This is a genomic window from Sandaracinobacteroides hominis, assembly GCF_016464365.1.
Lineage (GTDB): Bacteria > Pseudomonadota > Alphaproteobacteria > Sphingomonadales > Sphingomonadaceae > Sandaracinobacteroides > Sandaracinobacteroides hominis.
On sequence record NZ_JADCUC010000001.1, the window covers coordinates 221,903 to 447,631 of the forward strand.

218 protein-coding genes, 7 tRNA genes and 1 pseudogene (1 of these 226 running past the window's edge) are annotated in these 225,729 nt (G+C 65.3%); 117 read left to right on the top strand and 109 right to left on the bottom strand.

The window, feature by feature from the left end; genetic code table 11:
- Nucleotides 1–97: 97 nt before the first annotated feature.
- The 4 genes from IM784_RS01175 to IM784_RS01190 all read left to right on the top strand — a co-directional run bounded on the left by IM784_RS01175 (nt 98) and on the right by IM784_RS01190 (nt 3,547).
- Nucleotides 98–865: a division plane positioning ATPase MipZ gene (locus tag IM784_RS01175; protein ID WP_328799410.1), complete on the top strand. Its 768-nt coding sequence runs from the start codon at nt 98–100 to the stop codon at nt 863–865.
- Complete coding sequence (locus IM784_RS01180) at nt 865–1,272, top strand: J domain-containing protein (protein ID WP_235976457.1); 408 nt, start codon at nt 865–867, stop codon at nt 1,270–1,272. The genes IM784_RS01175 and IM784_RS01180 overlap by 1 nt, the downstream gene beginning before the upstream one ends.
- A gap of 94 nt (nt 1,273–1,366) precedes the next feature.
- Nucleotides 1,367–2,749, top strand: a complete 1,383-nt coding sequence (pgmG, locus tag IM784_RS01185; RefSeq protein WP_199553472.1) for a phosphoglucomutase/phosphomannomutase PgmG — start codon at nt 1,367–1,369, stop codon at nt 2,747–2,749.
- 219 nt (nt 2,750–2,968) lie between these two features.
- Complete coding sequence (locus IM784_RS01190) at nt 2,969–3,547, top strand: phasin family protein (protein WP_199553473.1); 579 nt, start codon at nt 2,969–2,971, stop codon at nt 3,545–3,547.
- A 173-nt stretch (nt 3,548–3,720) separates the two neighbouring features.
- Here IM784_RS01190 and IM784_RS01195 read toward each other — a convergent pair whose 3' ends face one another.
- From IM784_RS01195 to IM784_RS01255, 13 genes are all read right to left on the bottom strand, one after another.
- On the bottom strand, nt 3,721–4,467 hold the full coding sequence (locus IM784_RS01195) for a TlyA family RNA methyltransferase (protein ID WP_199553474.1): 747 nt from the start codon (nt 4,465–4,467) through the stop codon (nt 3,721–3,723).
- The gene (locus tag IM784_RS01200) at nt 4,467–4,862 is read right to left on the bottom strand and encodes a PIN domain-containing protein (RefSeq protein ID WP_199553475.1); all 396 of its coding nucleotides are present in this window, start codon (nt 4,860–4,862) and stop codon (nt 4,467–4,469) included. The genes IM784_RS01195 and IM784_RS01200 overlap by 1 nt, the downstream gene beginning before the upstream one ends.
- A complete protein-coding gene (locus IM784_RS01205; RefSeq protein ID WP_199553476.1) occupies nt 4,859–5,116 on the bottom strand; it encodes an AbrB/MazE/SpoVT family DNA-binding domain-containing protein in 258 nt (85 codons plus the stop codon). The genes IM784_RS01200 and IM784_RS01205 overlap by 4 nt, the downstream gene beginning before the upstream one ends.
- Nucleotides 5,117–5,486: 370 nt before the next feature.
- Nucleotides 5,487–5,750 (bottom strand): hypothetical protein, encoded by a 264-nt coding sequence (locus IM784_RS01210; RefSeq protein ID WP_199553477.1) that lies wholly within the window; start codon nt 5,748–5,750, stop codon nt 5,487–5,489.
- Nucleotides 5,751–5,752: 2 nt separating this feature from the next.
- A complete protein-coding gene (dxs, locus tag IM784_RS01215) occupies nt 5,753–7,720 on the bottom strand; it encodes a 1-deoxy-D-xylulose-5-phosphate synthase (protein ID WP_199553478.1) in 1,968 nt (655 codons plus the stop codon).
- A gap of 66 nt (nt 7,721–7,786) precedes the next feature.
- Nucleotides 7,787–8,269, bottom strand: a complete 483-nt coding sequence (locus IM784_RS01220) for a Fur family transcriptional regulator (RefSeq protein ID WP_199554097.1) — start codon at nt 8,267–8,269, stop codon at nt 7,787–7,789.
- Between the two features lie 13 nt (nt 8,270–8,282).
- Nucleotides 8,283–8,798: a tetratricopeptide repeat protein gene (locus tag IM784_RS01225; protein WP_235976458.1), complete on the bottom strand. Its 516-nt coding sequence runs from the start codon at nt 8,796–8,798 to the stop codon at nt 8,283–8,285.
- 136 nt (nt 8,799–8,934) lie between these two features.
- Complete coding sequence (locus tag IM784_RS01230; RefSeq protein WP_199553479.1) at nt 8,935–10,086, bottom strand: RsmB/NOP family class I SAM-dependent RNA methyltransferase; 1,152 nt, start codon at nt 10,084–10,086, stop codon at nt 8,935–8,937.
- A gap of 32 nt (nt 10,087–10,118) precedes the next feature.
- The gene (gene guaB, locus IM784_RS01235; protein ID WP_199553480.1) at nt 10,119–11,591 is read right to left on the bottom strand and encodes an IMP dehydrogenase; all 1,473 of its coding nucleotides are present in this window, start codon (nt 11,589–11,591) and stop codon (nt 10,119–10,121) included.
- A 96-nt stretch (nt 11,592–11,687) separates the two neighbouring features.
- On the bottom strand, nt 11,688–12,947 hold the full coding sequence (locus IM784_RS01240) for a tetratricopeptide repeat protein (protein WP_199553481.1): 1,260 nt from the start codon (nt 12,945–12,947) through the stop codon (nt 11,688–11,690).
- 145 nt (nt 12,948–13,092) lie between these two features.
- A complete protein-coding gene (locus tag IM784_RS01245; RefSeq protein WP_199553482.1) occupies nt 13,093–13,482 on the bottom strand; it encodes a hypothetical protein in 390 nt (129 codons plus the stop codon).
- The gene (locus IM784_RS01250; protein WP_199553483.1) at nt 13,479–14,480 is read right to left on the bottom strand and encodes a phosphotransferase family protein; all 1,002 of its coding nucleotides are present in this window, start codon (nt 14,478–14,480) and stop codon (nt 13,479–13,481) included. The genes IM784_RS01245 and IM784_RS01250 overlap by 4 nt, the downstream gene beginning before the upstream one ends.
- Complete coding sequence (locus tag IM784_RS01255; RefSeq protein ID WP_199553484.1) at nt 14,473–15,564, bottom strand: hypothetical protein; 1,092 nt, start codon at nt 15,562–15,564, stop codon at nt 14,473–14,475. The genes IM784_RS01250 and IM784_RS01255 overlap by 8 nt, the downstream gene beginning before the upstream one ends.
- A gap of 118 nt (nt 15,565–15,682) precedes the next feature.
- Between IM784_RS01255 and nusB the strand changes: the two genes are divergently transcribed.
- The 3 genes from nusB to IM784_RS01270 all read left to right on the top strand — a co-directional run bounded on the left by nusB (nt 15,683) and on the right by IM784_RS01270 (nt 19,354).
- Nucleotides 15,683–16,177: a transcription antitermination factor NusB gene (gene nusB, locus IM784_RS01260; protein WP_199553485.1), complete on the top strand. Its 495-nt coding sequence runs from the start codon at nt 15,683–15,685 to the stop codon at nt 16,175–16,177.
- A 26-nt stretch (nt 16,178–16,203) separates the two neighbouring features.
- A complete protein-coding gene (gene thiL / locus IM784_RS01265) occupies nt 16,204–17,097 on the top strand; it encodes a thiamine-phosphate kinase (protein ID WP_328799442.1) in 894 nt (297 codons plus the stop codon).
- A 154-nt stretch (nt 17,098–17,251) separates the two neighbouring features.
- Nucleotides 17,252–19,354 (top strand): sodium-translocating pyrophosphatase, encoded by a 2,103-nt coding sequence (locus tag IM784_RS01270; protein ID WP_199553486.1) that lies wholly within the window; start codon nt 17,252–17,254, stop codon nt 19,352–19,354.
- Between the two features lie 78 nt (nt 19,355–19,432).
- Here the strand turns inward: IM784_RS01270 and IM784_RS01275 are convergent, their stop codons facing one another.
- Nucleotides 19,433–19,912, bottom strand: coding sequence for an outer membrane protein assembly factor BamE (locus tag IM784_RS01275; RefSeq protein WP_199553487.1), 480 nt, complete (start codon nt 19,910–19,912; stop codon nt 19,433–19,435).
- Between the two features lie 143 nt (nt 19,913–20,055).
- On the opposite strand from IM784_RS01275, the gene IM784_RS01280 reads away from it, so the two are divergent.
- Genes IM784_RS01280 through IM784_RS01290 form a run of 3 tightly spaced genes read left to right on the top strand, consistent with a single transcriptional unit; the run spans nt 20,056 to nt 22,255 of the window.
- Nucleotides 20,056–20,568, top strand: coding sequence for a ubiquinol-cytochrome C chaperone family protein (locus IM784_RS01280; RefSeq protein ID WP_199553488.1), 513 nt, complete (start codon nt 20,056–20,058; stop codon nt 20,566–20,568).
- On the top strand, nt 20,565–21,092 hold the full coding sequence (locus tag IM784_RS01285; protein ID WP_199553489.1) for a YceD family protein: 528 nt from the start codon (nt 20,565–20,567) through the stop codon (nt 21,090–21,092). Before IM784_RS01280 ends, IM784_RS01285 begins: the two co-directional genes overlap by 4 nt.
- The gene (locus IM784_RS01290) at nt 21,089–22,255 is read left to right on the top strand and encodes an aminotransferase (protein WP_328799411.1); all 1,167 of its coding nucleotides are present in this window, start codon (nt 21,089–21,091) and stop codon (nt 22,253–22,255) included. Before IM784_RS01285 ends, IM784_RS01290 begins: the two co-directional genes overlap by 4 nt.
- On the opposite strand, the gene IM784_RS01295 is transcribed toward IM784_RS01290, so the two are convergent.
- A complete protein-coding gene (locus IM784_RS01295; RefSeq protein WP_199553490.1) occupies nt 22,252–22,407 on the bottom strand; it encodes a DUF1674 domain-containing protein in 156 nt (51 codons plus the stop codon). The genes IM784_RS01290 and IM784_RS01295 overlap by 4 nt on opposite strands.
- Before the next feature lie 47 nt (nt 22,408–22,454).
- Here IM784_RS01295 and IM784_RS01300 point away from each other — a divergent pair, with 47 nt between their 5' ends.
- Genes IM784_RS01300 through IM784_RS01310 form a run of 3 tightly spaced genes read left to right on the top strand, consistent with a single transcriptional unit; the run spans nt 22,455 to nt 25,522 of the window.
- Complete coding sequence (locus IM784_RS01300; protein ID WP_199553491.1) at nt 22,455–23,273, top strand: SDR family NAD(P)-dependent oxidoreductase; 819 nt, start codon at nt 22,455–22,457, stop codon at nt 23,271–23,273.
- A 40-nt stretch (nt 23,274–23,313) separates the two neighbouring features.
- A complete protein-coding gene (gene htpX, locus IM784_RS01305; protein ID WP_199553492.1) occupies nt 23,314–24,264 on the top strand; it encodes a zinc metalloprotease HtpX in 951 nt (316 codons plus the stop codon).
- A 31-nt stretch (nt 24,265–24,295) separates the two neighbouring features.
- Entirely contained in the window at nt 24,296–25,522 is a 1,227-nt protein-coding gene (locus tag IM784_RS01310) for an RsmB/NOP family class I SAM-dependent RNA methyltransferase (protein ID WP_235976460.1), read from the top strand.
- 3 nt (nt 25,523–25,525) lie between these two features.
- Here the strand turns inward: IM784_RS01310 and IM784_RS01315 are convergent, their stop codons facing one another.
- Nucleotides 25,526–26,056 carry a glycine zipper 2TM domain-containing protein gene (locus IM784_RS01315; protein WP_199553494.1) on the bottom strand — a complete coding sequence of 177 codons (531 nt, stop codon included), beginning with the start codon at nt 26,054–26,056 and terminating at the stop codon, nt 25,526–25,528.
- A gap of 125 nt (nt 26,057–26,181) precedes the next feature.
- Here IM784_RS01315 and IM784_RS01320 point away from each other — a divergent pair, with 125 nt between their 5' ends.
- Complete coding sequence (locus IM784_RS01320) at nt 26,182–27,198, top strand: esterase-like activity of phytase family protein (protein ID WP_199553495.1); 1,017 nt, start codon at nt 26,182–26,184, stop codon at nt 27,196–27,198.
- 5 nt (nt 27,199–27,203) lie between these two features.
- Here the strand turns inward: IM784_RS01320 and rpmB are convergent, their stop codons facing one another.
- Nucleotides 27,204–27,512 carry a 50S ribosomal protein L28 gene (gene rpmB / locus IM784_RS01325; RefSeq protein ID WP_199553496.1) on the bottom strand — a complete coding sequence of 103 codons (309 nt, stop codon included), beginning with the start codon at nt 27,510–27,512 and terminating at the stop codon, nt 27,204–27,206.
- Between the two features lie 221 nt (nt 27,513–27,733).
- Here rpmB and IM784_RS01330 point away from each other — a divergent pair, with 221 nt between their 5' ends.
- Nucleotides 27,734–28,018, top strand: coding sequence for a YciI family protein (locus tag IM784_RS01330; RefSeq protein WP_199553497.1), 285 nt, complete (start codon nt 27,734–27,736; stop codon nt 28,016–28,018).
- 3 nt (nt 28,019–28,021) lie between these two features.
- On the opposite strand, the gene IM784_RS01335 is transcribed toward IM784_RS01330, so the two are convergent.
- Complete coding sequence (locus tag IM784_RS01335) at nt 28,022–29,212, bottom strand: serine hydrolase domain-containing protein (RefSeq protein ID WP_199553498.1); 1,191 nt, start codon at nt 29,210–29,212, stop codon at nt 28,022–28,024.
- Between the two features lie 83 nt (nt 29,213–29,295).
- Between IM784_RS01335 and IM784_RS01340 the strand changes: the two genes are divergently transcribed.
- The 3 genes from IM784_RS01340 (at nt 29,296) to IM784_RS01350 (ending at nt 33,157) form a co-directional block, all read left to right on the top strand.
- A tRNA-Val gene (locus IM784_RS01340) sits at nt 29,296–29,370 on the top strand.
- Nucleotides 29,371–29,627: 257 nt separating this feature from the next.
- Entirely contained in the window at nt 29,628–32,969 is a 3,342-nt protein-coding gene (locus IM784_RS01345; protein WP_199553499.1) for a TonB-dependent receptor, read from the top strand.
- A gap of 103 nt (nt 32,970–33,072) precedes the next feature.
- A tRNA-Leu gene (locus IM784_RS01350) sits at nt 33,073–33,157 on the top strand.
- A 21-nt stretch (nt 33,158–33,178) separates the two neighbouring features.
- Here the strand turns inward: IM784_RS01350 and IM784_RS01355 are convergent.
- The gene (locus IM784_RS01355; RefSeq protein WP_199553500.1) at nt 33,179–33,616 is read right to left on the bottom strand and encodes a MarR family winged helix-turn-helix transcriptional regulator; all 438 of its coding nucleotides are present in this window, start codon (nt 33,614–33,616) and stop codon (nt 33,179–33,181) included.
- A 177-nt stretch (nt 33,617–33,793) separates the two neighbouring features.
- Here IM784_RS01355 and IM784_RS01360 point away from each other — a divergent pair, with 177 nt between their 5' ends.
- Nucleotides 33,794–33,997, top strand: coding sequence for a DUF2061 domain-containing protein (locus IM784_RS01360; protein WP_235976461.1), 204 nt, complete (start codon nt 33,794–33,796; stop codon nt 33,995–33,997).
- An 11-nt stretch (nt 33,998–34,008) separates the two neighbouring features.
- On the opposite strand, the gene IM784_RS01365 is transcribed toward IM784_RS01360, so the two are convergent.
- The 4 genes from IM784_RS01365 to IM784_RS01380 form a co-directional block, all read right to left on the bottom strand.
- Nucleotides 34,009–34,578 (bottom strand): DUF2939 domain-containing protein, encoded by a 570-nt coding sequence (locus tag IM784_RS01365; protein WP_199553501.1) that lies wholly within the window; start codon nt 34,576–34,578, stop codon nt 34,009–34,011.
- Nucleotides 34,579–34,687: 109 nt separating this feature from the next.
- Nucleotides 34,688–35,110, bottom strand: a complete 423-nt coding sequence (locus IM784_RS01370; RefSeq protein WP_199553502.1) for an OsmC family protein — start codon at nt 35,108–35,110, stop codon at nt 34,688–34,690.
- Nucleotides 35,103–36,524 carry an alanine/glycine:cation symporter family protein gene (locus tag IM784_RS01375; protein WP_199553503.1) on the bottom strand — a complete coding sequence of 474 codons (1,422 nt, stop codon included), beginning with the start codon at nt 36,522–36,524 and terminating at the stop codon, nt 35,103–35,105. The genes IM784_RS01370 and IM784_RS01375 overlap by 8 nt, the downstream gene beginning before the upstream one ends.
- The gene (locus IM784_RS01380; protein ID WP_199553504.1) at nt 36,521–38,005 is read right to left on the bottom strand and encodes an alpha/beta hydrolase; all 1,485 of its coding nucleotides are present in this window, start codon (nt 38,003–38,005) and stop codon (nt 36,521–36,523) included. Before IM784_RS01380 ends, IM784_RS01375 begins: the two co-directional genes overlap by 4 nt.
- A gap of 97 nt (nt 38,006–38,102) precedes the next feature.
- Between IM784_RS01380 and IM784_RS01385 the strand changes: the two genes are divergently transcribed.
- The 4 genes from IM784_RS01385 (at nt 38,103) to IM784_RS01400 (ending at nt 43,932) form a co-directional block, all read left to right on the top strand.
- Complete coding sequence (locus IM784_RS01385) at nt 38,103–39,107, top strand: ligase-associated DNA damage response exonuclease (protein WP_235976462.1); 1,005 nt, start codon at nt 38,103–38,105, stop codon at nt 39,105–39,107.
- Between the two features lie 31 nt (nt 39,108–39,138).
- Nucleotides 39,139–40,713: a cisplatin damage response ATP-dependent DNA ligase gene (locus IM784_RS01390; protein ID WP_199554103.1), complete on the top strand. Its 1,575-nt coding sequence runs from the start codon at nt 39,139–39,141 to the stop codon at nt 40,711–40,713.
- 84 nt (nt 40,714–40,797) lie between these two features.
- On the top strand, nt 40,798–42,330 hold the full coding sequence (locus tag IM784_RS01395) for a hypothetical protein (RefSeq protein ID WP_199553505.1): 1,533 nt from the start codon (nt 40,798–40,800) through the stop codon (nt 42,328–42,330).
- A 96-nt stretch (nt 42,331–42,426) separates the two neighbouring features.
- A complete protein-coding gene (locus IM784_RS01400; protein WP_199553506.1) occupies nt 42,427–43,932 on the top strand; it encodes a hypothetical protein in 1,506 nt (501 codons plus the stop codon).
- A gap of 6 nt (nt 43,933–43,938) precedes the next feature.
- Here IM784_RS01400 and IM784_RS01405 read toward each other — a convergent pair whose 3' ends face one another.
- Entirely contained in the window at nt 43,939–44,808 is an 870-nt protein-coding gene (locus tag IM784_RS01405; protein ID WP_199553507.1) for an acyl-CoA thioesterase, read from the bottom strand.
- Nucleotides 44,809–44,918: 110 nt separating this feature from the next.
- Between IM784_RS01405 and IM784_RS01410 the strand changes: the two genes are divergently transcribed.
- Nucleotides 44,919–45,470: an NADPH-dependent FMN reductase gene (locus IM784_RS01410; RefSeq protein WP_199553508.1), complete on the top strand. Its 552-nt coding sequence runs from the start codon at nt 44,919–44,921 to the stop codon at nt 45,468–45,470.
- Nucleotides 45,467–46,342, top strand: coding sequence for an alpha/beta fold hydrolase (locus IM784_RS01415; RefSeq protein ID WP_199553509.1), 876 nt, complete (start codon nt 45,467–45,469; stop codon nt 46,340–46,342). The genes IM784_RS01410 and IM784_RS01415 overlap by 4 nt, the downstream gene beginning before the upstream one ends.
- Here the strand turns inward: IM784_RS01415 and IM784_RS01420 are convergent.
- The 6 genes from IM784_RS01420 to IM784_RS01445 form a co-directional block, all read right to left on the bottom strand.
- Nucleotides 46,311–46,865, bottom strand: a complete 555-nt coding sequence (locus IM784_RS01420; protein WP_199553510.1) for a pyridoxamine 5'-phosphate oxidase family protein — start codon at nt 46,863–46,865, stop codon at nt 46,311–46,313. The two genes, IM784_RS01415 and IM784_RS01420, sit on opposite strands and share 32 nt — an antisense overlap.
- A gap of 18 nt (nt 46,866–46,883) precedes the next feature.
- Entirely contained in the window at nt 46,884–48,173 is a 1,290-nt protein-coding gene (locus IM784_RS01425) for an adenylosuccinate synthase (RefSeq protein ID WP_199553511.1), read from the bottom strand.
- A 21-nt stretch (nt 48,174–48,194) separates the two neighbouring features.
- Nucleotides 48,195–49,322: an ATP phosphoribosyltransferase regulatory subunit gene (locus IM784_RS01430; RefSeq protein WP_328799412.1), complete on the bottom strand. Its 1,128-nt coding sequence runs from the start codon at nt 49,320–49,322 to the stop codon at nt 48,195–48,197.
- A complete protein-coding gene (gene serA / locus IM784_RS01435) occupies nt 49,319–50,899 on the bottom strand; it encodes a phosphoglycerate dehydrogenase (RefSeq protein WP_199553512.1) in 1,581 nt (526 codons plus the stop codon). The genes IM784_RS01430 and serA overlap by 4 nt, the downstream gene beginning before the upstream one ends.
- A 3-nt stretch (nt 50,900–50,902) precedes the next feature.
- Nucleotides 50,903–52,024, bottom strand: coding sequence for a phosphoserine transaminase (locus tag IM784_RS01440; RefSeq protein WP_199553513.1), 1,122 nt, complete (start codon nt 52,022–52,024; stop codon nt 50,903–50,905).
- Between the two features lie 98 nt (nt 52,025–52,122).
- A complete protein-coding gene (locus IM784_RS01445; RefSeq protein WP_199553514.1) occupies nt 52,123–52,944 on the bottom strand; it encodes a hypothetical protein in 822 nt (273 codons plus the stop codon).
- Nucleotides 52,945–53,057: 113 nt separating this feature from the next.
- On the opposite strand from IM784_RS01445, the gene IM784_RS01450 reads away from it, so the two are divergent.
- On the top strand, nt 53,058–53,906 hold the full coding sequence (locus IM784_RS01450) for an LOG family protein (RefSeq protein ID WP_199553515.1): 849 nt from the start codon (nt 53,058–53,060) through the stop codon (nt 53,904–53,906).
- 16 nt (nt 53,907–53,922) lie between these two features.
- Here IM784_RS01450 and IM784_RS16930 read toward each other — a convergent pair whose 3' ends face one another.
- From IM784_RS16930 to IM784_RS01460, 3 genes are read right to left on the bottom strand one after another with little or no spacing between them, the layout of a single operon-like run.
- The gene (locus tag IM784_RS16930) at nt 53,923–54,309 is read right to left on the bottom strand and encodes a S41 family peptidase (RefSeq protein WP_235976463.1); all 387 of its coding nucleotides are present in this window, start codon (nt 54,307–54,309) and stop codon (nt 53,923–53,925) included.
- Nucleotides 54,224–55,456, bottom strand: coding sequence for a S41 family peptidase (locus tag IM784_RS01455; RefSeq protein WP_235976464.1), 1,233 nt, complete (start codon nt 55,454–55,456; stop codon nt 54,224–54,226). The genes IM784_RS16930 and IM784_RS01455 overlap by 86 nt, the downstream gene beginning before the upstream one ends.
- Nucleotides 55,457–55,513: 57 nt before the next feature.
- On the bottom strand, nt 55,514–56,191 hold the full coding sequence (locus IM784_RS01460) for a c-type cytochrome (RefSeq protein WP_207791631.1): 678 nt from the start codon (nt 56,189–56,191) through the stop codon (nt 55,514–55,516).
- 137 nt (nt 56,192–56,328) lie between these two features.
- On the opposite strand from IM784_RS01460, the gene IM784_RS01465 reads away from it, so the two are divergent.
- Both IM784_RS01465 and IM784_RS01470 read left to right on the top strand, forming a co-directional pair.
- Nucleotides 56,329–57,237 carry a prephenate dehydratase gene (locus tag IM784_RS01465; RefSeq protein ID WP_199553516.1) on the top strand — a complete coding sequence of 303 codons (909 nt, stop codon included), beginning with the start codon at nt 56,329–56,331 and terminating at the stop codon, nt 57,235–57,237.
- A 30-nt stretch (nt 57,238–57,267) separates the two neighbouring features.
- Nucleotides 57,268–59,733, top strand: coding sequence for a putative bifunctional diguanylate cyclase/phosphodiesterase (locus IM784_RS01470; RefSeq protein WP_199553517.1), 2,466 nt, complete (start codon nt 57,268–57,270; stop codon nt 59,731–59,733).
- On the opposite strand, the gene nudC is transcribed toward IM784_RS01470, so the two are convergent.
- Both nudC and IM784_RS01480 read right to left on the bottom strand, forming a co-directional pair.
- A complete protein-coding gene (nudC, locus tag IM784_RS01475; RefSeq protein ID WP_199553518.1) occupies nt 59,621–60,505 on the bottom strand; it encodes an NAD(+) diphosphatase in 885 nt (294 codons plus the stop codon). The genes IM784_RS01470 and nudC overlap by 113 nt on opposite strands.
- Complete coding sequence (locus IM784_RS01480; RefSeq protein WP_199553519.1) at nt 60,502–61,575, bottom strand: A/G-specific adenine glycosylase; 1,074 nt, start codon at nt 61,573–61,575, stop codon at nt 60,502–60,504. Before IM784_RS01480 ends, nudC begins: the two co-directional genes overlap by 4 nt.
- Before the next feature lie 90 nt (nt 61,576–61,665).
- Here IM784_RS01480 and IM784_RS01485 point away from each other — a divergent pair, with 90 nt between their 5' ends.
- Nucleotides 61,666–62,121 (top strand): DUF721 domain-containing protein, encoded by a 456-nt coding sequence (locus IM784_RS01485; RefSeq protein ID WP_199553520.1) that lies wholly within the window; start codon nt 61,666–61,668, stop codon nt 62,119–62,121.
- A 7-nt stretch (nt 62,122–62,128) separates the two neighbouring features.
- Here the strand turns inward: IM784_RS01485 and IM784_RS01490 are convergent, their stop codons facing one another.
- Nucleotides 62,129–62,305 carry a YegP family protein gene (locus IM784_RS01490; protein WP_235976466.1) on the bottom strand — a complete coding sequence of 59 codons (177 nt, stop codon included), beginning with the start codon at nt 62,303–62,305 and terminating at the stop codon, nt 62,129–62,131.
- Between the two features lie 142 nt (nt 62,306–62,447).
- Between IM784_RS01490 and IM784_RS01495 the strand changes: the two genes are divergently transcribed.
- The 6 genes from IM784_RS01495 to IM784_RS01520 are packed head-to-tail and all read left to right on the top strand — an operon-like array spanning nt 62,448 to nt 65,609.
- A complete protein-coding gene (locus tag IM784_RS01495; RefSeq protein ID WP_199553521.1) occupies nt 62,448–62,765 on the top strand; it encodes a DUF1476 domain-containing protein in 318 nt (105 codons plus the stop codon).
- Between the two features lie 7 nt (nt 62,766–62,772).
- The gene (locus tag IM784_RS01500) at nt 62,773–63,009 is read left to right on the top strand and encodes a BolA family protein (protein WP_199553522.1); all 237 of its coding nucleotides are present in this window, start codon (nt 62,773–62,775) and stop codon (nt 63,007–63,009) included.
- A 19-nt stretch (nt 63,010–63,028) separates the two neighbouring features.
- Nucleotides 63,029–63,355, top strand: coding sequence for a Grx4 family monothiol glutaredoxin (gene grxD, locus IM784_RS01505; RefSeq protein WP_199553523.1), 327 nt, complete (start codon nt 63,029–63,031; stop codon nt 63,353–63,355).
- 16 nt (nt 63,356–63,371) lie between these two features.
- Nucleotides 63,372–64,118, top strand: a complete 747-nt coding sequence (locus IM784_RS01510) for a glycerophosphoryl diester phosphodiesterase membrane domain-containing protein (protein ID WP_199553524.1) — start codon at nt 63,372–63,374, stop codon at nt 64,116–64,118.
- Nucleotides 64,118–64,621, top strand: coding sequence for a dihydrofolate reductase (locus tag IM784_RS01515; RefSeq protein WP_199553525.1), 504 nt, complete (start codon nt 64,118–64,120; stop codon nt 64,619–64,621). Before IM784_RS01510 ends, IM784_RS01515 begins: the two co-directional genes overlap by 1 nt.
- 46 nt (nt 64,622–64,667) lie before the next feature.
- A complete protein-coding gene (locus IM784_RS01520) occupies nt 64,668–65,609 on the top strand; it encodes a bifunctional riboflavin kinase/FAD synthetase (RefSeq protein WP_199553526.1) in 942 nt (313 codons plus the stop codon).
- 20 nt (nt 65,610–65,629) lie between these two features.
- On the opposite strand, the gene IM784_RS01525 is transcribed toward IM784_RS01520, so the two are convergent.
- Entirely contained in the window at nt 65,630–65,779 is a 150-nt protein-coding gene (locus IM784_RS01525) for a (2Fe-2S)-binding protein (RefSeq protein WP_408015266.1), read from the bottom strand.
- A gap of 259 nt (nt 65,780–66,038) precedes the next feature.
- Here IM784_RS01525 and wecB point away from each other — a divergent pair, with 259 nt between their 5' ends.
- Entirely contained in the window at nt 66,039–67,199 is a 1,161-nt protein-coding gene (gene wecB / locus IM784_RS01530; RefSeq protein ID WP_268920794.1) for a non-hydrolyzing UDP-N-acetylglucosamine 2-epimerase, read from the top strand.
- On the opposite strand, the gene aroA is transcribed toward wecB, so the two are convergent.
- A complete protein-coding gene (gene aroA, locus IM784_RS01535) occupies nt 67,189–68,559 on the bottom strand; it encodes a 3-phosphoshikimate 1-carboxyvinyltransferase (protein WP_199553529.1) in 1,371 nt (456 codons plus the stop codon). The two genes, wecB and aroA, sit on opposite strands and share 11 nt — an antisense overlap.
- A gap of 137 nt (nt 68,560–68,696) precedes the next feature.
- Here aroA and IM784_RS01540 point away from each other — a divergent pair, with 137 nt between their 5' ends.
- The 4 genes from IM784_RS01540 (at nt 68,697) to IM784_RS01555 (ending at nt 73,569) form a co-directional block, all read left to right on the top strand.
- Nucleotides 68,697–69,017 carry an FYDLN acid domain-containing protein gene (locus IM784_RS01540; protein WP_199554107.1) on the top strand — a complete coding sequence of 107 codons (321 nt, stop codon included), beginning with the start codon at nt 68,697–68,699 and terminating at the stop codon, nt 69,015–69,017.
- Nucleotides 69,018–69,131: 114 nt separating this feature from the next.
- A tRNA-Ala gene (locus tag IM784_RS01545) sits at nt 69,132–69,207 on the top strand.
- A gap of 79 nt (nt 69,208–69,286) precedes the next feature.
- Nucleotides 69,287–70,501, top strand: coding sequence for a carbohydrate porin (locus tag IM784_RS01550; RefSeq protein WP_199553530.1), 1,215 nt, complete (start codon nt 69,287–69,289; stop codon nt 70,499–70,501).
- Nucleotides 70,502–70,680: 179 nt separating this feature from the next.
- Nucleotides 70,681–73,569, top strand: coding sequence for a TonB-dependent receptor domain-containing protein (locus tag IM784_RS01555; protein WP_199553531.1), 2,889 nt, complete (start codon nt 70,681–70,683; stop codon nt 73,567–73,569).
- A 33-nt stretch (nt 73,570–73,602) separates the two neighbouring features.
- On the opposite strand, the gene IM784_RS01560 is transcribed toward IM784_RS01555, so the two are convergent.
- The 11 genes from IM784_RS01560 to IM784_RS01610 all read right to left on the bottom strand — a co-directional run bounded on the left by IM784_RS01560 (nt 73,603) and on the right by IM784_RS01610 (nt 83,014).
- Entirely contained in the window at nt 73,603–73,911 is a 309-nt protein-coding gene (locus IM784_RS01560) for a hypothetical protein (RefSeq protein WP_199553532.1), read from the bottom strand.
- A gap of 10 nt (nt 73,912–73,921) precedes the next feature.
- Nucleotides 73,922–74,365 (bottom strand): DUF6325 family protein, encoded by a 444-nt coding sequence (locus IM784_RS01565; protein ID WP_199553533.1) that lies wholly within the window; start codon nt 74,363–74,365, stop codon nt 73,922–73,924.
- 73 nt (nt 74,366–74,438) lie between these two features.
- Nucleotides 74,439–75,254 carry a universal stress protein gene (locus IM784_RS01570; RefSeq protein ID WP_199553534.1) on the bottom strand — a complete coding sequence of 272 codons (816 nt, stop codon included), beginning with the start codon at nt 75,252–75,254 and terminating at the stop codon, nt 74,439–74,441.
- A gap of 81 nt (nt 75,255–75,335) precedes the next feature.
- Nucleotides 75,336–76,628, bottom strand: coding sequence for a fumarylacetoacetase (gene fahA / locus IM784_RS01575; RefSeq protein WP_199553535.1), 1,293 nt, complete (start codon nt 76,626–76,628; stop codon nt 75,336–75,338).
- Complete coding sequence (gene hmgA / locus IM784_RS01580; protein ID WP_199554108.1) at nt 76,625–77,884, bottom strand: homogentisate 1,2-dioxygenase; 1,260 nt, start codon at nt 77,882–77,884, stop codon at nt 76,625–76,627. Before hmgA ends, fahA begins: the two co-directional genes overlap by 4 nt.
- 13 nt (nt 77,885–77,897) lie before the next feature.
- On the bottom strand, nt 77,898–78,989 hold the full coding sequence (gene hppD / locus IM784_RS01585) for a 4-hydroxyphenylpyruvate dioxygenase (protein ID WP_199553536.1): 1,092 nt from the start codon (nt 78,987–78,989) through the stop codon (nt 77,898–77,900).
- Nucleotides 78,990–79,030: 41 nt separating this feature from the next.
- Nucleotides 79,031–79,456: a MarR family winged helix-turn-helix transcriptional regulator gene (locus IM784_RS01590; RefSeq protein WP_199553537.1), complete on the bottom strand. Its 426-nt coding sequence runs from the start codon at nt 79,454–79,456 to the stop codon at nt 79,031–79,033.
- Between the two features lie 10 nt (nt 79,457–79,466).
- Nucleotides 79,467–80,573 (bottom strand): YeiH family protein, encoded by a 1,107-nt coding sequence (locus IM784_RS01595; RefSeq protein ID WP_235976467.1) that lies wholly within the window; start codon nt 80,571–80,573, stop codon nt 79,467–79,469.
- A gap of 80 nt (nt 80,574–80,653) precedes the next feature.
- Nucleotides 80,654–80,730, bottom strand: a tRNA-Pro gene (locus IM784_RS01600).
- A gap of 82 nt (nt 80,731–80,812) precedes the next feature.
- Nucleotides 80,813–82,114 (bottom strand): FAD-dependent oxidoreductase, encoded by a 1,302-nt coding sequence (locus tag IM784_RS01605; protein ID WP_199553538.1) that lies wholly within the window; start codon nt 82,112–82,114, stop codon nt 80,813–80,815.
- A gap of 54 nt (nt 82,115–82,168) precedes the next feature.
- Nucleotides 82,169–83,014, bottom strand: a complete 846-nt coding sequence (locus IM784_RS01610; protein WP_199553539.1) for a helix-turn-helix domain-containing protein — start codon at nt 83,012–83,014, stop codon at nt 82,169–82,171.
- Nucleotides 83,015–83,288: 274 nt separating this feature from the next.
- On the opposite strand from IM784_RS01610, the gene IM784_RS01615 reads away from it, so the two are divergent.
- Nucleotides 83,289–84,347, top strand: coding sequence for a sigma-54 interaction domain-containing protein (locus IM784_RS01615; RefSeq protein WP_199553540.1), 1,059 nt, complete (start codon nt 83,289–83,291; stop codon nt 84,345–84,347).
- Between the two features lie 129 nt (nt 84,348–84,476).
- Here IM784_RS01615 and IM784_RS01620 read toward each other — a convergent pair whose 3' ends face one another.
- Together IM784_RS01620 and gltX are read right to left on the bottom strand one after the other, a co-directional pair.
- Nucleotides 84,477–85,760, bottom strand: a complete 1,284-nt coding sequence (locus IM784_RS01620; protein WP_199553541.1) for a citrate synthase — start codon at nt 85,758–85,760, stop codon at nt 84,477–84,479.
- 86 nt (nt 85,761–85,846) lie between these two features.
- On the bottom strand, nt 85,847–87,295 hold the full coding sequence (gene gltX / locus IM784_RS01625; RefSeq protein ID WP_199553542.1) for a glutamate--tRNA ligase: 1,449 nt from the start codon (nt 87,293–87,295) through the stop codon (nt 85,847–85,849).
- A 101-nt stretch (nt 87,296–87,396) separates the two neighbouring features.
- Between gltX and IM784_RS01630 the strand changes: the two genes are divergently transcribed.
- Complete coding sequence (locus tag IM784_RS01630; protein WP_199553543.1) at nt 87,397–89,502, top strand: ComEC/Rec2 family competence protein; 2,106 nt, start codon at nt 87,397–87,399, stop codon at nt 89,500–89,502.
- Nucleotides 89,478–91,598 carry an NAD-dependent DNA ligase LigA gene (gene ligA / locus IM784_RS01635; protein ID WP_199553544.1) on the top strand — a complete coding sequence of 707 codons (2,121 nt, stop codon included), beginning with the start codon at nt 89,478–89,480 and terminating at the stop codon, nt 91,596–91,598. Before IM784_RS01630 ends, ligA begins: the two co-directional genes overlap by 25 nt.
- 208 nt (nt 91,599–91,806) lie before the next feature.
- Here ligA and IM784_RS01640 read toward each other — a convergent pair whose 3' ends face one another.
- From IM784_RS01640 to pnuC, 3 genes are read right to left on the bottom strand one after another with little or no spacing between them, the layout of a single operon-like run.
- Nucleotides 91,807–92,769 carry a 50S ribosomal protein L11 methyltransferase gene (locus tag IM784_RS01640; protein ID WP_199553545.1) on the bottom strand — a complete coding sequence of 321 codons (963 nt, stop codon included), beginning with the start codon at nt 92,767–92,769 and terminating at the stop codon, nt 91,807–91,809.
- Entirely contained in the window at nt 92,766–93,275 is a 510-nt protein-coding gene (locus tag IM784_RS01645; RefSeq protein ID WP_199553546.1) for an AAA family ATPase, read from the bottom strand. Before IM784_RS01645 ends, IM784_RS01640 begins: the two co-directional genes overlap by 4 nt.
- 2 nt (nt 93,276–93,277) lie before the next feature.
- Entirely contained in the window at nt 93,278–93,904 is a 627-nt protein-coding gene (gene pnuC / locus IM784_RS01650) for a nicotinamide riboside transporter PnuC (RefSeq protein ID WP_199553547.1), read from the bottom strand.
- 88 nt (nt 93,905–93,992) lie between these two features.
- Between pnuC and IM784_RS01655 the strand changes: the two genes are divergently transcribed.
- The 17 genes from IM784_RS01655 to IM784_RS01735 all read left to right on the top strand — a co-directional run bounded on the left by IM784_RS01655 (nt 93,993) and on the right by IM784_RS01735 (nt 111,784).
- Nucleotides 93,993–94,979 carry a phosphotransferase family protein gene (locus tag IM784_RS01655; RefSeq protein WP_199553548.1) on the top strand — a complete coding sequence of 329 codons (987 nt, stop codon included), beginning with the start codon at nt 93,993–93,995 and terminating at the stop codon, nt 94,977–94,979.
- Nucleotides 94,979–95,323, top strand: coding sequence for a DUF6285 domain-containing protein (locus tag IM784_RS01660; protein WP_199553549.1), 345 nt, complete (start codon nt 94,979–94,981; stop codon nt 95,321–95,323). Before IM784_RS01655 ends, IM784_RS01660 begins: the two co-directional genes overlap by 1 nt.
- Nucleotides 95,320–95,760: a DUF1330 domain-containing protein gene (locus IM784_RS01665; protein ID WP_199553550.1), complete on the top strand. Its 441-nt coding sequence runs from the start codon at nt 95,320–95,322 to the stop codon at nt 95,758–95,760. Before IM784_RS01660 ends, IM784_RS01665 begins: the two co-directional genes overlap by 4 nt.
- A gap of 134 nt (nt 95,761–95,894) precedes the next feature.
- Nucleotides 95,895–96,284, top strand: a complete 390-nt coding sequence (gene sdhC / locus IM784_RS01670; protein ID WP_199553551.1) for a succinate dehydrogenase, cytochrome b556 subunit — start codon at nt 95,895–95,897, stop codon at nt 96,282–96,284.
- Nucleotides 96,284–96,676: a succinate dehydrogenase, hydrophobic membrane anchor protein gene (sdhD, locus tag IM784_RS01675; RefSeq protein WP_199553552.1), complete on the top strand. Its 393-nt coding sequence runs from the start codon at nt 96,284–96,286 to the stop codon at nt 96,674–96,676. Before sdhC ends, sdhD begins: the two co-directional genes overlap by 1 nt.
- 1 nt (nt 96,677) lies before the next feature.
- Nucleotides 96,678–98,480: a succinate dehydrogenase flavoprotein subunit gene (sdhA, locus tag IM784_RS01680; protein ID WP_199553553.1), complete on the top strand. Its 1,803-nt coding sequence runs from the start codon at nt 96,678–96,680 to the stop codon at nt 98,478–98,480.
- Between the two features lie 26 nt (nt 98,481–98,506).
- Nucleotides 98,507–99,292, top strand: coding sequence for a succinate dehydrogenase iron-sulfur subunit (locus tag IM784_RS01685; protein ID WP_199553554.1), 786 nt, complete (start codon nt 98,507–98,509; stop codon nt 99,290–99,292).
- Nucleotides 99,293–99,540: 248 nt separating this feature from the next.
- Nucleotides 99,541–100,359 carry an SPOR domain-containing protein gene (locus tag IM784_RS01690; protein WP_199553555.1) on the top strand — a complete coding sequence of 273 codons (819 nt, stop codon included), beginning with the start codon at nt 99,541–99,543 and terminating at the stop codon, nt 100,357–100,359.
- A 254-nt stretch (nt 100,360–100,613) separates the two neighbouring features.
- Nucleotides 100,614–101,069 (top strand): PaaI family thioesterase, encoded by a 456-nt coding sequence (locus IM784_RS01695; RefSeq protein ID WP_199553556.1) that lies wholly within the window; start codon nt 100,614–100,616, stop codon nt 101,067–101,069.
- On the top strand, nt 101,066–102,178 hold the full coding sequence (zapE, locus tag IM784_RS01700; RefSeq protein ID WP_199553557.1) for a cell division protein ZapE: 1,113 nt from the start codon (nt 101,066–101,068) through the stop codon (nt 102,176–102,178). Before IM784_RS01695 ends, zapE begins: the two co-directional genes overlap by 4 nt.
- Nucleotides 102,179–102,348: 170 nt before the next feature.
- Nucleotides 102,349–103,311, top strand: coding sequence for a malate dehydrogenase (gene mdh, locus IM784_RS01705; protein ID WP_199553558.1), 963 nt, complete (start codon nt 102,349–102,351; stop codon nt 103,309–103,311).
- Between the two features lie 12 nt (nt 103,312–103,323).
- Nucleotides 103,324–104,520, top strand: coding sequence for an ADP-forming succinate--CoA ligase subunit beta (gene sucC / locus IM784_RS01710; RefSeq protein ID WP_199553559.1), 1,197 nt, complete (start codon nt 103,324–103,326; stop codon nt 104,518–104,520).
- 3 nt (nt 104,521–104,523) lie between these two features.
- Complete coding sequence (gene sucD, locus IM784_RS01715; RefSeq protein ID WP_199553560.1) at nt 104,524–105,408, top strand: succinate--CoA ligase subunit alpha; 885 nt, start codon at nt 104,524–104,526, stop codon at nt 105,406–105,408.
- 168 nt (nt 105,409–105,576) lie between these two features.
- A complete protein-coding gene (locus IM784_RS01720; protein WP_199553561.1) occupies nt 105,577–108,423 on the top strand; it encodes a 2-oxoglutarate dehydrogenase E1 component in 2,847 nt (948 codons plus the stop codon).
- 4 nt (nt 108,424–108,427) lie between these two features.
- Entirely contained in the window at nt 108,428–109,684 is a 1,257-nt protein-coding gene (odhB, locus tag IM784_RS01725; RefSeq protein WP_199554110.1) for a 2-oxoglutarate dehydrogenase complex dihydrolipoyllysine-residue succinyltransferase, read from the top strand.
- 62 nt (nt 109,685–109,746) lie between these two features.
- Nucleotides 109,747–111,138, top strand: coding sequence for a dihydrolipoyl dehydrogenase (gene lpdA / locus IM784_RS01730; protein ID WP_199553562.1), 1,392 nt, complete (start codon nt 109,747–109,749; stop codon nt 111,136–111,138).
- Nucleotides 111,139–111,154: 16 nt separating this feature from the next.
- Nucleotides 111,155–111,784: a trimeric intracellular cation channel family protein gene (locus IM784_RS01735; RefSeq protein ID WP_199553563.1), complete on the top strand. Its 630-nt coding sequence runs from the start codon at nt 111,155–111,157 to the stop codon at nt 111,782–111,784.
- Here the strand turns inward: IM784_RS01735 and IM784_RS01740 are convergent.
- Entirely contained in the window at nt 111,781–113,049 is a 1,269-nt protein-coding gene (locus tag IM784_RS01740; RefSeq protein ID WP_199553564.1) for an APC family permease, read from the bottom strand. The genes IM784_RS01735 and IM784_RS01740 overlap by 4 nt on opposite strands.
- Entirely contained in the window at nt 113,039–114,922 is a 1,884-nt protein-coding gene (gene sppA, locus IM784_RS01745) for a signal peptide peptidase SppA (RefSeq protein WP_199553565.1), read from the bottom strand. The genes IM784_RS01740 and sppA overlap by 11 nt, the downstream gene beginning before the upstream one ends.
- 102 nt (nt 114,923–115,024) lie before the next feature.
- Between sppA and IM784_RS01750 the strand changes: the two genes are divergently transcribed.
- From IM784_RS01750 to IM784_RS01765, 4 genes are all read left to right on the top strand, one after another.
- Nucleotides 115,025–116,056: a hypothetical protein gene (locus IM784_RS01750; RefSeq protein ID WP_199553566.1), complete on the top strand. Its 1,032-nt coding sequence runs from the start codon at nt 115,025–115,027 to the stop codon at nt 116,054–116,056.
- Between the two features lie 239 nt (nt 116,057–116,295).
- Complete coding sequence (locus tag IM784_RS01755; RefSeq protein WP_199553567.1) at nt 116,296–117,495, top strand: class I SAM-dependent RNA methyltransferase; 1,200 nt, start codon at nt 116,296–116,298, stop codon at nt 117,493–117,495.
- 144 nt (nt 117,496–117,639) lie between these two features.
- Entirely contained in the window at nt 117,640–118,215 is a 576-nt protein-coding gene (locus tag IM784_RS01760) for a PEPxxWA-CTERM sorting domain-containing protein (protein WP_199553568.1), read from the top strand.
- A gap of 64 nt (nt 118,216–118,279) precedes the next feature.
- A complete protein-coding gene (locus IM784_RS01765) occupies nt 118,280–119,359 on the top strand; it encodes a DUF5694 domain-containing protein (RefSeq protein ID WP_207791635.1) in 1,080 nt (359 codons plus the stop codon).
- A 32-nt stretch (nt 119,360–119,391) separates the two neighbouring features.
- Here IM784_RS01765 and IM784_RS01770 read toward each other — a convergent pair whose 3' ends face one another.
- The 3 genes from IM784_RS01770 to IM784_RS01780 all read right to left on the bottom strand — a co-directional run bounded on the left by IM784_RS01770 (nt 119,392) and on the right by IM784_RS01780 (nt 122,396).
- Entirely contained in the window at nt 119,392–120,441 is a 1,050-nt protein-coding gene (locus IM784_RS01770; RefSeq protein ID WP_199553569.1) for a 1,9-bis(guanidino)-5-aza-nonane synthase, read from the bottom strand.
- Nucleotides 120,442–120,553: 112 nt separating this feature from the next.
- The gene (locus tag IM784_RS01775; RefSeq protein ID WP_199553570.1) at nt 120,554–121,768 is read right to left on the bottom strand and encodes an alanine racemase; all 1,215 of its coding nucleotides are present in this window, start codon (nt 121,766–121,768) and stop codon (nt 120,554–120,556) included.
- Between the two features lie 358 nt (nt 121,769–122,126).
- Complete coding sequence (locus tag IM784_RS01780) at nt 122,127–122,396, bottom strand: acyl carrier protein (protein ID WP_199553571.1); 270 nt, start codon at nt 122,394–122,396, stop codon at nt 122,127–122,129.
- Between the two features lie 174 nt (nt 122,397–122,570).
- Between IM784_RS01780 and dapF the strand changes: the two genes are divergently transcribed.
- From dapF to IM784_RS01805, 5 genes are all read left to right on the top strand, one after another.
- A complete protein-coding gene (gene dapF, locus IM784_RS01785) occupies nt 122,571–123,365 on the top strand; it encodes a diaminopimelate epimerase (protein ID WP_199553572.1) in 795 nt (264 codons plus the stop codon).
- Nucleotides 123,362–124,498 (top strand): MiaB/RimO family radical SAM methylthiotransferase, encoded by a 1,137-nt coding sequence (locus tag IM784_RS01790; RefSeq protein WP_199553573.1) that lies wholly within the window; start codon nt 123,362–123,364, stop codon nt 124,496–124,498. Before dapF ends, IM784_RS01790 begins: the two co-directional genes overlap by 4 nt.
- Complete coding sequence (ftsY, locus tag IM784_RS01795) at nt 124,495–125,433, top strand: signal recognition particle-docking protein FtsY (protein ID WP_199553574.1); 939 nt, start codon at nt 124,495–124,497, stop codon at nt 125,431–125,433. Before IM784_RS01790 ends, ftsY begins: the two co-directional genes overlap by 4 nt.
- A complete protein-coding gene (locus IM784_RS01800) occupies nt 125,430–126,041 on the top strand; it encodes a septation protein A (RefSeq protein ID WP_199553575.1) in 612 nt (203 codons plus the stop codon). The genes ftsY and IM784_RS01800 overlap by 4 nt, the downstream gene beginning before the upstream one ends.
- A 123-nt stretch (nt 126,042–126,164) precedes the next feature.
- Nucleotides 126,165–126,878 (top strand): PEPxxWA-CTERM sorting domain-containing protein, encoded by a 714-nt coding sequence (locus tag IM784_RS01805; protein WP_235976470.1) that lies wholly within the window; start codon nt 126,165–126,167, stop codon nt 126,876–126,878.
- Between the two features lie 54 nt (nt 126,879–126,932).
- Here IM784_RS01805 and IM784_RS01810 read toward each other — a convergent pair whose 3' ends face one another.
- A complete protein-coding gene (locus IM784_RS01810) occupies nt 126,933–128,525 on the bottom strand; it encodes a leucyl aminopeptidase (RefSeq protein ID WP_199553576.1) in 1,593 nt (530 codons plus the stop codon).
- 172 nt (nt 128,526–128,697) lie between these two features.
- On the opposite strand from IM784_RS01810, the gene IM784_RS01815 reads away from it, so the two are divergent.
- Complete coding sequence (locus tag IM784_RS01815; protein ID WP_199553577.1) at nt 128,698–130,137, top strand: aldehyde dehydrogenase family protein; 1,440 nt, start codon at nt 128,698–128,700, stop codon at nt 130,135–130,137.
- Nucleotides 130,134–130,955, top strand: coding sequence for a metallophosphoesterase (locus IM784_RS01820; RefSeq protein WP_199553578.1), 822 nt, complete (start codon nt 130,134–130,136; stop codon nt 130,953–130,955). The genes IM784_RS01815 and IM784_RS01820 overlap by 4 nt, the downstream gene beginning before the upstream one ends.
- An 11-nt stretch (nt 130,956–130,966) precedes the next feature.
- Here IM784_RS01820 and cysK read toward each other — a convergent pair whose 3' ends face one another.
- Nucleotides 130,967–131,887: a cysteine synthase A gene (gene cysK / locus IM784_RS01825; protein WP_199553579.1), complete on the bottom strand. Its 921-nt coding sequence runs from the start codon at nt 131,885–131,887 to the stop codon at nt 130,967–130,969.
- Nucleotides 131,888–131,902: 15 nt separating this feature from the next.
- Entirely contained in the window at nt 131,903–133,204 is a 1,302-nt protein-coding gene (locus IM784_RS01830) for an MFS transporter (protein WP_328799413.1), read from the bottom strand.
- 155 nt (nt 133,205–133,359) lie between these two features.
- Here IM784_RS01830 and IM784_RS01835 point away from each other — a divergent pair, with 155 nt between their 5' ends.
- Complete coding sequence (locus IM784_RS01835; RefSeq protein ID WP_199553580.1) at nt 133,360–135,504, top strand: PQQ-dependent dehydrogenase, methanol/ethanol family; 2,145 nt, start codon at nt 133,360–133,362, stop codon at nt 135,502–135,504.
- A 34-nt stretch (nt 135,505–135,538) separates the two neighbouring features.
- Here the strand turns inward: IM784_RS01835 and IM784_RS01840 are convergent, their stop codons facing one another.
- Complete coding sequence (locus tag IM784_RS01840) at nt 135,539–135,877, bottom strand: hypothetical protein (protein WP_199553581.1); 339 nt, start codon at nt 135,875–135,877, stop codon at nt 135,539–135,541.
- On the opposite strand from IM784_RS01840, the gene IM784_RS01845 reads away from it, so the two are divergent.
- Nucleotides 135,852–136,343, top strand: coding sequence for a PEP-CTERM sorting domain-containing protein (locus IM784_RS01845; RefSeq protein WP_207791636.1), 492 nt, complete (start codon nt 135,852–135,854; stop codon nt 136,341–136,343). The two genes, IM784_RS01840 and IM784_RS01845, sit on opposite strands and share 26 nt — an antisense overlap.
- A gap of 95 nt (nt 136,344–136,438) precedes the next feature.
- Here the strand turns inward: IM784_RS01845 and IM784_RS01850 are convergent, their stop codons facing one another.
- From IM784_RS01850 to IM784_RS01870, 5 genes are read right to left on the bottom strand one after another with little or no spacing between them, the layout of a single operon-like run.
- Complete coding sequence (locus tag IM784_RS01850; RefSeq protein WP_199553583.1) at nt 136,439–137,059, bottom strand: DUF1345 domain-containing protein; 621 nt, start codon at nt 137,057–137,059, stop codon at nt 136,439–136,441.
- 10 nt (nt 137,060–137,069) lie between these two features.
- Nucleotides 137,070–139,358 (bottom strand): ATP-dependent helicase, encoded by a 2,289-nt coding sequence (locus tag IM784_RS01855; RefSeq protein WP_199553584.1) that lies wholly within the window; start codon nt 139,356–139,358, stop codon nt 137,070–137,072.
- 19 nt (nt 139,359–139,377) lie between these two features.
- A complete protein-coding gene (gene rsmD, locus IM784_RS01860) occupies nt 139,378–139,917 on the bottom strand; it encodes a 16S rRNA (guanine(966)-N(2))-methyltransferase RsmD (protein WP_199553585.1) in 540 nt (179 codons plus the stop codon).
- Nucleotides 139,917–140,969: a pseudouridine synthase gene (locus IM784_RS01865; RefSeq protein WP_199553586.1), complete on the bottom strand. Its 1,053-nt coding sequence runs from the start codon at nt 140,967–140,969 to the stop codon at nt 139,917–139,919. Before IM784_RS01865 ends, rsmD begins: the two co-directional genes overlap by 1 nt.
- A complete protein-coding gene (locus IM784_RS01870) occupies nt 140,962–141,438 on the bottom strand; it encodes an Lrp/AsnC family transcriptional regulator (protein WP_199553587.1) in 477 nt (158 codons plus the stop codon). The genes IM784_RS01865 and IM784_RS01870 overlap by 8 nt, the downstream gene beginning before the upstream one ends.
- Before the next feature lie 150 nt (nt 141,439–141,588).
- Between IM784_RS01870 and trxB the strand changes: the two genes are divergently transcribed.
- On the top strand, nt 141,589–142,554 hold the full coding sequence (gene trxB, locus IM784_RS01875; RefSeq protein ID WP_199553588.1) for a thioredoxin-disulfide reductase: 966 nt from the start codon (nt 141,589–141,591) through the stop codon (nt 142,552–142,554).
- Nucleotides 142,554–143,462, top strand: coding sequence for a LysR family transcriptional regulator (locus tag IM784_RS01880; RefSeq protein WP_199553589.1), 909 nt, complete (start codon nt 142,554–142,556; stop codon nt 143,460–143,462). The genes trxB and IM784_RS01880 overlap by 1 nt, the downstream gene beginning before the upstream one ends.
- Before the next feature lie 617 nt (nt 143,463–144,079).
- Here the strand turns inward: IM784_RS01880 and IM784_RS01885 are convergent.
- Nucleotides 144,080–144,156, bottom strand: a tRNA-Ile gene (locus IM784_RS01885).
- A 49-nt stretch (nt 144,157–144,205) separates the two neighbouring features.
- Entirely contained in the window at nt 144,206–144,874 is a 669-nt protein-coding gene (locus tag IM784_RS01890) for an MOSC domain-containing protein (RefSeq protein WP_199553590.1), read from the bottom strand.
- A gap of 285 nt (nt 144,875–145,159) precedes the next feature.
- On the opposite strand from IM784_RS01890, the gene IM784_RS01895 reads away from it, so the two are divergent.
- Both IM784_RS01895 and IM784_RS01900 read left to right on the top strand, forming a co-directional pair.
- The gene (locus IM784_RS01895) at nt 145,160–145,606 is read left to right on the top strand and encodes an MAPEG family protein (protein ID WP_235976471.1); all 447 of its coding nucleotides are present in this window, start codon (nt 145,160–145,162) and stop codon (nt 145,604–145,606) included.
- 146 nt (nt 145,607–145,752) lie between these two features.
- Nucleotides 145,753–146,397, top strand: a complete 645-nt coding sequence (locus IM784_RS01900; RefSeq protein ID WP_235976472.1) for a PEPxxWA-CTERM sorting domain-containing protein — start codon at nt 145,753–145,755, stop codon at nt 146,395–146,397.
- A gap of 76 nt (nt 146,398–146,473) precedes the next feature.
- Here IM784_RS01900 and purL read toward each other — a convergent pair whose 3' ends face one another.
- Nucleotides 146,474–148,639, bottom strand: coding sequence for a phosphoribosylformylglycinamidine synthase subunit PurL (gene purL, locus IM784_RS01905; protein ID WP_199553591.1), 2,166 nt, complete (start codon nt 148,637–148,639; stop codon nt 146,474–146,476).
- A gap of 113 nt (nt 148,640–148,752) precedes the next feature.
- Between purL and IM784_RS01910 the strand changes: the two genes are divergently transcribed.
- Nucleotides 148,753–149,220: a VOC family protein gene (locus tag IM784_RS01910; protein WP_199553592.1), complete on the top strand. Its 468-nt coding sequence runs from the start codon at nt 148,753–148,755 to the stop codon at nt 149,218–149,220.
- Nucleotides 149,221–149,231: 11 nt separating this feature from the next.
- Here the strand turns inward: IM784_RS01910 and IM784_RS01915 are convergent, their stop codons facing one another.
- The 3 genes from IM784_RS01915 to IM784_RS01925 form a co-directional block, all read right to left on the bottom strand.
- Nucleotides 149,232–149,828, bottom strand: a complete 597-nt coding sequence (locus IM784_RS01915; RefSeq protein WP_328799414.1) for an AAA family ATPase — start codon at nt 149,826–149,828, stop codon at nt 149,232–149,234.
- Nucleotides 149,798–150,649, bottom strand: coding sequence for an alpha/beta hydrolase (locus IM784_RS01920; RefSeq protein WP_199553593.1), 852 nt, complete (start codon nt 150,647–150,649; stop codon nt 149,798–149,800). Before IM784_RS01920 ends, IM784_RS01915 begins: the two co-directional genes overlap by 31 nt.
- A gap of 86 nt (nt 150,650–150,735) precedes the next feature.
- Entirely contained in the window at nt 150,736–151,995 is a 1,260-nt protein-coding gene (locus IM784_RS01925; protein WP_199553594.1) for a DNA polymerase Y family protein, read from the bottom strand.
- A 124-nt stretch (nt 151,996–152,119) separates the two neighbouring features.
- Between IM784_RS01925 and IM784_RS01930 the strand changes: the two are divergent.
- Nucleotides 152,120–152,855: pseudogene (locus IM784_RS01930) on the top strand (queuosine precursor transporter).
- A 189-nt stretch (nt 152,856–153,044) separates the two neighbouring features.
- The gene (locus tag IM784_RS16935) at nt 153,045–153,557 is read left to right on the top strand and encodes a PEPxxWA-CTERM sorting domain-containing protein (RefSeq protein WP_235976473.1); all 513 of its coding nucleotides are present in this window, start codon (nt 153,045–153,047) and stop codon (nt 153,555–153,557) included.
- Nucleotides 153,558–153,627: 70 nt separating this feature from the next.
- Here the strand turns inward: IM784_RS16935 and rnk are convergent, their stop codons facing one another.
- From rnk to purC, 5 genes are all read right to left on the bottom strand, one after another.
- Nucleotides 153,628–154,041: a nucleoside diphosphate kinase regulator gene (gene rnk, locus IM784_RS01940; protein ID WP_199553595.1), complete on the bottom strand. Its 414-nt coding sequence runs from the start codon at nt 154,039–154,041 to the stop codon at nt 153,628–153,630.
- A 292-nt stretch (nt 154,042–154,333) separates the two neighbouring features.
- Nucleotides 154,334–154,999, bottom strand: a complete 666-nt coding sequence (gene purQ / locus IM784_RS01945; RefSeq protein ID WP_199553596.1) for a phosphoribosylformylglycinamidine synthase subunit PurQ — start codon at nt 154,997–154,999, stop codon at nt 154,334–154,336.
- Nucleotides 155,000–155,009: 10 nt separating this feature from the next.
- Nucleotides 155,010–155,240, bottom strand: a complete 231-nt coding sequence (gene purS / locus IM784_RS01950) for a phosphoribosylformylglycinamidine synthase subunit PurS (RefSeq protein WP_199553597.1) — start codon at nt 155,238–155,240, stop codon at nt 155,010–155,012.
- A gap of 389 nt (nt 155,241–155,629) precedes the next feature.
- The gene (locus tag IM784_RS01955) at nt 155,630–156,553 is read right to left on the bottom strand and encodes an alpha/beta hydrolase family protein (RefSeq protein WP_199553598.1); all 924 of its coding nucleotides are present in this window, start codon (nt 156,551–156,553) and stop codon (nt 155,630–155,632) included.
- Nucleotides 156,550–157,332 carry a phosphoribosylaminoimidazolesuccinocarboxamide synthase gene (gene purC, locus IM784_RS01960; protein WP_199553599.1) on the bottom strand — a complete coding sequence of 261 codons (783 nt, stop codon included), beginning with the start codon at nt 157,330–157,332 and terminating at the stop codon, nt 156,550–156,552. Before purC ends, IM784_RS01955 begins: the two co-directional genes overlap by 4 nt.
- 106 nt (nt 157,333–157,438) lie before the next feature.
- On the opposite strand from purC, the gene IM784_RS01965 reads away from it, so the two are divergent.
- Nucleotides 157,439–158,023 (top strand): hypothetical protein, encoded by a 585-nt coding sequence (locus IM784_RS01965; RefSeq protein WP_199553600.1) that lies wholly within the window; start codon nt 157,439–157,441, stop codon nt 158,021–158,023.
- Nucleotides 158,024–158,036: 13 nt separating this feature from the next.
- Entirely contained in the window at nt 158,037–158,564 is a 528-nt protein-coding gene (locus IM784_RS01970) for a hypothetical protein (RefSeq protein ID WP_199553601.1), read from the top strand.
- Nucleotides 158,565–158,644: 80 nt separating this feature from the next.
- On the opposite strand, the gene IM784_RS01975 is transcribed toward IM784_RS01970, so the two are convergent.
- The 5 genes from IM784_RS01975 to ispH form a co-directional block, all read right to left on the bottom strand.
- On the bottom strand, nt 158,645–159,643 hold the full coding sequence (locus tag IM784_RS01975) for an NADP-dependent oxidoreductase (RefSeq protein WP_199553602.1): 999 nt from the start codon (nt 159,641–159,643) through the stop codon (nt 158,645–158,647).
- A gap of 13 nt (nt 159,644–159,656) precedes the next feature.
- Complete coding sequence (locus tag IM784_RS01980; RefSeq protein WP_199553603.1) at nt 159,657–160,613, bottom strand: DUF808 domain-containing protein; 957 nt, start codon at nt 160,611–160,613, stop codon at nt 159,657–159,659.
- A gap of 64 nt (nt 160,614–160,677) precedes the next feature.
- Nucleotides 160,678–161,133 (bottom strand): ribonuclease HI, encoded by a 456-nt coding sequence (gene rnhA, locus IM784_RS01985; protein WP_199553604.1) that lies wholly within the window; start codon nt 161,131–161,133, stop codon nt 160,678–160,680.
- Nucleotides 161,117–162,058 carry a homoserine kinase gene (gene thrB, locus IM784_RS01990; protein WP_199553605.1) on the bottom strand — a complete coding sequence of 314 codons (942 nt, stop codon included), beginning with the start codon at nt 162,056–162,058 and terminating at the stop codon, nt 161,117–161,119. The genes rnhA and thrB overlap by 17 nt, the downstream gene beginning before the upstream one ends.
- Before the next feature lie 7 nt (nt 162,059–162,065).
- The gene (gene ispH / locus IM784_RS01995; RefSeq protein WP_199553606.1) at nt 162,066–163,025 is read right to left on the bottom strand and encodes a 4-hydroxy-3-methylbut-2-enyl diphosphate reductase; all 960 of its coding nucleotides are present in this window, start codon (nt 163,023–163,025) and stop codon (nt 162,066–162,068) included.
- 110 nt (nt 163,026–163,135) lie between these two features.
- Between ispH and IM784_RS02000 the strand changes: the two genes are divergently transcribed.
- From IM784_RS02000 to IM784_RS02010, 3 genes are all read left to right on the top strand, one after another.
- Entirely contained in the window at nt 163,136–163,759 is a 624-nt protein-coding gene (locus IM784_RS02000; RefSeq protein ID WP_235976474.1) for a hypothetical protein, read from the top strand.
- A 74-nt stretch (nt 163,760–163,833) separates the two neighbouring features.
- A tRNA-His gene (locus tag IM784_RS02005) sits at nt 163,834–163,910 on the top strand.
- Between the two features lie 54 nt (nt 163,911–163,964).
- Nucleotides 163,965–164,123, top strand: a complete 159-nt coding sequence (locus tag IM784_RS02010; protein WP_199553608.1) for a hypothetical protein — start codon at nt 163,965–163,967, stop codon at nt 164,121–164,123.
- Between the two features lie 32 nt (nt 164,124–164,155).
- Here the strand turns inward: IM784_RS02010 and IM784_RS02015 are convergent, their stop codons facing one another.
- Nucleotides 164,156–164,869 carry a S24 family peptidase gene (locus IM784_RS02015; RefSeq protein ID WP_235976475.1) on the bottom strand — a complete coding sequence of 238 codons (714 nt, stop codon included), beginning with the start codon at nt 164,867–164,869 and terminating at the stop codon, nt 164,156–164,158.
- Between the two features lie 178 nt (nt 164,870–165,047).
- Here IM784_RS02015 and IM784_RS02020 point away from each other — a divergent pair, with 178 nt between their 5' ends.
- The 4 genes from IM784_RS02020 (at nt 165,048) to IM784_RS02035 (ending at nt 170,073) form a co-directional block, all read left to right on the top strand.
- The gene (locus tag IM784_RS02020; RefSeq protein ID WP_328799415.1) at nt 165,048–165,263 is read left to right on the top strand and encodes a hypothetical protein; all 216 of its coding nucleotides are present in this window, start codon (nt 165,048–165,050) and stop codon (nt 165,261–165,263) included.
- Nucleotides 165,263–165,640, top strand: a complete 378-nt coding sequence (locus tag IM784_RS02025) for a hypothetical protein (protein WP_199553609.1) — start codon at nt 165,263–165,265, stop codon at nt 165,638–165,640. Before IM784_RS02020 ends, IM784_RS02025 begins: the two co-directional genes overlap by 1 nt.
- Nucleotides 165,641–165,808: 168 nt before the next feature.
- Nucleotides 165,809–166,948, top strand: coding sequence for an efflux RND transporter periplasmic adaptor subunit (locus tag IM784_RS02030; protein WP_199553610.1), 1,140 nt, complete (start codon nt 165,809–165,811; stop codon nt 166,946–166,948).
- The gene (locus IM784_RS02035) at nt 166,945–170,073 is read left to right on the top strand and encodes an efflux RND transporter permease subunit (RefSeq protein WP_199553611.1); all 3,129 of its coding nucleotides are present in this window, start codon (nt 166,945–166,947) and stop codon (nt 170,071–170,073) included. The genes IM784_RS02030 and IM784_RS02035 overlap by 4 nt, the downstream gene beginning before the upstream one ends.
- On the opposite strand, the gene IM784_RS02040 is transcribed toward IM784_RS02035, so the two are convergent.
- The 8 genes from IM784_RS02040 to IM784_RS02075 all read right to left on the bottom strand — a co-directional run bounded on the left by IM784_RS02040 (nt 170,039) and on the right by IM784_RS02075 (nt 179,040).
- On the bottom strand, nt 170,039–170,662 hold the full coding sequence (locus IM784_RS02040; RefSeq protein WP_235976477.1) for a PEPxxWA-CTERM sorting domain-containing protein: 624 nt from the start codon (nt 170,660–170,662) through the stop codon (nt 170,039–170,041). The two genes, IM784_RS02035 and IM784_RS02040, sit on opposite strands and share 35 nt — an antisense overlap.
- A gap of 146 nt (nt 170,663–170,808) precedes the next feature.
- The gene (locus IM784_RS02045) at nt 170,809–173,427 is read right to left on the bottom strand and encodes a valine--tRNA ligase (RefSeq protein ID WP_199553612.1); all 2,619 of its coding nucleotides are present in this window, start codon (nt 173,425–173,427) and stop codon (nt 170,809–170,811) included.
- Between the two features lie 39 nt (nt 173,428–173,466).
- Nucleotides 173,467–173,805 (bottom strand): DMT family protein, encoded by a 339-nt coding sequence (locus tag IM784_RS02050; RefSeq protein ID WP_199553613.1) that lies wholly within the window; start codon nt 173,803–173,805, stop codon nt 173,467–173,469.
- 10 nt (nt 173,806–173,815) lie between these two features.
- The gene (locus IM784_RS02055) at nt 173,816–174,145 is read right to left on the bottom strand and encodes a DUF2497 domain-containing protein (RefSeq protein ID WP_199553614.1); all 330 of its coding nucleotides are present in this window, start codon (nt 174,143–174,145) and stop codon (nt 173,816–173,818) included.
- A gap of 7 nt (nt 174,146–174,152) precedes the next feature.
- Complete coding sequence (locus tag IM784_RS02060) at nt 174,153–175,553, bottom strand: TolC family outer membrane protein (RefSeq protein ID WP_199553615.1); 1,401 nt, start codon at nt 175,551–175,553, stop codon at nt 174,153–174,155.
- A gap of 23 nt (nt 175,554–175,576) precedes the next feature.
- Nucleotides 175,577–176,242, bottom strand: a complete 666-nt coding sequence (locus tag IM784_RS02065; protein ID WP_199553616.1) for a protein-L-isoaspartate O-methyltransferase family protein — start codon at nt 176,240–176,242, stop codon at nt 175,577–175,579.
- A gap of 81 nt (nt 176,243–176,323) precedes the next feature.
- Nucleotides 176,324–177,862, bottom strand: a complete 1,539-nt coding sequence (locus IM784_RS02070; protein ID WP_199553617.1) for an MFS transporter — start codon at nt 177,860–177,862, stop codon at nt 176,324–176,326.
- 95 nt (nt 177,863–177,957) lie between these two features.
- On the bottom strand, nt 177,958–179,040 hold the full coding sequence (locus IM784_RS02075) for a LacI family DNA-binding transcriptional regulator (protein ID WP_408015268.1): 1,083 nt from the start codon (nt 179,038–179,040) through the stop codon (nt 177,958–177,960).
- A 132-nt stretch (nt 179,041–179,172) separates the two neighbouring features.
- Between IM784_RS02075 and IM784_RS02080 the strand changes: the two genes are divergently transcribed.
- The 9 genes from IM784_RS02080 to ung all read left to right on the top strand — a co-directional run bounded on the left by IM784_RS02080 (nt 179,173) and on the right by ung (nt 191,704).
- Nucleotides 179,173–181,932, top strand: a complete 2,760-nt coding sequence (locus IM784_RS02080; RefSeq protein ID WP_235976478.1) for a TonB-dependent receptor — start codon at nt 179,173–179,175, stop codon at nt 181,930–181,932.
- A gap of 51 nt (nt 181,933–181,983) precedes the next feature.
- Nucleotides 181,984–183,759 carry an alpha-amylase family glycosyl hydrolase gene (locus tag IM784_RS02085; protein WP_199554121.1) on the top strand — a complete coding sequence of 592 codons (1,776 nt, stop codon included), beginning with the start codon at nt 181,984–181,986 and terminating at the stop codon, nt 183,757–183,759.
- On the top strand, nt 183,756–185,330 hold the full coding sequence (locus tag IM784_RS02090; protein ID WP_199553619.1) for an alpha-amylase family glycosyl hydrolase: 1,575 nt from the start codon (nt 183,756–183,758) through the stop codon (nt 185,328–185,330). Before IM784_RS02085 ends, IM784_RS02090 begins: the two co-directional genes overlap by 4 nt.
- 76 nt (nt 185,331–185,406) lie before the next feature.
- Nucleotides 185,407–186,867, top strand: coding sequence for a glucose-6-phosphate dehydrogenase (gene zwf, locus IM784_RS02095; RefSeq protein ID WP_199553620.1), 1,461 nt, complete (start codon nt 185,407–185,409; stop codon nt 186,865–186,867).
- A 24-nt stretch (nt 186,868–186,891) separates the two neighbouring features.
- Nucleotides 186,892–187,587 carry a 6-phosphogluconolactonase gene (gene pgl / locus IM784_RS02100; protein ID WP_199553621.1) on the top strand — a complete coding sequence of 232 codons (696 nt, stop codon included), beginning with the start codon at nt 186,892–186,894 and terminating at the stop codon, nt 187,585–187,587.
- A gap of 13 nt (nt 187,588–187,600) precedes the next feature.
- Complete coding sequence (edd, locus tag IM784_RS02105) at nt 187,601–189,421, top strand: phosphogluconate dehydratase (RefSeq protein ID WP_199553622.1); 1,821 nt, start codon at nt 187,601–187,603, stop codon at nt 189,419–189,421.
- Nucleotides 189,421–190,386, top strand: a complete 966-nt coding sequence (locus tag IM784_RS02110) for a glucokinase (protein WP_199553623.1) — start codon at nt 189,421–189,423, stop codon at nt 190,384–190,386. The genes edd and IM784_RS02110 overlap by 1 nt, the downstream gene beginning before the upstream one ends.
- The gene (gene eda, locus IM784_RS02115) at nt 190,383–190,994 is read left to right on the top strand and encodes a bifunctional 4-hydroxy-2-oxoglutarate aldolase/2-dehydro-3-deoxy-phosphogluconate aldolase (protein WP_199553624.1); all 612 of its coding nucleotides are present in this window, start codon (nt 190,383–190,385) and stop codon (nt 190,992–190,994) included. Before IM784_RS02110 ends, eda begins: the two co-directional genes overlap by 4 nt.
- Nucleotides 190,991–191,704, top strand: coding sequence for a uracil-DNA glycosylase (gene ung, locus IM784_RS02120; protein WP_199553625.1), 714 nt, complete (start codon nt 190,991–190,993; stop codon nt 191,702–191,704). Before eda ends, ung begins: the two co-directional genes overlap by 4 nt.
- Before the next feature lie 305 nt (nt 191,705–192,009).
- On the opposite strand, the gene IM784_RS02125 is transcribed toward ung, so the two are convergent.
- The 6 genes from IM784_RS02125 to IM784_RS02150 form a co-directional block, all read right to left on the bottom strand.
- The gene (locus IM784_RS02125; protein ID WP_235976479.1) at nt 192,010–193,245 is read right to left on the bottom strand and encodes a phospholipase A; all 1,236 of its coding nucleotides are present in this window, start codon (nt 193,243–193,245) and stop codon (nt 192,010–192,012) included.
- Nucleotides 193,242–194,015 (bottom strand): enoyl-ACP reductase FabI, encoded by a 774-nt coding sequence (gene fabI, locus IM784_RS02130; RefSeq protein ID WP_199553626.1) that lies wholly within the window; start codon nt 194,013–194,015, stop codon nt 193,242–193,244. Before fabI ends, IM784_RS02125 begins: the two co-directional genes overlap by 4 nt.
- The gene (locus IM784_RS02135) at nt 194,012–195,205 is read right to left on the bottom strand and encodes an acetate/propionate family kinase (protein WP_199553627.1); all 1,194 of its coding nucleotides are present in this window, start codon (nt 195,203–195,205) and stop codon (nt 194,012–194,014) included. The genes fabI and IM784_RS02135 overlap by 4 nt, the downstream gene beginning before the upstream one ends.
- A complete protein-coding gene (locus IM784_RS02140) occupies nt 195,202–196,626 on the bottom strand; it encodes a bifunctional enoyl-CoA hydratase/phosphate acetyltransferase (RefSeq protein WP_199553628.1) in 1,425 nt (474 codons plus the stop codon). The genes IM784_RS02135 and IM784_RS02140 overlap by 4 nt, the downstream gene beginning before the upstream one ends.
- 5 nt (nt 196,627–196,631) lie before the next feature.
- Entirely contained in the window at nt 196,632–198,380 is a 1,749-nt protein-coding gene (locus IM784_RS02145) for a PHA/PHB synthase family protein (RefSeq protein WP_199553629.1), read from the bottom strand.
- A gap of 325 nt (nt 198,381–198,705) precedes the next feature.
- Nucleotides 198,706–199,380 (bottom strand): TetR/AcrR family transcriptional regulator, encoded by a 675-nt coding sequence (locus IM784_RS02150; RefSeq protein WP_199553630.1) that lies wholly within the window; start codon nt 199,378–199,380, stop codon nt 198,706–198,708.
- 165 nt (nt 199,381–199,545) lie between these two features.
- On the opposite strand from IM784_RS02150, the gene IM784_RS02155 reads away from it, so the two are divergent.
- The 4 genes from IM784_RS02155 to IM784_RS02170 are packed head-to-tail and all read left to right on the top strand — an operon-like array spanning nt 199,546 to nt 206,010.
- Nucleotides 199,546–201,048, top strand: a complete 1,503-nt coding sequence (locus tag IM784_RS02155) for an efflux transporter outer membrane subunit (RefSeq protein ID WP_235976481.1) — start codon at nt 199,546–199,548, stop codon at nt 201,046–201,048.
- Entirely contained in the window at nt 201,048–202,121 is a 1,074-nt protein-coding gene (locus IM784_RS02160) for an HlyD family secretion protein (RefSeq protein ID WP_199553631.1), read from the top strand. The genes IM784_RS02155 and IM784_RS02160 overlap by 1 nt, the downstream gene beginning before the upstream one ends.
- A gap of 7 nt (nt 202,122–202,128) precedes the next feature.
- A complete protein-coding gene (rbbA, locus tag IM784_RS02165; protein WP_199553632.1) occupies nt 202,129–204,882 on the top strand; it encodes a ribosome-associated ATPase/putative transporter RbbA in 2,754 nt (917 codons plus the stop codon).
- A 3-nt stretch (nt 204,883–204,885) separates the two neighbouring features.
- Entirely contained in the window at nt 204,886–206,010 is a 1,125-nt protein-coding gene (locus tag IM784_RS02170; RefSeq protein WP_199553633.1) for an ABC transporter permease, read from the top strand.
- A 242-nt stretch (nt 206,011–206,252) separates the two neighbouring features.
- Here IM784_RS02170 and IM784_RS02175 read toward each other — a convergent pair.
- The 3 genes from IM784_RS02175 to IM784_RS02185 all read right to left on the bottom strand — a co-directional run bounded on the left by IM784_RS02175 (nt 206,253) and on the right by IM784_RS02185 (nt 207,111).
- Nucleotides 206,253–206,326, bottom strand: a tRNA-Cys gene (locus IM784_RS02175).
- Nucleotides 206,327–206,403: 77 nt separating this feature from the next.
- Entirely contained in the window at nt 206,404–206,715 is a 312-nt protein-coding gene (locus IM784_RS02180) for a hypothetical protein (RefSeq protein ID WP_199553634.1), read from the bottom strand.
- 9 nt (nt 206,716–206,724) lie between these two features.
- Entirely contained in the window at nt 206,725–207,111 is a 387-nt protein-coding gene (locus IM784_RS02185; protein ID WP_199553635.1) for a YkvA family protein, read from the bottom strand.
- Between the two features lie 45 nt (nt 207,112–207,156).
- On the opposite strand from IM784_RS02185, the gene dgcA reads away from it, so the two are divergent.
- Nucleotides 207,157–208,137: an N-acetyl-D-Glu racemase DgcA gene (dgcA, locus tag IM784_RS02190; RefSeq protein WP_199553636.1), complete on the top strand. Its 981-nt coding sequence runs from the start codon at nt 207,157–207,159 to the stop codon at nt 208,135–208,137.
- 42 nt (nt 208,138–208,179) lie between these two features.
- A complete protein-coding gene (gene eno, locus IM784_RS02195) occupies nt 208,180–209,457 on the top strand; it encodes a phosphopyruvate hydratase (protein ID WP_199553637.1) in 1,278 nt (425 codons plus the stop codon).
- Between the two features lie 87 nt (nt 209,458–209,544).
- Here the strand turns inward: eno and IM784_RS02200 are convergent, their stop codons facing one another.
- Nucleotides 209,545–209,823 carry a hypothetical protein gene (locus tag IM784_RS02200; protein WP_199553638.1) on the bottom strand — a complete coding sequence of 93 codons (279 nt, stop codon included), beginning with the start codon at nt 209,821–209,823 and terminating at the stop codon, nt 209,545–209,547.
- Between the two features lie 324 nt (nt 209,824–210,147).
- Here IM784_RS02200 and IM784_RS02205 point away from each other — a divergent pair, with 324 nt between their 5' ends.
- From IM784_RS02205 to IM784_RS02230, 6 genes are all read left to right on the top strand, one after another.
- Entirely contained in the window at nt 210,148–210,498 is a 351-nt protein-coding gene (locus IM784_RS02205) for an FtsB family cell division protein (protein WP_199553639.1), read from the top strand.
- A 319-nt stretch (nt 210,499–210,817) separates the two neighbouring features.
- Nucleotides 210,818–211,819, top strand: a complete 1,002-nt coding sequence (pdhA, locus tag IM784_RS02210; RefSeq protein WP_408015273.1) for a pyruvate dehydrogenase (acetyl-transferring) E1 component subunit alpha — start codon at nt 210,818–210,820, stop codon at nt 211,817–211,819.
- Nucleotides 211,819–213,177 (top strand): pyruvate dehydrogenase complex E1 component subunit beta, encoded by a 1,359-nt coding sequence (locus IM784_RS02215; protein ID WP_199553641.1) that lies wholly within the window; start codon nt 211,819–211,821, stop codon nt 213,175–213,177. Before pdhA ends, IM784_RS02215 begins: the two co-directional genes overlap by 1 nt.
- Nucleotides 213,178–213,188: 11 nt before the next feature.
- Nucleotides 213,189–214,547, top strand: a complete 1,359-nt coding sequence (locus IM784_RS02220) for a pyruvate dehydrogenase complex dihydrolipoamide acetyltransferase (RefSeq protein WP_199553642.1) — start codon at nt 213,189–213,191, stop codon at nt 214,545–214,547.
- Entirely contained in the window at nt 214,544–215,917 is a 1,374-nt protein-coding gene (gene lpdA / locus IM784_RS02225) for a dihydrolipoyl dehydrogenase (RefSeq protein ID WP_199553643.1), read from the top strand. Before IM784_RS02220 ends, lpdA (IM784_RS02225) begins: the two co-directional genes overlap by 4 nt.
- Nucleotides 215,895–216,413: a GNAT family N-acetyltransferase gene (locus IM784_RS02230; RefSeq protein ID WP_199553644.1), complete on the top strand. Its 519-nt coding sequence runs from the start codon at nt 215,895–215,897 to the stop codon at nt 216,411–216,413. The genes lpdA (IM784_RS02225) and IM784_RS02230 overlap by 23 nt, the downstream gene beginning before the upstream one ends.
- On the opposite strand, the gene IM784_RS02235 is transcribed toward IM784_RS02230, so the two are convergent.
- The 4 genes from IM784_RS02235 to IM784_RS02250 all read right to left on the bottom strand — a co-directional run bounded on the left by IM784_RS02235 (nt 216,410) and on the right by IM784_RS02250 (nt 219,761).
- A complete protein-coding gene (locus IM784_RS02235) occupies nt 216,410–217,060 on the bottom strand; it encodes a carbonic anhydrase (RefSeq protein ID WP_199553645.1) in 651 nt (216 codons plus the stop codon). The genes IM784_RS02230 and IM784_RS02235 overlap by 4 nt on opposite strands.
- A 62-nt stretch (nt 217,061–217,122) precedes the next feature.
- Nucleotides 217,123–217,662: a J domain-containing protein gene (locus IM784_RS02240; protein WP_199553646.1), complete on the bottom strand. Its 540-nt coding sequence runs from the start codon at nt 217,660–217,662 to the stop codon at nt 217,123–217,125.
- Nucleotides 217,659–218,054, bottom strand: a complete 396-nt coding sequence (locus IM784_RS02245; protein ID WP_328799416.1) for a hypothetical protein — start codon at nt 218,052–218,054, stop codon at nt 217,659–217,661. The genes IM784_RS02240 and IM784_RS02245 overlap by 4 nt, the downstream gene beginning before the upstream one ends.
- 102 nt (nt 218,055–218,156) lie before the next feature.
- Nucleotides 218,157–219,761, bottom strand: a complete 1,605-nt coding sequence (locus IM784_RS02250; RefSeq protein WP_408015269.1) for a phosphoenolpyruvate carboxykinase — start codon at nt 219,759–219,761, stop codon at nt 218,157–218,159.
- 215 nt (nt 219,762–219,976) lie between these two features.
- Here IM784_RS02250 and IM784_RS02255 point away from each other — a divergent pair, with 215 nt between their 5' ends.
- Genes IM784_RS02255 through IM784_RS02280 form a run of 6 tightly spaced genes read left to right on the top strand, consistent with a single transcriptional unit; the run spans nt 219,977 to nt 224,359 of the window.
- Nucleotides 219,977–220,693 carry a response regulator transcription factor gene (locus IM784_RS02255; RefSeq protein ID WP_235976482.1) on the top strand — a complete coding sequence of 239 codons (717 nt, stop codon included), beginning with the start codon at nt 219,977–219,979 and terminating at the stop codon, nt 220,691–220,693.
- A 3-nt stretch (nt 220,694–220,696) separates the two neighbouring features.
- A complete protein-coding gene (locus tag IM784_RS02260) occupies nt 220,697–222,286 on the top strand; it encodes a sensor histidine kinase (protein ID WP_199553649.1) in 1,590 nt (529 codons plus the stop codon).
- Entirely contained in the window at nt 222,283–222,702 is a 420-nt protein-coding gene (locus IM784_RS02265) for an HPr kinase/phosphorylase (protein ID WP_199553650.1), read from the top strand. The genes IM784_RS02260 and IM784_RS02265 overlap by 4 nt, the downstream gene beginning before the upstream one ends.
- 10 nt (nt 222,703–222,712) lie before the next feature.
- Nucleotides 222,713–223,654 carry an RNase adapter RapZ gene (rapZ, locus tag IM784_RS02270; RefSeq protein ID WP_199553651.1) on the top strand — a complete coding sequence of 314 codons (942 nt, stop codon included), beginning with the start codon at nt 222,713–222,715 and terminating at the stop codon, nt 223,652–223,654.
- Nucleotides 223,654–224,058, top strand: a complete 405-nt coding sequence (locus IM784_RS02275) for a PTS sugar transporter subunit IIA (RefSeq protein WP_199553652.1) — start codon at nt 223,654–223,656, stop codon at nt 224,056–224,058. Before rapZ ends, IM784_RS02275 begins: the two co-directional genes overlap by 1 nt.
- Nucleotides 224,059–224,086: 28 nt before the next feature.
- Nucleotides 224,087–224,359: an HPr family phosphocarrier protein gene (locus tag IM784_RS02280; RefSeq protein ID WP_199554125.1), complete on the top strand. Its 273-nt coding sequence runs from the start codon at nt 224,087–224,089 to the stop codon at nt 224,357–224,359.
- Between the two features lie 28 nt (nt 224,360–224,387).
- Here the strand turns inward: IM784_RS02280 and IM784_RS17680 are convergent, their stop codons facing one another.
- Together IM784_RS17680 and bfr are read right to left on the bottom strand one after the other, a co-directional pair.
- Complete coding sequence (locus IM784_RS17680) at nt 224,388–224,480, bottom strand: YjhX family toxin (RefSeq protein ID WP_199553653.1); 93 nt, start codon at nt 224,478–224,480, stop codon at nt 224,388–224,390.
- A gap of 36 nt (nt 224,481–224,516) precedes the next feature.
- Nucleotides 224,517–224,996 carry a bacterioferritin gene (gene bfr / locus IM784_RS02290; RefSeq protein WP_199553654.1) on the bottom strand — a complete coding sequence of 160 codons (480 nt, stop codon included), beginning with the start codon at nt 224,994–224,996 and terminating at the stop codon, nt 224,517–224,519.
- A 171-nt stretch (nt 224,997–225,167) separates the two neighbouring features.
- Here bfr and ileS point away from each other — a divergent pair, with 171 nt between their 5' ends.
- On the top strand, nt 225,168–225,729 hold the start of the coding sequence (gene ileS / locus IM784_RS02295) for an isoleucine--tRNA ligase (protein ID WP_199553655.1). The gene runs 2,300 nt beyond the window's last position; 562 of the gene's 2,862 nt are visible here — the first part of the coding sequence; the start codon lies at nt 225,168–225,170; its stop codon lies beyond the right edge, outside the window.

Consider the following 225,729-nt stretch of genomic DNA (forward strand, 5'->3'; position numbering starts at 1 on the left):
AATGTCAACGACTGGAAGCGCCGGAGCGGCGGCGACTGAAGCAAACGGAGCGGCGGCGACTGGAGGAAACGGCGCAGGTGCACTCCGGCGGCCGCATGTGATCGTTCTGGGCAACGAAAAGGGTGGCTCGGGCAAATCCACCACGGCCGTGCACATCGCCATGGCGCTGGAAAGCGCCGGGCTGAAGGTGGCCGTTGCGGATTGCGACCATCGGCAGAAATCGACGGCGCGCTATCTGGAGAACCGTCTGGCCTGGGCAAAGCGGCACGACTTGCCGCTGACGTCGCCGCCGGTCGTGGTGCTGGAAGACGGCGAGACCGACAGGCTGGACGAGCTGATTGCGGGCGGTTTCGACGCCGTCATCATCGATACGCCGGGGCGCGATTCCGAGATCGGCCGCGCCGCCATTGCCCGCGCCGACACGCTGGTGACGCCGATCAACGACAGCTTCATCGATTTCGACCTGCTGGGACAGGTCGATCCGGACAGCTTCAAGGTGACCAAGCCCAGCTTTTATTCCGAGCTGGTGTGGAAGGCGCGGCAGCAGCGCGCGCGAGCTGACGGCGGCACGGTGGATTGGGTTGTGCTGCGGAACCGCCTGTCCTCGCTCGAAGCGCGCAACCGGAAGCGCGTGGGCGGTGCGCTGGACGAGCTGTCGAAGCGGATCGGCTTCCGCGTCGCGCCCGGCCTTTCCGAGCGGGTGATCTTCCGCGAGCTGTTCCCGCGCGGGTTGACGCTGCTCGACATGGCCTATGTCTCCGACGCGTCGGTAAGCCATGTCGCGGCGCGGGCCGAGCTGCGCGAGCTGATTGCGTCGCTGCAGCTGCCGCTGGCGAATCGCGGCGCGCAGGAAGCCGTCGCCTGATGGCGATGTTCCTGCTGCTGGCGGCGGCGGCGGTTGGCTATGCCTGGTGGAAGGGTTGGCTTGGCAAGGGCGCCGAACGCAAGCTGGGCGCGGTGGCGGCGACGATCCTGGCGCTGTGGCTGCTGGCCCGCGGGCAGGTGGTGCCGGGGCTGGCGGCAGGCGTGGTCGCGGCGGGCCTCGGGCTTTCGGGCTGGATGCAGGCAAAGGTCGCGGCGGTGCCAATGGACGAGCTGGAGGCGCGTCGGTTGCTGGGGGTCGGGCTGAATGCCGACGAAGACGAGATACTGGCGGCACACCGGCGGCTGATTGCCAAGGTGCATCCCGATCGCGGCGGCAATCCGGAAATGGCGCGGCGGGTCAACGCGGCGCGGGATTATCTTATCGTGAACAGGGCCCGGCGAGGTTGACGACTGGCGTTAACGCTTTCTATCCGGGAGCTGGGTGGGGAACGGGCAATCGATTGGCGCCGGGAGAATGGGTGCCAAAGGACAGGGGCTGACAATGCAGAGCCACAAATTCCATCCAACTACGCTGCGGGAATATGACATCCGCGGAATCATCGGCGAAACGCTGGGTGAGCAGGACGCAGAAGCCATCGGCCGCGGCTTTGGCACCGTGGTGCGCCGGGCCGGGGGCAAGCTGGTTTCGGTGGGCTTTGACGGGCGTGAAAGCTCGCCGCGGCTGGAAAAGGCCCTGGTCGACGGGTTGATCGCCGCCGGCTGCGACGTCATCCGAATCGGCCTGGGGCCAACGGGGATGCTGTATTTCTCTGTTTCCGAGCTGAAGGCCGATGGCGGGGTGATGATCACCGGCAGCCACAATCCGCCCGACTATAACGGCTTCAAGATGATGCTGAAGGAGCGGCCCTTTTTCGGCGCCGACATCCGCGCGCTGGGCGAGGCCGCCGCGAAGGGCGACTGGGAAAAGGGCGAAGGCTCCAGCCGCACAATCGACATCGGCGACCGCTATGTGGAGCGGCTGGTGCAAGGCAGCCACTGCAAGCCGTTCCGCATCGGCTGGGACGCCGGCAACGGCGCCACCGGCGAAGCGCTGGAGAAGCTGGTGCGGCTGCTGCCCGGCGAACATCACACGCTGTTCACCCAGATCGACGGAAACTTCCCGAACCACCATCCCGACCCGACGGTGGAGGCCAATATCGAGGACCTGCGCCAGCTGGTGAAGGAGCTGAACCTCGATTTCGGCATCGCCTTCGACGGCGACGGAGACCGCATCGGCGCCATCGACAGCAAGGGCCGCGTGGTGTGGGGCGACCAGCTGCTGGCGATCCTGGCGGAACCTGTGCTGAAGGAACTGCCGGGCGCCACCATCATCGCCGACGTGAAGGCCAGCCAGGCACTGTATGACCGGATCGCCGAGCTGGGCGGCAAGCCGATGATGTGGAAGACCGGGCACAGCCTGATCAAGGCGAAAATGAAGGAAGTGGATTCGCCGCTCGCGGGCGAGATGAGCGGCCACATCTTCTTCAAGCACCGCTGGTACGGGTTCGACGATGCGCTTTATGCTGCAGTTCGCCTAATCGAGGCGGTTGGCGATCTGGGCGGTTCGCTGACGGCGCTGAAGGACGCCATGCCGGCCGTCGTCAACACGCCGGAGATGCGCTTCCCCTGTTCGGAAGAGCGGAAGTTCCAGGTCGTCGAGGAAGTGCTGGCACGACTGAAGGCGGCCGGCGCGGAGGTGAACGACACCGATGGTGCGCGCGTGAACACGCCCGACGGCTGGTGGCTGCTCAGGGCATCCAACACGCAGGATGTGCTGGTTGCTCGGGCAGAAGCGCACGACGAAGCGGCGCTGGAACGACTCACTGCTGCCATCGATTCGGAGCTGGCAAAGTCAGGCGTGGAGCGCGTCGTCGTCGCCCACTGATAGCGTTAACCAAGAGGGCAACAGAGTGCAGCAAACAGCGTTTGCTGCACTGCACCATTTCGCCTCTTGATATTGGCGCCAGAAATGACTATTGTGCACTGCAGCAAGAACTGGAGTGCGCCACTGATGGCTGAAGCCAAGCCTGCCCGGAAGCCTGTTGCGAAGAAGACGGCCGTCCCTGCTGTTACAATGGCCCCTGCTGTTGCGGCTGCGCCTGCGTTGACCGTCGAGACCGGGGCTGAAGCCAGGCCTGTTGCGGCTAGCAAGCCGGTTGCGCGCCCCGTCAAACCGATTGGGGAAACACCGATGACGACCGAAACGATCACCAAGACGCTCGAGACCGTCGTTCCTGCCATGGAAAAGGCCACCACCGATGCGGTGGCACAAGCCCAGGCCGGATTCGAGCAGATGAACGGAAAGGTTCGCGAGATGATGGAGAAGAACATGAAGTCGATTACGGAAATGAACGAGTTCGCCAAGGGCAACGTCGAAGCCCTGATCGAATCCGCCAAGGCTGCTGCTGCTGGCGCTGAAACGCTGACCACGCACTTCGTCGAGTCCTCGAAGGCCTCGTTCGAGGAAAGCCAGGCCGCTTTCAAGTCGATGACCGCGCTGAAGTCGCCGGCCGAAGTGCTGGCTGCCCAGCAGCAATTCGCCAAGACCCAGTTCGACAAGGCTGTCGCCAACTGGAGCCACGTGACGGAAACCTGGATGAAGCTGGCCGGTGAAGTGGTTCAGCCGCTTTCCAACCGCGTCGCGCTGGCGCAGGAAACTGTGAAGAAGTCCATGGCGGTTTAAACCGCCGAGGCGGCCGGAGCCAATGCGAAGCATTGGCCTCCGGACTCGCCGATATGGACACGGACGGCATGAAAAAGGGCGGGGTATCTAACCCGCCCTTTTTGCGTGTCCGACGGCGCGGCTTGGCCGCGCTTTTCTGTCTTATGTCTTTCCGTTCAAGCGGACTCGGCGGCTCAGCCGCCGGCCGCTTCCTTCACCGCCCCCAGCAAGAATTCCACATTCCCCTCTGGCCCGGTGATGGGGGAGGGCGTGACGCCCAGCACGCGCCATCCCTTGCCTGAAACCCACTCCGCTGCTGCATCGCACACACGTTGGTGCACTGCGGCATCGCGGACCACGCCGCCCTTGCCGACTTCGGCCCGCCCGGCCTCGAACTGCGGCTTCACCAGCGCCACCAGATGTGCGCCTTCGCGGGCAAAACCAAGCGCAGCATCCAGCACCTTGGCCAGTGAAATGAAGCTGGCATCGCAGACGACGATGTCCACCGGCTCGGGGATATGTTCACCGGTCAGCGCCCGCGCATTCAACTGCTCCAGCACCACCACGCGTAGATCCCGCCGCAGCTTCCAGGCCAGCTGGTTGGTTCCGACATCGACGGCATAGACCTTGGCCGCCCCACGCGTGAGCAGCACATCGGTGAACCCGCCGGTGGAGGACCCGACATCCAGCCCCACCGCGCCTGAAACGTCGATGCCGAAATGCGACAGCCCATGATCCAGCTTCAACCCGCCACGCGACACCCAGGGATGATCCTTGCCGCGAACGTCCAGCAAGGCATCGACGGCCAGCATCTCGCCTGCCTTCGCAACCTTGCGCTCGCCAGCAAACACCAGCCCGGCCATGATCAACGCCTGCGCGCGCGAGCGGCTTTCGGCCAGCCCGCGCTCTACAAGCAACTGATCGACGCGGTGCTTTGCCATCAGACGAAGGGGTTGCGGATGGTGAGCCGGCCGTCGATCACAAGGCCATCGTGCAGGTCTTCTGACCAGAAGGAGCGGCAGTTGGCTGTCAGCGCCGCTGCCAGATGAATCGAATCATAGATGCCAAGTTGGTAGCGTTCCGCGATCCGCAGCCCGTCTCTATGGGTCTCGTATGTCAGCGGCAGGGGGCGGAGAACCAGCGACAGTATATGCTCGATAGCTTCGTTCAGTTCCGCCCACGAGTAGCCCATCCTGCGGCGGGCAACCAACGAAAACTCGTTTAGCGTTTGCACACCAATGCGGTTCCGGCCATCCAGCAAGGTTCGCGCGACTGTTTTGCGAGGGCTTTCAGCATAGCAATAGACAAGGATGTTGGTATCGAGGAATCCGCTCAATTGCGCTCACCCGGCATGTCCGGGCCGCGCAAATTCTCATTGTCCCAGTCGATTTTCCAATTCTCCGGGAGAGGCCGGGACAGCTTGTCCATTTTTTTCAGGATGGCTTCGCGTCCGCCGGGCATGGACAGGATGATGGTCCCGTCTTCGCCGGGCTTCATGTCCACATCATCACCTTCCTTAATTCCCAGTGCACGCGCGACATCGACAGGAATGCGGACGGCGAGGCTGTTACCCCAGCGGGCGATCTGCATGACGGGCTCCTTGGATATACGTTCTATTTATGTATATCTGAAGAAGCGAAACGTCAACGCGAGGTGCCGGTTGGAGCCGATGCAGACGCTTTGCTTCCGTACTATCGCGGTAGCTGAGCCAGCAATTTGCCATTTGGCAACTACACCCTCTTTACCGGCTTGTGGCTTTCCACAGGTTGAACCAGTTGGGCGAAGCGTTGTTTGCATAGCCAAGTTTGCAGCACTAGCATGCGTGATCCTGTCTTCGCCGAATAGATAGACAGTTGCGGAATAAGACGCAAACAGGTGTCTGATGTAGCGGATAAAATTTCGTTCCAAGGATACTTTATCGATCCGATCAAACCGTTCTGCATAATGCCAAAGTCGTCAATTATAATGGGCCAAAGTCGTCAATTATAATGGTTTCTCGTGGTCCAATGACAACATTGGCAACCAGTACAGTTGCAAGGCCGCCGAAAAGAACGAAACCAGATAAGCCCACAAATAGGGCTTTGATTGCTTCCCACTCTTCATCGCGCTGCGGATAACCCCACAAGCCTGCGATTGAGGCGGCGTCGACTGCGATACCCAATAGCGCGCCAGCGACAATCAGCGTCCGCCATACAGATATTTGAACCATGAGCTGACGGGCCACTCTTACGCCCGCGCGCCCTCCGGCACCTCAACACTATTATGCCGCAGCGCCGTCAGCACCGTTTTCACGATGCCCCCCGCGTCCAGCCCGGCCTCGGCATATTGCTTCACCGGGTTCTCATGCTCCTGGAAGATGTCCGGCAGGCGCATGGTTCGGATCTTCAGGCCGTTGTCGGTCAGGCCCTCGTCACTCGCCAGTGTCAGCACATGTGCGCCGAAGCCGCCGATGGCGCCTTCCTCGATGGTCAGCACCACTTCGTGCGTGGCGCACAGCTTGCGGATCAGTGCCTCATCCAGCGGCTTGGCGAAACGCATGTCGGCAACCGTCGTGCTCAGCCCCTTGGCGTCCAGCTCGTCGGCGGCCTTCAGTGCCTCGTGCAGGCGGGTGCCCAGCGACAGGATGGCAACCTTCTTGCCCTCGCGGACGATGCGGCCTTTGCCGATCTCCAGCGCCTCGGGCGTCGTTGGCAGTGGCACGCCAACGCCTTCGCCGCGCGGATAGCGCACGGCAATCGGCCCGCTGTCATGCTGGTTTGCGGTGTGCACCATATGCACCAGCTCGGCCTCGTCGGCGGCGGCCATCACCACCATGTTCGGCAGCGTCGCCAGATAGGTGACGTCGAAGCTGCCGGCATGGGTGCTGCCGTCGGCCCCCACCAACCCGGCCCGGTCGATGCCGAAGCGGACGGGCAGGTTCTGGATACACACATCATGCACGACCTGGTCGTAGGCGCGCTGCAGGAAGGTGGAATAGATCGCAGCCCACGGCCGATAGCCCTGCGCTGCAAGACCGGCTGCAAAGGTCACTGCATGCTGCTCGGCAATTCCAACGTCGAACAGGCGATCGGGGAATTCCTTCTGGAACTTGTCCAGCCCGGTGCCCGAAGGCATGGCCGCGGTGATCGCCACCACCTTGGGGTCACGTCGCGCCTCGGCCGACAGCGCCTCGGCGAACACCGCCGTATAGCTGGGCGGCCCGCCCGGCTCCGGCTTGTGCTGCTTGCCGGTGACGACGTCGAATTTCACCACGCCATGATATTTGTCGGCAGCGGCTTCGGCGGGCGCATAGCCCTTACCTTTCTTCGTCACCACATGGATCAGGCACGGGCCTTCGGCGGCGTCGCGGATATTTTCCAGAATGGGAACAAGCACATCCATGTTGTGGCCGTCGATCGGCCCGACATAGTAAAAGCCCAGTTCCTCGAAGAGGGTGCCGCCGGTCCCCAGCGTGCGGAAGAATTCGTCCGCGCGCTTGGCGGGGGCCTTCAGCGGCTCGGGCAGGGCCTTCTTCGCCAGCTGGCGCACGGCATCGCGGATGCCAAGGAAGGTGTTGGAGCTGTAGGCGCGGGCCAGATAGGCGCTGAGCGCGCCGACCGGCGGCGCGATCGACATGTCGTTGTCGTTCAGCACCACGATCAGCCGGTTGCCAGCGTCGCGCGCATTGTTCATCGCCTCATAGGCCATCCCGGCCGACATCGCGCCGTCACCGATGACGGCGATGGCCTTGCCCGGCGCGCCGGAAAGCTTGTTGGCGATGGCAAAGCCCAGCGCCGCTGAAATCGAGGTGGAGCTGTGGGCGGCGCCGAACGGATCGTAGACGCTTTCGCTGCGCTTGGTGAAGCCGGACAGCCCGCCGCCCTGCCGCAGGGTGCGGATTCGGTCGCGTCGGCCGGTCAGGATCTTGTGCGGATAGGCCTGGTGGCCGACGTCCCAGATCAACTTGTCATCGGGGGTGTTGAATACATAGTGCAGCGCCACCGTCAGCTCGACAACGCCAAGCCCGGCACCCAGATGACCGCCGGTCACGCTGACAGCGTCGATCATTTCGGCGCGCAATTCATCGGCAACCTGCCGGAGCTGCTCGGCCTTCAGGCGGCGAAGGTCAGGAGGCGTGGGCGCAGCGTCGAGCAACGGAGTCTCGGGCCGACGATAGGGCGCGCCTTCGATTGCGCCGGATTTCGATTTCGTCATGGAAAAGACTTAACCCGAAGCCGGTTCGGAGCAAAGCCCATTCCTGACCCGCAGTGCAGGCTTTCGTCAGCCGTGGCAGGTCGGGCACAGCCCTATCAGCTCAAGTACGGGTCGATGCGGCTGGAATCCGGTCGATTCGGCGCGATCGCGCATGCGATCGGCCAGGCTGTCGTCGTCCAGATGGTCGATCGAACCGCATTTCTCGCACACCAGGAAGATACAGTCGTGCGCGCACGCCGGGTGCACATTGACCACATAGGCGTTGCGGCTCTCGATTCGCTTGGCGAGGTTGTGCGCCACGAACAGATCGAGGATGCGATAGACGCTGTTGGCCGCGATCCGCCGCCCGGTTGCGGTCGAAACGCGTTCGGCGACGTCATACGCGGAAACCGGCCGGCCATCCTGCGCCAGCGCATCGAAAACGCCAGCGCGCAGCTCGGTCCACTGCACGTCCTGTTCGCTCAACGCATCGCGAGCTGCATCGCGAAGCGCATCGCTACCCGGTTCCCAATGCGCCCGGGGGCTGTGAGCGTGTGCCGCGTGCGCCATCAACGGATGCCGATCAATTTTCCCGGTTTTCCAGCGAAGCCGTCTGCGGGGCGGCCTTTGTCGTCGGGCCGCGGGCAATCGCGGCAGCCAGGCGGTCGCCTTCCGGGCAGCTTCCGGTGCACAGCTTGCGGACGCGCTCCAGGTTGGTCTGCGCCCGCGCGGTGGCGCCGCGTTCCACCAGCGCCATGCCCTGCAGCTCCAGCGCGGCTACATCGTTGGGCTCGATCTCCAGCGCTTCGCGGTAATAGCGGACGGCCTTGCCAGGCAGGCCATCAGCCTCCGCAGCGCGGGCAAGGCCCAGATAGGCGCGCCGATTGCGGGGGTCGGCGGCAAGCGCTGCCTCGAAACTGTCGGTCGCGGCCTGCGACTGGCCAGCGGCGAGGTGGGTTTCGCCCAGTTGCATCATCTTCAGAGACAGCGGTGCCAGCTGATTATCGGGCTGGCCGCGCGCCGGGGCGGCAGCGGGGGCTTCATCGCGCAGACGGGCGGCATCGGCCGGAACGGCAGCAATTGCGACAGACAAACCCATCACTACGCCAGCCACGGCGGGCCGGCCCATCGTCCAGAAGCGCATCGACGTCCCTCTCAGTGTCAGTCCCGTCAGTCAGTCGTCCGGCCATGTGCCGGCATTGAAAATTCAGTCGTCGGGCGGGAGACTAGCAAGTTCAAGCCAGCCTTGCGACGAAAAAGCCGTCGCACCCGTCCCGGGCGGGAGAAAGGGCGGAAAAACCCTCCAGCTTCAGCCCCAGCCTGTCGGCTGCAGCTGTTGCCTGATCCCGTCCTTCCGCATCGAGCACCGAGCACACCGCATAGACCAGCCGTCCGCCCGGCTTCAGCAGCAATGCCGCAAAATCGATGAGCCGGGCCTGAACGCCCAGCACCCGGTCCAGCCGCTCCGGCGTCAGGCGCCACCGCAGCTCCGGGCTGCGGCGCCAGGTGCCGGTGCCAGAGCAGGGCGCATCGACCAGGATCATATCGGCGCGGCCCTTCAGGTCCTCCATACTCTCGGCTTCCCGGCCGGGGTTCAGCAGTCGGGATTCGACAAAGCTCTCCAGCCCGGCCCGGGCAAGGCGGGGCGCCATCGATTGCAGACGTGGCCGGTCGGTGTCGCAGGCGATCAGCCGCCCTTCACCGCGCATGTCGGCTGCAAGCGCCAGCGTCTTGCCCCCGGCGCCGGCGCAGAGATCGATCACCGTTTCGCCAGGAGCCGCGGCGGCAAAGGCGGCCACATGCTGGCTTCCGGCGTCCTGTACCTCGATCGAGCCGTCGAGCATCAGCGGATGGCGATCAAGCGGTTGCGGCGTTTCCAGCCTGAGGCCAAGCGGCAGGCCGGGGATGCGCGCCGCGCCCAGCTCGGCGGCTACCGCTTCCACATCTGCCTTCATGGCATTTACCCGCAGATCCAGCGGTGCACGGCCGATCAGGGCGGTGGCCTCGGCTTCGAAACCTTCACCGAAACGTGCCCGCAGCGCCGGCTCCAGCCAGGACGGCACCAGTCCGGTCAGGCTGCGCGGCTCGTCCGCGGTGACGGGAGCCGGGGCGTGCGGGCTGCCGTCGAAAAGAGCAAGCAACTCGGGCCGGTGGCGTTCCGCAACGCCGATCAGTGCGGCGCGTCCAGAGGCGGGTCGTTCGGCGGTGTCGCGGATGGCCGCATAGACCAGTTCGCGCACGGCTGCTCTGTCCTTGGAACCCGCATAGCGACGGGCTGCGAAATAGCGCTGGACGATGGTGTCGGCGGCGGCGCCACCGCTGGCTGCCGCCGAAATCACCTGATTCAGGATCTCGATGGCCGCCTGCAGGCGTGCCGGATCGCGCATATCAGCGGGCTCCATGCGCGTAGTCGCGCATATCAGCGTGTCGGGTAGTTCGGCGCTTCGCGGGTGATCGTCACGTCGTGAACGTGGCTCTCGCGAAGGCCGGCGTTGGTGATCTGCACGAATTCGGCGCGCTTGCGCAGTTCGTCAAGGTTAGCGGCGCCGGTGTAGCCCATCGCCGCCTTCAGCCCGCCGACCAGCTGGTGCAGCACGTCCCGTGCGGGGCCCTTGTAGGGCACCTGGCCCTCGATGCCTTCCGGCACCAGCTTCAGCTGATCCTTGATGTCCTGCTGGAAGTAACGGTCGGCGCTGCCGCGGGCCATGGCGCCCACCGAGCCCATGCCGCGATAGCTCTTGTAGGCGCGCCCCTGATACAGGAACGTCTCGCCCGGCGCTTCCTCGGTGCCAGCCAGCAGGCTGCCGATCATCACGGCGCCGGCGCCCGCCGCCATCGCCTTGGCGATATCTCCCGAGGTGCGAAGCCCGCCGTCGGCGATCACCGGGACGCCCTGCTTCGCAGCCTCGGCGGCGGTATCCAGTATGGCTGTCAGCTGCGGTACGCCCACACCGGCGACGACGCGGGTAGTGCAGATGCTGCCCGGGCCGATGCCGACCTTGATTCCGTCTGCGCCGGCGTCGATCAGCGCCTTTGCCGCTTCAGCGGTTGCAACGTTTCCGGCGATCACCTGCGCATGGTTGGAGCGCGCCTTGATACGCCGCACCGCCTCGCCCACCATGCGGCTGTGGCCATGCGCGGTGTCCACCACGATCAGGTCACACTCGGCGTCGATCAGCGCTGCGGAGCGCTCGTGTCCCGCCTCGCCCACCGTCGTTGCGGCGGCCACGCGCAGCCGCCCGGATGCGTCCTTGGTGGCGTTGGGATAGGTAACGGCCTTCTCGATATCCTTGACGGTGATGAGGCCGACGCAGCGGCCCTCATCGTCCACAACCAACAGCTTCTCGATCCGGCGCTGGTGCAGCAGGCGGCGGGCTTCTTCCTGCGACACGCCGGCGCGGACGGTGGCGAGATTGTGCCGGGTCATCAGCTCGGCGACCGGCTGCGCCATATTCTCGGCAAAGCGCACGTCGCGGTTGGTGAGGATGCCTGTCAGCTTGCCGGGGGTGCCCGGCGCGGACGGCTCGACCACGGGAATGCCGGAAATGCGGTGCACCGCCATCAGCTCCAGTGCCTGGCCCAACGTCTGGTCGGCGGTCATGGTGATGGGGTTCACCACCATGCCGCTTTCGAAGCGCTTCACCTGGCGGACGGCTTCCACCTGCTCTTCGATGGACAGATTGCGGTGGAGGACGCCAATACCACCCGCCTGCGCCATGACGATCGCCATCTGCGCTTCGGTGACGGTGTCCATCGCGGACGAGAGGACGGGGATGTGCAAACGGATCGAGCGGGTGATGCTGGTCGACGTATCCGCCTGGGAAGGGAGCACGGCCGATTCGGCCGGAACCAGCAAAACGTCGTCGAAGGTCAGACCCTGCCTGATCACCATAAAAGCTCTTTCCCGTTCCTTTTCAGCGCCATCACCGGAAATAGGTGCGGGGCGGACCGTTACAGCCCGCCCCGGAACGCACGCCCTATAATGCAATCAGGCCGGATTGCCGAGCCAGATGCGATAATATTTTGCCAGCTGGTCGCGCGGCGGAGCGGTGACGGTGCCCAGTGCCGCTTCGGCGCCGGCCTTGTCGCCCGTCTTGCCCAGCGCAAAGCCAAGCCGCGTGTTGACCGTTGCGGCATCGACGCCGCCCTTGGTCAGCGCCATCTTGTAGAGCTCGGCAGCCTTTGCGTAGTTGCCATAGCCCAGCTGCGCGTCGGCGGTTGCCATCGCAGCCTTGCCGGTCTTGGAAGCGGCCGCCTCTTTTTCCAGCCCGGCGAGCGACGCCTTGTCGGCGGCGATCTTCGGGTTCACCTGCGCCAGCAGTTCCTTCACGAAGGGCGCCGTCGACTTGATCGCGCCCTTGGCGACACCTTCATCCAGCACCGCCTTGGCTTCGCCGGGGAAGCCGCGGATCGTCGCGGTCTCTGCGTATTCGGCATAGTCGCGCTCGCCGGCCAGCGCATTGTTGGCGCGCATCAGCCGCAGCACGTCCAGGTTCGCCTGATCGTCCAGCTTATTGCCGTCGCGATAGATCACCAGCACGTCGCGCCAGTTTGTGGCGTTGGGATAGGCCTTCACCAGCGCTTCACTGGCAGCAGTGGTTTGCGCCGGCAGCTTGCTGTCATAGGCGATGGCGAGGGTGCGGCGATACCAGCTTTCGTCGGCCTTCTGGCCGCCCTTTTCCTGGATCGCGATGGCCTGCTGCATCGAGGCGATGGCCTTGTCGTTCTGCTTCTGGCGGCGCTGCAGCTCGGCCACCTCGACCACCAGCTGCGCATCGCTCGGGTCCATGGCGATCAGCTTCTCGAACTCGCTGACGGCCTTGTTCAGGTCGTTGCGCTGCATCGCCATCGCACCCAGGTTGCGGCGGAACTTCACTTCATCTTCGCGCGTCAGGCGGCCGCTGGTGAGGGCGCCTTCCAGCGACTTCTCGATCAGCGCATTGTCCTTCAGGTTGATCGCCGAGTTCAGCGTCAGCATGTTGATGATATAGACATCATCAGAATTCTTTTCCGGCAGCGCATCGGCCTGCTTCAGCAGCTCCAGCGCACCGGCATGGTCGCCAGCGTTCTGCTTTTGCTGGGCCTGCGCCACCAGCGACTGCACCGGCTTCGAGAATTTGTAGGTCGGGCCTTTTTCAGCCGACTTTTTCTGCGCCATCGCGGCCTGCGGAATGGCGACCGCGATCGCCGCAGCCAGAACCAACGCCGATGCGCGCGAAACCGATGCACGCTGAAGGAACTTCGTCATGTGCCCACTCTCCACTTGCGCCCTCTCCGGGCTCTTTAGGTCACCTGCGGCCGCCCATGGCGGGCAGCCGGTTGCAGAATCCTGAACGCGCCCCCTCGCACCGCTTGCCGCCCTGCGTCAAGCACAGGGCATTCGCGCAACCTTCTTACAGAACCGGTGGCCGCAGCCGCTCCCGCTCGGTCCATTCCAGCAGCAGAACGCGGCAACAGGCCGCCAGTTCCGCATCGCCGGCGTCGGCATAGGCGTGGAGGTCGATGAAGGCGTTCCAGAGCGCCTTGTTGGAGCCGTCGGCAAGGGCATCCCGCAGCAGGGCGCGCGGCGTTTCGGCCTGCACCGTTTCAAATAGCGCCAGCAGAGCGTCGCGCGCGGCGTTGTCGCGCGCAGTACGCGTTTCGGCGTCGTCGGCCAGCATCAGCAGCAGCGCGGCGATGGTGCCGGCAGTCTTGCCCTCATAGCTCTCGCCCAGAGCCGGGGCGACCATCATCGCCTGCCCCAAGGCCAGCGAGCGGAGCGATTGCGCGATCGTCAGGCTCATTTCGCCACCTCCATCAGCAGGCGTGCCAGATCCGCATTGTGCGCGCGATAAGGATAAAGGCCGGCAAAGGCCATCACCGGGTCGACCGTGCGCATGTTCGCCACCTCGAACGAGCTGGAGATCCAGATGGCAAGCCCCTGATAGGCCGAGAACAGCTGCCACCAGCGGAAGATGCCGGCATCGAAGCGGCGGCCGGATGCCGCCTCCCAGATGGAAATTGCCTCGTCGAAGGGCAGGGTGCCGGCCGGATGGCCCGGCATGGCATGGCCCCACAGCGGGTCGGTTACCCAGGCCAGATCCTCATAGGGATCGCCCACATGGGCCATTTCCCAATCCAGGATGGCGAGGAGCCGATTGCCTGCATCGACGAGGAAATTGCCCGAGCGGAAATCGCCGTGCACCAGCGACGGCGGGCCGGAGGCGGGCGGGATATTGGCTTCCAGCCAGCGCAGGGCTGCGGCCGCCACCGGCTCGGGCCCTGTGGCATGGGCGGCGATTTCGGCCTTCCAGTGCGCAAGTCGTCCGGCGGCGTCCTGTACCGGCAGCTGGTCACGGTCTGCGGCGTCGGGTGTAAGCGCATGCAGGCGCCCCAGCGCGTCGAACAGGCCGCGCCCGGTTTCCGCCCGTGTGTCGCCATAGGGGTTTTCATCGAGCGGCGAGGCCGCCCGCCCGCCGGGGACTTCGCGCATCAGGAAGCCCGGCGAGCCGAACTGCCTGCCATCCAGATCCAGCAGCAGCGGCTCGGGCGCCGGAATACCTGCCGAATGGGCGCGGCGCAGCACATGATATTCGGCCGAGCGCGACGTGGTGATGAGGCTGGAGGACGGATCGCGGCGGACGACCAGTCCCTCCGATCCGCCTTCCATGTGGGCGACGAAACGCCAGGTTTCGCGCGCGGCACCGCCGTGGAAGCGGCTGAGGCTGTCGACACGGACGGGCGTTCCGCGCTGGGCGGAGAGTACGGCCTCCAGCCTTCCGATCAGATCATGCTCAGGCAAGGTCGAACAATCCCTTGAAGCCGGAGGGGGCATGGCGGCCGATGAACAGCTGCTCCAGCACGCCGCGTCCCTGGTGTTTCACGCCGCCGGGGAGCCGCAACTCGGCCGAAACCAGCGTCTGGATATGGCCGTTCTGCGGTGCGGTCAGATCGACCTCCCCGTGCACGATCCGCTCGCCCTGCACATCCAGATCGCCGCGCCAGAGCCCGTGCGCGAACTTTGGATGGCCATAGCCGATGCCGTGCATCTGGAACTCGTCGCCCAGTGCCAGCTCGATTTCAACCTGGCCTTCGGCGAGCATGCCATGCAGAACCGCCTTGCCGGCGCGTCGGGTGCCGGGGCGATAGACCAGCTCGGCGCGGGGAGAGCCCAGCTTCGTTTCCGCGCCGCTGGCAAGATCCACCAGCACGGCGGAGCGGTTCCAGCCAGTGCCGTCGCCATCGTCGTTCACATGGAAGAACAGCGCATGGCCCGGGAAATTGATCGGCGCCCACAGCCAGTAGAATTGCGGCAACTGCGCCGGCGCCAGCGGCTGCGCATCGGGCGCACCGATCGGACGGACCCCCCAGCTGCGGTCGCGCGTGCCGCGCCATCCGGCCAGATCGTGGGCGACACCGTCCACCGTGGCGGTCCCGCTCACCGCCATGTTCTGGGTCATCCGCGTCACATCCATCAGCGTGCGCGGCCCTTGCCGATAGGTAAAGCGTGGCTCCTCGATGGGGGCGTGGCGGCCTTCGAAGAGGATGTCGGCGGAAATCCCCTCGCTCGGTGCCAGCTGCAGCCGCAGCTTCTTCAGCGGCTCCACCACCTCGACCGAAATCGGCCCCACCTGGGTATCCAGCCGTTCCATCCCCAGCAGCCGCGAGGCAAAGATCGAGCGCTGCACGCCGCCTTCCATCCAGCAGAACGCCGCGTCCATCACATTGAGATGCGGATACACGCCCAGCGCGCCTGCCACGAACTGGCGGCCATCGGCAGACTGGGCGTTAAAGAAATAGCGGTCATAGAAGTTGCGGTCGGTTCCGGCCGTGGCAATCGGCTCCGGCCGCTGGTGCACCGGATAGTCGTCAGCCTTGCTCAACATATATCTCTCCCCACACGCCTGCCGCGCAGATCTCCATGCGTTCTTTGCATGCTTGTTGGCGCAAGGCGGGCTGCGCTGCACCCTCGCAAAAATGGACGGCAACGGCTAAGGCGGGCCGATGTCTTCATATTCTCCCCGTTCCGGGCCGGATGCCCGGCAGCGCCGTTCGGCGTCGCGCCTTGCTGCCGTGCAGGCGCTCTATCAGCAATCGCTCGTCGGCACCTCGACCCCGCGACTGCTCAACGAATTCCACGATCATCGGCTCGGCACCGTCACCGACGATGAAGAGGGCGGAGACAAGCTGGCCGACGCCGACCGTCCCTTTTTCGACGATCTCGTCTCCGGCAGCCTCGCCCGCGCCGACGAGCTGGATGCGACCATCACCAGCTTCCTCGGCGCCGGCTGGACGCTGGACCGGCTGGACCGGCTGATGCTGCAGATCCTGCGCTGCGGTGCCTATGAGATGCTCGCTCGACCGGACGTGCCGCGCGCTGCGGTGGTGTCCGAATATGTCGATGTCGCCCACGCCTTCTATCCACGCGCGGAAACCGGATTTGTGAACGCCCTGCTTGACCGGCTGGGCCGCAGCGTGCGCGAAGGGCAGGACGGCTGACTCTCGAGGCGGAGCTGCTGGCGCGGCTGAAAGGCCTCGCCATGCACAAGGCCGCGCGCGGGCTTGCCGACGACGCGGCGGTTCTGGACTGGCCGCTTGGCCTGCAACTGGTGGCGACGCACGACATGCTGGCCGAAGGCGTGCATTTCACCCCTGATTGCCCGCCAGTCGATATCGGCTGGAAGCTGGTGGCCGTGAACCTTTCCGATCTTGCCGCGATGGGTGCGAGACCGGTCGGCGTGCTTATGGGGGCCGGGATCGGCGCGGGCAGGGATGCCGAATGGGCCTCGGAACTGGTGCGTGGCATGGCGCAGGCACTCGGCAGTTTTCATGCGCCGCTGCTGGGCGGAGACACCATCCGCACCAACGCAGGATCCGTGCTGTCGCTGACGGCGCTCGGCTCCGTGCCCGCAGGTTCGGCGCTGTCGCGTGGCGCCGCCGCCGATGGCGACGATCTGTGGGTCAGCGGCACGATCGGCGACGCCGGGCTGGGCCTGGAAATCGCGTTGAACGGCAGTGGCGACGCGACGCTGCTGAAGCGGTATCGTCGGCCGACACCGCGGCTGGCGCTCGGCATGGCCCTTCGTGGCCTGGCAAGTGCCGCCATGGATGTGTCGGACGGGCTGCTGATCGACGCCGCCCGCCTTGCAGATGCCTCCGGGCTGGCGGCAGACCTGAATTCACACGCCATTCCCCTCAGCGAAGCAGCCGCTGCGGCAGGGCGCGAGGTCGCGGAACTTGCCGCCATGGGCGACGATTACGAGCTGATGTTCGCCGCGCCGGCAGCCAATCGCGACGCCATCCGGTCGGCGGCATCCACCGCCAAAACCCCCGTCTCGCGCATTGGAACGCTGGGCAATGGCGCCGGTCTCACCCTGGACGGCTCGGTTCCCGCCCGGCTGGGCTATCAACATCGCTGAGTCGTTCCCTGCGCGCGACGGGTTGCGCGCCCCCCGCCTTTTCGCCAATCTCTGCGCCACAAGCCACAAAGGCATAAGTTGGCGGCGCATGCGCTGCCTTGGAGAGTAACGTGGCGGCCACCCAGGCCGCCCCTTCGTAGAGGGTAGGGGACTGATGAATTTTGTTCTCATCGCCATACTGTGCGGCCTTGCGGCCGTGCTCTATGGCCTACTTACAACACGCGCCGTGTTGTCGGCGCCCGCCGGCAATCCACGGATGCAGGAAATCGCCGCCGCCATTCAGGAGGGCGCAGGCGCCTATCTGAAGAAGCAGTACAGCGCCATCGCCGTCGTCGGCGTGATCGCGCTGGCGCTCGTCGCCTTCTTCTTCGGCCGCTATCCGGCCGTCGGCTTCGTGATCGGCGCCGTGCTTTCCGGCGTCACCGGCTTCATCGGGATGAACATCTCGGTGCGCGCCAACGTCCGCACGGCGGAGGCGGCGCGCACGGGGCTGCAGGCCGGCCTGACGCTGGCGTTCCGCGCCGGCGCGATCACCGGGATGCTGGTGGCCGGACTCGCGCTGCTTGCCATCGCTGGCTATTATCATGTCCTCACCGGCATGCTGGGTTTCGCTTCCGACGATCGGGTGGTGATCGACAGCCTCGTCAGCCTTGCGCTGGGCGCTTCGCTCATCTCCATCTTCGCGCGTCTGGGCGGCGGCATCTTCACCAAGGCAGCCGACGTCGGCGCCGACCTCGTCGGCAAGGTCGAGGCCGGAATCCCCGAAGACGACCCGCGCAACCCTGCCGTGATTGCAGATAATGTCGGAGACAATGTCGGCGACTGCGCCGGCATGGCGGCCGACCTGTTCGAAACCTATGTCGTCACTGTCGGCGCCACGATGGTGCTGACGGCGCTGCTGATCGGCGGACCTTACCTCACCCAGCTGATGGCGCTGCCGCTGCTGGTGGGTGGCGTCTGCGCACTTACCTCTATCCTGGGCACCTTCTTCGTGAAGCTAGGCTCGTCGAAGAACATCATGGGCGCGCTCTACAAGGGCTTCCTTGTCTCGGCGCTTGCCTCGGTTCCGGCGATCTTCCTCGCCACCAAGATGGTCTTCCCCGATCTTAACACCGTCGTCGGCGGGCAGGCGGCAGACGGCACCGGCGGCTTCACGCCGATGCATCTGTTCTGGGCGATGATGGTGGGCCTTGCCGTCACCGGCCTGCTGGTCTGGATCACCGAATACTACACCGGCACGCCCTATCGCCCGGTCCGTTCCATCGCCAAGGCGTCGGAAACCGGACACGGCACCAATATCATCCAGGGGCTCGCCATCAGCATGGAGGCAACCGCGCTTCCGACGCTGGTGATCTGCGCCGGGATGATCGTGTCCTACCTGCTCGCAGGCGTGATGGGGATCGGCTTTGCCGCAACCTCGATGCTGGCACTGGCCGGTATGGTCGTGGCGCTGGATGCCTATGGCCCCGTCACCGATAACGCGGGCGGCATTGCCGAAATGGCCGGCCTCGAAGGCGAAGTGCGCGAGCGCACCGATGCCCTCGACGCGGTGGGCAACACCACCAAGGCCGTCACCAAGGGCTATGCCATCGGCTCGGCAGGCCTTGCCGCGCTGGTGCTGTTCAATGCTTACACGGCTGACCTCGGCAAGTTCTTCGGTGACCTCACCGTCGACTTCTCGCTGTCGAACCCGTTTGTCATCGTCGGGCTGCTGCTCGGTGCCCTGCTGCCCTATATCTTCGGGGCGATGGGGATGACGGCGGTTGGCCGCGCTGCGGGTGCCGTGGTGGAGGAAGTGCGCAACCAGTTCCGCACCAATCCGGGCATCATGGCCGGCACCTCCAAGCCCGACTATGCCCGCACCGTTGGCCTCGTCACGCAGGCAGCGATCAAGGAGATGATCGTCCCCTCGCTGCTCCCCGTGCTGGCGCCCATCGTCGTCTACTTCGTGATCACCGCCATCGCCGGCCAGGCCAACGGCTTTGCCGCGGTCGGTGCACTGCTGATGGGGGTGATCGTCAGCGGCATCTTCGTCGCCATCTCGATGACTTCGGGCGGCGGCGCGTGGGATAACGCCAAGAAGTTCATCGAAGACGGCCACCACGGCGGCAAGGGTTCCGAAGCCCACAAGGCTGCGGTGACCGGCGATACCGTTGGCGATCCGTACAAGGATACCGCCGGGCCTGCGGTGAACCCGATGATCAAGATCACCAACATCGTGGCGCTGTTGCTGTTGGCAGCGCTGGCGGCGCACTAGCAGTTGGCGAAAGCCTGAAAGCGGAAGGGCCGGGGGTTTCCACCCCCGGCCCTTTCTGCATCCGCCAAAGCCGCGCCGTTATTGAGGAGGACCCCCACCGCCGCCCCCGCCAGCACTCACAGATCCGATATTCCCGAACAGATCCTCCAGCAGCGTCGCCTCGCGGCCCAGCGTCGGGGTCTTGTCGTTGTTGGGCGAAATATTCGCCACCTGATCCATGCCGCGCCGCTCCACGGCTGCAACCGTGCCATCCGCCATAAAGCGGACGATCAGGATGCTCTGTTCCTTGGGAACGGGGCGCGCAAAGGCCAGCTGGCGGGTGTTGCGGGAGATATAATACCAGGTGTTGCCGTCCCATTGCGCGATCGAGGTGGGCCGGCCCAGCGCCTTTGAAACCGAGTCCTTGTTGTCGACACCCGGCTGTACCGATGCGACGAGCTCCTCGTCCGCCACATAGCCCTGGTTGTTCTGGATCTGCCGCTGCGCGCAGGCCCCAAGGCCCAGGAGCATGGCGGGCGCCAGCATCACGGCAAGTACGCGGCGGGAAACAGGGGTCATCGGCACTCCGGGCCCGGCGTCGGGCGTGATCAGGGCAATGGTCAGGGGCTGCTTGCTTGCAGCCGTTCAGCGCGCCATATGCGCCGGGATACCGGGCCTTGCAACCTTAGAGGCCCTTCGGCTCGTCGCAGCAGGCTGCTTTCATGTCCTTTCTATCCCGCCTTCTCACCCCCCCGCGCCCGCCGCTGGCAGACCTGTGGGACTGGATCACCCAGACCGCGCGCGAACCGCGCTGGTATCTGCGCCACGCCGTCGCCGACACGGTTGATGGCCGGTTCGATATGGTGGCGCTGATGACATCGCTGGTGATGCTGCGGCTGGAAGACCTGAAGCTGATGCCACAGACGGCGCTCCTGACCGAGCGTTTCGTAGAGGACATGGACGGATCGCTTCGGGAAATCGGCATCGGCGATATGGTGATCGGCAAGAAGATGGGGCATGTGATCGGCGCCATGGGCGGCCGGCTGGGCGTCTATCGCGCGGCGCTGGCGCCCGATGCCGATCCGGCGCTGCTGCCCGAAGCGCTGGCGCGCAACGTCTGGCGCGGCGAAGCGCCCGAAGGCGCGGCCGACGATCTGGCAAGCGCCGTCCGCGAGCTGAAGGCGCGGATCGAGGCAACGCCCGCCAAGGCCCTGCTCGCTGGAGACATCGCATGAATGCCGAATTCAGCCGCCGCATTCCGTTGCTGAAGCTGTCCACCCGCGCACAGCCTTTCCATCTGGAGGCGGACGCCGCCGCCCGGCAGGCGCTCGCCAAGCGCTTCGACCTGGTTTCCGTGGAACGGCTCGAAGCCCAGCTGGAGGCATACCGCAGCGGTCCCGCCGCCATTGTCACCGGCAAGCTGTCGGCAGACGTCGTGCAATCCTGCGTTGTCTCCGGAGAGCCGGTTCCCGCCCGTGTGGAGGAAGTCATACAGCTGCGCTTCGAGGAGGCGCCGGACGAGGACGATCTCGAGCTGGAGGAAGAGGCGCTCGACGTGCTGCCGATCGAGCAGGACAGCATCGACCTGGGCGAGGCGGTGGCGCAGTCGCTGTTTCTGGCGCTCGATCCCTATCCCCGCGCCGATCCCGTCGCCATCCAGAAGGCCCGCCTGCACCTGACGAGCGAGGAAGAGGCGCAGGCCGCAGAGGCCGCCGAGAAGGCCGCGGCAAACCCCTTCGCCAGGCTGAAACGCCCGTGACGCAGAAGGTGGGCGGCCCGATTCCGGTTCGCACCACGATCTTCGAGGCGATGTCGGCGAAGGCTGTCGCCCATGGCGCCATCAATCTGGGGCAGGGCTTCCCCGATGCCTGCGGCCCGCAATCCGTGCGCGAAGCGGCGGCGCGCGCCCTGCTGGAGGGCCCGCACCAATATCCCCGCATGCGCGGCACCGATGCGCTGCGGGAGGCTATCGGCCGCCACTATGCCGCCACGCAGGGGCTGCCGTTCGATCCAGTGGGCGAGATCGTTGTCACCAGCGGCGCCACCGAGGCGCTGGCCGCCGCCATCTTCGCCCTGCTGGGGCCGGGCGACGGCGCCATCGTCATCGAGCCGGCCTATGATGCCTATGCCCCGCTGGTGCGGCGCGCTGGCGCCGTGCCGCAGTTCGTGCGGCTGCAGCCGCCCGGCTGGCGCATCGACCGCGCCCTTTTGGAGGCGGCGGTGACGCCTGCGACCCGCGTCATCCTCGTCAACGATCCGGTCAATCCGACGGGCCGCATGCTCGACGCGCAGGAGCGCGAGGCGATTCGCGACGTGGCTCTGGCGCATGATCTGCTGATCATCGCCGACGAGGTCTGGGAGGAGGTTCGCCCCAACCATCGGCTGCATGTGTCTCTCGCGGCCGATCCGGCGCTGCGCAGCCGCACCGTGAAGATCGGCTCGGCCGGAAAGATCTTCCAGGTAACGGGCTGGAAGGTCGGCTGGGCCTGCGCTGCGCCGGACCTCGCGGCCCGCATCGCTGCCACGCACCAGTATCTCACCTTCACCACCTCGCCGGCGCTGCAACAGGCAGTTGCCGAAGGGCTGGACGGCGAGCGCGGCTGGCTGACGGGCATGCGCGACGAGATCGAGGCGGGCAGGGCGCATCTGGCGGCCGGCCTGCAGTCCGCCGGCTTCGCGCTGCTGCCCTCGGAAGCGACCTGGTTCCTGTCGATTGACCTCACAGCCTCGGGCATCGCCATCGACGATGTGTCCTTCTGCACGCGACTGGTCGTGCAGCACGGAGTCGCTGCGATTCCGGTATCCGCCTTCTTTGAGGGCGAGGATGTGCCGCGCAATGCCGTGCGCTTCTGCCATGCCAAGGCGCGCGCCACCATCGACTCGGCGCTGAAACGGCTGGCAAGGGCAAAGTCGGACTTCTAGAAGTCCGAGCAGATTCCCTTCACTTCCCAGTCGCCATAGCGGGTCGGCTCCAGCCCGCCGCGGCCACCGATTTCGCCCTGGCCTGGCTTGGGTGCGGGGGAGGGAGGCGCCTTGGCGGCCTCTCGCTTTTTGGGGGTCTCTTTCGCAGTCATCGCCGCCGCTTTAGCATGAAAAGAAAAATAGATCGAAGGGGAGAGAGATGCTGGATCTGAAGGGCAAGGTGATTGCCGTGACGGGGGCCGGAAGCGGTATTGGCCGCTCGCTGGCGCTGGGGCTGGCGCGGCGGGGCTCGACCGTCGCGATGGCTGACAAGGACGCAGCGGGTCTGGCTGAAACCGCACGCATGCTGGGCAATTATCCGCACTCCAGCCGGGCCTTCGACGTTACCGACACCGATGCACTGCAAGGTTGGATCGACGACGCCGTCAGCGAGTTCGGCGGACTGGACGGGATCATCAACAACGCCGGCCTTTCCGTCGTGGCGCCGTTCGCCGATACCCCGCGCGAGGATTTCAACCGGGTGATGAACGTCAACTTCAACGCCGTGGTGGAGGGTTGCCGGCTTGCGCTCCCGGAAATCCGCAAGCGCGGAAGCGGCTGGATCGTGAATATTTCCTCGGTGTTCGGAATGATGGGCTACCCCACCCAGAGCGCCTACAACGCTTCCAAATATGCCGTGCGCGGGCTTTCCGAAGCGATGCATATCGAGCTGTCGCAGACCGACCCCGGAATCAAGGTGATCCGCGTCCACCCCGGCGGTATCAAGACCAACGTGGCGCGAAATGCCAAGAAGATCGCCGGCATGCCCGGCACGGACGAGCTGATGGACAGCGACGATGCCTTTCAAAAGGCCGCCCGCACCACGCCGGACCAGGCCGCCGAAACCATCATAAGGGGCATGGAAACCGGCCAGCACAGGGTTCTGATCGGGCCCGACGCAAAATTCATCGACCTGATGGTGCGCTTGTTCCCGGTGAGCTACATGAAGCGCATAGGGATGTTCCTCACGGCCAGCTGAGGTCGTTGACAAACCGCCAGGCAGGGCCATTTTCCAGTATATGAACCGCACCAAGACTTTCATGTTGATGGCCGCCATGGCGGCGCTGTTCATGGGGCTGGGATTCCTGATCGGAGGCCGGTCTGGGATGCTGATCGCCTTCGTGATGGCGGCCGGAATGAACGTCTTCGCCTATTGGAACTCCGACAAGATGGTGCTGAAAATGCACCAGGCGCGCGAAGTCGGTGAAGACCATGAGCTGTATCGGATCGTGCAGCCGCTGGCGGCGCGGGCCGAAATTCCGATGCCGCGCGTCTATATTGTGGAGCAGGACCAGCCGAATGCGTTTGCAACCGGCCGCAACCCGGAAAACGCTGCCGTTGCAGCGACTTCCGGATTGATGCGTATGCTGGACCGGGATGAAGTCGCCGCCGTGATGGCGCACGAACTGGCGCATGTGAAGAACCGCGACACACTGGTGATGACGGTAACCGCCACCCTCGCCGGCGCCATTTCGATGCTGGGCAATTTCGCCTTCTTTTTCGGTGGCAATCGCAGCAACGGCCAGTCGAATGCGCTGATGGCCATTGTCGCGATGATCGTGGCGCCGCTGGCGGCGGCGCTGGTGCAGATGGCGATCAGCCGCACGCGCGAATATGGCGCCGATGCGATGGGCGCCGAAATCAGCGGTCAGCCGCTCAGGCTCGCCTCGGCGCTGGCCAAGCTGCAGGGGGCCGCGCACCGCATCCAGAATCCGGTTGCAGAGGCGAATCCGGCCGCTGCTTCGCTCTATATCATCAACCCGCTGGTGGGCGGGGTGCGCGACAACCTGTTCAGCACCCATCCGGCTGCCGAGAACCGCATCGCCGCGCTGGAGGCGATGGCTGGCTCCTCGTCATCGGCTGAGGCACCCGAACTGGCGCAGCCGTGGCCTGCCAGCGATGTGCCGCGCACAAAGCGCCCGAGCGCGCTCGGTCTCAATCCACCGAGACGTCGCAATCCCTGGGCCTGACACGCGCGCGCATGGCGCCGATGTCCCGGGGTTGGCCGCACGGCGCGCCGCCCTGACGCTGCTGCATGGCGTGACGGTGCTGGGCCGCGCCCTGGACCCGATGCTGGATCGGGCGCTGGCGGGCCTTTCTCCAAGCGATCGCGGCCTTGCCCGGGCGCTGGTGAGCGGCGTGCTGCGAAACCTGCCCGGCCTCGACGCGCTGATCGATTCCGCCTGCCGCCAACCGCTGCCGGCGGATGCGCGCGCCCGGCAGGTGCTGCGGATTGCGCTCGCGGGCCGACTATTGCTGGACACCCCGCCGCATGCCGCCATCGCCACGGCGCTGCCGCTGCTGGAGGGTGGGCCGCGCCGGCTGACGCACGGCGTGCTTTCCACGCTGTTCCGAACGGAGGCGACCCTGCCGGAGCCCAGCGTCCCACGGGCCTGGGCTGACCGTTGGCGGGAGGCCTGGGGCGAGGCGGAAGTGGAGGCAGCCGGCCGGCGTCTCGGCACGATCCCGCCCACCGATCTCTGCCTGAAGAACCCCGCCGATACCGGCCAATGGATGGAGCGGCTGGGAGCAACCAGTCTGATGCCGGGCCATATCCGGCTGAATGGCTCGCAATCGGTCGACACGCTTGCCGGCTATGCCGACGGCGACTGGTGGGTGCAGGACATAGCCGCCAGCCTGCCGGCGCGGCTGCTGGGAGATGTCGCCGGAATGGCGGTGCTCGATCTGTGCGCGGCGCCCGGCGGCAAGACGATGCAGCTGGCCAGCATGGGGGCGCGGGTTACTGCGCTCGATATCAATGCCAGCCGCCTGAAACGCCTGCGCACCAATCTGCAGCGCACCGCGCTGCAGGCCGACGTGGTCGAGGCCGACGCCCGCCAGTTCGATCCGGGCCGGCAGTTCGACGCCATCCTGCTGGATGCACCCTGCTCGGCGACGGGCACCTTCGGGCGGCATCCGGATCTCTTGTATCTGAAGGAAAGGCTGGATCTGGCGCCGCTTTTGAAGCTGCAGGCAGAGCTATGCGCACGTGCCGCCGGCTGGCTGAAGCCGGGTGGGCGGCTGGTCTATGCGGTCTGTTCGCTTGAGCCCGCGGAAGGGGAGGGGGCATCCCCTCCCGCGGGACTCTTGTCCGACCCTGTGTCGGACCACGAGCTCCCCGAAGGCCTTGCGTCTTCTTCGGGGGGCACCGTACGCACCCTGCCGTCGCTTTGGGGGGAAGCTGGCGGGGCGGACGGATTTTTCATCGCTCGCTATCGGGCGCCTTAAGGTTTAGCGGCAGCGCACATTTCCCTTGTTCAACTCGTTGCCGAGCACCGCGCCAAGCGTTCCGCCGATCACGCTGCCCAGCCGCTTGTCGCCTTCGCGGGCCAGCACATTGCCCAGGGTTCCGCCGGCCAATGCACCGACGATCAGGCCGGTTGTGCCATCCTGGCGGCGGCACTGGACCTGTCCGTTGGAACCCCACCAATAGGGCGCGGAACTGTTGTAGCTGGCGCCGCGATAGACGGGATAGTTGTTGCCGTAGCGATAGTCGGGGGCATTGTAGGAATAGACCGGCCCGCGGCGCTGGGCATAATAGGCATCCCGGCGATTGTCGGCGCGAACGCCGTCGCGATAGCCCTGCCGATAGGATTGGGCGTTGTCGCGCCGGTCGTCGCGGCGGTCATACTTGTCATAGTGCCTGCCGTTGTGGCGGTAGTCGCGATCGCCATGCCAGCGCCGATCGTCGTCGGCGAACGCCGGGCCGGCGAGGCTCAGCGTGGCAAGGCCGGCAGTCAGTGCAGCGTAGGCGGTTCTCATGACACGGTCCCTTCTCTTGTTGTGCCGGCAGGTTGCATGATTAGCGCTTGCAACAATCTGAAGTCCTCATTCATCCGTTGGAAAGCCGGGTATCGATTGGAAACCCAGCTGAAGGGTTTAGACTGATGCCGATGTGGAAATGGATCGCGCGTGGCCTGGGATTGCCTGCCTTTGCAGCGGGCGCACTGGCAGCCGCCTATGCAGCCGGCCCTCCATTGGGGTCCGGAGGCGTCGCGCCGCTGGATATCAGGGCGGTGACGGTTCCGCTCAACCGTTCCGATCCTTCGGCGGACCGCGTCGGCCGTCTGCGCTATCTCGGCGGCATCGACCTCAGCTCCAGCGACATCCGCTTTGGCGGACTGTCCGGGATGCTGTGGGAGCCCGCGTGCAATCGGCTTCTTGTGGTCAGCGACACTGGAATTTGGGTGGCGCTGGAGACGCTGGAAGAGGGAGACTTGCTGCGGGGCATCCGGTCGGCCTGGATTGCACCCTTGCTGGATGACAAGGGCAACGCGCGCACCAGCAAGGTCGACGCGGATGCGGAATCGCTGGCGCGAACCGCTGACGGCGCCACCTGGGTATTCTTCGAACAGCGGCATCGCGGGGAACGTTATCCCGGACTGACGGCCTGCACACCTGAAACGCTGGCGACCGCGCCGGATCTGGAGTTCGTTCCAGACGTCGCGAAGGACTGGCCGCGAAATGGTGGGATGGAGGCAGTGGCGACGAACGGCGACCGAATTGTCGCGATATCCGAGGAGGCGCCCGGCAAGACCGGCGGACGGATGGGATTCTCCAGCGAGCGCGGCCAGTCGATCCTGACCTTCGATTGGCAGAACCCCGACGGGCACTCGCCGTCGGCGATGGACCAGCTGGACGGCGATACGATGCTGGTGCTGCACCGGCGCGTGGGGCTGCTGACGGGGTTCACCGTGGTGCTGAGCGAGGGGAGGCCGGGCGTTCCGGGCGATGTCCCACGCGAATTGGCGCGGCTGGCGGCGCCCTATACGGTCGACAATATGGAAGCGCTCGCCGTCCGCAAGGAAGGCGAGCGCCGATTCGTCTACATGCTGTCAGACAATAACTTCATTCCGTTGCAGCGAACCATCTTGCTGAAGTTCGAGCTGCTGCCGGAAAAGTGATTGGCTCAGGCGGCAGCTTCCGAAGCCTTCTTGGCCTCCGACACCTTGGAAACGTCGCGCTTCAGGCGACGGGCGCGCAGGCTGAGATCTTCGCTGCTGGTCTTCAACAGCCAGTTATCCAGGCCGCCGACATGCTCGACCGAACGCAGGCCATGCGTGGAGACGCGCAGGCGCACAGAGCGGCCCAGCGCTTCCGACATCAGCGTCACGTTCTGCAGGTTGGGCAGGAAGGTGCGCTTCGTCTTGTTGTTGGCGTGGCTGACATTGTGGCCGACTTGACGACCCTTGCCGGTGAGCTCGCAAACGCGCGACATGTGACGTGTCCTTAAAGGCTGAAATCATGCTGTTGGCCGGGCTGACCCCGCCGAAAACGAGCGGGGGCCATAGCTGCCGCGACCCATATCGTCAAGTGAATGCAGATAATCCGGGGGCAATAAACCCCGTTAAACCCCCTCGCGCACTGCAAACAGACGCACAGAACCAAATCTACGCATGCCGGGTAGACCAGCCTTACCTGCCGTGCCAATAAACCAAAGTGCCCGTTTACGCCATCCATTGCATAGACAAGCCGCAGCAGCGTGAGCTGCGCGCCTCCACTCGGGAGCAGCATCTCGCCTATCTGGAATCGGCGATCGAGCAAGTGCTGGTCGCCGGGCCGCTGCTGGACGACGAAGGCTTGCCCATCGGTTCCATGCTGCTGATGGAGTTCCCGGATCGCCGCGCGGCCGTCGCCTTTGCAGCAGAGGACCCCTATGCCCGCGCCGGCCTGTTCGCCAGCGTGGCGGTCACCGCCTGGCGGCAGGTCTTTCCCCGGCCCTGAAGGCTATTCCACCGCAGCGTAGATCATGCTGCGCAGCTGCCGCCGCACCGGATAGGTCGACGACGGGATCAGCTGGGTGAGGAACAGCACCGTCAGATCCTCTTCCGGATCGATCCAGAAAAAGGTGGAGGCGGCTCCCCCCCAGAAATAATCGCCGTTGTTGCCGGCAACCATCGTCTTGTGGACGGCGGTGGTCACTGCAAAGCCAAGGCCGAATCCGACGCCGTCATACGCCGCCTCGGAAAAGGCCGAGCGCGACAGTTGCGGCAACGATTTGCCGTCGGGCAGGTGGTTGGCCGTCATCAGCTCCAGCGTCTTGCGCCCCACCAGTCTCGGAGTGCCGGTGCGCAGCGCCTCGGCGAATTTCAGATAGTCCGCCGCCGTCGAAACCAGCCCGCCACCGCCGGATATGAAGGCAGGCGGCTTCAGGAACGGCGACGTCTCCGCCTGATCCTGCACATCCATGCCGCCGGTGCGCGAAGGCTGATAACAGGTGGCCAGCCGGTGTGCCTGGCCGTCGCGCACGCTGAAACCGGTTTCCGTCATCCCCAGCGGCCCGAAGATGCGCTGCGCCAGAAATTGCTCGAACGGCTGGCCCGAAACCACCTGCACCAGCCAGCCAAGCACGTCGGTGGCGACCGAATAGTTCCAGAAGTCGCCGGGCGAGAATTCCAGCGGCAGCTGCCCCAGCAGCTCGATCATCCGCTCCAGCGTGATGTCGGTCTTCTCGATCTCGCCAATTCCCAGCCGGCGATAGGCGGCGTCGACGTTGGTATTCAGCTGGAAGCCATAGGTCAGCCCGGCCGTGTGGCGCAGCAGGTCGATCACCTGCATCGGCCGTGCCGGGGGGGCGGTCTTCCAGCCCGTCTTCAGCGTGCCGCCCTGATAGACCTTCAGGTCCTTCCAGGCGGGAATATAGCGGTGCACCGGATCGTCGATCTGCAGCTTTCCCTCTTCCACCAGCATCATGATGGCGATGGAGGTAATGGGCTTCGTCATCGAATAGATGCGGAAGATCGTATCCTCGGCAACCAGCCGCCCGGCGGCGACATCGGCCATGCCCTGTACGGAACTGTGCACCGTCTCGCCCTTGTGGAGCACCTTGAGCACGGCGCAGGGCAGGCGGCCGGGGTCGAGATAGGCGGATTTCAGAAAGTCATCGATCTTGCCAAGGCGTTCGCGATCAAGCGGCATGACTCTCCCTTTGCATCCGTCTGCGCAATTGCGTAGCAGGGCGCCGCAAAGTGACAAGAGGCGTTACGGCGCAGGTTTCAGGCGGGCGGTTAGCTCAGCGGTAGAGCATCTCGTTTACACCGAGAGGGTCGGGGGTTCGAAACCCTCACCGCCCACCATTCCACGACAATTTCCGCGGCTTACGCAACGGCAACCTGTTGCAGTGCAGCAACAGCCGCCGGACATCCTGCGTACTGGCCGCAAGCTTCATGGCTGAGCCCTTCAACTGCAACAAAACTGTCATATAAGCCCGTCATTGCGACGCCAACGGAGCGTCAAGCCGTTGCTGCCATTCGATTCGCGTTAACTGTTGCTGAATCCGGGAACTGCCCGGGCGAGCGCTGTCAGTCTAACTGCCAAAAGGAATTTTGCTCTTATGTCACTCAGGCTAACGTCTTTCGTCTGGGCAGGTCTCCGCCTCGGCGCTTCCGCTTCCGTCCTCGCGCTGGCCGCGACGTCCGCCTATGCGCAGGAAGTTGCCGGGACCATCCGGGGCGACGTGCAGGACGAAAACGGTGCTCCGCTCGCCGGCGCCACCGTCACCATCGTCCACACGCCGTCCGGCACGCAGACGGTTACCTCCACCGGCGCAGGCGGTACCTTCAACGCCGCCAACCTCCGCATCGGCGGCCCGTTCGACATTGTCGTGACGGCCCCCGGCTTCGAAGAGGCCAAGGCAACCATTTCCAGCGTGTCCGCCGGCCAGCCGCAGCGGATCGCCGTGGTGCTGGTCTCGGAAGGCGCGACGATCGAAGTGACGGCGGCACGCGCCACCTCCTCGATCGCCATCGGCACCGGCCCCGCCACGCTGCTCAACGCCGAAGACATTGCCGGCGTCGCCAGCGTCAACCGCGACATCCGCAGCCTCGCCAACCGCAGCCCGTTCGTGCAGCTCGATCCCACCAATGGGACAGGCGCCATCTCGATCGCCGGTCAGAACAACCGCTTCAACCGCATCACCGTCGACGGCATCGGCTTCGGCGACCCGTTCGGGCTGGAGGCAGGCGGCCTCGCCTCGGCACGCGGCCCTGTTCCGCTGGACGCCATCGGCCAGTTCTCCGTCGAAGTAGCCCCCGCCGACATCCAGCAGGGCAACTTCCAGGGCGGTGCCGTGAACACCGTTCTGAAGTCCGGCGGCAACGACTATGACTTCACCGGCTTCTACAGCTTCACCAACGACGGCATGGCCGGCAGCCGCAGCCGCGACACCCGCGTCAAGCGCGATTTCGACTCGAAGATCTGGGGCGTGCAGGCCACCGGCCCGATCATCAAGGACAAGCTGTTCTTCGCCGTCACCTACGAGCAGACCAAGAACACCTCGCCAGCCGATGTCGGCCCCGCCGGCGAGGATTTCAGCACGACGCTGAACGCCGTAACCCGTGCCCGGGTAGACCAGATCCAGCAGATCTCCGACTCCGTCTACAGCTATGATACGCTGGACGTCGCCACTTCCGTTCCCGAGAACGACAAGAAGCTGGCAGCCAAGATCGACTGGAACATCACCGAAAAGCACCGCCTGGCGCTGACCTACATCTACGCCAACGGCGACCTGCTCGCTGGCCAGACCAGCACCAACCAGGCGAACGCCACCAACCCGACGCTGGCGCTGCAGTCGAACAACTATTCGCAGGGCTCGATCAACCATTATGGCGTTGCCCAGTTCAATTCCGACTGGACGGACACCTTCTCGACCCAGATCCGCGCCAGCTACAACGATTACAAGCGTCTGCAGGTGCCGTACAACGGCCGCGACTTCGGCCAGTTCCAGGTCTGCCTAGTCGACAACGCCACCGTCGGCGCCCCCACCCCGAACTGCCCGCAGAACATCGGCCGCATCCAGTTCGGCCCGGACGTTTCGCGTCAGGCCAATGAACTGTTCGTGCAGACCCTTGGTCTCGAATTCCAGGCCCGGCTGCGCAAGAACGACCATGACGTGAAGGTCATCGTCGAGCGCCGCGAGCAGGAGTTCAACAACCTCTTCGCCCAGAACGTATCGGGCAACTGGCGCTTCGATTCGATCGCGGATCTGCAAGCACAGCGTGCCAACCAGCTCGTCGTCTCGACGCCCACGAGCGGTGACATCAACGATGTCCGGGCCTTGTTCGACAGCATCACCTGGACCTTCGGCGTGCAGGATATGTGGGACGTCAACCCTGACCTTTCGGTCATGTATGGCGTGCGCTACGATCTCTATCAGGCGAGCAACCGCCCGGTGTTCAACCAGGCCTTCTTCAACCGCTATGGTTTTGCCAACAACAGCACGCTGAATGGGCGCGGCATACTGCAGCCGCGCTTCAACGTGAACTATCGCGCCAACGACCGCCTGAGCACGAAGCTGACGGCCGGCCTATTCGCCGGTGGCAGCCCGAGCGTCTGGATTTCGAACAGCTACTCCAACCCGGGGCCACTGCTTGCGACCGCCACTGTTTCCCGCGCCGCCAACGGCACCTTCACCATCGCCGGCCTCACCGGCCTGACGCCCGCGGAAATCCAGGCCCTTGGCGCCCAGACGCTGAACAACGTCACCGGCGGCACCGGCGTCCCGAGCGACCTGCTCACGCGTCTGCAGACGGGCGGCTCTTCGCTGGCGACTACCAACGCCATCGATCCGAACCTGGAGCTGCCGTCGCAGTGGCGCCTGGCCGGAACCGTCGACTATGAAGCCGACCTTGGCCCGCTGGGCGATGACTGGCAGTTCGGCGCAGACGTCATCTGGTCGCGCGTGAAGTCGGCCCTCACCTGGACCGACCTGCGTTCGGTGACCAACTCGGTGCAGGGTACGCTGCCGGATGGCCGCCCCCGCTACATGCAGCTGGGTGGTGGCGCCGCCTCGGGCAACCAGGATCTGCTGCTGACGAACACTGATCGCGGCTACAGCTGGAACCTCATCGGTCGCTTTGACAAATACTGGACCAATGGCTTCTCGATCAGCGGCGCCTACACTTGGCAGCGGGTCCGCGACGTCAGCCCGGCAACCTCGTCGACAGCAGGTTCCAGCTTCGGTCAGGCAGCCGCCAGCGATCCGAACCAGAGCGCCTACGGCATCTCCAACTACCAGCGCGACAGCGCTATCCGCCTGAATGCCGGCTACCAGAGCGAACTGTTCGGCGACAACCTGAGCCGCATCGACCTGTTCTTCAACTCGGTGTCCGGCCAGCGCTACAGCTACACCTTCCAGGACTCCACCTCGAGCCGCTCGGCAGTGTTCGGCACCACCGGCCAGAACGACCGCTATCTGCTGTACGTGCCCGACGTCTCCAGCATTGGCGCCGACCCGAACGTGCAATATGGCGCCACGTCGACGCAGTCTGCACAGCAGGCGTTCGAAGCCATGCAGGCACTGGTGCAAGGCAGCGTGCTGAACGGCTATCAGGGCAAGATCGCGCCGAAGAACATCGGCAAGTCGCCGCGGTTCAACAAGATGGACATCCGAATCAGCCAGGAAATCCCGTTCGTGTTCGGTGGCAAGGTGCAGGTGTTCGCCGACGTCGAGAACTTCCTGAACCTGATCAACAAGGACTGGAACTCGCTGCGGCAAGTAGCCTTCCCCTATCTGGCGAACGTGGCGAGCGTGAGCTGCGTCGGTGGCGCCAGCACGGGCACACCCTGCACGAAGTATGTCTACTCCAACGTGCGGAACCCCTCGCTTACGCAGTACAACAACTACTCGCTCTGGCAGGTCCGGCTGGGCGTCCGCCTCAGCTTCAACGGGCTCTGACCGTCAATCAGCTGAGAAACGGGGCGGTCGCGCGAGCGGCCGCCCTTTTCTTTTGTACCTGCTTCCCTTTTTCCGGCGAGGCGGCTAGCAGGCGCCTTCCGTTGCCCCTGTGGCGGAATTGGTAGACGCGTCCGACTCAAAATCGGATGCCGCAAGGCTTGCCGGTTCGATTCCGGCCGGGGGTACCAACGGAAAGGCACAATGCCGCATCACGCGGCGAGTATCTGCTCCAGTTCTTCCAGCACACGCCCCAGCCTGTCGGCGAGATCAAGCGGCATGCGGTCGGCGGTAATCGCCAGCGACGGGCCGAGCCGTTCCATGCAGGATCGCTGAACGGCAGCGCCTTCCCAGGTGATCGTCACCAGCTTTCCACGCCCGTCGGCCGGGTTCCGGCAGACATCCACCAGCCCTGATCTCTGCAGGCGGGCTACCGTTGTCGTCATGGTCTGCTTGGTGACGCCGAAGCTGCGCGCAAGCTCCAGCGGGCCGCTGCCCTTCTCCTCCTTCACCAGCAGGCCAAGCACCCCAAGCTGGGCGAGCGTCAAGCCGGGGGGCAGGGCGGCCTCGATCCGCGCCCGGCCAAGCTGCTCCACGCCCGACAGGCGAACCAGAAGATCATAGAGCGAGCGTTCGGCCGCAGTCAGCAAAAGCGCCTCCGTGGATATCCCAACTGCTATTGTCAGGCGCCGAACCAGTCAACATCCGGTGATCGATCGATTGAATGAGAATTATTCGCAATATCATCTTGCCGATCCCTCACCGACATATCATCTTGCCATGTGCCGCTCGGGATGGTTGCGGGCGACTGGCAAGGAAGAGGCAATATGCGCCGACTGGCAAAGACGGCCAGCTATTGGGTGGTCCACATCAGCGTGGCCGTCAGCGTCGCATGGGCGCTGACCGGCAATCTGAAGGCGGCCCTCGCCATCGGCCTGCTGGAGCCATCCGTGCAGGCCTTCGTCTTCTATTTCCACGACATGGTCTGGGAACGGAAATCCCGCGGAGCAGAGCCGGAGCCAGCTGTTTAGGCGTTCACGCCCTAGGCAGCCGGATAGTCCGGCTTCGGCTCGTTCAGGCGCATGGCTGCAAGCCGCCAGGAAAGCCCGTCGCGCGCAAAGACAAGCGCAGGGCCGCTGCCGTCCGGCCGCGTTACCTCGAAATGATCGAAGCCAAGCCGGGTGATGCGATGCTCCGGAATGCCCAGCACCGACAGGCTTTGCAGCCCGATGGGGCCTACCCAGTTTCCGGCCGCACCAACCGACGCCAGGGCCACCCCTACGCTTTCCGGCGAAACCGCGCTGTCCACCATCTGATCGACAAATCCCAGCGCCATGCCGATGCCCAGCACCTTCAACGAGCTGGCCGGCGCATCGCCGGCCTGGGTATAAAGCCGCGCGCGCAGTTCCGATTTCAGCGAAGCGCGCAGCGACGGGAAATCGACATGCGCGGCAAAGGCGCCAGCATTGCCATCGACGGCGGCCGCCTGCATCTGCGTCAAGGTATAGCGCGGTGAAGTTGCGTACCAGCAGCCGAAGGCCACAATGAAAATCGCGACGATCGCAGCAACAAGAAGAAGCGCGTGCCGAAGCATGCGGCGGGTGAGAGTCATGATGGGAGGAGACCTTGGCGCCTATGAGCGAATGATCGGCCAATAGTCGCGCCAATCCAAACCAGTGCTGAACGAATTCGAGCAGGAACTGGGCGAATTGCCTGGGGGGTCAGCCTGCCAGCGTGTGGATCAGCGGGGTGCCTTCCAGCACGCGCTGAATCGGGCATTTGGCGGCAATCTCCAGAAGCTTTTGCCGCTGCTCGGCGGTCAGCGCATCGCCGGTGAGGGTAATCGTCTTGGTAAAGACATCCTGTCGCGCGCTGCTGGCGCCTGCACCGCCCTTCCGGTGCGTAAGCGTCACGGCAACATGCTCCAGCGGCCACTTCTGCTGCAACGCATACCAGCGCACCGTCATCGCCGTGCATTCGCCCAGCGCCGAGGTGAGGAAATCCATCGGCGCCGGCCCGGTGCCGCCGCCGCCGAAGCTGACGGGTTCATCGCCGGTCAGCGCATAGCCGGAAACCGCAATCTCCACCTGATAGGCGCCGTTGCCCGTTTCCCGGACTTCTGCGGTGGTCAGCTCGTCAGCCATTCTGTTCCGCTCCCTGCAGTTCCACCTGCCTGCGCCACGCCAGATACTTGTTCATTTCGGCCCGCAGCGGCTTCGCCAGCATATAGACGGCGATGATATTGGGGATCGCCATCAGGAAATAGACCGAATCCACGAAGTCCACGATCTTGCCCAGCTCCAGGATCGCCCCCAGCGGCAGGATGCAGCAGAAGGCGAGCTTGATGAAGAATTCCCGCCGCCGGCCATGGCCGACCAGATGCTGGAACGCTTCCGCCGCATAGAAGCCGTTGGCGATCACCGTTGCATAGGCAAACAGGAACACGGCCACAGCCAACAACATCGGGAACCAGGCGGAAATGGTTGCAAAGGCCGCGGTAGCGATGGCGACACCTTCCAGCCCGCCATTGGTCGCCGGGTTCCAGGTATCGGCAACGACAAAGGCGATGCCGGTAATGGTGCACATCACCACCGTGTCCATGAAGGGCTCGATCAGCGCGACCAGCCCCTCGGACGCCGGGTGCCGCGTCTTTGCCTGCGCGTGCGCGGCAACCGCGGTGCCAAGCCCCGCTTCGCAGCTGTAGATCGCCCGTCGCATACCGGTGACAAAGGCGCCCAGCATGCCGCCGAACACGCTCTGCGTGTTGAACGCCTCGGAAACGATGAGCCCGATGGCGCCCGGCACCCGTTCCAGGTTGAAGAAGATGATCGACAGGCAGCCCGCCATGAAGATGAACGACATGGCGGGAACCAGAACCGATGTGGCCCTGCCGATCCAGCGGATGGAGCCCAGCAGCACCAGCGCCACCATCACCGCAAAGACGATTCCGAACGCCAGGCGGTTATCGAAACCCAGCTGCTCGGCCATCGGCGGGTAAGCCTGGTTCACCTGAAACAGCGACAGCGATCCGCCAATCATCAGCAGCGCATAAAACAGCCCCAGCCCACGCCCCAGCCTTGGCCAGCCCAGCGAGCCAAGCCCGCGCTCCATCGTCACCCAGGCGCCGCCCTTTACCCGCCCGCCGGGCAGGATCTCGCGATACATCAGCCCCAGCGTCACCTCGGCGCATTTCAGGCCCATGGCAAAGATGCCGATGATGAACATCCAGAAGATGGCGCCCGGCCCGCCCACGGTCAGCGCCACACCGATGCCGGCGATATTGCCAAGGCCTATCGTGCCCGACAGCGCCGTTGACAGCGCCGCGAATTGGGTGACTTCGCCAGGCGCGTCCGGATCGAAATAGCGACCGCGCAGAATACGCCACGCTTCCGAGAAACCGCGAACCTGCGGGACTCCCAGCCAGAAGGTTATGAACACCATCGCAAAGGCAAGCCACAGGACGATCAGCTGGATGTCGATGCCGCCGACGGAAACGGTGAAGAAGACGAAAGAGGACAGCCGGTCGATCGCGGCGTCGATGACTTCAATGGCGCTCATTGGGCTCCGGTCGGGGCAGGTGTGGCGGTTACTGGTGCGGGTGAAAGCTTCGCTTCGATACGGCCCAGCATCCAGGGCAGGAAGGGGTTGGAGCTGACGCGCGCAAGGCTGGCGGGCGAAATCGCCAGCACGCCATTCTCGCCGCGCGTCGCCAGCGCCCCCAGCGCCACTCCTTGCGGGTCGTCGGGGGAGGGATCAGCGCCATAAAGCCCGTCCGACAGCGGGAAGGGCAGGGCGACATGCCCCAGCGAGAAGAAATCGCGCCGATAGGGAATGCCGATCGGTTCATCGACTGCTTCCGACGATCCCGGCGCATAGCTGCGCACGACCGTTGCGGCATCGCCCGGCGCCACATTCGCCACCACGCTCAGCCGATAGCGGTGCCCGGCCGCCGGCCGCAGCCGATCCAGCGCGGTCTGCGCGGACTCGCGCACCATCGGCCCGACATAGGCGGCGCGGTTGATGTCGAACAATACCAGCTCCGAACCGTTGGCTGGCAGATGCGCATAGAGATTGTCCACGACGGCAGGCGCGCTGACGGTGGAATCGACAACCGACTGGAAGGTCAGGATGGGCGGCAGACGGCTCATCCGACCGCTTGCGCGCGCGGCCTCGATCTTCTCGCCCAGTATCACTGTAACGCGGTGCGATTCAGCCCCGGCCTTCACAGGGAAGCTATTGTATTTGAACGGATTATATTCCGGAACGATATCCAGCCAGGCCGCCTTTACAAAGGCCGGGAACACCGAAGGCATCGCTGCCAGCCCGGCAAAGCGCGCAAAGCGCGTCAGGCCGATCATCGGCGAGACCAGCACCACCTGCTGCGGCGCACCCAGCGCCGGATTCTCGGTGGCATCCAGCGTGTGGATCATCGCCAGCGCCGCACCGTTGGAATAGCCGGCGATGTGCAGCGGCTTGCCCGGCGCGCGCCGCATTGCTTCGCGCACGGCAAGCCGCGTCGCCGCCTGCCATTGTTCGGCACCCGCCTTGGTCAGGCCGGCGGGCACCGTGCCATGGCCCGGCATGCGGATAGCCACCACGGTCCAGCCGCGCTGCTGGTACAGTTCCCCAACATGGCGCAGGCTATAGGGGCCGTCGGTAAGGCCGTGCAGCAGCACCACTGCGCCCTGCGGTTGCCCCACCGGATCCAGCGTGAAGCTGCGGTTCCAGTTGCGGCGCAGGTTGGCAGGGTTCAGCGGCGAGCCAGACCAATAGCGGTTCTGCGGAACCTGCTGATGCTTTGGCAGCACGGCCTGCACGTCGGTTTCGACAAAGCGAAAAGCCGCGTCTTCCGCCTTCAGCCACTGTGTCCAGTCCATCGCGTCGATCTCGTCCGCAGACGGCTCGGGGGGCACCAGCCGGTGCCAGGGCTGCAGCTCAGGCCCGCGCAGCGATTGCACCGCGCGTACCAGAAAGACGGCGGCCAGAAGCAGCAGCGCTCCAACCAGCACATATTTGACCGTGGCTATGACGAAGGACATGCGCTTGCGTAGCCGACAAGTCGCTGCCGGCGAAAGCGCTTTCATGCGATCGCCGCGAAAGCTGGAGCTTTGCCGGCAGGCACCCTATCTTTGCGGCATGGCGCCCGATGTGCTGAACTGGGTCCAGCCCCGCCCCGACGGGCTGTATCTGCCCACCGCCGATGCGTGGATCGATCCGTCGCACGCCGTGGCGCGCGCCATCGTCACCCACGGCCATTCCGATCATGCCCGCGGCGGTCATGCCAAAGTCTGGGCAACGGCTCCCACGCTCGACATCATGGCTGAACGTTATGGCAGTCAGTCCGGCGGCCATCCGCTGGGTTATGGCCAGCCATTCGAGCTGGGCGGCATCCGGATCAGCCTGCACCCGGCCGGGCATGTGCTGGGGTCGGCGCAGGTGCGATTGGAAAAGGACGGCGCAGTGGTCGTCGTCTCGGGCGACTACAAGCGCCGCGCCGACCCAACCTGCGCGCCGTTCGAGCCGGTCCCCTGCGACATCTTCGTGACCGAGGCGACCTTCGCGCTGCCGGTCTTCCGCCACCCGCCGGCCGAGGCGGAGGTGGCCCGCGCGTTGGAGATGCTGGCCGCCAACCCCGACCGCTGCCTGCTGATCGGCGCCTATGCGCTGGGGAAGGCGCAGCGCGTGGTGGCGCTGCTGCGGGCCGCCGGCCACAGCCAGCCGATCTATCTGCACGGCGCGATGCAGCGGCTGATGCAGCTCTATCAGCAGCACGGCATTGACCTCGGCGAGCTGCGGCTGGTGGCAGACGCGACGGCGGAAGAGCTGAAGGGCAGGGTAGTGATGGCTCCGCCCTCCGCGCTTGCTGACCGCTGGAGCCGCCGCCTGCCGGATCCCATCACCGCCATGGCATCGGGCTGGATGCGCGTGCGCGCCCGCGCCCGCCAGCGCGCCGTCGAGCTGCCGCTGGTGATTTCCGATCACGCCGATTGGGACGAGCTGACCGCCACCATCCTGGAGCTGCGGCCCAAGGAGCTGTGGGTGACGCACGGCCGCGACGACGCGCTCATCCACTGGTGCGAGATGCACCAGCTGAAGGCCCGCGCCCTGCACCTCGTCGGCCGAGAGGACGAGGCTGAATGAGCGCCCCGAAAGATGACGCCGAGTGAGCGGGCTGTCCGGTTTCGCGGAACTGCTGGATTCCCTGTCGTTCACGGCGGGGCGCAATGCGCGGCTGAAGCTGATGGCGGACTGGTTGCGCGATACGCCCGATCCGGATCGCGGCTGGGGCCTCGCCGCTCTCACCGGCGGGCTCAGCCTGCCGGGCGTGAAGCCGGCGCTGATCCGCGGCCTGATCGAGGAACGGGTCGATCCGATGCTGTTCCGCCTCTCCTACGATTATGTGGGGGACCTCGCCGAAACCGTCTCGTTGCTGTGGGAGGGCAAGCCGGAAGCCGACCCGCCGGGACTTGCCGAAGTGGTCGAGCGCCTGCGCTCCCTCTCCCGCAGCGAAGCGCCGGCGGCTCTCTCGGCCTTGCTGGACCGACTGGATGCCACGGGCCGCTACGCTCTTCTGAAGCTCGCCACCGGCAATCTGCGGGTGGGCGCCGGTGCCCGGCTGGCGCGCGTCGCCTTTGCGCAGGCGTTCGGCGTTTCGCCGGACGACGTGGAGGAGCTCTGGCATGGGGTAGAGCCGCCCTATGCCGAACTGTTCGCCTGGGGCGAGGGCAGAGGGCCGCGCCCGGATCTCGCGGCGCTGCCGCTGTTTCGCCCGTTCATGCTGGCGCATCCGCTGGAAGATCCCGAGGCGCTCGACGTCGCGGCCTATGCCGCCGAATGGAAGTGGGACGGAATCCGCGCCATGGCGGTGCGGGTGAACGGCCAGGTTCGCCTCTATTCGCGCGATGGCAACGACATTTCCGCCACCTTCCCCGAAATCGCGACCGCTCTGCAAACCGACGCCGTGATCGACGGCGAGCTGCTGGTGCGCGGAGAAGGCGCCGTCGGTAGCTTCAACGCCCTGCAGCAGCGCCTCGGCCGCAAGACCGTGTCGGCAGCGATGCAGGCGCAATATCCGGTGCTCCTGCGCTGCTACGACCTGCTGTTCGACGGCGCCGAGGATGTGCGGGAGCTGCCGCTGGGGCAGCGCCGGGCGCGGCTGACGCAAGTGGTGGAGCGGCTCGATCCAACCCGTTTCGATCTCTCGCCCGATCTGCACGCGGAAACGCTCGAAGACCTTGCCCGTCTGCGCGCCGAACCACCCGACCCCGCCATCGAGGGGCTGATGCTGAAGCGGCGCGACAGCAGCTACAGCGCCGGGCGCCGCGCCGGCCTCTGGTACAAGTGGAAGCGTCCGCCCCTGACGGCCGATTGCGTGCTGATGTATGCTCAGCGCGGGCACGGCAAACGCTCCAGCTTCTATTCCGATTTCACCTTCGGCGCCTGGAGCGCGGACGGGCAGCTGCTGCCGGTGGGCAAGGCCTATTTCGGCTTCACCGACGCGGAACTGAAGTGGCTGGACCAATGGGTGCGCACGCATACCACGGCCCGCTTCGGGCCGGTGCGCGAAGTGGAAAAGCAGCTGGTGCTGGAGGTGGCGTTCGATTCCATCGGCCCCAGCAGCCGCCACAAATCCGGCCTCGCCATGCGCTTCCCGCGCATTTCGCGCATCCGCACCGACAAGCCGGCGGCAGAGGCCGACAGGGTGGAAACCTTGCAGTCGCTGGCGAAGATGGCGGATACCGCCTGAGCGCGCAGCAGTCTCCGGCGAAAAACCGACACAAGTGGTGAAGGCATCTGGAAAAGCGCGCGGCGGCGCGCTAGCCATTCGGTCATGTTGCGTATCCTTGGCCTCATTTTCGCCCTGTTCCTGGGCGCTTCGCCGGCCCTCGCCTGGCGTGTCGCAGAGACTCCGCACTTTCGCATCTACAGCGAGGGCAGCGTCCAGCGCCTGCAGTCGGATGCGGCCGCGCTGGAGGACTACCACCGCCTGCTGGAGCTGCTGACCGGCAAGAAGTTCTCCGCCGACGCACCACCACTCGACATCTACATGATCGATGGCCGCAAGGAGATGCAGATTTTCGTGCCGAATGTGTCGGACTCCATCGCCGGCATGTACATGGCGACACCCGGCGGTATCCTGGCACTGAGCGAGGAAGGCAGTGTCAATCCCGCCGCCTGGAACAGCGGCCGGCAGACCTTGCTGCACGAATATGCGCACCATTTCATGATGCAGACGGGCGGCACGGCGCCAGCCTGGTACGTCGAGGGCTTCGCCGAATATCTGATGACGGCTACCTTCAAGCCCGACAAGGTGGAGTTCGGGCTGGGCAATCCCGGCCGCTTCTATGTGCTCACCAGCATGCCATGGATCGATCTCGAAAAGCTGCTGGGATCGGAAGGCCGGAAGACGCCCGATCAATTCTATGCGCAGAGCTGGTTGCTCACCCATTACATGTTTCGCAATCCGGAAATGGCGCCGAAGTTGAAGGAGTATCTGCGCAGGGTCTCCAGCGGCGAGGAATCTGTGTCTGCCTTCAAGGCTGCGGTCAGCGAAGATCTCCCCGCATTCCAGCGCGAACTCCGGCGCTACATGCGTTCCAGCAGCATGACTTACAGCCGCCTCAAGCGCGAACCTCCGGGGAAGGAGGAGATCCGTATCAACTATCTTCCCTCGTCGGCCGAGAAAATCCTGCTGCCGCTCGCTTCGATGCAGTTGCCGCAGAAGAAGGAAACCGACGAGCGCAACCTGAAGCGCATCCGCGATGCCGCCGCGCGGAATCCGGGTGATCCCTATGCCGAAAAGGCGCTGGCAATCGCCGAGGCGATCGGCGGCGACGGCAAGCTGGCGGCGGCGAAGCTCGATACCCTGCTCGCGCAATTGCCGAATGATGTGGACCTGCTGCGCTGGCGTGCCTCGCTGTATCTGGACAATGACAAGCTTGCGGACGAAGATCGGCTGAAGGCTCGCAGGCTACTGGTTCGGGCCTTCAAGCAGGTGCCCAATGATTGGCAGGTGCTGCTTGCCTATGTGGACAGTTTCGATAGTGGCGAAAAGCTGCCCCCCAATGTTCTCGACGTTCTGTTGAAGGCAACCATGCTGGCTCCGCAGGTGAGTGAGCTGGGTGTCAGGGCCGGTTTCGAGCTCGCGAGGGCGGGCAACTATTCGCTCGCCTACGAGATTCTGGCGCCCGCAGTGCTGAACCCGCACGGCAAACAGGAATCCTCGATAGAGAAGCTGCTGCAGGCGCTGAAAACCGGAGAAAAGGGGCAGGTCGACGCCGCCTTCGAGGCGTTCGAGAAAAAGGGCGTTGAGGTGCCCGACCTGCCGACAATCCCCGAGCCGGGACCCGCTGCGCACCAATAGTTCACAAATCCGTAGCCCAGACACGCTTTCCGCGAAGGTGCGCCTTGGTTAATGCTGCACTTGCGTAAAGAGGAGTCGGACGCGGTGCTTCGCCTATTGGCTGCCCTTTGCCTTTCGCTGATGGCGTCGCCGTTGCTGGCCGGCTGGGTGCGGGCGGATTCCGAACATTTCCGGGTTTTTGGCGACACCTCCGAGGATCGGGTTATCGAACGCGCCGCCGTGCTGGAGGATTTTCACCGCCTGCTGGTGGACGTGACCGGGCGCAACCTCCCGGCGGGCGCGCCGCCGCTCGACGTGTTTCTGGTGGACAGGATTTCCGACGCAACCCCCTGGCGCAAGCTCGCCCCCAATGTCGCCGGCTTCTATCGGGCGGATAACGGCCGGATTTCCGCTGTCGCCCTCGATCGCGGGCCGGCCACCGGCGGCGATCTGGGCGGGCAGGAAATCCTCCTGCACGAATATGCCCACCATTTCCTGCTCGGCTCGGGCAGGCTCGGCTATCCGGCCTGGTATGTCGAAGGCTTCGCGGAATATTTCGCAACTGCAGGCTTCAGCCCGGACCGCATCGAGCTGGGGCAGGTCAGCAGCAATCGCGCCGCCTGGCTCAGCAAGGGGAACTGGCTGCCGCTGGAGCAGCTGCTGTCGAATCAGACGACGGGGCAGGCCGCCGGCTCGGGGATGTTCTATGCGCAGAGCTGGCTGCTGACCCATTATCTGTTCCGCAGCCCCGGAATGCGGGAAAAGCTGATCGCCTATCTGAAGGCAACGGGCGCCGGCGACGATCCGGTAGCGGCCTTCCGGGCGCATATCGATCCGGATCTACCCGGCTTCCAGCTGAAACTGCGCCGCTATCTGGAAACCCGGGCGACCTACAGCAGCTTCGACCGGCCGGCAGCCACCCGGTCAGGCATCCGCGTCACCCAGCTGCCGCCATCGTCCGAATCCTTGCTGCTGCCGATGGTGGCGCTGGAGCATGGAATAGCACCCTCGGCCGGGCCGGAAGCGCTGCGCGACATCCGCAGGCTGGCGGCGCAGGAGCCGCCGGACGACCTCTCCCGCCGCGCACTCGCCCTGGCAGAGCTTCAATATGGCAATGCCGCAACGGCGGCAGCCCGGCTGGATGCCCTGCTGGCGACCCATCCCGGCGATCCGGACCTCCTGCGCTGGCGTGCCACGGCCGCGCGCCTGGCGGGCGGCAATGCAGGTGCGGAGCAAGCGCGCGGCTGGCTTTCCAAAGCCTATGCGGCAGCTCCCTCCGACTGGCGCACCTTGCATGCCTGGGCGCGGCTCTATCGGCCGGTCGACGGGCCGCTGCCGCCGCAGGCGCTGGAGGTGCTTCTGCGCGCGCACCAACTCGCCCCGCAGGTGAGCGAGGTGGTTCTGGATACCGCGGTGGCGCTTTCCTATGCCGATCGCATGGACGAGGCAGCCGCCGTGCTGCAGCCGCTCGCCTGGTCGCCGCACGGCGGCCCGGCGGCCGACGTCGCACGTCAGCTGCTGGCAAGGGCCCTCGCGAACGACCGGCCGGGTCTGCTGAAAGAGGTGGAGGAATTCCGCCGGCAGCGCAGCCCGGTGACGACGGTGGTCCAGAGCAGGAACTGAAGCGGATCAGTCCTCGCGCCGATAGCGGATCAGGCCTTCCTGAACCACGGTGGCGACCAGCTGGCCCGATTGGCTGAAGATCTTGCCGATGTTCAGCCCCCTGCCGCCGCTTGCGGCGGGGCTCGCCTGATCGAACAGCAGCCACGCACCCGGATTGGGCTGCTGGTGAAACCAGATCGCATGGTCCAGGCTTGCCGCCTGCAGCTTCGGGTCGGTCCACGCAACCGCATGCGGCAGCATGCAGGTGTCCAGCAACGTCATGTCGGTGGCATAGGTAAACAGCGCCGCGCGCACCGCTATGTCTGCGGGCACCTCGCCATCGGCCCGGAACCAGTTCCGGGTGAACGGCGGATAGGATTCCGGCTTGAACGGGCTGAGAGGTGACACCGGGCGGAATTCAAACGGCCGGTCGCGACTGGCCCAGACGGAACGCCACGGCTCGGGAATGCGGTCCCCCGCCTTTTCGTGCAGCTGGCGTTCGTTCAGCAGGCCATCGGGGCCGGTCGTTGTCGGCATCTCGTCCTGATGCGCAAAGCCCTCTTCGACGGTCTGGAAGCTCGCCGCCAGAGAGAAGATGGCCCGGCCGTGCTGGATGGCGGTAACCCTGCGCGTGGTGAAACTGGCGCCATCGCGCTCGCGGTCGACCTTGTACAGGATGGGAATGCGCGGCTCGCCCGGGCGGATGAAATAGCTGTGCAGCGAATGCACCGGCCTGTCCGCCGGCACCGTTCGCTGCGCGGCCGCCAGTGCCTGCGCCACCACCTGCCCGCCATACACGCGCTGCCAGCCTTCGTCGGTATTGGTACCGCGATACAGGTCGACTTCGATTTCCTCGACATCGAGGAGGCGGATCAGGCGCGCAAGCGGAGTGGGCATTGCCAGCGGTTAGGGCGGCTTGAAAGCGGTTGCAAGCGATGGTGGCGGTTGCAACATTGCCGGCGCAGCAGCGTTTCGCCCACAGGGGCAGCACAACAGAGGAGCCAGCGATGACGCACATTCTCGGCATTTCGGGAAGCCTCCGCAAGGCCAGCTTCAACACCCGTCTGCTGCATTGCGCGGCCTCGCTGGTGCCCGATGGAGTCAGCTTCACCGCAATGACGATCGAGGGCATCCCCCTCTACAATCAGGATGTCGAGGACGCAGAGGGCATTCCGCCAGCCGTCACGGCGCTGAAGGACGCGATTCGGGCCGCAGACGGCGTGCTGCTGGTGACGCCGGAGTATAACAACTCGATGCCGGGCGTGTTCAAGAATGCGATCGACTGGGCATCCCGCCCGCCGCGCGACAGCGCCGGGGTGTTTCGCGGCCGCAAGTTCGCGGTGATCGGCGCTTCGCCCGGCGGCTTCGGCACGATCCTGTCGCAGAACGCCTGGCTGCCGGTGCTGCGGACGCTGGAAACCGACTACTGGACCAGCGGCAGATTGATGCTCTCCCGCGCGGGGCAGGCATTCGACGCCGATGGCCATCTCGCCGACCCGGAGCAACAGGAGCAGCTGAAGCGCTATCTGGCCGGCTTCACAGCCTTCGTCAGAGGATGAAGTTCGCCGCCGCGCTTCTGGCGCTGCTGCTGGCCGGTGCAGCTGCCGCTGCGCCGGCTGACAAGCCGGTGAAGCTGCCCGACGGCCGCAAGCTGAACCTCTGGTGCGAAGGCAAATCCGGCCCTGCCGTCATTCTGGATTCCGGCTGGTCCGCCGATTCCCGCGCCTGGGGCAGGGTGATCGCCGGCCTGAAGGATGATTTTCGTGTCTGCGCTCAGGATCGCGCCGGTTCCGGCCTCAGTGACGCGGGGCCGCTCCCCCGCGACGGCGAAGCCGTTGCGCGCGATCTCCACGCCGCGCTGGAGAAGTCCAGATTGAAGGGCCCCTACATCCTCGTCGGCCATTCGCTCGGCGGCCTGAACGTCCGCCACTTCGCACGTCTGTGGCCCGAACAGGTTGCAGCCATGGTTCTGGTGGACCCGAGCCTGCCCTACAACGGCCCGGCCGCCGACATTCCTCCCGCGACGATGGCGCGCACCTGTCTTGCCGTGGCCAGGGCCGGCCCGTCTGCAGAAGGCGAGCCGCAGCCGGCGCGCTGCCGCACCAGCAAGCCGGAACTGGCCGCCGTCCGCTGGGAGGCGCGGCTGTCGGAAATCGAATCCTTCCAGACCACGACGTCGTCAGGCCTTTCGCAACAGCAGCCGGGCAGCCTGACGATGCCGCTGATCCTGCTGGCCGCTGGCAAGGACGCGCAGGCCGCGCCCAGATTCGAAGCGCAGAAGCAGCAGGCCATGATCTCGACGCGCGGCTCAGCCGAGTTGGTTCCGGATTCCGGCCACATGATGATGTTCGATCGCCCCGACGCCATAATCGCCGCGATCCGGACGGTCGCGGACGAAGCTAGAACTCCGCCACCTTCGAAGGGGGAGTGACCGGCAGACCGTCGATGCTGCGGGTGCGCGTGCTGACCTTTTCCATCCGGGCGAGCGGGTCCTGCTGGGCGTGATATTTGCGCAGCGTCTGCCGCTCCTGGTCGAACGACATGAACGGCACGGCCCAGCCGCAGCTTTCCTGAACGCTCTCGACATGGATCAGGAAGATCTGCCGCGCGCCCGGCAATGGCGTGAACTGCTTTGCCACCTCCGCCCAGCGCGGGTCCTGCGGCAGCACCGCCTCGCCCCGTCCATAGATACGGAAGATCAGCGCCGGCTGGTCAAAGGCGCAGAACATCAGCGTGATGCGCCCGTCCGCCGCCAGATGCGCATGCGTTTCGTTGCCCGATCCGCCCACATCCAGATAACCGACGAGGTTCGGCGACAGCACACGGAAACAATCCATGCCCTTGGGGCTCAGGTTGATGCGCGCGCCCTCGGCCGCGGTCGCCACGAAGAAAACCGGCTGTTTCCCGACAAAATCCATGTGCCTGGCGTTCAATTCAGGAAAGAAATCAGCCATCGCCCATATCCTGTCGATTCAATCGCGGAACGGATCCCGCACCAGTATCGTGTCGTCGCGCTCGGGGCTGGTGCTCACCAGCGCCACCGGGCAATCGATCAGCTCCTCGATGCGGCGGATATATTTGATCGCCGCCGCCGGCAGATCGGCCCAGCTGCGCGCCCCTTGCGTGGATTCGCTCCAGCCTTCGAACCGCTCATAGACCGGTGTCGCCGCTGCCTGCTCGGTGGTGGAGGCGGGCAGATAGTCCAGCTTGCGCCCGTTCACTTCATAGCCGGTGCAAACCAGCAGCTCGTCAAAACCGTCCAGCACGTCCAGCTTGGTAAGTGCAATGCCGTTCACGCCCGACAGCGCGATCGACTGGCGCACCAGCGCCGCATCGAACCAGCCGCAACGCCGCTTGCGCCCCGTGACCGTGCCGAATTCGCGCCCGCGCTCGCCCAGACGCTGGCCAACCTCGTCGGTCAGCTCGGTGGGGAAGGGGCCAGAGCCGACCCGTGTGGTATAGGCCTTCACGATTCCAAGCACATAGCTCAGCGCATTTGGCCCCATGCCGGAACCGGCGGCCGCTTGGCCCGCCACCACGTTGGAAGAGGTGACGAAGGGATAGGTGCCATGGTCGACATCCAGCAGCACGCCCTGCGCACCTTCAAACAGGATGCGTGCGCGCTGCCGCGCCTTCGCCGCCAGCGTCACCCAGACAGGCGCGGCATAGGGCAGGATTTCCGGCGCAATCGCCTCCAGTTCGGCAACCAGCTGCGTCCGGTCGATCGGATCGACTCCGAAACCGGCGCGCAGCGCGTTGTGGTGCGCGAGCAGCCGGTCGATCTGCGGCGCAGCGCTGTCCAGATCGGCAAGGTCACACACACGCAAAGCCCGACGGCCCACCTTGTCCTCATAGGCGGGGCCGATGCCGCGCCGCGTGGTGCCGATCTTGCCGGCGCCGCTGGCGTCTTCGCGCAGCGCATCGAGGTCGCGGTGGAAAGGCAGGATCAGCGGGCAGCTTTCCGCCACCATCAGATTCTCCGGGCTGATCTTCACGCCCTGCTCGCGCAGGCGGGCGATTTCGTCTCGCAGCGCCCACGGGTCCAGCACCACGCCGTTGCCGATGCAGGAAAGCGTGCCGCGCACGATGCCGGACGGCAGCAGCGACAGCTTATAGACCTGCTCGCCCACCACCAGCGTATGCCCTGCGTTGTGGCCGCCCTGGAACCGCACCACCACATCGGCCCTGGCCGACAGCCAGTCGACAATCTTGCCCTTACCCTCGTCGCCCCATTGGGCGCCGATCACGACGACATTAGCCAAGTTACAAGCTCCTAGTTGCCGTCAGTCCTTAGCGACGGCGGCGCTTCCGTTCCAGACGTGAGAGCAGCCTTCCGACGAATCCATTTCGCAAAGCCCCTGTACGGTGGCCCAGCCCTCCGCGCGCAGCCGCGCGCCAATGGCGGGATCGGTGCTGGTGGGCAGGAAAACCCGCCGCGGCGACGTCATGCCAAGCCCGGCATCGACCAGCGTATCGACATAGAGCGAAACGCCCGCCGCCCGCTCTTCCGTCCCGTCCAGATGCCGCACGCGATAGGCCCCGCCACGGCCGATTTCGGTCGCGAACGGCTTGCCATTGGCGCTGCCAAACAGCGAAAAGCCAACCCAGCTGTGATATTCGAACCCATGCCGCTCGGTCGGGTCCAGCGTGATCCGTACATCGGGCAACGCCCGCACCAGCGCCCGCAGCTCGATGGCGAGCGACGGCGCAATCTCCCCAAGTTTCGGCAAGGCCAGATCGGCCTCGCCCGCCAGATCCAGCAACTGCCGATAGGGCCGCGCCTCGGCGGAACCCAGAGCCCCCCAATCCTTGCCGTCCAGCGCCGCCAGCAGGGTCGGCAGGTCCGCCACCGGCCAGCGCCCGGCTGCCAGTTCTGGCACCAGATCGGGCGTCGTGAGATCCACGGACAGATTTTCGACTCCCGCCGCCGCCAACGCCTCCAGCGCCGTCGTCAGCAGCTCCGCCAACGCCGCCACGCCATCCACTCCGATCAGCTCGGCCCCGGCCTGCGTCAGTTCCCGCGCAGGGTCCAGCTGTCCCGCCCGCGCCCGCAGCACCGGCCCGGCATAGGCCAGCCTCAGTGGTCGTGGGGCATCGGCCAGCCGCGTCGCGGCAATGCGTGCGATCTGCCCCGTGATATCGGGCCGCAGCGCCAGCGCCTCGCCAGTCGCCGGATCGGGCGAACGGAACAGCGCCGCGTCAAGAGGCTTCCCCAACCAGCGCGCCAGAGACGCCTCATGCTCGGCGAGCGGGGGCGACACCCGTGCATAACCACGCGCCGCAAAGGCATCGACGACGGTACGGGTCAGGAAGGATGCAGCTTCCGCGGCCGGCGGAAGCCGGTCGCGGAAGCCAGAAGGCAAAAGGGATGGCCCTCGGCCGGAGGCCGATATGTCGGGACCGTCGCTCACGCGAACTTCAGCGCTTTCACCGTCTTCACGCCGGGCAGGCGGCAGAGTTCCCACAGCAGTGGCTCATCCACCGCCGAATCGACCGACAGCAGCAGGATCGCCTCGGCGCCGGCATCGCGGCGGCCCAGGTGGAAGGTGCCGATGTTGACGCCCGCCTCACCCAGGCGCGTGCCAAGCCGGCCGATGAAGCCCGGCTTGTCCTCGTTGATGATGAACAGCATCCGCGGGGCGAAATCCGCCTCCACCTTGATGCCATAAATCTCCACAAGGCGCGGCTTGTCCGTTCCGAACAGCGTACCCGCCACCGAACGCTCGCCGCCGGTGGTGCGAACCCGAACGCGAACCAGCGTCTGGTAATCGGTATCGCGCTCGTGCCTGACTTCTGCGACTTCGATGTTGCGGTCGCGCGCCATCGAAGGCGCGTTCACCATGTTCACCGTGTCGGAGAATGTGCGCATCAAACCGGCCAGAACAGCAGCCGTAATCGGCTTGATGTTCAACTGCGCAGCTGCGCCTTCCACCTCCACGGTCACGCCGCGAAGTTCTTCCGATTCCAGCTGCCCGATCAGCTGCCCCAGATGCTCGGCAAGCGCCATATAGGGCTTCAGCTTGGGGGCATCCTCTGCCGAAAGGCTGGGCATGTTGAGCGCATTGGTGACGCCGCCCGTCAGCAGGAAATCCGCCATCTGTTCGGCCACCTGGATCGCCACATTCACCTGCGCTTCGTCGGTGGACGCCCCCAGGTGCGGGGTGGAGATGAAGTTGGGCGTACCGAACAGCGGGCTCGCCGTCGCCGGCTCCTCCACAAACACGTCCAGCGCCGCGCCGCCGATATGGCCGCTGTCCAGGCCTGCCTTCAGCGCCGCTTCGTCGATCAGCCCGCCGCGCGCACAGTTGATGATGCGCACGCCCTTCTTCGTCTTGGCGAGGTTCGCCGCCGAAAGAATGTTGCGCGTGCTGTCGGTCAGCGGCGTGTGCAGCGTGATGAAGTCGGCCTTCGCCAGCAGCTCGTCCAGCGTCACCTTCTCCACGCCCAGCTCCAGCGCCCGTTCCGGCGTCAGGAACGGATCGAAGGCAACCACCTTCATGCGCAATCCCAGCGCCCGCTCGGCAACGATGCTGCCGATGTTGCCGCAACCGATCAGGCCCAGCGTCTTGGAGGTGACTTCCACCCCCATGAAGCGGTTCTTTTCCCACTTTCCGGCCTGCGTCGAGGCGTCGGCTTCGGGCAGCTGGCGGGCGAGCGCGAACATCAGCGCGATGGCATGCTCGGCAGTGGTGATCGAGTTGCCGAACGGCGTGTTCATCACCACGATGCCGCGCGCGGTGGCGGCCGGCACGTCCACATTGTCCACACCGATGCCGGCGCGACCGATCACCTTCAGGTTGGTGGCATGCTCCAGCAGCTGCGCCGTCGCCTTGGTGGAGGAGCGGATCGCCAGCCCGTCATAGTCGCCGATGATGGCGGCCAGCTCGTCCTTGGTAAGGCCGGGCTTTTCGTCCACTTCCACCCCGCGAGCGCGGAAGATCTCGGCAGCCTTGGGGGACATCTTGTCGGAAATCAAAACTTTAGGCATGGCTCAGGCCTCCTTCGCGGTGGCATAGGCCCAATCGAGCCACGGGATGAGGGCTTCGATATCGGCGGTGTCGACGGTCGCGCCGCACCAGATCCGAAGCGAGGGCGGGGCATCGCGATAGCCGTTGATGTCAAAGGCCACGCCTTCCTTCTCCAGCAGCGATGCCATCGCCTTCGGCAGCTCGGCCGGCCCATCGATCCTGATGCAGACCGAGGTGTTGGAGCGCGTCGCGGGATCCACTGCAAGGTTGGAGGCCCAGGGCGTCCGATCCACCCACGCATTCAGCGCGGCAGCATTGGCATCGGCACGGCCATGCAGGCCCTTCAGCCCACCGATTTCCTCGGCCCAGCGCAGAGCGTCCAGATAATCCTCGACCGCCAGCATCGACGGCGTGTTGATCGTCTCGCCCTCGAAGATGCCCTCGATCAGCTTGCCGCCCTTAGTCATGCGGAAGATCTTGGGCAGCGGCCAGGACGGCGAATAGCTTTCCAGCCGCTCCACCGCGCGCGGGCCCAGGATCAGGATGCCATGCGCGCCTTCGCCGCCCAGCACCTTCTGCCAGCTGAAGGTCACCACATCGAGCTTGTCGAAGGGCAGGGGCTGCGCAAATGCCGCAGATGTCGCGTCGCAGAGCGTCAGCCCCTCGCGCGTATCGGAAATCCAGTCGCCGTTCGGCACCTTCACGCCCGAGGTTGTGCCGTTCCAGGTGAACAGCACGTCGTTCGCCTGATCCACGGCCGACAGATCCGGCAGCACGCCATAATCGGCCTTCAGCACCGTCGGGTTCAGCTTCAGCTGCTTCACCGCGTCCGTCACCCAGCCTTCGCCAAAGCTTTCCCAGGCGATTGCGGTGACGGGCTTCGCGCCCAGCAGGCTCCACATCGCCATTTCATAGGCGCCCGTATCGGATGCCGGCACGATGCCGATTCGGTGGGTGTCGGGCACCCCCAGCACGGCGCGGGTGCGGTCGATCGCTTCTTTCAGGCGCGACTTGCCGATCTTGGCGCGATGCGAGCGGCCAAGGCTGTCGGTTGGGAGCTTGGAAAGGTCGTAACCCGGCCTCTTGGCACAGGGTCCGGACGAAAAATGCGCACGAGCGGGGCGCACGGTAGGTGCAACAGTCATATTCTCTCCTCTCAGAGAGCGCGCGCCGCGTTGGGACGGCGTGGCCCGCCGCCGCTCATAGAGGCGAAATGTGGCAGGTCAAGGAAAAGCGGAGCAGGCTACTCCGATGCAGAGCCTGCCACGGTGCGGCGCTTGCGGGCGCCGGCCTGCCAGCCATGCCAGACGACGAGCGCCCCTAGCAGGGCGTGCGAGCCCAGCATCAGAGCCACCGGCACGGAAGCCGCCCAAAGGTGCAGCGCCGTCCAGATGCGGCCTGTCGCGAAGGTTTCGAACAACAGGCTTTGCAGCGCTATCACCGCTGCCACAACCACGAACGGCAGACGGTTTCGCCCGGCCCGCCGGGCCAGCCACAAGGCAAGGGCAAATCCCATCAGTTGAGCCCACTGCAGTCCGGCGCCGAAAATCGGGAAGTCCGCCGGACCGTTGATCTTCAAGCCGGGCATGTGCGCGTTCAACAGGCGGGGAAACAGCGGCACGGTCAGGAACAGCAGGGTGGCAACCATGGCGTTCGCATGCATCAGCAGGTTGCGCCGCTGCACCAGCGCCAGATGCACCAGCCACAGGATGGCGATAGCGGAAATGAAATCGATGATGCCCAGCTTCGCACCCCAGAGCAGATAAAAGGGGTCGCCCGCTTCCGTCGCCTTCGCCATCGTATAGGTCACCCCGCCGGCCCCCGCCATGAACAGGGGAAACATCGCCAGTGTGGCAAGGCCGCCAGCGCGGTGCAGATCCCGCTGCTTGTTGTTGATCGACCATGCCTGGAAGCCAACCGCCAGCATCCACAAGCTGGCCGTGATGCCGTGCAGGTGAAACAGCCAGGAAGATGTGCCGAGCCTGCTGAAATAGCCCGGCCAGAAGGCGAGCACCGCCAGGGCAAAGGCCAGCACGATCACATATGGCAGATTCCGATATGGCAAGACTCGCCCCCTCATATTGCCCGGGCAGAGCTTTGCCGCGCGGCGGCGGCGTGTCAAACACCGGGCTTTACGGCTGTGGAAATCCGCGGCCGGAGCGCCTATGTTGGCTGGCAATGAAAATCGAAGAAGCGCACACGCCGTTCAAGCCGGCGTCCCGCGAAGCAGACTTTGCGGCAAACCCCACCCCCACCGCCCAGACCGAGCATCCGGCCTACCGGCTCGCCTTTCAGGACGATGATTTCCTCCTTCGCCCGGAACTGCGCCCTGTGCGCTTCCAGCTGGAGCTGATGAAGCCAGAAGTGCTGCTCTCAGAGGCTGGCATCGCCTCCACCTTCGTCTTCTATGGCTCGGCCCGGATCCCGAGCGAACGGGAAGTGGCAGACCTCCGTGCCTCGGCCGATACCCCCGAACGCATGGCCGTGGTGGAGCGGCTCGCCGCCAAGGCCCGCTATTATGAAGAGGCGCGCAAGCTCGCCTTCCTCGCCTCCTGCCGCGAATGCTCCGGCGGCAATTCGCGCGACTATGTCGTCTGCTCCGGCGGCGGCCCCAGCATCATGGAGGCGGCGAATCGCGGCGCCCACGAAGCCGGCGCGCCTTCCGTTGGCCTCAACATCATCCTGCCGCACGAACAGCTGCCCAACGCCTACGTAACGCCCGGCCTCAGCTTCCAGTTCCACTATTTCGCGCTTCGGAAAATGCACTTCCTGATGCGCGCGAAGGCGGTTGCGGTCTTCCCCGGCGGCTTCGGCACCTTCGACGAGCTGTTCGAACTGCTGACGCTGGTGCAGACCGGCAAGATGGCGCCGATACCGATCCTGCTCTTCGGCAAGGAGTTCTGGGAGCGCGTCGTGAACTTCGAGGCGCTGGCCGAGGAAGGCGTGATTTCCCCCGCCGACCTCAAGCTCTTTCAGTTTGTCGAAACCGCCGAAGAGGCCTGGCAGATCGTCTGCGACGCCGAATGACGGAATGGCCGGGGGCCTAGAACGTCCCCGGCGTCTCCCGCTGGGCGACATTGGGCCGCTCAGGCACCAGCAGCTTCATCCGGGTCGGGGCGGTCCGCCGCGCCATCGCCACCGATCCGGTTGCGATCGGGCTGCAGCTCTTGCCGGCTAGCGCATCGAGCGCAATCCGCGTCGAGCTTTCCGCCGGGTCCCCCATCTGATGCAGCAGGTCGTCGCTGGCCGTGCAGGTCTTTCCGACCTTTTCCGCCAGCCCGTCATAATAGTCGCCCTGATTGTCGGCGTTGCGCACGGCAAAGGCGATCAGCCGCAAACGGTCGTCACAGGCCGAACGATCCTGCCCGATCTGCCCCACCGGCTTTCCAAAGGTGTTGGCGCCCACCATCGTCACATTGTCTCGCGACATTGTCTCGCGCCCAGGGCAGCATGCCGTTGATGACGGCTTCGCTCGCAGAGGCCGAATCGCCCGAAGTGATGAAGGCCAGCTTCAGCGGCGCAATCGACTCCGGCTTTCGCTCGAAACGCTTCACGCTGTCATTCGAGCTTTTCTCCGGTCGGAAGCGCATCTGTTCGAACACGTCGCTCGAAAGCCGAGCCTCTCCCATCAGATCGCCCATCAGCTCGGCGATATCCACCATTCCGCCGCCATTATAACGGAAATCGATGATCAACTGCTGCACACCCGCCGCCTTGAACTGGCGAAAGGCCTGGCGCAGTTGCGGGTCGGCGGTGGAAATGAAGGTGCGAAGGTTCAGATAGCCGGTCTTCTGGCCGCCTTCCTCGATGATGCGCACGCCATAGTTCGGCGAAACCGGCTGGATATCGAACTCGGTCTTGGTCAGCGTCACCGTCCGGCTGCCCCCCACACCGCGCAACTGCAAGGTGCGGGAAACACCGACGTCTGGCGGCCCCATGGCAATCGTCACGCCATAGGCGCCGTCCTGCGCCGTGATTGCCGTCACGGTCTCCATCGTCGAAGGGGTGGTGCCGATCGCCACGATCTCGTCGCCGCGCACAAGGCCGGCGCGGCTGGCCGCGGTATTTTCATAGACATCGCCGATGAATTGCCGGTCCGTGCCGATCAGCTGCTGCACGCGCATGCCAAAGGCGGCCGTGGACCCGGATTCGTAATAGGCGTCTTCCTCTGCAATGGAGGCAAGATGGGTAAAATAGCGGTCGCGACCCTGCGCCCGGGCGTTGGCCGTCAGCGCATCGATATAGCCCTGCACCGTCTGGTAGTTCGCCGGATCCAGGCCGGCCGGAAGCGTCTCCGGGAACAGATACCATTCACGGATCTGCGCCGCCGCCCAATCCTGCCGTTCCCGCAGCGTGCAGCCGGATCCGGGTTGCCCGGGCGTCGAGGGGCCACCTATCGTGCCCGGCGTGATCGTGCCCGGCGTCGGAGACGGCGCCGGGGTGACCGATCCGGGAACGAGAATGGGCGCTGCATTGATTTCGCCCGCCGCCAGCTCACCGCCGGGCGGATCACCGGACGTGCAGGCAACGAGAACAGCCGACAGGGCTACTGACAGAAACAAACGCGTACTGGACATACACGTCTATTAAAGCATCCTTAACAAGATGGAAGCCCCCTCGAAAATTGAGGGGGTTCAGGCCTTTGCAGGCGCCGCTTCAGCCCCCGCGGCAGCCGCGGGGGCTTCGGCGGCCGGTGCTGCACCGGCCGCAGCAGGTGCCGCTTCAGCTGCACCGGCGGCAGGAGCTGCCGGCATCGGCTTCGGGCTGTCGCTCTTCGAGTTGAGATAGGCGATCAGGTTTGCCCGGTCTTCCGGCTTGCCGATCCCGGCAAAGGCCATCTTGTTCCCCGGAATGTACTTCTTCGGGTTCTGGATCCAGTGCGACAGCGAATCCCAATCCCAGATCTTGCCATGGGTTGCCTGCATCGCGTCGGAGTAGCCAAAGCCCTGCATGTGCGCATGCGGGCCGCCCAGAATGCCATAGAGATTGGGGCCGATGCCTGCCGCGCCGCCCTTGTCGATGGTGTGACAGGCCGCGCACTTCTTGAACTGCGCTTCGCCCTTGGAGATGTCGGCCTTGGCGAGATACGCCTCGATAGGCTGCTCGGCTTCGGCGCCGCCGCCGGCAGCCGCCGTTTCTTCCACGCCTTCCACGATGAAGGCCGGCTTTTCCGGAAGATGCACCGGGAACATGTAACCGGTGAGAACCGACAGGCCGAGCACCGAGATCATGGCCGCCAGCACCCAGCCGGCAATCTTGTTCCACTCGTAGCTGTCCACCTGACCTGATCTCCGAACAATGCGGGCCGGCATATGCCATTCAGCCCAGATATTGCGGCGCTCATAGAAAGCGGCGGCGCTGTTTGCAATCCTTCCCGGACGCCTCCCTCTCATGCGGGGGAGGCAGGGCAGATTGACGCGGAGCGCCGGCAAGGGCAATCGCGCGCCCCATGCAGAGCTATCCCGCACTCGCCCAGGGCCTTGTCGACGACATGCGCCGCGCCGCCGCCGCCGAGCCGAAGCGGGCCATAGCCTTTCAGGGTGCGCCGGGCGCCTTTTCCCATCAGGCCGTCCGCGAAGTCCGCCCCGATGGTCTGCCGCTTCCCTGCTTCAGCTTCGAGGACGCGCTGGCCGCGGTCGCAGACGGGCAGGCGGCGCTGGCGGTGATCCCGGTCGAAAACAGCAGCCACGGCCGCGTCGCCGACGTGCATTTCCTGCTGCCGGAATCTGGTCTTTCGATCATCGGCGAACATTATGTAAAGGTGGAGCATTGCCTGCTCGGCGCGCCCGGCGCGCTGCTGTCCGACGTGAAAGAGGTGATGTCGCACCCGCAGGCGCTGGGTCAGTGCCGCAATCGCACGCGCGAACTCGGCCTCACCGCGATCAGCTATGCCGACACCGCCGCCGCCGCCGCCGCGGTCGCCGGCGATGGAGACAAACGCGCCGCCGCCATCGCCTCGAAGCTGGCGGGCGAACTCTACGGTAACAGCCTGCTGATCGAGGGGCTGCAGGACGCCCACAACAACCGCACCCGATTCCTGCTGCTGTCGCGCACCCAGCGCCCGGTCGCCGAAGACGAAGGCCGCACGAAAACGACCCTCGCCTTCGAGGTGAAGAACGTCCCCGCCGCCTTGTTCAAGGCGCTCGGCGGCTTCGCAACCAACGGCATCAACCTCACACGGCTGGAAAGCCACCTGCGCGGCGGCGCCTTCGTTGCGGCGGAATTCCTGATCGACATCGAGGGGCATCCGGGCGAGCCCGGCGTCGCACGTGCGCTGGAGGAGCTCGCCTTCCACTCCAAATGGGTGCGCCTCCTGGGCAGCTATCCGATGGTGCCCCCGGAAATCGCCGCGCCGTAAGTTTCCCGGTTTTCAGCCGTTAGCCAAGGCATGACGGCTGTATTCCTACCCCCGAAGGCGGCCAGCATCCGCTGGCGCGACCTTATCCGCATGGGAATGGCGGACGATCCCTATTGGCAGCGCGTCCGGCAGCGCCAGCTCCGTTTTGTCGAGCGCTATCTGCCGGTGAACCTGCTGATGGCGCTGTTCACACTGGGCGTGCTCGGCTTCAGCTTCGAAGGCCGCATCGATCCGCTGGTCCTCGGATTCTGGCTGCTGGCGCAGGCGATGAACCTGCTGGCGACGCTGCAGGTCTGGAACCGCGATCGGCTTGGTCGCCCTCGGCGCCTGTCCGGGCTGCGGCCGATGCGCGTTGCTCTCGCCCACCACATCCTCACTGGCGCCGCCTGGGGATTGCTGTTCCACCAGATGCTGGCAACGGCGCAGCCGGGCGATGCGATGCTGCTGGGGGCAGTGGCGATTTCCTGCATCGGCTGCCACGCCTATACCTCGGCGCCCTGGCCGCTCGGCTCCATCGGCAGCACCAGCCTGATGGCGCTCGGGGCGCTCACCGGCCTTGTCGCCGGCGGATGGGACAACCGGTTGGCGCTCGCCCTCGTCATTGTCGGCTACATGGTCTTCGTCACGCGCGGAAACCTGCTCATCACACGCGCGCTGATGCAGCGGATGCGGCTGAAGGAGCGGATTCAGGAGCAGGGCGAAGTGGTCCGCCTGCTGCTCAACGAGTTCGAGGCGAACGGCTCGGAATGGCTCTATGAATTCGATTCGACCGGCCGCCTCACCTTTGCCTCCACCCGCTTCGCCGAGGCGCTGCGTCGCCCCGTCGAAGAGGTCGTGGGCCATCACTGGACTCGCTTCCTCCACGAACGCGCGGCCGGCAGCGAGCTTTCGGAATTCGTCCGCCGCGGCCTGCCGTTCCGCGATTTCCTGCTGCGGGTGGAGGTTGAGGGCGAAGTGCGCTGGTGGCTGCTGTCCGGCACGCCAAAGGTCGATTCCGAAGGCCGACCGCTCGGCTATCGCGGCGTTGGTTCCGACGTCACCGACCGCCAGCGCGCAGCCGAACGCATCGCCGAACTCGCCACCTTCGATGCCCTCACCGGGCTGGTGAACCGCCGCGTCATTCACCAGGCGCTTGCCGAAGGGCTGCAGCCCGGCTGCGGGACGGCGCTGCTGTTCATCGATCTGGACCGGTTCAAGGCCGTCAACGACAGCCTAGGCCACGGTTCCGGAGACCGGCTGCTGGCCGAAGTCTCGCAGCGCCTGCGCCGGATCGCGGCCGAACATGGCGGCGACGGCGCACTGGTCGGTCGCTTGGGCGGAGACGAATTTGCCATTGTCCTGCCCGGCACCAGTCTCGCCCGCGCGCTGTCGGTCGGAGAAGCCATCATCGCCGGCATCACCCGGCCGTTCTCGCTCGGCGACAAATCCGCCCACATAGGCGCCAGCATCGGCGTGGCGCTGGGGCCGTCCGACGGCGCCACCGTAGAGACGTTGATGCGCGCGGCCGACCTTGCCCTCTACGACGCCAAGGCGCGCGGGCGCGGCAATGTCCGCCACTATGACAGGGACATGCACCAGCAGGCCGAAGCGCGCCGCTCGCTGGAAATGGATCTGCGCAACGCCATGGCAGCAGGCCAACTGCGCCTCGCCTTCCAGCCGGTGGTGGATGCGATGGACGAGCGGATCGTCGGCTTCGAAGCGCTGGCCCGCTGGCGCCACCCGACTCTGGGTGACATCCCGCCCTCCGTCTTCATCCCTCTGGCCGAGGAGGCCGGGCTCATCCGCCGTATTGGCGCCTGGGTCCTGAACGAGGCGTGCAAGGTCGCCGCTGGCTGGCCTCGGCACATTCAGCTCGCGGTCAACCTGTCGCCGCTGCAGTTCGACGATCCGGGCCTCGTCGAAACCGTCCACCGCACGCTGCGCCGCTGGAACATCGCCCCCGAACGCCTGGAACTGGAGCTGACCGAGAGCCTGTTCCTCGACGAACGCCCGCAGACCAGCGCCATGCTCGCCGAACTGGAGGAAATGGGCGTCGGCTTCGCGCTCGACGATTTCGGCACCGGCTATTCCTCGCTCGGCTATCTGCAGAAGATCGCCTTCCGCCGCATCAAGATCGACCGCAGCTTCGTCCGCAAGAGCGCAACCGACGGCGGCGAGGCGACCGCCATCATCCAGGCCATCGTCGCGCTGGCGGAGCGACTGGGGATGGAAACCACGGCCGAGGGCACGGAAACCCGCGCCGAATTCGAGGCCATGCGGCGGCTCGGCTGCGCGCAGGTACAGGGCTATTATTTCGGCCGCCCGATGCCCGCCGAAGAAGCCGCGCGCCTGATCGACCGCAGCCGTCCGCTGCTGGAACTGGTCGACGAACCGCCGCCGGTGGCTATTCTCCGGAATCGGCCCATGTTGCCAGCAGCCAGTGCGCAATCGCCAACGGTGGCGGCGCCGTCCACGCACCTTCCCCCCGCAGAACTGCGCGGACTTCCTCCCGGCTGACCCAGATCGCCTCGGAAATCTCGGTCACGTCCAGGTTCAGCTCGAAACTGTCCGCCGTCGCAAAGGCGCCCATCATCAGGCTCGAAGGGAAGGGCCAGGGCTGGCTGGCGCCCAGCCGCACCGAATGCACGCGGATCCCCGCCTCTTCATACAACTCGCGCGCAACGGCTTCCTCCAGCGATTCGCCCGGCTCCACGAAGCCGGCCAGCGCCGACATGAAGCCCACCGGAAAACGCGGGCCGCGGCCAACGAGCGCCTTGCCGTCCTTTTCCGCCAGCATGATCACCACCGGATCGACACGCGGGAAATGCTCGGCGCCGCAACCTTCGCACAGCCGGCTATAGCCGGCCCTGTCCAGCCTTGTCGGCGATCCGCAGGCGGCGCAAAACCCGTGCCGACGGTGCCAGTCCAGCACCGAACGCGCCTGCGCCACGATGGCGGCGCGCCCGTCGCCCAGCAGCGTGCCGGCAACACGGGCATCGGTCGGCACGCCGGGAATATCGTCGTCCGGCGTCCCGTCGACCGCAAAGCGCGGCGCGCCATCTGCATCCAGCCCCAGCAGGATGCTGACCCCGCTCGGCACTTCGCTCCGCCGCGCCCAGTAAAGGTCGCTCTTGTCCTCCCGCATCAGCGGCTGCAGGTCCTTCAATATCAGGAAGCGCGCATCGGGGTTCATCCGCGCCGCCTGCACTGCTGCCGCATCGCGCCGCATATGGTCCGCGCGGTCCAGCGGGTTTCCGGTATAGCCTAGGTGGAGGGCAGTCTTCGTCATGCAGGCTCCGCTTCCAGCTGGTCAATCAGCGCCAGTGCCCGGGCGTAGAGCGTGGGCAGGCCAGCGCCAGCTAATGATTCTCGGGGCGTCCATATCAGCTGTTCGCCCGAAAGCAGGCCCGAATGCAGGGGGGGGCGCGTGCGCAATTGCGTCCGAAACAGCCGCAGGCTCAGTTCGAAATGCGTAAACACATGCCGCACAGCGCCCATCGGCTGCCAGTCGGCATCGAATGGAAAGCGTTCCGCTTCGCCGACAGACCATCCCGTCCCCGGCAGCGCCAGCATTCCGCCCAGCAGCCCCTTCGGCGGTCGCCGCACCAGGGCCACATTGCCATCATGCTCGATCCACCAGGCATGGCCCTGCCGCTGCGGTCGCACGGCCTTTGGCGCCTTCACCGGAAACGCCTCCGGCGTGCCCAGCGCCGCAGCCGCACAGCAAGCCTGCAATGGGCACAGCAGGCATCGGGGGCCACGCGGCGTGCAGATCGTCGCCCCCAGATCCATCATCGCCTGCGTGAAATCGCCGGGGCGATCCGCCGGCACCAGCGGCCCCAGCGCCTGCTCGATCGCCTTGCGCCCGGCGGGCAAGGGCGTGTCCAGCGCAAACAGGCGGCAGGCCACCCGCTCCACATTCGCGTCGATTGCAGTCGCCCGCCGCCCAAAGGCAATCGCCGCCACCGCCGCTGCCGTATAAGGGCCAATGCCGGGAAGCGCCCGCAGCTCCACCTCGGTCTCGGGAAAACCTCCCATTCCGGCCACCACGCGCGCCGCCGCCAGCAGGTTGCGGGCGCGCGCATAATAGCCAAGCCCCGCCCATTCGCGCATCACATCGGCATCGTCGGCCGCGGCCAGCGCCTGAACCGTCGGCCACAGCTCCAGAAACCGCCGCCAGTATCGCCCCGCCGCCAGCACGCCGGTCTGCTGCAGCATCACTTCCGCCAGCCACACCCGATAGGGGTCCGGCGTCTCGCCGCTCCCCGGCGCGATCCGCCAGGGCAGGGTGCGGGCACTCGCATCATACCAGCGCAGCAGACGTGTCGAAATCGGTTCGGATTGGCTGTCGACGCGCATGGGGCTTCTCTGGCACAGCGGCCGGCGATGGCGAAGCCCCCACGATCTCCTTCCAATCCGCCGCCTCAGCCGGCACCTCGCCGCAACGGCGTGCGCGACGTCGGCTCTTTGCTGCCCGAAGTCGGCGGCGTCGCCTTCCGCCGCTTCGGCTTCGTGCACGGCACCCTGCTCGGCCGCTGGAAGGATGTGGTCGGCCCCGTCTATGCCCGCTGGTCGGTGCCGGAAAACCTCCGCTTCCCGCGCGGGCAAAAGGTCGGCGGCACCCTTACCGTCCGCGTCGAAGGTCCGTTCTCGCTGCAATTGCAGCATGTTGCGCCACAGATTCTGGATCGGGTAAATCGGCTGCTCGGCCACAATGCAGTCGCCAGGCTGAAGCTGGTGCAGGGCGAAGTTCCAAAGGCGCCGGCACGCGATGCGCCGCCGCCGCAGGCCGCGCCCGTCCGCCAAAGCAATCTGGAGGGCGTGAAGGACGAGGGGTTGAGGGCCGCGCTCGAAGACCTTGCGGCCCAGATCGCGGTTGCGAAGGGGCCGCCGAGGATCGGCTAGGACGTCGTCAGACTTCCTTCACCGGCGAATCCGCGCTCGCCTTCACATTCTCGATGCATTTCATCGCCGCCGCCTTCGACGAATAGCCCTCCGACGAAGTCGCCAGGATATTCCCGTTCTGGTGCTTCAGCCTCCAGCGATATTCGCCGGACTTGTCCTGATAGAGTTCGAAGGTCATCGACATATCGTGCTTCCCCAAACTGTTGATTGGTTGGTAGCCGAAGTTTGCAGGAAAGCTCGGCCCGCGCAACACGGCATCGGTTGAATGTGCCGTCGATGCCGCCTATCTCGACGCCAGAGAATCCACGGGCAAACAAAGGGACGGCATGACCACGTTCGACGATCGCGAAAAGGGCTTCGAGGCACGCTTTGCCCATGATGCCGACAAGGAATTCCGCATCACTGCCCGCCGCAACAAGCTGATGGGCCTGTGGGCGGCCGAACGTCTTGGTCTCACCGAGGCTGAATCCGAAGCCTATGCCAAGTCCGTCGTGCAGGCCGATTTCGAGGAAACCGGCGACGAGGACGTGATCCGCAAGCTGATAGGCGACCTGCTGAAGGGCGGCGTCGAAACCAGCGACATCGAAGTGCGCGACATGCTGGCCAAAAAGGCCGCCGACGCCCGCGCCCAGATCGAGGGCTGAGCCGACGATGCCCATGCCCGGCCACGAAATCGAAGCCGCGATCCGCGCTGCCCTCCCCGATGCGGAAGTGCGGCTGACGGACCTTGCCGGAGACGACGATCATTGGGCCGCACACGTCACGTCATCGGCTTTCGCAGGGCTCTCCCGCGTAAAGCAGCACCAGCTTGTCTATGCCGCGCTCGGCGGCCGCATGGGCGGCGTGCTGCACGCCCTGCAACTCACCACAGCAACCCCCGCCGCCTGATTCACTGGAGAACCCCGCAATGGACGCAGTATCCGAACGCATCGACGGCATCGTAAAGAGCCATGATGTCGTACTCTTCATGAAGGGCACGCCGCTCTTTCCGCAGTGCGGCTTCTCCAGCCGCGCCATCGCCATCCTCGAGCATCTGGATGTCGCCTTCCACTCGGTGGACGTGCTGCAGGATCAGGAAATCCGCCAGGGCATCAAGGCCTATTCCGATTGGCCGACGATCCCGCAACTCTATGTGAAGGGTGAATTTGTCGGCGGCTCGGACATCATGATGGAAATGTTTGAAGCTGGCGAACTGCAGGCACTGATGGCCGATTCCGGCGTCAAGGCCGCCTGACTGCATCCTGACCCAATTGGAACCCCTCAGCTTCGGCCGCCTGTGGCCTGAAACACTGTCTGCGCTGGCGCGGCACCTTGATCTGCTGCTGCCGGTCGCGGGGGCATTCCTGTTCCTGCCACAGCTGCTGTTTGCCTGGCATCTCGGCGACGTGCAGCCAGAGCAGATCTTCAAGGGCGACCGCCTGTTCGGCGATCTTACCGCCATCGCGCTTCTCGCCACGGTTTCGCTGATCGGCCAGCTGGTCATCGCCTTCGTGATCTTCAACGACGGCACGTCTGATCGCACGCTTGGTCAGGTGCTGAAGGGCGCGATCCTGCTGCTGTTGCCGGGAATCGCCGCCACTTTGATACAGGGCATGGCGGTCGGCTTCGGCCTGCTGTTCCTTGTCATACCCGGCATCTGGCTGCTGGCGCGTCTGTCGGTCACCATCCCCCTCCTCGCCACCGGCAGCCACGATCCGATCCAGGCGCTGCGCGGCAGCTGGCAACTGACCGACGGTCATTCGCTGCGCATCCTCGGCATGCTGGGCATCCTGTTCCTGGGCTTCATGATGATCACCCTGGGCATCACCGGCCTCGGATCGGCTGTCGGCGTCCTCACCACGCTCGCCGCGGGCAAACCGCCCGAGGGGTGGGGCATTGGCCGCTGGATCTTCGAGGCGCTGGCGGCGGGCGCCTCTGCGCTGTTCGGCATGGCCTATGTGGCCTTTCTGGCCACGCTCACCCGCGCCTTGCAGGCCCGCCAGCAAGAGCAGGCCTGATGCGACCGGAAATCATCCTGGTGGTCGCCGCCGCCGACAATGACGTCATCGGCAAGGATGGCGCCATGCCCTGGCATCTCCCCGCCGATCTCCGCCACTTCAAGCGACTCACTGTCGGCAAGCCGGTCATCATGGGCCGCCGCACCTTCGAATCCATCGGCAAGCCGCTCCCCGGCCGCCACAATATCGTCCTCACCCGTCAGTCCGGCTGGAACGCCGACGGCGTCACCACCGTCCCCAATCTTGCCGAAGCCGTCGCAGCAGCCGGCATGAACCCCAAGGCGCGCGCCGAGCGCATCATGGTGATCGGCGGCGCTGAAATCTACGCCCTCGCGCTGCCCATCGCCACCGGCATAGAGCTCACCCGCATCCACATCGCGCCAAAGGGGGACACTTTCTTCCCCAGCCCCGACCCGGAGATCTGGCAGGAAACCGCCCGCGAAGACCATGGACCGCAAGGCGACGCGCCGGCGCACAGCTTCATCAGCTACCGCCGCCCATGATGCTGCCTCTGGTCCGCGACAGCCGCAGCCGCTAACTGGCAGCACCATGGAGATCGTGACGGGCGATTGCCGGCTTTCCGCCGGACTGACGGGCGGGGCGCTGGCACTCGGCAATTTCGACGGCGTGCACAAGGGGCATCAGGCCGTCATCGGCGCGGCAATTGCCGCCGCCCGCGCGGCCGGCCGCCCGGCGCTCGTCGCCACCTTCGATCCGCACCCTTCGCGATTCTTCCGGCCGGATGCGCCGCCGTTCGCGCTGACAACACCGGCGCAGAAGCTCCGGCACTTCGCCGGGCTGGGGGTCGATGCCGCCGTCGTGATTCCGTTCGATGCTGCCCTCGCCAGCTTGTCCGCCGAACAGTTCGCCCGGCAATGGCTCGCCGAACGGCTGGGGGTCTCGCATGTCGTCACCGGCGAGGATTTCACCTTTGGCAAGGGCCGCTCCGGCCATGCCGACGATCTGCCGGCGCTGGGGGCCCCGCTCGGCTTCACCGCAGAGGCCATCCGCCCCGTCACCCAGCCCGGCGCCGAAGGGGATGGGGCGATTTCCTCCACCCGCATCCGGCAGGCGCTGGCAGACGGCGACATGCCGCTCGCCACGCGCCTGCTCACTCGCCCGTTCGCGATTTCCGCAGAGGTCATCCACGGCCAGAAGCTCGGCCGCAGCATCGGCGTGCCGACGATCAACCAGCTGTTGGGCGACTATGTCCGGCCGCGCTACGGCGTCTATGCCGTCCGCGTGCACCTGCCCGACGGCAGCACTGCGGCGGGCGTCGCGAATCTCGGCATCCGGCCGATGTTCGATCCGCCGGTGGAGCTGCTGGAAACCTGGATCCTCGACTGGTCCGGAGACCTGTATGGCCAGCAGCCCGAAGTGGAGCTGATCGGCTGGCTGCGGCCCGAGCTGAAGCTGGACGGGCTGGACGCGCTGCAGGCGCAGATCAAGCTCGACGCGGAAGCCGCGAGATCGGTGCTGGCAGCAGTCTGAAACCGACGAAAACGGGCAGCTCAGGCGGCGGAGACCAGCTCCATCTGCCCATGCTCTTCCTGCACAACCTGACGCGCGAAGGGCAGGCACTGGCCGCATTGCGGGCGGCAACCCAGCCGCGCATAGGCCTCGCGCTCGCAGCGAACACCGGTTCGGGCAATCTCCCGCACCTGGACCTCATTCAGCGCATTGCAAGAGCAGACGATCATAGGTTCGCAGGTTCCCGTCAGGCGAAAATCCGATTTTGCGACTGATATGCAATAGTCGGCTGCGTTGCAAGCGATTCGCAACGGCAAACTAGTTAACGATTTCCAACACCCTGCGACCCGGAAAGCGGTGGAACGGCCTCGACCTTGCTGATACGCACAGCCTCGGGTCGAACTGTATAGCGTGTTGCGAGAGGTGGCAGCCCGCGTTGGGGTGCCATCTATGCAAGGCAGGTTGCCGGTCCTCGCGGTATGCGGGACGAGGCCGGAAGTGGTGAAACTGGCGCCGGTTGTGCGGGCGCTCGAGGCGCGCGGCCAGCGCGTAGTCCTGGTGCTTACCGGGCAACATCCCGATCTCGCCCCGCTCATGCTGCGGGAAGCCGGCATCGTCGCCGATTGCGAACTCGCCGTGCGCCTGCCCGGCGCAACGCCTTCGCAGTTGATGGCCGCCATCCTCTCCGCCCTCGGCCCGGTGATGGCGGCCTGGCGCCCGCCGCTGGTGATCGTGCAGGGCGATACGGTTTCGACGCTCGCCGGCGCGCTGGCCGCCGCCTATGCCGGCATAGCCGTCGCCCATGTAGAGGCAGGGCTGCGCACCAACGATCTCGAGGAACCGCACCCCGAAGAGCTGCACCGCACGCTGGTGACGCCAATGGCCAGCCTGCATTTCGCTCCCACCCGTCTTGCCGCCTCGGCACTCCGGCGCGAAGGCGTCGACGCTTCCCGCATCCATGTCACCGGCAACACCGGCATCGATGCCCTGTGCGACACCATCGCCCGGCTGGACGCCGGCCCGGAACTCGCCGCTTCGATCGAGCGCGCATACCCGCAGCTGGTGTCCACCCGACGCCCGCTGCTGCTCGCCACCGTGCACCGACGCGAGAATATCGGGGTTCGGATGCGCAACATCGCCGCCGCACTGGCGCGACTCGCCGACATGGACGAGGCGGAGGTGCTGCTGCCGATGCATCCGAGCCCCGCGGTGCAGGCAATCCTTCGCCCCCAGCTGGAGGGCAGGGCGAGGGTTCACCTTGTCCCGCCGGTCGATCATGCAACGATGGTGTGGATGATGCGCCGCGCTCGCCTGCTGCTGACCGATTCGGGCGGCCTGCAGGAAGAAGCCCCCGCATTGGGGCTGCGCACCCTGATCCTCCGCCGCGCCACCGAACGCGCCGAAGCGGTAAGCGCCGGCGCCGCCGAACTGGTGGAGCTGCAGACCGACAGTATCATCACCGCGGTGCGGCGAAATCTCGCCCGGCGCCCGATGGCGCCGGTCTGGCCATTCGGAAACGGCCAGGCATCAGCCCGCATCGCCAGCATCATCGATAACTGGCTGGGCTATCACCAATCGGCGACGGCGGGACGCTCCACCGTCAGCTGCTGATCGAAAGCTCGCGCGCGCCCAGCCCTAAGAGAAGCGGCAGGAAATCCGGAAAGCTGGTCGAAATGGGCGCCCGGTCGTCGACGATCACCGGTGCGCGCGTCATCAGCGACAGCACCGCGAAACTCATCGCGATCCGATGATCCAGATGCGTCGCGACTGTGGCGCCTCCAGCCGGCTTCGAACCACCGCTCCCCTCCACGATCAGCCCGTCCTCCAGCTCCTCCACCGTCACGCCGGCCGCGCGCAAGCCCGCCGCCATCGCTGCGATCCGGTCGCTTTCCTTCACCCGCAGTTCCTCGATGCCGCGCATCACAGTTCGTCCCTCGGCCATCGTCGCCGCCACGAACAGGATCGGATATTCGTCGATCATCGAAGGCGCGACATCCGGCGGCACCTCGATCCCCTTCAGCACGCTGTGCCGCACGCGCAGATCCGCCACCGGCTCGCCGCCGACCTCGCGCGGATTTTCCGCCACGATGTCGCCACCCATCATCTGCAGCACACGCACCAGCCCGTCGCGCGTCGGGTTCAGACCCACCCCTTCGATCAGGATATCGCTGCCAGGAACGATCAGCGCCGCCACCATCGGAAACCCGGCAGAGGAGGGATCGCCCGGCACCACCAGCTTTTGCGGCTTCAGCTCTGCCCAGCCGCGAACGGCGATCAGCTTGCCGCCGCCGTCCAGCGGCTCGACCGAAAGATCGGCACCGAATCCCTTCAGCATGCGTTCGCTATGGTCACGCGTGGCAATCGGCTCTTCCACCACGGTTTCCGCGCCGATGTTCAGCCCCGCCAGCAGGATCGCCGATTTCACCTGCGCCGAGGCCACCGGCAGCCGATAGCGCAGCGGCAAGGGCCGCTCGGCGCCGCGCAGCATCAGCGGCAGGCGCCCGCCGGGCGAGGCCTGGAATTCCGCCCCCATCCGTCCCAGCGGCGCGATCACCCGCCCCATCGGCCGCTTCGAAAGCGAGGCATCGCCGATGAAGGTGGCGGTGATCGGATGGCTCGCCAGCAGCCCCATCAGCAGCCGGGTAGAGGTGCCACTGTTGCCCATGTCCAGCGCCGGCGCCGGCTGCAGCAGGCTGCCCACACCCACGCCGTCCACCTGCCAGCGGCCGGTCGAATCGCGCGCGACCCCGGCGCCCATCGCCCGCATCGCGGCAGCCGTCGCCAGCACATCCTCGCCTTCCAGCAGCCCGTCGATCTCGCTGCGGCCCACAGCCAGCGCCGACAGCATCAGCGCCCGGTGCGAGATGGACTTGTCGCCCGGCACCTTCACCCGGCCTCTCAGCGGTCCGTCGGCGACCAACGAAAGCGGGGCAGAAAGCGGGGCGGGAAGGGGAGTGGCGCGCTCGGTCATCGGGCGCGGGCTTTGACAGGCGGGCGCACCTATGGCAAGGCGCCCGCCTTCCGGCGATGGCAGGTCCCGGCCAACGCAGGCCCGTGCCTGCGGCTGCTCGAATCAGCCACATCGCCGCTTGTTGGAGAATTCAGAACGTGATCAAGGCCGAATGGGGCACCAAGCGCCAGTGCCCGAAATGCGGGACCCGCTTTTACGACCTGCAAAGCGACGACCCCGTCACCTGCATTGCCTGCGGCAATGCCTGGGTGCCCGAGCCGATCCTGAAGTCGAAACAGACTCTGCCATTCGAGGCCGCCAAGGCTGAAGAATCGCAGGCCGAGCCGGCGCTCGAGACCGACGATCTGGACATCGACGCCGACAGCGACGAGCCGTCGGAAGATTCCGACGTCGATATCGGCGGCGACAGCGACGACATCGCCGAAGTCGTCGTGGAAGACCGCGAGGAAGATCGCTAGAAAAGCGTGCTGGAAAAAATCTGGATGCAGGGCCAAAACTGGGCTTGAACCGCCCGGTTTCCTGCACTAGAGCACCGCCTCCCGCCCCCAGGCGGGACGCATAGAGATGGTTTCGGGGCCTTAGCTCAGCTGGGAGAGCGCTACAATGGCATTGTAGAGGTCAGCGGTTCGATCCCGCTAGGCTCCACCATCCTTCCCCTCAAATCCCTGCGCTGGCTTCACAACTGCCCGTACGTGCGGCAAATCTCCTCACGAGGGATGGGTTGAAGATGTTGCAGCTTTCGCCGGAAACCATTGCCCCACTGCGCACTGCAGCCATCGCGCTTGCGCTCGTCGTCTCCGCACCCGTCTCCGCGCAGCCCGCCGGCCCACAAACGCCGCCGCTGGACCTGAGGCTGGACTGGACCCAGTTCGTTTCCTCTGCCGTCGCCGGCAGCGGCGATTTCGCCCCGCGCTATGGCGGCCGCGCGGATGTCTATGCCGATATCGACGGCGAGGGCATCGGCCTGTGGAACGGCCTCACCATCAAGGCGCAGGGCGAGTTCGTCTATGGCCGCAGCGTCAACCGCGTCGGCTCGCGCGTGCTGCTCCCGGTCAACACCGCGCTCAATTTCCCCTCGAACGACAGCGAGGATTTCGATCTTTCGGTAAACATCGTCCAGCGGATCGGCCGTGTCCGCATCCAGGCCGGCAAGATCAACATGCTGGATCAGTCCACTGCCATCCCCATCGTCGGCGGCGGCGGCAAGGAGGGCTTCCAGCACATCGGCATCGCCTCGCCGCCGGCACTCATCGCTTCGCCCAAGATACTTGGCGCACTGGTCTCCGTCCCCGTCGGCAAGGTCGTCCTCACAGGTGGCGTCTGGGCCCCAGACGACTGGACGAAGCAGTTTGGCCCGGGCCGCTTCTTCAGCGACGGAGTCGACGGCATGGCCGTCGTCCTCATCCCGGCGAAGATCGGCGGCAAGCAGGGTTTCCACAATTTCAGCGTCTTCGTTACCAGCCGCCAGCGCCGCAGCGCCGACGATTTCCCCGATATCACGCTGCCGCCCATCCTCGACAATGTGCCGGTTCCCAAACGCGGTGGCGCCTATTTCAAATATGGCGTGCAGCAATATCTTTGGCAGGATCCCGCCGACCGCAAGCGCGGCTTCGGTCTGTTCGGCCATGTCGGCGTTTCGCAAGGGACGCCCGAAATCCTCAGCTGGAGCATGACCGCGGGCGCAGCTGGATCGGTCCCCTTCGCCTCGCGCCCCAGCGACACCGTCGGCCTCGGCTATTTCCGCCTGGCACTCAACAACAAGTTCATCCGTACCGTGGAACCGCTGCTCCCCCTGAAGGACGAGCAGGGCGTCGAATTCTACTATACCGCCCAGCTGATCCCGGCCATTCGCCTCACCGGCAACATCCAGGTCGTCGATTCAGCGTTCGCGAATGCGCCGACCGCGCTCTACGCCGGCATCCGCGCCAAGACTTCCTTCTAGGCCGCGCGCCGCCCCCGATACTGTGACAGGATTGTCACATGCCGCGCGAAGCTGCGATGCAGCGCAGCAACTCCCTTTTCACCAACGCCTTTCCGTTTAACATTGCCCCCAGATGAACGCGAACACGCGTCACGCATGTGCCGGCTGGGGACGGCGTTACAAAAAGGGACTTGTACCAAATGAAGAATCTGCTCGTGGCCTTTCTTGGCACCACGATCCTGGCGGCGCCTGCATTCGCACAAGCGCCTTCCAGCGCGACAGACGAGAACGAAGCGATCGTCGTCACCGGCTCGCGCATCAAGCGCGTCGTACAAGACAGCCCGCTTCCGCTGCAGATCTTCACCGTCCAGGATCTGAAGCGCGACAGTATCTCCACGCCCGAGCAGTTCATCGCCTCGCTTACGGCCAACGGCACCGGCCTCGACAACCTCGCATCCAACGCCGACGTGGTCGATGGCGCCGCCCGCGGCAACAACGGCGCGTCCTCGGCCAACCTGCGCGGGCAGGGCGCCTCTGCCACCCTCATACTGCTGAACGGCCGCCGCGTTCCCGCCCATGGCCTCAACGGCGGCGTTGTCGACATCAACCAGATTCCGCTCTTCGCCATGGAGCGCGTCGAAGTCCTGAAGGACGGCGCTTCGGCCATCTACGGCACCGATGCCGTCGGCGGTGTCATCAACTTCATCACCCGCAACAACTTTCAGGGCGTGCAGGCCCAGGGCTTCATGGACGTGACCGAAGCCGGCGGCGGCAACATCTTCCGCGGCTCGGTGATGGGCGGCTGGGGCGACCTCGACGATGACGGCTTCAACGTGATGGCAGGGGCTTCCATCACCGAGGCGAAGGCCCTGCGCGGCGATCAGCGAAGCTTTGTGAACACCTTCCAGCCCGAACGCGGCCTGTCGCCCGATACGCGGGGAACGCCCTATGCCACCATCTTCCCCCTGGGTGTCGGTCCGAACACGCCCAACGGCACCATCATGAACGCCGCCGCCAACGCCCCCTTCATTCCCGGAACCACGATCCGCGCCTCGGGGGGCATCAATCCGCTGGCCCTTCCGGGAGGCGCAGGCTGCAATTCTGTCGACGGCATGGACGACTATGCGGCCGACATCTGGAACACGCCGTCGGCCGAATATGCCTGCGCCTGGGATACCGGCCGGGCCGCCGTCCTGCAGCAGCCGCAACGCACCATCAGCTATATCGGCCGCGCCACCTTCCGCACCGGAGACCATGAATTCTACGCCGAGCTGACCGGCTCCGATGCGGATGCGTCAAAGCGCTTCTCCAACCTGCAGATCACGCCAAATACCACAACGCAGAACTATGCCTATGCGCGCACGGCCTCGAACGCCGCCATCTATGATCGCGTGTTCAATTCACTGGTTGCCACCTTCCCGGTGCTGGAATCGCAGCGCGGCAAGCCGATGGCCTATCGCTGGCGCTGCATCGAATGCGGCCCGCGCGAAATCACCACCGAAACCAACACGCTGCGCTTTTCGGCCGGCGCTGACGGCCCGATCGGCTGGGGCTGGGATTATCGGGTCGGCGCCTCCTACGGCTATTCGGAATCCACCTCGACACTCGGCAATGGCTATTATTACCGCAACACCACGCGCGACGCGAACGGCAACATCATCGCCAACGGCATCATCGATGCGCTGAACACGGGCAATATCAACGTCTTCCTGCAGCCGGGCGAAACGCAATCGGCCACCGGCATGGCACTGATCGAGGGCGCTTCGGCCAAGGGCGTGAAGCTCTATGGCGGCAAGTACGGCCTCTGGCAGCTCGATGCGTCCGCCTCCGGCGCGCTGTTCGAACTGCCCGCCGGCACCGTGCAGGCAGCGGTCGGCGTCGATCTCCGCATCGAGGACTATAATTTCAACGGCGATTCCCGCGCCGCCATCGCCCGCCCGGTCATCATCGCCGCTCCGTTCGACGATGTGAACGCGCTCGCCGGCGCCTCGCGGACGGTGAAGGCCGTTTATGGCGAAGTGCTGGTGCCAGTCTTCAAGGGCTTCGAACTGACCGGCGCCCTGCGGCTCGACGATTACAGCGGCTTCGGAACGACCACCAACCCGAAGATCTCCGCGAAATATCGCCCGATCCAGCAGATCATGTTCCGCGGTTCCTACAACACCAGCTTCCGCGTGCCGAACTTCAACCAGCTCTACAACGGCACCACCGTCTCGCTCTACACCGGCCTCGATCTCGTCGATCCGACGACCTGCCCCGGCGGTCGCCCGGATTCGGCAGTCCCCGGCTGCACCCCCATCCGTCCGGACATCCTCACCGGCGGCAATGCCTCGCTACAGCCGGAAACCGCCGAGCAATTCTCGTTCGGCGTGGTCTTCGAACCCACCTCCAACATATTCGTCTCGCTCGACTGGTGGAAGATCGACCGCTCCAACAACATCCAGGTCACGCCGCTGCAGGACATGGTCGACAACTATTCCGACTTCGAGGACAAGTTCATCCGCGATGCTGGCGGCAACATCATCGCCGTCGACCGCCGCTGGATGAACGCCGGCGGCACCCAGACCGAGGGCATCGAAGTGACGGCGCGCGCCAATGCAGATCTCTGGGGCGGAAATATCGGCTTCGGGCTCGATGGCAGCTATCTGCTGAAGAAGAAGTCGAAGCTCTCCCCCGGTGCGGACTGGGGCGTCAGCGAAGTCGGCCGCTACACCCTGTCCGGCGACCTCGGGCTTCGCTGGAAGCACAACATGTTCGTCACCTACCAGAACGGCCCGTGGAACGGCTCGATCTCGCAGATCTTCCGCAAGGGCTACACCAACTCGGTGCTGCCGGGCGTGGCGGCCGGCCGTGTCTCGCCGCCGGACGTTGTGGAAACGACGTCCAACTATGTCATCTACAACATGTCGGTCGGCTACGAGTTCAACGAGAATCTGCAGCTTACCGCAGGCGTGAAGAACCTGTTCGACAAAGACCCGCCGTTCGCTGTCAACTACGACAGCAACCTGGGTTCGGGCAGCAGCTGGGAACCGCGCGTCGCCGATCCGCGCGGCCGTTCCTATACGCTGAACGTGCAGTTCACCTTCTGATCCGAAACGGGGGCCGGCCTCGCCGGCCCCCGATCAGGCCAGCCGCTCCTTCACCTTCGCGGCAAACTCTGTGTCGGTCAGGATGCCGGCGTCATGCGCCACCGCCAGCTTGCGCAGCGCGTCCAGCAAATCTCCCGCAGGTGCAGCCGCCGCCGCGTCTCCGCCACCGACGGCGGCCATCTTCTCTGCATGTGCCAGCTCGGCGGCATGCGCCTTCGCCATCTGCTTTTCGGCAGAGCTTCCGGCCACCGCAGTCGCCGTCTTGGTGATGATGGCGGTGCGCGCAGCCGTTCCAGCCGCCCGCCCAAACAGGCTTGGCCGCCCGCGTCTTGAACCCAGCATATGTCTCTCCTCAGATCGCGTCGGCGATGGCGGTCAGGGTTGCCCGTGCCTGATCCACCGTATCGCCGGAAATACGCTCGGAAACCAGAAGCTCTCCCCCGGCCGCGCGCACAGCATCGGAAAAGCGCGTCGCCCAGATATGCTCCACCAATAGCGCCGCAACCGTCGTCGACGGCTCCAGGCTGTCGGCCACATCCATCAGATCGGCTTCCGACATCAGCCCGCGCACGTCCCCCGTCAGTTCGCGCAGCGCATCGGCCACGTCCTCCGGCAGTTCCTGCATTTCCAGAATCACCGATTCGCCGGCCGCATCCTTCATCACGACTGCCAGATCCAGCAGCCGGATCAGCCCCTTGTCGACAAGATCCGAAACCGCCGATGCAATGTCGCCATTGAAGCGGTTGCCGTCAAAACCCAGCAACAGGAATTCCACCGGTCCGATAGGTGACGTCATCGACTTCTCCTCTTCCAGCTTCCGCTAGCACCCGTATGAGCCGGTTCGGCGACGCCAGTGCCCCATCAGAGGATCAGTGCGCCATCATCAAGGCGACATCGCTGTTGCCCAGCAAGCGCCGTGTCACCCCGCCCAGCAGGAATTCCATCGCACGGCTGCGGCCATAGCCGCCCATCACCACCAGCCCGGAACCAAGCTCCCGCGCCGTCGCCAGCAGCGTATCCGAAGTCGAACCGCCCGCAGCCGTCCGTTCATGCAGCTCTGCCTTGATCCCATGCCGCGACAGATAGGCGGCAACCGCGAGCGGCGGGAAATCGCCCTCTCCCGGCGGATCGATGGTGACGATATCCACCCGCGCCGCCTTCGCCAGCAGCGGCACCGAGCGCTTCACCGCATGCGCGGCTTCCTTGGTCGGCTTCCACGCCACCAGCACCGGATTCTCCAGCTGCAGCCGCGAGGCGCCGTGCGGCACCGCCAGCACCGGCGCATCGGCATGCGTCACCACGGCGGCCAGCGCATGCGCCAGCTCCCGGTCATTGGCGCCGGCCATCGTCATCACGATCGCATCCGACAGCAGCGAGCGGTCGACCAGCGTCTGCGACGGATCGCCCATCGTCTCGACAAAGCTGTAGGAAACGCCTTCGCCCTTCAGCCGCGCCCCCAGCTTCTGCCGCTCGTCCTCGGCGCGCTTCGCTTCATCCTCGACAAGCTGAACCACCATGGCGGCACCGCCCGCGAAGCCGGATTGATCGGCGCCCAGGAAGGCCGGAACCCGCCGCGTCTGCAGGCATTCCAGATGCCCGTCCAGAAAGCGCACCAGATCCAGCGCACCCTGCAGGCGGGATTCGAAATGCGGGTCATCGCCCACGTGCAGCAGAATCGATTTCATCTTCGCCCTCGCTTTCCCGCTTTCAGTGGCGGCGAGTGTGCCCCGCCGCCTTGATCGCCGTCAAACATTAAGGGGAAAAGGCTAGTCGATAACCTCGCCAATACAGTCGCCGAAGCCGATGGTCGCAAACCCCGCGCGCCGCGCCTCGGCCGAAATCCGCAACCTGTCGCCAGCCTGCAGGAAGGTCCGCGTCTCCCCGTTCGGCAGCACAAGCGGCGTCTTGCCGCCGCTCGTCAGCTCCAGCAGCGAGCCTTCCTCGCCAACCTCCGCTCCAGAGATCGTGCCGGTGCCAAACAGGTCACCCGCCTGCAGGTTACAGCCGCCAACCGTGTGGTGCGCCAACATCTGCTGCACTGTCCAGTAAAGCGCCTGCGAACTTCCGCCCGACAGCCGATGCTCCGGCAAATCGGCATCCCGCATTGCTTTCGTCTGCAGCCAGACGCCCAGTTCCAGCGACAGCCCGCCATGCGCCTGATCGTCCGCATCGGCCAGATAGGGAAGCGGCGCCGGATCGCCCTCGGCACGCGCAAAGGCCGGCCCCCGGAACGGCGCCATTGCTTCCGGCGTCACGATCCACGGGCTCACCGTCGTCATGAAATTCTTCGCCAGAAACGGCCCCAGCGGCTGATATTCCCAGCCCTGCACATCACGCGCAGACCAGTCGTTTAATAGGCAAAATCCAGCGATATGCTCATGCGCCTCGGCAATCGAAACGGGAGTGCCCAGCGCATTCCCCGGCCCCACCCACACGCCGATTTCCAGCTCCAGATCCAGCCGCTCGGTAGGGCCGAAGCACGGCGTATCCCCGCCCGGCAACTGCCCCAGCGGCCGCTTCACCGGCGTCCCCGTCAACACCACCGAAGAGGCCCGGCCATGATAGCCGATCGGCACATATTTATAGTTGGGCAGCAAGGGATTATCCGGCCGAAACAGGCTGCCCACCTTCATCGCATGATAAATGCCGGCATAGAAATCGGTGTAGTCTCCCACCTCGCAGGGAAGGTACATGTCGACCACCGTGTGCTGCACAAGGAAAGGCTCGGTGACCTCGCGCTGCGTCTCGTCGGTCAGCAGCGCGAACAGCGCATGGCGCAGCTCCCGCCGCACTTCGGCCCCCAGCGCCAGCAGCTCGTTCAGCCGCTCGCGGGTGAACTCCTCCAGATGCTCCAGCCCCGGCAACAGCCCGGCCTCCAGCACGCCGGCCAGATCGAGCACAAAGCCGCCGATAGCCACGCCGGCGCGCGGGCCACCATGCCCGTCCGCAAACAGTCCCAGCGGCAGGTTCTGCACCGGAAAGTTCGGATGCCCGTCGGCGCCGTCCACCCAGCAACGGGCGTTCACATCATGCGTATGATCGATTGCCCACCAGCTCATGCTTTTGAAAATCCCTGCCAAACATCGTCATAGCCCTGCTGCCGCAGCGGCGTCTCATGGCCCCAGCGCGTCAGCCGGAACGGCCTCACCGTCTCGAACATGAAGGCAAGCCCCGCGTCAAACTTCTGCGGCCGCAAATCCGCCGCGCTGGCCTTTTCCCAGCTCGCCACATCCGGCCCGTGCGCCGACATCCGGTTGTGCAACGACCCGCCGCCCGGCACAAATCCGCCGCCTTCCTTCGCGTCATATTCGCCCGAGATCAGCCCCATATACTCGCTCATCACGTTGCGATGGAACCAGGGCGGCCGGAACGTATCCTCCGCCACCATCCAGCGGCTGGGGAAGATCACGAAATCGCAGTTCGCCACGCCCGGCTGCCCGGAAGGCGAGGTAAGCACGGTGAAGATCGACGGATCGGGATGGTCGAAACTCACCGTCCCCATCGTGTTGAACCGCGCCAGATCATAGCTCCACGGCACCAGATTGCCGTGCCAGGCCACCACATCAAACGGGCTGTGGGGCAGGGCGGTTTCCCAGAACTGCCCGCCGAGCTTCACCACGATCTGCGTCGGCGCATCCGGCTCCGTGCGTGCGGCAGGTGACAAAAAATCCCGCGCATTCGCCAGCCCGTTAGAGCCGATCGGCCCCAGATCAGGCAAGCGGAACAAAGCCCCGTGATTCTCCAGAACATAGCCACGCGAAGGCCCGTCCACATCCATCCGGAACCGGCAGCCGCGCGGCACCAGCGCCACATGTCCCGGCGGCACCGTCATGGCGCCGAACTCGGTGACGATCTCCAGCGCCCCCGCCTGCGGCACAAACAGCATCTCGCCGTCGAAACTGGCAAAGGCACGCCCGGTCATCGAGCGGTTGCAGGCATACAGGTGCACTGAAACGCCTGTGGCTTCCTCCGCAGAGCCATTGCCCGCCAAGGTGTGCAAGCCGTCCAGCCAGTCCGCGCCATGCTCCGGCAGCGGCAGCGGGCTCCAGCGCAGCCGGTTCGGCGTCAGCACTCCGTCCGCGAACGGCGGCGCCTGCACGCCACCCGCCGCCAGCGGCCGATATTCGCCATGCATGGCGCTCGGCAGCCGGCGATACAGCCAGCTGCGCCGGTTCTCGTGCCGGGGCGCGGTGAACGCCGTTCCGGAAAACTGCTCGGCAAACAAGCCCAGCGGCGGCCGCTGCGGCGAATTCCGCCCCACCGGCAAGGCGCCCGCGATTTCCTCCGACTGCAGCTCCGAACCGAAGCCGGTCAAATCCACGACTGCCTCACGAGCGCATGCCGGCGGGGATCACGCCGCGGCGCATCTGGTCCAGTTCCAGCGATTCGAACAGCGCCTTGAAATTGCCCTCTCCAAAGCCGTCATTGCCCTTGCGCTGGATGATCTCGAAGAAGATCGGCCCCACCATATTCTCGGTGAAGATCTGCAGCAGCAGCCCGCCGCCCGTCTCCGGCGCGCCATCGATCAGGATGCGCCGCTTGCGCATTTCCTCGATGTCGTGGCCATGGCCCGGCAGGCGCTTGTCGATCAGGTCGAAATAGGTGTCGGGCGAATCCTGGAAGGCGATGCCATTGGCCTTCAGCGTATCCACCGTCTTGAAAATGTCGTCGGTCGCCAGCGCGATATGCTGGATTCCCTCGCCATTATAGGCCTTCAGGAATTCCTCGATCTGGCTGTGTTCGTCCTGGCTTTCGTTCAGCGGAATGCGGATCTTGTCGTCCGGCGCGGTCATCGCCTTGGAAAACAGACCCGTCGCCTGCCCCTGAATGTCGAAATAGCGGATCTCGCGGAAGCCAAAGATGCGCTCGTAGTAATCCGCCCAGGTTGCCATCTGCCCGCGGCCGACATTGTGCGTCAGGTGATCCAGCGTATGCAGGCCCACGCTGCGGTCGTCGCGCTTCGCACCGGGCACCGCCACGAAGTCCACATCATAGATTTCCGCCGCTCCATAGCGGTCCACCAGATAGAGATTGGCGCCGCCGATGCCCTTGATGGCGGGAATGTTCAGCTCCATCGGGCCAAGCTTGCCGGTCACCGGTTCGGCACCACGCTTCAGCGCTTCGTCAAAGGCAAGGCGCGCATCCTTCACCCGAAACGCCATCGCATTGGCGCTCGGCCCGCGCTTGGCGCGAAACTCGGCCACCTGACCTTCCGGCTCGAAGTTCAGCAGAAAGTTGATGTCGCCCTGCGTATAGCGGCGGACATCCTTCGACCGGTGCGTCGCCACATGGGTGAAGCCCAGCTTCTCGAACAGGTCGGCCAGGCCTTGCGGGTTCGGCCCGGTGAATTCGACGAACTCAAATCCGTCGAGCCCCATGAAATTCTCGACAGGCGGGATATGCTTTGCTGCGCTGGCCATCGAACTCGCTCCTGAATTTATGGCCGATATAGTAACATCGGTTACGATTTCGCGCAAGCCTCCGTCCGCCGCAGCAATTGCATCAGCTGCGCCCGTTCCGCCGCCGAAAAGCTGCCAAACAGCTCCTCCTCCATCTTCAGCGCCAGCGGAGAAATCTCTTCATACAGCGCAGCGCCCTCGGCCGTCAGCCCCAGCTCCAGCGTCCGCCGGTCGCCCGCAGGCGCCCGCGACAGCAGCCCCCGCTCCACCAGTGCCGCCACTGCGCGGCTCACCGTCATCTTGTCCATCTGCGTCGCCGCCACCAGCGCCGCCTGCGCCATCCGGCCGCCTTCGGCCACTACCGCAATCACCCGCCACTCCGGCACTTTCAGCCCAAAGCGGGACTGATAGACAGCAGCCACCCGGTCAGAGACGGCGTTGGACGCAATCGAAAGCCGATAGGGCAGGAATTCGGAAAGACGCAGCATCGCCCACGTCCTAGAGCAGCAAGCTGGCGAACAGAAGCGAGGCGATGAAGCTCACCAGCGTCGCCACCAGCACCGGCACGGCCGATCGCCAGCCCATTCCCATCACCATGTTCACATGCATGCGCATGGCAGTCGCCGTTACCGCCAGCAGCAAAAAGGCCTTGGAAATGGTCAGCCCGATCCGGTTCACCTCGGCTGGAAATCCGATCAGGCTGTTCAGTACCATCACCACCAGAAAGGCGGTGATGAACCACGGCAGCGTCAGCCGCCGCAACACGCCCTTGCTGCCGCCGTCTGACGGGCGAAGGGCAAGGCTGGCAAGAGCGATCACCGGCGCCAGCAGGGCAACCCGCGCCAGCTTCACGATGGTCGCGTCCATCCCAGCCGCGTTGGAAAAGGCATAACCTCCGCCGATCGCCTGCGCCACGTCATGCACCGAAGCGCCGATCAGGAATCCGGCCTGCGCGTCCGACAGCCCCATTTGCCCCGCCAGCACCGGATAGACGGACATCGCCAGCGCGCTCGCCAGCGAGATCCCCACCAGTGTCAGCGCAAACTGTTCCTGCGGCAGCCGCTGCCGCCCGATCACGCCATAGAGCGCCAGCGCAGCGCTTGCCCCGCAGATGGCGGTCGCCCCGCCCGCCAGCAGCCCCGCATAGGGCGATTGCCCCGAAATCCGCGCGCCGACAAACCCCGCACCGATGGTCAGCGCCATGATCACCGCCAGCGCAGCAAACGGAACCAGCCCCAGATCGATGACCTGGGCAAAGGTGATCTGCAGCCCCAGCACCACAATACCGATGCGCAGACAGGTGCGGGAGGCAAAATCCAGCCCCTTGTGCGTGCGCTCGTCGGCAGAAACGAAGTTCAGCGCCATTCCCACGATCAGCCCCAGCAGGATGATCGGAAAATCATAGTGATCCGAAAGCCAGGCGGCCGCCGCCGCCGCCGTCGCACACACTGCCAGCCCCGGGAAATAGCCGCCCAGCCGCTGCCGCTCGGCCGGTCGGGTGCCCTGTTCCGCAAGATAGATCTCGCCGAACAGATCCCCAGCACCATGCATGCTGGCAAGATCCATCGAGCGGGCTTTGGCGGTTTTTCTGTCAGGCGCTGTCATAGGTGCCGATCCGTATATCAGCCGGATTCCGGAAAGGGGATCGGCTGAATCGATCCGCTGGCAATGACCATGTATTGGAATGGTCGGGGAAAGAGGATTCGAACCTCCGGCCTCTGCCTCCCGAAGGCAGCGCTCTACCAGGCTGAGCTATTCCCCGGACCGAGGCGGCGGGATAGTCGGGCACCCCTGCCGCGTCAAGCGCCCAACGGGCGACTTCGGCAAATAGTTGCCGGCAGCGCTCAATCGGCAATAACGCGCCGAAGTTCGTCCAGCGTGGCGATTTTCTCCCGCGGGGCGCCAGGCCGTGCACGCGAAACCTCCAGCGCATCGATCTTTTGCCAGTCGGCGAAATAGGCCACCTTCACCTTCCGCCCAGCCAGCAACGCATCCAGCCCCGCCGGTCCCGGCTTGCCGCCGCTCCGCTCGACGGCCGCCAGCCTCTCCACCAGCGCAAACCCATCCGGCCGGTTGGTGCCGATCGTGCCCGAAGGTCCCCGCCGCGCCCAGCCGACACACCACAGCCCGTCGGAAATCAGCCCGTCCACATTGGCGAACCGCCCGGCATCGGTATCATAAGGCACGCCAGGCACAGGGCTGGTGCGATAGCCAATGGCCGCCACCACCAGCCCGCAGGGAATGATCTCCGTCTCGCCGGTATCCACGGCACGGCCGTCTGCATCCAGCCGCGTCCTCATCACTTCGATGGCCTCGACACGGCCGTTTCCCAGCACCTTCAGCGGCCGGTGAAAGAAATCCAGTTGCACCACCACCCGCTTCTCCGGGTCGGGGCCGGCGGCCGCGAACTTGCGCAGCACCTCCACTACCCGGCGCTGTCCCGTTTCCAGCGCGGCATCGGCCTCCACCGGCGGGAAATCCTCCGGCCGCACCAGCGGCGTCGCCAGCTCCAGCTCGCCCAGCTCGCCCACTTCCTTCAGGGTAAAGCTCGCCTGATGCGGCCCGCGCCGCCCCAATATATGCACCCGCCGCAGGCCGGAGCGCAGATCGGGCATCAGCGCATCGCCGACAATATCGCTGTCCGAAAGCTCCCCCACCGTCTTCGCCAGGATACGCGCGCAATCGATGGCGACATTGCCGTTGCCCACGATCACCGCGCCTTCCACTGCCATCGGCGGCACCCGGTCGTGGAAATCCGGATGGCCGTTGTACCAGCCGACAAACGCCGCCGACCCCATCACGCCGGGCAGCTCGCTGCCCGGCACGCCCAGCGGCTTGTCCAGCGGCGCCCCGATCGCCAGCACCACATCGTCATAGAGCCCCGTCAGCTCCTCGACGGAAACATCCTCACCGATCGTCACATTGCCCACAAAGCGCACCCGCGCATCGGTCGCCACCGCTTCATAGCGCCGGGAAACCGCCTTGATGGATTGGTGATCCGGCGCCACCCCGGCACGTATCAGGCCATAGGGCGTCGGCAGCCGATCGATGATGTCGCACCGCACATCCTCGCCAAAGGTCTTCAGCGCAGCCTCCGCCGTATAGAATCCGGCCGGTCCCGAGCCAATGATTGCCAGTGTCCGCATGCGGTTCTCCCTCACCGCCGGAAGTTGGCGGGAAAACGCGGCCTGTTCAACCGCCTACTGCCCCGGCAGGTTCAGCACCGCGTCCAGGCAGGCATCCACCGCCTGCCGCGTCCCGGCTGTCATGCCGATGAAGGATCGCCGGGCGTCTGACGGATCGCTGCTCCGCTCCAGCATCCCCCGGTCGACCATCGCCTTGATCCAGCGCAGGCCCGTGGTGGTCGGCACGGCCGCCGCAATGCACAGGCTGGAAACGCTGACCTGCCGATTCTCCAGCCGCGCCGCAGCCAGATCCAGCAGCATGTCCCACACCGGATCGGCAAACAGGTCCGAGGGGAAGAAGCGGTCGCGCAACCGTCGCGCCCGGATATGCGCCCGAATCCGTCCCGAATCGACAGGCCGGGCCGCTTCCGCAGGCCGCCCCGCCACCAGATCGTTCAGCGCCGCCGCCACCCGTTCGGCATCGCGACGCAGCGCCGCAAACCGCTCGCCACTGTCGTAATGCGCGCCGGCGTCAGCCACCGCCGTCCCGCCCGTCCTGCCGGCTGCGTCGGCAAGCGCTCGCTGCAGCGCCTCCGGGCTTGCCGGCGCATCGACGATCTCCAGCGCATGATCCAGCAGCAATCCCGCCGCATCGGCATCCTCGGCGCCCGCCACCAGCACGATCGGCAGGCCCGCGAACAGCGGCTCCGCCAGCGCCGCGCCCAGAGCTGCATCCACCCGGTCAGCCGATACCAGCAGGATGTCGGGCATCTCGCGACGCAACGCCGCAGCGCCGTCTCCGCGCGCTTCGATCAGGCTCCACCGGGCACCCGCAAGTGCCGGAGCCGAAGCTCCCATCACCAGAACCCTGGCAACGCCATCACCGATCCGATCCAAAACGGAGCTATCATAGTCAGCCACGCGACATTCCTTACCAACTGGAAACCTTGTTATTTTCCCAGTCAGGAAAGGAAGCCGCCCTCCGGCCCCCCGATATTCCCGCCAGAGCGGACATGCCTCGGCTCAAGCTTTCGCCTCGCCTGTGCAACATGCCGCCGACCCACTTCACCGTCGCGCGTTCGGGCCGGAAAATCAACGGTGCCAGACAAAATCCCGGAAGGGGGATTGCGGCGGAGGGGGCGGGAAGGGGCGCCAGGAACTGACGGCCGCAAAGAGGCCGCACAAGAGGAGCAAGATGGGCGAAGTTCCACTGCTGCCGCCCCGGCCGTCACCACGGCACGGGGGCCGCGTTTCCGCCGACCTGGTCGGCAATTCTCCCGCCATGCGAGAGCTTCGGCAATCCATCGCTCGCGTCGCGGTAACCGAGGCCACCGTCCTCATCAGCGGCCCCTCCGGCAGCGGCAAGGAAAATGCCGCCCGCGCCGTCCACGCCGCATCCCCTCGCGCCTCCGGCCCGTTCGAGGCGGTGAACTGCGGCGCCATCCCGCACGAACTGGCAGAGGCCGAGCTGTTCGGCGCCGAAGCCGGCGCCTACACCGGGGCGCAGAAACAACGCATAGGCCGGCTCGAAGCGGCACAGGGCGGCACGCTGTTCCTCGATGAAATCGGCGACCTGCCGCTGCCGCTGCAGGTAAAGCTGCTGCGTGCCCTCGAAACCCGCAGCATAGAGCGTCTCGGCGGCGGACGCCCGATTGCCGTCGACTTTCGTCTGGTCGCCGCCACCAACGTCGATCTGGAAGCTGCCGTCGCGCAAGGCCGCTTCCGCGCCGACCTCTACTGGCGGCTCGCGGTAGTGTGGCTCGATCTGCCGCCGCTGGCTGCCCGTCGCGAGGATATCCCCGCCCTCGTCGCCCACTTCTCAGACGCGCTGCGCCAACGCCTGCACCTCCCGGATTGCGGCCGCGAAGCGCTCATCGCGCACGGCTGGCCGGGCAACCTGCGCGAACTGCGCAACCTCGTCGAACGGGCGCTTGCACATGGCGAACGCGTGCTCGACGCCGAAACCATCGCCCGCCTTCTGCACCCCCGCCGCCGCCCGATGCAGGATTGGCTGGCAGCCGCCCCACCGGCGCCACCCCCCGCGCGCGAATTTCCCATGCAGATGGCAGCGCCCATCTCGCCAATGGACCTGAAGGCGCTGATGGCCGAAGCGGAAGCCGCCCTCATCGCCGAAGCCCTCGCGGCCAGCGGCGGCACGATAGCCCAGTCCGCCCGCCTCCTCGGCATGAAGCGCACCACCCTCGTCGAAAAGATGAAGCGAATGGGCCTGAAGGCAGCCAACGAAGCGGCGTAGCCGTAACGGCGCGCTGGTGCAGCTTGGCGCGCTCCGAAAGCCTGCCACTGTCCTGCGAACGAGGTGGTTCGCCCGGCAAGCCGGAAAGATCAGCCCGGATCAGCCGCGGCCAGAGCCGTCTTTACCCGCCTAGCGCTTGGCGATCGGCACATAGTCCCGCTGCGGCGCGCCGGTATAGAGCTGGCGCGGACGGCCGATCTTCTGCTCCGGATCGCCGATCATCTCGTTCCACTGCGCCACCCAGCCCACGGTGCGGGCCAGCGCGAACAGCGCCGTGAACATGCTGGTGGGGAAGCCCACGGCAGAAAGAACGATTCCCGAATAGAAGTCGACGTTCGGGAACAGCTTCTTTTCGATGAAGTAGCTATCGTTCAGCGCCATTTCTTCCAGCTGCAGCGCCACCTCGAACACGGGGTCCGTAACCTTCAGTTCCTTGAACAGCTCGCGCACGGTCTTCTGCATCACCGTCGCGCGCGGATCGTAGTTCTTGTACACCCGGTGGCCAAAGCCCATCAGGCGGAACGGGTCATCCTTGTTCTTGGCGCGGGCGATATACTCCGGGATCCGCTCCGGACGCCCGATCTCGCGCAGCATTTCCAGCGCCGCCTCGTTGGCGCCACCATGCGCCGGACCCCACAGGCAGGCGATACCGGCGGCCATGCAGGCAAACGGGTTCGCGCCGGAAGACCCGGCCAGCCGCACCGTGGAGGTGGAGGCGTTCTGCTCATGATCGGCGTGCAGGATGAAGATGCGGTCCATCGCCCGCTCGACGATCGGGTTCACCACATATTCCTCGGCCGGCACGCCAAAGGTCATCCGCAGGAAATTCCCGGTGTAGCTCAGCGAGTTGTCGGGATAGATAAAGGGTTGGCCGATCGAATATTTATAGGCCATCGCCGCGATCGTGGGCATTTTCGCGATCAGCCGGTGGCTGGCGATCATGCGCTGCTTCGGATCGTCGATGTCGGTCGAGTCGTGATAGAAGGCCGAAAGCGCTCCCACCACGCCGCACATGATGGCCATCGGGTGCGCGTCGCGGCGGAAACCGCGGAAGAACTGCATCAGCTGCTCGTGCACCATGGTGTGGCGGCTGATGGTATGTTCGAACTTCGCCAGCTCATCCTTCGAAGGAAGCTCGCCTTCGGTCAGCAGATAGGCGACTTCCATGAAGCTGGAGTCTTCGGCCAGCTGCTGGATCGGATATCCACGGTGCAGCAGCACGCCCTCGTCGCCGTCGATATAGGTGATCGCGCTTTCGCAGGAAGCGGTCGAGGTGAATCCAGGGTCGAAGGTGAAGGCGCCAGTCTGACCGTAGAGCTTGCGGATATCCACCACGTCCGGGCCGATGCTGCCATGTTTCACCGGCATTTCCAGCGATTTGCTACCGAGGGTGATGTTCGCCTGCTCGCTCATATGATCGCCTTTCAATTCTTCCCGTCAGCACCGGAGCGCATCGCCGATGCACTCAGAGCTTTCCTCCAAGCGCATCGTCGATGCGCTCAGAGCTTATCCCCAAGCGCATCGTCGATGCGCCCAAGGCTTTCGTCGCGTCCAAGCGCTGCCATCACGGCAAAGACGCTGGGGCTGTTACCCTGGCCGGTCAGCGCCGCCCGCAGCGGGCCGGCAACCTTGCCAAGTCCGAGTCCGGCGCCCTCTGCCACAGACTTGGCTGCAGCTTCCAGCGCCTCACGCTCCCAGTCCGCCACAGCCGCAAGTGCAGTGCGAACATCCGCCAGAAGCGCCCGGCCTATGGGGTCTAGCAACTTTGTCGCGGCTTCGTCCATGGGAAGGGGGCGGTTGCGAACAAGAAACAGCGCCGATCCTGCCAACTCATTGAGGTTCTTCGCCCGGGGCTTCAACTCATCCATGCTGCGAAGCAACAGATTCCGCTCCGAGTCGGTCAGCGCGCGGCCAATGGAATCGGCAATCCGCGGCGCCGCCAGCTCCACCAGCCGGCCATTGTCGGCCTGCTTCATATAGTGGGCGTTGACGCTCTCCAGCTTCTTCAGGTCGAACCGCCCCGGCGATCGGCCGACACCGTCCAGGTCAAACAGCTTCACCGCTTCGTCCCGCGTCACCAGTTCGGTATCGCCATGCGCCCAGCCCAGCCGCAGCAGGTAATTCTCCAGCGCTTCCGGCAGGATGCCCATCTCGTCGCGATAGGCTTCCACCCCCAGCGCCCCGTGCCGCTTGGAAAGCTTGGCGCCGTCCGGCCCGTGGATCATCGGCACATGCGCATAGACCGGCCGCGGCCAGCCCAGCGCGTCGATCAGCGCCAGCTGCCGGAACGTGTTCGTCAGATGGTCGTCACCGCGGATCACGTCCGTCACGCCCATGTCGTGGTCGTCCACAACCACTGCCAGCATATAGGTGGGGGTGCCGTCCGACCGCAGCAAGACGAAGTCATCCAGCTCGCTGTTCTGCTGGCGCACGTCCCCCTGCACCTTGTCGGCGATCAATGTTTCGCCCGTTTGCGGCGACTTCAGCCGCACCACGAACGGCAGATCGGGCGTATCGGTCCGATCCCGCCAACGCCCGTCATAGCGCTGCGGCAGGCCCTTTTCCTTCTGCTCGGCCCGCATCGCCTCCAGCTCTTCGGCCGTCGCATAGCAGCGATAGGCCTTGCCCTCGGCCAGCAGCCGATGCGCAATTTCCGCATGTCGGGGCGCCCGCGCAAACTGGAACAGCGGCGGCCGGTCCGCCGTCAGCCCCAGCCACGCCATCCCGTCCAGGATCTTGGCAATCGCATCGTCGGTCGAACGCGCCCGGTCGGTATCCTCGATCCGCAGCAGGAACGTGCCGCCATGGTGCTTCGCATACAGCCAGTTGAACAGCGCTGTCCGGGCCCCACCGATATGCAGATAGCCGGTGGGGGAGGGCGCAAAGCGCGTCACCGGGCGCGGCAGGCCGGCAAATTCGGGTAGGACGGAATCAGTTGCAGGCGGCATCAAAGCATCCGAAAGCTGGGGCCGGGGTCGGCCCAAAACGAAACAGGGGCGAAAAGCGCCGGGTGGCTAGCACCATCGCACAGCTTGGGCAAAAGTCTTTCGTGCGAATCCCGTTTCGCGCGTCGTTTCAGGCCATGCTGGAGGCCGAGCGACGCCAGTGGATTCTCTTCGCCCCCGTCTGCCTGGGCCTCGGAATCGGCCTCTGGTTCCTGCTGCCGTTCAACGGCCAACGGCAGGCCGCCGTTCTCGCCGCTCTGTCGCTGGCGCTGCTCGGCCTCGCCCTTCCCGGACTTCCGCGCCGCCTGATCGTCACAGCTGGCCTGCTGGTTGCGCTCGGCCTCCTTGCCGCCGAGTGGCGCAGCGCACAGGTCGCAGCACCCCGCCTCTATCACCGCCTTACCGCCGCGCCGTTCGCGGGCACGGTCCAGCAGATAATCCAGCGCGAAGGCGGCGAGCGCGTGCAGATCGTCCTGCTGCGCGACGCCAGCAGCATCGATCCCGCCGTCCGCGTGCGCCTCACCGCCCACGAACCGCTTCCGCCCGGCGTAGAGCCCGGCGCCCGTATCGCCGTCACCGCCACCCTCGGCCCCGTTCCCGGCCCCTCGCTCCCCGGACTGCACGATCCGGCTCGCACTGCCTGGTTTCAGGGCGTCTCCGCCAGCGGCCGCATCGTCGGGCCAGTGAACCTCATCGTTCGCACGCCCGGCAGCAAAAGCTGGCTGGATCGCAGCCGCCAACACCTGTCGGCCTATATCGCAAAAGCCCTCGGCGGAGACGCCGGCGCCATCGCCGTTGCCCTCAGCGTCGGCGAACAGGGCAGGGCGCGGCCGGAGCTGCTGGAGGACATGCGAATCTCCGGTCTCGCCCACCTGCTCAGCGTCTCGGGCTTCCACGTCAGCGTCGTTGTCTCCGGTGCCTTCCTGCTGCTCCGCCGCCTGCTCGCCCTGTCGCCGTGGCTTGCAAACCGCACCTCGGTCTCCCGCCTTGCGGCAATCGGCGCCGGCCTCGCCGGCACCGCCTATGTCTTCCTCTCCGGCGCCGAATTTCCGGCGGTCCGCTCGATGATCGCCGCCTGGGTCGTGCTTGTCGCCCTGATGCTGGGGCGCGATCCCTTCTCGCTCCGCCTCATCGCTTTCGGCGCCTTTCTGATTCTGTTCGTCCGCCCCGAAGCGCTGCTGAACCCGGGCTTCCAGCTCAGTTTCGCCGCCGTCGCCGCCATCGTCGCGCTGTCGTTGACGCCCTTCGGCAAGCGACTGACCATGGCCGGACCAGAAGAGGGAGCGCTGCCCAAGGTCGGCCGCCTCCTGCTGGCGCTGATGCTCACCGGCTTCGTCGCCGAAGCAGTATTGACGCCGATCGCATTGTTCCACTTCGGCCGCACCGGGGCTTATGGCGTGTTCGCCAACGTCCTCGCCATCCCGCTCACCAGCTTCATTGTCATGCCGCTCCTCGGCCTGTGGCTCTTCCTATCCGTCCTCGGCTTGGGGGGCCTCGTTGCATGGGCGCTGATCCCGTCGCTCGATCTGCTTGCGGCGATCGCCTCGCGCGTCGCCGCGCTCCCCGGTGCCAGCCTCACGCTTCCTTCCATGCCGCTGCCGGCGCTGCTCCTGCTGGTGGGCGGCGGCCTTCCACTCATCCTGCTGCAGGGCCGGCTGCGCTGGAGCGGACTGCCACTGATCCTGACCGGCGCCGCGCTGGCGCTTTTCGCTCCCCGCCCGGACATTCTCATCAGCGCCGACGGCCGGCAGGTGGGGGTGGTGGCAGACGGCCATCTGCACACGCTGCGCGGCCATCGCGGCGGCTATCTCGCCAACAGCTGGGCCGAGGCAAGCGGCGCTCCGGCCGATCTTTCGCTAGCCAGCCTGCCGGGCGCCCGCTGCGACAGATTCGCCTGCGCGGCAGGTCTGCAGACCGGCCTCCAACTTCTCGCACTCACCGGCGAATCCCGGCCCACCCGGCAAAGCTGCGCCGGCGTCGACCTCGTCGTTTCGCCTGCGCCGCTTTCGCCCGCCTGCGTCCCGCGCTGGCAACGCATCGATCAGGCAGTGCTGAAAAAGTCCGGCGCCATCGCCATCCATTCAGGCCCGCGCCGCATGGTCAGCGTCGCCGACCGCGCCGGCGATCAGCCCTGGTCGCCGTCGGCCCTTCCCGGCGAGCGCCCGCGCCTGCTAGGAAGCCCGGCATGGACGGGCGTGATAGCGGAATAGACGAAACGCAGGCAGCAGCGCGGCTGGCAGAACTGGCGGCCGAGATCGAAGCGCACAGCCGCGCCTATTATCAGGACGACGCCCCCGCCATTTCCGATGCGGAATTCGATGCACTGGTGGCCGAAAACAAGGCGCTCGAAGCCCGCTTCCCGCACCTCGTTCGCGCCGATTCCCCCAGCAGCAGGGTCGGCGCCGCAGCAGCCTCCGGCTTCGGCAAGATCCGTCATGCCCGCCCCATGCTCAGCCTCGACAATGGCTTCAGCGCCGAAGACGCGTTCGAATTCGAAGCCCGCGTCCGCCGCTTCCTGAACCTCCCCGCCGAGGCCCCGCTCGCCTTCACCGCAGAGGCCAAGATCGACGGCCTTTCGCTCTCGATCCGCTATGAAGGTGGCAAGCTCGCCAATGCCGCCACCCGCGGCGATGGCGCCGTCGGCGAAGACGTAACCGCCAATGCACGCACCATCGCCGACATCCCGCAGACCCTTCCCGCCGACGCGCCCGAAATCCTCGAAGTCCGCGGCGAAGTCTATATGAGCTGGGAGGCCTTTGCTGCACTCAACGAGGTGCAGCAACAGGCCGGCGGAAAGATCTTCGCCAACCCGCGCAATGCCGCAGCAGGTTCGCTCCGCCAGATCGATTCCAGCGTCACCGCCCGCCGCCCACTTCGCTTCTATGCCCATGGCTGGGGGGAGATTTCCGCCCCGCTCGGCGACACCCAATATGATTCCATGCTGCAGCTGCAGACGTGGGGCTTCCCCGTCTCTGACACGCTCGTCCGCGCGCAGGGCATGGCCGAAGTGCTGGAAGCGTACAATGCGCTGCAACAGGCCCGACCAACGCTCGGCTACGACATCGATGGCCTCGTTTCCAAGGTGGACAGCCTCGCCCTGCAGGAGCGGCTGGGGCAAGTCGCCCGCCATCCGCGCTGGGCGTTGGCGCATAAATTCCCCGCCGAACGCGCCCTCACCGAACTGGCGGCAATCGACATCCAGGTCGGCCGCACCGGCGCGCTCACGCCCGTCGCCCGGCTAAGGCCGGTGAATGTCGGCGGCGTCGTCGTCACCAACGCCACGCTGCACAACGAGGACGAGATCCGCCGCAAGGATATCCGCGTCGGCGACACGGTGGAGGTGCAGCGCGCAGGCGACGTCATCCCGCAAATCCTCGGCTGGACCGGCGACGAAGCGCAGCATCTGGCCCGCGCCGAATATGCCTTCCCCGATCACTGCCCCCAGTGCGGCAGCCTGGCAGTCCGCGAGGAAGGCGAAGCCGTCCGCCGCTGCACCGGCGGTCTCATCTGCCCGGCGCAACAATATGAACGCTTCCGCCACTTCGTCTCCCGCCGCGCCGTCGACATCGACGGGCTGGGCGGCAAGAGCATCGAGGAGTTCATCGAACTCGGCTGGCTGCGTACGCCCGCCGACATTTTCCGCCTGCACCGTCACGCCGAAGAACTGAAAGCGCGCGAAGGCTGGAAGGAAAAATCCGTCCAGAACCTCCTCGACAGCATCGAGGCCCGCCGCAACATCGGCCTGGATCGGCTGCTGTTCGGCCTGGGCATCCGCCATGTCGGCGAAGTGACGGCCCGCGATCTCGCTCGCGCCACACACAACTGGCCCAACCTCGAAGCCCTGCTGGAAAAACTCGTCGCCCACGCTCCCGAACCAGCGCTGGGCGAAACCGAAGAAAAGCACTGGAAGCGCGTCGCTGCAGACCGAGCCGCTCTGGTCGGCGTCGGCGGCGTAGGCCCCGAAGTCGCCTCCGCACTCGCCGATTTCTGGAGCGAACCGCACAACCGCGACCTGGTCCACGACCTGCTCAGCGAAGTGAATCCAGCCGAAGTCCGCCTCGAAACCCGCGAATCCCCGGTCTCCGGCAAGACCATGGTCTTCACCGGAACGCTGGAAAGCATGGGCCGCGACGAAGCCAAGGCCCGCGCCGAAGCCCTGGGAGCCAAAGTCTCCGGCAGCGTCTCCGCAAAAACCGACATCCTCGTCGCAGGCGCAGACGCAGGCTCCAAACGCGCCAAGGCGGAAGCGCTGGGCGTGCAGGTGATCAGCGAAGCCGACTGGCTGGCAATCCTCAACCACCCATAAACCCGGCCGCAGGCCGGCGCGCCCGCGCAAGTGCGCGGAACCGGCACGCAGCGCCAAACCAAAGACCCGGCCGCAGGCCGCAAGCGCGACGGCGCGCCCGCGCAAGTGCGCGGAACCGGCGCGCAGCGCCAAACCAAAGACCCGGCCGCAGGCCGCAAGCGCGACGGCGCGCCCGCGCAAGTGCGCGGAACCGGCGCGGAGCGCCAAACTAAAGCGTATCGATCTGCCAGCCTCTCCCGGCAGTCTCCCGCCGAGCCCCCCGCAGCGCCGCGCGCCGGTTTGCCGGCGCCTCCTTCCGGAACAGCAGCACGGGCCATTCCGCCGTCGGCGAACGGTCGATCAGGGTCAGCCCCTGCGCCCGATAGGCGGCGATCACCTTTGTCGCCTGTGGCTGCAGCAATCCAGCCAGAATCAGGTGCCCGCCGCGCGCCACCACCGCCGAAACGGACGGCGCCAGCGCCACCAGCGGCCCGGCCAATATGTTTGCAAACACAAGATCATAGGGCGCGCGCCCGGCAATGACCGCATGCTCCACGCCCGGTGCCGCCAGCATCGTCACCGCACCCGGCCCTCGCCCGGCGCGCACGCCGTTCAGCCGCGCATTCTCAGCCGCTACCTTCGCTGCCACCGGGTCCAGATCGGCGGCCGTCAGCCGCGCCTTCGGAAACAGCTTGTGCGCAGCAAAGGCCAGCAGTCCTGATCCGGTGCCCACATCCAGCACATTGCGCTTGGCGCCACGCTTCGCCAGCCGCACCGCCATCGCCACGCAACCGGCGGTTGTGGCATGCTGCCCGGTACCAAACGCCAGACCGGCGTCGATGCGGATCGGCCACTGGCCGGGCCGCTCGGTGCCGCGATGCTCGGCCGTATGCACATGAAACCGGCCGATATCTGCCGGCTCCAGCCCCGCCTGCGACAGCGTCACCCAATCCTCATCGTCCAGCGCCTCCACCGTCGGCTCCGACCCCGAAGAGGGAGCCAGCTCAGCAAATGCCTTCAGCAGCGCGCCGTCCGGCTCTCCTTCCGCATACAGCTGCAGCTCCCAGCCATCCGCCGTCTCGGCGGCAACAAGCGTCGGCTGCGGGTCCAGTCCGGGGAAGGGCTCGTCCGCCAGCGCCGCAGAATCCGCTTCCGCCCGGCTGCACGGCAGGCGAGCCAGGAAGCTCGTCACAGATGCGCCCGGATGGTTGCAATCGCGAGGTCGCTGCGCGCCTTCCAGTCACCGGCGATCTCGGTGAACTCCACCCCCCTTGCGACAAATTCGTCGACCACGATCCGGTGAAACCTCAGCCGCTCCTCGTCCGCGCCAAACATGCGCACCGGGTCGGAAACGAAGGGCACATCGGGGATCAGCAACAGGTGCAGATCGGCACGGCTTTCCCGTTCGGCCAGTATGGGGTCCCGCTCGCCAAACAGCATCGTCGCCCAGGCCGACGTCATCACGATATCGGTATCCTCGATCAGCACCGGCGGTCTGGCGGCCGCTGCCTGATCCGCCGCGATCTCATGCCCCTCGGCGATGGCGTAATGATCCTCCAGCTCCAGGTCGCGCCGCAGCCGCTCGGTATAGGTGCGCCCGAACTCCGGTACGCTAAGGCCGCCGAAATGCGCCGCCAGATGCACACACAGCGTTGATTTTCCCACCGATTCCACACCCGAAAGCACGACACGCAGCATTCTCAAACCCCTTTTTGCGCCTGCCGCCATTCGCGCCAGCCATACAGCGCAACCAGCAGCAACACCGCATAGACGCAGCTCGTAAACCACAGCGACTGCGTTGCGTAGAGGCCGACAGAGCCGATGTTCACAAGAATCCAGAACAGCCAGGTCTCGACGCGCCGCCGCGCCTGCCAATATTGCGCCGAAAGCGCCAGCGCCGTGTTGGCGCTGTCCCAGAACGGGCTGGCCGCATCCGTCGTCCGCGCCAGCAACAGGCCGATTCCCACCGCCATCAGCACGATCCCGGCGGCCGTAGCCCAGCGCTCTGGCCGGGACATCCGCAAGACCGGAAGTTCGCCTGATTCCGCCTGTGCCCGCCGCCAGTTCCACAGCCCATACAGGTTCAGCGCCAGAAACAGGAATTGCAGCGCAAAGGCCGCATACAGCCGCGCCTCCCAGAAAACCAAGGCATAGATGCTGACCGCTGCAATGCCGAAGGCATAGTTCCACATCGACCTGCGGGCGACGAGCCAGACGTTCAGCAGCAGCAGCAGCGATGCAAAGGCCTCGACTTCCCAGCTCAATGTCTCGCGCTCCCGGCAATGCCAGCTTGTCGCCCGCCCGCGCGGGCTGCAAATCCGGGGCAAGTGAAGGGAAGGGATTCGATGCAAGGCATGTGCAAATATCGGTGGCGGCAAAGCCATGCCGCTGTCAAACCAGCAAAAAGCAGTACCCGTGCTTGATCCGATAACCGACGGCAAAGCCGCGCTACAGGCCCTCATCCAGCGCAGCAGCGGCAAGGCGGTTCAGCTGCAATCCGTGGCGGCCCTCTCGGGCGGCGCTTCCAGCGCCACCTATCGCGTCGACGCGCAGATCGATGGCAAGCCCACGCCCCTCATCTTCCAGCGCACCGCGGGCGAGGGCCATGATGGCCTTCCCCGCAGCATCCAGGCCGAAGTCCTGCAAAGGGCAGGGCAACTGGGCGTCCCGGTTCCTTCGGTCATCGCCACCACCAGTCCCGCCGACGATCTGGGCGACGGCGTCATATCCACCATGGTTGCCGGCGAAGCTCTGGCCCCGCGCTGGCTCCGCCTGCCGGAATATGCAGCCGCCCGCGAAAAACTCACCGCCCAGTGCGCAGAAGCACTCGCCAAACTGCACGCCGCGCCGCTTTCCAACTGGGGTGACCTGCCGCTCAAATCCGGCTCCGGCGCCGAGCTGCTCGAGGGGATGTTCACCTATTATCGAGACCTCGGCGTCGACGTTCCCGCCTATGATCTCGCCTTCGCCTGGCTGAAGCCGCGCATGCCGACCTCGCCCGCCACCTGCCTCGTCCACGGCGATTTCCGCTCCGGCAACTTCCTCGTCGACGAGAGCGGCCTTTCCGCCGTTCTCGACTGGGAACTCACCCATCTCTCCGTCCCGGCCGAAGATCTCGGCTGGCTCTGCGCGCAGGCGTGGCGCTTCGGCCACTGGCAGAAGCCGGTCGGCGGCTTCGGCACCCGCGAGGAATTGCTGCAGGCCTATGGCGGCAGCGTCAGCCCGCAGGAGCTCCACATCTGGGAGGTCTATGGCAACCTGAAATGGGGGATGAGCTGCCTGCAGCTCGCGCAGGACCATGTCTCCGGTCGCGTCCCCAGCGTCGAGCGCGCCGCCATCGGTCGCCGGGTCAGCGAAGTTGCCGCCGATCTCACCTATCTCATTGCCTTCGGAGAGCTTTGATGAGCCACCCCACCGCCGCCCAATTGATCGAGGCCGTGCAGCTGTTCCTGAAGGAGGCCGAAGGCGAGCTGACGGGCCGGCTGGCCTTCCACGCCAAGGTCGCCGGCAACACGCTCGCCATCGTCAACCGCGAACTGGCGCAAAACCCCGAGACGACGGAGGCAGAGGCGCTGGCCCCGTTCGGCGGCGTCGCCGCCGCCTGCGAGGACCTCCGCAACGGCCGTCTCGACCCGTCCGACAAGGCGCTGCTCCGCGCCATCCGCAAAGGCGTGCTCGCCCGCTGCGCTGTCGACAACCCGCGCTACGCCAGCTTCACGCGCCTCACAGAAAGGGAAATCGCATGAGCTTCCCCCCGGCCAACTATCACGCCGACATCGACCCCACCGGCGAGCGCGTGAAAATCCTGCGTGACGAAGGCCCGGAAGGCCCTATCGTGATGCTCAACCTGCTGAAGTTCAAGGATAAGGCCGACTATCCCGAAGGCCACCCCAACGCCGGATCGACCGGCGCCGAAGCCTATCGCCGCTATGAAAAGCTGTTCACCGAAACCGTCGGCGACATCAGCCAGGCACAGCCCCTCTACGACGGCCCGGTGATGCACACGCTGGTCGGCTCGGCGGCAGAGGGCGACTGGGACCGGATGCTGATCGTCCGCTATCCCAGCCGCAAGCATTTCCTGGCGATGATGGCCGATGAAACCTACCGCGACGGCCTCGTCCACCGCTATGCCGGGCTGGAGCGAACCATCCTCCTGCAGTGCGGCGCCAACAGCTTCGGCTGAAACGCCCAGCCATGCATCCAGCGCATGGCGGCAAATCTGACATCGATTCGCAACAACCACCTCGGCTGTTGCAAGCGCGGCCAATTCATACCAATGCACCCCGGATAAGGGGATAGAAGGGACGTTTCAAACCCATGGCCGATAGCCGACCGCTGTCACCGCACTTGTCCGTTTTCAAGTGGCGCGTGCACATGGCAACATCGATCTTTCACCGGGTAACCGGCAATGCGCTGGCGTTCGGTGGGCTCGTGCTGTTCACCTGGTGGCTGGCAGCAGCCGCGACGTCGCGCGAAGCCTATGAGACGTTCGTCAGCGTCGCCAGGAGCCCGATCGGCTGGATCGTCTGGGTTGGCCTGTCATGGACCTTCTTCCACCACCTCGTTTCCGGCGTCCGCCATCTGCTGATGGATACCGGCTGGGGCTATGAACTCGGCCTCGCCAAATCCGTCGCCACCATCACCTGGGTGATGGGCCTAGTCCTCACAGGCCTGTTCTGGGCCGTCTATTTCTACGGTCTCAACTGATGGCAACCAGCTTCAAAAGCGCATCCGGCCTGAAGAAGGTCCGCGGCCTCGGCTCCGCCAAGTCCGGCGTTCACCACTGGTGGCTGCAGCGCGTCACCGCTGCCGGCAATTTCGTGCTCGGCCTGTGGTTCGCCCTGTCTCTGCTGCTGATGCCAAATCTCGATCACGCCAGCGTGGTGGCCTGGATCGCCCAGCCGCTGGTCGCGGTGCCGCTGATGCTGCTGATTCTCTCGGCCTTCTGGCACGCCCGCCTCGGCATCCAGGTGCTGATCGAGGATTATGTCCATGCAGAGGGGCTGAAACTGATCAGCGTCCTCGCCCTCAACTTCTTCATTCTGGGCACGGGGGCGGTCGCGCTCTTCTCGGTCGCCCGCATCGCCTTCGGAGCTTAAGATGGCGGAAGCCTACAAGATCATCGACCACACCTACGATACCGTGGTCGTCGGCGCCGGCGGTTCGGGCCTGCGCGCCACCATGGGCTCGGCCGAAGCCGGCCTGAAGACGGCGTGCATCACCAAGGTGTTCCCCACCCGCAGCCACACGGTCGCGGCGCAGGGCGGCATCGCCGCCAGCCTCGGCAACAACTCGCCCGATCACTGGACCTGGCACATGTACGACACCGTGAAGGGGTCGGACTGGCTGGGCGACCAGGATGCCATCGAATATATGGTCCGCGAGGCGCCCGCCGCAGTTTACGAGCTCGAGCACGCAGGCGTTCCCTTCAGCCGCAACGCCAACGGCACCATCTATCAGCGGCCGTTCGGCGGCCATATGCAGAACATGGGTGCAGGCCCGCCGGTGCAGCGCACCTGCGCTGCGGCCGACCGCACCGGCCACGCCATGCTGCACGCGCTCTACCAGCAGAGCCTGAAGTATGACGCGGACTTCTACATCGAGTATTTCGCCATCGACCTGATCATGGAAAATGGCGAATGCCGCGGCGTCATCGCCATCTGCATGGCCGACGGCTCGATCCACCGCTTCCGCAGCCACGCCGTCGTGCTGGCAACCGGCGGCTATGGCCGCGCCTATTTCTCGGCGACGTCCGCCCACACCTGCACCGGCGACGGCGGCGGCATGGTGCTGCGCGCCGGCCTGCCGCTGCAGGATCTGGAATTCGTCCAGTTCCACCCGACAGGCATCTATGGCGCCGGCGTCCTCATCACCGAAGGCGCGCGCGGCGAGGGCGGCTATCTCACCAACTCCGAGGGCGAGCGCTTCATGGAGCGCTATGCGCCGTCCGCGAAGGATCTCGCTTCGCGCGACGTCGTCTCCCGCTCGATGGCGATGGAAATGCGCGAAGGCCGCGGTGTCGGCCCCAACAAGGATCATATCTTCCTGCACCTCGATCATATCGATCCCAAGGTGCTGCACGAACGGCTTCCGGGCATCACCGAAAGCGGCAAGATCTTCGCCGGCGTCGATCTCACCCGCCAGCCGCTCCCCGTCACGCCGACCGTGCACTACAATATGGGCGGGATCCCCTGCAATTATCACGGCCAGGTCGTCACCAAGGTCGGCGACGATCCGGAAGTGGTGGTCCCCGGCCTGTTCGCCGTGGGCGAGGCCGCCTGCGTATCTGTGCACGGCGCCAACCGCCTCGGCTCCAATTCGCTCATCGATCTCGTCGTCTTCGGACGCGCCACGGGCCTGTTCCTGAAGAATAATCTGAAGCCGAATGCCGCACACCGGGCACTCCCGGCCGATGCAGCCGATCTCGCGCTCACCCGCGTTGATCGCTATCGCAACGCCAAGGGCGGCTCGCCCACGGCAGAAGTTCGGTTGCAGATGCAGCACACCATGCAAAAGCATGCGGCCGTCTTCCGCGACAGCCAGCTGCTGGCCGAAGGCGTGGTGCAGATGGCCGAGGTGAACAAGCGCTTGGCAGATATCGACCTGAAGGACCGCTCGCTCATCTGGAACACCGACCTGATCGAGACTCTGGAGCTCGACAATCTGATGGCACAGGCCGTCTCCACCATGGTCAGCGCGGAAAACCGCAAGGAAAGCCGCGGCGCCCACGCGCACGAGGATTATCCCAACCGCGACGACGCGAACTGGATGAAGCACACCATCAACTGGTTCGAAGGCTGGGGCGGCAGCGGCGGCGCGGTAAAGATCGATTACCGCCCCGTGCACGAGTTCACGCTGACCGAAGAGGTCGAGTACATCAAGCCAAAAGCTCGCGTTTACTAGGGCGCGGGTTTACTAAGGGTCGGCACATGGCAGAATTCGCACTCCCAGCTAACAGCAAGATCACCGGCAAGGGCATCAACTACCCCGCGCCCGCAGGCGCCACGCGCACGCGCACCTTCAAGATCTATCGCTGGAGCCCCGACGACGGGCAGAACCCGCGCTACGACAGCTACACCATCGATCTGGACAAATGCGGGCCGATGGTTCTGGACGCGCTGATCAAGATCAAGTCCGAGCTCGATCCCACGCTCACCTTCCGCCGCTCCTGCCGCGAGGGGATTTGCGGCAGCTGCGCGATGAACATCGACGGCACCAACACGCTGGCCTGCACGATGGCCATCGAAGACGTGAAGGGCGACGTGCAGATCACCCCGCTGCCGCACATGCATGTCGTGAAGGACCTCGTGCCCGACATGACGCATTTCTATGCGCAATATGCCAGCATCAAGCCCTGGCTGCAGACGGTGACGCCGGAACCGGCGCTGAAGGAGCGCTCGCAAAGCCCGGAAGACCGCGAAAAGCTCGACGGCCTCTACGAGTGCATCCTCTGCGCCTGCTGCAGCACGTCCTGCCCCAGCTACTGGTGGAACTCAGACCGCTTCCTGGGCCCGGCGATCCTGCTGCAGGCCTATCGCTGGCTGGCGGATTCGCGCGACGAATATACCGGCGAAAGGCTGGACGCGCTGGAGGATCCGTTCCGCCTGTATCGCTGCCACACGATCATGAATTGCGCGAACGTCTGCCCCAAGGGTCTTAACCCGGCGAAGGCGATAGCAGAGATCAAAAAGATGATGGTAACGCGCGCGGTATGACGGCCGCGATTAGCGCAAAGCGCTAACTCGCGGACTCGTCATCGCGCGGCGGCCGGCGGAATCGGCGATCTCTATCGCCGATCCGTCCGACGAATCGCGGCTACGCCGCGCCTTCCTTCTTTCTCCACTTCCAAAAAACCGGCGCGGACTCGGCGGGTCCCCCGCCGGCCGCGCCCAACCGCCCAAACTCAACTTGCCGAAACACCCCCACCCAGCCAAACTCCCAAAAACCCAAAGGGGCAGGGCACATGCGCAAGAAACTCACCACCCTCACAATCCTCACGCTCGCGGCAGCCTGCTCAACTCCCCGCAGTTCCCCGCCGCCAGCGCCGCCGCGCCCGGCCCCGGCGCCCGGTCCGGCCCAGCTCAGCCCGATCCACCAGAATCTCGATCCGCTCGACACCGTCTGGCACGTCCGCGCCGGCCTCAACGTCGCCGCGCTTTCCTGCGTCCAGCAGCAGGGCGCAGAGGTGGTCACCGACTACAACCAGTTCCTGAAGGCGAAAAAGGCGCTGCTTGCCGAGGCCTATGAAGCCCTCTCCGCCAAGTACAAGGCAAAGGGCGGCAACTGGCAGCGCGCGCTCGATACCGACATGACGAAGCTCTACAACCACTTCGCCTCTCCCACCGCGCAGGCCGGCTTCTGCGAGGCGGCGAAGCAGGAGGTAAAGCGCGCCATCGCCGCGAACCCGGACGCCGCACAAGCCTGGGCGACAACAGCACTCGCCAACTTGGACAAGCCGTTCACCACGCCGCAATTCGCCGCCCGCTCCGCGCCCATGGGTCTGATGTCGGCGCCGGCCGCTCCCGCCACCATCCCCGCCGGCTGGCGCATCCAGCTCGGCGCCTTCGGCAGCAAGAACGCCGCGCAATCCGCCTGGCAGCAGATCAGTTCCCGCAGCGCCGAAATCGGCGGCCTCACGCCCCACTTCGAACCGGTGCCCGGCAAGCCCCTCACCCGTCTGCAGGTAAAGGGGGTGGACAGCCAGTCGGATGCCGTTCGCCTGTGCGCCCATGCAGCGGCAGCCGGGTTCGATTGCTTCCCGGTAAAGTCGGCAGCCGCGTGAACTGACACAATGAGCGACAATTTCGGCGAACTGTGCAAAAACATCGTTAACCCGAAGTAAGTGCCCATTAATATTTTGCCGAATTTGCGACAGTTTCCAGCCCAACGATAATCACCCGCAATCGGGGGGTCGCATCTGGTTGGTTGCTTCCGCGGCATTGCCGCATGTCTGCGGGCCGCGTTTTCGCCCCTGCAAGGAAATGGGGCAGCCCGCACCGGCTTGCGGCCCTCGCATGCCGCCGCTAGGCCGGTGGCATGCCTGCACAACTCGTAGAAGAAGGTCCGTGGAAGGGCTGGAAAGCCTGGCACGCCAAGCCAGAGGGTCGCTTCGTCGACGGCCTGGGTGACGTCTATTACCGCGATGAACCAACACAGGATGGCCGGCCCGGCATCCTCGCCTGCATCGAAACGTCGCGGCGCCATGCCAATGGCCTGAACTATCTGCACGGTGGCTTCCTGATGGCCTTCGTCGATGTCGCGATGTTCGCCACCATCCGCCACATGCTGCAGCAATCGGCCGGCGTCACCCTGCAATGCTCCACGGACTTCATCGGTGGGGGCCAGATCGGCAAGGTGCTGGAAGGGCGCGGCCATGTCGTCAAGGAAACCGGCAAGCTGGTCTGGGTCGCCGGCACCCTCACGCAAGACGACGGCGCCACGCTCATCTGCCAATGGCACGGCATCCTGCGCAAGGTTCCCCGGAACCGGTGAGCAAGGTCCGCGCGGCCTATGACGCCCTGATATCCGGCGGCGAGCTCAGGCCCGATCCGGCACAGACAGCGCTGGCCGATCGTCTCGACGCGCTTGCGACCAAACTGGAAAGAAAGCCACGCACGGGCTTCCTGGGCCGCCTGCTGGGCGGAAAGCCGGCGCCTGTCCGCGGCCTCTATCTCTGGGGCGGGGTAGGGCGGGGCAAGTCCATGCTGATGGACCTCTTCTATACCCACGCCGACGTCCATCCCCGCGTCCGCATCCACTTCCACCAGTTCATGCTGGAGACGCACGCCCGCATCCACGCCGCGCGGCAGAGCGATCCCGGCGACCCGATCCCGATCGTCGCCCGGCAATGGGCCGAGGAAGCGCGCCTGCTCTGCTTCGACGAGCTGCAGGTCAACAATGTCGCCGACGCGATGATCCTCTCGCGCCTGTTCACCACCCTGCTGGAGGGCGGCGTGACCATCGTCGCCACCTCCAACCGTGCCCCAAAGGATCTCTACAAGGACGGCCTCAACCGCGAGCTGTTCCTGCCCTTCATCGCCCTGCTGGAGCGCGATCTGGACGTTGTGCCGCTCGACGGCCCCACCGACTATCGCCTGCATCGCCTCGGCGGCATGCCGACCTACTATACGCCCAACGGCCCCGCAGCCACGCAGGCCCTCTCGGACCTGTTCTTCCGCCTCACCGATTTTCCGGTGGAGGACCGCGATCGTGTCCCGAGCGAAGATCTCGGTGTCGGCGGTGGCCGCATCCTGCACGTTCCCAAATCCGTGAAGGGGGTCGCGGTCTTCTCCTTCAAGCGCCTCTGCGGCGAGGCGCGCGGTGCTGCAGACTATCTCGCCGTCGCCCGCGCCTATCACACCGTCATCCTTGTCGGCGTCCCCGTGCTCGGCCCGGAGAACCGCAACGAGGCCAGCCGCTTCGTCACCCTCATCGACGCGCTTTACGAATGGCGCTGCAAGCTGCTGATCGCCGCCGACGCCCCCCCGGAAAAACTCTACCCAGAGGGCGACGGCCGCTTCGAGTTCGACCGCACGGTTTCGCGGCTGATGGAGATGCAATCCGCCGACTATCTCGCCGAAGGCCACGGCTTGCGCGTCTGACGCCCGAGTCGTCTCGGCAGCCTCCCACAAACTGTTTGCTCCCCTAGCTTCACTTAGAGGGCAAGCGCGGTTGACGCCGCGGAACCCCCAAGTCTATCGGCTTCGCGAGAGAGCGTCCGCCAAGCGGGCGACGCATCATTCGCAGTTTCCAACACCTGAAGAGGTCTCCCATGGCACGCAGCAAGATCGCCCTCATCGGCGCCGGCAACATCGGCGGCACGCTCGCCCACCTGGCAGCGGCAAAGGAACTGGGCGATGTCGTCCTGTTCGACGTGGTCGAGGGCGTGCCGCAGGGCAAGGCGCTCGATCTCGCCCAGTGCGGCCCGGTCGAAGGCTTCGACGCCAACCTCAAGGGCACCAATGATTACGCCGACATCGCCGGCGCCGACGTCATCATCGTCACCGCCGGTGTCGCCCGCAAGCCGGGCATGAGCCGCGACGACCTGCTGGGCATCAACCTGAAGGTCATGAAGGCCGTCGGCGAAGGCATCGCCGCCAACGCGCCCAACGCTTTCGTCATCTGCATCACCAACCCCTTGGACGCGATGGTCTGGGCGCTGCGCGAATTTTCGAAGCTGCCGCACCATATGGTCGTCGGCATGGCCGGCGTGCTGGATTCGGCCCGCTTCCGCCACTTCCTCGCCGACGAGTTCAAGGTCTCCGTGAAGGACGTCACCGCCTTCGTGCTGGGCGGCCACGGCGACACGATGGTGCCGGTGGTCGAATATTCCACCGTCGCCGGCATCCCCATCCCCGATCTCATCAAGATGGGCTGGTCCACCAAGGAACGGATCGACGCCATCGTCCAGCGCACCCGCTCGGGCGGCGGCGAAATCGTCGGCCTGCTGAAAACCGGCAGTGCCTTCTATGCGCCCGCCACCAGCGGCATCGAGATGGCGGAAGCCTATCTCAAGGACAAGAAGCGTGTCCTGCCCTGCGCCGTGAACCTCACGGGGCAATATGGAGTGAACGACCTCTATGTCGGCGTCCCCTGCGTGATCGGCGCCGGCGGCGTGGAAAAGGTCGTCGAAATCGAACTGACCGCAGAAGCCAAGGCCAATTTCCAGGTCTCGGTCGACGCCGTCAAGGAACTGCTGGTGGCCTGCAAGGCCATCGACCCGTCGCTGGCATAAGGGGATAACTCCATGAATATTCACGAATATCAGGCGAAGGAACTGCTCGCCAAGTGGGGCGTTCCCATTCCCAAGGGCATCGCCGCCTTTTCCGTCGAGGAAGCCGTTGAGGCTTCCAAGCAACTGCCCGGGCCGCTTTATGTGGTGAAGGCGCAGATCCATGCCGGCGGCCGCGGCAAGGGCAAGTTCAAGGAACTGCCCGCCACCGCCAAGGGCGGTGTCCGCCTTGCGAAGTCCGAAGAAGTCGGCCTCGCCGCCGCTGAAATGCTCGGCAACACGCTGGTGACGATCCAGACGGGCGAGCATGGCAAGCAGGTGAACCGCCTCTACATCACCGACGGCGTGGACATCGCCAAGGAGTTCTACCTGGCGTTCCTCGTCGACCGCGCCACCGGCCGCGTCGCCTGCGTCGCTTCCACCGAAGGCGGCATGGACATCGAAACCGTCGCCCACGACACGCCGGAAAAGATCCGCACCTTCACCATCGATCCGGCGACCGGCTGGGGCGCCCACCACGGCCGCTCGGTCGCGGCTGCGCTCGGCCTCTCGGGCGATCTGGCGAAGCAGGCGCAAGACACCGCCGCCAAGCTCTATGCCGCCTTCATCGGCACGGATGCGTCGCAGATCGAGATCAACCCGCTCGCCGTCACCGACGATGGCAAGTTGATGGTGCTCGACGCCAAGGTCGGCTTCGACCCCAACGCGCTCGGCCGTCACCCCGATCTCGTCGAACTGCGCGACCTGACGGAAGAAGACCCGGCCGAAGTCGAAGCGTCGAAGTACGACCTCGCCTTCATCAAGCTCGATGGCAACATCGGCTGCCTGGTGAACGGCGCCGGCCTCGCCATGGCGACGATGGACATCATCAAGCTGAACGGCGCCTTCCCGGCGAACTTCCTCGATGTCGGCGGCGGCGCCGACAAGGAGAAGGTGACGAACGCCTTCAAGCTGATCCTCGCCGATCCGGCGGTGGAAGGCATCCTCGTCAACATCTTCGGCGGCATCATGCGCTGCGACATCATCGCGGAAGGCATCATTGCAGCCGCCAAGGAAGTGAACCTCGGCGTTCCCCTCGTCGTCCGCCTCGAAGGCACGAACGTGGAACTCGGCAAGGAAATCCTCGCGAACTCGGGCCTGCCCATCGTGAGCGCCGACGATCTGGGCGACGCAGCCCGCAAGATCGTCGCTGAAGTGAAGAAGGCGGCCTGACCCATGAGCATTCTCGTCAACAAGAACACCAAGGTCATCACCCAGGGCTTCACCGGCAAGCAGGGCACCTTCCACGCCCAGGCCGCGATCGCCTATGGCACGCAGATGGTGGGCGGCGTCGCACCGGGGAAGGGCGGCTCCACGCACCTCGACCTCCCGGTTTTCGACACCGTGCTGGCCGCCAAGGAAGCAACCGGCGCTGATGCCTCGGTCGTCTACGTGCCGCCGTTCGGCGCCGCAGACGCGATCCTCGAAGCCATTGCGGCGGAAATCCCGCTGATCGTCTGCATCACCGAAGGCATCCCGGTGCTCGACATGGTGCCCGTGAAGCGCGCGCTCCAGGGCTCGAAGTCGCGCCTCATCGGCCCGAACTGCCCCGGCGTCCTCACGCCCGGCGAATGCAAGATCGGCATCATGCCGGGCAGCATCTTCTCCAAGGGCTCGGTCGGCGTCGTCTCGCGTTCCGGCACGCTCACCTATGAAGCCGTGTTCCAGACGACGAACGAAGGCCTCGGCCAGACGACGGCCGTCGGCATCGGCGGCGATCCGGTCAACGGCACCAACTTCATCGACGTGCTGGAGCTGTTCCTCGCCGACGACAACACCAAGTCGATCATCATGATCGGCGAAATCGGTGGTTCGGCCGAAGAAGAAGCCGCGCAATTCCTGCGCGACGAAGCCAAGCGCGGCCGCAAGAAGCCGATGGTCGGCTTCATCGCGGGCACCACGGCGCCTCCGGGCCGCCGCATGGGCCACGCCGGCGCCATCGTGTCCGGCGGCCAGGGCAAGGCCGAAGACAAGATTGCGGCCATGGAAGCGGCCGGGATCAAGGTCAGCCCCAGCCCGTCCGAGCTGGGCACCACGCTGAAGGCGCTGCTCGCAGGCTGAACAAACCGATGGCAGCCATGCGACAATTGACGCATGGCTGCCATACCGGATGCGTATGCGGTTGAGCGAACGGCTTGCACTCGCTATCTCGGCTGCCTGTAGGCAGGCGAAACCCTTGCCGATGCAATCACTATACGCGCGTGCAATCACGAAAAGGCTCATTTTGCGATGAATGACGAGCAGGGACTGAACGAAACCCTGCCACGCCCAAGCTGGGCGCGGCCAGGCTGGCCCATGCTGCCTGACGACGATCTCACGCTCGCCTTCGATTATGGCCTGCCCGGCAAGGCCGCCGCAGCCGTCGCCAGGGCGAACGGCAAGCCCGCCCCGGCCCCGACGTCTGACGACGCCCGCAAGGCTGCCGAAGACAGCGTCCGCGCCACCATGCTGATCCGCACCTATCGCGTGCGCGGCCACCTCGCGGCCGATCTCGATCCGCTGGGCCTCGCCGATCGCCCGCTCCCGGCCGACCTCACGCCCGAATATCACGGCCTCGCTGACCCCAACCGCATCGTCTACATCGGGGGCATCTTCGGCGGGCTGGAAACGGTGAAGGTCTCCGAGCTCGTCGAGATCCTGCGCCGCAACTACTGCGGCCACGTCGGCCTCGAATATATGCACATCAACGATGTGGAAGAGCGCCGCTTCCTGCAGGAGCGTTTCGAGGGCCGCGACAAGGAAATCCAGTTCACGCCCGAGGGCAAGAAGGCGATCCTCAACAAGCTGATCGAAGCCGAGCAGTTTGAGAAGTTCCTCGCCCGCAAATATGTCGGCACCAAGCGCTTCGGCCTCGAAGGCGCCGAAGCCGCGATCCCGGCGCTCGAATCCATCATCAAGGTCGGCGGCGCGCAGGGCGTCAACGAGATCGTCGTCGGCATGCCGCACCGCGGCCGCCTCAACGTGCTCGCCAACGTGATGCGGAAACCCTACCGCAACATCTTCCACGAATTCTCCGGCGGCTCCTCCAACCCCGAGGACGTCGGCGGCTCCGGCGACGTGAAGTATCACCTCGGCGCCTCCACCGACCGCGAATTCGACGGTAACAAGGTCCACCTCTCGCTGGCACCCAACCCGTCGCACCTGGAGGCTGTGAACCCGGTCGTGCTTGGCAAGGCGCGCGCCACCCAGCGCATGAGGGGCCAGGCGACTCCCGGCTCCAGCTGGCCGCAGCTGCAATCCCAGGTTCTTCCCGTTCTCCTGCATGGCGATGCTGCCTTTGCAGGGCAGGGCATCGTTGCCGAATGCCTCGGCTTCTCCGGCGTCCCCGGCTATTCGTCGGGCGGCTGCATCCACTTCATCGTCAACAACCAGGTCGGCTTCACCACCAGCCCGGCCTTCGCCCGCTCCAGCCCCTACCCGTCCGACGTGGCGAAGCTGGTGCAGGCGCCGATCTTCCACGTCTATGGCGACGATCCGGAGGCGGTCACCTTCGCCACCAAGGTCGCGACCGAATTCCGGCAGACATTCCACCGCGACGTCGTGATCGACATGTGGTGCTATCGCCGCTTCGGCCACAATGAAGGCGACGAGCCTTCCTTCACTCAGCCGCTGATGTACGCCAAGATCAAGGATCACCGCTCGGTTGCCACCCTCTATGGCGAACGTCTGGTGGCCGAAGGCCATGTCACCGCCGAAGATGTCGCGGCGATGGAAAGCGCCTTCATCGGCGTGCTGGAGGCGGATTTCGAATCCGCCGCCAACTTCCGCCCCGAAAAGGCCGACTGGTTCGGCGGCCGCTGGATGGGCCTCAGCCAGCCCGCAGACCCGGTCACTGCCCGCCGTTCGGCCGAAACCGGCGTCGACGAAGCCGAACTGCGCGCGCTCGCCGGCCGTCTGCATGCCGTGCCCGAAGGCTTCAACATCCACCGCACGCTGCAACGCGTGCTGAAGGCCCGCGCCGACACGATCGAGGCCGGCGAAGGCATCGATTGGGCAACCGCCGAAAGCCTCGCCTTCGGCACGCTGGTCACCCCCGGTGAAGAGCAATATGCCGTCCGGCTCTCCGGCCAGGACAGCGGCCGCGGCACCTTCTCCCAGCGGCATGCCGTCTGGGTCGATCAGAACACCGGCCAGAAATACATCCCGCTCACCCAGCAGGGCGGCGATTTCGAAGTGTATGACAGCCCGCTGTCCGAATTCGGCGTGCTCGGCTTCGAATATGGCTATGCCATGGCCGAGCCGAAGAAGCTGGTCCTCTGGGAAGCGCAGTTCGGCGATTTCGCCAACGGCGCGCAGGTGATGATCGACCAGTTCATCGCTTCGGGCGAAGCAAAGTGGTTGCGCGCCAACGGCCTCGTGATGCTGCTCCCGCACGGCTACGAAGGGCAGGGGCCGGAGCATAGCTCTGCCCGCCTCGAGCGCTATCTGCAGCTCTGTGCCGAGGACAACATCCAGGTCGCCAACTGCACCACGCCGGCCAACTATTTCCACATTCTGCGCCGGCAGATGCTGCGTCCGTTCCGCAAGCCGCTCGTCATCATGACTCCGAAGTCGCTGCTCCGCCACAAGCGCGCGGTCTCGACACTGGCCGACATGGGCGCCGGCTCGTCGTTCCACCGCTGCCTCGACGACCTCACCCCGGTCGATCCGGCGAAGGTGAAACGCCTGATCCTCTGCTCGGGCAAGGTCTATTACGACCTCGCCGACGAGCGCGATGCGCAGGGCCGCGACGACGTCTATATCCTGCGCGTGGAACAGCTCTACCCGTTCCCCGGCGACGTCATCGCCGAATATGTCGCGCGCTTCCCGGCGCTCGAAACCGTGGTCTGGTGCCAGGAAGAGCCGAAGAACGCCGGCGGCTGGACCTTCGCGGAACCGCTGGTCGAGGAGGCCGCCGGCATCCGCCCGGTCTATGCCGGCCGTGCCGCTGCGGCGTCCACCGCCACCGGCCTTGCCCGCCGCCACGCCGCCGAGCAGGCTAAGCTGCTCCACGAGGCGCTGGGCGACAGCAAGAGCGAAGTGCGCGCGGCCATCCGTTCCAGCCTGAAATCAAGTTCGCGGCAAAAGGCCGCCTGAGGGGATATTAATGGACGTCCAGGTTCCGGCGCTCGGCGAAAGCGTCACCGAAGCTTCGATCGGACAATGGCTGAAGAAGCCGGGTGAAGCGGTGAAGGCCGACGAGCCCATCGTCAGCCTGGAGACCGACAAGGTCGCCGTCGAAGTGAACGCGCCAACCGATGGCGTGCTCACCGAGCAGCTGGTGAAGGAAGGCGACACCGTGCAGGTGGGCGCCATCATTGCCCGCATCGAAGCCGGCGCCGCCGCTGCCGCCAAACCCGCCGCTCCGGCACCGGCCGCTGCACCGGCGCCTGCCGCTGCAGCACCCGCTGCACCAGCACCGGCCCCCGCCGCTGCTCCGTCGGCAACCCCCGCCACCTACGAAGCGCTGGCCCCCGCCGTCCGCGTCCTCGTCGAAACCTACAACCTCGACAGCAGCAGCATCGCCGGCACCGGCAAGGACGGCCGCCTGACGAAGGGCGACGTGCTTGCCGCCATCGAGGCCGGCACCGCCAAGGTGAAGGCCGCCGCCGCCCCCGCAGCAGCCGCTGCATCGGCAGCTCCCGCCGCCTCTGTTGGTCGCGCCGAAGAACGCGTCCGCATGACGCGCCTGCGGCAAACTATCGCCCGCCGGCTGAAGGAAGCGCAGAACACGGCCGCGATGCTCACCACCTTCAACGACGTCGACATGACGGCGGTGATGGATGCCCGCAACCGCTACAAGGACGCCTTCGAGAAGAAGCACGGCGTCCGCCTCGGCTTCATGTCCTTCTTCGTGAAGGCTTGCGCGCTGGCCGCCAAGGACGTGCCGAGCGTAAATGCCCGGATTGAAGGCGACGAAATCGTCTTCCACAATTATTTCGATGTCGGCGTTGCCGTTTCCGGCCCGGGCGGCCTCGTCGTCCCGATCCTGAAGGACGCCAATTCCAAGAGCTTCGCCCAGATCGAGCTGGAAATCGCCGATTTCGGCAAACGCGCCCGCGACGGCGCCCTGAAGCTGGAGGAACTGCAGGGCGGTACCTTCACCATCTCCAACGGCGGCGTCTTCGGCTCGCTGATGTCCACCCCCATCCTCAACCCGCCACAATCCGGCGTGCTGGGCATGCACCGCATCGAGGAACGCCCCGTCGTCGTGAAGGGCCAGATCGTCATCCGTCCGATGATGTATCTGGCGCTCAGCTACGATCACCGGCTGATCGACGGCCGCGAAGCCGTCACCTACCTCGTCCGCGTGAAGGAAGCGCTGGAAGACCCCACGCGCCTCGTCATCGACCTGTAAGCCAACACGTGTCACCCCGGCGAAGGCCGGGGTTCAGTCCCGCCCTCGCCGGAGACAGCGCCATGTCCGATTACGACGTCATCATCATCGGCTCCGGCCCGGGCGGTTATGTCGCCGCCATTCGCGCCGCGCAGAATGGTCTGAAGACCGCCTGCGTCGAATCCCGCGAAACGCTGGGCGGCACCTGCCTCAACATAGGCTGCATACCGTCGAAGGCGCTGCTGCACGCCTCGGAACTCTATGAAGAAGTCTCCGGCGGCCATCTGAAGAAGTTCGGCATCACTGCCAGCGCCAGCATCGACCATGCCGGCCTGATGGCCTCCAAGGACAAGTCGGTGAAGGGCCTGACGGACGGCATCGCCTTCCTTTTCAAGAAAAACAAGGTCGACTGGCTGAAGGGCCACGCCAGCTTCGAATCGAAGAACAGCATCAAGGTCGGCGACGAGACGCACACGGCGAAGAACATCGTCATCGCCACCGGCTCCTCTGTCACCCCGCTCCCGGGCGCGGAGATCGACAACGCCAAGGGCGTCATCGTCGATTCCACCGGCGCCCTCAGCCTTGCGAAGGTCCCCGGCCACCTCGTCGTCATCGGCGGCGGCGTCATCGGCCTGGAGCTCGGCTCGGTCTGGCGGCGCCTCGGCGCCAAGGTCACCGTCGTCGAATATCTGGACCAGATCCTCCCCGGCATGGACGGCGAAATCCGCAAGGATTCGGCAAAGCTCCTGTCGAAGCAGGGAATGGAAATCCGCACCGGCACCAAGGTGACGGGCGTGAAGACCGGCAAGTCGGGCGCTACGCTCACGCTGGAGCCGGCAGCCGGCGGCGCCGCCGAAACGCTGGAAGCTGACGTCGTCCTCGTCTCCATCGGCCGTCGCCCGAACACCGATGGCCTCGCGCTCGAAAAGGCCGGCCTGGCGCTCAACCCGCGCGGCCAGATCGAAGTCGACCACTATCTCGCCACCAACGTCCCCGGCATCTGGGCGATCGGTGACGTCACCCCCGGCCCGATGCTCGCGCACAAGGCCGAAGACGAGGGTGTCGCTGTTGCAGACAACATCGCCGGCCGCACCGGTTATGTGAACCACGATGTCATCCCATCGGTCGTCTATACCATGCCCGAAATCGCCGGCGTTGGCCTGACGGAAGAGGCCGCGAAGGAAAAGGGCGAGATCAAGGTCGGCCGCTTCCCATTCCTCGCCAACAGCCGCGCCAAGACCAACCAGGACACCGACGGCTGGGTGAAGATCATCGCCGATGCCAGGACCGACCGCGTCCTTGGCGTCTGGATCCTGAACCGCCTGGCCGGCACGCTCATCGCCGAAGCCGCGCTGGCGATGGAGATGGGTGCTTCGTCCGAAGATATCGCGCTCACCTGCCACGCCCACCCCACCCACGCGGAATCGCTGAAAGAGGCCGCGATGGCGGTGACGGGCAAGCCGATACATATCTGATGCCAGTCCACTTCTGATGGAATCGGTAGCGCTGGAGGATTTTCGCCGGATCTTCATCGCGCTCGACTATGTCGGCGTCTTCATCTTCGCCATTACGGGCGCACTGGTGGCAGCCCGCGTCCGGCAGGATTTCGTCACCTGCGCCTTCTTCGCCGGGATGACGGGAATGGGCGGCGGCACCATCCGCGACCTGATGATCGGCGCCCCCGTCTTCTGGACCGTGCAAAGCTGGTTCATCGCTGTCTGCCTGCTTGCCACCTTCGCCGTCTGGTTCCTCCGCACAGACCAGTGGCCGGGCAAGCCACTGCGCTGGCTCGATGCGCTGGGGCTTTCAGCCTATTGCGCCTTCGGCTCGCTGAAGGCGCTCAGCTTCGGCATCGATCCGGTCCCCGCCGTCCTCATGGGCGTCATCACCGCCACCTTCGGCGGCGTTCTGCGCGACATCGTCGCCGGCCAGCCCTCCATCCTGATGCAGCGTGAAATCTATGTAACGGCGGCCATAGCCGGCGCCGCCGTCACCGTTCTGCTGGCGGCGGGCGCAGGCCTGAACGGCTGGGTGGCTGGCGGGGCAGGGGCACTTGTCGCCTTCATCATCCGCGCCGGCGCCATCTCACGTGGCTGGAAATTGCCGATCCATCCCGGCTAGCGGCGCCGTTTCGCGAATAGATAGAGGGTGCTGCCAACCAACACCGTCGCCCCAAGCATCACCCAGGAATCCCGCTCAGTCTGCGAAATCGCCCACAGGCACAGCGCCGTCGCCAGCAGCAGAACGACCGTAAGCCCGAGCGGCGGCAGGGACCGCTCGCCGGCATCCGCGCGCAGCTTCGGCAGGCTGGCATAGACCAGCAGGAACAGGAACAGTCGCGCAATCGTCCCCAGAACCGCCAGCCACACGAAGCTGCCGGTCAGCGCCATCAACAAGGCGACCGCGCCAAAGGCCAGGATTGCATTCACCGGTGTCCCGAACCGCGCGTTCACCTGCCCGAACCATCCCGGCAGCACGCCACGTTCCGACATCGCAAACAACAGCCGCGGCGACGAAAGCAAATTGCCGTGCAGATTTCCCGCCAGCGAAGCCAGCGCCGCAAACGCCACCACCAGCGCACCGCTCGGGCCAAGGATCACAGTCCCCCAGGCCATCAGCGGCGCATCGCCGCTCGCCGGCGGATCGACCGCCAGAAAGCCGAACTGGATCAGCATGTAAAAGGCCGTCGTCAGCAACAGCGTCAGCAACAAGGCGCGCGGTATCGTGCGCTTGGCCTCCCGCGTTTCGCCAGCCGGCACCAGCACATTCTCGAACCCGACAAAGGCATAGAGCAGGATCAGCGCGCTCGCCTCCACCTTCGACAAGGTCGGCAGATGCCCGGGCGCCGGCAGCTCGACGCCGAACATCCACAGCGCCACGCCAACCAGCAGGATCAGCGGCAGCACCTTGGCGACCGAAACCGCCGCCAGCAGCCGGATCGATTGCTTCACCCCAACCACATTCGCAACGACCAGCACGCCGATCAGCACGGTCAGGATCAACGGTACGGCAAAGGCCGAATTCAACCCGGGGAACAGGCCGATGAAATAGGAAGCAAACACATTGGCATTGGCCGCAAGCGCCGTCAGCTTCGCCAGCGTGAACAGCCAACCCGCCTGAAACCCGGCAAACGGCCCGAACGCCGTCCCCACATAGGCAACCGGCCCACCGCTGATCTCAAACCGCGCGGCCGCCGCCGCCAGCGGCAACACCATCACCAGCATCGTCAGCCCGAACAGCGGGAACAGCCATGGCCCAAAGGCGCCGAATTCCGTGTGTACCAGCCCCGGCAGCACAAAGATTCCGGCACCGACGATCCCGTTGAAGGTGATCAGCGCCGCACCGAAGGGCCCGATCGCCCGGCGGAGCCCCGGCTCAGAGGCCAAGGCGCGCCTTCACCAGCGACGTAACCGAAGCGGGCGGATCTCCCGCCGGCTGCGGCACGCCAAAGCGCACGCAGGTCATGCAATGCGCCTGAATCGACGGCCCCTTCGCCACCGCGATCGCCGCCTGCACCTGCGCGGCCGCCCGCATCCGCGAAGCCGCAACCGCCCGCGCCAGCGCATCTGCAGGAGCCGCCCCACCGCTTTCCGCGCCGGTCAGGCGATTGACGAGCTGCAGCAGCAACGGCTCGGCCGGCGCCATCGTCACCACCCGCGGTTCACCCTTGATCCCGGCACGCCGCGCCGCCTCGCGCACGGCCGCATCCAGATCGCCATACTGGTCGATCAATCTCAGCTGCTTCGCCCGCGATCCGGACCAGACGCGTCCCTCGGCCACCTTCTCCACCTCGGCCACGGGCATCTTCCGCGACGCCGCCACCATCGTCACGAACTGGCGATAGATGTCCTCGACACCGCCCTGGATCAGTGCCCGAGTCGGGTCGTTCAGCCCGCCCGCCACATCCGGCTGCCCCGAAAAGGGCGTCGTCGACACCCCGTCGGTCGAAATCCCCAGACCCTTCAACGTCCGCTCAAAGGTCGGGATGATGCCAAACACGCCGATGGAACCGGTGATGGTGGAGGGGCTGGCATAGATCGCATCCGCCCCCGCACCCACCCAGTATCCGCCGCTCGCGGCCACCGGCCCGAAGCTGGCGATCACCGGCATCTTTACCTTCTTCGCTTCCAGCATCGCCTGCCGGATCTGCTCCGAGGCCAGCGCCGATCCGCCGCCGGAATCCACCCGCACCACCAGCGCCTGCACATCGCCATCGGCAACTGCATCGTGGATCAGGTTCGAAATCGTGTCGCCACCGGCCTGTCCGGCAGGCGCCTCACCGTCGACGATGTTGCCGCTCACATGCACAACTGCCACGGCGGGCCCGCTTTCCGAAATCGGCTGCTTTGCAGCCCAATAATCGGCCACCTCGATCCGCTTGTAGTCGCCGGGAACATCCGGGTCGTCACCCTTGCCCAGCTTCTCCTGCAGGGCGTCCTTCCAGGCCGCCTCGCTCAGCACGGCATCGACCAGCCCGGCGTCCTTCGCCAGCTCCGCCTGATCCTTGTTGGCGCCGGCCACCCGTTGCGGCCAGCTTTCCAGCAGCGCCGCCATATCCAGCCCCTTGCGCTGCCGCTCCACGCCCGCACGCCAGTTCGCCCAGATATCGTCGGCCAGCATCTGGTCGGCCGCCTTCGCCTCCGGTGAACTCTCGTTGCGGGTGAAGGGTTCGACAAAGCTCTTGTAGGTGCCGACGCGGAACACCTCCACGTCCACTTTCAGCTTGTCCAGCGCATCCTTGAAATAGAGCCCCTTGCCGCCCGGCCCGGAGATCATCACCGCCCCCATTGGCGAAATGCCGATGCTGTTCGCGTGCGAGGCGAGGTAATAGCCGTCGTCGCCATAGGCAGTCGCCCAGGCCTCCACGCGCTTGCCCTTCGCCTTGAACTTGTCGAGCGCGGCGCCGACGCTTTCCAGATTGGCCAGCCCGCCGCCCATGAAGCCGTCCAGATCCAGCGTGATCATCTTGATCGCCGGGTCTTCGGCCGCCTGGCGGATCGCCTTCACCAGCGCTGCCGTCTCCGTCTCCGGGATCACCGGCTCGCCGGAGATCAGCGCCACAGGCGACCGCTCGCTCATCTGGTCCACCAGAAGGCCATCCAGGTCGATGTTCAGCGCCGCCCCTTCGGGCACCGAAATCTTCGGCGAATTGGAGGATACGGCCGCCCACAGCAGCCCGAAGATGAGCAGCATGAACAGCAGCACAAGCGCGTCCTTCACACCCACCAGGAAGGTCCACGCGCTTTTCAGAAACTGCATACGAATTTGCTCCAGGTCAGGCAGCCAGCCTTAGCGAAGAGCGGCAAAACTGCAATGCACCACTGTTGACTTGCGCCCCGCGCCGGTCGAATCCTTGCGGCCATGAACCGAGACGATCTGGACGCCGCCGTAGAGGCCGGCATCATCGACAATCAGGCCCGCCTGCGGCTGCTTGCCTTCGCCGCCAGCCGAAGCGAAGGCGCGGCAGGGCCGGACAACGAAAGCTTCCGCTTCCTCACCGGCTTCAACGACATCTTCGTGACGCTCGCCTGCATCCTGCTGCTCGTCGCCATCGGCTCGCTGCTGCCTCCGCTTCCCGCTACGGCCGGCGTCGCCATCGGCAGTTGGGCACTGGCGGAGTATTTCACGCGGAAGCGCCGTATGGCGCTTCCCTCGATCGTGTTGCTATTGGCCTTCGTCGGCGGAGTCTTCGGTTTCACCTTCCTTGCCGTCACAGGCGGCGGCCACTGGGGCGCGGCCATGGCTCAGTTTCGCCAGACAGGGCAGGTCGCGGCGATCTTTGCACCGCTGCTGGTTGCCGGCCTCGCCGGCGCGGCCGCCGCCGCCGGCCACTGGAGGCGGTTCCGCGTGCCGATCACGCTTGCGGCCGGTGCAGCCGGTCTCGCCATCGGGCTGGTTGCGCTGGCGGGCACGCTGATCCCCAGCCAGCCCACGATCCTCATCGCCTGCCTGATCGCCGGCCTCGCCATCTTCACGCTCGCCATGCGCTACGATGTCAGCGATCGCCTGCGCCTGTCGCGCAACACCGATATCGCCTTCTGGCTGCACCTGCTGGCAGCGCCACTGATCGTGCACCCGGTGTTTGCGCTGTCCGGAATCGTGGATCATCCCGGCCCGGCGTCTGCCGCCGTCGTGCTCATTGCCTATGCAGCGCTTACGCTGGTCGCACTGGCCATCGATCGCCGCGCGCTACTGGTATCGGCTCTCGCCTATGTCCTCTGGGCGCTGAACGGTCTGTTCGAGGCCGGCGAAGTCGCCACGGCCTGGGGATTCACGGCGCTGATTCTCGGCAGCTTCCTCGTCATGCTTTCGGCGGCGTGGGGGCATCTCCGTCGTCGCCTTCTTGCACAGCTGCCGGCGCCTTGGGCTGCCAGGCTGCCTGCGGCTCCGTGACGGGCGCCGGGCGAATCGCTGCCCACACCGGCTCCCCGCGTGCATCCCGGGGAATTTCACCGTACGTCACCGCGCCGCGGTGCGCGCCAGAGGCCGTATAGAGCGGTGCAGGCGCGCAGGCCGCAACCAACCCAAGGCCCAGGACGACAACGACGGTGGGATTCAACATTCGGATAACCTATTCCAGCAACTTAGCGCCCCCGCCATGTTATCCTTAACCTTGCAGCCACATGAATGAAATGCCTGAAATAGCCACAATCGTTCGACTTGCCGCTCGCGGAGACGGTGTCACCGCAGACGGACGCTACATTGCCCGCGCCGTTCCCGGCGATGGCGTGGACGAAGATGGCGCCATCCTCCCCGGGCCAAACCACCAGCAACCCGCCTGCCGCCATTTCGGCGCATGCGGCGGCTGCCAGCTTCAGCATGTCCCCGACGCGCTGATCGCCGAATTCGCGCGCGATCGGATCCTGCACCCGCTGGAGCGCGCCGGAATCGTTCCAACAGAGGTAATGCCGGTCCATGTCTCGCCCGCCCACAGCCGGAGGCGCGCTGCCATGCGGGCAACCCGGACCAAAGGGCAGGTCAGGGTCGGCTTCAACGCCGAAGGCGCGCACAGCCTCGTCGATATCGCCGAATGCCCGGTCCTCCGCCCGGAACTGTTCGAACTCGTCGCCCCCCTGCGCCAGATACTCGGGCCGCATCTAGCAGAGCGCTCCGCAATCGGCATCACCATGACGCTGACGGATCAGGGCGTCGATCTCCTGCTCTCCAATCTGCAGGCGAACTCGCTTCCCGTGATCGAGGGCCTCACCGGCTTCGCGCGGGAAACCGGCCTTGCCCGCCTCAGCCTCGAAGGGCCGATGGGGGTGGAAACGCTGGTGGAACGCGCCGAACCCAGCATCCGCATGGGCGGCGTCACCGTCACGCTTGCGCCGGCGGCGTTCCTGCAGGCAACTGCCGATGGCGAAGCTGCGCTGGTCGAAGCCGTCACCCTGATCGTCGGCAGCGCCGGCCAGCTAGCCGATCTGTTCGCCGGCAGCGGCACCTTCGCGCTTCCGCTTTCGCGAACGGCAGCGGTCACCGCTGCAGATGGCGCCGGGCCGGCAATCCGCGCCCTGGCCGAAGCCGCCCGACGCGCGGGCAGGGCACTGGTCACCCAGCACCGCGACCTCTTCCGCAAGCCGCTTCCGGCAGACGAACTGGGCAAGTTCGACGCCGTCGTCATCGATCCCCCGCGCGCCGGCGCCATCGCCCAGATGGGGGAACTGGCGCAAAGCAAGGTGCCGGTGATCGCCGCGGTCAGCTGCAACCCGGCGACCTTCGCCCGCGATGCCGAATGCCTCGTCGCGGGCGGCTACACACTGCACCGCCTCTGGCCGGTTGCCCAGTTCCGCTGGTCCACCCATATCGAGCTGGTAGCCGAGTTCCGCCGCTGAAGGAGGCCCGCAACTGGCAGTATCAGCGCTGATCCGCGCAACAATTCGTCACAGCATAGGTCAACAAAACTCGCTAAGAGCCAGAATGTAGTTGCGTTCCATTCAAACCCCGTCGCGCAAGAACGACACCGGGAGAAAAAGAAAATGAAGGTCGCTCATATCCTCGCAGCCGCCGCTTTCGCGGCGTTCTCCACCGCATCGTCGGCAGCAGTGCTCTACACGCAGGCCGCCCCCACCGGCGCGCTTGAAAGCCCGAATTCGGTCGATTTCAACTTCAACGCGCCGGCAGGCGCCGGCCTCGCCAGCTTCACGCTGCACGGCTACGCCTCGCTCGACGGCGCCGGCAATGGCTATACCGACATCTTCACGGTCAGCCTCAACGGCACCGACATCCTGCAGGGCAGCTGGAATCTCGGCGGCGGCGGCAACGACGTCGTCTGGTTCGCCCCCGTCGGCAGCTCGATCAGCGTTTCCTCGCCCGGCGGCTGGGCCGGCGGCACCGGCCTGTTCTCCGTACCGCTCGCACTGACCGCCGGCAGCAACACGCTGACGCTCAGCTATTCCGGCAACGGCCAGGGCCTGGGCGACGAAGGCTGGGGCATATCCAACCTCACGGTGGCCGGCGTTCCCGAGCCCGCGACCTGGGTGATGCTGATTGCCGGCTTCGGCATGGTCGGCTTCGCCCGCCGCCGCGGCCCGATCGCCAGCACCCTCGCCTAAACGGCTTCTCACCCTCTCTCGCCGTTGCTAGGCATGCGGGCGAGAGAGGGCAGGAGAAGCAGCAATGCATCATGCCCGTTTGAACTATCTTGTCGCAGCCGCCACCGGCTGCCTGCTCGCAGCGTCCGCCCAATCGGCCGCATTCGACCCGCGCAATCACAAGGCGCCGCTCGCTGGAAATCCTACGCAAGTGATGGTCCTCGGCTCTTCGCACCTGTCGGGCCTTCCCGAACGCATCGACGCGAATAGCCTCTCGCTCGTCAACAGCCGCCTCGCCGGCTGGAAACCCGACCGTATCGCCATCGAGGCGCTGTCCGGCGTCCAGTGCGATTTTCTCCTCCGTAACCCGGCACTCTATCCGGCCGTAGCCGACAATTATTGCGTGGAAACGGCCGAGGCCAATGCCGCCACCGGGCTCGACGTGCCGGCAGCCAATGCCGAGGCCGCGCGCCTGCTCGAAACCTGGCCCGCCAGTCCAACCGCCGCGCAACGCCGCCGCCTGGCGCTCACATTCCTCGCCGCCGGCGAGCCGTCCTCCGCCGTCGTGCAATGGCTGCGCCTGCCGCCAGCCGAACGAGTCGCAAAAGATGGTCTCACCCCCGCGCTCGCAAGCTGGATCGACGGCCGCGTCACCCGCCGCAACGAAAACTACCTCGTCGCCGCCGCCCTCGCCGCACGACTCGGTCATGAACGCGTCTGGGCAATGGACGATCACACCTCCGACATCCTCACCGCCAACAGCAGCAAGGCCTTCGACCAGGCGATGACCGAAATCTGGAGCAATCCCGAAGCGCAGGCGCGGCGCGCCGAATCCACGGCGCGCGAGGCAAAGCTGGGCACCCCGGAATCGATGCTGGCCCTCTATCGCGACGACAACGACCCGGCGGTGGCAGAACTCGCCTTCAACAGCGACTTCGGCGCCGCCATGCGCCACCAATCCCCGGAGCTGTACGGCCGCCGCTACCTGGGCTGGTGGGAAACCCGCAACCTGCGCATGGCCGGCAACATCCGCGAAATCGCCACCGCCATCCCCGGCGGCCGCCTGCTCGTGATTACAGGCTCCAGCCACAAGGGCTATCTCGATGCCTATCTGCAGATGATGCACGACCTGAAACTGGAAAGCCCGCTACCGCTGCTGCAGTAACGGGCCTTCCGATCAATCCAACCCGGCAGGGCTCAGGCGAACAGCTTCGCCCAGCCGCGCTTGGTGCGATCCTTCCAGTGGCCGCGATGATAGGCGTCGCTCGCCAGCAGCGGCATCACCGAACCGGCTTCGGCAAACACCATCTGCTCGATTCCGGTGTTCACCTTGCCCCAACTCGCCGCTTCCTGCAGCGTCGAGGAAGAACAGGCGCCGTCGCGCACGTCCGCCACGGTGATCTGCACGGCATATTTGTGCACTTCCACGTCCTCATGGCCCAGGATCTCGGCGCAGACGACGGTGTCCTGGATGAAGTTCTTCGGCACGCCGCCGCCGATCATCAGCAGGCCGGTGGTGCCGGCCTGAATCTTGATGTCGGTCAGCTCGCGGAAGTCGGCGATGGCGTCCAGCACCATATAGGGCTTGCCCTCCTTGGCGCGGTCCACCTGATGCTTCACCAGCCCGAAACCGGCCGACGAATCGACGAACGCCGGGCAGAAGATCGGCACGTCATGCTCGTATGCAAGCTTGACGAGGCTGTTGTCCTTCTTGCCATGCTCAGCCAGATACTTCCCCATCTCGCGGATGAAGGCGCGGCTGGAATAAGGCTTCGGCTCCAGCGAGTTGGCGATCTTGTTGATCGTGAAATCGCAATCCTGCAGCTGCTCCTCGTCGATATAGGTATCATAGATGCGGTCGATGTAGAGCGAGCGCAGGGTATCGTCGTCCGGGATTTCCAGCGCCTGATAATGCTTGTGGCCAAGCCCTTCGAAGAAATCCATGTCGACGATGGTGGCGCCGGTCGCGATCACCACGTCCACCATGTTGGAGCGGATCAGCTCGGCATACAGGTCCATGCAGCCGCCGGCCGAAGTCGAACCGGCGATCACCAGGCACACCGTGCAATCCTTGTCGGCCAGCATCTGGTTATAGATGCCGGTCGCCCGCGCGAGATCGCGGCTGGTGAAGCTCATGTTCGCCATCTGGTCGATGATCGGACGCGCATCGAAGCTCTTGATGTCGATATGCTCGACCTTCTTCGAAAGAAGCTCGGCCTTGCGCTGCTGGTCGATTTGCTCGCTCATTGATATCTCCAACATCGAAAATTGCCCCACCGCCTGAGCGGTGGGGGACTGCATTCCTGCATAGTGTTAAGCGTTAATGACGCCGCTGTCTTGAATGATGATAGGCGCGCCTTCAGCGCCGATGGGCGCCCAGCTTCACTACATTGGCCGGAACCGCAGGCACACCGTCCACCGGAATCAGCGACGCCATCGGCTCGTCCCGCACAATCGCGGTCTCGCCGGCACCGAATCCGTTGAACCCGGTGCGCATGGCCTGCCCATAGGCGCCCAGCTGGCCCACCTCCAGATAATCGCCCGCCTTCACGTCGGAAGGCAGCTCGAACGGGCCCTTCATATAGTCCATGTCGTCGCAAGTCGGACCATAGAAGGCAAACTCGTCGGCTTCCGCCACGGATTCGTCGGCCCGCACCAGCTTCACCGGGAAGCGCCAGTCAACATGCGCCGCATCGAACAACGACCCATAGGCGCCGTCGTTGATATAGAGCTCGTTGCCGCGCCGCTTTTCCACCCGCACCAGCACGCTCGCATAGTCGGCGGACAGCGCCCGGCCGGGCTCGCACCACAGCTCCGCCGAATAGGAAACCGGCAGCGCTTCATAGGCGCGCTCGATCACCGCGAAATAGGTCTCCAGGCTCGGAGGCTCCATGCCCGGATAGCGCGACGGGAAGCCGCCGCCCACGTCGATCACGTCAACGGTAACGCCCGCCTCGACAATCGCCGCCCGCACAAAGGCAAGCGCATCGGCATAGGCAGCCGGGCTCATCGCCTGGCTACCCACATGAAAGCAGATGCCCAGCGCGTCAGCCGCCTGCCGCGCTGCCAACAGCAGGGCAGGGGCGTCGGCAACGCCGATACCGAACTTCGAGGCAAGGCTCAGCTTCGAATAACCCGACGAAACCTTCAGCCGCACGCAAAGGGTCAGGTCGTCCGCCGGCACGCCGTCGGTCGAGCAGGCGCGGACGATCTTCGCCAGCTCCTCATGCGTATCCAGCGAGAAGATGCGCACGCCCTGCACATGATAGGCCTCGGCAATGGCTTCTTCCGCCTTCACCGGGTGCATGAACGCCAGCACCGCCTTGGGCAGCAGCCCGCGCACCAGCCGCACTTCCGCAATGGAAGCGACGTCAAAGTGCCGGATTCCGCCAGCCCACAGGGTCTCGATGAGATGGGGCGACGGATTCGCCTTCACCGCATAGAAGCTCTTGCCAGGGAACGCCGATACGAAGAACCGCGCTGCATCAAGCGCTGCATCCGGGCGAACTAGAGTAACGGGAGCTGCCGGTTGCAGCTCGGACGCTACCCGAAGCGCGTTATGATATTCGTACAATTCAAGGGACCTCCGGGGAACAGTTGCAGATACGACTGCCTTGCGGTGGAAGTCCCATGGGGCAGCGGAGCGCGCATATGGGGTCGAAGGCCCCCCATGTAAAGCGGAAAATTGTTACAGCGCGTCCGACGGTTAGAGTCGGCGGCTAGCTCGGTCTTGCGCGCTGTTTTTTGCTTGGCGTTCCACGCAGGTTCCGCGCACTTGCGCGGGCGGCCGGTCGGCCTTGCGGGCTTCGCCCGGTCTTGTTGGGATGCTCCGCATCCTGTTCCGCGCATTGGCGCGGGCGCGCGGTCGCGCTTGCGGCCTGCGGCCGTTGGGGCGGGTCCAAGTGCAGGCCCGCTTCATCTTCCGCCGGCGATCAGGCGCCCAGCTTGCCTGCCACGAAGTCGGCGAGCGATGCCACCGTCTCGAACAGCTCGCCTGTCACCTCGTCATCATCGATCAGGATGTGGAAGCGATCCTCCAGCGCCGTCAGAACCGTCGCCACCGCCATCGAATCGAGTTCCGGCAGGCTACCGAACAGTCCGGTGTCGCGCTCCAGCGAGGCTGTCACTTCCGGCGACAGCGCCAGCGCATCGCCCAGCACGGCGACAACATTGCGGACGGTTTCAGAAGATGCGATCGACAAGCTGGCCACGGTTGGCAGGAACCTCGTTCAAAGGCGCGGAGCATTTCGCACGGGCTTGAAAAGCGGGCGCGCCTTACCGCGATGCAGCAGAGTTTGCAACCAAACCGTCTCTCTGGCCCGTTTGCGCGCCGCCGCCATTGCAACCGGCCCCCCGTCCCCATAGATGCGAAGCCCATGGCAACCCGTTTCCGCAAGATGCACGGCCTCGGCAATGATTTCGCGATCTTCGATGCGCGCGAGATTGCCATCGTCATGCCCGGCGAACGCGTCCGCCGCCTGGCAGATCGCCGCCGCGGCATCGGCTGCGACCAGCTGATCCTGCTGGAGCCCAGCTCCCGCGCCGACGTCTTCATGCGCATCTTCAATCCGGACGGCAGCGAAGCCGAGGGCTGCGGCAACGCCACCCGCTGCGTCGCCCACCTTCTCGGCGGCGAAGCGACCATCGAAACCCGCGGCGGCCTGCTCACGGCCGTCCCTGCAGGCGATGGCGTCACCATAGACATGGGCGCCCCTCGCTTCGGCTGGAACGACATCCCGCTCGCCTATGCCATGGATACCGGCGACATGCCCGTCGGCTGGGGCGAACTCGAACGCCCCGTCGGCGTCTCCATGGGCAACCCGCACGCCGTCTTCTTCGTGTCCGACATGGGCGCCGTCCCGCTCGCCGTCCTCGGCCCCGAGATCGAAACCGATCCGCTCTTTCCCGAGCGCGTCAACGTCAATGTCGCCACCATCGCCGCCCGAGACCATATTGCGCTGCGCGTCTGGGAGCGCGGCGCCGGCCTCACGCTCGCCTGTGGCACCGGCGCCTGCGCCACCTTCGCCGCCGCCCGCAAGCGCGGCCTGATCGACGCCCGCGCCCGCCTGTCGCTTCCCGGCGGGGACATGATCATCGCGGAAACCCCCACCGGCAGCATTGCCATGACCGGCCCTGTCGCCACCAGCTTCCTCGGCGAAACCGACCTGTGAGCGCAGCACCGGCGAAGGTCGTAACCCACGGCTGCCGTTCCAACCTCGCCGAGCGCGATGCGCTGGCCGCCCTCGCGCCGTCCGGCGCCACCGTGATCAACAGCTGCGCCGTCACGGCAGAGGCCGCCCGCGACGCCCGCGCCGCCGCACGCGCAGCGACCGGCCCGGTCTATGTCACCGGCTGCGCCGCCACCCTCGATCCGGCCCGCTTCGCCGACATCGCCACCATCATCCCCAACGCCCGGAAACTCTCGCCGCAGGCATGGGGCAGGGCAGGGCCGCCAGCCGCCGCCGTCACCCGCCAGAGCCGCGCCTTCGTCGCCGTGCAGGACGGCTGCGACCATGCTTGCACCTTCTGCGTCACCCGCCTCGCTCGCGGCGCCTCGCGCTCCGTGCCGGTCGACGAGGCGCTCGCCCGCATCGCCGCCCTCGACGCCCCCGAAATCGTCCTCACCGGCATCGACACCACCAGCTACGGCCAGGATCTTCCCGGCAAGCCCACGCTGGGGGCTCTGGTGCAGGCGATCCTCGCCCAAACCGGCGTCCGCCGCCTCCGCCTCTCCTCGCTCGATTCCGCCGAAGCCGACGACGCACTGATCGAAGCCTTCGCCGACCCCCGGCTGATGCCGCACGTCCATCTTTCGCTGCAGTCCGGCGACGACCTCATCCTGAAGCGCATGAAGCGCCGCCATTCCCGCGCCGACGCCATCCGCCTCGTCGAGCGCCTGAAGTCGCGCCGCCCCGACATCGCCATCGGCGCCGATCTCATCGCCGGCTTCCCCACCGAAGGCGAGGCGGCCCACGCCAACAGCCTCTCCCTGCTGACAGAGGCCGACATCGTTCACGCCCACATTTTCCCCTATTCGCCCCGCCCCGGCACAGCCGCCGCGCGCATGCCGCAAGTTTCGCCGCACATCGCCAAAGCCCGCGCCGCCCAGCTGCGCGAAGCCGCCGCGCAACGCCTGCACAGCTTCCAGTCCACCTTCCTCGGCACGCCGCTCGAAACCGTCAGCGAGGGCAAGTCCGGCATCACCCCGCACGGCCTGAAAATCCGCTACAGCGAACCCCAACCGCGCGGCGCCATCGTCCAAGCCACGCCCGCATCCATCGAAAACGGCCAGATCTTCCAATGAACGATGTCACCGAAAAGACAGGCTGGCTCAGCCGCATGCGCGCGGGCCTCTCCCGCTCGTCGGAAAAGCTCACGCAGAACCTCGTCTTCCTCGCCGGCGGCGGCCGCATCGAGGCGGAGGACCTCGAAACCATCGAGGAAGCGCTGATCGCCGCCGACCTCGGCCCGACCGTCGCCGCCCGCATCGTCGCGAAACTCTCTGAGGCCCGCCTCGCCGGCGACATCGACATGGCCCGCGTCCGCCAGGTGGCCGCCGACGAGATCGCTGCCATCCTCCAGCCTCTGGCCAAGCCGCTCCTCGTCACCGCCTTCCCGCGCCCGCACACCATCCTCGTCGTCGGCGTCAACGGCACCGGCAAGACCACCACCATCGCCAAGCTCGCCCACCTCTTCCAGGAGGACGATTACGCCGTGCTGATGGCGGCCGGAGACACCTTCCGCGCCGCAGCCGTCGAGCAGCTGAAGGTCTGGGGAGAGCGCCTCGCCATCCCCGTCATTTCCGGCAAGCCCGACGCCGACGCCGCGGGCCTCGCCTTCACTGCGATGGACCAGTCCCGCGCTTCGGGGCGCGACGTGCTGCTGGTCGACACTGCAGGCCGCCTCCAGAACAAGTCCGGCCTGATGGACGAACTCGCCAAGGTCCGCCGTGTCCTCGGCCGGCAGGCGCCGGGCGCCCCCCACGACACCATCCTTGTCCTCGACGCCACCACCGGCCAGAACGCGCTCTCGCAGATCGAGATCTTCCGTGAAGTCGCCGGCGTCACCGGCCTCGTTATGACCAAGCTCGACGGCACCGCCCGCGGCGGAGTCCTGGTCGCTGCAGCCGAGAAATTCGGTCTTCCGATCCACGCCATAGGCGTCGGCGAAAAACTCGGAGACCTCCGCCCCTTCGACGCGCGCGCCTTCGCCGCTGCGCTCACGGGCGCCACCGCATGACCGACCAGACACCTCCCCGCCGTCAGCTGGAAGGCTGGCCCAAGCTCGCGGTCGATTTCGGCCCGCTCCTCGTCATGTTCGCGACCTACGCCCGCTTCGACATCTTTGTCGCAACGGCCGCGTTCATGGTCGCCACAGCAGCCGCCATGGCCTTCTCCTGGGCGCTCACCCGCCGCATCCCGGCAATGACCTGGTTCTCCGCCATCCTCGTCGGCGTCTTCGGCGGCCTCACCCTGTGGCTGAAGGACGAAACCTTCATCAAGGTAAAGCCGACGATCATCTACCTGATCTTTTCCGCCGTGCTGTTCTTCGGCCTCTATCGCGGCAACAATTATCTGAAATCGCTGTTCGGCTCGGCCTTCCACGGCGTATCCGAACGCGGCTGGCAGCTCCTGACCTGGCGCTGGGCGATCTTCTTCCTTGTCGTCGCAGCGATGAACGAGGCCATCTGGCGCCTCTTCTCCACCGACATCTGGATGCACTTCAAGGTCTGGGGCGACACGCTCCTCACCTTCCTCTTCGCACTTGCACAAATGCCCATGCTGATGCGCCACGGCCTCAAGCTGGAGGACAAGGCAAAGCCTGAGAAGCCCGGTCCGGAAATGTAAAGACTTGTCAAAGTCGTGGGTTAACCATATCCGGCGCCTATCGTGGCTTTGCTGCGTTTGCTAACAGCCAAACATGGCCAGCCCAGAGTCGGTCAGGCCAAGAAAACAGGATAGGGTCGTATAATGAAGAAGTTTCTTGCCGCCGCGGCGATGGCCTCGGCCGTTATTGCAACGCCTGCCAGTGCTGCCACGCTGATCCTCGGCGGTTCCAATGCCAACGTCACCAGCGTCATCCGCCACGATGCCGGGCTCACGCTCACCTTCACGGCGGGGCAGTTCAGCATCGATCCCAACAGCCTGACGGCGCTGTCGCAGTTGACGATGAACCGCAAGGTTTCGATCACTGCGCCGGGCCTCGGCGTGGATGGTGGCGTCTCCGCGCCGCAGATCGACACCAACACCGCCAACAAGCGCGAAGCACTTGTGGTCACCGGCTCCAGCGATTTCTCGATCGAGAAGCTGAAGCTGTCCTACATCGACAACAACGACACGCTGCAAGTCTATGGCATCGGCGCAGGCGGCGTGCTCACCTCGCTCGGCTTCGACGGCACGATCAAGACTGGCCTCGACGGTGCCGCCAGCTTCGTGAACAGCGCTGCGAACAGCGGCACCACCTGGCTCACCCTGCTGGATCCGACCTCTCGCTACAGCGGCTACGTCTTCACCACCCGCGTAGGTGGCGACGTGCTGTTCGGCGGCGACCTCGGCCAGGGCTACCGCGTTGACCAGATCGTCGCCGGCGTGCCCGAACCCGCCACCTGGGCCATGCTGATCGCCGGTTTCGGCATGGTCGGCTTCTCCGCCCGCCGGCGTCGGATCGGCGCCGTTTCGGCCTGACAGGCAACCCATGCGAAAAGGGGCCGGGGTGCAAACCCCGGCCCCTTTTTCATGTCACTTCGCTTCGTAGCTGCGCACCAGCTGGTCCAGCAGCCGCACGCCATAGCCGCGCGGCCCCTTCGGGACCGTCGGCAGAGCCGTCTCGGCCCGGTCCATCGCCGCCATGTCGATATGCGCCCAGGGTGTCGGAGTAGGCGTCAGGAAGCCGATGAAATAGGCCGCAGTCCCCGCACCGGCCCGTCCGCCTTCCTTGGAATTCTTAATGTCGGCGATCTCGCTTTCCATGTCCTCGGCATAGCTCGGGTGGATCGGCATCCGCCACATCTCCTCCCCCACGCGCTTGCCGCCTTCCACCAGCCTTGATGCCAGCGCCTCGTCGCGCGCGAACAGCCCGGAATATTCCTCGCCCAGAGCGGCAACGATCGAACCGGTCAAGGTCGCGATATTCACTACGGCAGCCGGGTTATACTGTCGGATCGTCCACTGGTTCGCATCCGCCAGCACCAACCGGCCTTCGGCGTCGGTGTTGATCACCTCCACGGTCTTGCCGTTCATCGTCCGTACCACGTCGCCGGGCCGCTGCGCCCCGCCGTCGGGCATATTCTCCGATAGCGCGGCCACGCCGATCACATTCGCCTTCGCCCCGCGCTTCGCCGCTGCAATCACCGCGCCAATGGTCGCCGCCGCGCCCGACATGTCGCCCTTCATTTCCCACATGCCGGTCGCCGGCTTGATGGAAATGCCACCAGAATCGAAGGTTATCCCCTTGCCCACCAACGCCACGGGCGGCGCATTGCCGCCACCCCGATACTCCACCGCCAGCAGCCGCGACGGCCGGCGCGAGCCTTGCCCGACGCCCAGCAGCGACCCCATGCCCAGAGCCCGCATCTGCGGTTCGTCCAGCACGGTGATGCGGACGTTCGGCACACCCTTCAACTCGGCCTGCACGGCCGCCACGAAGCTCTCCGGATACAGTTCATTGGCTGGCGTCGTCACCAGATCGCGCGCAAAGCGCACGCCAGAGGCCAGCTGCGCCAGATCCGCCTGATAGGCCACACCCGCGCCCGCATCCGCCGTCACCACCGTCACCGCCGCAACCGGCGGCACCTTCGGCGCAGACTTCAGCCGATCATAGCGATACTGCCCCAGCGCCGCGCCATAGGCGACATAGGGCGCAGACCCTGCCGGCAGCCCGCCTGTCAGCAAGGCAATCTCGTTCGGCTCATCCCGCAACGCCTGCGCCGCCTTGCCGCCGAAATCGGCGAGATCGGTCTCCACCACGGCCGCGCCCGGCTTCACCCCCACCAGCAACAGCTGCGGATGCCCGGCCACGCCATACAACGCCAATGTCTTCCCCGGCTTGCCGTCGAACCGCGCATTGGCGATCCCGGCCTTGATGGCGTCCGCAGCGCCAGCCGGCAACTGCGCTGCTGCCGCGCCGATTCCATCCGCACCCAGCACAGGCACCACCAGCACCGCGCCAGTCGGCGCCGTCGGCGCAAAGCGGATCGGCCGTTCGGCGCTGTTCTGCCGCGTGGAAGGCGTCAGCCCTCGTTGCTCAAAGCTCGGCTCTCCAGGGACGGCGAGGGCAGGGGAGGCCAAAATCGTGGCCGACAGAAGGGCGATCGAAAGCCGGGCAATATGCATCGGTCATGCAACTCCAGATTGATAGATTGCGGGCTTGTTACAGACGCCCCCCTGCGATGCCAACCCGCTCGCCCGAAATGCCGCACCCACCGTCCTGTTCCTCCCCAAGCCTTCAGCTTTCATTCCGCAACATGCCCGTTCTATGGATGCCCTAACCTGAGGGAGAGACGAAATGCGCGAAGCACTGAAATTCTACATCGATGGCCAGTGGGTCGATCCGGTCGGCGGTGCAAAGCCGCTCGACGTCATAAACCCCGCCACCGAAGCGCCGATGGGCCGCATCGCGATGGGGTCCGCCGCCGATGTCGATGCCGCCGCCAAGGCCGCGCATCGCGCCTTCGCCAGCTACAGCCGCACCAGCCGCGCCGAGCGGATCGAGCTGATGCAGAACATCGTCGCCGAATATCAAAAGCGCTACGCCGAGATCGCCGCCGTCATCACCGAGGAAATGGGTGCCCCCGCCTGGCTTGCCACCCAGGCGCAGGCCGCGCTCGGCGCCGGCCATTTCGCCACCGCCATCGAGATCCTGAAGACCTACGAGTTCGACGAGATCCGCGGCACCACGATGATCACCAAGGAGCCGATCGGCGTCTGCGGCTTCATCACACCCTGGAACTGGCCGATCAACCAGATCGCCTGCAAGGTTGCGCCGGCCATCGCCACCGGCTGCACCATGGTACTGAAGCCCAGCGAAGTCGCCCCGTTCAACGCCGTGCTCTTCGCCGAAGTGATGCACGCAGCCGGCGTTCCGAAGGGTGTGTTCAACCTGGTCAACGGCGATGGCCCCTCGGTCGGCGCCGCCATCTCCAGCCATCCGCTGGTCGATATGGTCAGCTTCACCGGCTCCACCCGGGCCGGCATCGAGGTCGCCCGCAACGCCGCCCCCACGGTGAAGCGCGTCTCCCAGGAACTCGGCGGCAAGTCGCCGAACATCGTTCTCGACAGCGCCGACCTTGAAAAGGCCGTCGGCGGCGGCATCCAGTCGATGATGATGAACTCCGGCCAGAGCTGCAACGCACCCACCCGCATGTTCGTGCCCCGCCCGAAGATGGAGGCCGCCAAGGCCATCGCCAAGGCAACCGCAGAAGCGCTCAGCGTCGGCGACCCCAACGGCAACCACAATCTCGGCCCGGTCGTCTCCGAAGTGCAGTTCAACAAGATCCAGGGCCTGATCCAGAAGGGCATCGACGAGGGCGCCACGCTTGTTACCGGCGGCACCGGCCGCCCCGACGGGCTGGACAAGGGCTATTTCGTGAAGCCCACCATCTTCGCCGACGTCACCAACGACATGACCATCGCGCGCGAGGAAATCTTCGGCCCGGTGCTGGCGATGCTGCCGTACGACAGCCTCGACCAGGCCATCACCGAGGGCAACGACACCCCCTATGGCCTGGCCGCCTATGTGCAGGGCGAACAGTCGGAAGCACGCGAAGTTGCACGTCAGCTCCGCGCAGGGCAGGTGACCCTGAACGGCGCCGGCGTCGATTTCACCGCCCCGTTCGGCGGCTACAAGCAATCGGGCAATGGCCGCGAATGGGGCGACCATGGCTTTACCGACTTCCTGGAAACCAAGGCCGTCATCGGCTGGGAAGCGGCCAAAGCCGCCGAATGAGAACCCTGGCGCGGCTTTTCGCGGCCCTCGCGGCAGCCGCGCTGGTCTTTCTCGGCGTCGGCTACTGGAATGCAACCCGGCCGCCGATCGTCGTGGCGCACGAACAGCGGCTTCCCGGCCTGCCGCCGGGAAGCCGCATTCGCGTCGCGGTGTTCGCGGATACCCACTACGGCTTCCCCGACATGAGCGGCGAGCGCCTCCGTGGCATCGTCGCACAGGTGAACGCCCTGAAGCCCGACCTCATCCTGCTCGCAGGGGACTACCATGGCGGCAAGCTGCTGGACCTGGCGCCGTCGCCGCGCATGGAACCGGCAGTCGAACCCTTCGCTGCCCTGAAGGCGCCCCTTGGTGTCTTCGCGGTGATGGGCAACCACGACAACAGTCGCTGGGCGCCAGTCGTTTTCGCAAAGCAGGGCGAACCCAAACTGCTCGTCAACCAGCGCCTGGATGTCGGCCCACTGGTGGTGGCGGGCGCCAATAGCGTCGCGCACGGCTCCAACATCGCCGGGACGCTGGCTGGTCCAGGCCTCGAAAAGCCGGTTCTACTGATCCTCCACGAAGGCGATCAACTCTCCCACGAAGAACGCCCGCCCGGCCTGCACATCCTTGCATTTGCCGGCCACACCCACGGCGGCCAGATCATCCTCCCGTTTGTCGGCAACGTCGGCAAGAAAGTGCTCGGCAACTCTGCATGCTGGCGCGGCCCATGCACGATCAACGGCTGGCCCATCATCGTCACCTCCGGCATCGGCACCAGCTGGCTCCCGATCCGCTACGGCGTACCCCCGGAAATCCTCCTGATAACGCTGACGCCGTAGGCGTCCACATCCTAGCCCTCCGGCAAAAAGTCCGGAACGCTCAGATAGCGCTCGCCGGTATCATAGTTGAAGCCCAGCACCTTCGCATTGGCCCCCAGCTCGGGCAGCTTCTGCGCAATCGCCGCCAAGGTCGCGCCAGAGGATATGCCGACCAGCAGCCCCTCCTGCCGCGCCGACTTCCGCGCCCATTCCTTGGCATCCTCGGGCGCCACCTGAATCACCCCGTCCAGCAGTTCCGTCAGCAGATTGCCGGGAATGAAGCCTGCCCCAATCCCCTGGATCGGGTGCGGCGCCGGCTGGCCGCCGGAAATCACCGGAGACAGCGTCGGCTCCACGGCAAACACCTTCAGCTTCGGCCAGGCCTTCTTCAGGGCCTTCGCCACGCCCGAGATATGCCCCCCGGTGCCGACGCCGGTGATGATCGCGTCCGGCGGCGATGTGCCGAAATCGGCAAGGATCTCCTTCGCCGTCGTTGCTTCGTGAATGGCGATGTTGGCGGGATTGTCGAACTGCTGCGGCATCCACGAACCGGGCGTCGCGTCGATCAGCTCCTGCGCGCGGGCAATCGCGCCCTTCATCCCCTTCTCGCGCGGCGTCAGGTCGAATTCGGCGCCATAGGCCAGCATCAACCGCCGCCGCTCCAGGCTCATGCTTTCCGGCATCACCAGAACGATCTTGTAGCCCTTCACCGCCGCCACCATGGCAAGGCCGATTCCGGTATTGCCACTGGTCGGTTCGATGATGATCCCGCCCGGCTTCAGCGCACCGGATTTCTCCGCATCCTCGATCATCGCCAGGGCGATCCGGTCCTTGATCGAACCGCCCGGATTCTGCCGCTCCGATTTCACCCAGACCTCATGGTTCGGAAACAGCTTGCCCAAGCGGATGTGCGGGGTATTTCCAATGGTTTCCAGAACGTTGGCTGCGCGCATCTCTATCTCTCCCGGTCAGTTCGGTGGTGTCAGCGCCTCCGTCTTTCGGTCCCTCGCCAGCATTTCCTCCGGCAGGTCCAGTCGGTCGGCATCCCTCAGTTCAGGGAACAGTCTAGCCCATAGCACGGTAACGCCCAGGGCCAGCAAGCCCCCCAGCACCGTTGCCTCGACAGCCCCCAGCGCCCCCGCCATCATGCCAGCGCGAAACTCGCCCAGCTCGTTGGAAGCGCTTATAAAAAGCAGCGAAACAGAAGACACCCGCCCGCGCATGTCGTCGGGCGTATGCAGCTGGATCAACGAGGACCGCACATAGACGGAAACCATGTCCGCGCCGCCCAGCACCACCAGCGACGCAATGGACAGCCACAACATGCTCGAAAGCCCGAACACCACCGTCGCAACCGCAAACAGCCCGACATTGAAGAACATCTTCACGCCGACATTGTTCTTCAGCGGCCAGCGTGTCAGCCACAGCGCCACCAGGGCCGCTCCTGCCGCAGGCGCTGCCCGGAGCAGCCCCAGCCCGTCGGGCCCCACCATCAGGATATCCCGTGCAAAGATCGGCAGCATCGCCGTCGCCCCGCCCAGAATCACCGCGAACATATCCAGCGAAATCGCCCCGAAGACGATGGGGTTGCCGCGCACATAGCGCAGCCCCTCCTTCACAGATTCGACTCCCGAGCCACTGCTCGACGCCCGCTGCGGCACCTTCGGAATCAGGAACAGCGCCACCAGCGAAGCCAGCAGCAGCACGGCGGCCAGCGAATAGGGGGCAGGGTGCGCCAGATCATAGGCAAGCCCGCCAATCACCGGCCCCAGCACCGCGCCCGCCTGCCAGCCAATGGAGTTCCAGGCGATCGCCGTCGGCAGCACGGCGGGTGGCACCAGATTCGGCGCCAGCGCAGACAGCGAAGGCGCCGCAAAGGCCCGCGCCACCCCCAGCGCCAGTGCCACCGCAAACAAGGGCCACAGCAAGGTCGATCCGGCAAACGCCAGCGAAGCCAGCACCACCGCACACAGCAGCTCCAGCCCCACCGCGACGCGCGCAATCACCCGCCGGTCCATCCGGTCGGCGATCACCCCCACCACCAGGCTCAGCGCAAAAACGGGAAGGAACTGCGCCAGGCCGATCAGCCCCAGTAAAAAGGCCGCCTCGCGCATCGGCATCGTCGCCCGCGCCAGATCGTAAACCTGCCAGCCGATCACCACCACCATCAGCATTTGCGCCAGCGTGGAGCCCAGCTTGGCAACGAAAAACGCCCGATAGGCGGGATAGGCGAAGGGAGACGGGATCGGAGAGGAGGCAGCGTCGGTCACGCCGGATGCCCTAGCAGCGCCTCACCGGCATCGAAAGCCACGCAGACGTGCCCCCTACTATGCACAAGTTTTCCGCCCCACAGCTTTGGTGCACAACGTCTCCAGGCTGAAACTGCCCCACAGTGGATGGGAAGCCTTTGCCTTTGGGGAGAAACATGCAGATCATCACCAACCGCGGCGCCTCCGCCCTCGCGCTCGCCGCCGTCCTCGCTCTCGCCGCCTGCAAGCCCGCCGAAAAGCAGGCCGAAGCCCCCACCACAGACACCGCCGCAGACGCGCTCGCCAGCGCCACTGCAGTCGGCGCCGAATGGCTCACCTATGGCGGCACCTACGACGAGCAGCGACACTCCGGCCTCACCAAGGTGGCGCCCGAAAACGTCAGCCAGCTCGGCGTCGCCTGGACCTATGATCTGAACTCCAACCGCGGCATCGAAACCACCCCCATCGTCAAGGACGGTGTCATGTACGCCACCTCTTCCTGGTCGGTGCTGCACGCGATCGACGCAAAGACGGGCAAGGAACTCTGGGTCTATGATCCGGGCGCCGACAAGGCCGTCGGCGTCGACGCCTGCTGCGATGTCGTCAACCGCGGCGTCGCCATCAAGGGCGACACCCTCTTCCTCGGCGTCATCGACGGCCGCCTCGAAGCCATCAACGCCAAGACCGGCCAGAAGATCTGGTCGGTGCAGACGGTCGACCGCTCCAAGCCCTACACCGTCACCGGCGCCCCGCGCGTGGTGAAGAACATGGTGCTGATCGGCAATGGCGGTGCCGAACTCGGTGTGCGCGGCTATCTGTCGGCCTATGATACGGAAACCGGCAAGCTCGTCTGGCGCTTCTACACCGTGCCAAACCCGCAGATGCAGCCAGACGGCGCCGCCTCCGACGACGCCTTCCAGAAAATCGGCAACATCAGCTGGGGCAAGAAGGGCCGCTGGACCACCGACGGTGGCGGCGGCACCGTCTGGGACTCGATCGTCTATGATGTGAAGGACAACCAGATCGTCTTCGGCGTCGGCAACGGCTCCCCGTGGAACGCCAACCTCCGCGATCCTGACAGCAAGGGCGACAATCTCTTCCTCTCGTCCATCGTCGCGGTCGACGCCGACACCGGCACGTACAAATGGCATTTCCAGACCACCCCGCGCGAAAACTGGGACTACACCGCCACCCAGACGATCATCCTCGCCGATCTGCCGCTCGGCGAGAACGGCGCTCCCCGCCGGGTCGTCATGCAGGCGCCCAAGAACGGCTTCTTCTACGTGATAGACGCCAGGACCGGCCAGTTCATCTCCGGCAAGGGCTATGTCCCGCAAAGCTGGACCACCGGCCTCGACGCCAGGGGCCGCCCCATCGAAACAGCCGCCGCCCGCCCGGCCGACGGCAAGGCCAGCCTTCTCAGCCCCGGCCCGCAGGGTGGTCACAACTGGCACCCGATGGCCTTCAACCCGCAGCTGAACCTTGCCTATATCCCGGCGCAGGAACTGCCGCAGGGCTATGCGCCGAAGTCCGCCGCCGATCCGCACACGAAATGGAACACCGGCTTCAAGTTCGAGGATGGCCTGCCGCCCGGCCCGCTGGACGTCGCCACGCTGAAGGCGATGCGCGCCATGTACAAGGGCCGCCTGATCGCCTGGGATCCGATCCGGCAGGAAGCCCGCTGGACGGTCGAACTGCCGACACCGTCGAACGGCGGCGTGCTGTCCACCGCTTCCGGCCTCGTCTTCCAGGGTACGGTCGGCGGCGATCTGGTCGCCTATGACGCCGCCACCGGCAAGCCGCTCTGGCGGCAAAACGTGAAGGGCGGCGTTGCCGCACCTCCGGTCACCTACGAGATCGACGGCGAACAATATGTGGCGGTCGCGAGCGGCTGGGGTGGCGCCTATGCGCTGGCCGCCGGCTTCCTGTTCGACAAGGCAATCCAGAACAACCTCGGTCGCGTCATCGCCTTCAAGCTCGGCGCCAAGGGCACCGTGCCCGACCACAACATGACGCCGGTCAACGCCAGGCCGCAGATCGCGAGCTTCGGCGACGACGCCATGATTCAGCGCGGCCTCGTCGCCTACAGCCGCAACTGCATGGTCTGCCACGGTCCGATGGCGATCTCGTCGGGCGTCCTCCCCGATCTGCGCTGGTCGCCGGTCTCCACCGACGCCGACGCGTGGAAGGACGTGGTTATCGACGGCAGCCGCTCGATGAACGGCATGGTCAGCTTCAAAGCCCAGCTCAGCCCCGAAGACGCCGAAGCCATCCGTGCCTATGTCGTCCGCCAGTCGCACAACGCGCCGGACGTGAAATGAGCGCAGGCGGCCCCGGCACCGGCCGGGGCCGCCCTCATTGCAGGAAATCGGGCGTCCGCCCCGCCTTCGCCCAATAATCCGCCATCCCCATTTCCTCCGCCATGGACAGGAAACGCGGATCCGCCCGCATGGGCGCCGTCGGCGGGATGAACAGCATCATCGTCTTGCGCATAAATTGCCGGCTTGCCGCAGTTGCACCCGCGGGCTGGCGCAGCGCGCCCACCGCCGGTCCGCTCTGCAGCAGAAATCCGCGCGCCACGTCAAAGGCGAGGTCGATCTCCCCCAGCGCAGCCAGATGCTGCACCGACATCACCGCCGCCCCCGGCGAAGCCAGCGCCGCCGCCCGGTTGAGATCGGCCGCCGCCGGCGACACACCCGGCAGCCTCTATGTGTGGGGCATCAACCGCGGCGGGGCACGGCTGCCCCTCGGCTCGCCCGGCATCGGCGCAGGGCTGTGTTCGATTTCCGTGTGCGTCATGTTTACCGATGGCAGCGCCCGCGTGGTCGTCTTCCAGTCGATGGGGCCGCCCGTCATCACGCCACTGGTCGGCGGCATCGACGTTTCCGGCAGCACGCTCACCGGCGACATCCCGTTCAGCCTGCTTCCCTCAAACGGTGTCTCCGCGGCGAGCTACGAATATTCGCTCTGGGTCCGCAAGCGTGTGAACCCGGCGATGGACGGAACCAACGCGGAACTGGCGGACTTCCTGCCCGACGCCGCCACCTTCGTTGCCGGCGTGCCAGAGCCCTCCAGCTGGCTGGTGCTCGTCGCGGGCTTCGGGGTGATGGGCATCGCCGCGCGCCGTAGAAGTCCAACACGTTTACGATCAACACATTGAACTTGCCGCATAGTTTCGATGAAATGTAGGAATTGTTCCACGTGGAACAACCACTATGGTAACGTAACTTGGCGAAATTGTTCCACGTGGAACAATCAGCGCTGCCCCAGCACGTTGATCGTGAACGAGATGACGCCAAGGTTGAACAGGAAGGCGGCCAGGCAGTGCATGGTCACCGCCTGCCGCATTTCGCGGCTCTCCACCGCCGTGTCGGACGTCTGGAAGGTCATGCCCAGCGTAAAGGCGAAATAGATAAAATCGCTGTAGTCGGGCTGCTCCTTGCCGGAAAACTGCAGCCCGCCCTTGCTGCCCCGGCGATAATGGAGATGCGCATAGTGCAGCGCATAGACCGTATTCGAGAACAGCCAGGCCAGCGCCAGGCTGCCGATGATCCCCAGCTTGTCCATCCCGCTCGTCGCCGAATGCATCAACCAGAAAATGGCCACCAGGATCGTCATCGAAACGATGGTGGTGATCATCAGCATGAGCGGCCGGTTGGCGTCGTTATCCCCGGCATGGCGGCGCATGTCGGCGGGCGTATGATGTTTCAGCAAAGGCAGGGAAATCAGAAGGAAAACCAGCGCCCCGGCGTCAAATCCCGCCAGCAGCCCCAGCGCCGTCCCCAAATTCGGTATGGAAAACAGGCAGACGCCCAGCATCACCAGCAGAAAGGTCAGGAAGCGCGGCGGCCCCAGCCTGTTCCCGATCCTGTTCATGCCGGCTCCTTCATGCCGGCTCGACGAAACTGTCGAGCACCATCTTCGCCCCCGCCTGATCGAATTCGATCTCCAGCTTGTTGCCGTCGCGCGATTTCACCGTTCCCATCCCGAACTTGGCATGAAACACCCGCCCGCCCAGGGGAAGGTCGTCACGCGCCGCGCCGCCGACGGTCGACTGGATCGGCCGGGCATTGATCACCTGCGGCTTGCGCGCCGTCGAACGATCCAGACCACCCCGCGCACTCGCTCGTTCCCAGCCCGGCCCGCGCCCGGTCCCGCGGCCGATGTCGGCAAAGGGATCGCGCTCGTCCAGCGCTGCCCGCCACAGGCTGGCGCCGCCGGAAAGCGTTGATTCCACATCGATATGTTCCGGCGGCAACTCGCTCAGAAAGCGGCTGGGAATGGCGCTGGTCCACTGCCCGTAGACCCGCCGATTGGCCGCGTGGATCAGCGTAGCCCGCCGCCGGGCGCGGGTGATCCCCACATAGGCGAGCCGCCGCTCCTCCTCCAGCGCCGCCGCCCCGTTCTCGTCCAGCGCCCGCTGGCTGGGGAACAGCCCCTCCTCCCAGCCGGGCAGAAATACATGGTCGAACTCCAGCCCCTTCGCGGCGTGCAGTGTCATCATGGTGACCTTCGCTTCGGCGTCGGTGCGGTCATTCTCCATCACCAGCGACACATGCTCCAGGAACGAGGTGAGGTCTGTGAAGCCCTCCATCGCCCGCACCAGCTCGGCCAGATTGTCCAGCCGCCCGGCGCTTTCGGCGCCGCGATCCTTTTCCAGCGCTTCGATATAGCCGGATTCCTCCAGTATCAGCTGCGCCAGCGCGCCTTGCTCCATGCTGTTGGCCTGCTCGCGCCAGCGCCTGAGGCCGGCCAGCAGGTCCGCCAGCGAGCGGCGCGGCGCCGGTCCCAGCTCGTCCGTTTCCACCAGCGCCTGCGCCGCCAGCGGCAGGGTCAGCCCGGTTGCTCTGGCGTGGGCGGCGATCCGTGCCTGCGCCTTGTCGCCGAGGCCGCGCTTGGGCACATTGACGATCCGCTCGAACGCCAGTGCGTCATCCGGCTGTGCCACCAGCCTGAGGTAAGCCAGCGCATCGCGCACCTCGGCGCGCTCATAGAAGCGGAAGCCGCCGACAATCCGATAGGGTAAGCCTATGGAAATAAAACGATCTTCGAATTCCCGTGTCTGAAAAGAGGCGCGCACCAGGATTGCGATCTCGGCAGGGAGCACGCCTTCGCGCAACAGCCGCTCGATCCGCTCGCCCACCAGCCGGGCCTCCTCCGGCCCGTCCCAGACGGCGATCACATTCACCTTCTCGCCGCGCGGAATCTCGGTCCACAGTGTCTTGCCAAGCCGGCCCTTGTTGTTGGCGATCACATGCGCGGCGGCGGCGAGGATATGCGGGGTGGAGCGATAGTTCTGCTCCAGCCTGATTACCTTGGCGTCGGGAAAATCCCGCTCGAATCTCAAGATGTTGGCGACTTCCGCGCCGCGCCAGGAGTAGATGGACTGGTCGTCGTCCCCCACGCAGCAGATATTGCCCTGTCCGCCCAGAGAGGGGGCGGCCAGCAGTGTCAGCCAGCGATATTGGGCGGCGTTGGTGTCCTGATATTCGTCCACCAGCACGAACTTGAAGCGCCGCTGCCATTCGCCCAGCACATCGGGGTGGGCTTCGAAGATCTTGATCATGTGCAGCAGCAGATCGCCGAAATCGCAGGCGTTCAGCGTCCGCAGCTCGCGTTGATAGCGCTCATACAGTTCCGCGCCGCGCCCGTCGGCAAAGGCGAACGCCTCGCCCTTTGGCACTTCGCTCGGCAACTGCCCGCGGTTTTTCCAGCGGTCGATGTGGCTCGAAAGTTGCCGCGACGGCCAGCGCTTCTCGTCGATCCCCGCCTCTATGATGATGCGCTTCAGCAGGCGCAGCACATCGTCGGTGTCGAGGATGGTGAAGTTGGAGCGTAGCCCCGCCAGCTCCGCATGCCGCCGCAGCATCCGTGCTGCGATCGAGTGGAAGGTGCCGACGAACGGCATTCCCTCGGCCGCCGGGCCGATCATCGCCGTCAACCGGTGGCGCATTTCGGCGGCGGCCTTGTTGGTGAAGGTGACAGAGAGAATTTCCGAAGGCCAGGCCCGGCGATGCGCCAGGATTTCAGCCAGCCGCGCCGTCAGCGCGCGCGTTTTTCCGGTGCCTGCTCCTGCCAGCACCAGCACCGCGCCGTCGAGCGTGGTCGCCGCCTCGCGCTGGGGCGCGTTCAGCCCCTGAAGCCAGGGGGGAGTGTCTGCCGGAACGCTTGCCATGCGAGAACAGATAGCGAACTTAGGCGGCGGGACGCAACAGATGAAGCGCGGCCTTCCCTACGGGCCGAGTGGTTTCGATGCTGAAACCGGGCAATTCCAGCGCTTCGGCCTTGCCGGTTTCGATGGAAATCCAGCTGTGCGGGGCGATCCAACCCATTTTCAGTGCCGATAAAAGCGCCTTCGGCGCCAGCTCCTCGCCATAGGGCGGATCGAGGAAGATGACGTCCGCCGGGATGGGGGCCGGGGGCAGGGCGGTGGCGTCGTGGGCGATCAGCCGGGCAGGGGCCTTCAGCGCCGCGATGTTGGTGTGGATCGCCTTGCGGGCGTCGTTGCCGCGCTCGGCCAGAAAGGCCTGCGCGGCACCCCGCGACAGCGCCTCCAGCGCCAGTGCGCCGGAGCCTGCGAACAGGTCGAGCACGGTCAGCCCCTCGAAACTGCCGAGGCGGCTGGTGAGCATCGAGAACAGCGTCTCGCGCGCCCGATCCGCCGTCGGGCGGGTGCCGTCCCCCGGAGCGGTCACCAGCGGGCGCGACCGCCACTGGCCGGATATTATGCGCATCAGGCGGGCTTCGAGCGGGAAAGGCTGCGCTGTAACGAGGTGACCGCACCGGAAGTCGCTTCCTCCACCGAGCGGACGGCGAGTTCGCCCAACTGGAAGGGGCCATAGGCGGTGCGGATCAACCGGCTGACGCGCAGGCCCATCGCCTCGCACAGCTTTCTGACTTCGCGGTTCTTGCCTTCGGTCAGCGTCATCGTCAGCCAGACATTGGCGCCTTCGGCCCGAGCCCGGCGATCGACCGAAGCGTCGACCGGGCCATAGCGCACGCCTTCCAGCGTCACGCCCATCGCCAGTGCTTCCAGATCCTGCTGGCGGACCTGCCCCATGGCGCGGACGCGATAGGTGCGCGGCACGGCGTTGGCCGGAAGCTCAAGCGCCCGCTTCAGCTCGCCATCGTTCGTGAGCAGCAAGAGCCCTTCGGTGTTCATGTCCAGACGGCCGACCGGAACCAGCCGGGGCAGGCCTTCGGGTAGCACGTCATAGATGGTCGGGCGGCCGGAGAAATCGCGCGCGGCCGTCAGCACACCGGCGGGCTTGTGGAACAGGAACAGGCGGGTTGCCTGCGCCTCTGCCACCGGTTTGTCGTCCACAGTCACGCCTTCGAGCGAGGTGAGGATGGTGGCCGGCGTTTCCAGCGCGACGCCGTTCAGCGCCACGCGGCCTTCGCCGATCATCCGCTCGATATCGCGGCGGGAGCCGACACCGGCCCGCGCCAACAGCTTGGCGATGCGGTCACCGGAGCCGGATGGCTTCGGGCCGCTGCGGGGGGCGGCAATGGCCGTGCGGGCGGCGCGGCGGCCTCCCGTGCGGGGTGGGGTGGCGGAGGTGGCGGATCGACGGCTGCTGCGCTGGCCGGCAGGTGAATCGCCGGCGGGACCGCGGCGGGTTGGGCCCTCTGGATTGCGTGCGCCTGTGGCGCCGGAGCTGCGGGGGCCTGCGCCGCCCGGTGTGCGGGAGCCGGAACCGCCAGTTTTTCCGGGGCCGCCGGGTTTGCGGGGGCCGCCTGTCTTGCCCGGGCCGCCGGGTCCTCTAGGTGGGCGTCCCTCAGCCATGTACCGGAACTCCGATCTCGGACTTGGAGGTGCGGATCGTCAGCGAGGTCTTCACGCTGGCGACGTTCGGTGCGCTGGTCAGCTCGCCGGTGAGGAAGGCCTGGAAGCTGGGCAGATCGCGTGCGACCAGTTTCAGGATGAAATCGATCTCTCCGTTCAGCATATGGCATTCGCGAACCTGGGGCAGGGCGGCGACATGCGCTTCGAACGCCTTCAGATCGGATTCCGCCTGGCTGCGCAGGCTGACCATGGCAAAGACGGTGATCGGCCAGCCCAGCGCTTCGGGCGACAAATCGGCGTGATAGCCCTTGATGACGCCCGCCTCTTCCAGCGCGCGGACCCGGCGCAGGCAGGGCGGGGCGGTGAGGCCGACCTTCTGGGCGAGATCCACGTTGGTCATCCGGCCATCTGCCTGCAGATGGCCGAGGATGTCATAATCGATCTGATCGAGCTGATGGATGCGGCTCATTGGCAGGAAAAGTCTCCGTTCGGGGTATCTGCTATAAGATTGTTGCGTGCCGGCGCAAGCGACTTGCGGCCGGGGCGGAAAATTGCGCTGCTGCGATAAACTTGCGCGGCGACGGGGGCCGCCTTAAGTCGGCCGGTGAAAGGAATTGCAATGGGCGACGTGAAGCGGACTCGGCTTCTGATCATTGGTTCGGGGCCGGCCGGCTATACGGCTGCGGTCTATGGCGCAAGGGCCATGCTGAAACCGCTGCTGGTGGAAGGCCTGCAGCCGGGTGGCCAGCTGACCATCACCACCGATGTCGAGAACTGGCCGGGCGAAACGGCGATCATGGGCCCCGACCTGATGGCAAAGCTGCGCGCGCAGGCCGAGCATGTGGGCACCGAGATCCTTTCCGACATCATTGCCGAAGTCGATTTCACGCAGCGGCCGTTTCGGGCTGTCGCCGACAGCGGGCTGGTGATCGAGGCCGAGACGGTGGTGATCGCCACCGGCGCAAGCGCCCGCTGGCTGGGGCTGGAATCGGAAACCCGCCTGCGCGGCAAGGGTGTTTCCGCCTGTGCGACGTGCGACGGATTCTTTTTCCGCGGCAAGCATGTCGCCGTGGTGGGCGGCGGCAATACCGCCGTGGAAGAAGCGCTGTTCCTGACCAATTTCGCCAGCAAGGTGACGCTGATCCATCGGCGCGACGAGCTGAGGGCGGACAAGACCAACCAGGCGCGGCTGTTTGCCAACCCGAAGATCGAGATGGTCTGGAACGCGACGGTGAGCGACGTGATCGGCGCCGACGGCGTTTCGGGCATCGTGCTGACCGATACCGTGACCGGGGCGACGCGGCCGCTGGAGGTGGACGGGCTGTTTGTGGCGATAGGCCATGATCCGGCGACCACGCTGTTCAAGGGCAAGCTGGAGATGGACGAGGAGAATTACATCCTCGTTGCGCCGGGCACGCCGAAGACCAGCGTGCCGGGCGTGTTTGCAGCCGGCGACGTGACGGACAAGCTGTATCGGCAGGCGGTGACCGCCGCCGGCATGGGCTGCATGGCGGCGCTGGATGCCGAGCGCTTCCTGGCGCATGAAGCGCATGCGCGAGAGGGAGGGGAGCGGGAAGCCGCATAATGGCGATCGACTGGGACAAGCTGAGGCTTTTTCATGCGGTAGCGTCCGCCGGCAGTTTCACCGAGGGGGCACGGCGGCTGAAGCTGTCGCAGCCGGCGCTGAGCCGGCAGGTGATTGCGCTGGAAGAAGCGCTGGGAGCCAAGCTGTTTCACCGCCATGCGCGCGGGCTGGCGCTGACCAACGAGGGCGAGCAGCTGCGGATGACGACGCTGCGGATGGCCGACGAGATCGAGCGCACCCGCAGCTCGATCGAGGCGACGCGCAACCGGCCGACCGGCGAAATCAAGCTGACGACGACGGTGAGCTTTGGTTCCTCCTGGCTGCCGACGCAGATGAAGGATTTTCTGGACCTGTATCCGGATATCCGGGTGAGCCTGATTCTGGGCGACGAGGAACGCGACCTTTCGCGACATGAGGCGGATTGCGCGATTCGGTTTCACAAGCCGCACCAGGCGGACCTGATCCAGCGGCCGCTGGCGACGATTCGGCACCGGCTGTGCGCCTCTCCGGCCTATCTGGAGAAGCATGGCGAACCGAAGACACCCGAGGAACTGGCGAACCACCAGATGATTGCCTATGGGCCGGAGGCGCCGACCTATCTGAGATCGATCAACTGGGCGCTGGAGCTGGGGCATGAGGGGCCGCCGCGCGATCCGGCGCTGAGCATCAACAACAGCTTCGGAGTGTTGCAGGCGGTGGAGGCTGGGGCCGGGATTGCGGCGCTTCCGAGCTATCTGATCCGCCATTCCGGCAAGCTGAAAGTGCTGCTGCCGGAGCTGCAAGGCGCTGTTTTCCAGACCTATTTTGTCTATTCGTCGGAGCTGAGGGGCTCTGTGCGGGTGGCTGCGCTGAGGGATTTCCTGATCGAACGGATGACTCCGCTGAACCTGGGCGACAATTTGCGGTGACCGGCGGCGGCGATGAACCGACCCTAAACCCCATGCGTTTTTTGCATACCTGCTCCGTTTTCTTCGCACTTGCACAAAAATCGAGGCAGGCATAAATAGATCATGTTGCTGCATTGCAGCGCAAGGCCGGTCTGCCTCACTCCTCCCCGAGGCCCCGGTCTGGTCGACCACCACTCTCCCTCCCTCCCTCGGAGGTCGACCGAAAATTCTGAGCCCGGGTTGAGCTTGTCTCCCCGGGCTCTTTTTCTTTCGAAGCTGGCTGGGCTTTGCGCGAAGCGCAAACGCGCAGACTCAGCGAAGAAGCGGCCGGCGGGGCGGAGGGCATCAGCCCGATGAACCCGTCCGACGACGCGGGCTTGGCCCGCGCATCTTCCTTTTTCATCTCTTAGATGCACATCGCGGACTCGGCGGCTTTGCCGACGGCCGCGCCGCGCGGAGCGCCCATTTTCGAGCGACCCCGGCCGCGAAGCGGTCGCAAGGCCGACCGGCCGCCCGCGCCAGTGCGCGGAACCGGCGCGGAGCGCCGATTGTCTAGGGACCCGGCCGCGAAGCGGTCGCAAGGCCGACCGGCCGCCCGCGCCAGTGCGCGGAACCGGCGCGGAGCGCCGAAGGCAAGATGGTGGGCCCGGCAGGACTCGAACCCGCGACCAAGCCGTTATGAGCGGCCAGCTCTAACCAACTGAGCTACAGGCCCCACCGTGGAAGGGGGGCATTAGCGGCGAACTTCGGGCTTGTCACCCGCCCTAAAGCGGCTTTGCGCTGGGCTTTTCCGATTGGGCGGTGCGGGCGGCCCATGCGGCCCAGCCGGTGGCGAGGCCGGGGGCTTCGGCGAGGCCGGCCATTTCGCTGCGATCGGGCGGGGAACGATAGCTGGCGGCGGCGACCCTGGCGATGCTCCAGGCGCCTTGCGGGCGGTGTTCTAGCTGGAGCTGGTCGCCAGCCTGCATAGAGCCTTGCTGCAGGACGCGAAGATACCAGCCGCAGCGGCCGTTCCTTACCATCGCCTTTACCATGCGGGGATCGTCGAACCAGCGGGCGAAGGTGGCGCAGGGTTGGCGGGGCTGGCAGATTTCCACCAGCGCCTGGCCGATGCGCCAGCGATCGCCGACAAGGGCGGTTGATTCGTCGAGGCCGTCGATGAGCAGGTTTTCGCCGAACGCGCCGGGAACCAGGCGGGCGGCGTGTTGGGGAAAATCGGCGGCCCAGAGCGGATAGTTGGAGGCCGGATAGGCATAGACGGCCTTTTCCGGGCCGCCGTGGACGCGGGTGTTGGCGACTTCATCGCCGTCTAGGCCGAGCGTGGTGGCCAGGACGGCGCCTTCGCGCGGATCCTTGCCATAGGCTGTGCGGTGTCCATCGATCTGGCGGGGTCGGCCGGTGCGAATCTGCAGCAGGATCGGGCTGTTCGGCATTGGGGCTTTCCATAGCGGCGGGAAGGGCGCATGCTGCCATTGGTTTTCAACATGCGAAAGGAGGTGGTCCAGTGTCTCATTGCATCGGTCTTATTGGGCGGAACTGGATCATGCCGGTGACGGGCGCAGATTTGCGCTGACGTTGGGCATGGCGGCCGGTTGGTCGCCCTACGAAGCAATGCGGGGCCGGAGGGGAAACCCTCCGGCCCCTTTGTTTTGGCTGCTATTCCGGGGGAGTTCCACGGGGCATGGTTAACTTTGAAGTTTTGGCAGGGAGAAAGATAAATGGACCACACGCCTGGTTTGCATGCAGTTTCGATGTTGCAGAGCCTGCTGGCGATGGGTTTGCTGACATTGGTGATGTTCATCTGGATGTATGCGACGCGGCTTCCGGCCTTTGGGAGGGCGAAGATCGATCCGCAGGAGGCGATGCATCCGGGCACCTATGACGACCGGCTTTCGAGCGAGGTGCGGCGGGTTGCCGACAATTACAATCACCTCTTCGAGGCGCCGACCATCTTCTATGCCGTAACGATTGCCATTGTCCTGCTGGGGCTGGCGGACAATCTGCATGCGATCTGCGCCTGGGCGTTCGTGGGGCTGCGGGTGCTGCATTCGATCGTGCAGGCGACGGCGAACCGGGTGAGCATCCGCTTTTCGCTGTTTGCGCTGAGCTGGATTGCGCTGGGGATGATGATTGTTCGCGCCAGTCTGACGAGTTTTGCGGGATAGAAAGGTTAATTAGCATAGTCTGTGTCGGCAGATTTTACATGTTAACCATATCGGGTTGTTTTTCCACTCTGGGCGGGAAGTTGGCACGTTAGTTGCTAGGTAATGTGCTGAGCTCCAAGGGCTCCAGGGTTGGAAAGGTTTTTACGATGATGAAGCAAATCTTGGCGGGAGCCGTTGCGTTCGGTTTCGCGGCATCTGCGGGTGCCGTGTCGTTCGTGACGCTCCCAGGCGCTCCCGATCCGGGTATCGGGGCGAATGAGACGATGGTCGTCGATTTCGACAGCCCCAATGCTGCCGGCTATTCCTGGACGGGTGGCATTTCCACTGCGATCGGCAGCACCGGCGCCGCTGCGCGTCCGGCGCTCGATTTCGGCACCTATGGCTATGTGTCGAGCGCGCTGAACCCGAACTCGGCCACGCTGTGGACGCCGGCGCTGAAGTCGATCAGCTTCTATTGGGGTTCGATCGACGACTATAACATGCTGGAAGTGCTGGACACCGGCGGCAACGTGCTGCTGACGCTGTATGGCAACACCGCCGGCGTGGGCAGCCCGCCGATCATCGGTGACCAGGGCAACCAGGCGAACAACCGCCGCCTGTTCCTGACGGCCGATTCCGGTGAAACCATCGGTGGTCTGCGCTTCACCTCGACCGGCGTTGCCTTCGAATTCGACAGCATCGGCGCTGCCGCGGTTCCGGAACCGGCGACCTGGGCGATGCTGATCGCGGGCTTTGGCATGGTTGGCATGGCGGCGCGTCGCCGCCGGGTGCTGGCAACCGTCACCGCCTGAGCTGACGAACTTCGTCACGACAAGAGGGGCCGGCGCGGAGGGTGCGCCGGCCCCTTTTTCGTTTCCGCCCTTTGGGTTAGCGGGCCATGAGTTCCGGGAGCGGGGCCTGATGCGCGAGGCGCAGGGCTTCGACCTGCTGTGCACCGACGCCTTCGACCGCGAGCGCGGCGCCGCCGGTGGCACCGAGGCGGAGGAGTGGGACCGGAGCGGCCGGGAGCGTTGCGCCGGGCTTTGTGGTGAAGATGTAGCGGCCCTGATCCTCGCCGAACGCCCATGCGGCGAGCGGCAGGCCGGCAGTGGGGGCGACGGTTGCGCCGATGCGGCCGGCCATCGCCATTTCTGCCAGCGCGACCAGCAGGCCACCGTCGGCGCAATCATGGACGGCCGTGGCGGTTCCATCGAGGATGCGGGCGCGGATCCAGTCGCCTGCTGCGCGTTCGGCGGCGAGATCCACCGGCGGCGGGGGGCCTTCTTCCTGACCGCGGCATTCGCGCAGCCAGATGGATTGGCCGAGATGGCCTGACTGTGCACCCAGAAGCCAGATGTCCTCGCCTTCGGCCTTGAAGGCGAGGGTTGCGGAGATTTCCCAATCGGCGAGCAGACCGACGCCGCCGATTGCCGGGGTGGGGAGGATACCTTGTCCCTCGGTCTCGTTGTAGAGGCTGACGTTGCCGGAGACGACCGGATAGTCGAGCGCCTTGCAGGCCTCTGCCATGCCCTCGATGCAGCCGACGAACTGGCCCATGATTTCCGGGCGGGTGGGGGCTGCGAAGTTCATGCAATCGGTGATGGCGAGCGGGGTTGCGCCGACGGCGGTCAAGTTGCGCCAGGTTTCGGCGACGGCCTGTTTCCCACCCTCGACCGGATCGGCGAAGCAATAGCGTGGAGTACAATCGGTGGTGATCGCCAGACCCTTTTGGGAGCCGTGCACGCGGACAACGGCGGCGTCTCCGCCCGGGCGCTGGACGGTGTCGGCGCCGACCATATGGTCATATTGTTCCCAGACCCAGCGCCGGGAGGCGAGATCGGGGGAGGCGACCATTTTCGTGAGATCGCCCATCAGGTCGGTGGTGTCCTTGATGGCGCCGAGCGGGGCACGGGGTGGGGTTTTTACCCATGGGCGGTCGTATTTGGGGGCGTCGTCGCCGATCGGATCGAGCGGCAGGTCGCAGACCATTTCGCCCTTGAACTCGAGCTGCAGGCGGCCGGTGTCGGTGACTTCGCCGATGACGGCGAAATCCAGCGCCCATTTCCGGAAGATCGCCTCGGCCTGCGGCTCGGCACCGGGCTTCAGGATCATCAGCATGCGCTCCTGGCTTTCGGAGAGCATCATTTCGTAAGGCGTCATGCCGGTTTCGCGCTGGGGGACATTGTCCATCACCAGCTTCAGGCCGACGCCGCCCTTCGACGCCATTTCGACGCTGGAAGATGTGAGGCCGGCGGCCCCCATGTCCTGAATGGCGACGATGGCGTCGGTCGCCATCAGCTCCAGGCAGGCCTCGATCAGCAGCTTTTCCATGAACGGGTCGCCGACCTGCACCGTGGGGCGCTTGCTGTCGGAGTCTTCGTCGAATTCGGCGGACGCCATGGTGGCGCCGTGGATGCCGTCGCGGCCGGTTTTCGAGCCGACATAGACGACAGGATTGCCGATACCGGCTGCCGCCGAATAAAAGATCCTGGTCGTACGGGCGAGGCCGACCGTCATCGCGTTGACGAGGATGTTGCCGTTGTAGGCCGGGTGGAAATTGACTTCGCCGCCGACCGTCGGGACGCCGACGCAATTGCCATAGCCGCCAATGCCGGCGACGACGCCGCGCAGCAGCTGCTTCGTCCTGGCATGGTCGATGGCGCCGAAACGGAGGGCGTTGAGGTTGGCGACAGGGCGCGCGCCCATGGTGAAGACGTCGCGCATGATGCCGCCGACGCCGGTGGCCGCGCCCTGATAGGGCTCGATGAAGCTCGGGTGGTTGTGGCTTTCCATCTTGAAAATGGCGGCGTCGCCGTCGCCGATGTCGATGACACCGGCGTTTTCGCCCGGCCCCTGGATCACCCAGGGCGCCTTTGTGGGCAGCTTGGCGAGGTGGATTCGGCTGGACTTGTAGGAGCAATGTTCGGACCACATCACCGAAAAGATGCCGAGTTCCAGCAAGTTGGGCTCGCGGCCGATGGCCTTTAGGATGCGCTGATATTCATCAGGGGCAAGGCCGTGCTCGGCGACGATTTCGGGGGTGATCGCGGTCATGGGGGGGCCTTAGCGAAGTGGGAGGGCGAAGTCACCAATCGGGTTGCGCTGGGGGTGTGTTCTGTATATGTTCCGATATGCGCAGGGGCATTTGGTATGACAAGGAGGCAGTCATGGCAGTTGATAACCCGCCGGCGGGCTATTCCGGGGCGACTCCGTATCTGATCGTGAAGGATGCCGGTTCGGCGATCGATTGGTATGTGAAGGCGCTGGGTGCCACGCTGGTCTATAAAATGGATTGGGGCGGCAAGGTGGGCCATGCCGAAATGGCGATCGGCGGCGGGCATTTCATGATGGCCGACGAGTTTCCGGATATGGGGCATCTGTCGCCGCTGTCACGCGGCGGCACGACGGTGAGCATGATGGTGTATGTGCCGGATGTGGATGCGGCCCATGCCAGGGCCGTTGCTGCCGGGGCGAAGGAGGATTTTCCGCTGGAGAACAAGCCCTGGGGTGACCGGGCAGGGATGATCACCGATCCGTTCGGGCATCGCTGGACGCTGGCGACGCATGTGGAGGATGTGCCCTGGGACGAACTGGACCGGCGGATGGCGGACATGGCGCCGAAGGGTGGCGATTAGGAGTTCACGTCCTAGGAGTTCACGTCCTGGGACAGCAGCTGCTCGATCAGGTCGGCACGCGCCTGGACATCGATCTTGGGCAGCAGGATGCTTTCGAAGCCCAGCTCTTGATAGGCTGATTTTAGGCGGAGATACTCCTGTTCGGCCTCGGCGAGGCTGTGCTGACGTACGGTGTCGGCTGCGTAGATCTCGGGCCACGGTGGCGTCAGGAAGACCGTTCGGTTGAATGCAGCGAGTTCCGGCGCAAGCGGGAGTATGGCTTCGCCTGTTGCGTGCTGCAGGGCGACCGCCGCATCCACCAGGCCGCGGTCAAAGAACACCGGTCCCTTGGTATTGACGAGGGCGAGGGCGATGTCGGCCCTGGCGAGCTCCATGGCGCGTTGGGCAAAGGCGGCGAGATCTACCCACGGGAGGGCTTGGCCATCGGTCTCCAGTGCTGTGTGGACGATGCGCCGGCCGGGCTCGGGAACCGTGACGTGGCCGCGGCGGGCGAGTTCGTCGAGCAAGGTTGACTTGCCGCCGCCGGAGCAGCCGGAGAGGATGAAGAAGCGGGGCAGGATGAGAGTCAGGTCATGCCTCAGTTGGCGGGGAGCCGGGCTGAAATCCACTGGATGATGTCGTCCATGACTTCCTCGCGGCCGAAATCGTTCAGAAGGTCGTGGTAGTGGCCCTGGTAAATTTCCAGCATCTTGTCGGGTGAACCTGCGGTTTCGAAGAAGAGCTTGCTGCCATCCGGGCGTGTGGTCTTGTCGGCGCTGCCGTGGAGGATGAACAGGGGAAGTGTGATGCGGCGGAATTCGCGCTCCAGCCGCTCGTCGGCGCGGACCAGGGCGGCGACCGTCTGCGTGGGCTGCACCTCGCCTTCGATGAGCGGATCGGCATACATGGCGGCGACAGTGGCCGGATCGCGGGAGAAATCATCGAACTTGAGCTTCAGCACATGGGCGTGCGGGGTTACCCGGCTGAGGCCCTTCAGCAGGGTGAGGGCGAAATCCGGGGCATAGACCCGGAAGGCGAAGCTTTCGCAGATCAGGCCGGCGAGCTCTGCCTGATGATCGAGGGTGTAGGTGCAGGAGACGACGCCGCCTGCGCTGTGGCCGAGGAGATAAAGCGGCAACCCCGGATGCTGCGCCTTGGCGTGGCGGATGAGGGTGTCGAGATCGGCGACATAGTCTTCGATCGATTCCACATAGAAGCGTTCGCCGTCTGACTTGCCGCGGCCGCGCAGATCTAGGGCGTGGACCGCGAAGCCGGCCTTTGCAAGTTCGCTGCCGGCCCAGAGATACTGGCCGCTGTGGGAATTGACGCCGTGGCAGATGGCGACGACAGCGCGCAGAGCGCCGGGGGGCTGCCAGCGGCGGGTGAAGAGCTTGCCGGCAGGGCCTTCGAGCCAGGCTTCCTGCGCTGGGATCGGTTGCTCGTCTGCCATGGACCTGCCCCTCCTTGCCTGCGGTCGCGGAAGATGCCGTGAAGATGCCGGCCGGGCAAGCGACGGCTCGTCGCGGCGGCGGGCGGCTATTCGTGGTATTCGGCGGCCGAGGGGATGCGGCCGAAAGCGATGCGGGTGCCGATGCGGCCGGCGCGGCCAGCGGGTACGGGGCCCAGGGATACGGCGTTGCGGCCGTACTTCGCGTTGATAGAGTCCATGGCGCGGGCGATCTGCAGGGTGGGGCGGGTGGAACGCTCGAACAGGCTGAGCTGGGTGCCGGCTGCGGGGCGGATGTCGTCGAGGCTTACGCCGATGAGGCGCAGGCGTTCGGGGTAGGGTTTGGCGGCGCCGATTTCGCGCGTGAGGCGGGGCCAGAGCTGGTTCAGCGCCTCGAGCAGGGGGAAGCTGTCGTCGGTGGGGGCGATCTTGAGGGTGCTGTGCCAGCCGCGTTTCGATTCGAAGCGGGCGTGCAGCGTAAGGTGGGTGGTGACGCATTCGGCGCGGCGCAGGCGGCTCGCGGCCTTCATCAGCAGGCGGCGGGCGGTGAGGCGGGCAGTTTCAATGTCGCGCAATTGCGGGGCGAGGACGTGGCTGTGGCCGATGGAGCGGCTTTGCTGGGGCCGTTCGGGCATGTCTTCGCCGTGGAGGGCGTGCCAGAGGCGGGAGCCGACGACGGAGCCCCAGGCGCTGCCGGCCTGGTTCGGATCCTGGGCGAGGAGCTGGGCCATGCTGTGGATGCCGCGGGCGTTGAGGCGGGCCTCCATCTTCGCGCCGATGCCTGGGATGTCGCGCAGGGGGAGGGGGATGAGGGCCTGCGGCAAGTCGTGCGACTGCAGCACGGTGAGGCCGTCGGGCTTTTGCATGTCGGCGGCCATCTTTGCCAGCAGGCGGGAGGGGGCGATGCCGACCGAGGAGGTGAGGCAATCGCCGACGTTGCGGCGGATGCCGGCCTTGATGCGGCGGGCGAGGGCGATGGCCCGTTCGGGGCTGTTTTCATTGTCCAGCAGGCGGCAGGCGACTTCGTCGATGGAGCAGACGTGGGTGACTGGGATGTGGCGCCAGACTTCGGCGATGATCTGATCGTGGAAGGTGCCGTAGCGGCTGTGGTCGCCGCCGGCGAAGATCAGCTGGGGGCAGCGTTTTTTCGCTTCGCCGACGCGCATGCCGGTGTGGATGCCGAAGGCCTTTGCCTCGTAGCTGGCGGCGATGATGGTGCCGCTGGCTATGCCGCCGGGGCCGACAGCGATGGGTTTTCCGCGCAGTTCCGGGTTCAGCTGCTGCTCGACGCTGGCGAAATAGCTGTTGAGATCGAGGTAGAGCCAGCGGAGGGGACGTTGCGGCGGCATGTGTGGAACATAGCAGGAACAGTTGCGCCGGGGAAGCTTGTCCTGCGGAAAGCGGGCTGCAATGGTGGGAGCGGCTAATTCGGGAGCGGCTATGACGGTGCGGAAGCTGGACGGGCTGGATGTGGTGACGGACGAAGGCGTCCGCCCGGTGGAAGCCGGCGAGATTCTGGGCAGGCGGCTGAAATACTATGATTATTGCATGGCGGCGTTTGCCGTCATCCTGATCTGCTCGAACCTGATCGGTGCCGGGAAGGTGGCGACGGTTTCGCTGCCGCTGGTGGGGGCGGTGACGTTTGGCGCAGGCATCCTGTTCTTCCCGCTGGGCTATGTGCTGGGGGACGTGCTTACCGAGGTCTATGGCTATGCCCGTGCGCGGCGTGTGGTGTGGGTGGGCTTTGTCGCCAGCCTGTTTGCCGGCGGCATGGCGGCGGTGGTGGTGGCGATGCCGCCGGCCGCCGACTGGACCGGGCAGGAGGCGCTGGCGACGGTGATGGGGCAGGTACCGCGTATCCTGGCGGCCTCTGTGCTGGCCTTTTGGGCGGGCGAGTTTGCCAATGCCTTTGTGCTGGCGCGGATGAAGCTGCTGACGGGCGGGCGCATGCTGTGGACGCGGACGATCGGCTCGACGGCGGTAGGGCAGGGGGTGGACAGCCTGATCTTCTATCCGCTGGCGTTCCTTGGGGGTGTGGGAAACCAAGCTGGTGCTGACGGTGATGGTGACCAACTATCTGCTGAAGGTGGGCTGGGAAGTGGTGCTGACGCCGGTGACCTACGCAGTGGTGGGGGCGATGAAGCGTGGCGAAGGTCTGGACGTGTTCGACGTGGAGACGGACTTTACGCCGTTCAAGACGAAAATCTGACGCTCATAGTTAAATCCTATTAACTATAGCGTGGAGCTTATCGTAAATCTTTGTAGATTTCCGTTTTATTGTTGATTGATGTTTGGAAACCGCCCCCGGCTATGGCACTTGTTGCGCACGGGGGCGGGGTTATTTGCGTATCTTTGAACCCGACATGGTTGAACAGACACTGGACGGGAGATCGAGGATATGAAGGCGAAGTTTCTTTTGGCGGCTGCGGCCGTTCTGGCGGCGCATAGCGCGGATGCCGCCAGCTATGTGTATGTCGGCAGCTGGGCGGTGGACGACGGCCCGCACTGGGGTGTGGTGCCCGCCGCCTATACCGGGCAGGAAGCCGCGGCTCTGCTGTTCGGTGGCTCCGCATCGGACTATGCCATTTCGACGCTGGGCAGCGCCGTTGGCGACATCGACTTCCTTTCCTGGGTGAGCACCTGGGGGGGCGCTTGCGCGAACAATGTATTTCCCTGCGGCACCAAGGTTGCGCAGGGCAGCGTCATCAGCACGGGCGGGCTCTATGCATCGGTCGGCGACCAGTCGGCCTATGTGAAGGACTGGGCCGTAGGGGCAGAATACGCCAATTATGCGTTCCGCGTGAGCGATATGGGCGGCGTACCGGAAGCTGCGACCTGGGCAATGATGATCGCCGGCTTCGGCATGGTCGGCTTTGCGATGCGTCGCCGGGCGACTGCTGCACTGGCCTGAGCCACTGCCGGGCGAACTGGAAAGGGCGCCGTTCCGGAAGGAATGACGCCCTTTCTGCATCCGGAGAAGATCAGGCCGCTGCCGGCGCTGCTGCTTCTGTCACGCTGACGATGCGCAGGCTGCGCTTGTTGTTTTCGCGATCCGGCCAGAGGATCGACTGGCCGGCTGAAAGGCCGATGAGCCCGGCGCCGATCGGCGTCAGGATGGAGATGCGGCCTTCGTCGATGTTCGCCTCGGGCGGATAGACGAGCTGGACCGTGCGGCTGGTGCCGCTGGCTTCGTCGACGAACTCGACCCTGGAATGCATGGCGACGGTCGCGGCCGGCAGCTTGCCGGCGCGATGGACTTTGGCACGCTCGATTTCCGCCAGCAGCAGCTCGGCGACTTCGGGTTGCCGCGATTGCAGGCCCAGGGCGAGATTGTAGAGCTTGTCTGCTTCGTCTTCGAGCAAGTGGATGGGCGGGCGGGCCGCTTTGCGGGACATGTGGATTGCTTTCGTGTGACGGGTGCGCGGCAGGCGCTTTGCCCGGATTCAGTTTTTGGATGGAGCGCCCCCGGACTCGGGCGGCGGGCGCGATGAAGTCCGGGGCTAGTTGCCCGTGAGCAGTTGGCCCGCGTGATGGCGAGCCTGGCGCAGGAGGATCATCGACTTCATGGGTGATATGTGGAGTTGGGGCGTGCGGTTGTCAAATCCCGGGGGGATCTGACTCGATCGTTCGACGTTGATGCGAGCTCAGGCGGGGCAAGTCCGGGGCGACGGGGCCTGAGGTGTGAAATCAGGCGAGGACGGTGAGCAGGCCTTCGAACAGGCGGCGGCCGTCGGTGCAGCCGTGCGCTGGTTCGACCACGCGCTCCGGGTGGGGCATCATGCCCAGCACATTGCCCTTTTCATTGAGGATGCCGGCTATGTCGCGGGCGGAGCCGTTCACCTGCTCGCCGTAGCGGAAGGCGACCTGGCCCTGTTGTTCGAGGCGGTCGAGCGTATCCGCATCGGCCTGGAAGTTGCCGTCGTGGTGGGCGACCGGGACGGTGATGCTCTCGCCGGGCTGATAGCCGCGGGTAAAGGCAGTGTTGGTGGTGACGACCTCCAGCTTGACGTCGCGGCAGACGAAATCGAGGCCGGCGTTGCGCATCAGCGCGCCGGGCAGCAGGCCTGCCTCTGTCAGAACCTGAAAGCCGTTGCAGATGCCGAGCACGTTGGTGCCACGGGAAGCTGCAGCGATGACTTCACGCATGACGGGGGCGCGGGCGGCGATGGCGCCGGAACGGAGATAGTCGCCGTGGCTGAAGCCACCGGGGATGGCGATGAGATCGAGGCCGGTGGGGATTTCCGGATCATCGTGCCAGAGCGCGTGCGGCTTCTGCCCGGTGACGAGTTCGAGCGCCACCATCAGGTCGCGATCGCAGTTGGAGCCGGGGAAGACGACGACGGCGGTTTTCATGGGGCTATCCTCAGGCCAGCTCGACCTTGAAATTCTCGATCACGGTGTTGGCGAGCAGCTTGCGCGCCATTTCGGCCACCTGTTCCTCGCTGGTGCCGGGGGCGACATCGAGCTCGATAACCTTGCCGACGCGGACTTCCTCTACTCCGGAAAAGCCGAGGCCTTCGAGGGCGTGGTGGATGGCACGGCCCTGCGGATCGAGGACGCCGGGCTTGAGCGAAACGGTGACTCTGGCTTTCATGTGCGGGCCTATGCGCTGCAGGGCAAAAAAAGGGAAGAGGCAGGGTGTATCGACAGCGACGGCGCGCGATCGAGCTGCTTGGTGTCCGTCCCTATCGGGCGGACGATCTTTGGGCGGATCAACTGGCCGGCTTTGCCCGCCATGTGGAGGCGCGACGATGACGGGGTCTGCCGTGATCGTCGCCATTCGGGTGAAGGCGTCTCCGCTGGACGCCTTCGCGGCCTTTACCGACGGCATTGGCCGCTGGTGGCGGTCGCATCCGCTGTTTCCGATGCAGGCCGAGCGGATCTGGTTCGAGGGTGGCCGGCTGCGGGCCCTGCTGGAGGGCGGCGGAGCATTGGCGCGCGCTGTTGCGCGGGATGGCCGCCGGTGTTGGCTAGCCCCTGCCGCTATTGTCCGGCGTAGCGCTGGACTGCGGCGAGCGCCTGCGCGAAGGCGGACGTGCCCGGTGCGATCACTTCGAAATGGCCGGATACCGGAGCGATCTGGATATCGCCGCGGTCGCCTGCCTTTCGGACGGCCTGGATGTAATCGAAGCCGATGGCCGGATAGGTGACGGGATCGAAGACGCCGTGCAGCATCACCACGGGGATGCCCGTGGGGAGCAGCAGCTCGGGCGAGGTGTCGGCGAAGCGCGCGTCCCCTTCGCCGGGCGCGAGCTTTGCAACGGTGTCGGCGCCGCAGATGAGGCCGATTTCCTGTTCCCAGTTCTTCAGCGAGCCGATGCCGCCGACGCCGACGACGGCGCGGGGCCTGAGCGGCTTTTCGCTGGCGAGCGGGCTGGCAGCGGGCAGCTTGGAGCGGCCGGCGGCCCAGAGTGCGAGATGGGCGCCTGCGGAGTGGCCGAAGACGACGACGCGGTTGAGGTCGAGCTTGTTGGCCTCTGCATGGTCGCGGAGCAGGTCGATCGCCTTGCCGACATCCTGGTAGGTGCCGGGGTAGCCGCCGCCCTCTTCGTCGATACCGCGATAGCCGATGGACCAGACGGCATAGCCCTTCTCGACGAAGGCGCCGGCGGCCGGGCGCATGATTTCCGGGCCGGCGATGGCCTTTTGCCAGCAGCCGCCGTGGATGAGGACGACGACCGGGCGCAGCGCATCGGGATGTTCGGCGTCCGGACGGGGGAGGAACAGCTCCACCTTCTGGCTCGGCGCTTCGCCGTAGGGGAGGGTTTCCGATGGCGCGGCTGCCGGCAGCGATGTCACGGCGCGGGCCGACATCAGGCGCGGGAGCTCGATCGACTGGGCGGCCAGCGGGGCCGTGCAGAAGGGGGCCGCGACCAGCGCGGCTGCGGCCATCGGAAGCAACCTCATTGGGTAGTGCGCGCCTTGCGGGCTTCGTCGAGATCGAGGATGGGGGTGTCCGAGCCTTCGGGGATGAGGCCGAGGCGGCGCGCGACTTCCTGATAGGCCTCTACCTCGCCGCCGAGGTCGCGGCGGAAGCGGTCCTTGTCGAGCTTTTCGTTGCTCTTCATGTCCCACAGGCGGCAGCCGTCGGGGCTGATTTCGTCGGCCAGGATGACGCGGCTGAAATCATCTTCCCACAGGCGGCCGAATTCGAGCTTGAAGTCGACGAGGCGGATGCCGATTCCGGCGAACAGGCCGGTGAGGAAATCATTGGTGCGGATCGCCATGTCGACGATGTCGGCGAGCTCGTCCTGGCCGGCCCAGCCGAAGCAGGCGACATGTTCCTCGGTGATCATCGGATCGCCGAGTGCGTCGTCCTTGTAGTAATATTCGAGGATGGTGCGCGGCAGCGGAGTGCCTTCCTCGATTCCGAGGCGCTTGGACAGGGAGCCTGCGGCGACATTGCGCACGACCACCTCGATCGGAATAATCTCTACCTGACGAACGAGTTGCTCGCGCATGTTGAGGCGACGAATGAAGTGCGTGGGGATGCCGATATTGCCGAGCAGCGTAAACAGATGCTCGGAAATGCGGTTGTTGAGGACGCCCTTGCCCGAGATGGTGCCCTTTTTCTGGGCATTGAAGGCGGTGGCATCGTCCTTGAAATACTGGATCAGCGTGCCGGGTTCGGGGCCCTCGTAGAGGATCTTGGCCTTGCCCTCGTAGATCTGGCGGCGGCGGGACATGCGTTTCGTTCCTTGGCGTAAGTGAAGTTGGGGCATAGCCGGTTCCGCCATGGACGGCAACGCGACTGCACTTTGCCTGAACGCCGTTTGCGCGGTAGGCTGGAAAATGGCTTTTCGACACCTGCTGATGGCGGTTGCCGCCCTGGTTTCCGCCCCTGCGCTGGCGGCGGATGTGGTGGGAGCATCCTTTGCGCCGATCTGCGGCAAGGCCTTTGCCGGACGAGTGGTGATCAGCGACGCGCTGGACCGCGACATGGCCGGCGAGAGGTTGGTGATGCAGGTACGCATGTGCGGCGACGGGGACGTGCGGATTCCCTTTCATGTGGGGGCAAATGCGAGCCGGACCTGGATGCTGTCGCGGACCGCGGCGGGATGGCGGCTGAAGCATCGGCATATGCATGCGGACGGGACGGCGGATGCGCTGACGAATTATGGCGGGGAGGGGATGCCGGTTTCCCTGGCTGAAGGTGGCTGGCGGATCGAGTTTCCGGCGGATGCGGAATCGAAGGCGATGTTTCTGGCGCAGGATCGGGCGGCCTCGGTGGCGAATGTCTGGGCGATGGAGCATCTGCCGGGGAAGCTGTTTGCCTATGAGCTGAAGCGGCCGGGGCGGTTTTTGCGGGTGGAGTTCGATTTGTCGAAGGAGGTGGCGGCTCCGGCGGCGCCGTGGGGGGTGCCTGTGGAGCCCTGAGGGGAGACGGGTGATGCTGAAGACCAAGCTGGTGAAGCAGACGGACGATGCCAAGGCGAAGGCGGCCTGGACTGCGGTTCGGCGGGCGGAGGCGGAATTCGGCGCCGTTCTGGAGACGGCGCGGCCGGGCGGCAGTTGGGCGGTCCTGGGGAGCATGCCCGATGGCGACATCGAGGCGTTGGCGTTCCTTGTGCTGATGCAGGCATCGAAATCGGCGCAGGAGGATCTGAAGGCGATCATGGCCGGGGTGAAGGCCATCAACGCCAGGAAGGCGAAGCTCAGGGAACTGCTGGGGGAGAAGCAGCAGGAGGGGGCGCGGCTGGATCCGGATGCCTATGCGCGGGCGGTGCTGACGATGCAGGTGGACCTGATGGTCGACGAGATCCGGCGCGACCTCGATTCGATGTCGGAGATGGGGGAGATGGAGAGTTTGCGGCTGCAGATGGCGATGGACCGGATGTCGAAGATGATGAGCACCTTGTCCAACCTGCTGAAGAAGCTGGCGGATACGCAGCAATCGATCGTGCAGAACCTGAAATAGTCAGCCGCAGTAGCCAAGGAAGAGCCAACCAGCTGAGCAGCCGGCGCAGCTTTGCCATCATCGTGGATTCGCCCGGTTTTCTATAGTTTCACCAGCATCTTGCCGGTGTTCTGGCCGGAGAAGAGGCCGATGAAGGCGTTGGGGGCGTTTTCGAGGCCTTCGTGGATGGTTTCTTCCCACTTGATGCGGCCTTCGGCGATCCATTTGCCCATGTCCTGCAGGAATTGCAGCTGCAGGTGGGCATAGTTGGTGACGATGAAGCCCTGCATCTTGAGCGACTTGCCCACCACCAGGATGATGTTTTTCGGGCCGGGCGCGGGTTCGGTGGCGTTGTAGTCAGCGATCATGCCGCATTCGACGAAGCGGCCGAAGGGGCGGGCGAGTTCGATGGCGACTTCGAGATGTTCGCCGCCGACATTGTCGAAATAGATGTCGATGCCCTTGGGGGCGGCTTCGCGGACTGCAGCCAGCAGGTTGCCGCAGGTCCGGTAGTTGATGGCGTGATCGACGCCGGCTGCGCGCAGCCAGTCGCATTTCTCGTCCGTGCCGGCGGTGGCGACTACGGTGCAGCCGAGGATCTTGGCGACCTGGGCGACGACCGAGCCTACGGCGCCGGCCCCGCCCGAGACGAACACGGTTTCGCCGGGCCTCGGTTCGCCGATCTGCGTGAGGCCCGCATAGCCGGTGAGGCCCGGCATCCCGAGGACGCCGAGGAAGGCCTGGGTCGGGACGCCGGGGATCGAGGGCAGTTTCTGCAGGGCGGTGCCGGCGGCGACGAAGGCGGTGCGCCAGCCGAGCATCGAAAGGACGAGGTCGCCGGGCTTGAACGCCGGATCGCCGGAGGCCACGACTTCGCCGATGGCGCCGCCCTGCAACGGTTCGCCGATCTGGAAGGGGGGTACGTAGCTGGGGCGATCGTACATGCGGCCGCGCATGTAGGGATCCACCGACATGTAGATATTCCGGACGAGGACATCGCCCGCGCCAGGATCCGGAAGGGTGACGGTGCCTGTCTCGAAATGCTGGGCGGCGGGCGTGCCTTCGGGGCGGCTCTTCAGAAGGATCTCGCGCGCTTGCATCGATTCTCTCCCCTTAGTGCGCTGTTTTGGCAGGCCTGAAGCGATTCCATAGCCCGACGAGCTGGGCAATCAGCAAGCCCAGCAAGACGCCGAAGATGCCGGCAAAAGTGGCGTTTACGATCCATTCGACGACGGCTTCGCCAACGGGGAAGGCTGAGGCGATCGCATGCGCCCAGTTGTGCAGCGTGTGCGGGATCGCTGCTGCAAAGCCGATGACGTCGAGGCCGTGGAGGACGATGCCGCCGCCGACCCAGGCCATCGCCGCCGTACCGATGACGGAAAGCGCAGCCAGCAGTTTTGGCATGCCGGTGACGAGGCCGCGGCCGACGGCTTGCGAGAAGCCACTCTCGTAGCGGGCGAGGCGGACGCCGATGTCGTCCATCTTTACGATCAGGGCGACCGCGCCATAGACGGCGGCGGTGACGATCAAGGAGACGCCGGCGAGCGCGGCCGCCTTGGTGGCGATAGACATGTTGCCGAGCGCGCCGAGCGCGATGGCGAGGATTTCGGCCGAGAGGATGAGATCGGTGCGGATGGCGCCGTTCACCATGGTCTTTTCATGCTCGCCGGTTTCGAGGGCGACGGGCGTGTCAGGATCGTGGGCGCCGTGGTGGAGGCCGAGCTTTTCCATCACCTTTTCCGCAGCTTCGAAGCAGAGGAAGGCGCCGCCGATCATCAGGAGCGGCGTAAGGGCCTGTGGCAGGAAGGCAGCAAGCGCGATGAAGGCCGGGAGCAGGATCAGCAGCTTGTTGCGCAGACTGCCCTTGGCGATCTTCCAGATGATGGGAAGCTCGCGGTCTGGCGTGAAGCCGACCACATATTTCGGGGTGACGGCCGCGTCGTCGATGACGACTCCAGCTGCCTTGGAGCCGGCCTTTGCGGAGGCGGCTGCTACGTCGTCGAGAGAGGAGGCGGCGACTTTCGCGATTGCCGCGATGTCGTCGAGAAGGGCGATGAGACCGGAAGCCATGGTGCGGGCTTAGCGAGGCTTTGACGGGAAGGCGAGATGGGAATGGGCATCCTGACCGTCGCGGTCAGGATTGCGCCGCGCGGAGAGAGTCGATCGCTTCGTTGGCGAGCGCGTCGGCGCGTTCGTTCATGGGGTGGCCGCTGTGGCCCTTTACCCACTGCCATTCGATGGCATGTGGCTTTGCGGCGCGATCGAGGGCCATCCAGAGGTCGGCGTTCTTCACCGGCTCTTTCGAGGCGTTGCGCCAGCCATTCTTCTTCCAGCCGTTGAGCCACTTCATCATGCCGTCCATCAGGTAGCGGCTGTCGGTGACGAGCGTGACGTGCGAGGGCTTTTTCAGCGCTTCGAGGGCCTTGAGCGCCGCGGTCATTTCCATGCGGTTGTTGGTGGTGAGGGCTTCGGCGCCCGTCAGTTCCTTTTCGTGGGAGCCGGATTGCAGGATCGCGGCCCAGCCGCCGGGGCCGGGATTGCCCTTGCAGGCGCCATCGGTGGTGATCCGGACTTCAGGAAGCGCGGGCATAATGTTCGAGCCGGCGGGCGAAGGGGAGGGGGTCCTTGCGCTGGACGAGCGCGTCTGACTGAGGGGCGAGCCAGTCCTGCGCGCGGGAGAGGAGGAAGCGCAGCGAGGCGCCCTGCGCCAGCAGCGGGAAGCTGGTGCGCTCGGCGGGGGTTAGCGGGCGGATGCTCTCATAGCCGTCGAATAGCGCCCGTTCGTGGGCGGGCAGGGGGGCGCTGCCATCCCTGGGGAAGGCCCAGGCGGCGTGCAGGACGGCGAGATCGTAGGCATAGAGGCCGGTGCAGGCGAAATAGAAATCGATGAGGCCGGTGACGCGGTTGCCGAGCATCAGCACATTGTCCGGGAAGAGATCGGCGTGGATGGTGCCGCCGGGGAGGTCTGCCGGCCAGTTGGCGGTGACGTCTGCGAGGCGCGATTTGACGAGGGCCGCGAGGCCCGGTTCGATACTGTCGAGGCCGGAGGCGATTTCGCGCGCGGTTGCATTCCACCAGTCGGGGCCAAGGCCGTTTTGGCGCTGGGCGGTGAAGCCGGCGCCGGCGAGGTGGAGGCGGGCGAGGGCTTCGCCGGCGCTGCGGGCCTGTTCGGCGGTGGGTTGCGAGACGGAGACGCCGGGGAGGAACTGGATGAGGCAGGCGGCCTTTCCGGCGACCTCTTGCAACGCTTCGCCGGAGCGGTCGCGGATGGGACGGGGGACGGGGAGGCCGGCCCTTGCCAGATGCTCCATCAGTTCGATGAACCAGGGCAGCTCGGCGATGTCGATCCGGCGTTCGTAGAGGGTGAGGATGAAGCGGTCTGTCGTCGTTTCGACGAGGAAGTTGCTGTTGGAGACGCCTTCGGCGATGCCCTTGGCGCTGACGAGGGCGCCGGTTTCATAGCGGGCGAGAAATGCCTCCAGCGCTTCGGCCGGGACATCGGTGTAGACGGCCATGGCGTTGTCAGGCGTCGATGAGGGCGCGGGGCAGCTTGAAGACCACTTCCTCGGTGGCGGTGGTGACTTCCTGGACTGACACCTCGAAGCGGGTGCGCACGGCGTCGATCACTTCCTGAACGAGCACTTCGGGGGCGGAGGCGCCGGCGGTGATGCCGAGCATCCTGACGCCCTCGAACCAGCTCCAGTCGATGAATTCGGCGCGCTGGATAAGATGCGCCTGGGCGCCTTCGCGGGCGGCGACTTCGCGCAGCCGCTGGGAGTTGCTGCTGTTTTCGGCGCCGATGACGAGGACGAGTTCGCAGCTGCGGGCGATTGCCTTTACCGCGGTCTGGCGGTTGGAGGTGGCGTAGCAGATGTCCTCGCCCTTGGGGCCGTTGATGCTGGGAAAGCGGCGCTGGAGCGTGGCGACGATGTCGGCGGTGTCGTCGACCGAGAGTGTCGTCTGGGTGAGGAAGCCGAGATCGGCGGTTGGCGGGCTGACGCTTTCGGCGTCTTCCACCGTCTCTATCAGCGTCATTGCGCCTTCCGGCACCTGGCCGAAGGTGCCGATCACCTCCGGGTGGCCGGCGTGGCCGACGAAGAGGATATGCTTGCCCTGCTGCACCAGGCGTTCCGCCTGGCGGTGCACCTTGGAGACGAGCGGGCAGGTAGCATCGAGCCAATCGAGGCCGCGCGACTGGGCAGTGGCCGGAATCGCCTTGGGGACGCCGTGGGCGGAGAAGATGACCTGGGCGCCATCGGGCACTTCGTCCAGTTCCTTCACGAAGACGGCGCCCTTGGCCTTCAGGCTGTCTACCACGAAGCGGTTGTGGACGATTTCATGGCGCACATAGACCGGGGCGCCATGTTTCTGCAGCGCCAGCTCCACGATCTGGATTGCGCGCTCTACGCCGGCGCAGAAGCCGCGCGGGGCCGCGACGAGAATGGAGAGCTGGGGGCGATCGGCTGTGGGGCTTGCGTTCATGTTGGCCCTCTTAGGGGAACATGCGGCCGCCATGAAGCCCCTTCCCAACTTGGGTGCGGCGCGCCTAAGGGACGCAGGATATGGGGCGTGGGAACCAGGAGACACCGAGTTTGTCGAAGGCTTATCTGTTTGTCGGGCTTGCCGCGGCTGCGATCGCGCTGACGGGCTGTAACCAGAACCCGCTGAAGGTGAAGCGTTCGGCGTGCCCGGCGGTTGCGATCCCGACCTATACCGGTTCGGTCACCCGCTTTGATCCGCCGCAGAGCCGCAACGCCGATGCCATCGAGCTGACGGCGCAGATTACGGACGTGCAGGGCAATTGCATCGAGGGGCCGGAATTCCTGACCACCGACGTGACCTATACGGTTACCGCGCAGCGCCGGAAGGCGGGCGGGGCAAAGCAGGTGTATCTGCCGATCTTCATCGCCATGGCGCAGGGCGGAAACGTGCTGGTTTCCAAGCAGGTTACCGGGGTGATGCTGGAGTTCCAGGACGGACAGCTGCGTACGCAGACGAGCGGTGGGGCGCGGGCCGATGTGCACCGTTCAGCCGTAACGCTGCCGCCGGAGGTGCAGGCGCGCATTACCCGCGAGCGCAAGCCCGACGAGCCGGATGCGCTGGTGGACCCGCTTTCCGATCCGCAGGTGCGGGCGGCCGTGCGCGCCTCCAGCTTTGAAGTGCTGGTCGGTTTCCAGCTGGATGATGCCAGCCTTGCCTATAATGTCGGGAAGTAACCGGCTATCTTGACGAAGGGGCTGCCCTCTCTCTATGGGCGCCCTCCCGAGCGGAATGCCGCCCGGAGCGCGTGGCGACCGTAGCTCAATTGGTTAGAGCGCCGGTTTGTGGTACCGGAGGTTGCGGGTTCGAGACCCGTCGGTCGCCCCAGCGTTATCCGCAAGTGACTGCACGCGCAGTCAAATCCAGCCGTCAGGTGGCAAGTTGAAAAGCGAACAGGGCTATGGAGTGCTGCTGCTGCCGGGCCTTTTGGGCGGGCTGGCGGTCGGCATTGCCGTGGGGCAGCCTTCGGCGGGCACGGTGATCGGGCTGGGGCTGGGGGCGCTGGCGGCCCTGTTGTTGCGCCTGCGCGGGAAGCGCTGAGCTGGGACTGCGCGGGAAGCGCTGAGGCAGGTTCAGGGTAGAGCCCGCGAGATCCAGACGACGCGGCCGATTATTTTCACGCCGGCGGGATCGCAATCCGGAAAGGATGGCCAGGCAGCATTGTCTGCAAGGATGGCGATGCGCCGGGTCACCGGATGCACCGACAGGCGGCGGATGTTGAGGCTGGGGCCGGATTCTATCGCGTAGATGCCGTCGCGGGCCGAGACGCAATCGTGGGTGTCGACCAGGATCAGGTCTCCGGCGAAGAGCGTGGGCGACATCGAATCGCCCTCTACCTGCAGCGCGGAGAGGCCGGGGATTACCGATAGTTCGAGCTGGCGGACGAACCGCGCATCGAGATCGAGTGGACGGACCGCCGGATCGCGGGAATCGACAAAGCCGACCCGGAGCAGCGGCTGGCGCGCTGAATCGGGCGATACGCTGACGCTGGCGTGCGGAGGGCCGCCGAGCCTTGCTTCGCTGACGCCGAAATGCGCGGAGAGAATGCGCCGGTCGGTTTCCGACAGGCGGCGGGGGATGCCGCGCTTGATGAACTGCTGGATGTAGGCCGGGTTGCGGCCGAGCAGGCGCGATACCTCTGCATAGCCGGTGCCGGAGCGCTGGATCAGCAGATCGAGAAGCTGCTGGACCGATTCCCCGGAGCTTTCGCGCTGGGGTTCCTGCCCGTGTTCCATTTGGGGTTCCACGGTGGCGGCGCCGACGCTGTGGAGGGTTGGTTCAGACATTATGAGAGGAGCCCCTGCTTCCGTTTACCTTCTTTATCATAGGAATTAGCCTAGACTAGTAGGAAACCAACCATCAGGTTCAATTTGGTCGATTCGGAAGGCGCGGAGTGGGCGCCGCCGGTTTTTCCGGACGGATCGACCATGGGTCGACATGTGGAGTGTTGCGATCATGTCCCTATTGTATGCCATTGAGACCTGCCTGAGACTGACAAATATCCCGCCGTCGCGCTTTGGCCGGGAAAGTGTGCGCGACCCGCGGCTGGTTCACGACATGCGTCGGGGCCGCGAGCCGGGGCGCAAGGTGGAACAGCGCGTGCGGCTTCATATCGATACGGTGATGAGCCAGTTGCCGGAACGTGGCGGCCAGCGCGCTTCCCGACGGAATTCATTCTGATGCGGGCGGGGCTTACGGATCCGCACATCCGGCTGCTGCGGAGGATGCGCGAATGGATCTCGACCGACCCGTGGTTTGTCGACTGGCGGGATCGCGGCGGCAAGCCTTCGCTGGCGATCGAGAGCTTTGACAGTGCGCCCTGGGCCAGCCTGACCTTCAGTGGCATGCGGCATGTGCTGGATGTGCGGCTGGACGGCGCCGGGACGGACGTGGAGCAGGCGCTGGCGCAGCTACGCGAACAGCTGCCGGAAACCGATCTGGGGATCGCTGGCCATTTTCTGGCAGAGATACAGGTTGTCGAAACTGCACTGGAAATTGGCGAGGATGGGCGCACGTCGCTGTGCCTCCGTGTGGAGGCACTGACCATAGAGGAATAGGAATTTAACGCAAGTGCTGCCGATAGGCGTAGGAATAATCATTTGATGCGTTCCTGCAAATCGAGTGGTGCTCAAATTATGTTGTGCGAGCGTTCCGAACTGGGCTAGCAATTGAGTCGCGCGCAAATTGGGCGTGAACGAGATTCTGGTCAGGGCAAGGGAATGGCCGTGGGGACGAACTTGGCGAACGCGGCCGGTGTGGGTGCCGCTGGCGGGGACCGGATCGGAAAGGGCCGTATCGGAACTGCCTGGGGGCTGGCGGCGCTGTTGGCCGCCGGCCTCGCCCTATCCGCTTGTGCAAGCGGCGAGCCTGCCAAGGTCGCAGACGAAACGGTGCCGGTGGTGCTGCACCGGGTTGGCGATTCGGTTGGGGTTCGCACAGGCACGGCGGCCGGCACGGTGCGACTGCGGCGGGAAACACCGCTGGCCTTTGTGAGCGACGGGCGGGTGCTTTCGGTTTCGGTGCGTGAGGGCGACGTGGTGCGCGCCGGTCAGCAGCTGGCGCAGCTGGACCGCACGGCGATCGATGCCGCGGTGCAGTCGGCGGATTCGCGGGCACGGCAATCGGAGGCGGAGGCCCGCCGCCAGCGCGACCTCTACACCAAGGGATGGGTGACGAAGGCACGGGTTGAGGCTGCTGATGCGGCGGCCGAGGCGGCGCGGGCCGAGAAAAGTTCGGCACAGTTCACCCAGCGTTTCGCGACGATCGCGGCGCCTGCCGGCGGGGTGGTCTTGCAGCGGCTGGCGGAGCCGGGGCAGACACTGGCGGCAGGCACGCCGGTGATCCTGCTGGGAGAATTTTCCAGCGGTTTCGTGTTGCGGGTGCGGATGCCAGCCGGGCAGGCGGCCGGCTTGCGGCGCGGAGAGGGTGCGACGGTAACGTTCCGGGACGGCGCCGCGCCCCCGATGGCGGCGCGGATCATCGAGATTGCCGGTCGGGCCGATCCGCGCACCGGAACCTTCCAGGTGGAGTTTGCGCTGCCGGCCAATCCGGCGCTGCGGTCCGGGCTGATCGCCGATGTGGCACTGCCGGCTGGAGGTGCAGAGGGTGCGCCGGTGCTGATCCCCTCGACGGCGCTGTTTTCGGCGCGGGCGGACGAGGGTTTCGTCTGGCGCTATGCGGACGGCGGTGTTGCCAGGGCGCAGATGGTGAAGCTGGGCGCGGTTTCGGGCGAGGGTGTCGAAGTGGTTTCCGGGCTGGCGCGCGGTGACCGGATTGTCGCCGCCGGGGTGAACCGGCTGGTGGAAGGGCAGAAGCTGCAGGTGGTGGCCGATCCGGCGCAGACGCGCCTGGCCGCTGCGCGATGAAGGGTCTGGTCTCTTTCGCCGTCCACCGCTGGCAGGCGACGCTGGTGGTGTTTGCGCTGGTGGCGGCGTTGGGGGCGCAGGCGTTTTTCAGCATTCCGCGCTCTGTCGATCCGCAGTTCATTGCCCCCATCGTGCAGGTGATTGCCGTGCTGCCCGGCGCCGATCCGGCGGACATCGAGCAGACAGTCGTGAAGCCGGTGGAGGAGGCTTTGGCCGGCCTCGACAATATCACCAAGCTGAGATCCACCTCTACCGACGGGCAGGCCGTGGTGGTGGCCGAGTTCAGCTGGGAGAGCGACCCGAACGGCAATTATGACGAAGCCGTGCGGGAGGTGAACGCCATCCGCAATACCCTGCCGGCGGGCATCCAGCGGATGGAATATCGGCGTTTTCGCACCTCTGACAGCAGCGTTGTGCAATATGCCATCGTTTCGGAAACCGCCTCGTGGCGGCGGATGGAGAAGGTGGGCAAGGACCTGAAGGAGTTGTTCCAGCGCCAGAAGGGCGTGCGGAACGCCGTGGTATGGGGTGTGCCGAAGCCGGAAATCCGCGTTTCGGCCGATCTGGGGCGGATGGCGGAGCTGGGCATTCCGGTGACGCAGCTGACCGACGCGCTGCGGCTGGGCGGGACCGATCTGCCGCCGGGGCCGATGCGCTCGGGCGAGCAGCGCTTTAACTTGCGGGCCGGCGGTGCGTTTCGCGATCTGGCGGAAGTGCGGGCAGTGCCGCTGCGTGCCGAGGGCGAGCGCGTGGTGCGGGTGGGCGATGTGGCGACCGTGAGCTGGCAGACGGTGGAGCAGAGCCATGCGGCACGCTTCAACGGCAAGCGCGCGATCTGGGTGACTGCGACCCAGAAGGACGGCGTGAACGTGCTGGATGTGCAGAGGCGGCTGACGGAGGCCGCCGACGGCTATGCGAAGGTGCTGCCGCCGGACATGAAGATGAAGCTGGCGTTCGACCAGTCCGACGATGTGCGGCGCAAGCTGTCTCTGCTGGCGCGCGACTTTGCGATTGCGCTGGGGCTGGTGCTGATCACGCTGTTGCCGCTGGGGCCCCGGGCCTCGGCGGTGGTGATGGTTTCGGTGCCGCTGAGCCTGGCCATCGGGGTGATGGTGATGTGGTGGCTGGGCTATAGCCTGAACCAGCTGGTGATTACCGGCTTCATCCTGTCGCTGGGGATATTGGTGGATGATTCCATCGTGGTGGTGGAGAATATCAGCCGGCATCTGCGAATGGGGTACAGCCGGACGGCGGCGGCGCTGGCGGGTACGCAGCAGATAGCGATTGCGGTGCTGGGCTGCACGGCGGTGCTGATCTTTGCCTTCCTGCCGTTGACGGCGCTGCCCGAGGGCGGGGGGAAGTTTACGCGCGGGTTGCCGATTGCGGTCATCGCGACGGTGACGGCTTCGCTGCTTGTTTCGTTGACGATCATTCCCTTCCTGTCGTCGCGGTTGCTGTCTCGCGAAGTGAAGCCCGAGGGGAACAAGGTGCTGCAGGCGGTGGAAGCCGGCATCCATCGGTTCTACGCGCCGGTCTTGCACTGGGCGCTGGAACGGCCGCGACTGGCCTTCTGGGGAGCGATGGCGCTGTGCGTGGCGGCGCTGGGGCTGGTGCCGGTGCTGGGGACCAGCCTGTTTCCGCCCGCCGACACGCCCTATCTGGTGGTGGAAGTGGAAGGTTCGGAGGGCGCCGACCTTTCCGCGACCGACCGGGCGGTGCGGTTTGTGGCCGAGACCTTGAAGGCGGAGCCCGAGGTGCGCGACACCATGGAGAATGTCGGGCGGGGCAACCCGCAGATTTTCTATAACGTGCGGGAAACGGCGCAGAAATCCAACTATGGCACGGTGGCGGCGACGCTGACGGGCTGGGATCAAAAGGATACGCCGGCGCTGATCGAGCGCTTGCGGGCGCGGTTTGCGACCTATCCCGAGGCGCGGATTACGCTGGAGCCGTTCAAGAACGGGGCGCCGATCGACGCGCCGGTGCAATGGTTCATTTCCGGGCCTGATCTGCGCGTGCTGAAGACCTTGAGCGAGGAGGGCGAGGCGCGGATGCGGGCGACCCCGGGCACGCGCGACGTGCGCAACCCGATGAGCTTTGACCGGATCGACCTGGACCTGGGGCTGGATTCCGACAAGGCTGCGCTGTTGGGGGTGAGCCCGGCGGCCGCGCGGCGGGTGACCAGGCTGGCGCTGGGCGGCGAGGCGGCCGGGCGGTTCCGCGATGACGAGGGCGATAGCTATGATGTGATGGTGCGGCTGGACAGCGGCGACAGCCGGCCAGGCGTTGGCCCTTCGAAGGACCGTCCGCTGGGGGCGCTGCAATCCGTCGATGCGCTGGGGCAGATCTATGTGCCGAGCGCTTCCGGGGCGGCGGTTCCGCTGGAGGCGATTTCCGAGCCGAGGCTTTCGAGCGGGCCGGCCTCCATCTATCGGTATGGGCAGCAGCGGTCGGTTTCGCTGACGTCGAACGTGGCCGAGGGATTCCTGACCTCCAAGGTGAACGAGGCGGTTGGGGCGCGGCTGAAGGCGATGGAGCTGCCGCGCGGCTACTCGCTGACGCAGGGCGGCGAGGCGCAGGCGCAGACCGAGAGCTTTGGCGGCATGGGCGGCGTGGCGCTGCTGGCGATGTTCGGGATCTTCTGCATATTGGTGCTGGAATTCGGGCGCTTCCGCGAGACGATCGTGGTGGCTGGCGTCATCCCGCTGGGGATGTTCGGCGGGCTTATCACGCTGTTCCTGACAGGGAATTCGATCAGCTACACCGCCGTTATCGGCTTTGTTGCGCTGATCGGGATCGAGATCAAGAACTCGATCCTGCTGGTGGATTTCACGACGCAACTGCGGCAGCGGGGGATGGAATTGCGGCCGGCCATCGAGCGGGCGGGCGAAGTGCGCTTTCTGCCGGTGCTGCTGACGAGCGTGACGGCGGTGCTGGCGTTGTTGCCACTGGCGCTGTCTGGGTCAGGACTTTACTCGCCGCTGGCCTGGGTGATTATCGGCGGGCTGATTTCCTCGACAATCCTGAGCCGGGTGGTGACACCGGTGATGTATCTGCTGCTGGTGCGGCATGCGCCGCCGCTGGAGCGGGTCAGTGAAGCGCCGCCGCCGCTTCCGGAGAATTGAGTCTCCGGCGGAGGGTGGCGCCCACCAGGCCAAAGCCGGTGATCAGCAGTGCCCAGCTGGCGGGTTCGGGGACGTTGAGTTCGCCGCGGACCACCCAGGTATCCAGACCCCAATATTCGAGCGATTCCTTATCGACCTGCGAATAGTCCGCGCCCGGATCCCAGATGTGGCCGGTGGTTCCGTCATACCAGTTGCATTCGCGGAAGGCGTTGTCGCCGCTGAAATAGGTAGCGGCGCAGGCGCCGTCTCCGCCGACGTCCACGGGTATGCCGTCGCCTTCACCGAAAAGGGACCAGCTGGCGAAATCCACCCCGCCCTGATCGACGTTGGCGCCGGGAAAGACGAAATCCTGCGCGGTTGGGCGCCAGGCGAATTCGCGAGCAGTGGGCAGGCGCCAGCCGAACGCCGACTGGAAGCCGAGATCGATATCGTTGCAGCCTTCAGTCGGTGGGCAGGCGCTGGCCCAGGCCCAATCCAGCCCATGGCGGGTGATATAGGCGTTGGAGGCGAGCGGCCGTTCATAGAGGGCGGCCTGTGCGGCGGCGGGAAAGGCGAGGGCCATGACGGCGGCGAGCAGCAGGCGGAGCATGTGGCATTTCCCCAGAACTTAACCTCGGGAGGTAGCGTGCAAGGCGGATGCCAATTGCCAAGCGGCTGAGACTGGCTGCTTTCGGGTTTCGCAGTTGCAACAAAGTGTCAGGCAGGCCTTACAGACTTGCCTGACACGGTTGCGGGTCAGCCGAGGCGTGCGAGCGCGGCGCGGAGGCGTGTAGCCTCTGCCGTGCGGGCTTCATGGTCTTCGCGGGCCTTTTCGACGGCTTCGGGCTTGGCGCGTTCGGTGAAGCCGGGGTTGTTGAGGCGGCCGGCGAGGGCTGCGGCTTCCTTTTCGGCTTGCTCGGCGGTTTTGGTGAGGCGGGCGCGCTCGGCTGCGAGGTCGATGACACCTTCGAGGGGGATCGCATAGCCGAGGCCTTCGACGACGAGTTGCGCCGTGCCGCCGGGGGGCGGCGGGGTGAAGGAGATGCCGTCGACGCGGGCCAGACGTTCGAGCGCCGGGCGCTGGCGTTCGAGGCGGGCTTGCAGGTCAGTGTCTGCTTCGGGCGCGTGCAGCGGCAGCTTGGAGCCGGGCGGGACGTTGAGTTCGGTGCGGGCCGAACGGATGGCGGAGACGAGATCGATGAGCCAGGCGATTTCGGCTGTGGCCTCGTTGGTTTCGGGCGTGAGCTTCGGCCATTCGGCGAGGATGAGGTCTTGTGCGCGGTCGCCTTGCGCATGCCAGAGTTCTTCCGTGAGGAAGGGCATGACTGGGTGGAGGAGGATCAGGATCTGGTCGATGACCCAGCCTGCGACTTGTTTGGTTTCCTCGGCTGCTTCGCCGCCTCCGGCGAGCAGCGGCTTGATGAGTTCGAGATACCAGTCGCAGAATCGGCTCCAGGCGAACTGGTAGAGGGTGGCGGCATATTGGTCGAAGCGGTAGCCGGTGAGGGCGGCTTCGGCGTCTGCTGCGGCCTGCGCGGTTTCGGCGAGGATCCAGCGGTTTACGGGCAAGGTGGCGCGGGGCGTTTCGGTCGGCCCGGCTGCGATGCCCTGGGATTGGGCGAAGCGCACGGCGTTCCAGAGCTTGGTGGCGAAGTTGCGGTAGCCTTCGACTCGCTTTTCGTCGAACTTCACGTCGCGGCCCTGCGCTTCGCTGGCGGCCATGGTGAAGCGCAGCGCGTCGGCGCCGAAGCGGTCGATCAGCTCGAGCGGATCGACGGTGTTGCCCTTGGACTTGGACATCTTCTGGCCTTTGGAATCGCGGACGAGACCGTGGCAGTAGACGGTGTGGAAGGGGGCCTGCTGTGTGAGTTCCAGCCCCTGCATCATCATGCGGGCGACCCAGAAGAAGATGATGTCGAAGGCGGTGACGAGGACGTCGCCGGGGTAATAGCGGGCGAGCTCGTCGGTCTGCTTGGGCCAGCCGAGCGTGGCGAAGGGCCAGAGGCCGGAGGAGAACCAGGTGTCGAGAACGTCGTCGTCGCGGCGCAGGCTGACGCCGGCTCCCGCCTTGGCCTGTGCTTCCGCCTCGCTGTGGGCGACGATGATCTCGCCCTCGGGCGTGAACCACGCCGGGATGCGGTGACCCCACCAGAGTTGGCGGGAGACGCACCAGGGTTGGATGTTATCCATCCAGTTGAAATAGGTTTTTTCCCAGGTTTTCGGCACGAACTGGGTGCGGCCGTCGGCGACGGCGGCGCGGGCTTCGACGGCCATTTTCGGGGCGTCGGCATACCATTGGTCGGTTAGCCACGGCTCGATGACGACGCCGGAGCGGTCGCCATAGGGGAGCTGAATGGTCTTGTCTTCGACGCGTTCGAGCAGGCCCAGCGCGTCAAGATCGGCGACGATGGCCTTGCGGGCTTCGAAGCGGTCGAGGCCGCGATAGGCTTGCGGGATGCTGTCGTCTGCGAGGATGTTGGCGGTGGCGTCTAGGACGTTGATCCAGCCGATTTCCTTGTGCCGTTCATAGACGGCCCAGTCGTTGAAATCATGCGCCGGAGTGATCTTCACGCAGCCTGAGCCCAGTTCCGGGTCGGCCCATTCGTCGCCGATGATGGGGATCTGCCGGCCCGTCAGCGGGTGGGCGATGAGCTTGCCGATAAGCGCCTGGTAGCGCTCGTCCTCGGGGTTCACGGCGACTGCGGTGTCGCCCAGCATGGTTTCCGGCCGGGTAGTGGCGACGATCAACGCGCCTGAGCCGTCGGCGAGCGGGTAGCGGAGGTGCCAGAAATGGCCCTGCACTTCGCGGGTTTCGACTTCGAGGTCGGAGATGGCGGTCTGGAACTTCGGGTCCCAGTTCACGAGGCGTTTGTCGCGGTAGATCAGGCCGCGCCTGTGCAGCTCGACGAAGACGTGGGTGACGGCCTTCGAGAAATCCTCGTCCATGGTGAAGCGTTCGTGCGCCCAGTCGCAGCTGGCGCCCAGCCGGCGCATCTGCCGGGTGATGGCGCCGCCGGACTGGCGCTTCCAGTCCCACACGGTTTCGAGGAAGGCCTCTCGTCCGAGGCTGGCGCGGGTGAGGCCCTGGCCGGCGATGGTGCGCTCCACCACCATTTGCGTGGCGATGCCGGCGTGATCGGTGCCGACGATCCAGCGCGCGTCGCGGCCCTTCAGCCGGTTCCAGCGGATGAGGATGTCCTGCAGCGTCTGGTTCAGCGCGTGGCCGATGTGCAGCGTGCCGGTGACGTTCGGCGGCGGCAGGACGATGGTGAAGGGCTGCGCATCCGGGCGGGCGGGGCGGAAGGCGCCCGTCTCTTCCCAGTGCGCATACCAGCGGGCTTCGATTTCGGCGGGGGTGAAGGTCTTTTCGAGCATTGCCGGGGCCGCTTAGCTGGCCGTGGCTTCAATGGAAAGTCAGTCGCTGACGATGAGTACAGCGGCGACGATCATCAGGCCGAAGCCGAACAGCTGTTTCATGCTGACCCCGTCGCCGAAGAGCAGCACGCTGACGATGAAGAAGGTGAGGATCGAAAGGCTTTCCTGAATGCCCTTCAGCTGCGGCAGGCTGAAGACCTGGCTGCCGATGCGGTTGGCCGGCACCATCAGCATATATTCGAAGAAGGCTATGCCCCAGGCGACGAAGATGACCAGCAGGAGAGGTGCGGCCTTGTACTTCAGGTGGCCGTACCAGGCGAGGTTCATCAGCAGGTTGGAGGCCGACAGCAGCAGGATGGTGGTGAGCTGCGGGCTCAATGGGGGTTGATTACCTGCCGGTGAGGCGGGCGATTTCGTCTGCCGCCATTTTCTGGATGATTTCCGGCAGATGGGCGTTGAGCCATGCTTTCACCTGGGGGCGGATCAGCTCGGCCAGGAACTCCTCCACCGTATGCTGGGCGGGCGGGACGGGAGCGGCGGCAACCGGCGCTGCCGCTGCCGCCTTCTTGCTGCCCTTGGCCGTCGCGCGGGGGGCGGGGGTTTCCGCCGGCTCTGCTTCGGCCGCCTCGATCGCCTGGGGCGCAGTTTCCCCGCCCACCGTCGCGCGGATGGAATCGAGAATGGACGCCAGGTTCGGATCGAGGGTCTTGCGGGTCATGGCCTGCCTACTGCTGTGGCCCCATCAGATTGGGGTTGGTGATGGGGGCGGTGTCGCGCGCGGTGTCCTTGCGCGGATCTGGATTGTAGCCGAACTCGGCAAAGCCCTTCCCTGCGACGCGCCTGGCGTTGACGGTCGGGTCATAGCGCTGGACGCCGGGACCTTCGAGCGCGATGTCAGCGGCGCCGACGGCCTCAAGCAGCTGGAAGGCGGCGACATAGCGGTCACGTTCGGCCTGCACGAGCTGGACGCGGCTGTTCAGCAGTTCCTGCTCGGCGTTCAGCACATCGAGGATGTCGCGGCTGCCGACCTGATTTTCCTGCCGAACCCCTTCAGAGGCGAGCGTGTTGGCGCGGACCGAAGAGTTGGCGGCGGTGATGGTCGCCTCTGACGTCTTCAGCAGGGCCCAGCTGTTGTTGACGTTTTCGGTGACCTGCCGCTCGGTAAGGCTGATGGTTTCCAGTGCTTCGCTCTGCCGGGCCTGCGCCTGACGAACCTGCGCCGCGATAAGGCCGCCGGAGAAGAGCGGCATCCCGGCGGTGACGCCGATACGCGGATCGAAGCCGGAAGCGCCGAGGCGGTTGTTGGAATAGTCGTTGTAGTTGGCCGACGCCTGCACGCCGATGGAGGGCATGCGGCCGGCCTTGGCCGCGCGCACATCCTCTGCAGCTGCGCGTTCGTTGGCGCGGGCGGCCGCCAGGACGGGGTTGAGCTCGGCGGAGCGGGAAAGCGCCTGCGCGTCGTCGGCCGGCAGCGGCGGCAGCGGCGGCAACGGATCGAGCTGGCCGGGCGGACGGCCGACGAGGCGCTGATAGGCCTGCCGGGCGAAGACGGCGTTGCCGCGCGCGGCGATCAGGTTTGCCTGCGAGACGGACAGGCGCGCCTCGGACTGGGCAACGTCGGTGCGGGTGACGTCGCCGACTTCGAAGCGATCCCTGGAGGCGCGCAGTTCCTGCTCCAGCACGCGGACCTGATTCTCGTTCAGCTTGACGATTTCCTGCGTGCGCAGGACATCGGCATAGGCGGCCACGGTATCGACGATGAGGCGCTGTTCGGCGGCCGACAGATTGAGGCGGCTGGCCTCTATCCGGGCCTCGGCGCCGGATACGCCGGCGCGGATGCGGCCGCCTTCCCAGATCGACTGGCGCAGGGTGAGGCCGCCGATCCAGACCTGGCCGAGATCGGCGAAGCTGTCGCTGAGGCTCTGGTTGAAGCTGCCCTTCAGGTCGAGGTGGGGGAGGGCGCCGGACGAGGCGATGGGAACGCCTTCATCGGCCTGGCGCACGCGGGCGCGGGCGGCGGCGACGGAGGGGTTGTTGGAATAGGCGAGCGCGATGGCATCCTGCAGCGATTCCGCGGAAACGGGTGCTGCAAGGACGGTGGAGGCCAAGAATATGGAGGCCAGCAAATGGGTTCGCATGAGGGGGGCTTTCAGAACTGGAAGGCCGGGGCCTTGCCGAAGGACGGCAGAAGAGAGCCGGCCGCCTCCGCAAAGGGCTCCAGGCGGAGTATCCCGGCCTGCCTGATGCCTTTTGCGGCGCGCGATACTCCATCGCTGCCTGTGAGGATCGCAAGCAACCGGCCCCCCTCGGCCAGTTGTGCGACCAGATCGGAGGGCAGTGTTTCCACCGCCCCGTCGATTAGGATGAGCGTGAACGGGCCGAAATCCTCGGCACCGGCCTCCAGCGGGCCTTCGATCACGCGGACGTTTGGATAGGAAGCGAGGTTGGCGCGCGCCGCGGCGGCGAGGCCGGCATCGCTTTCGAGCGCCACGACATGATCGGCAAGCGTCGCGAGGATCGCTGCGGAATAGCCGGTGGTGGCGCCGACGACCAGCACCCGGTCTTCAGGGCGGGCGTCTGCTTGTTCTATCAGGTGGCCTAGGCTGAGCGGCGCGAGCAGTTCGCGGCCGTTTCCAAGCGCCTGCGGGGCATCGACATAGGCGAGGCCGCGACGCGAGGGAGCGACATAATTTTCGCGCGGGACGGCGAAGAAGGCGCCGACGACGCGCGGACTGACGATGCCGCAGGGCTTCAGCTGGCTGTCGATCATCGCTTCACGGGCGGCGAGAGTGGAAGCGGAAACGGCGGAAGCCACGCGGATAGTCCCTTTGCGTTCAATCGAAAATGCACCTGTGCGGGGGCACTGATACCCATGGGGGGCGTTCGCCGCAATTGCTTATGAATGGCCGGGGTTGCCGGGGTGATGTTCCGTGCCTGCGAGCCTGCGCATGAAGAGGCCTGCGCCGATCAGCATGGCGGCAGCGATTGCCATCAGCCAGATTGGATGGCCGGGGAAGGCGAGCTTCATCACATTGCCCATCACGCTGGAGACGAGAAGCTGGGGCAGGACGATGAAGATATTGAAAAGCCCCATGAAAACTCCAAGCTTTGCCTGCGGAAGGGCAGAGGAAAGGATGGCGTAGGGGAGGGTGAGGATGGAGGCCCAGGCGATGCCGATGAAGAGCATCGGCAGGATCAGCCAGGCGGGATCGCGGATGACGAGGAACAGCGCGAAGCCGAGCGCCCCGGCGAAGAGGCCGTACATGTGGGCGCGGGCGCGGCCTATGCGGGCGGCGATGGACGGGATTGCGAAGGCATAGGCAGCGGCAACGCCATTGTAGACGGCAAACAGCACGCCGACCCAGTCGGCGCCGTCGTTGTAGGCGCGCGAGGCGGTGTCGGTGGTGCCGTACATATATTGGGTGACGATCGGGGTGGTGTAGATCCACAGGATGAACAGCGCGATCCAGGTGAAGAACTGGACGACGGCGAGGCGCTTCATCGTGGGCGGCATCTGCACCAGATCGGAGACGATGCGGGTGACCGGCCCTGGCTTGTGGCCGGCAAGCGAATGGCGGCGGGTGAATTCCTGCAGCGCTCCATAGCCGATGAGCGCGCCGCCGAGGATGTAGACCGGGTTATCGAGACGGAACTGGGCGACGAGCAGGATGGCGATGGCGCCGAAGGTGATCCACCAAAAGCCGTTCATTGGCGTGGCGAGTGGCTCGTCGTGGGCGAGTTCGGCGCCGGTTCCCTCGAAGGCGCGCATTTCATCCGGTGAATATTCGCGGGTTGTGAAGACGGTCCACAGCACGGCGACGAGCAGGGCGGCGGCGCCGATATAGAAGGCGAGGCGCACCGAGGGCGGGATTTCCCCGGCATGGGCAACGTTGGAGATGCCGAAATAGCGGGTGAGGACGATGGGGGCGAGGCTGGCGGCGACGGCCCCGGCGCCGATGAAGACCGTTTGAAAGGCGTAGCCGGCGGTTCGCTGCTTTTCGCTAACCATGTCGCCGACGAAGGCTCGGAACGGTTCCATCGAGATGTTTAGCGAGGCATCGAGAATCCAGAGCATGGAGGCGGCGAACCACAGCGCCGAGGAATTGGGCATGCCGACGAGGGCGAGGCTGGCAAGGATGGCGCCGGCGAGGAAATAGGGTCGGCGCCGGCCGAAAGGGCCCCAGGTGCGGTCGGAGAAATAGCCGATGATCGGCTGGACGAGGAGGCCGGTGATCGGGCCGGCAATCCAGAGGAAGGCGAGATCGTCTATCGAGGTGCCGAGCGACTGGAAGATGCGGCTGACGTTGGCGTTCTGCAGGGCGAAGCCGACCTGGATGCCGAAGAAGCCGAAGGACAGGTTCCACAGGCCCCAGAAGCTGCGGTTCGGGCGGCTGAGCTTTGCTGTCGCTGTGTTGGTATCAGCCCTGCTGTCCATTCGCCCCCTTCCCCGGGAATATACTTAACGCGTAATGCGTGCCCGCGCGAGGTTGTTTGGATATTTCGGGTTTTGCAACAGGTTGGAGGCGGATTCTAGCTGGAAGCGCCCGAGCTCTGGCGGACGACGAGGCGGGTGGGGAGCATGGAGCCGGGGGCGGGCAGGCCTTCCAGTTGGGCGCGGACGGCATCGACGAGGAGCTGGCCGGCGCGCTGGGTGTCTTGCACGACGGTGGTGAGCGGGGGGCGGGTGCTGGCGGCGGCGGGGATGTCGTCGAAGCCGGTTACCGCCACATCCGCAGGGATGGAAAGGTTGCGATCCGCAAGCGCGCGCATGGCGCCGATGGCGATGAGGTCGGAGGCGGCGACGATGGCATCGAAGCGATGGCCGGCGTCGAGCAGGGCGTGGGTAGCAAGCGCGCCTGCTTCCTCGGTGGTGATGGCGTCGGCCTGCAGGGGCGGCGGGAGGTTTGCGGCGGCCAGTGCTTCGGCGACGCCGCGGTGGCGCGCCTCGAACTCCGGGTAGTGGCTGCTGGCATGGCCGAGGAAGGCGATGCGCTGGCGGCCAAGACCGATCAGGTGCTCGGCTGCCATGCGTCCGCCGGCGACATTGTCGGAGCCGATGGTGCTGCCGGGGACGTCGGCGCCGTCGACGCTGCCCCAGCGGGCGAAATGCGTGCCCTGCGCGGCGAGCTGGACGATGCGCTCGCGGTAGAGTTCCCAGTCGCCATAGCCGAGCAGGATGATGCCGTCGGCCTTGTGGCTGTCCTCGTAATCGGTGTGCCAGTTGTCGGAGAGTTGCTGGAAGCTGACGAGGAGGTCGTAGCCGGAGCGCTTGGCGGCGCGGGTGATGGAGCCGAGCATGGCGACGAAGAAGGGGTTTATCAGCGATTCGTCGGTGGTCGGATCCTCGAAGAAGAGCAGGGCGAGCGTATCGGAGCGGCGTTTCCGCAGGGAGGAAGCGGCCTTGTCCACCTTGTAGTTGAGCTGGCGGGCGATGGCCTCGATACGCAGACGGGTCGCCTCTGACACCATCGGGCTGCCGCTGAGCGCGCGGCTGACCGTGGGTTGGGAGACGCCGGCAATATGGGCGATATCGAAGGATGTGGGGGCGCGATCCCCCCGCTGGCCGGCTTCGGGGGCGGCGGCTGTTCCGTCTGTTTGTGGCCGAACGGTCACATGTCCTCCCGATGCGTTCGCATACGTATGTGGCATTCTTGAACGATATCGACGCCCGGCGGAAGATGCGGGCGCAATCACAAATCAACGCGGTTGGGACATACCAGCTGCCCAAGGGACTGGGGAGATATCATGGATTATTCCATTTGCGGCCGTGCGGCCGCGACAGATGGCGCGCGGCTGCTGCTGAAACTGTCGTCGAGCGTTGTCGCCCTGCTGGTGGCGGGAGGTGCGCTGGCGCAGGACGCGCCGGCGGCCGGGACGCCCGACGAGGACATCGTCGTGACCGGCTTCCGTGCGAGCATCGCCAATGCGATCGCTGCCAAGAAGAACAGCGACATGATCGTGGAGAGCATTTCGGCCGAGGATATCGGCAAGCTGCCCGATACCTCGATCGCGGAATCCATCGCGCGGCTGCCGGGCCTGGCAGCGCAGCGCGAGGGTGGGCGGGCGCAGAGCCTGGCCATTCGCGGGCTGGCGCCGGATTTCTCGACGACGTTGCTGAACGGCCGCGAGCAGGTGACGACGAACGACAACCGCGGCGTCGACTATGACCAGTTTCCGTCGGAAATGATGGAGCGGGTGGACGTGTACAAGACGCCTTCCGCCGGGCTGATCGGCGCCGGGCTTTCAGGCACGGTGGACCTGCGGACGGTGAAGCCATTGGGGCATGGGAAGCGCACCATCGCGTTGAATGCGCGGGCGGAAGTGCTGGATGCGGGCAAGCTGAACCCGGATTCGGACAGCTGGGGCTATCGCTTTGCCGGCACCTATATCGACCAGTTCGCAGATGACACCATCGGCATCGCCCTTTCCGGGAGCGTGCTGAAATCGCCTTCGCAGACGCAGCGGTTCGAGGCGTGGGGCTATCCGACGGATGCCAGCGGGACTGCCACCATCGGCGGCGCCAAGCCCTATGCGATTTCGGGCGACCTGGAGCGGAAATCGATTTCGGGCACGCTGGAGTGGCGGCCCAACGAGAACATCCAGACGTCGGTCGACCTCTTCTATTCGAACTTCAAGGATCATCAGACCCGGCGCGGGGTGGAGTTGCCGCTGGCCTGGGGCAACGGCGTGCCGCTGACCAACGTGGTCGTCGAAGACAAGCTGGTGGTGGCGGGCACCTATTCCAACGTGAAGGGGGTGGTCCGCAACGATTTGAAGAACCGCGATGCCGACCTGTTTTCCGCCGGCTGGAACCTGAAGGCAGGGAACGACCTGATGCGGGCGACCCTCGACTTCAGCTACTCGAAGGTGGACCGCAAGGATCTGGATGTGGAGACCTATTCCGGAACCGGGCGCAGCTATGTGGAGGGGAGCGTTTCGCGCGGGGCAACCGATGTGATGCCGTTCGAGATGACGGACCGGGGGCCGATCTTCTCGCACCAGCTGGACTATTCCGATCCGTCTCTGATCCTGCTGACAAGCCCGCAAGGCTGGGGCGGCGACATCGTGCCGGGCGGGCAGGATGGATATTACAACAATCGCAAGATTACCGACGAGCTGGCGGCGTTCCGCTTTGGGGCGGAGCGTGACCTGGGCGGCTGGTTCCGGTCTGCCGAGATCGGCTTCAACTATACCGGCCGGGTGAAGCGGCTGACGCCGGATGAATATTTCCTGGGACTGAAGGCGAATACCGATGGCCAGACGTCGGTGCCGGTGCCCTCTGACCTGCTGTATGACGGCGGGGCGGACATGAGCTTCCTGGGGCTGGGCGATACCATTGCCTATGATGTGAAGGGGCTGCTGGATTCGGGCATCTATAATTTCCTTCGCAACCCGAATGCCGATGTTTCCACCAAGGGCTGGCGCGTTCGCGAGGATGTGATGACCGGTTATCTGCAGCTGAACCTGGATGCGGCTTTGGGCACCAGCCGGCTGACCGGGAATGTGGGCGTCCAGCTGGTGAACACCGACCAACGGTCGGACGGGCTTGCTTCGTCCGGCACGGGAGCCGGCGTGCAGAACATGCCGATCCGCGATGGCGCCAGCTATTTCTATGCGCTGCCGACGCTGAACCTGGTGCTGCGGGGCGAGAACGACCTTGTCGCGCGGTTTTCCGCCGGGCGGCAGATGGCGCGGGCGCGGATGAACGAGATGCGCGCCTCGATCAATTACAACTTCGCGCAGGAAAAGGCGCTGTGCCCGGTGCTGACCTGTTCGCCGTGGAGCGGCGACGGCGGCAATGCGCGGCTGCGGCCATGGATCGCCGACGCGCTCGACCTGAGCGTGGAGAAGTATTTCGGGCCGGAGGCCTATGTCTCGGCAGCGGGCTTCTACAAGAAGCTGAAGACCTATATCTATGAGCAGAATGTGCTGATGGATTTCACCGGCTTCCCGATCCGGGGCAATGTGGAGCCGGTGCTGCGTGAAGGCTTTGTCAAGATCTGGTCGAACGGCGAAGGCGGCAATCTCTATGGCTTCGAACTGACCGGATCGCTGCCGTTCAGCGCCTTCACGCCGGCGCTGGAAGGCTTCGGGGTGCAGGGCAGCTATAGCTATACCGAGAGCGAGATCACCCCGAACCCGGGCGATCCGGCGCAGCCGCTGCCGGGGCTGTCGAAGCATGTGTGGAATGTGACGGCCTATTTCGAGCGCTCGGGATTCTCGGTGCGGGGGTCGGCGCGGCATCGTTCCAGCTTCCTGGCCGAAACCAAGGGCTTTGGCGGCAGCCTGGAGCGGCGCTATGCGAATGGCGAGACGATCGTCGATGCGCAGATCGGCTATGAGTTCCAGGAAGGATCGGCGCTGGAAGGGCTTTCGTTGCTGGCGCAGGTGTATAACCTGACCAACGAACCTTTCAGCACCTATTTCATTCCGGATCAGCGGCTGGTGCGCGACCATGAGGAATATGGCCGGCGCTTCCTGTTTGGCGTGAATTATCGGTTCTGAGCCGGGCAGGGGGTTGTTGACGTGCGGACGTGGGTTGCAGCGGCAGCGCTGATGGTGGCCGGGTCGGCGGCGGGTGCGCAGGAGTTTCGCGCCCGCCCCGCGACGGACGAGACGATCTATTTCCTGCTGCCGGATCGGTTCGAGAATGGCGATGCCGGAAATGACCGGGGCGGCATGAAGGGCAGCCGGCTGCAGCATGGCTTCGATCCGGCCTCCAAGGGCTTTTATCTGGGTGGCGATCTGAAAGGGCTGGTGCAGCGGCTGGACTATATCCAGGGGCTGGGGGCGACGGCGATCTGGCTGGGGCCGATTTACAAGAACAAGCCGGTGCAGGGGGCAAAGGGGCAGGAGAGCGCCGGCTATCACGGCTATTGGATCACCGACTTTACCTCGGTGGATCCGCATTTCGGGACCGAGGCGGATATGCGGGCCTTTGTGGAGGCGGCGCATGCGCGGGGGATGAAAGTCTATCTGGATATCATCACCAACCATACGGCCGACGTGATTGCCTATCGTGAGTGCCCGGACACGAGCTGCGCCTATCGGAGCCGGGCGGATTATCCGTGGAAGCGCAAGGGCGGGCCGCAGGGCGAGCCGATCAACGAGCTGTTCCGCGGCGATGCGCCCGAGCAGCTGACGCCGGAGAATTTCGCCGGGCTGACCGATCCGCGCTGGGCCTATTCGCCGTTTGTGCCCAGGGGCGAGGAGAAGGCGAAGACTCCGGCCTGGCTGAACGAGCCGATCTTCTACAACAATCGCGGGGATTCGACCTTCACCGGCGAAAGCAAGATTTACGGCGATTTCGTGGGGCTGGACGATCTGATGACGACGCATCCGCGCGTGGTGGCGGGGATGATCGAGATCTATGGCGGCTGGATCGACCGGTTCGGGATCGACGGTTTCCGGGTGGATACGGCGCGGCATGTGAACCCGGAATTCTGGCAGGCGTTCGTGCCGGCGATGCTGGAGCGGGCGAAGGCGCGGGGGATTCCGAACTTTCATATCTTTGGCGAAGTGGCGGACCCGAATGTGGCGACGCTGGCGCGCTTTACCCGGGTGGATGATTTCCCCGCAGTGCTGGATTTCGGCTTCCAGCAGGCGGTGATGGACGTGGTGGCCGGGAACAAGGCGCCGGATGTGCTGGCGACACTGTTTTCCAACGACGCGCTCTATGCCGGCGGGGCGGAGCAGCTGCCGACCTTTCTGGGCAACCACGACATGGGGCGGTTCTCGACCTTTGTGCGCAAGGCGAATCCGGAAGCTGGCGATGCCGAGCAGCTGGCGCGGGTGAAGCTGGCGCATGCCATGTTGATGCTGCTGCGCGGGGTCCCGACGATTTATTCCGGCGATGAGCAGGGCTTTGTGGGCGACGGCATCGATCAGGATTCGCGCGAGCCGCTGTTTCCGAGCAAGGTGGCCGTCTATAACGACAATCGGCTGCTGGGGACGTCGGCGACGACCGCGCAGGCCAATTTCGACGTGACGCATCCGCTGTATCTGCACATCGCGGCGCTGGCGAAGCTGCGGGCGGCGGAGCCTTCGCTGCGGCGGGGAGGGCAGCGGTTGCTGCAGGCGGATGAGGCGCCGGGGTTATTCGCGGTGGCGCGCAGGCTGCCGGAGGGGAACCGGGCGCCGTTCATCGAGACGATCGTGGCGTTCAACACCTCGGCGAAGCCGTTGAAGGCCAATCTGATGATCGATGCGCGCATCGATGTGACCAAATCGCTGTGGGGCAGATGTGCGATGCCGTCGGCACCGGGTACGATGCCTGTCGAGATCGAGCCGTTTGGCGTGCTGGTCTGTGCGGGTGCGGTGGCGGTGCAATGAGCGGTGAAACGCCCTGGTGGAAGGGCGCGGTGGTCTATCAGATCTATCCCCGCAGCTTTCAGGATTCGAACGGCGACGGGGTGGGAGACCTGCCGGGGATCACCCGGCGGCTGGACCATGTGGCAAGCCTGGGGGTGGATGCCGTGTGGCTGTCGCCCTTCTTCACCTCGCCGATGAAGGATTTTGGCTATGACATCGCGGATTACTGCGATGTCGATCCGATATTCGGGACACTGGCGGATTTCGATGCGCTGGTGGCGCGGGCGCATGCGCTGGGGCTGAAGCTGATCATCGATCAGGTCTATGCGCATACCTCTGACGCGCACGCATGGTTTCGCGAGAGCCGGGCAGGGCGCGATGGTGACAAGGCGGACTGGTATGTGTGGGCCGATGCAAAGGCCGACGGGACTCCGCCCAACAACTGGCAGTCGGTGTTTGGCGGGCCGGGCTGGACCTGGGATGCGCGGCGCGGGCAATATTATATGCACAATTTCCTCGCCTCGCAGCCGCAGCTGAACTTGCACAACCCGGCCGTGCAGGACGCCATACTGGCGAGCGCGCGCTTCTGGCTGGAGCGGGGGGTGGACGGCTTTCGGGTGGATGCAATCAACTTTGCGATGCACGATCCGCAGCTGCGCGATAATCCGCCGGCGCCACCGGGGCCAAGGACGCGGCCGTTCGATTTCCAGCTGAGGGTGCATAACCAGTCGCACCCGGACATTCCGCTGTTCCTGCAGCGGCTGCGCGGGTTGCTGGACGAATTCGGCGCGACCTTCTCTGTCGCGGAGGTGGGTGGTGGCGACCCGATTGCCGAGATGCGGGCCTTTACCCAAGACGAGGCGCATCTGAACAGCGCCTACAGCTTTGCCTTTCTCTATGCGCCGAAGCTGACGGCGAAGATCGTGGCCGACGCGCTGGCGGAATGGCCGGGTGCGGCGGGGGAGGGCTGGCCGAGCTGGGCGCTGACCAACCATGATTCGCCGCGGGCGCTTTCGCGCTGGGCGGAGCCGGCGACGCGCGATGCCTTTGCACGGATGGCGATGCTGCTGTTGATGAGCCTGCGGGGGAATGCCTTCCTATATTATGGGGAGGAGCTGGGGCTGACGCAGGCGGAAATCCCGTTCGAGGACTTGCAGGACCCGGAGGCGATTGCGAACTGGCCGCTCACCTTGTCGCGGGATGGGGCACGGACGCCGATGCCATGGGACGACGAGGCGGCGAATTGCGGCTTTTCCGACGCGCGGCCCTGGTTGCGGCTGGGTGAGGATCATGCCGGGCTGGCGGTGAACCGGCAGGAGGCGGACCCGCATTCGCTGTTGCACCTGACGCGCCGGCTGATCGCCCTGCGCAAGGCGGAGCCGGCGCTGCGGCTGGGGACTATGGAGGGGCTGGTGGCGGAAGGCGATCTGCTGCGGTTCGAGCGGCGCTATGGGAACAGGGCGATCCGGCTGGCGTTCAACTTCGGGGAGGGGCCGCTGGAGCTGGATATGGAGGGCGAGGTGCTGGCGGAAGTGAACGGGTCGGCCGGGCATCTGCTGCCACCGTTCGGGGGCGTCGCCCTATTGGTCTGACGCGCGGAAGCAACGCTTTCCCATTATCTGATAATTGCCCCTGTTCGCTTGCGCAGCAACGGCTTAGGAATGGCGCATGACTGCTGTTATCCTGTTTGGCGCCACTGGCGACCTTTCCCGGCGGATGCTCTTGCCGTCGCTGTATGGGCTTTCCGTGGACGGCCTGCTGGCTGGTGACGTGCGGATCGTGGGGACGGCGCGTTCGCAGCTGGACGATGCCGGATTTCGGCAGATGGCGGCCGACGCGATCGCGCCGCATATCGCCAACGGACTGGGCGACCAGGCACATGCCGACAAATTCCTGCAGCAGCTGGCCTATGTGCCTTTGGATGCCACCGACAAGTCGAGCTATAGTCGGCTGACAGAGGCGGCCTGTGGCAGTACGGTTTGCGATACGGCGCAGTCGATCTCGATCTTTCTGTCGACCGCGCCTTCGCTGTTCAAGCCGACGATCGAGGGGCTGGCTGCTGCCGGATTGAGCGGGCCGAATGTGCGGATCGGGTTGGAAAAGCCGCTGGGCACCGATCTGGCGAGCTCGGCGGAGATCAACGACGCGGTGGCGGCTGCCTTCAGCGAGAAGCAGATTTTCCGCATCGACCATTATCTGGGCAAGGAGACGGTCCAGAACCTGCTGGCGATGCGCTTTGCCAATGTGCTGTTCGAGCCGCTGTGGCGATCGGATGCGATTGCCAATGTCCAGATCACCGTGGCGGAGACAGTGGGGCTGGAGGGGCGCGTCGATTTCTATGACGGCGCCGGCGCGCTGCGCGACATGGTGCAGAACCATATGCTGCAGCTGCTGGCACTGGTGGCGATGGAGCCGCCGAGCCATTTCACCGCGACTGCAGTGCGCGACGAGAAGGTGAAGGTGCTGAACGCGCTGCGGCCGATCGACAGCAGCACGGCGGTGACGCACAGCGTGACCGGGCAATATGCGGCGGGTGCCGTGAACGGGCAGCCGGTGAAGGGATATCTGGAGGAGCTGGGCCGGCCCAGCAACACCGAGACCTTCGTGGCGCTGAAGGCGCATGTCGACAACTGGCGCTGGAAGGGGGTGCCCTTCTATCTGCGGACCGGCAAGCGGCTGGGTGCGCGGAAATCGGAAATCCTGATCAATTTCAAATCGGTGCCGCATTCGATCTTCGGTGAGGACGTGCGCGGCATGCATCCCAACAGCATGCTGATCGGCCTGCAGCCGGAGGAGAATATCCGGTTGTCGCTGATGGCGAAGGTGCCGGGGCTGAACCGCGGCGGCATTCGGCTTCGCGAAGTGGAGCTGGATATCGACCAGGCCGATGCCTTTGCCGACAAGCGGCGGCGCATTGCCTATGAACAGCTGCTGCTGGACCTGATCGAGGGGCGGCAGACGCTGTTCGTGCGGCGGGACGAGGTGGAGGCGCAGTGGGCCTTCATCGACGGCATTCGCAAGGGCTGGGCCGACAACAATATGCAGCCAAAGCCTTATACGGCGGGCGGCTGGGGGCCATCTGCGGCGATTGCCCTGATCGAGCGCGACAATGCGAGCTGGAACGATTAATCCGGCGCGCGAAAGGAATCTGACGTGATCGAAGTTGAATGGTGGGAATATGACGCGGCCGACGAGCTGGCCGAGGCCGTGGCCGGCGACGTCCAGTTTGTGATCGAATCGGCGCTGGATGCGCGGGGCGATGCGATTGCGGCCTTTCCGGGCGGTTCAACGCCGCTGGCGGCGCTGGAGCTGCTGAAGAAGGCGAAGCTGAAGTGGAAGGACGTGACCATCGTCCCGACCGACGACCGGCTGGTGCCGGTGCAGGACAAGGCCTCCAACGTGCGGATGCTGGCCGAGCGGTTCCTGCCGCTGGGCGCGCGCGTGTTGCCGTTGACGGGCGGCGATCTGCCGCCGGTGGAAGCCGGCAAGGCCGCCGATGCGCGCTTGCAGGCAGTGCACTGGCCGCTGGATCTGGTGTGGCTGGGCGTGGGTGCCGATGGGCATACCGCCTCGATCTTTCCCGGGCCTGACCTGGAGCTCGCGCTGACGGCGCCGCACCGGGCGGTGGGCGTGACGCCGGAACCGCTGCCGAAGGAAGCGCCCTTTGGGCGGGTGACGCTGACGAAATCGGCGATCCTGTCGGCCCGGGCGATCCTGATTTCGGTGCGCGGCGAGGACAAGCGCGAAGTGCTGGAAAAGGCGCTGAAGGAAGGCGCCGGGTCGAAATATCCCGTCGGGCGACTGCTGGCGGATGCCACGCAGGCGATCGATATCCATTGGTGTCCGTGACGGAGTTTTAGACATGCGGCTGCACCCTGATGTTGAGGCGGTTACCGCGCGTGTCGTTGCGCGTTCGGCGGCGGGGCGGCAGCGTTATCTGGATCTGATCGCGCGTGAGCAGGACAGGGGGCTGAACCGCTCTGCCTTGTCGTGCTCCAACCTGGCGCATGGATTTGCAGCGGCCGAGGGCGACAAGCCGGTGATCCGCAGCGGCAAGGCCTTCAACATCGGCATCGTCACCGCCTATAACGACATGCTGTCGGCGCATCAGCCCTATGGCCGCTATCCGGAACAGATGAAGCTGTTCGCGCGCGAGGCCGGGGCAACGGCGCAGGTGGCGGGTGGCGTGCCGGCAATGTGCGATGGGGTGACGCAGGGGCAGAGCAGCATGGAGCTGTCCCTGTTCAGCCGGGATACGATTGCGCTGTCGGCGGCTGTCGCGCTTTCCCACGCGATGTTCGAGGGCGTGGCGATGCTGGGCATCTGCGACAAGATCGTGCCCGGACTGCTGATCGGCGGGCTGCGGTTCGGGCATTTGCCGACGATCTTCGTGCCGGCGGGGCCGATGCCTTCCGGGCTGCCGAACAAGGAAAAGCAGCGCATCCGGCAGCTGTATGCGGAAGGGAAAGTCGGCGAGGAGGAACTGCTGGATGCCGAAGCCGCCAGCTATCACAGCCCCGGCACCTGCACCTTTTACGGGACGGCCAACTCCAACCAGATGATGATGGAGCTGATGGGGCTGCACATGCCGGGCGCGGCGTTTGTGAACCCCGGCACGAAGCTCAGGCAGGAGCTGACCCGGGCTGCCGTGCATCGGCTGCCGCAGATTGGCTGGAACGGCAACGACTATCGGCCGCTGGGGCGCTGCATAGACGAGAAGGCGATCGTGAACGCCGCCGTGGGGCTGCTGGCGACCGGCGGATCGACCAACCATGCGCTGCATATCCCGGCGATCGCGCGGGCGGCGGGCATCGATTTCGATTGGGAGGATCTGGACCAGCTGTCGGCGGCGGTGCCGCTGATCGCCAACGTCTATCCTTCGGGGCAGGGCGATGTGAACCATTTCCATGCGGCTGGCGGCATGGCCTATGTGATCGGCGAGCTGCTGCAGGCGGGGCTGGCGCATGCCGATATCCTGACGGTCGCCGGGCATGGGCTGGGCGACTATGCGAAGGTGCCGACGCTGGAGGATGAGGCGCTGGCGTGGCGCGACGGGCCGGCGCAAAGCGGTGACAGCAGCATGTTGCGCCCCGTCAGCGCGCCGTTCCGGCCGGATGGCGGGATGCGGTTGGTGCAGGGCAATCTGGGGCGGGGGACGTTCAAGACGAGCGCCGTCGATCCGTCGCGCTGGACCATCGAGGCGCCGGCGCGGGTGTTTCACGACCAGCATGAGGTGAATGCAGCCTTCAAGGCCGGAGAGCTGGACTGCGACGTGGTGGTGGTGGTGCGCTTTCAGGGGGCGAAGGCGAACGGCATGCCCGAGCTGCACAAGCTGACGCCGCCGCTGGGGGTGTTGCAGGACAAGGGATTCAAGGTGGCGCTGGTGACGGACGGGCGGATGTCTGGCGCCTCGGGCAAGGTGCCGGCCGCGATCCACATCAGCCCGGAAGCGCTGGGTGGCGGGCCGCTGGCGCGGGTGCGCGACGGTGACATGATCCGGCTGTGCGCCAACCGCGGCACCATCGATGTGCTGATGGACGAGGCGGAGTTTCGGGCGCGGGAGCCTGTAGCGGCGCCTGTGGAGGAGGATGGGACCGGACGCGAGCTGTTTGCGATGTTCCGTCAGAATGCGGATGCGGCCGAGAAGGGCGCTTCGCCGGTATTGGCTGCAGCGGGGCTGTGATGGAACTGGTAACGGCCGATATTGGCGGCACCCATGCGCGTTTTGCCATCGCGACACGAGGCGCGGACGGGGCGATTGCGCTGTCGGACATCGTGAAGCTGAAGGTGGCCGATCATGCCAGCCTGCAGAGTGCTTTTGAGGCTTATCGCGGCGGGTTGACGAGGGCGGTGCCGGCACATGCGGCGATTGCGCTGGCGGCGCCGACCGATGTCGAGCTGATCACCTTGGCGAATAATCCGTGGGTTATCCGCCCGGCCCTGGCGGCGGAACGGCTGGGCTTGGAATCGGTGATGTTCATCAATGATTTCGCCGCCGTCGCCCACGCCGTTTCCAAATGCGGGCCGAACGATCTGGAGTGGCTGGCGGGGCCGAAGGAAGGCTTGCCCGAGACTGGTGTGGTCAGCGTGATCGGGCCGGGAACCGGGCTGGGCGTAGCCGTGTTGCTGACCGGTGCGGATGCGCGGGTGGTGGCGACCGAGGGCGGGCATATGGATTATGCGCCGCTGGACAGCGTGGAGGACCAGATCCTGCAGCAGCTGCGCACGCGGTTCCGGCGGGTTTCCGTGGAGCGGATCGTCTCCGGCTCCGGCTTTGCCAATGTCTATGCGGCGCTGGCAGCCATCGAGGGCCGCGCGGTGCCGGCGCGCGACGACAAGGCGCTGTGGGCGGCGGCGTTGGAAGAGGGCGAGGCGCTGGCGCAATCGGCGTTCGATCGCTGGTGCCTGGCGCTGGGGAGCGTGGTGGGCGACCTGGCGTTGGCGCAGGGGGCTGAGGCTGTGGTCCTCGCTGGCGGCATGTTGCCGCGCGTGCAGCATCTGCTGGGCGGATCGGGCTTTCATCCGCGTTTCATGGCCAAGGGCAGGTTCGAGGCGCGCATGGCGGCGATCCCGATCCTGCATATCACCCATCCGGAGCCGGGCCTGCTGGGGGCGGCGGCGGCAGCATTTGCGAAGGGAGTATCGTGAGCAATATCGAAGCCATCATGCGGACGAGCCCGGTGATCCCGGTGCTGGTGGTGGAGGATGTGGCGCATGCGCTGCCCATCGCCGAGGCTCTTGTAGCCGGCGGCTTGCGGGTGCTGGAGGTGACGCTGCGCACCGCTTCGGCGCTGGAGGTGATCCGCGAGATGAAGCAGGTGCCGGGCGCGATCGTGGGCGCCGGGACGGTGCTGAATGCGCGCGATCTGGATGCAGCGCTGCAGGCGGGTTCGGAATTCATCGTTTCGCCGGGCTTGACCGAGCATCTGGCGAAGACGGCGCATGACCGGGAAGTGCCGCTGCTGCCGGGGATTGCGAACGCCGGCGACATCATGCGCGGGCTGGACCTGGGGTTGGATCGGTTCAAATTCTTCCCGGCCGAGGCCGCCGGTGGATTGAAGGCGCTGAAGGCCTTGGCGGCGCCGTTCCGCAGCGTGCGCTTCTGCCCGACGGGTGGGATCACGCAGGCCAGCGCACCGGAATGGCTGGCAGAGGAGGCCGTCCTGTGCGTTGGCGGAAGCTGGCTGGTGGGGAAGGGGGCGCCGGATGTGGCCGCCATTCGCGCGGCCGCTGAAGCAGCGTCGAAGCTGGGGTGACCGGCGGGATCAAGCTGGAGGAGAGCTGGCGCGCGGCGCTGGCCGATGAATTTGCCCAGCCCTACATGGCGGATCTGCGGGCGTTTCTGGTGGCCGAGCGCGCGGCGGGGAAGCGGATTTACCCGCGGGCTTCGAACTGGTTTCGCGCGCTGGATCTGACCCCGCTGGAACAGGTGCGTGTGGTGGTGCTGGGGCAGGACCCCTATCACGGGCCGGGGCAGGCGCATGGGCTCTGCTTTTCGGTACAGCCTGGGGTGAAAGTTCCGCCATCGTTGGTTAATATTTACAAGGAATTGCAGTCTGATCTTCAGATCGAACCTGCGCACCATGGGTTTCTGGAAAGTTGGGCGAAGCAGGGCGTGTTGCTGCTGAATTCTGTGCTGACGGTGGAGGAAGCGCGGGCAGCCTCGCACGCCGGGCGGGGGTGGGAGCGGTTTACCGATGCGGTGATTCGGCGGGTTGCCGAGCGGGATTTACCTACCGTCTTTATGCTCTGGGGGAGCTACGCGCAGAAGAAGGCGGCATTTGTCGATGGGTCGCGGCATCTGGTCCTGAAGTCGGTGCATCCTTCGCCGCTGTCGGCCTATGGCGGATTTTTCGGGAGCAAGCCGTTTTCCCAGGCGAATACGTTTCTGGAAGCGCGGGGGCGTGGGGTGGTGGATTGGCGGTTGCCGGGAGCGGATCGGGCGGAGGGGCCGGCCGTCGGCTGAGCCGCCGAGTCCGGCTGGGCTTTGGAAGAGAAGAAAGAAGGGCCGCGGCAAAACCGCGTCGTCGGACCTGTCGATTTCGGGGTTCCCTAAATCGCAGGCCGGCCGCGCCTTAGGCGAGTCGAGAGTTTGGGCTTTGCCCAAATCCTCGCCGCCTTCGGCTGGACCCCAAGCGGGATCGCCGGCGAGTGCATGCGCAAGGCGTGCTGTCACCCGCACAGTTTGGCCGGCAGCTGATTTCGGAAGCGGGAGGCCTCTCAAAAATCAGGAGCCATCCGACCCGACGGTCAGGCGGTTGGTAGCGTCACTTATCGCACCAACGCCAGACCGACCCTGAAGCGCGTGGTGCGTCGGTTATAGTCGAACAAGTTTTCGCCATAACCGGCGAAAGTCTGGCCGAAAAGATAGAAGTCCGGTCCCGCACCGAGCAAGCGCTTCAGTGGATAGGACAGTTCTGCTGAAACAGCCCCTTTCCCCGAGGAGAAGTTGAGGCGGCTTGATGTGGACAGGCGCAGGCCCTGATCCTGGCCCAGCTCCATGAACAGCGAAAAGTTACCACGATAGCGCTGAATATCGGGATTGTCGGAGGTGTCCCCCACCAGGAAGGCAAGGCTGGGAGCGAGTGAAAACCGATATCCCCCGCCCAGCGGCATCGCCGCCATCGGCGCGACATAGACGGTGTTTACGCTCCGCGACGCGTCTCCGTCGCGACCGTTCGATTCATGGCGAATGCCCACCTGCGCGCTCAACGTGATCTTGTCGGCAAGCACGGTTGCAGGGCTCAGGTAGAAAAGCTCCGGCTGAAAGTCGACATTCCGGAATGGCGAGGAACTCGATTCGAGATCCCAGAACATCCGCTGCGTGTAGGCAAAGTGGAGTCCGTCGCGCCAGGACCGTGGCAGCCCTTCGGCCTGTCTCGTGCCAAACAACTGATATTTGAAACTGATCTGGATGCGTGCGGCGCTGTCAGTGCCGGGGCCATAGACCGCGTAAATGGGTTCATAAGGCGCCAGATTCGAGAGGAATGCATTGCCGGGCGTACGGTCCGACAGCGGCGGAGCGACGGCCTCCGATCCCGATGACGGAGGTTCGGAGGGATGCGGCGGAGGAGGCGCTACCATGGCAAGTTGCGGGCCATGTTCCGGTGGACGCAAGGTAACAGTCGTGCCCGGCGTGCGCCACGCAGGAATGGAGATGGTCGCCCCCGGTCCGGGAAGGTTTGCCGGGTCGGACAGACGATATACGACGCGGACGAAGCCCCCCGCCGGAACCGATATATCCTGCGGCGAGGCGGTCGCCCGGTCCAGCCAGACAGACCGGGTCGAACCGTCCTGTTCGATGCGCGCTTCGATCCTGTCGGGCAGCGGCACCACTTGCGCTGCGGCGTCGGCGTTCAGCAGTCGGAGGTCGACCAGCATATTGCTATCCGCATCGCGCCGACCGGCATCGCCGATCAGCATCTCGACCGGAGAGCCGGCGTGGCCGGACGAAGAAACCAGTGTAGCCGCGCCAACGATGGTTGCCATGATGATCATGCGCATCATGCGAGGAGATGCTGACCGCTGTCGACCGGGATCACCGTGCCGGTGATGTGGCGCGCGGCATCGCTGGCAAGGAAGGCGGCGAGCGCGCCGACATCGTCTATGTCGACCAGTTGCCGCTCAGGCGCTGCGGCGGCGGCCCTTTCGAGAAGCTCGTCGAACCGCTGGATCCCGCTGGCCGCTCTTGTGGCGATAGGTCCTGGCGAGATGGCGTGGGCGCGGATACCTTTTGGGCCAAGCTCTGCGGCGATATAGCGCGTGGAGCTTTCGAGCGCAGCCTTGACGGGGCCCATCAGATTGTAATTCTCGACGACCCGTTCGGAACCATAGAAGGTCACGGACAGGAGGCATCCGCCCTGCGTCATCAGCGGTTCGGCCAGATGCGCCATGCGCAGGAAGCTATGGCAGGATACGTCCATGGCCAGGGCGAACCCCTCGGCGGAACAGTCGACCACCCGGCCGTGAAGATCCTCACGGGGCGCAAAGGCGATGGAATGCAACAGAAAGTCCAGTCCTCCCCATCGTTCATCCACCTCTTTGAACAAGGCTTCGAGTTGCCCGGGTTCCCGCACGTCGCAAGCTGCGGTCCATTCGATGCCCAGTTGCTCGGCAACCGGCTCGACCCAAGGCCGGGCCTTGTCGTTCAGATAGGTGGCGGCCAGCCGCGCCCCGCATTGCGCGAACCGTTTGGCGCAGCCGGCCGCAATGCTGTGTTCATTGGCGATACCGATCACCAGACCGCGCTTGCCGGTCAGGTCTACAAGAGGGGTCATCGTTCGATTTTTCCCAGAATGGCGAGCGTATGGTGGGCGATCATGCGTTCCTCGTCGGTTGGTATGACGCGCACGGCGACAGGACTGGCGCTGTGGCTGACAAGGCTCGCATTGCCTGCATTGGCGCGTTCATCGAGTTGAACGCCCAGCCATTCGAGCCGTCGGCAGATGCGGCTTCGTATATCGGCGTTGTTTTCGCCGATGCCTGCGGTGAAGATGATGCCGTCGAGCCCGCCCAGCGATGCGGCCAGCGCGCCGACCTCACGCGCTATACGCCACACGAAAAGGTCTATCGCCTCTTCCGCTTCGACCGCGCCGCTCTGCGTCAGGTTACGCATGTCGCTGGAAATGCCGGACACGCCGAGCATACCCGATTGCCGGTAGAGCAGATCCTCGACTTCGGTAGCGCTCATGCCCATCCGGGTCTGGAGGTGCAGCACCACGCCGGGATCGAGGGCGCCGCAGCGCGTGCCCATCATCAGGCCATCCAGCGCGGTAAAGCCCATGGTCGTATCGACACTCCTGCACCCGTGCATCGCGCAGAGGCTGGCACCATTGCCAAGATGCGCCACGATCACCCGGCCAGCGGCAAGGGCCGGGTCCAGTTCGGCCAGCCGACGCGCGATATATTCATAGGACAGGCCATGGAATCCATAACGGCGAATGCCCTGATCGTGCAGCGCGCGCGGTATCGCAAAGCGGGACGCCACGGCAGGCTTGCTGGTGTGAAAGGCTGTGTCGAAGCAGGCAATTTGCGGCAGGCCGGGTTGAAGCCGGGCAATAGCGTGGATCGCGGCCAGATTGTGCGGCTGGTGCAGCGGCGCGAGCGGGCAGAGTGCGTCCAGCGCTGACAACAGCGCCGCATCGACCAGTCGGGGTTCGGCAAATTGCGTGCCGCCATGCACGACGCGGTGACCTACGGCGATGGTTTCGCGACCTTCCAGCGGATGTTCCGAGGCCCAGACGAACAGGTCTCCAAGCAGGTCGGCATGGCCAAGGGCCGCGCCATCGGGCCAGTCCCGCTCCACTATGGTGGCGCCGTCGCTCGATTTTGCCTTCAATGTCGGCGCGATGCCGATCTTCTCGATCTTTCCGCTTGCCGAAAGCGAGAGTTCACCATCCGCCTCCAGCGCGAACAGGGCGAACTTGATGCTCGACGACCCCGAATTGAGGCTGGCGACGGCCTTCATGCCCCCGCAGCCTGCGCCAGACCGGGCGCCGCTTTGGTCGCTGCACGGCCCAGGAGCACGGCCACCGCGCAGGAGGCAAGTCGGGTACGAAGGCTGTCCGCCCGGCTGGTCAGGATGATCGGCACTCTGGCGCCCAGCACCACCCCGGCCGCGTCGGCGCCACCCAGGAAAGTGAGTTGCTTGGCCAGCATGTTTCCGGCCTCCAGGCTGGGGACGACCAGAATCTGGGCCTTGCCCGCAACGGGGGATCTAATGCCCTTTTCCTGCGCGGCGGCTTCGCTGATGGCGTTGTCGAAGGCAAGTGGGCCATCGAGCAGACCGCCGGTGATCTGCCCCCGGTCGGCCATCTTGCACAGCGCCGCAGCATCGAGCGTGGAGGCGATCGCGGGATTGACCGTTTCGATAGCGGACAGGATCGCCACCTTGGGTTCGTCGATGCCGATCACATGGGCAAGGTCGATGGCATTGCGGATGATGTCCGCCTTTTCCTCCAGCGTCGGGGCGATGTTGATCGCAGCGTCGGTGATGATGATCGGCGTGGGGTGGCCGGGCACGTCCATGACATAGGCATGGCTGATGCGCCGTTCTGTCCTGAGACCGTTCGCCGAGGAAACGATCGCGCCCATCAACTCGTCGGTGTGCAGCGAGCCTTTCATCAGCAGCCTGGCCTCGCCCGACCTGATGAGGGCCACCGCCTTGGCTGCGGCGTCGTGACTATGGGCGGCGGGCACGATCCGGAAGGCGGATATGTCCTTGCCGGCTTCTTCGGCTGCCCTGCGGATCCTGGCTTCGGGGCCTACCAAAATCGGCGAGATCAGGTTGGCCTCGGCGGCCTCGATCGCGGCGGAGAGGGCGGCGGCGCTGCACGGATGGGCGACTGCGGTCGGCTCCGGCACGCCATGCGCTGTCATCCCGATAAGCCGCTGATAGGCATCATGTCCGCGCAACTGGACTTCCGGCAGGACAATGCGTGGGCGCCGGACCTTTTCGACCGGTGCCTTGACCATCGCTTCGCCCGCAATCACATCCTCACCCGCACCATTGGTGCAGCGGCAATCGAGCAGCACGACATGCCCGTGCGGGCGCTTTTCCCGCACCGTGACCGATGCGACAATCCGGTCGCCCAAAGAAACCGGACGCAGGAACTGGAGCGACTGACTGAGATAGATCGTACCCGGCCCCGGCAGTTCTGTGCCGAGGACGGAGGAAATAAGCCCGCCGCCCCACATGCCATGTGCGATCACCCGGCCAAACGGGTCGGTCGCGGCATAGGCGGGATCGAGATGGGCGGGGTTCACGTCGCCCGATACCAGCGCGAAAAGCTCGATGTCCTCTTCGCTCAGGGTGCGGGTCACACTGGCCGTATCACCGACCTGCAACTCATCGAAGGTCCTGTTTTCGATCATGTCTTCGGCGGTCATGGCGATCAATGCTCCAGCACATAGTGGCCGGGGGCATCCCCCAGCGGCGCATAGCCCTTTTCAGCCGAACCGAGCGGCAGCGGTGCGACGGGGTCGCCGGACCGCTGCCCCAGCCATTCCCCCCATTCGATCCACCAGGACCCCTGCTTGACCTCCGCGCCGTCCTCCCATTCCTCCGGCGTGCATGGAATGCCGTCGAGGGGGCGGGTCCGGACGCGAAAATATCTGCCCTTGTGCCCCGGTTCGGAAACGATGCCGGCATTGTGGCCGCCGCTGGTCAGAACGAAGGTGATCTCGGCGCCGGTCATCTGATGAATCTTGTGAACCGAATGCCATGGCGCGACATGGTCGCGCTCCGTGCCGACAACGAACATCGGCTTGCGAATGGCGCTCAGGGATATGGCCCTGCCGCCGACCTTGTACCTGCCTTCGGCCAGAGCATCGTCGAGGAACAACTCGCGAAGATACTGGCTATGCATTGCATAAGGCATGCGCGTGCCGTCCGCATTCCAGGCCATCAGGTCATTCATCGGCGGGCGCTCGCCCATCAGATATTCGGTCAGGATTCGAGACCACACCAGATCGTTGGAGCGCAGGATCTGAAAGGCTCCCCCCATCTGGCTGCTATCCAGATAGCCGCGGCTCCACATCATGTTTTCCAGCATGTGGAGTTGCCCTTCGTCGATGAACAGGCCCAGCTCGCCGGGTTCGCTGAATTCGGTCTGGGCCGCGAACAGCGTGACAGAGGCCAGTCGATCATCGCCATCACGCGCCAGCGCCGCCGCCATGATCGAAAGCAGTGTGCCGCCAAGGCAGTAGCCAGCGGCATGGACCCCGGTTGCCCCGGTAATCGCGGTCACGGCATCGAGCGCGGCCATCGGCCCCATGCGCAGATAGGCCTCCATGTCGAGATCGCGATCCTTGGTTCCCGGATTGTGCCAGGAGATCATGAAGACCGTGAATCCCTGACTGGTCAGCCAGCGCACCATCGAATTGTCGGGCGACAGGTCCAGAATATAATATTTCATGATCCAGGCCGGAACGATCAGCACCGGCTCGGGCCGCACCGTTTCGGTCGTCGGAGCGTACTGGATAAGTTCCATCAGTTCGTTGCGATAGACCACCTTGCCCGGGGCCGTCGCGACATTGTCGCCGGGAATAAAGGCATCAGCGCCGACCGGGGGAAGCCCGCGGACCAGATGCTGCATGTCATCCATCAGATGCCGCATGCCATCGATCAGGCATTTGCCGCCCGTTTCGATGATCCGCTGTTGCAGGACAGGGTTGGTGGCGAGGAAGTTGGTGGGCGCAAAGACGTCCAGTATCTGCCGCGCGGCAAACTCGACCATCTGTTCGTGATGCCGGCTCACCCCGCCGATGCCGGTCGTCGCCGCATATAGCCATTGCTGGCTGAGCAGGAACGACTGGGCCAGGATGTTGAACGGCGGACGCGCCCAGGCGGGATCGGTGAAGCGATGGTCCTGCGGTAGCGGCTCGATGGCCGGCGCAGCAGCGGGATCGGTGGCGCTGCGTACGACATAATCCGTAAGGCGAGCATATTTGCGCCCCGCCTTGGCTGCGAGATGCAATTGCTTGCCCGGCGAGGTGGCCAGATGGCACCACCAGTCGCCGACCGCCTGCCACAGGGTGCCGGGGGAGAGGCCAAAGGTCGACTGCGCGATCGCGGCGGACGCGAAACGATCCAGCGTGCCGGCAATGCCATCGAGTGGATCGGGTCCGGGAGATACAGCCATGAGATATTCGCTCCGTTGATCAGCGCGTTTCCGGTCGCCAGCGGGCGGGATGCCCGAGGCGCTTTCGCTTTCAGACCAATCCTCCTGGCCGGCATGTGCCTGGCAGGCGCGCACCCCGGCGAGCCGGCTTCGGATTGGCACGATAGACCGGCATCGCGTCAGCTTCACTACCTTAACGGTACTGCATAGGGTAGATTCGGCGCAAGGCGCTTGTCAAAAAAGTCTCGTGATCTTCGGTGCGTTTCGCGGGCGAGGCACCGGCCCAGGCGGCAGGCGAGCGCAACGCGCCGTGGAGGATGAACCGCTATACTGATCGGCCCCGGGGCTAGCGCAGGATCGGTAGCCCCGACGCCAGCACGTCCAGCGTCTTGTCGATATATTCCGACTTGGTCGCCTTTGTGTTTTTCATGTCATTGCGTCGCAGGATGCGATGGCGGGGAATGGTGATCAGCGCGTCAAACAGAAAGCGCGCCACTTCTGCGGTATCCCATTGCCCCGACATGCGCCATTCGGGCGCGTCTTGCAGAACCGACTGGATCAGTTCGATCACCGCTTTCGCCCCGATCGTCGGCTCGGCCTCGATAAGGCCGGGCTTGTGTTCGGTGAGCCAATAGATGAGCGTCTCAACCCCGACGACATCCTGCTGCAAGGAAATGTCGAGCATCGCGCGCGCAATATGACCAATCTTCCTGCGCAGAGATCCGTTCGGGATCGCGGCCTCGATCGAACCCAGCTCGCGGCTTGTATACTGCTCGATCGATGCGACCACGAGCGCCCGTTTCGATCCGAAGCGCGCATAAAGCGTGCGCTTGGAAACGTTGGCCGCCGCTGCGATCCTGTCCATGCTGGTGCCCTCGAACCCGTCTGCGACGAATCTTTCGAGCGCTATGTCGAGGATATGCGCACCCAGTTGCGCAGCCAGTTCCTGTTTCGGTCGCCCACCCTTCGGATCCCGAGGAGGAATGCGACGAGCCCCCGGTTCGTTGATCGTTCCTCGCATTCGGTCGACTTACGATATTTTCACGCAGCGCGCCCGACAAAAACGCGGGCGCGAGTATTGCGCGTTGCGATCGATCAAAATACACTCATGAGTATAGTTATAAGGCATCTGGAGAGGAAATAAGGTCGTGGCGATGCCACGGCTCTTCACCGAACGGGACTTTCAATGACGGATGATAAAGCGGCTGGCTGCGATGGGCCCGGGTTGCCTGCCGGGCGGGTCATGGTGGCTCGCATGGCCTTGGTCGCAGGCTTGCTCGCGCCACTGCTGCTGACAGGGTGTTCGCTCGCGCCGACTTATGTGCGGCCCGCGCTACCGACACCCGATGCCTATCCCGGTCCCGGCGTGCCAATCGTCGGCACCTCTGTGGCGCGGCTCGGATGGCATGACTTTTTTCAGGACGAGCAGCTTCGCGCTCTGATCGCGGATGCGCTTGCAAACAATCGCGACATCCAGATCGCCGCCGCCCGCGTCGCCCAGGCCCGTGCGGGGTGGCGGATCGAAGGCGCCGCCCTCTACCCGGAGATAGACGCGGTGGGCACCGGGACGCGGGGACGGTCGTTCTTCAACCTGCCCGGCGCGGGGCCGCTTCGCCCCGAAATCAAGCAGGTAACGGCGCAGCTGAGCGCGGGATGGGAGATCGACCTCTGGGGACGCCTGCGTAATATGCGGGCGTCGGCGCGCGACCAGTATCTCGCAACCGAAGAGGCGCGGCGCGGCATCGCAACCGATCTGGTAGCGCAAGTTGCCACCGGATATCTGCTGGAGCGCGAGTATGAGGAGCGGCTGGCGCTGGCGCAGCAGACAGTCTCTACCCGGCAGGAATCGCTTCGGATCATGCGCCGCCGCTATGAGGTCGGCTCCGGGTCGAAGCTGGAAATGACCCAGGCCCAGACACTGCTGGGGCAGGCCGAGAACGTCGTTGAACAACTGGTGCAGGACCGTGATGTGAACCGCAATGCGCTGACCCTGCTGGTGGGGCGGCCGGTCGATATCGCGCCGGGGCCGCTTGGTGCGTCAGAACCTGGTCTCAACGTTGCCATTCCCGCCGGGATACCGTCCGAACTGCTGGTCTATCGGCCCGATGTCATGGCGGCCGAATATCAGCTGCGCGCAGTCCATGCCGACATAGGTGCGGCCCGTGCGGCATTTCTCCCCCGCATCCAGCTGACCGGCGCGTTTGGTTCGACCAGCGCCGATCTGGACAGCCTGTTCGGCGCGGATAGCCGGTCATGGAATTTCACTCCCACGATCGCGCTGCCGCTGTTCAACGCGGGACGGCTCGCCGCGAATCTCGATCTGGCCAAGGCACGGCGGGTAGAGGCTGTCGCGACGTATGAAAAGACGGTCCAGACCGCCTTTCGCGACGTGTCCGATGCACTGGTCCGGCGGCGCCAGCTGGTGCGACAGATCGAAATCACGCGCACCGTATATGACGCCCTGCGCGAGCGGGCCCGTCTGGCCCAGTTGCGCTTCGACAATGGCCGCTCGGCTTATCTGGAAGTGCTCGACGCGCAGCGCGACCTGTTCGAAACCGAGCAGACGCTCGTGCGGCTGCGACGCGCTCACCTTGCCAGCGGCGTGGCGCTGTACGCGGCGCTTGGCGGCGGCTTTTTGCCCGACCTGCCGGGACCAAACTCCCCTCTGCAACCCGAAGGAAAGAAGTGATGCAGTCATCCCAGAAAACGTGGGCTATCCGGGGTGTGATTGCGGTCGCGGCCGTCGCGGGGGGGCTGTCCCTTTGGCACATGACCCGGTCCGATGATTTGCCCGATGGCATCGTTAGCGGCAATGGCCGGATCGAAGCGGTCGAGATCGACGTGTCAGCAAAGGCGCCTGGGCGTATCCGTGACATTCTAGTGGACGAAGGTGCTTTCGTGAAAGCGGGGCAGGTCGTGGCCCACATGGATTCCGACGTACTGAACGCGCAGAAAATGGAGGCGTTGGCGCAACTCGCCCAGGCGCAGAATGGCGTGCAGATCGCGGAAAGCCAGGTTGCGCAGCAGCAGAGCAATCGCGCGGCGGCCCTCGCCGGGGTTCGCCAGCGAGAGGCCGAACTGGGTGCGGCACGCAAGCGTCTGGCCCGCTCGACCACGCTTGCAAGAGAAGGCGCCACCGCCGTCCAGGAAAGGGACGACAACGAAGCCCAGGTCGACGGCGCTGCGGCGGCCGTGGAGGCGGCGCGCGCGCAACTGGCCGCGGTCGGTGCGGCGATCACGACGGCGCGCAATCAGGTCATCGGCGCCCGTTCGCAGGTCGATGCCGCGCGGGCCACGATCGAGCGGATCGAGGCCGACATTCGCGACAGCGATCTCAAGGCGCCCACCGCCGGACGTGTCCAATATCGTGTCGCGCAGCCCGGCGAAGTGGTTGGCGGCGGTGGCCGTGTGTTGAACCTTGTCAATCTGGGCGACGTTTACATGACGTTCTTCCTGCCCGAAACGGTCGCGGGGCGCGTTGCGCTTGGCAGCGACGTGCGCATCGTGCTGGATGCGGCGCCGGATCGCGTCATCCCGGCGAAGGTCAGCTTCGTGGCCGATGTGGCCCAGTTCACCCCCAAGACGGTGGAAACCGAGAGCGAACGGCAGAAGCTGATGTTCCGCGTCAAGGCGCAGATCGATCGCAAGCTGCTGGAACGCTACATCACCCAGGTCAAGACCGGCCTGCCCGGCGTGGCCTATGTGAAGGTCGCGCCAAGCGCTGAGTGGCCTGCCAATCTCGCCGTAAATCTGCCGCGTTGAGCGGACGATGAGCAAGGCCGATATGGCGCCCCTGGTGGCAAAGGTGTCGGGCGTCAGCCTGCGCCATGGCAAGGTGCAGGCGCTTGACGGTGTTCATCTCAGCATTCCGGCTGGACGGATGGTCGCGATGATCGGCCCGGACGGCGTAGGGAAATCGAGCCTCTTTTCGCTGCTGGCTGGCGCGCGGGCGATTCAGGAGGGCAGGGTGGAAGTGCTCGGCGGCGACATGGGCGACCGGACGCATCGCGAAGCCGTTTGCCCGCGCATCGCCTATATGCCCCAGGGTCTTGGCAGGAACCTCTATCCGACGCTGTCGGTCGATGAAAACCTGGAATTCTTCGCGCGGCTGTTCGGTCAGGACGCAGCCGAACGGGAACGGCGCATCGCCGAATTGACGCAGAGCACAGGCCTTGCACCGTTTCGCAAGCGACCGGCGGGGAAGCTTTCGGGCGGGATGAAGCAGAAGCTGGGTCTGTGCTGCGCCTTGATCCACGATCCCGATTTGCTGCTGCTGGACGAACCGACCACCGGTGTCGATCCGCTTTCCCGCGCGCAGTTCTGGGATCTGATCGATCGCATCCGTGTCAACCGTCCGCAGATGAGCGTATTGGTGGCCACCGCCTATATGGAGGAGGCTGAGCGCTTCGACTGGCTGATCGCCATGGATGCGGGCAAGGTGCTGGCGACCGGCACTCCGGCGGAAATCTATGAACAGAGCGGCAAGTCGACGCTGGAACAGGCCTTCATAGCCCTGCTGCCGGAAGAAAAACGGCGTGGCCACGCGCCGGTGACGATCCCGCCCCGCGTGCAGGGCGAGGCGGCGGTCGCCATAGAGGCCAAAGGCCTGACCATGCGCTTTGGCGACTTTACCGCCGTGGACCATGTCGACTTCCGTATCGAACAGGGCGAGATCTTCGGTTTTCTGGGATCGAACGGCTGCGGCAAGTCGACGACGATGAAGATGCTGACCGGCCTGCTGAAAGCCAGCGAAGGACAGGCATGGCTGTTTGGCCGCGAGGTTGAAAATGACGACATGGCGACCCGGCGACGCGTGGGCTACATGTCCCAGGCATTTTCGCTCTATTCCGAGCTGACCGTCCGCCAGAATCTCGAACTGCACGCGCAACTCTTTCATGTTCCGCAGGATCAGATCGCCGGTCGGGTCGAAGAGATCGCAACGCGTTTCGGCCTTGGCGAGATCATGGCCGCGCTTCCCGAATCCCTGCCACTGGGACAGCGGCAGCGGCTGAGCCTGGCCGTGGCGATGATTCACAAGCCCGAGCTGCTCATCCTCGACGAGCCGACCTCCGGCGTCGATCCGATCGCGCGCGACCAGTTCTGGCAGATGATGATCGACCTGTCGCGAAACGACAAGGTCACCATCTTCATCTCCACGCACTTCATGAACGAGGCGGAACGGTGCGACCGCATCTCCCTGATGCACGCCGGCAAGGTTCTGGTGAGCGATACGCCGCAGGCCATTACCGAGCAGCGCGGCAGCGCCAGCCTTGAGCAGGCGTTCATCGCCTATCTGGAAGACGCCAGCCGCGGGCCGGAACATGCTGAAGACGTTCCGGCAGCCCCGTCGGTTGCGGCCGATCCCGCCGGGGCAGCGGTGGCGGACAATGGTCGCGGGTTCAGCCGCCGCCGGATGACAAGCTATGCCTTGCGCGAGACGCTCGAACTGCGGCGTGACCCCATTCGCGCCACGCTCGCGCTGCTGGGCAGCGTGATCCTGATGCTGATCATGGGCTATGGCATCAGTATGGATGTCGAAAATCTGCCGTTCGCGGTGCTGGACCGGGACGGCACCATGACCAGCCAGAATTACGCCCTTAACCTCGCGGGATCGCGATATTTTACCGAGCGTCCGCCGATCACCGACTATGGGCAGCTCGATCGGCGCATGCGGTCGGGAGAGCTGAGCGTCGCCATCGAGATACCGCCCAATTTCGCGCGCGACCTCAGGCGCGGCGTACCCGTTGAGATCGGGGTCTGGATTGACGGCGCCATGCCCCAGCGCGCCGAGACTGTTCAGGGTTATGTGCAGGCCTTGCACGGGCAATGGCTGTCGGACATGGCGGCGCAGGAACTGGGAAGCCGGCCAGCGGCGGGGCTGGTCAAGATCGAGTTGCGCTATCGCTACAATCCCGACGTCAAGAGCCTGGTTGCGATCGCACCCGCGGTGATGCCGATCCTGCTGCTGCTGTTTCCGGCCATGCTGACCGCGCTCAGCGTCGTGCGGGAAAAGGAACTGGGATCGATCATCAATTTCTACGTGACCCCGATCACGCGAGTGGAATTCCTGCTGGGCAAGCAGATCCCCTATGTGGTGCTGGCCATGTCGAATTATGTCCTGCTGGTGCTGGTGGCGCTCGTGATTTTTCAGGTGCCCATCACAGGCAATGTCCTGGCCATGACGCTGGGCGCGCTGCTCTATGCCTTGTCGGCCACAGCCATCGGGCTGTTGTTCTCGATCTTCATGCGCAGCCAGATCGCGGCCCTGTTCGCCACAGCCATCGGCACCATCCTGCCGTCCGTTCAGTTTTCCGGCCTGATCAACCCGGTCTCTTCGCTGGAGGGAGCGGGGCAGATCATCGGGCCGATCTTTCCGGCAACGCCGTTCATCACGATCTGCCGGGGCGTCTTTTCCAAGGGCCTGGGCTTTGCCGAACTCAGCGGGGAACTGATGAATCTTGCGATCGCCTTCGTGGTGATCCTGGGCCTTTGCGCCTTGCTGCTCAAGAAGCAGGAGGGCTGATCCGTGTCCCATCTTTCCAACATCTATCGGCTGGGGATCAAGGAACTGCGCAGCCTGTGGCGCGATCCGATGATGCTCGTCCTGATCCTCTATGCATTCACGCTGGGGATCTATGTCGCGGCCACGGCGATGCCCGACACGCTGCACCGCGCGCCCATCGCGATCGTCGACGAGGATCAGTCCCCGCTATCCGGCCGGATCGTCGGCGCTTTCTATCCGCCCCACTTCGCCCAGCCTGATCTTGTCGACCTCAAGGATGCCGACAGGGGGATGGACGCTGGCCGCTATACCTTCACGCTCGATCTGCCGCCCGACTTTCAGCGGGATGTACTGGCAGGTCGCCAGCCATCGGTGCAACTCAATGTCGATGCGACCCGGATGAGCCAAGCCTTCGCCGGCGGCGGCTACATTCAGCAGATCGTCCAAGGCGAGGTTGCGGAGTTCATGAAGGGAACCCGGGCCAGCCAGACCCTTCCGGCCGATCTCGTGCTGCGCGCGCGCTTCAATCCATCCCTCACGCAAAGCTGGTTTGGCGCGGTGATGGAAATCATCAATAACGTGACGATGCTGTCCATCGTATTGACCGGCGCCGCGCTTATTCGCGAACGCGAGCACGGCACAATCGAGCACTTGCTGGTAATGCCCGTAACCCCATTCGAGATAATGGCCAGCAAGATCTGGGCGATGGGTCTGGTCGTTCTCACGGCCTGTGCCTTCGCGCTCGTGGCGGTGGTCCGGGGCGCGCTCGGTGTGCCTATTGAAGGCTCGATTCCGCTGTTTCTTGCCGGCGCTGTCCTGCACCTTTTCGCCGCCACCTCAATGGGCATCTTCATGGGTACGATCGCCCGTTCCATGCCGCAGTTCGGCCTGCTCCTGATGCTGGTGTTGCTACCTCTGCAAATGCTGTCTGGTGGCATGACCCCGCGCGAGAGCATGCCAGAGTTCGTTCAGATCGTCATGCTGGCGGCACCCACCACACATTTCGTGAAGATGGCGCAGGCCATCCTTTATCGCGGTGCGGGCTTCGAGGTTGTCTGGCCGCAGTTCCTCGCGATCAGTGGGATCGGCACCATCTTCTTCATTGTCGCACTAGGACGGTTTCGGCGCACGATAGCGACCATGGCCTGAGAAGGGGCTGTCGCTGGCGCGCGCCTTGCCAGCCGATCGGGTCTCTCGACTGGTATGCCGGTATTCAACCTCGCTATCCCAGCTGGAGTTTACAGATTCTGCCTTCTCCTACCGCCGCATTCTCTAGCGTAGGGTGCTTGCGGACGCTTCCGGACGGGGCTTGGCTGCGTTCCCTGGTAGCAGTAAAGCTGCGTAAAAACAGACGTTTAAGACACGTCTTGACACCCTCCTGGGAGAGGTTCTGGAGGCCCGAGCCGGAATCGAACCGGCGTGCACGGATTTGCAGTCCGCTACGTAACCACTCCGCCATCGGGCCTCGATACGCGGGCATCCCAACGCGGATGCGGACGCGGGCTGTAGCAGCGGTTTCCCCGGATATCTAGGGGCCAATCTTTAGGGATTGGCCTGCAGATGTGCGCCGATCTCGTCGAAGAAGCGCTCCAGCTGGTGCAGAACGTTCAGCTTGAACGCATAGTTCACGTCGGCGGAATTGCTCTCGATGATGGTCGATTCGTCGACTTTCTCTGCATAGGCGTCGGCCAGGCTCTGCACATAGCCGGGCGTCAGCTCGATATGGCCGCGTTCCGCCAGCAGCCTGAGCTGTACCACCATCATCTGCCGCACCAGCATCTCCAGCGTGGTGATGCGGGCGACCACGACTACCGGGTCCAGCTCGATCTGTTCCTCCGGGGCATCATCAGACATCGGCTGCTCCTACCAGTATCTCAGCGCCCAAAGCTGCAGCGCGACGAAAACGGCGATCATCGTCCACAGCAGGATGATCATCGCGGCACCTGCGCGGCTGATCGGGCGTTCGACCGCATTGTCGGCCTTGGCGCGAAATTCGTCCAGCAGCGGATCGGGGATCAGCGCCACGGCCGCCAGCAGACCGAGCGGCACGATGATCAGTTCGTCCAGCAAGCCGAGCAGCGGCACGAAATCGGGAATGAGGTCTATGGGCGAGAGCGCATAGGCGGCGACGAAGCCGCCGATCAGCTTTGCCAGCAGCGGCGTGCGCGGATCGCGGGCTGCGATCCAGAGCATGTGCGCGTCGCGGCGCAGGCGGTGAGAGGTGCGCTTGGCCCAGTCTGTAAGACCCATTTCTATTCCCTAGCGGCGTGCGCGGCGGGGCGCTAGGCATCGCGGATGCGGGAATTGAATGTGCGCGTGGAGCGCTGGGAAACGGCGAAGCCCTTCGTGATTGCGCGGGGGACGAAGCATCATGTGGACGTCGTTGTGGCTGAAGTGCGCGACGGGTCGCAGACGGGCAGGGGCGAAGGGACGCCCATCTATTATCGCGCAGACGATACCGAAAAGGCGACTGCCGCGCTGCAGGCGGCGGCCGATGCCGTGGCAGGTGGGGTTGGCAGGGCGGAGCTGCTGGACCTGATGTCGCCGGGCGCGGCGCGCAACGCACTCGATTCGGCGCTGTGGGACCTGGAGGCAAAGCTGGCTGGCAGGCGGGTGTGGGAACTGGCCGGTCTGCCGGCGCCGAAATCGCTGCTGACGGCCTTTACCATCAGCCTGGGCGATCCGGCGAACATGGAGGCGCAGGCGCGGGCGGCATCCGGGCGGGAGCTGCTGAAGTTGAAGCTGGGCGGCGAGGGGGACATGGAGCGGGTGGCGGCTGTGCGCGCCGCTGCTCCGGACGCGCGGTTGATTGCCGATGCAAACGAAAGCTGGGCGGGGATGGACGTGGAGCGGATGTGCCATGCGCTTGCCGCCTTTCGCCTGGAGCTGATCGAGCAGCCCTTGCCGGCCGGGGCGGATTCGGAGCTGGTGCATGTGAAATCGCCGATCCCGCTGGCGGCGGACGAAAGCCTGCAGAGCCGGGCCGAGCTGGGCGATGTGGTGGGGCGATACCGGTTTGTGAATGTGAAGCTGGACAAGTGCGGCGGGCTGACGGAGGCGCTGGCGCTGGCGCATGCGGCGCAGATGCGCGGGCTGGGGCAGATGACGGGCTGCATGCTTTCCACCTCGCTGGGGGTGGCGCCGGCGTTTGTCGCCGCATCGCGCGGCGCGTTCACGGATCTGGACGGGCCGCTGCTGCTGGCGAAGGACCGGCCGGACGGAATGCGCTTTCATGGCAGCGATGTGGAGCCGCCCGAGGTTGCGCTCTGGGGATGAGGGATTAAAGCCCTGCGGTGACTCGGAAACAGAGGAGCCAGCATGACTGCCATCGTCGACCTGATCGCCCGTGAAATTCTGGACAGCCGGGGCAACCCGACGGTGGAGGTGGACTGCATCCTGGAAGATGGCAGCCTGGGCCGGGCGGCTGTGCCCTCGGGGGCTTCGACCGGCGCGCATGAGGCGGTCGAGAAGCGGGACGGCGACAAGGGGCGCTATCTGGGGAAGGGCGTGCGCGATGCGGTTGCCGCCGTGCATGGCGAGCTTTCCGATGTGCTGATCGGGTTGGATGCCGAGGAGCAGGAAGACATCGACGCGCAGATGATCGCGCTGGACGGCACGCCGAACAAGGCGCGGTTGGGGGCGAATGCGATTCTGGGCGTGAGTCTGGCCGTGGCCAAGGCTGCAGCCGAGGCGCGAGGTCTGCCGCTGTATCGCTATGTTGGCGGGACGGCGGCGCGGGTTTTGCCGGTGCCGATGATGAATATCATCAATGGCGGCGCACATGCCGACAATCCGATCGACTTTCAGGAATTCATGATCCTGCCGGTGGGCGCCGAGAGCTTTTCTGAAGGGCTGCGGTGGGGGGCGGAGATCTTCCATACGTTGAAGAAAGAACTGCATGACCGCGGGCTTTCGACGGCGGTGGGTGACGAGGGCGGCTTTGCGCCGAACCTGTCCAGTGCGGTGGAAGCGCTGGATGTAATCCTGAAGGCGATCGAGAAGGCCGGCTACAAGCCCGGTGACGAGGTGATGCTGGGGCTGGACTGCGCCTCTACCGAATTCTTCAAGAACGGTGCCTATCATATGGAAGGAGAAGGAAAACTTCTCTCATCAGACGAGATGTCAGCCTTCCTTGCGAACCTTGTTGCCAAGTATCCGATCATTTCGATCGAGGATGGCATGGGCGAGGATGACTGGGCCGGCTGGAAGGCGCTGACCGATGCGGTGGGGGCGAAAACGCAGCTGGTGGGCGACGACCTGTTTGTCACCAATGCGGCGCGGCTGCGCGAGGGCATCGCCAGGGGGGTGGCGAATTCCATCCTGGTGAAGGTGAACCAGATCGGCACGCTGTCGGAAACGCTGGAGGCGGTGAACACGGCGCATCGGGCCGGCTATACGGCGGTGATGAGCCATCGTTCGGGCGAGACCGAGGATGCGACCATTGCCGACCTGGCGGTTGCGACCAATTGCGGACAGATCAAGACGGGGTCGCTCAGCCGCTCGGACCGGCTTGCGAAATATAATCAGCTGCTTCGGATCGAGGCGGAGCTTGGGGCTTCGGCGATTTATGCGGGGCGGAGCGTGATCCGCGCCTGAGGCGCCAATGGCCTGAAAAGAACGGGGGCCCGGTTTGAACGAACCGGGCCCCAGTGTCTTATTCCAAGTCTCGGGTTGGAAGGTTGCTCAGGCGGGACGCCTGCGCGCGGCAAAGCCGATCATGCAGATACCTGCGACCAACATTGCCAGATTGCCGGAGTCCGGCAGCGACGACATTTGGCTGTCGTTCATGGTTTCTTGTTTGCCTTCTGCGACCAGGAAGGATGCCGCCTTGACGGAAGCGGTCTGTGTTTGGGCCGTAGCGGTGCGCGCCAGATCTTGTGCCTGGACTTGTGCAGCCGCCATTTGAACATTGGCCAAGAGGAGAGCGAGTGCGGCGCCTGCCTTGAAACTCTGGCTGAACATGGCGGTTTTTCTCCGTTCTCATACGAGCGACCCATTATTTTTATCCGCTCGCAACGTTTGGTTAGCGCCTGATGAACGGCCGTTAAAGATATGAAATAGCATGTTTACATTCATTGACGTTTGAATCGGCATGTGTTGCGACATTAATGCAACACTGGTGTTATCCCGTTTGCAACGTTCAGACGTTGTGTGAACTTCGCCGCAAGGCGATATGCTGTGGTGCCTTGCCGGACTGATGCGGATTGGACACAATATTTGGTGAGGGGCGGCCGGATAGGCCGCAACGGGCCTTGACGACGCCGGCGACGCGTGATTCTGTGGATTATGCAGTCTGCACCGATCCTTGACCTGATGAAGCGCGCCGCGCTTCCGGCGGCGTGCCTGCTGATCATTCTCTATTTCGGCATGCATGCGCTCTTTGGGCCGTCCGGATATCTGGCGCTGGATGATATCCGGCAGGAAAAGGCCGAACTGGCGCAGCGTCAGGCGATGCTCATGCAAAAGAAGGCGGCGCTGAGCCGGGATATCGCGCTGCTGGATCCACGGGGCGCCGATCCGGATTTCGCCGACGAGCTGGTGCGTCGGCACCTGGGCGTGATCCGGCCGGATGAAGTGATCGTGCCGTTTGAACGCGATGCTGTGCCGCCACGTCCGCAGGCTGCGCCGCGCGGATAATTCCGGGCTTCCAGGCGCTGATGTCAAAAGGAATCGGGCTGGGTGCGAACCGCCGATTTTCCGATTTGGTAGCATGAATTCGCGAAAAATATCCGATATTTGCTGAATTTTGCCGTTTCAGGCCAGATTTCGCGCCTGCCTGTTGAAAGTTGAAAGCTCGCGGCTAGAACAGGCTAAGGCGTCCGGAGGGCCAGGCGCGGAAGGAATCTCGAGGGGATTAGAGTTGGCAAAGGCGACGAAGGCGGCTGAAGCCCCGGCGACGAGGGCGGCGCGTGGCACCAGTGCCGAGCTTGCGCATACGGCAGCTTCGAAAGGGAGGCTGGACAAGCTGCCTCTCGCGAAACGGCATGTGCCGACGCAGGATGAATATCGCGAGTTCTACCGGATGATGCTGCTGATTCGCCGCTTCGAGGAAAAGGCGGGGCAGCTGTACGGGATGGGGCTGATCGGTGGTTTCTGCCACCTGTATATCGGTCAGGAAGCGGTGGTGACGGGGCTGCAATCGGCGATCGTTCCCGGTCAAGACAGCGTGGTAACCGGTTACCGCGATCACGGCCATATGCTGGCGTGCCATATCGACCCCAAGGAAATCATGGCCGAACTCACCGGCCGGGCCGCCGGCATCAGCCGTGGCAAGGGCGGTTCGATGCACATGTTCTCGGTCGAGCAGGGCTTTTTTGGCGGGCATGGCATCGTGGCTGCACAGGTGCCGATCGGCGCAGGGCTGGGCTTTGCGCACAAGTATAAGGGGGATGGCGGTGTCGCCATCGCCTATTTCGGCGACGGCGCGGCGAACCAGGGGCAGGTCTATGAAGCCTTCAACATGGCAGAGCTGTGGAAGCTGCCGGTGATCTTCGTGATCGAGAACAACCAGTATGCGATGGGGACGTCGGTGAACCGCGCCTCTGCCGAGGACCAGCTGTATCGCCGGGGCGAGAGCTTCCGCATTGAGGGGATGCAGGTGGACGGCATGGACGTATGTGCCGTGCGTGGCGCCGCCAATGTGGCGGTGGAATGGACGCGCGGCGGGCATGGGCCGATCCTGCTGGAGATGAAGACCTATCGCTATCGCGGCCATTCGATGAGCGATCCGGCGAAATATCGCACGCGTGACGAAGTGCAGGCGATGCGCGACAGCCGCGATCCGATCGACATGGCGAAACGGGAGATGCTGGAACTGGGCTTTGCCGACGAGGCCTGGTTCAAGACCATCGAACAGGATGTGAAGAAGCAGGTGGCCGAAGCGGCCGACTTTGCGGAGCAGGCGCCCGAGCCGGAAGTTTCCGAGCTTTATACGGACGTTCTGGTGGGGAGCTACTGATGCAAGTGAAGTTGCCGGCAATGTCCCCCACGATGGAAGAGGGGACGCTTGCGACCTGGCTGGTGAAGCCGGGCGATGTGGTGAAACCCGGGCAGGTGATCGCCGAGATCGAAACCGACAAGGCGACGATGGAGCTGGAATCGGACGAAGGCGGCACGGTTGTGTCGCTGGATGTGGCCGCCGGCACCGACGCGGTGAAGGTGGGAACGGTGATTGCCGTGATCGCTCTGGAGGGGGAGAGCGCCCAGCCGGCTGCCGCTGCTACGGCAGCTCCGGAGCCTGTTGCGGCGGCGGCTCCCGCACCCGCCCCCGCCCCGCAGGAAGCCGCGCCAGCTGCGAAGCCGGTGGAACTGACACCGGCGACGGTTGCGGCCTTTGAGGGCAATACCCGCAAGCAGACGGTGCGCGAGGCGCTGCGCGATGCGATGGCCGAGGAAATGCGCGCCGACGCCAGCGTCTTCGTGATGGGCGAGGAAGTTGCCCAGTATCAGGGCGCCTACAAGGTGACGCAGGGTCTGCTGGACGAGTTTGGCGACAAGCGCGTGGTGGATACGCCGATCACCGAATATGGTTTCGCCGGGCTTGGCGTGGGGGCGGCGATGGGCGGATTGAAGCCGATCGTCGAGTTCATGACCTTCAACTTCGCGATGCAGGCGATCGACCACATCATCAATTCGGCTGCCAAGACCAACTATATGTCGGGCGGGCAGATGCGCTGCCCGATCGTCTTCCGCGGGCCGAATGGCGCAGCGAGCCGGGTGGCGGCGCAGCATAGCCAGAACTACGGGCCCTGGTATGCCAGCGTGCCGGGGCTGATCGTGTTGTCGCCCTATGATGCAGCCGACGCCAAGGGCCTGCTGAAGAGCGCGATCCGCTCTCCGGACCCGGTAGTGTTCCTGGAGAATGAGCTGCTGTACGGGCATAGCTTTGAGGTGCCCGAGGGCGAGCATGTGGTGCCGATCGGCAAGGCGCGCCTCTATCGCGAGGGCGCCCATGTGACGCTGGTTTCCTACTCCATCGGCGTCGGGGTGGCGCTGGATGCGGCGAACCAGCTGGCGGCCGAAGGGATCGAGTGCGAAGTGCTGGATCTGCGCTCGCTGCGTCCGCTGGACGAGGCGGCGGTGCTGGCGTCGCTGAAGAAGACCAACCGCATGGTGGTGGTGGAGGAAGGCTGGCCGGTGTGCAGCATCTCCAGCGAAATCATCGCCATTGCCATGACCAAGGGCTTTGACGATCTGGACGCACCGGTGCTGCGGGTGACCAACAAGGATGTCCCGCTGCCCTATGCGAACAATCTGGAAAAGCTGGCGCTGGTGAAGGCGGCTGACGTCGTCGCCGCTGTCAAATCTATCATCTGAGGGGGCGTTTCATGGCCATCAATATCACCATGCCGGCGCTTTCCCCGACGATGGAAACGGGGACGCTGGCGAAGTGGCTCATCAAGGTGGGCGACAAGGTCAAGCCGGGCGACATCATTGCCGAGATCGAGACCGACAAGGCGACCATGGAAGTGGAAGCCGTGGACGAGGGCGTGGTGACGGCGCTGCTGGTGGCCGAGGGAAGCGAGGAAGTTAAGGTGAACGCGGTGATCGCGACCTTGGCGGCGGAGGGGGAGGATGCTTCTCCGGCACCGGCGTCCGAGCCTGCGTCTGCGCCTGCACCGGCGGTGAAGGCGGAAGCGCCTGCACAGGCGGCCAAGGCCGAACCCGCTCCTGCCGTTGCACCTGCTCCGGCCTCTGCGCCTGCTCCTGCGCCTGCGGCAACGCCGGCGCCCAAGGCGGAGGCGGCACCTGCCGCCGTGCCGGTGAAGGAGGGACGCATAGCCGCCTCCCCGCTGGCCAAGCGCATTGCCGAGCTGAGTGGTGTGGATCTGTCGGCGCTGAAGGGCAGCGGGCCCAATGGGCGGATCGTGAAGGCGGATGTGGAAGCGGCAGCGGGCAAGGCTCCGGTGGTTTCCGTGCTGCCTTCGGTGGCAGCGGCGCCTGCTGCTCCGGTGGCCGAAAAGGCTGCTGTTGCTGCGGCGCCCGTGGATGGCGGTGCACCGTTCGAAGCGGTGAAGCTGTCGCAGATGCGCAAGACGATTGCGCGCAGGCTGACCGAATCGAAGCAGACGGTTCCGCATTTCTATCTGACCGTCGATGTGCGGCTGGATGCGCTGCTGAAGCTGCGCGGCGAGCTGAACAAGGCGCTGGAAGTGCAGGGCGTGAAGCTGTCGGTGAACGACCTGCTGGTGAAGGCATTGGGGCTGGCGCTGCATGCGATTCCGGACGCCAATGCGAGTTTTGCCGGCGATACGCTGAAGAAGTTCAGCCGCGCCGATGTCTCGGTGGCGGTGGCGATCCCCGGTGGGCTTATCACGCCGGTGATCCGCGACGCCGGGAACAAGCGATTGTCGGTGATTGCGACGGAGATGAAGGATCTGGCCGCACGGGCGAAGGCCGGCAAGCTGCAGCCGAGCGAATATACCGGCGGCACGGCCAGCATCTCCAACCTGGGCATGTACGGCATCAAGCAGTTCGACGCGGTGATCAACCCGCCCGAGGGCATGATCCTGGCGGTGGGGGCGGGCGAGAAGCGGCCCTATGTTGTCGATGACGCGCTGGCGATTGCGACGGTGATGTCGGCGACGGGCAGTTTCGACCATCGCGCCATCGATGGGGCGGTAGGCGCCGAGTTGATGGGGGCTTTCAAGAAGCTGGTCGAAAATCCGCTGGGGATGCTGGCATGAGCGTGGAACAGTTTGACCTCGTCATCATCGGCTCCGGACCTGGTGGGTATGTGGCGGCCATCCGGGCTTCGCAGCTGGGGCTGAAAGTTGCCATTGTCGAGCGCGAGCGGTTGGGCGGGATCTGCCTCAACTGGGGGTGTATCCCGACGAAAGCGCTGCTGCGCTCGTCCGAGATCAAGCATTATATGGACCATGCCTCGGCCTATGGTCTGGCGGCCGAAAAGATCAGCTTCGATCTGGCGGCGGTGACGGAGCGCAGCCGGAAGGTTGCGAACCAGCTGAATTCAGGCGTGAAGGGCCTGATGAAGAAGAACAAGGTGACGGTCGTCGAAGGCGTTGCCGTGCTGAAGTCCGCGACTTCCGTGCAGGTGGGTGAGCGGACGCTGGAGGCGAAGAATGTGATCGTGGCAACCGGCGCGCGGGCGCGGGAGCTGCCGCATCTGAAGGCCGATGGCGAGCGGGTGTGGACCTATCGCCATGCGCTGGTGCCGCCGGCGATGCCGACCGACCTGCTGGTGATTGGCTCCGGCGCGATTGGCGTCGAGTTTGCGAGCTTCTACAAGGATATGGGGGCGAAGGTTACCATCATCGAGATGCTGGACCGCATCCTGCCGGTGGAAGATTCGGAAATTTCCGCCTTTGTCGAGAAATCGTTGAAAAAGCAGGGGATGACCATTCGCACCAAATCCTCGGTCGACAAGATTGAGGTGACGAAGGACGGCGTGACCGCGACCATCAGCGGCGAGACGCAGACGTTCAGCCATGTGATCGTGGCCATCGGCATTGTGCCGAACACCGAGAATCTGGGGCTGGAAGCGCTGGGCGTGGCGCTGGACCGCGGCCATATCGTGACCAACGAATGGGGTCAGACCAATGTGCCGGGCCTTTGGGCGATCGGCGACGTGGCGGGCGCCCCCTGGCTGGCGCACAAGGCGAGCCATGAAGGCGTGGTCGCGGTGGAGAAGATCGCCGGCGATTCGCACGCGCATCCGATGGACAAGTCCAACATTCCCGGCTGCACCTATTCGCGGCCGCAGGTGGCAAGCGTCGGGCTGACCGAGGCGAAGGCGAAGGAAGCCGGGTATGACGTGAAGGTGGGACGCTTCCCCTTCATCGGCAACGGCAAGGCGATTGCGCTGGGCGAGACCGAGGGCATCGTGAAGACGGTGTTCGATGCGAAGACCGGGGCGTTGCTGGGTGCGCATATGGCCGGCGCGGAAGTGACCGAACTGATCCAGGGCTATGTGATCGCGCGGCAGTGCGAGGCAACGGAAGCCGAGCTGATGGCGACGATCTTCGCGCATCCGACCATTTCGGAGACGATGCACGAGGCGGTGCTGGATGCCTATGGGCGGGTCCTTCACATCTGATTCCGTTCGCGCCGCGTCTCGGGCGGACGCGGCCGCCTGCGCCGAAATCTATCGGCCGCATGTAGAGCATGGGACTGCGACCTTCGAGACGGAGGCGCCGGACGTAGGCGAAATGGAAGCGCGAATTGGCCGCTGCCTGGAAAGGGGCTGGCCATGGCTGGTGGCGGAGCGCGACGGGGAGATGATCGGCTATGCCTATTGCACGCAGTTCCGGGACCGGGCGGCCTATCGGCATACGGCGGAGAACAGCGTCTATGTGCGCAGCGAGCTGGCGGGGCAGGGGGTTGGCCGGCTGCTGATGCAGGCGCTGCTGCCGGAAGCGCGAGCCTCGGGCTTTCAGCAGCTGATCGCGGTAATCGGCGACAGCGGCAATGCCGGCTCGATCGGGCTGCACCGGGCGTTCGGGTTTCGCGACGCGGGTGTGATGACCGAAGTTGGCTGCAAGTTCGGGCGTTGGATCGATGTCGTCTTCATGCAGCTGGAGCTGCGGCGCTAGAGTTCCACCGGGACCGACTGGAACTGGCCGCTCGTGCCATCGAGGACGCGCAGCGCACCTTCGGCGATGTCGAAGATGACACCGTGCATTTCGAGCCCGCGCTTCTTCACCGCCTGCGCGACGAAGGGATAGCTGGCGAGGTTCTCAAGGCTGAGGCGGACGGCGGCCTGCTCCAGCGCCCGCTGCGCATCGATGTCCGGGGAGAGGGCGGAGGCGGCCTTCACCGAATCGCGGGCCGGGGCAATGAATTCCATCCATTCGTGGATGTGCTGGCCGGCACCGGAGACGGCATTGTCGAACGCGCCCGAGAGTGAGGCGGCGATGCCGCCGCAGCGACCGTGGCCGAAAACGACGAGATGATCGACCTCAAGGATGGTGACGGCATATTCCAGCGCAGCGGCGACGCTGGACTGGCCGTGGATTGCCGAGAGCGGCGGCACCAGATTGGCGATGTTGCGCAGGACGAACATCTGCCCGGGCGCGGCGTCAAACACGCGCGTGGGGTCAACACGGCTGTCCGAGCAGGCGATGACCATCACCTTCGGCGACTGGCCCTGCGCCAGATGATCGTAACGCTCGCGCTGTTCGCGGTAGGCGCCGAGGCGGAAGCGACGGTAACCCTCTATGAGTATATCAAATTCCGACATGCCCGGCCTCATGCCCAACAATATCGAAAAGGGGAAGGGTGGATTTGGTCTGAGTCGCGCCCCTAGACCTTCTGCTGCTGGGCGCGCTGTTCGGCGGCGGACTTCAGGATTTCGTAAGCCGCCTGGATTGCCTGGAAGCGCTGGGCGGCTTCGGTGTTTCCGGGGTTCAGATCTGGGTGGTTTTCCTTGGCCATGCGCCGGTGGGCCGCCTTGATGGCGGCTTCGTCGGTGTCTGGCGGCAGGTCGAACAGGCGGAGCGCGTCGAGTTCGGCGCGGGTGCGGCTGCCGTCGCCTTCGCCCCAGGCCCAGTGGCGGGCGCGTTCATAGCTGCGCTGGCCGCGGGTTTCCTGCTCTTCCTGGGCGGCGGCTTCCTCGTCGGTCAGCTGCTCGAAGTAATTCCAGCCCTTGTTGTACTCGGCTGCGTGCGCTTCGCAGAAATACCAGCGCTCCGGGCGGTTCGGCGCCTTGGGGGCGGGGCAGTTGCCGGGTTTGGTGCAACCGTGCCGATCGCACAGCCGCTGCGCCTGCGGTGCCCGGCCGGCACCGTCATAGTCACGCCAGCGCGGGAAGCCCCAATCGTGGCTGCGGCCCTGCCGGCTCATTGGCTCCACTCGAATCGCATCAGGTCAGGTTCTACCCGGCCGAGGCGTGCTTCAACGGAAAACAGCAGCTCGTGGCTGAAATGGCGCAGGGGGGCGTCGCGACGACCGGCTGGGGAGGCGATGAAGGCGTTCACCCGCGCACAGATGGGGCCTTCGCCGCCGGAATGGAAGGCGCGCGCGGACGCGATCCAATATTGGGTGAGGGTTTCGTGATAGCCTTGGGTGCTGTCGTTCACGCCTCCGACGGAGACATTGTAGGCGGAGATGATGCCGGGCAGAGCGGTTTCTAGCGGCAGGTCGTGTTCGATGACCAGCACCGAAACGGCGCATAGATGGGCTTCGTGCGTCCATTCCGGCCGCGGCAAGGTGCGGGCGAGCAGCCCCGAGGCCACTCGCCTGACTTCATCGTCCGTCCCGTAAAGGCGGGGCGGAAACTCTTCCGCCCCGGCTAGCAAGCTAGGCGGCACAGTCCTTGCCCAAGGTGTATGCGCGGCTCACGCCGCGCGGGGGGCGGCTTCGCGCACGCCCTGTTCCACATGTTCCTCGAACTGGGCGAAGTTCTCGACGAACATCCTCACCAGACCACGGGCCTTTTCGTCGTAGCTCGCCGGATCCGGCCAGGTGGTGCGGGGGTCGAGGATGCCCGGTTCCACGCCCGGCACGCTGACCGGTACATCGAAGCCGAAGAACGGATCCTTGCGGAATTCGGCGTTCTTCAGCGAACCGTCGAGCGCGGCGTTGAGGAGCGCGCGGGTGACCTTGATCGGCATGCGGCTGCCGGTGCCGCCGGTGCCTGCGCCGCCACCGGTCCAGCCGGTGTTGACGAGCCAGCAATCGACGCCGCCCTTGGCGATGCGTTCCTTCAGCAGATTGCCATAGACCGACGGGTGGCGCGGCATGAACGGCGCACCGAAGCAGGTGGAGAAAGTGGCATCCGGCTCGGTCACGCCGATCTCGGTGCCGGCGACGCGGGCGGTGTAGCCCGAGAGGAAGTGATACATCGCCTGATCCGGGGTAAGGCGGGCGATGGGGGGCAGGATTCCGAAGGCGTCGGCCGTCAGCATGATGATGTTCTTCGGCACCGGCCCCAGGTTGCTGGCGCTGGCGTTGGGGATGAAGTCGATCGGGTAGCTGCCGCGGCTGTTTTCGGCGAGGCGGTTGTCGTCGAGGTCAATCTCGCGCGTGACGGGATCCATCACAACATTTTCCAGCACCGTGCCGAAGCGCTTGGTGGTGGCATAGATTTCCGGCTCTGCCGTGGGCGAGAGGCGGATCATCTTGGCGTAGCAGCCGCCCTCGAAGTTGAAGACGGCGGTATCCGACCAGCCATGCTCGTCGTCACCGATGAGGGTCCGGCTGGCGTCGGCAGAGAGCGTCGTCTTGCCGGTGCCGGAGAGGCCGAAGAACACGGCGGTGTCGCCGTTCGGCCCTATGTTCGCCGAGCAGTGCATCGGCATCACGCCCTTTGTGGGGAGCAGGTAGTTGAGGATGCCGAACACCGACTTCTTCATTTCGCCGGCATATTTGGTGCCGCCGATCAGGATCAGCTTTTCGGTGAAGTTGACGGCGATCACCGTTTCGGAGCGCGAGCCGTGCTTTTCCGGGTCTGCGCGGAAGCTGGGCAGATCGATGATCGTGTATTCCGGCGCGAAAGATTCCAGCTCCGCAGCGTTCGGGCGCACCAGCAGCGTGCGGATGAACAGCGAATGCCAGGCGAATTCAGTGATGACGCGCACCTTCACCCGGTGCTCCGGCTGGGAGCCGCCGAACAGGTCCTGCACGAACAGCGTTTCTTTGGGCGCGAGCGCGGCGAGGAAATCTGCCTTCAGCGCAGCAAAGTGGGCCGGGTCCATCGGCTTGTTGGTCTTGCCCCACCACACGGTGTCGGCGGTCTCGGCGTCCTTCACGGTGAACTTGTCGTTTGCGGAGCGGCCGGTGTGCTTGCCGGTTTCGACAACGAAGGCGCCGTCCTTCGAAAGCAGGCCTTCGCCACGGTTCACGGCCAGCTCGATGAGCGGCGCCGTGCCGAGATTGCAGTGAAGCCGGGCGCTGGTTTTGATACCCTGCGCATCCAGGCCGATGCCGGTTGCCTTTGCCACTTGCTGTCCTTCCACCATTTTGTTTATCACATAATTATTATAACTTGGCGCTCAGCCATGCCGCTGTCGCATACGTATGCACAAATTCCCTACTCAAGCGAATCCGGGCTGTGAAGCACTGAGAAGATGTAGCTTTGGCGGGAACGGCGTTAGCAGCTATACGCCTTGGGCATGACCAGCTGTGCAGCCTATCCGACGAATGCGCCAAGATGGACATGAGCCAGGCGCCCGCGACCATCGCGCTGGTCGATGACGACCGCAATATCCTCACCTCTGTAAGCCTGGCGCTGCAGGCCGAGGGCTTCACGACTCGGGTCTATGCCGATGGGGCGGCCGGGCTGAAGGGGTGCATCGAGAACCCGCCGGATCTTGCCGTGGTGGATATCAAGATGCCGCGGATGGACGGCATGGAGATGCTGCGCCGCCTGCGGGAAAAATCCGACCTGCCGGTGATCTTCCTGACCTCCAAGGATACCGAGATCGACGAGGCGCTGGGGCTGGCAATGGGAGCCGACGATTATATCGGCAAGCCCTTCAGCCAGCGGCTGCTGATCGAGCGGATTCGCGCGGTGCTGCGGCGGACGGCGAACCGGCGCAACGGGGCGGCAGAGAGCGAACCGCCGGCCGAGCCGATCGTGCGCGGCAAGCTGGAGATGGACCCGGCCCGGCACCGGGTGCGCTGGGGCGGGCGCGACGTGGCGCTGACGGTGACCGAGTTCCTGATCCTGGATGCGCTGGCGCAGCGGCCGGGGTTCGTGAAATCCCGCGATCAGCTCATGGACGTGGCCTATGCCCATGACAGCTATGTCGATGACCGGACGATCGACAGCCATATCAAGCGGTTGCGCAAGAAGTTCCGGGTTGTGGACCATGATTTCAAGGCGATAGAGACGCTCTATGGAGTGGGCTACCGGTTCGATCAGGAAGACTGAGGCGTGAACGCGCCGATGCAGCAGAACTTGCGCTCGTCGCGTCGGGCTGCCGATCCGGGTTTTTCCGGCTGGCGGTCGCTGGTTACCCGGATCCTGGTCGTCAATCTGGTGGCGTTGCTGGCTCTGGCCGGCGCGCTTTTCTATATTGAAGGCTTCCGCAGCCGGCTGATCGAAACGCGCGAGCAGGAGCTGCTCCGGCAGGGCGAGATCATTGCCCAGTTTCTGGAAAATCAGGGGTTGCTGGCGGGGGCGCCGGCGATCCTGGATATTTCGAGCCCCAGGGGCACGCGAATCCGCCTGTATGACGCGGCGGGCAAGCTGATCGTGGACAATTGGTCGAACCCGAAGGTGCAGCGGTTCCAGCTGGTTGACCCGACGACGGCAGGGTTTCGCCGGCAGAGCGCCATCTTCATCGACCGGATCGTCGATTTCGTGACCGGTGAACCCGAGGCGCCGCCGATGCTGCAGGGCAGACAGGGCATCGCGGCGGATGCGCAGGACGTGCAGCGCGTGGCGGCTTCTGGAAAGGCGCACAGCTGGCCGCGGCAGACGGAGGACCGACTGGTGGTGCTGCATGCAGCCGTTCCGTTGCAGGGACCGGGGATGCCGCCTTCGCCGGTAGTGCTGCTGAGCGTGGATACGCCGGATGTGATCGATCTGGTGCGGCGGGAGCGCGCGGCCTCGTTCCTGGTGTTCCTGGCGGTGCTGGCGGTTTCGCTGACGCTCAGCGCCTATCTGGCGCGGACCATCGTGGTGCCATTGCGGCAGCTGGCACTGGCTGCGCACCGGTTTCGGCTGGGGCGCCAGCGCGATGTGGTGGTACCGCGCCTGCCTCATAGAAGAGACGAGATCGGTGGGCTCGCGCGGGCGTTGGCCGACATGACGGCGGCGCTGAGGCAGCGCATCGATGCGACCGAGGCCTTTGCCGCGGATGTCGCCCATGAGCTGAAGAACCCGCTGGCCAGCCTGCGCAGTGCGGTGGAGGCGCTGGGCAGTGTGAAGGATGCGAAGGCGCGCGCACAGCTGTTCGGGCTGATCGACGAGGATGTGCGGCGGATCGACCGGCTGATCACCGATATTTCGGCGGCATCGCGGCTGGACGCCGAATTGTCGCGCGCGCGGATGCAGCCGGTGGATGTGTCGCAGCTGGTTTCCGGCCTGCAGGCGGCGCAAACGGCGGCCGGGCCGTGGCGGAACGGTGTGGCGCTGAAAACGAAGCTGGCGCCCAAGGGCGAAACCCTCGTGTGGTCCGACGGCGATCGGTTGTTGCAGGTGCTCAACAACCTTATCGACAATGCGCTGAGCTTCTCGCCCGAGGGCGGGGAGATCGGGGTGGAGGTCTCCCGCCGGGGCAATGCGGTGGAAGTGCGGGTGACCGACCAGGGCCCCGGCGTGCCCAGGGAGGCGCGCGATGCGATCTTCGAGCGCTTCTATTCCGAGCGCCCGCGGCATGAGGATTATGGCAAGCACAGCGGGCTGGGGCTTTCCATCGCGCGCGCCATCGTCGAGGCTATGGATGGTCAGATCCGCGTGGACGACCGCGGGGATGGCAAGCCCGGGGCGGAGTTCACCATACGCCTTCCCGCGCTGTGAACCGCACCATCCACGCCACGGCCGTTTCGATCGGCGGCGCCGGCGTGCTGCTGCTGGGGGAGCCCGGGTGCGGCAAATCCGATCTGGCGCTGCGGTTGATCGACCGGGGGGCAAGGCTGGTGGCGGACGACCGGGTGATAGCGCTGGCGGAGGACGGCGAGCTGCGCCTGTCTGCGCCGGAGACGCTGAAGGGCCTGATCGAAGTGCGGGGTGTCGGGATCCTGGCGATGCCCTTCGAAACCGGGGTTCGTGCCTGCCTGGCGGTTCGGTTCTCGGAGCGGCCCGAGCGGTTGCCGGAGCGGGAGCTGCTGTTGGTGGAGGGGGTAAGCCTTCCGGCGCTGTGGCTGGCGCCGTTCGAGGCGTCCACGCCGATCAAAGTGGAACTGGCAGTGGCACAAGTCGCAGCACGCGGCTAGAATCCCCCGCATGACGGCAGACGCAAGGATCGATGAACCACCGCCTCCGGTGCTGGTGGTGACCGGGCTTTCCGGTGCGGGCAAGTCGACGGCGCTGAAGGCGCTTGAGGATGTCGGCTATGAGGCGGTGGACAATTTGCCGCTGTCGCTTCTGGGGCCCTTGCTTGCCGTGCCGGATGCCAACCGGCTGGCGATCGGCATCGATGCGCGGACGCGCGCCTTTGATCCGGAGCTGGTGCTGGACGCGATTGCCGACCATGCCATCAAGGGGCGTACCATCCGCATTCTGTATATCGATTGCGCCGGCAACGAGCTGGTGCGGCGGTTTTCGGAGACCCGCAGGCGGCATCCGCTGGCGCTGGACAGGCCAGCGGGCGATGGCGTGGCGATGGAACGCGAGATGCTGGCCGAGCTGCGGCGGGTAGCCGATGTGGTGATCGATACCACCGATTTCAGCACGAACGACCTGCGGCGGGCCGTATCCACGCGCTTTGGGGCGCCCGGCCACAAGGCGTTGACCTTGACGCTGATGAGCTTTGGCTATGCGCGCGGGGTGCCGCGCGACGCGGATCTTGTATTCGATATGCGATTCCTGCGGAATCCGCACTGGATGCCGGATCTGCGGGCGAAAACCGGCACCGACCGGGCTGTTCGCGCCTATGTGGAGGGCGATCCGGGGTATCGCGAGGCCTTTGCGGCAATAGTTGCACTTCTAACTATGCTGTTGCCCGGCTATGCGCGGGAAGGACGTGCCTATCTGACGGTGGCTTTCGGCTGCACCGGCGGTCGGCATCGGTCTGTTGCAGTGGCGGAAGCAGCAGGAGAGGCGCTGCGGGAAGCCGGATGGGTGAATGCGGTGGTGCACCGCGACCGGACGCACGGGCCGGAAGACGATGCGCTGGATGCGGATGGGCATGGCCCTCAGCAGGCCGGCGGAGAGAAAGGACTGTAATGATTGGGTTGGTTCTGGTCACGCATGGCAAGCTGGCGACAGAGTTCGTCGCTGCCATGGAACATGTGGTGGGGCCGCAGCAGCAGTGCCAGGCGGTCTGCATCGAGGCCAACGACGACATGGAAGAGAAGCGGGCCGAAATCGCCCGCGCGGCAGCCGAAGTGGACAAGGGCGCGGGCGTGATCCTGCTGACCGACATGTTCGGCGGGACGCCTTCCAACCTTGCGATCTCGCTGCTGGGGCGGCCGAACCTGGAAGTGATTGCCGGCATCAACCTGCCGATGCTGATCAAGCTGGCCAGCGTGCGCAAAGCCAAGAGCGTGGGTGAAGCCGTGGATATGGCGCAGGAAGCTGGACGAAAATATATAAGCGTTGCAAGCAGGTTGCTTGGAGAAGCTGCATAACCATATAAACAAGCCGGGGGTGGAGAGTTTGGACGCAGGACCTGTCACGCTACTGATTACGAACAAGCGCGGCCTGCATGCGCGGGCGAGCGCCAAGTTCGTGACGCTGGCAAGCCAGTTCGAATCGACGGTTACCGTTTCCAAGGACGGTTCCGAAGTGCTGGGCACATCGATCATGGGGCTGATGATGCTGGCGGCCGCGAACGGTGACCATATCGATGTGCGCGCCGAGGGCGCGGATTCGCGCGAGGCGCTGACGGCGCTGGTGGACCTGGTGCAATCGAAGTTCGGGGAAGAGTGACGCGGGAGGGATAGCCTCCCGCGCCTGTTTACCTGTTGTCGGGCTGGCTTCGCACCAGTTCCAGCCCGCGCCGGGTGATGCGATAGGGCTGCCCGCGATCCGCAGGTCGGGTCTTCGGCAATTCTGCGAGTTAAGGCTTTGCCTTAATCGCGGCCGCCTACGAGCCGGCCGCTTCCGACTGCAACTGAATATAGTTCTGCAGGCCCTGATCCTTGATCATCTGCAGTTGCGTCTCGAGGAAATCCACATGCTCTTCCTCGGCTTCGAGGATCTCCACGAACAATTCGCGGGTGCCGAAATCGCGGATGGAGTCGCAATAGGGAATGGCTTCCTTCAGCAGCACAAGCGCTTCGTTCTCCAGCGCCAGGTCCGCCTCCAGGATTTCCTGCACATTTTCGCCCAGGCGCAGGCGGTTCAGCGTTTGCAGGTTGGGCAGGCCGTCGAGGAAGAAGATGCGCTCCATCAGCTTGTCGGCATGCTTCATCTCGTCGATGGACTCATGATACTCGTACTTGGCGAGCTTCTTGATGCCCCAGTTGTCCAGCATCCGATAGTGGACGAAATACTGGTTGATGGCCGTCAGCTCGCCCTTCAGGACGGCGTTCAGATATTCGATTGCTTTCTTGTCGCCGCGCATAATCGCCTCATATTTCAGGAGTTGTCCGCGATATAGCGCTGTCTTTGATTAAAATCAAGGAAAATCAGATAGTTAGTTGCGAACGGCTTTGAATAGCATTCGCAAGTCCCTGAGGTGGACGGTTGTGCTGCAGGCTTGCCTGCCGATGGGGATGCTCTAAAGCGGGCCGCCATGACTGATGCATCCCCGGCGGCAGATTACCGCCACACCGTGTTCCTGCCCGAAACGGGCTTCCCCATGAAGGCCGGCCTTGCCGTGACCGAGCCGCGCCTGCTGGAGCGCTGGGCGGCGGACGATGCCCATGCGCGGCTGCGGGAGATCCGCACCGGCGCTGCGCGCTGGATCCTGCACGATGGCCCGCCCTATGCGAACGGCGACATGCACCTGGGCCATGCGATGAACCATATCCTGAAGGATCTGGTGGTGCGCACGCGGACGATGATGGGCTTCGACAGCCCCTATATCCCCGGCTGGGATTGCCACGGCCTGCCGATCGAATGGCGGGTGGAGGAGCTGAACCGGGCCAAGGGGGTGCAGAAGGGCGAGGTCGATTTCATCGCCTTCCGCCAGCAGTGCCGGGATTATGCCGCGCATTGGGTGGATGTGCAGCGCGCGCAGCTGAAGCGGCTGGGGATCTGGGGGGATTGGGATAATCCCTATCTTACCATGAATTTCTCGTCGGAAGCTGTGATTGCATCTGAACTGATGAAATTCGCCGAGACGGGGCAGGTCT

Excerpts from the sequence above, each read along its gene's own strand:
- IM784_RS02070 (WP_199553617.1), bottom strand. The coding sequence starts at position 177,862 with ATGGACAGCAGGGCTGATACCAACACAGCGACAGCAAAGCTCAGCCGC.
- IM784_RS02180 (WP_199553634.1), bottom strand. The coding sequence starts at position 206,715 with ATGTCTGATGATGCCCCGGAGGAACAGATCGAGCTGGACCCGGTAGTC.
- IM784_RS02185 (WP_199553635.1), bottom strand. The coding sequence starts at position 207,111 with ATGGGTCTTACAGACTGGGCCAAGCGCACCTCTCACCGCCTGCGCCGC.
- IM784_RS01665 (WP_199553550.1), top strand. The coding sequence starts at position 95,320 with ATGAGCTTCCCCCCGGCCAACTATCACGCCGACATCGACCCCACCGGC.
- purS (WP_199553597.1), bottom strand. The coding sequence starts at position 155,240 with ATGAAAGCCAGAGTCACCGTTTCGCTCAAGCCCGGCGTCCTCGATCCG.
- IM784_RS02035 (WP_199553611.1), top strand. The coding sequence starts at position 166,945 with ATGAAGGGTCTGGTCTCTTTCGCCGTCCACCGCTGGCAGGCGACGCTG.
- IM784_RS02160 (WP_199553631.1), top strand. The coding sequence starts at position 201,048 with ATGCAGTCATCCCAGAAAACGTGGGCTATCCGGGGTGTGATTGCGGTC.
- bfr (WP_199553654.1), bottom strand. The coding sequence starts at position 224,996 with ATGCGCGGCGACAAGAAAGCAATCGAATATCTGAACGCCGTCCTGAAG.
- IM784_RS01315 (WP_199553494.1), bottom strand. The coding sequence starts at position 26,056 with ATGAGAACCGCCTACGCTGCACTGACTGCCGGCCTTGCCACGCTGAGC.
- purQ (WP_199553596.1), bottom strand. The coding sequence starts at position 154,999 with ATGAAAACCGCCGTCGTCGTCTTCCCCGGCTCCAACTGCGATCGCGAC.
- IM784_RS01685 (WP_199553554.1), top strand. The coding sequence starts at position 98,507 with ATGGCAGAATTCGCACTCCCAGCTAACAGCAAGATCACCGGCAAGGGC.
- IM784_RS01970 (WP_199553601.1), top strand. The coding sequence starts at position 158,037 with ATGCTGAAGACCAAGCTGGTGAAGCAGACGGACGATGCCAAGGCGAAG.
- ligA (WP_199553544.1), top strand. The coding sequence starts at position 89,478 with ATGGACGGGCGTGATAGCGGAATAGACGAAACGCAGGCAGCAGCGCGG.
- sdhD (WP_199553552.1), top strand. The coding sequence starts at position 96,284 with ATGGCAACCAGCTTCAAAAGCGCATCCGGCCTGAAGAAGGTCCGCGGC.
- thrB (WP_199553605.1), bottom strand. The coding sequence starts at position 162,058 with ATGGCCGTCTACACCGATGTCCCGGCCGAAGCGCTGGAGGCATTTCTC.
- sucC (WP_199553559.1), top strand. The coding sequence starts at position 103,324 with ATGAATATTCACGAATATCAGGCGAAGGAACTGCTCGCCAAGTGGGGC.
- rnk (WP_199553595.1), bottom strand. The coding sequence starts at position 154,041 with ATGTCCCGCAAAGCGGCCCGCCCGCCCATCCACTTGCTCGAAGACGAA.
- IM784_RS02230 (WP_199553644.1), top strand. The coding sequence starts at position 215,895 with ATGGGCGGGTCCTTCACATCTGATTCCGTTCGCGCCGCGTCTCGGGCG.
- gltX (WP_199553542.1), bottom strand. The coding sequence starts at position 87,295 with ATGCCGCCTGCAACTGATTCCGTCCTACCCGAATTTGCCGGCCTGCCG.
- IM784_RS01295 (WP_199553490.1), bottom strand. The coding sequence starts at position 22,407 with ATGACTGCGAAAGAGACCCCCAAAAAGCGAGAGGCCGCCAAGGCGCCT.
- IM784_RS02155 (WP_235976481.1), top strand. The coding sequence starts at position 199,546 with ATGACGGATGATAAAGCGGCTGGCTGCGATGGGCCCGGGTTGCCTGCC.
- IM784_RS01230 (WP_199553479.1), bottom strand. The coding sequence starts at position 10,086 with ATGCGCGATCCGGCACGCCTGCAGGCGGCCATCGAGATCCTGAATCAG.
- ispH (WP_199553606.1), bottom strand. The coding sequence starts at position 163,025 with ATGAACGCAAGCCCCACAGCCGATCGCCCCCAGCTCTCCATTCTCGTC.
- IM784_RS01500 (WP_199553522.1), top strand. The coding sequence starts at position 62,773 with ATGCCCATGCCCGGCCACGAAATCGAAGCCGCGATCCGCGCTGCCCTC.
- IM784_RS01240 (WP_199553481.1), bottom strand. The coding sequence starts at position 12,947 with ATGACGAAGTTCCTTCAGCGTGCATCGGTTTCGCGCGCATCGGCGTTG.
- IM784_RS02110 (WP_199553623.1), top strand. The coding sequence starts at position 189,421 with ATGGAACTGGTAACGGCCGATATTGGCGGCACCCATGCGCGTTTTGCC.
- IM784_RS01245 (WP_199553482.1), bottom strand. The coding sequence starts at position 13,482 with ATGAGCCTGACGATCGCGCAATCGCTCCGCTCGCTGGCCTTGGGGCAG.
- IM784_RS01455 (WP_235976464.1), bottom strand. The coding sequence starts at position 55,456 with ATGTCCAGTACGCGTTTGTTTCTGTCAGTAGCCCTGTCGGCTGTTCTC.
- IM784_RS01965 (WP_199553600.1), top strand. The coding sequence starts at position 157,439 with ATGGCTTTTCGACACCTGCTGATGGCGGTTGCCGCCCTGGTTTCCGCC.
- IM784_RS01810 (WP_199553576.1), bottom strand. The coding sequence starts at position 128,525 with ATGCATATTGCCCGGCTTTCGATCGCCCTTCTGTCGGCCACGATTTTG.
- IM784_RS02275 (WP_199553652.1), top strand. The coding sequence starts at position 223,654 with ATGATTGGGTTGGTTCTGGTCACGCATGGCAAGCTGGCGACAGAGTTC.
- IM784_RS01270 (WP_199553486.1), top strand. The coding sequence starts at position 17,252 with ATGAATTTTGTTCTCATCGCCATACTGTGCGGCCTTGCGGCCGTGCTC.
- IM784_RS01385 (WP_235976462.1), top strand. The coding sequence starts at position 38,103 with ATGGCGCCCGATGTGCTGAACTGGGTCCAGCCCCGCCCCGACGGGCTG.
- sdhA (WP_199553553.1), top strand. The coding sequence starts at position 96,678 with ATGGCGGAAGCCTACAAGATCATCGACCACACCTACGATACCGTGGTC.
- sppA (WP_199553565.1), bottom strand. The coding sequence starts at position 114,922 with ATGCAGTTTCTGAAAAGCGCGTGGACCTTCCTGGTGGGTGTGAAGGAC.
- IM784_RS01750 (WP_199553566.1), top strand. The coding sequence starts at position 115,025 with ATGAACCGAGACGATCTGGACGCCGCCGTAGAGGCCGGCATCATCGAC.
- IM784_RS01415 (WP_199553509.1), top strand. The coding sequence starts at position 45,467 with ATGAAGTTCGCCGCCGCGCTTCTGGCGCTGCTGCTGGCCGGTGCAGCT.
- IM784_RS01560 (WP_199553532.1), bottom strand. The coding sequence starts at position 73,911 with ATGCTGGGTTCAAGACGCGGGCGGCCAAGCCTGTTTGGGCGGGCGGCT.
- cysK (WP_199553579.1), bottom strand. The coding sequence starts at position 131,887 with ATGCGCGCAGCCAACGTTCTGGAAACCATTGGAAATACCCCGCACATC.
- pgmG (WP_199553472.1), top strand. The coding sequence starts at position 1,367 with ATGCAGAGCCACAAATTCCATCCAACTACGCTGCGGGAATATGACATC.
- IM784_RS01720 (WP_199553561.1), top strand. The coding sequence starts at position 105,577 with ATGAATGACGAGCAGGGACTGAACGAAACCCTGCCACGCCCAAGCTGG.
- IM784_RS01855 (WP_199553584.1), bottom strand. The coding sequence starts at position 139,358 with ATGGCAAGCGTTCCGGCAGACACTCCCCCCTGGCTTCAGGGGCTGAAC.
- rnhA (WP_199553604.1), bottom strand. The coding sequence starts at position 161,133 with ATGCCCGCGCTTCCTGAAGTCCGGATCACCACCGATGGCGCCTGCAAG.
- IM784_RS01345 (WP_199553499.1), top strand. The coding sequence starts at position 29,628 with ATGTCACTCAGGCTAACGTCTTTCGTCTGGGCAGGTCTCCGCCTCGGC.
- IM784_RS01465 (WP_199553516.1), top strand. The coding sequence starts at position 56,329 with ATGCAGAGCTATCCCGCACTCGCCCAGGGCCTTGTCGACGACATGCGC.
- IM784_RS01490 (WP_235976466.1), bottom strand. The coding sequence starts at position 62,305 with ATGTCGATGACCTTCGAACTCTATCAGGACAAGTCCGGCGAATATCGC.
- IM784_RS01300 (WP_199553491.1), top strand. The coding sequence starts at position 22,455 with ATGCTGGATCTGAAGGGCAAGGTGATTGCCGTGACGGGGGCCGGAAGC.
- IM784_RS02045 (WP_199553612.1), bottom strand. The coding sequence starts at position 173,427 with ATGCTCGAAAAGACCTTCACCCCCGCCGAAATCGAAGCCCGCTGGTAT.
- IM784_RS02145 (WP_199553629.1), bottom strand. The coding sequence starts at position 198,380 with ATGGCTGTATCTCCCGGACCCGATCCACTCGATGGCATTGCCGGCACG.
- lpdA (WP_199553562.1), top strand. The coding sequence starts at position 109,747 with ATGTCCGATTACGACGTCATCATCATCGGCTCCGGCCCGGGCGGTTAT.
- IM784_RS02040 (WP_235976477.1), bottom strand. The coding sequence starts at position 170,662 with ATGCTCCGCCTGCTGCTCGCCGCCGTCATGGCCCTCGCCTTTCCCGCC.
- IM784_RS01755 (WP_199553567.1), top strand. The coding sequence starts at position 116,296 with ATGCCTGAAATAGCCACAATCGTTCGACTTGCCGCTCGCGGAGACGGT.
- IM784_RS02205 (WP_199553639.1), top strand. The coding sequence starts at position 210,148 with ATGCAGTCTGCACCGATCCTTGACCTGATGAAGCGCGCCGCGCTTCCG.
- IM784_RS01820 (WP_199553578.1), top strand. The coding sequence starts at position 130,134 with ATGAGAACCCTGGCGCGGCTTTTCGCGGCCCTCGCGGCAGCCGCGCTG.
- IM784_RS02090 (WP_199553619.1), top strand. The coding sequence starts at position 183,756 with ATGAGCGGTGAAACGCCCTGGTGGAAGGGCGCGGTGGTCTATCAGATC.
- hppD (WP_199553536.1), bottom strand. The coding sequence starts at position 78,989 with ATGGCCAGCGCAGCAAAGCATATCCCGCCTGTCGAGAATTTCATGGGG.
- IM784_RS01595 (WP_235976467.1), bottom strand. The coding sequence starts at position 80,573 with ATGACAGCGCCTGACAGAAAAACCGCCAAAGCCCGCTCGATGGATCTT.
- IM784_RS01565 (WP_199553533.1), bottom strand. The coding sequence starts at position 74,365 with ATGACGTCACCTATCGGACCGGTGGAATTCCTGTTGCTGGGTTTTGAC.
- zwf (WP_199553620.1), top strand. The coding sequence starts at position 185,407 with ATGACTGCTGTTATCCTGTTTGGCGCCACTGGCGACCTTTCCCGGCGG.
- IM784_RS01690 (WP_199553555.1), top strand. The coding sequence starts at position 99,541 with ATGCGCAAGAAACTCACCACCCTCACAATCCTCACGCTCGCGGCAGCC.
- IM784_RS02255 (WP_235976482.1), top strand. The coding sequence starts at position 219,977 with ATGAGCCAGGCGCCCGCGACCATCGCGCTGGTCGATGACGACCGCAAT.
- IM784_RS02150 (WP_199553630.1), bottom strand. The coding sequence starts at position 199,380 with ATGCGAGGAACGATCAACGAACCGGGGGCTCGTCGCATTCCTCCTCGG.
- IM784_RS01895 (WP_235976471.1), top strand. The coding sequence starts at position 145,160 with ATGGACCACACGCCTGGTTTGCATGCAGTTTCGATGTTGCAGAGCCTG.
- IM784_RS01850 (WP_199553583.1), bottom strand. The coding sequence starts at position 137,059 with ATGAACAGGATCGGGAACAGGCTGGGGCCGCCGCGCTTCCTGACCTTT.
- IM784_RS01590 (WP_199553537.1), bottom strand. The coding sequence starts at position 79,456 with ATGCTGCGTCTTTCCGAATTCCTGCCCTATCGGCTTTCGATTGCGTCC.
- IM784_RS02080 (WP_235976478.1), top strand. The coding sequence starts at position 179,173 with ATGGATTATTCCATTTGCGGCCGTGCGGCCGCGACAGATGGCGCGCGG.
- dapF (WP_199553572.1), top strand. The coding sequence starts at position 122,571 with ATGGCAACCCGTTTCCGCAAGATGCACGGCCTCGGCAATGATTTCGCG.
- rpmB (WP_199553496.1), bottom strand. The coding sequence starts at position 27,512 with ATGTCGCGCGTTTGCGAGCTCACCGGCAAGGGTCGTCAAGTCGGCCAC.
- IM784_RS01975 (WP_199553602.1), bottom strand. The coding sequence starts at position 159,643 with ATGCAAGCGCGCGAGATCCTTCTGAAGAGCCGCCCCGAAGGCACGCCC.
- wecB (WP_268920794.1), top strand. The coding sequence starts at position 66,039 with ATGCAAGGCAGGTTGCCGGTCCTCGCGGTATGCGGGACGAGGCCGGAA.
- mdh (WP_199553558.1), top strand. The coding sequence starts at position 102,349 with ATGGCACGCAGCAAGATCGCCCTCATCGGCGCCGGCAACATCGGCGGC.
- sucD (WP_199553560.1), top strand. The coding sequence starts at position 104,524 with ATGAGCATTCTCGTCAACAAGAACACCAAGGTCATCACCCAGGGCTTC.
- IM784_RS01280 (WP_199553488.1), top strand. The coding sequence starts at position 20,056 with ATGTCCTTTCTATCCCGCCTTCTCACCCCCCCGCGCCCGCCGCTGGCA.
- IM784_RS01955 (WP_199553598.1), bottom strand. The coding sequence starts at position 156,553 with ATGAGGTTGCTTCCGATGGCCGCAGCCGCGCTGGTCGCGGCCCCCTTC.
- IM784_RS01520 (WP_199553526.1), top strand. The coding sequence starts at position 64,668 with ATGGAGATCGTGACGGGCGATTGCCGGCTTTCCGCCGGACTGACGGGC.
- IM784_RS01570 (WP_199553534.1), bottom strand. The coding sequence starts at position 75,254 with ATGAAATCGATTCTGCTGCACGTGGGCGATGACCCGCATTTCGAATCC.
- IM784_RS01910 (WP_199553592.1), top strand. The coding sequence starts at position 148,753 with ATGGCAGTTGATAACCCGCCGGCGGGCTATTCCGGGGCGACTCCGTAT.
- grxD (WP_199553523.1), top strand. The coding sequence starts at position 63,029 with ATGGACGCAGTATCCGAACGCATCGACGGCATCGTAAAGAGCCATGAT.
- IM784_RS01980 (WP_199553603.1), bottom strand. The coding sequence starts at position 160,613 with ATGGCTTCCGGTCTCATCGCCCTTCTCGACGACATCGCGGCAATCGCG.
- IM784_RS01495 (WP_199553521.1), top strand. The coding sequence starts at position 62,448 with ATGACCACGTTCGACGATCGCGAAAAGGGCTTCGAGGCACGCTTTGCC.
- IM784_RS01660 (WP_199553549.1), top strand. The coding sequence starts at position 94,979 with ATGAGCCACCCCACCGCCGCCCAATTGATCGAGGCCGTGCAGCTGTTC.
- IM784_RS01365 (WP_199553501.1), bottom strand. The coding sequence starts at position 34,578 with ATGACTCTCACCCGCCGCATGCTTCGGCACGCGCTTCTTCTTGTTGCT.
- IM784_RS01320 (WP_199553495.1), top strand. The coding sequence starts at position 26,182 with ATGCCGATGTGGAAATGGATCGCGCGTGGCCTGGGATTGCCTGCCTTT.
- IM784_RS01605 (WP_199553538.1), bottom strand. The coding sequence starts at position 82,114 with ATGCGGACACTGGCAATCATTGGCTCGGGACCGGCCGGATTCTATACG.
- IM784_RS02025 (WP_199553609.1), top strand. The coding sequence starts at position 165,263 with ATGCGGGCGGGGCTTACGGATCCGCACATCCGGCTGCTGCGGAGGATG.
- guaB (WP_199553480.1), bottom strand. The coding sequence starts at position 11,591 with ATGGTGATCAGGCAGGGTCTGACCTTCGACGACGTTTTGCTGGTTCCG.
- rbbA (WP_199553632.1), top strand. The coding sequence starts at position 202,129 with ATGAGCAAGGCCGATATGGCGCCCCTGGTGGCAAAGGTGTCGGGCGTC.
- IM784_RS01450 (WP_199553515.1), top strand. The coding sequence starts at position 53,058 with ATGAAAATCGAAGAAGCGCACACGCCGTTCAAGCCGGCGTCCCGCGAA.
- IM784_RS01405 (WP_199553507.1), bottom strand. The coding sequence starts at position 44,808 with ATGCCCACTCCGCTTGCGCGCCTGATCCGCCTCCTCGATGTCGAGGAA.
- IM784_RS02135 (WP_199553627.1), bottom strand. The coding sequence starts at position 195,205 with ATGAAGGCCGTCGCCAGCCTCAATTCGGGGTCGTCGAGCATCAAGTTC.
- IM784_RS01615 (WP_199553540.1), top strand. The coding sequence starts at position 83,289 with ATGGGCGAAGTTCCACTGCTGCCGCCCCGGCCGTCACCACGGCACGGG.
- IM784_RS01770 (WP_199553569.1), bottom strand. The coding sequence starts at position 120,441 with ATGAGCGAGCAAATCGACCAGCAGCGCAAGGCCGAGCTTCTTTCGAAG.
- IM784_RS01195 (WP_199553474.1), bottom strand. The coding sequence starts at position 4,467 with ATGGCAAAGCACCGCGTCGATCAGTTGCTTGTAGAGCGCGGGCTGGCC.
- lpdA (WP_199553643.1), top strand. The coding sequence starts at position 214,544 with ATGAGCGTGGAACAGTTTGACCTCGTCATCATCGGCTCCGGACCTGGT.
- IM784_RS02140 (WP_199553628.1), bottom strand. The coding sequence starts at position 196,626 with ATGACCGCCGAAGACATGATCGAAAACAGGACCTTCGATGAGTTGCAG.
- eno (WP_199553637.1), top strand. The coding sequence starts at position 208,180 with ATGACTGCCATCGTCGACCTGATCGCCCGTGAAATTCTGGACAGCCGG.
- IM784_RS01880 (WP_199553589.1), top strand. The coding sequence starts at position 142,554 with ATGGCGATCGACTGGGACAAGCTGAGGCTTTTTCATGCGGTAGCGTCC.
- IM784_RS01335 (WP_199553498.1), bottom strand. The coding sequence starts at position 29,212 with ATGCCGCTTGATCGCGAACGCCTTGGCAAGATCGATGACTTTCTGAAA.
- fahA (WP_199553535.1), bottom strand. The coding sequence starts at position 76,628 with ATGAGCTGGTGGGCAATCGATCATACGCATGATGTGAACGCCCGTTGC.
- IM784_RS01370 (WP_199553502.1), bottom strand. The coding sequence starts at position 35,110 with ATGGCTGACGAGCTGACCACCGCAGAAGTCCGGGAAACGGGCAACGGC.
- IM784_RS01620 (WP_199553541.1), bottom strand. The coding sequence starts at position 85,760 with ATGAGCGAGCAGGCGAACATCACCCTCGGTAGCAAATCGCTGGAAATG.
- edd (WP_199553622.1), top strand. The coding sequence starts at position 187,601 with ATGCGGCTGCACCCTGATGTTGAGGCGGTTACCGCGCGTGTCGTTGCG.
- IM784_RS02015 (WP_235976475.1), bottom strand. The coding sequence starts at position 164,869 with ATGTCTGAACCAACCCTCCACAGCGTCGGCGCCGCCACCGTGGAACCC.
- IM784_RS01645 (WP_199553546.1), bottom strand. The coding sequence starts at position 93,275 with ATGCTGCGTGTCGTGCTTTCGGGTGTGGAATCGGTGGGAAAATCAACG.
- IM784_RS02200 (WP_199553638.1), bottom strand. The coding sequence starts at position 209,823 with ATGTTCAGCCAGAGTTTCAAGGCAGGCGCCGCACTCGCTCTCCTCTTG.
- IM784_RS01800 (WP_199553575.1), top strand. The coding sequence starts at position 125,430 with ATGACCGACCAGACACCTCCCCGCCGTCAGCTGGAAGGCTGGCCCAAG.
- IM784_RS01275 (WP_199553487.1), bottom strand. The coding sequence starts at position 19,912 with ATGACCCCTGTTTCCCGCCGCGTACTTGCCGTGATGCTGGCGCCCGCC.
- IM784_RS01870 (WP_199553587.1), bottom strand. The coding sequence starts at position 141,438 with ATGAGCCGCATCCATCAGCTCGATCAGATCGATTATGACATCCTCGGC.
- IM784_RS01480 (WP_199553519.1), bottom strand. The coding sequence starts at position 61,575 with ATGCGCGTCGACAGCCAATCCGAACCGATTTCGACACGTCTGCTGCGC.
- IM784_RS01285 (WP_199553489.1), top strand. The coding sequence starts at position 20,565 with ATGAATGCCGAATTCAGCCGCCGCATTCCGTTGCTGAAGCTGTCCACC.
- IM784_RS01470 (WP_199553517.1), top strand. The coding sequence starts at position 57,268 with ATGACGGCTGTATTCCTACCCCCGAAGGCGGCCAGCATCCGCTGGCGC.
- IM784_RS01255 (WP_199553484.1), bottom strand. The coding sequence starts at position 15,564 with ATGTTGAGCAAGGCTGACGACTATCCGGTGCACCAGCGGCCGGAGCCG.
- IM784_RS01815 (WP_199553577.1), top strand. The coding sequence starts at position 128,698 with ATGCGCGAAGCACTGAAATTCTACATCGATGGCCAGTGGGTCGATCCG.
- serA (WP_199553512.1), bottom strand. The coding sequence starts at position 50,899 with ATGCCTAAAGTTTTGATTTCCGACAAGATGTCCCCCAAGGCTGCCGAG.
- aroA (WP_199553529.1), bottom strand. The coding sequence starts at position 68,559 with ATGACCGAGCGCGCCACTCCCCTTCCCGCCCCGCTTTCTGCCCCGCTT.
- IM784_RS01835 (WP_199553580.1), top strand. The coding sequence starts at position 133,360 with ATGCAGATCATCACCAACCGCGGCGCCTCCGCCCTCGCGCTCGCCGCC.
- IM784_RS01805 (WP_235976470.1), top strand. The coding sequence starts at position 126,165 with ATGAAGAAGTTTCTTGCCGCCGCGGCGATGGCCTCGGCCGTTATTGCA.
- IM784_RS01220 (WP_199554097.1), bottom strand. The coding sequence starts at position 8,269 with ATGGCGCACGCGGCACACGCTCACAGCCCCCGGGCGCATTGGGAACCG.
- ftsY (WP_199553574.1), top strand. The coding sequence starts at position 124,495 with ATGAACGATGTCACCGAAAAGACAGGCTGGCTCAGCCGCATGCGCGCG.
- IM784_RS01380 (WP_199553504.1), bottom strand. The coding sequence starts at position 38,005 with ATGTCCTTCGTCATAGCCACGGTCAAATATGTGCTGGTTGGAGCGCTG.
- htpX (WP_199553492.1), top strand. The coding sequence starts at position 23,314 with ATGAACCGCACCAAGACTTTCATGTTGATGGCCGCCATGGCGGCGCTG.
- IM784_RS02055 (WP_199553614.1), bottom strand. The coding sequence starts at position 174,145 with ATGACCCGCAAGACCCTCGATCCGAACCTGGCGTCCATTCTCGATTCC.
- IM784_RS01865 (WP_199553586.1), bottom strand. The coding sequence starts at position 140,969 with ATGGCTGAGGGACGCCCACCTAGAGGACCCGGCGGCCCGGGCAAGACA.
- IM784_RS02125 (WP_235976479.1), bottom strand. The coding sequence starts at position 193,245 with ATGATGCGCATGATCATCATGGCAACCATCGTTGGCGCGGCTACACTG.
- fabI (WP_199553626.1), bottom strand. The coding sequence starts at position 194,015 with ATGACCCCTCTTGTAGACCTGACCGGCAAGCGCGGTCTGGTGATCGGT.
- IM784_RS01555 (WP_199553531.1), top strand. The coding sequence starts at position 70,681 with ATGAAGAATCTGCTCGTGGCCTTTCTTGGCACCACGATCCTGGCGGCG.
- IM784_RS01925 (WP_199553594.1), bottom strand. The coding sequence starts at position 151,995 with ATGCCGCCGCAACGTCCCCTCCGCTGGCTCTACCTCGATCTCAACAGC.
- IM784_RS02220 (WP_199553642.1), top strand. The coding sequence starts at position 213,189 with ATGGCCATCAATATCACCATGCCGGCGCTTTCCCCGACGATGGAAACG.
- IM784_RS01180 (WP_235976457.1), top strand. The coding sequence starts at position 865 with ATGGCGATGTTCCTGCTGCTGGCGGCGGCGGCGGTTGGCTATGCCTGG.
- IM784_RS01205 (WP_199553476.1), bottom strand. The coding sequence starts at position 5,116 with ATGCAGATCGCCCGCTGGGGTAACAGCCTCGCCGTCCGCATTCCTGTC.
- IM784_RS01225 (WP_235976458.1), bottom strand. The coding sequence starts at position 8,798 with ATGGGTTTGTCTGTCGCAATTGCTGCCGTTCCGGCCGATGCCGCCCGT.
- dgcA (WP_199553636.1), top strand. The coding sequence starts at position 207,157 with ATGCGGGAATTGAATGTGCGCGTGGAGCGCTGGGAAACGGCGAAGCCC.
- IM784_RS01550 (WP_199553530.1), top strand. The coding sequence starts at position 69,287 with ATGTTGCAGCTTTCGCCGGAAACCATTGCCCCACTGCGCACTGCAGCC.
- IM784_RS01395 (WP_199553505.1), top strand. The coding sequence starts at position 40,798 with ATGTTGCGTATCCTTGGCCTCATTTTCGCCCTGTTCCTGGGCGCTTCG.
- IM784_RS01920 (WP_199553593.1), bottom strand. The coding sequence starts at position 150,649 with ATGGCAGACGAGCAACCGATCCCAGCGCAGGAAGCCTGGCTCGAAGGC.
- IM784_RS01360 (WP_235976461.1), top strand. The coding sequence starts at position 33,794 with ATGCGCCGACTGGCAAAGACGGCCAGCTATTGGGTGGTCCACATCAGC.
- IM784_RS01440 (WP_199553513.1), bottom strand. The coding sequence starts at position 52,024 with ATGACTGTTGCACCTACCGTGCGCCCCGCTCGTGCGCATTTTTCGTCC.
- IM784_RS01890 (WP_199553590.1), bottom strand. The coding sequence starts at position 144,874 with ATGCCGAACAGCCCGATCCTGCTGCAGATTCGCACCGGCCGACCCCGC.
- IM784_RS01460 (WP_207791631.1), bottom strand. The coding sequence starts at position 56,191 with ATGCCGGCCCGCATTGTTCGGAGATCAGGTCAGGTGGACAGCTACGAG.
- IM784_RS02085 (WP_199554121.1), top strand. The coding sequence starts at position 181,984 with ATGGTGGCCGGGTCGGCGGCGGGTGCGCAGGAGTTTCGCGCCCGCCCC.
- purC (WP_199553599.1), bottom strand. The coding sequence starts at position 157,332 with ATGTCCCGCCGCCGCCAGATCTACGAGGGCAAGGCCAAGATCCTCTAC.
- rapZ (WP_199553651.1), top strand. The coding sequence starts at position 222,713 with ATGACGGCAGACGCAAGGATCGATGAACCACCGCCTCCGGTGCTGGTG.
- IM784_RS01760 (WP_199553568.1), top strand. The coding sequence starts at position 117,640 with ATGAAGGTCGCTCATATCCTCGCAGCCGCCGCTTTCGCGGCGTTCTCC.
- IM784_RS01695 (WP_199553556.1), top strand. The coding sequence starts at position 100,614 with ATGCCTGCACAACTCGTAGAAGAAGGTCCGTGGAAGGGCTGGAAAGCC.
- IM784_RS02215 (WP_199553641.1), top strand. The coding sequence starts at position 211,819 with ATGCAAGTGAAGTTGCCGGCAATGTCCCCCACGATGGAAGAGGGGACG.
- IM784_RS01900 (WP_235976472.1), top strand. The coding sequence starts at position 145,753 with ATGATGAAGCAAATCTTGGCGGGAGCCGTTGCGTTCGGTTTCGCGGCA.
- nusB (WP_199553485.1), top strand. The coding sequence starts at position 15,683 with ATGTCTTCATATTCTCCCCGTTCCGGGCCGGATGCCCGGCAGCGCCGT.
- IM784_RS16935 (WP_235976473.1), top strand. The coding sequence starts at position 153,045 with ATGAAGGCGAAGTTTCTTTTGGCGGCTGCGGCCGTTCTGGCGGCGCAT.
- rsmD (WP_199553585.1), bottom strand. The coding sequence starts at position 139,917 with ATGCGCATAATATCCGGCCAGTGGCGGTCGCGCCCGCTGGTGACCGCT.
- IM784_RS01375 (WP_199553503.1), bottom strand. The coding sequence starts at position 36,524 with ATGAGCGCCATTGAAGTCATCGACGCCGCGATCGACCGGCTGTCCTCT.
- IM784_RS01420 (WP_199553510.1), bottom strand. The coding sequence starts at position 46,865 with ATGGCTGATTTCTTTCCTGAATTGAACGCCAGGCACATGGATTTTGTC.
- IM784_RS01765 (WP_207791635.1), top strand. The coding sequence starts at position 118,280 with ATGCATCATGCCCGTTTGAACTATCTTGTCGCAGCCGCCACCGGCTGC.
- IM784_RS02235 (WP_199553645.1), bottom strand. The coding sequence starts at position 217,060 with ATGTCGGAATTTGATATACTCATAGAGGGTTACCGTCGCTTCCGCCTC.
- IM784_RS01515 (WP_199553525.1), top strand. The coding sequence starts at position 64,118 with ATGCGACCGGAAATCATCCTGGTGGTCGCCGCCGCCGACAATGACGTC.
- IM784_RS02240 (WP_199553646.1), bottom strand. The coding sequence starts at position 217,662 with ATGAGCCGGCAGGGCCGCAGCCACGATTGGGGCTTCCCGCGCTGGCGT.
- purL (WP_199553591.1), bottom strand. The coding sequence starts at position 148,639 with ATGACCGCGATCACCCCCGAAATCGTCGCCGAGCACGGCCTTGCCCCT.
- sdhC (WP_199553551.1), top strand. The coding sequence starts at position 95,895 with ATGGCCGATAGCCGACCGCTGTCACCGCACTTGTCCGTTTTCAAGTGG.
- dxs (WP_199553478.1), bottom strand. The coding sequence starts at position 7,720 with ATGACGAAATCGAAATCCGGCGCAATCGAAGGCGCGCCCTATCGTCGG.
- IM784_RS16930 (WP_235976463.1), bottom strand. The coding sequence starts at position 54,309 with ATGTCGCGAGACAATGTGACGATGGTGGGCGCCAACACCTTTGGAAAG.
- trxB (WP_199553588.1), top strand. The coding sequence starts at position 141,589 with ATGGGCGACGTGAAGCGGACTCGGCTTCTGATCATTGGTTCGGGGCCG.
- IM784_RS01735 (WP_199553563.1), top strand. The coding sequence starts at position 111,155 with ATGGAATCGGTAGCGCTGGAGGATTTTCGCCGGATCTTCATCGCGCTC.
- nudC (WP_199553518.1), bottom strand. The coding sequence starts at position 60,505 with ATGACGAAGACTGCCCTCCACCTAGGCTATACCGGAAACCCGCTGGAC.
- IM784_RS01410 (WP_199553508.1), top strand. The coding sequence starts at position 44,919 with ATGACGCACATTCTCGGCATTTCGGGAAGCCTCCGCAAGGCCAGCTTC.